This is a genomic window from Limosilactobacillus secaliphilus (assembly GCF_001437055.1).
GTDB lineage: Bacteria > Bacillota > Bacilli > Lactobacillales > Lactobacillaceae > Limosilactobacillus > Limosilactobacillus secaliphilus.
In genome coordinates this window covers 1,209-231,894 of sequence record NZ_JQBW01000009.1, presented here as the reverse complement: position 1 = coordinate 231,894, position 230,686 = coordinate 1,209, and the positions used below count along the sequence as shown (strand labels likewise).

Genomic DNA, 230,686 nt, shown 5'->3' with positions numbered 1-230,686 from the left:
TACTGAGTTGTTCACCGAAACGATCCACTAACCGCGTGCAAGAAACACCAATTTCGCGGACGGTGGCATGACCATCCCAGTATTTTTCAAAGAGATAAATTAACTGTTGGTTAATGGCCTGAGTTTCAGCCGTAGCATCTGACAATTTCAATGAGTGTGCAAAGCCAGTATTGCCATCAGCGTCGGTCACTCCGATCGAATAACCGATTGACAGGTAGATGCCGGCTGCTTGCTTTCCTTGAGCACGCAAACGTGAGGCTACTTGAGCGCCAATTTCTTTAATAACGAGCTCAATTTCATTGATATCATTGTAATCACGGGGTAGCACCTGCGAATTGCCGACACCACGACTACGCCGCAGAATAGTGCTATGCAGATCCGTCCGATCGATGCCCCAAGCTGTAGCGTATAACTGATCACCAATTACGCCCAAGGCTGCGTGAAGTTCAAAAGGATCGCAGTGCGCAAGTTGATACATAGAATAAATCCCCAAATGATTAAGACGCGCCTGCATTCGTTGATTGATTCCCCAAACATCCGTTAAATTTTTAATCGGCCAAATCTTTTGTTCAACAGTATGATTGGTAATTACGCCAACAAATTCACGATTATGCTTAGCGTAAATATCCAGTGCCAATTTAGCCTGCAAGGGGTTATTACCAACGCCGACAGTGGTTATTAATGCCAATTTAGACTTTACCTCATGCTGAATTTGACGAATAACATCTAAAATATTGTTACTAAATAGGTGCCAAGTGTTAGTGATATTTAAAATGGATTCGTCAATGGAGTAGGGTAGCAGATCCTTTGGGCCAACATATTCAGCGAAGATTTGATTAACCGCCAGATTTTTGTTGATATACAAATTCATTCGCGGTGGCACAACGATAATGCGACCATCTCGTGGCAAGTTCCGTTGCCGAAAAACGTTACGAACGTGAAAATCGCGCTTAGCAGTCGGTGAGGCCGCCATCACCAAGCCACCACCAGTATTAGCTGCTTCTGACATCACAACTAAAGGGGTAGTCATGGGGTCTAAACCGCGCATTGTGCATTCTACTGTGGCATAAAAGGATTTGTTATCAATTAACAGAAAAACACCAGTAGGTTCGTGGTTATAGTTCATAATCATCACCATCTTAACGTCAATATCGAACACATGTTTGCATTAATAGAATAACACAAGAATCGTTTAATGAGAACACATGTTCTAAAACATTAAAATTAGTTAGAAAAAATCTCCCAAACACCGGCTAATATAAAGAAAAGTCCTTAGTATTCCGACATGCGGATGCTAGGGACTTTACGAATTATAGAGAAGCAAACTAATGCTGTTCTGGAAAGTGAATATATTTACTTGGTAATTCATCGACCAGCCAAACCTGGTTATTACCAAAATAGAAATGAATTCCGTCTGCAACTGCTTGTTTGGTATTGATGGTCAAAATGACTGGATGGCTATCATGACGACTGCCGACCTGCTTTGCTGTCGCTACATCGGTTGACAAGTGCACGTACTGTCTTTGCATCGGTAGGAGGCCCAATTTCTTGATGCTAGGGATGAATCGGCGAGCAGTGCCATGATACAAAATAGCCGGCGGGATGGCAGCCGGATGCTTAATAATACCGGGAATGGAGTGGCCATATAAGGCACAAATCTGACCGTTTTTGATTTTGAAACGTTCCTTATCAGCGTGGGCCATAATACTTTCAATTCGTTCTTTGGTTAAAGCCGGTTCGGTTAAAGCCGGTTCGAAATGGTGGACCCGATTCATTGCTTTCAAGAATTGATTGAGGTCAGTATAACCGTATTCGTCCAGCTTCAGTCCATACTTACCCGGGTTATGACGCAAAGCATATGACATCTTTTTGCTGATAAACTTATCTGAACGATGACTTGTTTGCTGCAATGTAATCCCTTCTTCAGAAAAAATAACTTCCACAATTGATTCTATCACGCTAATGGTAGGGCTTTCTATTAGGACCTTTGTAGTGCATAATAAGTGATGTAGTAATTCAAGAAGGGGAGCTCAATCATGAAAATCGGTTTTATCGGTACGGGTGTTATGGGGACTGGAATTGTTAATAATCTACTGAAACATGGTGAACAAGTGACTGTATACAATCGGACCAAAGCACATGCACAAAGCGTATTAGACCAAGGTGCACAGTGGGCCGATTCTCCGGCAGCATTGACCCAAAATAATGATGTGATCATGACAATGGTCGGTTTTCCTAAAGATGTTGAAGAGGTTTACTTTGGTGATGAAGGGATCTTTAAAACTGCACATTCCGGCCAGTATTTAATTGACATGACCACTAGCAGTCCTGATCTCGATCAAAAAATCGCTCAGGCGGCAGATAAATTAGGTGCTCATGCCCTTGATACTCCCGTTTCCGGTGGTGACATTGGGGCAAAAAACGGTCAGCTAACCGTCATGGTTGGTGGTGAGAAAGCCGATTTGACCAGCTTGAAGTCACTGTTTGCCGAATTTAGCAAAGAAGTTCATTATTTCGGCCCGGCTGGTGCTGGTCAAAACGCTAAAATGGCTAATCAAATCATGATTGCTGGCACAATGACGGGAATGACGGAAGCACTGGTATACGCTAAAGCTGCAGGGCTAGACCTCAAACAAGTGATGGAAACTTTGCAAGGTGGTGCTGCAGAAAACTTTAGTATGGGCAGTTACGGTCCACGGATCTTGAAGGGTGACTACACACCCGGCTTTTTTGCCAAGCATTTTCTCAAAGATCTCCGGATTGCATTACGAACCGCTGAAGCATTGCAATTAGATTTACCAGCAACCAAGCAGGCCAAGGCATTATATGAAACCCTGGTTGATCAACGTGGTTTAGGTGATGAAGGAACACAAGCGTTGATCAAGCTCTGGTGGACTAAGCAAGATTAGCTTTACATAATTTAATTACGGTAAACACGAGGATAAAATGCTAGGAGGATGTGTTCATGAAGAGCTCAAAATGGCCCATGTTAGTGTTAGCGTGCAGCTTAACTATTAATATGACATGTACACATCCGATCCATGCTGAGACGCAAACAATTAGTCAAAGTCAACAGCAGCAACTAAAGAGGGCGCTCAAGAAGGCGCATGCAAATGCCATCATTTTAGTCAATGGCAAAAGCAAGAATCACCCAATTGTAATCAGCAATCGTATTTCACAAAACGGTAAAAAAACAAAAGCAGTCAGTCCGAATCGCTTATTTCCAATCGCGTCATTTCAGAAATCGATGACCGGTGTGGCAATTGAACAGTTGCTGTATGACAAGAAGTTGTCGTTGAGTACTCCTTTGGCAAAATATTGCCCACAGGTTCGCAGTGCGTCATCTATCAGCGTTCAACAAATGATAACCCATACCAGTGGCTTGGCCGATAGCAATGACATGGCCCGTAAAGCTTGGCGGCGTCAGTCACGCTTAATGTACTATACGGAAACCAACTATGATTTGACTGGCAAACCTAATCAATGGCATTATGCCAACGTTAATTATGGTTTTTTAGCAATCATAATTGGCAAAGTGAGCCATGAAAGCTACTATACCTACATGAAAAAGCATGTGTTGAAGCCATACCACTTAAAGCAGGCAACGTTCTATTCACAGATCAAGAACAAGCACAAGCAGATCACGCCGTCAATCAACATTTCCTACCAAAAAGATCCCCATGAAAAGGGCCATCCCTGGCACTATCTGGGACGGGAAGTAGCAACAGAATATGGTGCTGGTGACTTGATGTGTTCACCAAACGATTATTGGCGCTTCGTTAATGAAGCATTACTAGCTAAGCCTAACCGTCTCATCAGATACGAACACTATGCTAGTGGCAATGAGACTCCTTACTACGCTGGACTTTATATCCACCCACAAGAGATTCATACCAATGCTTCTTACGATGGCTATTCGGCAACCATGTACTCAGACTGGGTACACAACAAAACAATCATGGTGTTTAGCAACAATCTATCCCATAAACAAATGCGAGCTTTAGCACCGATAGTCTACCGAATTTACTATGGGACGAATCATAAGGGTGGCTTTGCTTATTAACAAACAGGGACGAGATTAAAGAAGAGGGGATATTTACCCTCTTTTTGTTTATATTATTGCCTAATTAATGTACAATGTTTATTAGACAAATAGAGTATTTTTATATGCATTGCTTATTAAAAATTAAAAAATCAGGTGAAAGCGATGGCTGATTTACGAATTAAAAGAACGAAAAGAGCTGCTCATATGGCATTAGAACAGCTCTTATTAAATGAAGAATATCATGAACTCAAAATCAAAGACTTGGTGAAAGTGGCATTGATCAATCGTAATACTTTCTACCTGCATTACCGTGGCTTAAATGACGTCTTGAATGAAGTTATTGTAAATGTTTTACAACGTCAACAAGATCAAATCAGTACGCATAAGTTTATCCACCAGCCATTTACATTATTTTATGACTTATGGACCTATCTAACGCCAACTGAACACCAAATACTAAAACGTCAGCAATCTGATCCACAGTTCAAAGAATTGGTTATCCGGGATATCATGCAGCAGATTCTGATTATGTACCCAGATAACCAAGACGTTTGGTTTAGTTTTGGCAAAGTAACTGCAATCATTGCATGGCAAGCCGCTCATAATCATAATTGGCAGATTGGAACTGACGCTGAGCAGCTGCAAACGATGTACGATCAACAAAAGCTGATTTAAATTGCAGCTGAGAATCAAATTAAGACGAAAAAACTACCTAGCGAATCACTAGGTAGTTAATTTTTTATTGTAAAGGCTTAGCCATCAGCCAATCGGTTTGCGGATCATTACCAACGGGGAAACTGTGGCTACCAACTTTCTTGAAGCCATAATGCTGATAAAAGCCTTTTGCGTTTTCATTGTGTTCCCAGCAGCCAAGCCAAATCTGCTTCTTATTGGCTTTTTTAGCTTCATCTAACGCAAAACGCATCAATTTACCGCCAACATGCTGCTTCTGGTAAGCCGGTAAAACATAGATACGCTGAATTTCCATTGCATCATCAAAATTTGGTTCGGTTTGTGCTGAACCAACATTCAACTTGATATAAGCAACTGCTTGGCCATCAATCATGTAAAAATAGGTTTTGCTATCAGGATCACGCAATTCCTTTAACAATGTCGGCAATGCATAATCGGTTTCAACAAAGCGCTGAATGTCTTCATCAGGTGTATATGGACCAAAAGTGTCAGCAAAACACTCGCTAGCAACTTTGGATAACGTTACTAAATCATCATGATCTGTAGTGACTTGACGAAAACCATTCTGTACTTGTTGATTTGTCATAATATCAAAACCTCCAACTGATTAATGTTAATACTGGTAAATATAACAAAGCACTAACGACTCCGTCAAATCTCACTATCTACTTTACATAATATATATTAAACAAAGTAACTATATTATAAAAAGGGAAGCCAGCTTGACCTCCTCTATTTGTGATTAGAACTTGATTCGTTGTTTCAGGCTCCGTACTACCAGCATGGCAACTACGGCACCCACAATTCCTTGCAGCAAGTTCGTGCCAATACCTAACAAACCAGCAGCAATTTTGTACATGATCGTGTCAGCAACAAAGTAAGCAGCCACCATAACCACAGTTCCCAAAGCTAATGCTAACCAATGGCCAGCTTTGCTACTTGTTTTGCGATAAAGCCAACCGCTGATGATTCCTTCAAGACCATGAGCAATCAATGAGAACGGCGCATACTGGGTAAATCCTGAGATCAGGTCCAATAACAGACCACCAAAACCACCGACAATGCCGCCATATGCTGGGCCCAACAACATTGCAGCAATAAAGATACCGGCATCACACAAGTTAACGTTACCGTGGGTCCATGGAATTGGGATGATAAAGATCCGCCCGAAAACGACGGTAATTGCCAGTAATAAGGCCGCAAAGATAAACGAACGCAGGCCTTTTTGTTGATTGTTCACGGAATACAACCTTCCTTCAACTTCTTTTCTCAAACAATGTATTTAGTGTTTATTTTCACGAATTATTGAACAAACGTCAAGGCCTTGTCTTTAGCTTTTGCTGATCGATGCTAATAACTTTCCTAGTTTCAAACCATAACGACGTCTTTCAGCAGGATAAGAACTAGTTTCTTGAATGGCAATCTCCAGCTGTTCACAACTATTTTGCACTGCTGAATACAGGTCATGGCCAGTCAGCAAATTAGCCATCAGCAACGCCGCAAACGTGTCGCCAGCACCAAAGAAGTGGCCTGGATAATGATTGACCGCGATCATTTGAACGTCGTCGTCCCTATCAGTCACAAGTGTCTGTTCTTGACCTTCCAAATGAACCCCAGTTGCGACGACCTGCGCATCAATCCCGTTGCTGCGTACTTCACCTACCATCTGCTTAAAAGCGGTGAGAGTGGCTGTTAACGGCTTATTATACCCTGCTAATAAGCATAGTTCCGTCCAATTAGGGGTAATAACGTCCGCTTGCTGACAAAATGCCCGCATTTGAGCAGCGTAGTCACTGCTTAAACCTGGATACAATGCGCCACGATCGGCCATGACTGGATCAATGAGGACGGGACTCGTAACGTTTTTTAACAGACTGCTTAACCTCTGCATTAAATCGATCGAACCCAGGTAACCAATCAAAGCACCCTTAAACTGTAGGTCAGGAATGGATTGCCAGTGTCCAATCGCCGAGGTTAGCCAATCATCAGTGGCAAGTCTGACTGGCGTTTTGAAGCCTTCCGTCTGCGTTGACAATAAAGTGGTGGGTAAAGCGGCCGTTTCGATGCCAAAAGCTTGTAAGACATTCAAAGCCGCGACCATCGAAATTTGGCCCAGTGCGGAAAAATCTTCGGCCACCAGTGTACAGGACGTCATCATCATTCGCCTCCCCTACAATTGCATTCTTAATCAGTATAACCTGAGCGAGGCATATTAAAAAGGCCCCATAATTCGGGACCTCTTTAATTACTTGAATAATGATTTGTACTGGCCGAGCCCCTCTTCGTCGAGTTTGTCGAAGGGTACGAAACGCAGTGCTGCCGAATTGATGCAATAACGCAAGCCGCCCTTGTCAACTGGACCATCGTCAAACACATGGCCTAAATGAGAATCAGCTTTTGGACTTCTAACCTCTGTTCTTTCGCGAAGAAGGCGGTGATCACTTTTCTCAGTCAGCTTTGCCAATGGCTTGGTGAATGCCGGCCAGCCGCAGCCCGAGTCGTACTTGTCGGTGGAAGAAAATAAAGGTTCACCACTAACAACATCGACATAAATACCTGGTTCAAAGAATTCATCATATTTACCAGTAAATGGCCGCTCAGTAGCAGCATGCTGGGTGACTTCGTACTGGATGGGACTTAATTTTTGCTTCTCTTTTTCATAATTATCACTCATAACGGACACCTCACAAGTTAGCAATCGTGTGCCGGACCTGTTTGTACCGCACTGAGATCAGCATGTGAAACCCGCAACACTTCCACATTATCGGTCAAAAGACGTTGATCGCTCTTCAGCGGCAAGGTGAAGTAACGTGGGTTGAAATCGATCGTCATGTGTTCGTCATATTGCGGCTTGTCGAAGTCCTTGTAGTAAATGGGACCTAGATTGGATTCAAAGTGGGCGTTAAAGTCAGGAAGTTCTTCATCAGGATCAACGAAAACCAGCTTGTAATTAACGTCTAAAGAACAGTTACCTAACTTTGAAAATGGCCCTACCCCATCGTCAAAGTCCAAAATCATTCGATAGTCTTTGCCTTGCAGGTACTTTTGCAACCGTTCTTGTGCTTCAGTAGTGAAAGTTAAATCCATAGTTAATTCCCCCTTTTGCTTTAACTTGTCTTGATTATACGCGAACTGACTATAAAAGGCTCGTATTTTGCTTACAAAAAAGAAGTACAAAAAAAGCGTGCCCACAAAAGACACGCTATAGTTTACTGAATTTTAACTTTAGATACCGGCACTACCGATAACCATCGCAATAATTAGAATGACCATGACCAGCGTTGTAATCCAAACATACATGGAATCATGCATTTCCCAAAAAGCATAAATGGAGACGAGCACCCGTAATGCTGGAGTCAAAATCAACAGGAACAAGCCCAGCATGATGATCGCATAGGGCTTGAACGCTAGTATCCCTTTGCCAATCGCTGCGAATGTGTCGGGGTGAACACCAGCCGGATAACCAGATTTACCAGTAATAAACAGCATTAAGACGCCCAGGACGATCACAATGGCCGATAAGATCACACCGACTTGCATCACCCGACCGATGACATCTTCAACATGATCCATTTCTTTTTTGGTAATGTCTGCTTGCTTCTTAGCCATTAGTGCATCACCCCGAATCCTTTAAGAATCATTTGGACCCCCATGATGAACAGGATCGGCACAAAGATCATACGTAATAAGCGTGGCCGAATTTTTTGCATTAACCGGGTCCCAATGGCAGCGCCAATCAGAATACCAATTGCCAGTGGACCGGCAATGTGCGGTTGAATGGAACCGTTAAAGAAGTAAACGGTGGCACTGGCAGCTGCCGTAACCCCCATCATCAGGTTGCTGGTGGCACTGGATGGTTTCAGCGGCATTTTCATGATGGTATCCATCGCAATTACTTTAAAAACACCGCTCCCAATCCCAAGCAGGCCACTGGCTAAACCAGCACCATACATCATGGCGAAGCCGCCTGGCACATGAGTAACCTGGTAGGAATGTTCTTGCATATCCAACTGGTCATAGTAGGAACCTTGCAGTTTTAACTTGCGGGCCAAGGGATCATCTTGAACACCCGTCGCATCAACTTTGACTTTGCCACGCAGCTTCTGGATCATGTTGTAAGTCGAGTAAATCAGGAAAATACCAAACAAAACTTCCAGCCACTTACCATCCATGACCCCAGTCAGGATGGCCCCAGTAATGGCTCCAATCGTCGTGGCAATTTCCAGAAACATGGCCACCCGCAAGTTAAGCAGGTCATCTTTCAAGTAAGCAATCGTGGCACCAGAACTCGTCGCAATCACCGCAATGACACTGGCACCAATTGCATAGCGCATTGGTAGACCCAACATGACACTCAGGATCGGAATAATAATCATTCCACCACCAATGCCCAATAAGGCACCTAGACTGCCGGCAAATATCCCCACTAAAAGCAAAATAAATGTTGTTTCAACCAATTTCTCTCACCCGTTTGAGCGTTGATAAAGATCGGAGGCTAGTCGCAAATGCACCACTAGCCCCCGTATCTTAATATTTTACTAGCAATTAAAATTAGCCTTCAAAAGCATCGGTCAACGGAGGAACAACTTGCTTCTTCCGTGAAACAACACCTGGCAGGTTCATGCGCTTGTTAGCGTCCAGCTTCTTGCCAAAGGCCTTTTCAACCTTATCTGGGTTGGCACCAACAACCAACAGTTCAGAGTCACTGTTCAGGATGTTAGTAACGATCAGAACAAAGGTATCGTAACCGTTCTTGCTCATTAAGGACTGCATTTCCTTTTCCAGATCAGCTTGACGAGCAAATACATCGTCTAAGTCAACGGTGTTAACTTGGCCGATCCGCAACGTAGTGCCGCCCAGTTCAAAGGTCTTAGCATCACCATCAACAATTTCGTTGTCAGACTTTGCAGAAATGTTGGTGCCGGCCTTCAGCATCTTGATACCGTAGTCTTCGTAGTCGGTTTCACCAGAAATCTTAGCCAGTCCCTTAACTGCTTCACGATCATGATCAGTAGTGGTTGGTGACTTCAGCAGCAAGGTGTCAGAAATGATAGCGGACATCATCATCCCAGCTAAATGAGCAGGAATATCGATGTGCTTTTCGTTGAACATTTCGTAAAGAATGGTGCTGACACAGCCGTAAGGACGCAAGTTAGCCCACAGTGGCTGTGCAGTGTTGAAGTTGGCAATCCGGTGGTGGTCAACCAGGTGGGTAACCGTTACCTTGTCGATGTCAGGAGCACTTTGTTGTGGCTCGTTGTGGTCGACTAACATAACTGAATCAACTTCATTTGAAACCGTCTTGACAACCCGAGGCGCCTTCATATCAAAATGCTTCAAAGCGTACTGGGTTTCTTCGTTTGGTTCGCCTAAAGCAACTGCTTCAGTTTCGTAACCTAATTGGTTTTGGTAGTAAGAGAAAGCAATTGCAGCAGTGATAGCGTCTGTATCAGGATTTTGGTGACCAAAGACTAATTCTTTACTCATATGCGGAATTCCTCCTTAAATTGCGATGATAAACATCAAGTCAATATTTATTTTATCACGGCCCTCACAGGTCTGCAGGGCTTTTTTAATTGCTGGTTTCTTTTTCGCTTACTGGTTCAGCTTCAGCAACAATTTTGCGGCGAATCCGGATTGGTGTGCCTTGACTATCGGTGTCGACAACGAAGACCCCATTGGATTTGGCAGTACCTAAATGATGGTCGCTTATCAATACATCTTGGAAGGCTGGCCGGTCTGTGATCACTTCGACTGCCCCTGTAAAGTCAGCTGGATAAGCAATAAAGTCAGCTATTTCATGTGGGTTGCGCTTGAGCCGGTGGAGAACTAAGTTGCCACGACGGGCACGGGCGCCAACATCCAGTTCATCGACAGCCATTTCCTTGAAGGCCCCGCGTTGGGTAATGATGGCTAACCGGTCATCGTCGTGTGCCAGCACAAGGTTCATCAAGCGGTCGCCATCTTTGAGGTTGATCGCACGAACACCGGCTGTACGTAATCCTTGGGTTGGGACTGCACTCACGTCAAAGCGCAGCGCGTATCCTTGACGACTGATGCCGACAAGCGTCTGGTTCTTCAGCTCCGGTTCGAAGTATTGAACGTTGATCACTACGGCCTCAGGATCCTTCAGCTTCATGACCAGACTTGCATGTGATTTGTAACGGGAACCCGGCTTGAGCTCAGTCAAGGCCGTCTGTTTAACCTGACCGTCACTCGTGGAAATGATCATGGTACCAGGCAGGTCGAGACGCTTAAGAATGATGGCCGAAATGATTTCCTCATTGTCAGCTAGGCCGATTGTTTGGGAAATGTGCTCACCAGTGTCCTTCCACTTCACGTCGGTCAGCTCATGCACTGGCCGGTAAATAACGTGGCCTTGGTTGGTAAACATGAACAAGTGAGAAAGCGTCGAGGCCTTTTGGACCAGTAATGGATAGTCGTCTTCCCGCAGGCCGTTGTCATTAAAGTCAGACGCCTTGTAAGATCTTAGGCTGCTGCGCTTGATGTAGCCGGCGTGCGAAACCATAACCATCACGTCTTCGTCGGCCACTGTTACTGTCCGCGCCACCTTTAACTGGGAAACCTGGTTTTGAATCTGTGTCCGCCGTGGCGTGGCAAATTCTTTCTTGATGACCAGCATTTCGTTCTCCAACACGCGGTCCAATTCCGACTTGTCGGACAGAATCTTTTCAAAGGCGGCAATTTCTTTTTGTAACTTAGCCTGTTCATTTTGCAGGTCAGTCACATCAGTGTTGGTCAACCGGTATAACTGCAAAGCAACGATTGCGGCAGCCTGCTTGTCGGAAAACTGGTACTCAACCACCAAATTATGTTGGGCATCCTTGCGATTCTTGCTCCGGCGGATGGTGTGGATCACGTCGTCCAAGATTGACAAGGCTTTGATCAGCCCTTCCACAATGTGCAGACGGTCCTGATCTTTTTGCAAGTCAAAGCGCGTCCGGCGGGTAATGATCTGCTGCTGAAAGGCCAGGTAAGAATTGAGATAATGCTTCAAGCCGATCCGCATTGGCCGCTGATCATCAATGGCGACCATGTTGAAGTTGTAGTTGATTTGCAGGTCAGTGTTCTTCAGCAGGTAGTTGAGGATCCCCTGGGCGTCGGCGTTGCGCTTCAATTCAATGGCAATTCTCAAACCAGAACGGTCGGTTTCGTCCCGTGCTTCAGCGATCCCTTCGACTTTTTTAGCTAAGCGGAGGTCGTTAATCCGTTTAACCAACTGGGCCTTGTTAACGCCATACGGGATCTCATCAACCGTGATTTGCTGACGACCACCCCGCAGACGGTCAATCTGGGTTTTAGCACGAACAACAACGCGGCCGCGGCCGGTTGTGTAGGCTTTACGGATCCCATCACGTCCCTGAATAATCCCACCAGTGGGAAAATCAGGACCGGGAATCAGCTTCATCAGGTCATCTAGGCTGGCTTGTGGATGCTTCAAGAGGTAGATCAAACCATCAATCAATTCTCCCAAGTTGTGCGGCGGAATTTCAGTCGCATAACCGGCGGAAATACCAGTGGATCCGTTCAAAAGCAAGTTGGGAATCCGTGATGGCAGGACAGTCGGCTCTTTTTCGGTATCGTCGAAGTTCAGCGTCATTTCAACGGTATCTTTGTCGATGTCCTGCAGCATCAGGCCGGCAATCTTGCTCAGCCGGGCTTCCGTATACCGCATGGCTGCGGCCGGATCACCGTCCATGGACCCATTATTCCCGTGCATCTCAATCAGCGGTTCACGGAGCTTCCAATCCTGGCTTAAGTGCACCATTGCTTCGTAAATGGAGCTGTCACCATGCGGGTGGAAGTTACCCATAACGTTTCCGACTGACTTAGCCGACTTACGAAAGCCCTTGTCGTAGGTGTTGCCATCCTTATTCATCGCAAAGAGGATCCGCCGTTGGACTGGTTTCAACCCGTCACGGATGTCAGGCAATGCCCGTGATTGGATGATCGACTTTGAGTAACGACCGAAACGGTTGCCCATCAACTGTTCCAGTGTTCGATTTTCAATTTTGCTTTCACTCAAGCCTAGTGACTCCCTTCTCGTTTAATTTATGACTTAACATGGCCTTTGCTCTCAACCAACTTGTCGGACTCGGTATCGTCGCTCATCGTGAAGTGGACGTTATGTTCAATCCATTCCCGACGTGGCTCAACCTTGCTGCCCATCAAAGTGGTAACTCGTTTCTCAGCCAGGGCCGCATCCTCAATCCGTACTCGAATCAGCGTCCGGGTGGCCGGGTTCATGGTCGTCTCCCACAATTGGTCGGCGTTCATTTCACCAAGCCCCTTAAAGCGTTGCAATGAAGCACCACTGCCCATCTTCTTGGTCAGCTTGCGCAATTCATCGTTGGTCCAGGCATAGGTAATCTTCGTTTTGGCCCCACGTCCTTGTTGCAAACGGTAGAGCGGTGGCAAGGCAATGTAGATCTTCCCTGCTTCAATCATCGGCCGCATGTACTTGTAGAAGAAGGTCAACAGCAGGATCTGGATGTGGGCACCATCGTCATCGGCATCGGTCATGATGATGATCTTGTCGTAATTGGAATCTTCAACATTAAACTCAGAGCCCACACCGGCCCCCACCGTGTAGATAATCGTGTTCAGTTCTTCGTTTTTGAGGACGTCATCCAGCTTGGCCTTCTCGGTATTCAAAACTTTCCCCCGTAACGGCAGAATAGCTTGGAACTTCCGGTCACGGCCCTGCTTTGCGGAGCCACCGGCAGAGTCCCCTTCGACTAGGAAGAGTTCGTTCTTGCTGGCGTTCTTGGACTGAGCTGGCGTTAATTTATCGGAAAGGTTGCGTTCCTTCCGATTGCGGCGCTTTCCATTCCGTGACAAGTCCCGGGCTTTGCGGGCAGCTTCCCGTGCTTCCCGCGCCTTCACCGATTTGCGGATCAGCATTTGGGCGAAGTCACCGTTCTCCATCAACGTGTAGCCAAGTTGGTCGCTCACAATGGCATCCACGATCTTCCGGGCTTCAGGCGTCCCCAGTTTATCCTTGGTTTGGCCTTCAAACTGGAGAATGCGTTCCGGAATCCGGACTGAGATAACGGCCGTCAAGCCTTCACGAACATCACTGCCTTCCAGGTTTTTGTCGCGTTCTTTCAGCAGACCCACCTTCCGGGCATAGTCGTTGAAACTCTTGGTCCAGGCGTTCCGAAAACCGGCTTCATGTGTCCCACCATCGGGAGTCCGCACGTTGTTAACGAAGGACAGGATGTTTTCAGAGTAACCGTCGTTGTATTGGGCGGCAACATCAACTTCAACCCCGTCTTGCTTACCACTGAATGACAGTACTTTGCCCAGAGTTTCCTTACCCTCGTTCAGGTAGTCAACAAAGTCCACAATGCCGTTTTCATATTGGAAAGTATCGCTTTGCTCCTGACCAGGCCGCTCGTCCGTTAAGGTGATCTTCAACCCCTTCAGCAGAAAGGCCGATTCACGCAAACGGTTGGCTAAGGTGTTGTAATCAAAAACGGTGGTCGAAAAGATGGTTGGATCTGGTTTGAAGGAAACCGTGGTCCCACTTTCCTGCCTGGTCTTCCCCAATTTCTTCAGGGTGCCAACTGGGTTACCGCCGTTTTTAAACTTTTCTTGATAGCGGACATGGTCACGGACGATGGTTAAGGTCAACCAAGTCGATAGAGCGTTCACAACGGATGCACCAACCCCATGCAGGCCACCGGATGACTTGTAACCGTCAGCCTGGCCAAACTTACCACCGGCATGCAGGACGGTCATGATGACTTCAGGAGTGGGTTTGCCGCTGGCATGCATTCCAACTGGCATTCCCCGACCATGGTCTTGAACGGTGATGGAATTGTCAGCGCCAATGGTTACGGCGATCTCATCACCAAAACCGGACAGCGCTTCGTCGACCGCGTTATCGACGATTTCGTAAACTAAATGATGGAGTCCATATGTATCAGTCGAGCCAATGTACATCCCTGGCCGCTTCCGGACCGCCTCTAAGCCCTTTAAAATCTTAATGGATGAGGAGTCATATCGATATTTATCTGCCATCAAAGGGCCTCCTAACTTTACAATTTCCTAACTAGAGTGCCTGCATCAACAGGCATGACAAAACAATGTTACTCGAAAATCGCGGATGGTGCAAACGAGGCTAGTCAGCACAAGCAATCAGTGCTATCATTACTCCGTGAATTTATTTAGGAGTTTTTGCATGATATACGTATTCATGATTATAGTTGCCTACCTTCTGGGATCAATCCCTTCTGGTTTATGGATCGGTAAAATTTTTTACCACCGCGACATCAGAAAAGAAGGCAGCGGCAACATTGGGACTACCAATACTTACCGGGTGCTCGGGGTAAAAGCAGGAACGGTTGTTTTAGTGATGGACATCCTCAAGGGGACGCTCGCCGCTAGTCAGCCATACTTCTTCCACGTTGCTGTCAACCCCTTATTAATCGGTCTCTTTGCTTCGATTGGTCACACTGTTTCAATTTTCGACCACTTTCATGGTGGTAAGGCGGTTGCGACTAGCGCAGGGATCCTGTTAGCTTACAATCCTGGTTTGTTTGCGGTAGCAGCCACTATTTTTGTTTCAACGCTTTATCTGACTAGCATGGCCAGCTGTGCCAGTATCATTGGGATCAGTTCGATGTTCTTCATCTCCCTCTTCATCCATGACACGATCTTGGCCTGGATTGCGGGATTGTTGTCGTTACTAGTTATTTACCGTCACCGGTCTAACATCAACCGCATAATTCATGGCAAAGAATCAATGGTTTCCTTTGGTTTGGGCCAATACCTGCGGAAGAGACACCAATCCCATTAATTAATAACGGCTTTTATTGGCCTAAGAACTAAAAGACTTCAGCGTTCGGCATTTACCGAATGTTGAAGCCTTTTTGTGTAATTCATCGAATTAATCAGTGCTCTTAACGGCAATGACTGAAATCAATTTTGCTTTTCATCTTCATCGCGTTTTGCCCGTGGAAAATACTTGGCATATGATTGCTGCAGGTTCTCCCGCGTCACGTGCGTGTAGATCTGGGTGGTCGACAAACTAGCGTGGCCCAACAACTCCTGGACCGTCCGAATGTCGGCGCCGTTATCCAGCATGGCGGTGGCAAAACTGTGTCGCAACATGTGGGGGTGGATGGACGAATTAACGGAACTGACCTGAATGCCTCGGTTCAGGATATATTCAATTCCCGTGGACGTGATTGGCTTGCCGTAATGGTTGATAAACAAGTAGTCGTGGTGTTCACCGTATTTAGCCATCAGTGGTTCTCGACAGTTGGTTAGGTAGTTTTTCACCGCCCGCTTTGCGTATTTGCCAAAGGGCACGTAACGCTCCTTATCGCCCTTCCCATGAATCAGGATCAAGGACAGGTCCCAGTTAATTTGCGCCTGTTTGAGCTGCGAACATTCACTGACCCGCATTCCGGTTGCATAGAGCAATTCTAAGATGGCCCGGTTGCGAAAGTCGAGCGGCCGTCCCTGACCATCGGCGGCTTTGAACAAGGCCTTCATTTCAGGCTCGTAAAAGTAACGGGGCAGCTCGCGTGGGCGCGTTTTCAAGTGAATTTCAGCAAATGGATTGTCTTTTACCAGGTGGTTAGTGAGCAAGAAATCAAAGAAATTGCGGATGCTCGCTAATTCCCGGCTAATCGTCGTCCGGGCACGGTGGGTTTGATTCTGATGGGCCAAATATTTTTCTAAATCCAGTCGGTCCATCTTCAGCCAGCCATGCCAGTCACCGGTCTGAACCAGATAGCGCCGAATCATCTTCAAATCGTTGTGATAGCCCTTACTGGTGGCCGGTGACAATTGCCGTTCGGATGACAAATAAATCATGAACAGGTTTGCTAGGTCAAACGGATTTTCAGTCGTGAGCTGGGCATCTTGAAGCACACTGCCAAATTGATCCAATTGGGTTAACAGAGCTGCCAGCTGGTCAGGCGATTGGTTACCCTGCTGCTTCAAGCTCAAAAAGGCCGCAAAATCGTTGCTCGAAAACTTGTCCCACCCCGGAAAACTCGTGGTCGAAGAAAAGGTCTGCTCCACCTGGTTGGCAGCGGCTAATAAGGCTTGCTGGCGCTTCTGGTCAATTTTTCCCTTAGTCATCACCGCGATCAATTCCTGTTTCAATCGTTCTTGCATGAATTCACCTCCCAGATACGATGAGGGCTGCCAGTAACGTTTACTACTAGCAGCCCTCCTTTTTTGTGATCAATCGTTAAAGCTCGATGGTCTCGTGCTTATTTTTGAACTGGTTCTTCATAATCACCATTCGGACAAACGACCTGCTTGCCACCCTTAACATTCTTTTCGACCAAGAAGTGGCCATCCTTTGGGCAGTTGCGGCCGATTGGCTTATCCCAGGAAACAAAGTCACAGTCAGGGTAACGTGAGCAGCCGTAGAAGACACGATTCTTGCGTGACTTCCGTTCAACAACCGTGCCTTTGCCACATTTCGGACAAACAATTCCGGTGTCCTTCACGATGGCCTTCGTGTTGCGGCAGTCTGGGAACCGTGAGCAGGCATAGAACTTGCCATACCGGCCCATCTTAACCACCATTGGCGCACCACAAATATCACAGTTAATCCCTGCCAGTTGATCTTGCATCTGCACCTTTTCGACTTGTTCTTCAGCCTTGGAAACTTCCTTGCTGAATGGCTGATAGAAGTCATCAACGACCTTGACCCACTTTTTCTTGCCTTCTTCAATGTTATCGAGGTCGGCTTCAACGTCGGCCGTGAATTTGGCATTGGCGATTTGTGGGAATTGCTTCTCGATCAAGGCGTTGACCACTTCACCGAGTTCAGTCGGTTCAAAGTGGCGAGAAACTAAACGAACGTAATAGCGCCGTTGAATGGTATCCAAGGTCGGTGCGTACGTTGATGGCCGACCAACACCATTTTCTTCTAGAGTCTTGACTAAGGCAGCTTCAGTGTAACGAGCCGGTGGTTGAGTGAAGTGCTGGGCCGAATTATCGCTGACCATCTTAACCTGGTCGCCTTCAGCTAAGTCAGGCAAAAGATTGTCTTTGTCCTGACTGCGCTTGTAAACCTTCGTGAAACCGGCAAACTTAACCTTGGATCCATTAGCCCGGAAATTAACCCCGTTTTGCGTAATGGTAACCGTCATCGTATCAATGATTTCAGGCGTCATCTGACTGGCAACGAAACGGCTCCAAATAAGGCTGTACAGCTTGTACTGATCGTTAGTCAGATACTGTTTCATTTCTGCCGGTGTCCGATAAACTGAGGTCGGCCGAATTGCTTCATGGGCATCCTGTGCCCCTTCCGGCAACTTGCCCTTTACCGGCTTAATTGCGGCGTATTGACCCCCGTATTTCTCGTGAATGAACTTGGAGGCTTCATGCTTAGCAATGCCGGCAATTCGCGTCGAATCAGTACGCATATAAGTGATTAAACCAACCGCGGCCCCTTTGCCAATGTTGATCCCTTCATAAAGCTGTTGGGCGGCCATCATTGTCTTCCGCGTCCGGAAGTTCAAACGCCGGTTGGCTACCTGCTGCATAGTCGACGTCGTGAACGGTGGTTGTGGCTGACGACGGCGTTCCTTTCGGTCAACCTTGTCGATGTTAAACGGATGCTGACGGTCAATCTTGGCCAAAATGCGCTGCACATCTTGGTTATTATGTAAAGCAACCTTCTTATTGTTTTCACCATAGAAGGACGCCTTGAACCGCTCTGAGCGGCCCTTCTGGAATTCAGCATCGATACTCCAATACTCTTCAGGCTTGAAGTTGCGGATTTCCTTTTCCCGCTGAATGATCAAGTTCAACGCAACCGATTGGACACGACCGGCACTGAGGCCCTTCTTGACCTTCCGCCACAGAATTGGACTGATCGAATAACCAACCAAGCGGTCCAAAACCCGCCGTGCTTGTTGGGCATCGACCAGGTCCATGTTGATGGTCCGTGGTTCCTTGAAGGCTTCCTTGACCGCATCTTTGGTGATTTCGTTGAATGTTACCCGATTCTTTTCCTTATCATCCATCTTCAAGAGATTGGAAACATGCCAGGCAATGGCTTCACCTTCACGGTCGGGGTCGGATGCCAAATAGATGGCTTTGGCATTCTTCGCATCTTTGCGTAGTTCCTTGATCACGTCACCCTTACCGCGGATGGTGATGTAATCCGGCTTGTAGTCATTATCGATTTCAACCCCCATGCGGCTCTTAGGCAGGTCACGCACATGCCCGAGGCTGGCCACGACCTTGTAAGTCCGGCCCAAGTAGCGGCCAATCGTTTTTGCCTTCGACGGCGATTCCACAATGACTAGCTTTTTACGGTTAGTCCGGGTCCGTTTCCTCGTCGTTGTTTTCTTAGTACTTGTAGTCTTTTTAGTTGTTGATTTTTTACTTGTTTTAGTTGCCACTGTACGGCTCCTATCTTGTTTGGTTTGTTCTTTCATATTAATAAGCCATTTTTTGGTTGCTGTCAAATCAAGACGAAAGAATTTTGGACCAGACGAAGCCGTTCAGACGCGACAGGATGCCAGCTCTTCGATAATGTCCTCAGGGGTTAAAGCAGGACGCGCACCCTCAGCAATTAGTTCATTACAACCTTTAGAGAGCGGCTGCAGAATTGAGCCTGGTACCGCCAGAACGTTACGATTTTCTTGAACAGCGATGTTGGCGGTAATCAGACTCCCACTCTTCTGCCGGGCTTCCACCACTAAGCAGGCAGCACTCAGCCCAGCAATGATTCGATTACGTTCGGGAAAATGAAATGGCAACGGCCGCGAATCGAGTGGGTATTCGGAGAGGATTAAGCCATTCTTTTTGATTGCCATCTGCAGGTCAGCATTTTCGTGCGGATAGATACGGTTTAATCCGTTGCCGATCACGGCGATTGTCTTGCCACCGTGAGTTAGCGTCAGACGATGTGAAGCACCATCAATTCCACGCGCCAAACCACTCACTACCGTAATTCCTTGATCAATCACTTCTGGTAAAAGCTTTTTCAACGCATTTTGCCCATAGGCAGTCATGTTGCGAGCCCCCACCACCGCTAATTTCCGACCTGCTAATAGTTCTCGGTGCCCTTGATAGTACAAAAGCAGAGGCGGACAGAAGCATTCCTTGAGACTAAGCGGATAGTCTGGATCCAAAATGGTGATCGTTGCCATCTCCTTGTTCTGGTTCAGCAAGTCATCCAATTCTGGATCAACGAAATGTTGAATAAAATAATTCGCCGTTTTGGGCGTCAAGTGGGCTTCCTGGCTCAAGAAAAGCCGGTTGTTAAATTCATGATAGTGAGTCGCCGTTTGCCAAAGCCGGTATTTAGTGACTAAACCCATGTGCGGACAAATGTGGAGTCGTCGTAAAAAATCTTCTTCAAGCATAAAAAAAGTCCCCCTACATTCTATAAACGTAGAAGGAAATGATTTGCATTTTTTAGTATCGATCAACCGGCGCAAAAGTACGGCGGTGAATCGGACACGGTCCATCTTTAGCGAGCGCCTGCAAGTGCTGCTTGGTACCATAGCCCATGTTTTCACGAAAGCCATATTGCGGATACAGGCGGTCATAATCAGCCATTAAATGGTCCCGGTATTCTTTGGCAACAATGCTAGCAGCCGCCACACTAATACTCTTTTGATCTCCCTTAATCAAAGTTGTTTGGGGCAGCGGGTAGTTAAGCTTGACTGCATCGATAATCAAGTGGCTCGGTCGGTGACGCAAGGCCTTTACGGCATCAGTCATCGCTTCTTTGTCGGCCTCTAACACATTCACCCGATCAATCTCTTGTGCCGAACGAACGCCGATGCTGACCTCAACGGCTTCATCAACAATTTTCAGATACAGCTGCTCACGCTCATGCCGCGTCAACATTTTTGAATCCGTGACCCCGAGCAGGTCAAAAGACGAATCTAGGACGACCGCACAGGCGACAACGGGCCCGGCAAGCGGTCCCCGACCCACTTCGTCAATGCCGGCAACGTACTGATTGCCACTTTGCCAAAGCGCGTTCTCATAAAGAAAACGGTGATGAAAGGCTTGCTGGGCTTGCTTTAACCGCTCCAGCCGCCGTAAACAGCGCTTAACGGCATTCTGAACACCTTTTCGTCCATCGCTAGCTAGTGATTGTAAAAACGGGTCAGTGGCGGACTGAATGCCCTTTAAACGAGTGTTGATTTCTTTGATTGTCAATTGTTTATTCATGGTCTTCGTCTCGTTCGATATCAGCGGGGGTTTCTAAGGAAATAGTCCCTAATTTGCCCTTGCGCAGGTCCCAGATTAACCGGTCACTGCCACGTTCATAGTCGTCCCGAAAGCCCATCTTTGCCGTCATTGTCAGCAAAAGGTCAGGATTTTTAACGTCTTCATCAACTTGGTCATCAGTCAACCGATAACGCTTCTGCAATTCGTTTAAGCGGTGTCTACGCAGGTAATCCAGGGCAAACAGTGCCACATCATCCTTTGCATAAATACCATCCCGAATTGCCCCAGTGAGGGCCAGCAGGTTTCCTTGCCGTTCGGAAGAAAACTTTGGCCACAAGACGCCGGGTGTATCTAGCAATTCCAAATTTTTGCCTGACCGCAACCACTGCTGGCCAGTAGTTACGCCAGGGCGGTTACCGGTGCTGGCAACATTCTTCTTGACCAAATGGTTCAGCAAGGTTGACTTACCAACATTTGGCACCCCAACACACATCGCCCGCATTGCCCGTCTGCGCAAGCCCTTTTCTTGCTCTTTGGCCGCTTGTGGACGCAGGATTTTTGCTGCCGCCTGGCTAACCGTTTTGCTGACCTGATGATCACGTGAGTCAAGGGCCAGAACGGGTTGCTGATGAGCTTTAAAGTAGGCCAGCCATTCCTTGGTCACTGCTGGATCAGCGAGGTCCGTCTTCGTCAAAATCAATAAGTGTGGCTTATCGCCCATTGCGCGGGCAATTTCCGGGTTTTGTGTTGAGTATGGCACCCGTGCGTCAACTAATTCAAAGACGATATCCACTAAATGCATTTGCTCCCTAATTTGGCGCAAAGCCTTGGCCATGTGCCCAGGAAACCATTGAATCATTGCCATGTTTGCCTCCTAATTCATTTTGTCCAAGTATTTCTGCCACGCCTCATCGAAAATTGTCATTGAAGGCAAATAATCGGCCGTTTCTTCCAGATATTTGGAAATCTCATCAAAATCTTGGGATTGTTTGGGAAACGTGGTATCAAAAAAGGCATTGTTAGCAAATTGCTCAATATCAGTCGGATGATCAGGCTGGCGCTGGGTCATCAGATAATGATAGAAACTCTCACGATGCATGTTTACTTGCCTCCTTTAGGAATAGTGATCAAGAACTTAAATTCACCCTTCTCCATGTTGAGCTCTTGGGCAGAGTAGTGAAGGGAATGCTGCTTGCTGTAACGGTTCAGATCCAGAGTAATTGTCTTCTTTTTCTGGTTGACATAGACCCAGTTGGGCAGCTTGTAATTAGCTTTGATGTAACTCAAGACAAACTTGACCGGTAGATTGAGCCGACCAACTGATAAGCCCTTTGTTTGCAGCAAAACGTTCCCGTTGGACAAGCGCTTGGGAATGAAGTTCAGCGCAAACTGCACCTTTGCGCCAAGAAAATGGGTCTTACCGATCACCGTCGCATACTTATTACCGACGAAGAAGCGGTACTTAACCTTGTCGTCCTTCAGGAAACGGTCCAAGTAGTTTCTGGAGAGCGCGTTCACCTGACGACGGTCGAGAGTCACCGCAACTGACGTATCAGCTGCAGAATAGGCTTCTTGCTGGCTGGGAACGTTTGTCGGCGCCGTTGCTTTATAAAAAATCACGCCAACTGCCACAACCACGACCGTCAGCAAGGAAAAGAAGGCCCATTTCCATGGATTATGACTGTTTTTGCTTGTCTTCATGCGCTGCCCTCCTTTACTTCTCTTCGTACATGAAGGAATCGTGTTGCTTCATTTGCTTCAGTAGTGCCTTGGTCATTTGTTGGTAACCATGGTGGTTCGGGTGAAAATTGTCGTCAGTCGAAATGTATTCGTTCAGATTCTTCTCTCGGTGATTCATGATTGAGACCACCTGCTTTTGGCTGATCGAGGTTTGGTTGACTTCCTTTGAGGTCTTCTTCAACTCGGCCCGTTTGTGTTCAGTCTTGTACTGGCCATAAGACATCAAGTGGTCAATATTGACAAAGTAAGCCGGCTTAAATTCCTTGACGGTCGCTTGGCTCGTCTGGTTCCATTTTTCAATCGACTCATTAATGACGGAAACCTGCGGAAAATATGTGTAGACCGGGTTGTAAATGCTAAACAAGAAGATAGGGGCATGCGAATTTTGTTGACGCACGGCAGTAAACAAGGTCTTCAACTTCTTTTGATAGGTCTTTCTTGCCGCTGCCACGTTATCGTTCACATCGCTGGAAGACGATAAAAGATTGACTTGGAGCTTCTGCATCAAGTCATTTCCGCCCACCGTCATCACAATCACGTCGGCCTGTTTGAGGTTTTGCCGCATTTTTGGTTGATTATTGAGGCGCTTCAAAATTTGATCAGAGCGGTCGCCACTGACCCCGTAATTCCAAGTACTAACCTTGGTTGAATACTCTTTTTCGAGGGCCGGCTTGATCTGGCCAACATAACCGCCCTGCTCCTTTTCGTCACCCTGGCCGTAAGTCAGTGAATCGCCAATGGCCACTAGGCGGACGTGTTTCTTAACGACTTTGGTTGGTTGGGACGCCTGACTGGCCGTGTGTTGATGGTAATAATAAGCACCACCAAGAGCGGAGATCAACACCAACAGCAGTAAGAGCCATTTCCAAACATGTTTCATCAAAATCTCCGCCTTTCTGTTTAAACGAAAAAGGCTGAGAAGAAAACCCAGCCTTTGAATTATTCAGTGTAATAATGAAGGCTATTTGCGCCTATGCCAGTGTGCGTGGCAATGATCGGAACGGTCTCACGCACAACGATCTTCACGTCCGGGAACAGCTCATGCAAACGATCGTAAAGACGTTTAACTTCCTGATCGGCCTGCACGTCGGAAATTCCAATCGCCAAAACCTTTGGACCTTCCTTCATCTGCTTCAGGATCTTATCCCATTCACGATGAATCGACTTAATCCCACGGCCCTTTGAAGCGATGTGAATTTCACCGTTCTTAATTTCCAGCATCACTTTAATGTTTAACAGGTTGGATAAGGTTCCGGCAAACTTGCTGACCCGACCACCGGCAACCAGGTTGTCCAATTTATCGATGGCCAAAAACAGTTTAGTGTGGCTGTAAACTTCTTTCATTTTGGCAATGGCGTCGTCCATACTACCGCCGTTTTCGATCACTTTAGCAGCGGCAATGATCTGAAAGGCCATGGCCCGGTCAGTTTCGTGACTATCAATCACAGTGACTTTGGTGTCAGTCATTGAAGCCGCCTGTTCAGCTGCGTGAACGGTGCCGCTAATTGAAGCCATCATCGTCACACAGAGAACCTCACTGCCGTCTTTACCCAAGCGGTCAAATGCTTCCACAAACTTACCAATCGGTGGCTGAGACGTCTTTGGCAAGCTCTTAGCGGCTTTCATCAAGTCGGGGAATTCAGCATTTGTGATGGTTTCCCGCTCAGTATAGACGGTCCCATCAATCATCACCGTCAATGGAACGATGGTAATATCATATTTTTTGATTTCCTCTTCAGTTAAACCAGCGGAGGAATCGCAAACAATTTTAATTTTTGACATGGATTTTTACCACACTTCCTGAGCATTTTGGTATAATGTATCTAGTTATTAAAACTAGATGATCTCATATCAATATAAATTGAACACAGCTCATTGTTTTAAACTGCAACTAGTATACCAAAACTTTTTATAGATTTCATGAATGAAAGGAGAATCGCGTCTAATGGCACAAGGACAATACAAGAAACTTAATCACCCGACTGCATCACGAATTGCAATCGAAGTTGGTAACGCCATTACGCATGGCTTAGGGGCAGCCCTTTCCATTGCGGGGTTAGTAATATTGATTATTCAGGCCGTCCACCGTGGCGGGGCAATGCGGATCGTGACTTTCACCATTTACGGCAGCGTTTTGATCCTCTTCTACCTCGCATCTACCCTCTACCATAGCCTGGTCTTCACCCGTGCCCGCAAGGTTTTTCGCATCTTCGACCATGCGATGATTTACATGCTGATTGCGGCAACGTACACGCCTTACTGCCTGGTCTGCATTAGAGGCTGGTTGGGCTGGACGATTTTCGGTATCGAATGGGCCTGTGCCATTGGCGGGATCATCTACAAGAGTATCTGGATCGACCGGACCAACTGGTGGTCAACCGTCGTGTACGTTATCATGGGCTGGATCTGCCTGGTTGCCTTTTGGCCGTTATGGAACCACCTGCAGCCAACCGGATTCCTCCTGCTCTTAGCTGGGGGTATTGTCTTTACGATGGGTGCTGTGCTTTACAGCATGCCTGGTAAATACACCCACCTGATTTGGCATGTCTTCGTGATGGTCGGTACTTTATTGATGTACTTCTCCATCCTGTTCTTCGTTTAAGACCCACTTCTCAAACCAATAAGCATTAGCGGAATCGTTCTTCGATCCCGCTTTTTTATTGACCAGGGTCCAATTCGTCAGATCGATGGCCGGCATTTTGGTGTCACCGTGATGGTCACCAGCAACAACCGTCCGATAAAGAACGTTGACATAAGGGATCAGCGCGCGAAAAATCTGAGCGCCACCAATGACCATATACGGTTCTTCCTCGTCTGCCTGTTTCATCCAGCCCAATAATTCAGGGACGGAATGAACCAGCACGACCGAATCCAGCGGTTTACTGGATCGACTAATCACCACATTGGTTCGTTTGGGTAGCGGCCGACCAATCGAGTCAAAAGTCTTGCGGCCCATGATCACAGGGTGACCCATGGTAACTTGCTTAAAGTGCTTTAGATCTTCGGCAATATGCCAAGGCAGCTTTTGATTTACGCCAATCCAGCCAGCCTCATCTTCAGCATAGACAAATGCAATTTTCGTCATACCAACCACCCTTAGACAGCCACTGGAGCCTTGATTGGTCCCTCGTGTTGATAGTCATCGAGCTTGATGTCATCCATCTGATATTGATCAACCGGTTTAGCTTCGTCAGGCAAAATCAAGTGCGGTGCTGGGTGAACTGGACGCATCAGTTGTTCTTTAATCTGCTGAATATGATTGCTATAGATGTGGGCGTCTCCCAAGGTGTGAACAAAATCACCAGCCTCTAAGCCACACTCTTTGGCCACCAAGTGCGTCAGTAAGGCATAGGAGACAATGTTGAACGGCACACCCAGAAAAATGTCGGCCGAACGTTGGTAAAGCTGACAACTTAATTTGCCATCATTAACGTAGAATTGGAACAAAGTGTGGCAAGGCGGCAGCGCCATCGAAGGCACGTCTTCCGGATTCCAGGCGGACACAATCATGCGCCGAGAATCGGGATTGTGTTTGATCGTTTCAATGACGTTGTGGAGTTGGTCGATGCTTTCGCCCTTGCTCGTCTTCCAGTGCCGCCATTGGCTACCATATACCAGGCCTAGATCACCATACTTCTTGGCAAATTCGTCATTATCCAGGATCCGCTGGCAGAATAATTTATGTTCTTTGACATACTGTTCCTTGAAGGCCGGATCAGTCAGCCGCCGATGGCCAAAGTCGGTCATATCAGGGCCCTTATATTCGTCACTTTCGACCCACTTCTTAAACGCCCATTCATCCCAGATATGGTTGTGGTGCTGCAGTAAGAAACGGATATTGGTATCACCACGCAAAAACCAGAGTAATTCGCTCTTAACCAAGCCAAAGGCCACTTTCTTGGTCGTCAGGATGGGAAAACCCTTGCTGAGGTCAAAGCGCATCTGGTAGCCAAAGACTGACCGTGTACCGGTACCCGTTCGATCGTCCTTATAATGGCCGTTTTCGAGGACATAACGCGCTAAATCAAGGTATTGTTGTTCGTTTTCGTTAATCACCATGTTCTTCTCCTTATTAATCGACAAAATTCGACAAGTATTCCCAGCGCTTGGTCTTTTCATCAACCTGCTTCTGGACCGAATTGAGCTTCTTTTGCAATTCCGCCAACTTCACGTAGTTATCACCGTTGGCAGCCATTTGACTCTCCAAATCCTTCTGCTGGGCATCCAGTTTGTCCAGATCATCGTCCAAATGGTTGAATTCCAATTGTTCAGCATAAGTTAGCTTGGTTTTCTTCTTCGTTGACTGGGTCGAACTAGCTGCTGGCTTCGGTTGCTCAGCCTTCTTGCTATTCTTCTCCTGCGTTTTAGCCGACTTAGCTTGCTGCTCACTTTGTTTCAGATAGTCGGTGAAGAGACCAGTATATGGCTGAATGACGCCATTACCCTTGAAAATCAAGAGCGAGTCCGCCACCCGGTTGAGGAAGTAACGGTCGTGGGAAACCGTGATGACGGTCCCATCAAAGTCATCCAGGTAGTCTTCCAGAACTTCCAGCGTGTTGATATCCAAGTCGTTCGTCGGTTCGTCCAATAGCAGTACATTTGGCTGTTGCATCAAGATCTTCAGGAGGTACAACCGCCGCTTCTCACCACCAGACAATTTACGAATCAGCGTGCCGTGCATGAAGCGCGGGAAGAGGAATTGTTCCAGCAGGTTGGTGACGCTAATCTTTTCTCCGCTCGCCGTTTTAACGGTATCCGCAACGTCAGTCAAGTAGTTGATTACTCGTTTACTGTCATCAATCGGTTCGGTTTGTTGGGTGTAATAACCGATTTTAACGGTCTCACCAATTTTGATCACACCGCTATCCAGTTTTTGGTGGCCAGCAATCACGTTCAACAGAGTGGTCTTCCCGGCCCCATTCTCACCGGAAATGCCGATTCGGTCGCCTGGTTGGACCAGCCAATTAAAGTCCTTCAGAATCTGGTGCTTGCCAAATGCTAAATTCGCATCCTTGACATTGATGACATCCTTACCTAGACGCGTCGAACCAAGGTTAATTTCAACGTTGCCTTCAGTTTGCAGCTTGCCAACCTGACCCTTCAGCTCGTTGAAACGGTTGATCCGTCCCTTTTGCTTGGTCGAACGAGCCTTTGCACCATGGCGCATCCAGGCCAGTTCCTTCTTGTACAAGGCTTGCCGCTTGCGTTCCGCCTCCGTGGCCAATTCTTCTCGTTCGGCCTTCTGTTGCAGGAAATCTTGGTAGTTGCCGTCGTAGTGGTAAAGCGTACCGAAAGACAATTCCCAAATATGGTTAGTGACTTGATCCAAGAAATAACGGTCATGAGTGATTACAATCACCGCTCCACGATAGCCATTCAAGAAGGTCTGCAACCATTCGATCGAGGAGATGTCCAACTGGTTGGTCGGTTCGTCCAACAACAATAAGTCAGGGTGTTGGATCAGGACTTGCGCCAGGCCGACCCGTTTTTGTTGACCCCCAGAGAGCGTCCCGATCTTTTGCTGCCAATCATTGATTTTCAGCTGGGTGAGGATCGTTTTCACTTGGCTATCAGCATCCCAGAGGTCTTGTTGATCCATAATGCCTTGCATCTTGGTGAACTGATCCGCGGCTTTATTGTCCTCTGGATGGTCGCTAAAAGCTTGGAGGGCTTCTTCATACTTACGGATGGTCGCAAATATGAGTTGGTCACCGGAAAAGACCGCATCCATGATGGTCTTGTTGGGATCCAAAACCGGTTTTTGCTTCAAATAGCCGATCGTATAATCATTCGGCTTGGTGATTTCACCGCTGTCCGCACTGGTTTCTCCAGATAGGACATTTAACAGCGACGTTTTACCGCTCCCGTTGACCCCGATGAGCCCAATCCGGTCGTTTTCGTTAACGATCACCGAAACATTCTTAAAAAGCGTTTTTTCACCATAAATACTGGTCAAATTATCTGCGCGTAATGTTTGCATTATAAGTCCCCTTGATTGATTAACTGTTCACTGTATTTCAATAGCGCTGGTGCTGAGTTCGCGACTTTTCCCGCAACAACGTCTCTTAATAGGCGGTCTAGTATCTTACCCATCTTTGGTCCTGGTGTTAACGACGTGTTCTTCAACAGTTGACCACCGTTAATTGCCAATTCATGGCGGTCGTGAATGGCCAGCTGTTGATACTGATCATGCCAGCTCTTTACTTCGCCTTGGTCAAAGTCAAATAACAAAGCAATTTCACTCGCTGCGTCCAAGTTATTCTGACCACATTCAAAAAGGTCCCAAGCAGTAACTTTCTGATCAACGGCGCACTTTAAAAAGATCAGAATGGCTCTTTCGGCACTAATCAAATCGTTGGACAACTTCCAATCACGCAAGAAACGACTGCTTTGCTTGGCCGAAATACCAATAGCAAAAAGTAAAGCGCCCCAAGCAGCCTTGTTCGTGGTCAATGGCCAGTGAGTACATTGGGCCAGTCGTTGCAAGCCAGCCTCATGATCGCTCAAATCAGGACAATACTGGTAAAGACCTGTGTTGATCATCGCCTTGAGTCCCCGCGGCGGGTTTTGCCCCAGTAACAATTTCTCCATTTCGACTTGCGTTCGTTCAACGGCAATTTTCTCTAGCAAACTGGCATTATCTTGAATGCCGGTTACTGTGGCCGGATCAATTGCAAAATCGAGCTTGCTGGCGAAACGGACTGCCCGCATCATACGCAAGGCGTCTTCGTGGAAACGCGCTTCCGGATCACCAACCGCCTTGATCAGTCGCTTCTTCAGGTCACTAAGGCCATCGAAAAGATCGATAACCTGGCCATTTTCCTTCATCGCGAGCGCATTAATCGTGAAATCACGGCGTTTGAGATCCTCACTTAACGAACGAACAAAGGTGACCTTGTCAGGACGGCGGAAATCTTGATAGCCGCTTTCGGTTCGAAAAGTCGTCGTCTCGTAGCCTTCACCATGGTCCAGAATCATGACGGTGCCGTGTTCAATTCCGGTATCGACCGTCCGTTTAAAGATCTGCTTAATCTCACTCGGATAGGCGCTGGTCGCGATGTCAATATCATGAATATGGTCACCTAAGATAGTGTCGCGCACACAACCACCGACAAAGTATGCCTCATAGCCGGCATTTTCGATCTGCTGCAAAACGGGCCGCGCAGGCTCAAAAATAGCTGGCAAGTTGGTTAATTGCATTTTTTCATCCCCACTGATTGAATTACTGTCTTATTTTAACAAATTTTGGGCAGACGTGTTGTTTGTGATAAAGTTAAAGTAAATATCTACTTGTAACCTAAGGAGGAAAAACAATGGCAACCTACCCACTCCAAACTGCCTTTCGTGTTTTCTTACAGCAAGAAGGCCTCGCCAAAATTACGATTCACAACTACGATCAAACCATCAGCCAACTATTTAGCTTTTTAGCCGCTAACCATAATGAAGGCCCCATCGATATTAATACCGTCACGACCAACGATCTCCGTCAATACGTCGACTATTTGCGGGCCCACAAGCGCTTAAATGATCGGACCTATAACAAGCTCCTCTCCCAACTCAATCGCTACTTTCAGTTTCTCTTTACCCATGGCGCCAGCAATCAACTGCCGACGCTCCCCTTGCACGGCCAGGCACAGGAGAAAAAGACCGCCGCATCCCAAGAATGGCTGAATAAACTGGACCTGATTTTAAAAGACGATGCGGTTCATCCTTACACCCGGCTCACCTTGCTTTTGTGCGCCCATGGCTATACCAGTCAAGAATTTCTTCAAGCCGGTTTTTATCGTGAGTTCCAGCAGCTTTACCTGAAAACGGAGTCAGAACGGCAGTTTAAGCAGTCTTTTACTTCGTTCATCCAACCCTTACAGGCAAGACAAAAGTGTCATGACCTGTTTTTAAAACAGCGCTATAACCCTGACCATCCTCGTTTGACGGCTCCGGCATTGCACAAGTATTTACAACATGACCGCTCCTACTTGGGCTTTAACATCAATCCCCAGGTCTTGCACCGTTCATATATCTTAGCCTTCCTGCAGTCCCATCCCGATGATAGTGATAATCGCTTGATGTCGACCCTTCGTTTAGACCCCAGTTCTTTGCTCTATTACCGCCGCCTCTTACTAAAACAGGCAGCTTATGACCACGAAAATTAAACGATTAGCGTAACAGATGACACAAATAGGCCCCAACATTTGGCATCACCAAACGCTGGGACCTTATTTACATGGATACAGTTGATAATCATGACAGCAGCTTAATCAGTCAACGAGTCCAGCAAATCAACCATTTCATCATCCGTTGGCACTAAGTCGACATAATGCCGCAAGATCTTCTTCAATTGCTCACTGCGGCCGGCTTCCTGGTCAAAGCCAATCAATTGCCGCAAGAAATCGGGATCATCCTGGAAGCTGGATAAAGCAGCATCGTAGGCCTGCCCAGCTGCTTGATAGTGTTCCAAGGCCTGCTGTGACTGGGCCAAGTTCCATTCGACCTGGGGATCCGGATCATGGTCCTCGATAAAGGGTGCCAATAACTTCAGATTATCCTCATGCCGCCCTTGTTGAATCAGGAAATTACTGTAGGCAAGAGCAATGCGGATGTTTTCCGGGTCCAGTTCATGCGCCCGCGCCAAGTATTTCTGCATCAGTTTAGGCTGATCGAGATGACTGGCGATTGCCGCTGCCTGGGCAAAAAGCTGTTCGTTATACTGGTCGACTCCCAAGCCTTCTTGGGCCGCCTTCAAGGCCTTCTCGTATTGGTGCAGCTTGCTGTAAGCCTGCGCCAAAGCAGGATAAACCGAAGCATATTGATCATCGGCTTCGATTAAGTCCTTGAAGCTGGTAATTGCTTCCTTAACCTTGCCCAAATGTAACTGGGTCAGGCCCGTCTGGAAACGAATGTCAGTGGTCTGGTATTCAGGCGCTACCTGCCGCAAGTAGGCAAGTGCTTGGTCAAACTGACCACTTTGGGCATACGCCATTCCCAAGCGTCCAGCAATATCGACCTTGTCAAATTCGGCATAACCAGCCTTGATCAGGGCAATGTAGTAAAAGATCGCCTTATCGAATTGCTTAATGAGATAGTAGAACTCCCCCAGCGCATACAAGACAGCCGGTTGATCAGGGGCAATTCTGTAAGCCTCCTGCAATTTCTCTTCCGTGACCTCAAACTCGCCCTCGGTTTGGTAGAGGTCAGCAGCCACCAGCAGCGATTGCAAGTAGGCCGGCGAACCCTTATCGACCTCTGAGAGATAGGTTAAGGCTTGATCGTTATCACCGTTGTCAATTGCAATTTCCGCCAAATTCGTCCGTAACTCGCCTTCGTCAGGGTACTTGGCCAATAACTTTTCATAAATCCGTTGTGCCTGTTTGAGAAACCCCAAACTGTACAGTTGTTGCGCTAAGTTAAATAAAGTGTCGTCATCGTCTTTGCGCAGTGCCCAGGCAAAAGACTTTTTGGCTTCCTTCAACTGACCCTTGTCCAGTTCATCCAGCATTTTTTCCGAAAAACTAGCCATTCGGCATCCTCCTAATCTCAAATAACTAATCGTGAAAAGTTGGCAAACAAAAAACGAGGATGTAGCCACCCTCGCTAATGTTTTTAGTTAAGTATTTGTTTACTTAACGGCATCCTTCAAGGCCTTACCAGGCTTGAATGCAGGTACCTTGCTTGCAGGAATGCGGATTTCTTGACCCGTTTGTGGGTTACGACCCTTACGTGCAGCACGTTGACGTACTTCGAAGTTACCAAAGCCGATCAACTGTACCTTTTCACCCTTAGCTAATGAAGCTTGGATGGAACTGAATACTGCATCAACTGCAGCAGTTGCGTCCTTTTTAGTTAAGCCGGTTGCTGATGCAACGTTGCTTACTAATTCTGCTTTGTTTGCCATATCTTTTCACCTCCCACTGTGAACACACTTGAGTGTCCGGTGATTGTTAATTTTGAGTGGTCCAAAATTAACGAAATAATAACGCAACAACGTATCATTTCAAAATTAAGATTAGCATAGAGAAACCGCGTTGGCAAGGCGTTTTAGCGATAAATCGTCTTTTTAATGCAATTCACAGAATGCTTAGTTAATATTAATTCCGCTGCCGCTTGATCAGGTGAATCGGCGTTCCAGAAAAATCGAATGCCTGACGAATCTGGTTTTCCAAATAACGGGCATAGGAGAAGTGCATCAGGTCTGGATCGTTGACGAAGATGACAAAGGTCGGCGGTGCCACGGCCACTTGAGTCGCATAGAAGACCCGCAGGCGGCGACCATTGGTACTTGGCGTCGGGTTGGCGGCAATCGCATCCATGATTACGTCGTTTAAGGTTGACGACTTTACCCGCCGTTTAGCATGCGAGTAGACCTTTAGAATCAGTGGTGGCAACTGAGCCAAACGCTGCTTGGTCTTCGCCGAAACAAAGATAATTGGCGCGTAACTCAGGTACTGAAATTCATGCCGGATTAGGTTCGTAAAGTCCGTCATCGTCCGCTGGTCACGACCCGGCAGCAGGTCCCACTTGTTGACAACGATGATGACCCCCTTACCGGCTTCGTGGGCATAACCGGCAATATGCCGATCCAAATCACGAATTCCTTCGTCGGCGTTCAAGACCACCAGTACCACGTCTGAATCATCAATTGCCTTCATTGACCGCATCAAGGCATAGCGCTCAGTGTTTTCATAGAGCTTGCCCTTCTTCTTGATACCGGCCGTGTCCACCATCGTAAACTTGTGGCCCTGGCTTTCAAAATGGGTGTTGATGGCGTCACGCGTGGTCCCAGCAACGTCAGAAACAATCACCCGCTGCTGGCCCAGAATGGCGTTGACTAACGATGATTTACCAACATTGGGCCGCCCGATGAAGCTGAAGCGAACGGTATCTTCATCCTGGTTCTGGCCATCGTCTGGGAAGTGCTCAATTACGGCATCAAGCATGTCACCCAAACCAATGCCATGGACACTCGATACTGGGTATGGCTCGCCCAAGCCCAGCGAATAAAAGTCATAGATATCGGCGCGTCGTTCCGGATTATCGACCTTGTTAACCGCCAAGACGACTGGTTTCTTCGACCGGTAAAGGATTTGAGCCACCTGTTCATCGGCGTCCGTAATCCCGCTTTGCACGTCCACAACCAAGACGATTACATCGGCCTCATCAATCGCAATTTCGGCCTGTTGGCGAATCTGCGTGATCAGCGGCTGGTCGGACAGCTCGATCCCACCCGTGTCGATCATGTTAAATTCTTTACCTAGCCATTCTGCATGGGTATAGATCCGGTCACGGGTTACGCCAGGAGTGTCTTCCACAATCGAAATCCGCTCACCAGCAATCCGGTTAAACAAAGTCGATTTGCCGACGTTGGGCCGCCCCACAATTGCAACGACTGGATTTGCCATCGGTATCCCTCCTTTACTTCTTTCATCAAAAAAGAGGCCGAAAAGACATAATCCCTTCGACCTCCGTTTAAATTAAGTCAAAAACTACTTGCGAGCGTTCTTCAGTTCATCACCGATCAGATCACCCAACGTGAAGCCGTTCTCTTCTTCAGGAGCATCAGCTGCGTAGTTGTTACGACGTGGACGACGACCGCGGTTACCACGGTGGTTACCGTTGCCTTCATCGCTACCTTCAGGCTTTTCTTCCAGAGCCTTGATGGACAGGCCTAAACGCTGACGTTCTGGGTCAACGTTCAATACCTTAACCTTAACTTCTTGACCAGTCTTCAGTACATCAGCTGGCGTAGCAATGTGCTTGTGAGAGATCTGTGAAATGTGAACCAGACCTTCAACACCAGGGAATACTTCAACAAAGGCACCGAAGCTAGTCAGGCGCTTAACCGTACCAGTCAGAACAGAGCCAACTGGGGCCTTTTCTTCGATGTTGTCCCATGGGCCAGGCAGGGTCTGCTTGATGGATAAGGAAATCCGTTCACGTTCTGGGTCAACGTTTAATACCTTAACCTTAACTTCTTGACCAGCCTTCAATACGTCAGATGGCTTGTCAACGTGTTCGTAAGAAATTTCAGAAACGTGAACCAGCCCGTCAACACCGCCAAGGTCAACGAATGCACCGAAGTTGGTCATCCGTGCAACCTTACCAGTAACAACGTCACCAGCGGACAGTTCGTCAAAAATCTTCTTAGCAGCAGCTTCATGCTGAGCCTTAACGATTTCCTTGTGAGACAAGATCAGACGGTTTTCGCTTGGTTCAATTTCAATAATCTTAAATTCGAGTTCCTGACCCTTAAATTGGTTCAGATCTTCGACGTAGTGGTCAGTAATCATAGAAGCAGGAACGAATCCACGAACACCAGCATCAACAACTAAGCCACCCTTAACAGCCTGGGTAACCTTAGCAGTAATCGTTTCGCCGGCATCGAACTTCTTCTGGATGTCGTCCCATACCTTCATGGCTTCAAGACGCCGATGTGACAGTAAGTAACTGCCATTCTCCTTGTCGGAGCCAATCTTTGAGATCACAACCAAGTCTAATTCGTCGCCAACTTTGACGAGATCGTTGATGTCTTCAACTGGTTTCGTTGACAGCTGGTTTGCAGGAACAACCCCTTCAACACCAGCGTCTTCAATGCCAACGATTGCTTGGCGATCGTCATCGATCTGCAGTACCTTACCCTTAACAACATCCCCAACTTTAACTTGCTTGATGCTGTCAAGCGCCTTTAACATAGCGTCATTGTTTTCATTTTCAGCCATCTAAAAAAATCCTCCTTGCAACAATCAACTCTAGCAGCTATTTTACTAGATATTCGGGCATTTTACCAGCTTTTCGGCTAATTGTTAATTTTTTTTGTGATGATTGCGGAAATTTGATCGACAACTTGGTCGATTGTCAAGTGAGTGCTATCCAACTTAATCGCGTCTGCAGCCTGCACTAGCGGGGATACTTTCCGTGTGGAATCCTTCTGATCACGCAATTCAATGGCTGCTTGCAGTTCAGCCAGCGTCCCGGTATGAATCCCCTTTTCCTTGTTTTCCTCATAACGGCGACGAGCCCGCTCATGGGCACTAGCCACCAGGAAAATTTTGACTTGGGCGTGCGGTAAAACAGTGGTCCCAATGTCGCGACCGTCCATCACGATCCCACCTTTGTCAGCTATTGCGCGCTGTTGACGAGTCATTTCGGTCCGGACAGCTGGAATGGCAGCGACTGCTGAAACATTCTTCGAAACTGCATTGCCCCGAATGGCCTTCGTAACCTCAGTGCCGTTAACGAAAACCCGCTGTTCTTCTTCACCAGGCTTGAACTCAATCTCGGCCTGCTGGGCTAATTGGCTAATGGCTGCCGTATCGTCCATTGCCAAGTGATGGTCCAGTGCTAACCAAGCAATTGCACGATACATTGCTCCCGTATCACAGTAAATATATTTGAACCGTTTGGCCACCCGCTTGGCAACCGTACTCTTTCCGGCCGAAGCAGGCCCATCAATTGCAACTTGAATATCTTTTGACATAATCCTAAAACTCCACTCTATTTAACTCTTAGCTGCTGGCCAGGATGGATTTGTGATCCTGGTTTTAAGTTGTTCATCCGCGCTAATTGATCCACCGTCAAACCGTTGTTCGCAGCAACCCGGTACATTCCCTGACCTTGGTTGACCGTGACATAGGACCGGTTGTTAGAATTCGACTGCGAATTGGACTGTCCGGTTTGATTTGACTGGTAGCTGGACGAACTAGCAGAAGCCGTTTGATTATCTAGCTCCTGACTGGATCGATCGTGCTTTGATGATTTCTTATGGCTACGTTTTTTGTGACTACTCGCTTTTTTATGGCTTTTACTGGTCGCAGCCACTTTTTCTTCCCGTGCTGGGTGATTAAAAGACTGCTGGTGCTGTGCCCAGTAAACAATGGGCATGATGGCCAAGATAATGATCAACAACACCAAAATGGTTGTGATCCGCGAATCGTGCGATGTCTGCCGTCGCCGTTGCATCCGCGACAAGTTGCCTTGAGAATCGCGACCCTCGTTGTCTTCGAAGGTTTTGTCCCAAAGCTTCTGATTTTCGGGATGTTGGTCCTCTCTCTTCTCACTCATTGACTAACCCTCCTTGATTGGCATTCGTAGAAACATTGTAGCGCAAAAGCGTAAACAGTGTCTAGAAGCACCAACAAAAGATCAAGACGAGAGGCCCATGAGCGTTCGTAATCGTTCTTGCCAATCATCATGAGCCACTTCTGCTGCCGGCTTTTCGGTGGGCAGTTTTAATTTTTCGATGGTCCAGTCCGGCTGATCAACGTCACAACAACTGTGCAAAGGCTCCGTTGCTGCCTGGCCAAAATAGTTCAGCACGTAATTGCGACGACATGTCGAGCTATGGACATAACCCAGCATTTTCCGCAGACGCGCTTGTCCCCGCTGCAATTGCTGGTCAAACAATTTCTGAATCTGGCTCAGCGACCAACCATGTTGCAGATAGAAAGCCACCACTTCACCCTGTGGCCCCAATATAGCACTTTGATTGCGATGACGCTGCCAGTTTAAAACTGCGTCACTAGTTGGCAATTGGGGGGTCATCAACATCTCTGGTAGTGATTCGTCACCGGGACAATAGAGCAGAATGGCAATGGCTGGCTGACCATCACGACCGGCGCGTCCAATCTCTTGCCAATAGCTTTCCAAACTGGCCGGCAAGTGGTAGTGGATCACAAAGCGCAGGTTACCTTTATCAATCCCCATGCCAAAGGCGCTCGTGGCAAAAATAACATCCAATTGCCCCTGCATGAATTGCTGCTGAATGATGAACCGTTCCCGTCGCGTCTGACCGGCATGATAGGAAGAAACCTTCAGCTGACTATGCGCACGTACCCACGCAGCCAGCTCGTCAGCCAACTTACGACTGGAAAAGTACACGACACCACTCGTCTTGAGTGCTTGCAATAAGGCCAATAGCCGGGCTTTCTTCTTATCTTCATCCGCCAATGTCTGCACTGCTAAAAAGATGTTTTGCCGATCCACCGACCGCTTAACGACCTTAACCGTTGAAGGCTCTAGACCTAGTTTGGCAACGATATCTTGACAAACAGTCGGCGTGGCTGTGGCGGTCAACATCAACAAGCGTTCCGGCTGCAAGCGCTTGATGGTCTGCTTTAGGAGCAGGTATTCCGGTCGAAAATCGGGGCCCCACTGGGAAACACAGTGCGCCTCGTCAACGACAAACATGCTAATTGAAAGCCGCTTCAAGAGGCCCTGAACCGCTGGATTGGCCAGACTTTCCGGTGACGTAAACAGGAAACGAAAATGACCGATGTTTGAAAGCAGTGCCTGCCGGTCAGCATACGACAAGCTGGAGTTCAGCATGGCCACCTTAAAATGACCTTGTGCCCGCAGACGATCGACCTGGTCCTGCATTAAGGAGATTAAGGGTGAAACGACTAAGATTAAACCTGGTAATAGGTAGGCTGGCAGTTGAAAAAGAAGACTTTTACCGGAACCAGTTGGTAAAACGGCTAAGGTAGGCTGCTTATCCATCACTGCCTGCAGCGTTTCTTTTTGGCCGGGACGAAAATGATCGAAGCCAAATTTGGCGTGCAAAACTTGATTTAGCAAATCACTTTTCATCACCTTGCCACCTCCTCAGTATCTGCAACAAGCGGAAATCGAAAAAGGCCGCGCCACTGTCGCCATCAGTTGGTGCTTGAAACTGCCACTTTAACGCTGGCCCAGAATATTGTTGACTCAAGCGGTCCAACTTTTCTTTGGGCATGAGTCGTTCCCAGTCCAATGCATCCGGGATGATGATGGCAGCTTCCAACAGATGCTCCCGAATCGTACTGGCCTTTAAGTGCCGCAAGCGCGCAATTTGTTCAATGCTTTTGCCCGCCCTAAATTCTTGGACGGTTTGCCAAGTGCTTTTAGCCACCGGCATTGGAGCGGTTAGATCAGCCATTAAGTTCCATAATGGGCCACCTTGCTGCTGGACTAGGTGTGCGACTCCCAACCAGACATCGCGATCCATCATGGCCGCTTCTTCTACCTGAACATGCAACTGCGCCGCTGCCTGTTCAATTGTCCAACCAGTTAAGTGATAGCCAAACAGTTCATTAGCAAACATGGTGGCCAATCGTGGATCGACTTTCTCCAGTGCTGAGCCAATCGTCATTAATGTCTGGGAAACCGGTTCCTGTAAATTACCGGTCAAAAGCCAGTCACGGACTTTACCCATCCCCGTCAACGAAAGATTTAATGGGGTATATTGCTTTTCACCATGGATCAGTTCGGACAGGGCTTGAATCCCCAAACTGAAGCGGTCGGCATAGTCACTGGGGTTAGTTAGCCAAGTCCACTGACTAAAATGCGGTTGGTAAAAATTGTCCAGCACCCCTTTTTGCCGATGGAGCCCCGCCGGCGTCAAGCAAGCCGTCTGTTCGGTTAAGCTGATCAAGCCATGGTCTCGCTTATCGCTTAGCCACTGTTCAAAATCTGCTCGTGACAGTTTCCGCTCTGCACCAAGCCAGTCTAAGATTCCGTAATTAAAAGCCCAGAAAAGAGTCGCTTGCGTACGGTGATTTTGCAAAATGTTCTCAACTACCCGTATCCGGCGCGGTGATCGTGAAAATAGCAAAAACAAGTACTGATTCATTACTGACCCTCCTCCTACTTTTAATAACGGCAAATCATTCAAAAGTCATCAATTGATTTAAATTATATGCCAAATTTCAGTCAATAAAAAAGCCAGCAGTCATTTACAAGCTGCTAGCCAGATTTTGTTAATTTAAGTTGAATCGTTTATTATGCCGCAGGTGCACGACCACGATGGCAAACACTAGGCTGATCAGAGCACCCTTCAAGAGATTAAATGGCAAGACTCCAACCAGCATCAATTCTTTAATTGGCAGTGATGGGTGCCAGGCAAACATGCTCATGTAGGCAGGGGTTAAGACATAGTAATTGAAGATTGTCATCAACACAGTCAACAAGATCGTGGCACTAACACCACCGAACCACATGGCTTTCTTCACCGTCTTAAAACGCCGAAAACTCCACGCAAACGGCAAAATCAACGCCAACGAAGAACAGAAGTCTGCACCTAGCCCCAGGAATTCGACTGGGGCAAAACCATGCACCAATCCATGGAGCAAGCACTTAACGACCGCAATCATGATCCCAGTGACCGGCCCATCCAACAGGGTACCAATCAAGACCGGCACATCCGAAAAGTCCAATTTAAGATATGAAACAATTGGGATCACCGGAAACTCCAAGAACATCAGCAGGAATGCCAATGCACCTAGAATGGCGATCATGACACAACGACGGGTTTGAGAATGTACTTCATACAACAAGATCAACCTCCCTTAGCTAGAGGTTGCCTTCTTAGCAATTGTAGGTATACAAAAAGACGGCACTGGCCGCCTTCTTTCACTATGGACACACAAGTCCACTGGTGTTTGCTTCTATCTACCAGACTTTACTGTCGGCACCCGGGATGACACCGGGTTCCACCGCCGAAACGGGTTGCGGGCTATACCGCCGGTCGGGAATTGCACCCTGCCTTGAAGACTAACCAATATTAAATTCTCGAATAACTCGTACGCAGGTATTTTACCATAAGCATTTACCCAGCCACAAGTTAGTGCATTCCCTTCAAATGTGCAACTTCTTCCGGCTTGAGTTCACGCCATTCACCAGCATTGGGAATGCCCGTCAATGTCAAACCATCATATACTTCACGATGCAGTTTCATCACCGGATGACCAACAGCTTTCAGCATCCGCTTGACTTGGTGGTAATGGCCTTCATGAATCGTCAACCTAACTCGACTGGTTTGCCGGTCATCGCTAACTTCCATCAGTTTGCACTTGGCACCCTTTGTCCGTCGCCCATCGATCTTGATTCCACGACGCAGCTGCCGCATGTCATCGTTTTTGACAACTCCTTTCACCTTGGCAATGTACGTCTTCTCAACCTCAAACTTGGGGTGCATGAGGCGGTTAGCCAAAGCGCCATCGTTGGTCAGAATCATAATGCCGGTGGTGTCATAATCTAAGCGGCCGACCGGGTAGATCCGGTCAACCACACCACCATCTTTTAAGATATCAACGACTGTCTTGCGGCCCTTGTCATCGTGAGCGGAAGAAATTACGCCACGAGGCTTGTTTAATAAGTAGTAGTGATGCTGTTCACGCTGGATCGGCACCCCGTCCACTAAGATCTCATCGTTCGCACTAACTTTAGTGCCTAACTCCTTGATGACCTGTCCATTGACCTGCACGCGGCCGGCGAGAATGATTTTTTCTGAAGCGCGTCTAGACGCCACCCCGGCCTCAGCCATCGCTTTCTGTAGTCTTTCCATCTTGATGGTTTCCTTTCTGCTGATTATTGAGCTTTTGTTGACGTGATGCTAACGCCCGTAAAAAGACGTCACTATCCATGTCCTCCAAAGACATCTGCTCGCTTAACGGTGGCAAATCATCAATCGATTGCAGACCAAAGTAGTCCAGGAAGGCCGTCGTAGTGACGTAACGGAATGGTCGCCCTGGGACGTCCAAACGGCCCTTGGTAGTCAACAAGCCCCTGGCCACCAGCTTTTGAATGGATCCGGAACTTTGCACGCCACGCAGGTCATCAATCTCCAAGCGGGTAATGGGCTGCCGGTATGCGACAATTGCCAGAACCTCAAGCAAGGCCTGGGTTAACGGCACCTTCAACGGAGTCTCAAAATAATTCTTGATGATGGGTGCTAATGATTGCTTCGTTGCCAGTCGGTAAACTTCAGCGCTGTGCAAAAGTGTTAATGCGCAATGCGGATCGTCATCATATTTTTGCCCCAGCTTCTGTAAGAGTCCCTGAACGGCTGGCTTCATGAACCCGGTCAACTGGCTTAAGTCAGACACCGTAATGCCCTCATCGCCACTGATAAACAGGAGCCCTTCAATTTGTGCTAACTCATCCATTCTCGTCATCCTTTCGCTTAGGACCAGGCAAGACAATCAAGGGGCCAAACAGATCGGCCTGCGAAAGCCGGATAACTGCATGCCGGCAGAGCTCCAAAATTGCCATGAAGGTGGTGACTAAGTTGTCCCGGCTGCGGTCGTCCTCAAACAAGTCTTCAAAGCGGACCGCATGATCGACCTTTTTCTTCACATAGTTCATCCGTTCAGCCACCGTAATCGGTTCCGCCGTTACCGTCGTCGTTACTGGTTCCTGAGCTATGTGGCGGCGCAGGACCTTTTCAAAAGCGGCTTGCAGTTGGTCCAAACTCACCCCTGGTGCCACTTGTTCGTGGACGAGACCGGTTGGTGGTTGGGCAGCTTGCCGGGTGTATTCCTGCGAACGCTGCTCTTCCTTCCCCTTCAAGCGCTTGGCAGCCTCTTTGTAGCGCTGGTATTCCAGCAGTTGATCAACCAATTCCTGACGGGGATCAGCCTCTTCTTCCGGCTCATCCTCCTCAACGGGTGGCTTCGGCAGCAGCATCCGACTCTTGATGGACATCAAAGTGGCGGCCATCACAAAATAGTCACCTGCAATCTCTAGGCGGTGACGCTGACTCTCTGCCAAGTAATCCATGTATTGTTTCGTAATCTCCGCAATCGGAATATCATAAATATCCATTTTCGACTGTCGGATCAAGTGCAATAGCAAGTCCAAGGGTCCTTCAAAGTCCTTCAGGCGGATCGTCGGCTGATAAGGCAGATTAGGCAATTCTGCTTTGCTCATTCGTCATGCTCCTCGTGTGCTTGCTGTTCATAGTAGTTATTGCGTTGCCAGTTGGTAATCAATGGTTGGGTCGCCAAGGTCCCCATCATCCGCCGGTCCGGGAACTGTTTGGCAACCGCTGATAAGAATTGATACATGCTGTGGCCTGACCGCTCGCTGGGCGAAAAGGACACCCGCCGAACCAAGACATAGTCAACCCCTTCTTGCAGAATCATGACCGCGCTAAACTGGTCGACGTTTTGGTCCTTCCACAATAAAATCTTGTTGTCGCTGGATTTGACGGCCCAGTCTAATTCCTCTTGCAAACGCTGATAGTCGTGCAGGTCAGGCTGAAAGGACAATAAGCCCATGACGATTTTCTGATAGTTTTTCTGATAAGGCACAATCATCTTCACTGCCTCCTTTTGAACCATTTAAGCGCGCGGATGGGTATGCCGGTAAACCTCTAGCACCCGTTGCTGCGAAACATGTGTATAGATTTGTGTGGTTGCAATATCACTGTGCCCCAGTAGCGCCTGCACCACCCGTAAATCAGCGCCGTGTTCCAGCAAATGGGTGGCAAAACTGTGGCGCAGGGTGTGCGGTGTGACCCGCTTTTTGATTCCAGCCAACTGGGCGCCGCGCTTGATTAGCTGCCAGATTGCCTGCCGCGTCAGTTGATGACCATGGGCGTTCAAGAACACATACTTTGATTGGGGACGGTTGGCTAGTTGCCGCGGCCGAACGTTATTTAAGTAACGCTCAAGCCAGTCCTGGGCTTCTTCGCCAATTGGAATGATCCGTTCCTTGTCACCCTTACCACGGGGCTGGACCAGGTTAACGTCCAAATGCAGCTCGCCCAAGGTCAGATTGGTCAGCTCACTCACCCGCATGCCCGTCGCATACAAAGTCTCCAGGATGGCCCGATCACGGATACCCAATTGCTTATTCACGTCAGGGGTCTTCAACAAGCGGTTAACCTCATCTTCGCCTAGCACCGTTGGCAAGTGACGCCCACCCTTGGGCACCTTCACCAGGATCATTGGGTCGGTCTGAATCAAGTGGCGTTGCAACAAGAACTGGAAGAATTGCCGCAGACATGAGACCTGCCGGCTGATGGTTGATTTGCTCCTGCCGGCATTAGTTAAGTGCGCCAACAAGTTCAACACCGCATAGCGATCCACATCCGTCCAGCTTTTTATTCCTTGACTCACAAAGTACTTGCGGGCACTCTCCAAGTCATTCTTGTAGCTGATAATGGTGTTGTTGCTCAAGCCCCGCTCGATCAACTGAAACTGGCCAAAGTCGGCGATGGTTTGCTGCATTTCATCACTGCTGGTCATGGTGAACTTCCTTAATCAATAATAGTTGGCCATTGACCTGGCTCACCAGCCGTTCTTTGAGCAGGTGACCCAGTGCCCGCTTGAACTGCCCCTTGCTAAAACCAAAGACTGCTTTAATCTCAGCTGGGCTGCTCTTGTCGGTGTAAGGCAGCTGCTTGTTCGGTGCATGTTCCAACATCGCCAGGATCTGGGCAGCGTCACCATCAATGGCTTGGTAGGCCCGTGGCTTTAACGACAGATTTAAGCTGTTATGTGCCGAGATGCCAATCACCCGGGCGGATACGCGTTCACCAAGGCGCGGTTCCGTGTCCCGCTCTGAAGGATGGATGAAACCTAACATGTAATTATCGGTTAAAACCAGCGTACCTGTAATCTTGCAGCGATAAACGGTCGCCTTGACGTCCCAATTCATCATCTTCTTGGACGGCCGGGTTGCCATCGTTTGAAAAATCTCGTCATCAGCCAATTGGCCCCAAATGCGATCCTTGTTATCAATCTTCAAAGAAATCAACAAACGATCACCCGGCTGTGGCCACAGGCTCTTCATTTCGGGCAGGTCATCCAAAGACACAGCAATATCCTTATCAGGCAGACCAATGTCCACAAAGACCCCTAAATCGCGCCGGACACTCACCACGGTGCCGAAATCGTAATGGTCAACCTGGACATTTGGAATATGCTGACAGGTCATGGCCAACTGATGATCCTCATTTTCATATAAAAAGCCCCTGACCGATCCACCAATATGCAGGACTTGCGGCGATTCTGCCTTTTTCAGTCGGTAGGTTTCCCCATTGCGGTCTGGCTGTACGAAGTAGTAGTCCTCATTTTCATCAATCATTACCGCAGTAACGACTTTGCCCAAATCTGTATTCACAGTGATCCCCCCGTTCATTTCTACGCTCATAAAAACACATGCCCTATTTTACATAAAATATGACTAAAATGCTACCGGAATCAGTGGTGCTGGTGACAGATTCGCCAATTACTTAAAACAAAAAGCCTGCAGTGAAATTCACTGCAGGCTTCATTTTATTAGCTAGGTCAATCAACCCAGTCTTTTATTTTATGAAGAGATTACTTAACCGTCTGAATCCGCATCATGTTAGTGGTACCCTTCGTACCAACTGGCAGACCGGCAACGACAATAATCTTGTCGCCTGGCTTAGCAAAGCCACGCTTCTTAGCTTCATCGTTAGCTAAGCTGAACATGTGGTCAGTGTCAACTGGCTTGTCAACAACGTAAGGTTGAACACCCCAGTTAACCATCAAACCACGCTGGGTCCGGCCATCAAAGGTCAGAGCCATGATGTCAGCGTTTGGACGGTACTTGGAGATCATCCGAGCGGTGTAGCCAGAAGCAGTAGCTGCAACGATGGTCTTAATGTGCAGATCACGAGCAGCATTAGCAACGGCAGAACCAATCGTTTCAGTAACGTCGGACTTGTCGAAGTTGAAGGTTTCAGTACCGAATTGGTCAAGGTTGTTTTCAGCCTTAACGTCAATCCGTGCCATCGTAGCAACAGATTCAACTGGGTAGTCACCATTAGCACTTTCACCAGAAAGCATCGTAGCATCGGTACCATCAAAGACGGCGTTAGCAACGTCAGATACTTCGGCACGAGTTGGCCGTGGGTTTTCCTGCATGGAATCCAGCATTTGGGTAGCGGTGATAACTGGCTTGCCTAAAACGTTGCAACGACGAATCATGCGCTTTTGTACCAACGGAACGTTTTCAGCTGGAATTTCAACCCCCATGTCACCACGAGGAACCATCAGACCATCAGCGACGTCAATGATTTCTTCAAAGTTGTCGATACCTTCTTGAGATTCGATCTTTGGGAAAATCTGAACGTCTTCCATGTGCTTTTCCTTCAACAGTTCACGAATGTCCAAGACATCTTGAGCCTTCCGTACGAAGGAAGCAGAAATGTAGTTGATACCGTGTTCCAGACCGAAGCGAATATCGCTACTGTCCTTCTTGGTAATACCAGGCAGGTTGATGGAGACACCAGGTGCGTTGACACCCTTACGTGAGCCCAGAATACCGTGATTAAGAACCTTGCAGACAAGTTCCTTGTTGGCTTCATCCTTCTTTTCAACAACCATGTCGATCAGGCCGTCGTCAAACAGAACGTGGCCGCCTTCGTGAACGTCATCGTACAGACCTGGGTAGGTAACGGCGATCTTGTCATGAGTACCTTCAATGCTGTCATCCATAGAAATACGAACAACATCACCGATATTGTATTCAATCTTGCCATCTTTCTGTACAGTAGTCCGAATTTCGGCACCCTTAGTGTCAAGCATGATCCCGACTTGCTTGCCGGTGATCTCTTCGGCCTTGTGAACGTTCTTCAACCGACCCAAGTGTTCTGGGTGGTCACCATGTGAGAAGTTAAAGCGGAAAATGTTAGCTCCCGCATTAATTAACTTAACAATCGTATCGACGTCCGTACTTGCCGGACCAAGGGTACTTACAATCTTGGTTTTCTTCATAACTGAACTCTCTCCTTTTGCAGTGATGCAACGAACAACCGGAACTGTTTTGGCAGTCCCGATCACACACTGCTATAATAGCACGTTTTAAAACGATCGTAATTAACTTTTTAGACAAAAAATTTATAGTTTCGATGTTAATTACTCAATTAAAAAGAGGCCTGCCCGTTATAATCAGCACTAAAGCGCTTGCAGTACAACATTATTATTACCAAAATAATGATTCAGTAATTGCCGTGTCCGGTCGTCAGCCGGTAAATTACAGCTATCTGGCTGCCTAGTTGCCGTGCGTAAATGAACATCATAGAGGACAACTGGTATATCACCTGTTGTCTTGCGGGATAATTGGGCAATGAATTCCTTACCCTGGGTTGCCGCCTTCTGATCCGCCAAACGAATAACCCAGCGTTGACGCGGTTGATTCGTATTTTGTTCAATGACCTTCTCAATCGGCACACAACTTCTGACCAAAAGCTGCAGTTTACCATTCCGCATTTCTGTGTTGCCGGTGAAAACGAGAATCGCCCGTGGCTTTAAGAAAGCATCACAACGCCGCAAGTATTGTGGGAAGATTGTGACTTCCAGCGTACCTTTTTCATCACTGCCTTGAACAAAGGCCATCGGTTCATGGGTCTTCTTCGTATTGATCCGTCTGACTTGGTTGACCATCAAAATGACACTTGCTCGCTGTTGCGGCCGCAGTTGATCGCTGGCACTGGCCCGCAGCTGAGGACGCAGGGCCGCGTATTGGCTAACGGGATGGCCGGAAATATATAAGCCTAAGTACTCCCGCTCTTTGGCCAAACGGTAAGTCAGCGGGTATTCGTTCCGCTGTTCAATCACCGGTTGTAGGTCGGCACTCTGAAAGCTGAACTCGCTGCTCTCGATGAGTCCCTGCAAACCATCGATCATTTCTGCACGATTGTATCCTAAACCGTCAAAGGCCCCCACATAAATCAAAGGTTCAATCAACTTGGCCTTCTTAAACCGGCTATCAATCCGCTGCACAAAATCCGGCAGACTTTGATAAGGCTGTTCGGCCCGGGTTTGGACGATGGCTTCCATGAAGTCGCGACGCATCCCCTTAATCATGGTAAAGCCGGTCACGATTGCGCCATTTTTTAATGAAAAGGCTGATTCACTTTGGTTAATGTTTGGCGGTAAAATCTTGACCCCCAGACTCTTAGCGGCACTAAAATGTTGCTTTTCTTTATCAAAATTAGGTTCAATCGACAATAAGGCCGTGTAGAACGCTCCCGTGTAATGCGCCTTTAAAAATGCCATTTCAAAGGCCATCTTGGAGTAAGCAACAGCATGGGAACGGTTGAAGCCATAGTTAGCAAAGCGATCGATGTAAGCAAACGTCTGCTCAGCAACCGCCTGTGAATAGCCGTTGTGCACTGCGCCCTTGATGAACCGCTGTTTCATGCTGGCCATCGTTGCCTGCTTCTTCTTGCTCATTGCCCGCCGCAGCAAATCGGCTTGGCCCATCGTGAAGCCGGCCATTACTGAGGCCACTTGCATTACCTGCTCTTGGTAAACCAGAATGCCATATGTTGGTCCTAAGATCGACTGCAAACTCGGATCTGGCAGCTGCACTGCTTCTTGACCATGACGACGAGCCAAGAAGGTCGGGATGTTCTCCATCGGGCCTGGCCGATAGAGCGCATTCACAGCGACAATGTCTTCGAAACTGGTCGGCGATAACTGCTTCAGTGTCCGCCGAATACCCGCCGATTCAAACTGAAAGATCCCATCGGTTGCTGCTTGTTGAAAAAGACGCATGGTTTGAGGATCATCAAGGGCAATCTTGGTGATGTCAAAGTCCGGAGCAGTTTGGTGGATGATTTTCAAGGCGTCATCCATAATCGACAGGTTCCGTAGGCCAAGAAAGTCCATCTTTAACAGGCCCAATGCTTCGACGGTGCCCTTTTCAAACTGGGTCATCAACAAGCCCGCCGGATCATTTCCTTGCTGAAGCGGCACCACATCTAGCAAAGGTTTGGCCGACAAAACGACCCCCGCCGCGTGAGTGGAGTAATGGCGAGGCAGACCTTCCAACTTCTCAGCCACCTGAATCAAAAGCGCATTCAGCGGATCATCCGCCATCAAATTCCGTAAAGGTTGTGACTGCTGGATGACCGTCGCCAACTGTTGCTTGCCGGGTCCAAACGACCGCAGAATATCGACAAATTGCTCTAAGCGATAGTCCGGAAGGCCGAAAACTCGTCCCACATCACGAATTACTTGCCGCGCCGCCAGCGTCCCAAAGGTGATGATCTGGGCAACGTGATCATGTCCGTAACGCTGATGGACATATTCCAATACCTCTTGACGCCGATTATCCGGAATATCCAGGTCGATATCCGGCATCTGTGCCCGCTCAGGGTTCAAGAAACGTTCAAAGAGCAAGTGGTACTGAAGCGGATCAACATCCGTAATGGCCAACGCATAAGCAACCAGCGAACCGGCCGCCGATCCACGCCCGGGGCCCGTCGTAATCTTTGCCTGGTGGATGTAGTGCATGACGTCCCAGACAATCAGGAAATAGTCATCAAAGCCCATTTGGTGAATGATGGACAGCTCATAGTTAAGCCGCTGCTGGTAGTCACTAACCTTCACGCCGGGAGCCGGCTGACGGTGACGCAAACCTTCCAAGCATAGTTCACGCAGATATTGCGCCCGATCTTTACCGGCCGGCGTTGGAAACTCTGGCAACACTGGGGACTGGAAGTGCAATTGCAGTTGACACTCATCCGCAATCTTTTGTGTGTTGGCGACCGCATCCTGCAGGCCTGCCGCCACGTACTCCTGCTCTAACACGTCCTCAGGATACAGATAATCGTTGCCCTTTGCCTTAGCTACCTGCAATGGATTGCTGATCTGTTGGCCCTTGCCGATTGACATTAAGACCTGGTTGGCAAAGTAGTCGTCTTGATCAAGATAGCGAACATTTGGCGTCGCTACGAGCTGAATCTGTGCCTGTGCGGCCAGTTGCTGAACCAGTTTTTGTTCCGTATCCGCCAGGGACAATGTGATGCCCAGGTAGAGCTGATCAGCTAAAAGACTAGTCAACTTGCTTAAGTCACCAAGAATGGCACGTGGTTCAGTCGACAATAAGGCGGCATCTGGCAGGATGATGACATCTAAGTCACTGGCTAATTTGGCTAAGTCGTTAAAGTCCAGACTGTCCTGGTCGTCATTAGTCATCAATTTGGTGGACAGGCGCATCAACTGCCGATAACCTGCTTGACTGCGAGCATACAGTAAAGTGGTATAAACATTGACCCCCATGGATAGCTTTGCCCGCATACCAATCAACGGGTGGATACCGGCAGATTGGGCCGCGTGATAGAAGTCGACGACGGCGTATAAAACATTCGTATCCGCGATTCCGATGGCTTGATAGCCACGTTCTTTACCCCTCTGAACCAATTTCTGTGGCGTAATCGTACTCTTTAACAAGCTGTAGGTCGTTGTCACCATTAGCGGTACCAGACTCATGTACTCACCTTCTTGATCTTCATCTATTAGTAATAGGTTAGCATAAAACTTTTAACAATGTGGTCGCCTTCAAACTGAATCCATGATAAAATTAAAGACGACTTTGAAAGAGGTGACGATTTCATGAAATACGTTAGCGGAAGCATTGTCGCCGTTATCTGGGGTGCCATCCTCGGTGTCATCCTTGGTTATGTTGGCGGTCAGCTGGAGTCATCCACAATGAACTATGGGACAGCTGCTTTGATCGGTGCAGTAGTTGCCTTAATCGCTACTAACTGCCTGTTCTTCATTACTACTCATGCCAACCCTGACCGGAAGACATCCAACAAGTAATCATCCCAATCATTTATTAGCATTATCTGAGGGCTGCTTTTGCGGCTCTTTTTTTCTGCTTTGCGTAACCGTTCGTCTCTTAGTTACCACAAATCTGGTAAAACGGTTTAATTATGCTATAATAAGCCGAGATCTAAAATTATCTTTATAAGAAATATAGGACAGGAGAATTTGACTTATGAATCAGACAGAAAAACATAGTGCTTGGCTGATCGTGGGCCTGTTCATGCTGGGAGTCTGCATGCGGATGCCGATCACGGCCATCCCTTCCATCGTTAAAGAAATTGCAGCTAGTTTGCAGGTCCCGACCAACAGTTTGGGAATCTTAACCACAATCCCCTTGATCTGCTTTGCCTGCTTGTCGACGCCTGTATCAGCGCTGGCTCAAAAGATGGGCAATGAATTAACCTTGTTCATCGGCATGATCATTATGGTGGTGGGTTCACTGTTAAGAATCTTTAACTTTTCCAGCCTGATTTTAGGGACCGTCTTAGTTGGCGTTGCCATTACTTTTATCAACGTCCTGCTACCGGCAGTGATTACTGAGAAATACCCTAACCGCATCGGAAGCGTTACCGGTATGTACAACGTCTCAATGTCCCTGTTTGCGGCTATTGGGGCCTACACGATCACCCCAATCACCACCAGCAGCAATTGGCAAGTTGCCATCATCGTAATTACAGTCGTTGCCTTAATTACCCTATTGATCTGGCTCCCTAACCTGCGTTTCAACTCAAAAGAAGCTGAGGTTGGCGATAATGCTGTCAAACCTGTAAACATGTGGAAGAAGCTCAATGCTTGGTGGATGTTATTGTTCTTCGGTTTCCAGAGTTTGGTCTTCTATGCGGTGGTTGCCTGGCTGCCATCGATTGCAATGGACGCTGGTCTCTCCCATAACAATGCCAGCCTGATTGCCGGCTTGTTCCAACTATTTTCCATTCCCTTTGCTTTCTTGACGCCATTGTTGGCCAGTCGTTTGAAGAACCGGCTGCCACTTTTCATCTTAGCGGGATTGTCACCATTGATCGGTAGCAGCATGATGTTGGTCCACACGAGTTCATTGGCCTACTACATTGTTGTTTCCTTGCTGCTCGGGGTCGGCTGTTCAACTGCCTTTGCCCTGTCAATGACCCTTTTTTCACTGAAAACGCAGACCGCCGCTGACACGCGGAGCCTTTCCGGGATGGTCCAAACCGTTGGCTACCTGATCGCTGCGACCGGTCCAGTAATTGTTGGTCAACTCAACGCCGCCACCCACACCTGGGACACTGGGATCATCGCCATCATCATTAGCTGTGCTGCAGTGATCCTCTTTGGCTGGCTCAGCGATCGTGAAGAATACGTTTAAACAACATCATTTCAACATAGTTTCAAAAGGGCATCGCTAGAAGAATCTGGCGATGCCCTTTTTGAATCGAGTAGTTTAACCATGTAAAACTTGATCGATGATGTCTTTATATTTACTAAATTCTTGGCTTAACTCTTGTTTGGAAAATGTCTTATGGCCATTCCCTTGTCCCATATGATCACCTTCCACATCATCATAAGTCACATCAACGGTTTGGTCGTTAACGGTCATCATTGTTGAATGTGCGCCAAAATTAATCGTATAACGATTGCCGTGGGGATACCAATGCATATTATCCTTACTAGTTCGTAAATTATTTACCGCCTCATCGGGTGTCTCGTCAGAGGTTTCAAGCTTCAAAAATGCCATCATCGCATAGTCTTCATCGCTTAGCCGCGGTTGACTTGGTTTGTTTGAAGCTTGTGAATTATTATTTGATGAACTCTGCTTATTAACTTTATTCTGCAACTAGCTATTTTCTTTCTTAAGACTGCTGTACTCACTATCTGAGTGATGATGAGTAGCTTCTCTTTGACCGCAGGCAGACAAAGCCACAGTACAAAGTCCTAAAGTCAGTAACGTAATTGCTTTTTTACATTTCATTTTATTCACTCGTTAATCCCTAATTTTCCTCAACAGATCCATCTGGATAGACTTTACAACTCATTGCTGTCCCAGTCATGGATCCATTAGCTAGTTCACTCTGCGAGATAGCCTTTACAAAGTAATAACCATTCGAATTATAGCTTGAACCATCACTTAAGCATTCCCATTTCCAGTCACCATTATGATCACCATACTTTGCTCTTGCAATTGCAATTGCTTGTTTCTCATTGCTTACGGTAACTGTTTGGCCATTCGAAGATTGTGCAGAATCAATTTGCTTTTGGTCGTTTGTTTTACCTTGGTCATTGCTAGACGTATTGCTTGATGAAGAACTCGTACTTTTCTTCTTAACTTGTTTTTTCAACTGCCTGTTTTTCTTCTTAAGGCTACTGTACTCACTATCTGAGTGATGATGAGTAGCTTCTCTTTGACCACAGGCAGACAAGGGTAACAGCATCAACCCAAACAACAGCGCTAACTTAACTTTCTTTATCATTGTCGATTCCCTTTCGCATTTATCTGATTCTGAATAAATTTAACCTCACGCAATCCGGTATGGATAAGGATGAACAACACTACCCAACCAGCACAAATCAAAACAATTAGCTTCAAGTCGTTCAACGGAGTGGTCCAATCCCATAAGCCATGTAAAACCACTGCGCACAGAAAGAATCGCAAAAAGCTCAAATTAGCAACATTGCTAAACGTAAGTTGACGATTACCGTTAACCAGTACCAATCCTGCCACCGCAATTGCACACCAAATTGCATGTGTCCCTATCGAACAGACAGCTCTCAACATTGCTTCCTGTTCTGCCGCTTGGATGTACTCTTGTGTATACTGTAGATTTTCAAAAGCTGCAAAGCCTGCTCCAATGGCACCGCCAACCAGCATACCATTGAAGACATGGGTTAAGCGTAGTTTTGACACAAAATAGCATCCTACCAATAACTTACCGGTTTCTTCGATAAACCCGATCGTGAGTGCACCGATGATGTCTAACTGCTGGTCATTTCCTAAGATACTATAAATTAATAAAGTTACTATCAGTGACATCAAGCCACCTATCAAACATATTTTTATTGCTAAGTAGAGTGAAATATTTTTAAATACATTAATTTCAAAGAAGAAAACTAATAATGTAACAGGAACGGAAATACAAAGCACACATAAGAATGCTAATTGTAAATGATTACCAAAAGCATTAATTAATAAATACAAAAGTCCAACAGCGATCATCATTCCAACTAAGACTCGCGAATATAACCATGGTTGAACTGGTTTACTGGAAACTTCGGCTAACGAAGGGGTTGTACTTTGAGTCCCTGCAATGAAAATATTTTCGGCTTCCGCTTCCGTATGGCGTTGCCAGACTTGTGAAAAAAAGCTACTCAGATTAATAGATACGCTCTTATCTTCACCCGTCCAACTATTAATCGTCCGTGTAGCACTCTGAAAGATATTTTCGGTTTGTGGATTCTTGGTCTGTTGATAATTTGACTGTGGTCCTTGTTGTTCAGGATAAAGCGGAGCACCACACTTGATACAGAAATGGTCACCCTTGTTATTCAAAGACCCACAATGCATACAATATATTTTGTCATTCATTTTTCTACTTAGTCGTCCTCATATCCGTAATCGCCATAACTCACAGCATGATCTTGCATCCGATATTTACACTTGCCATCCTTATAAATCCAGAAATAGCGCTTTGAATTATCTGGGTTTTGCAGGCCAACCGTCCATCCGTCGCCCTCTTTTTTCTCAATCTTTTTAGATACCGCTTTAACAGAGTCATCGATTTCATCTGCCGACTCACCATCAGCATCTAGATTGGCAACAATTCTTAACGTAACCCTTGCTTGATCGCCATAGGGCACAAGGTTGACAAATTTGTCTTCTTGATCAATTTTAACTTTAAAATAACTCTTACTAAATTCATCATAGACACAAGAACGGATATTCTCTCGTTGTTGCTTCTGATAAGCTTTGTAACCTGCTGAAACAAAAATAATTAGCAAAAAGCCCAGTATAATCCACATCCAGCTGTTGTTGCGATTAAAAATCTTATTATTAGCAGGATTCTGATTAATTTGACTATTTGCGCTGTTCTGGTTAACCGTATTTAAAGTTACCTGCGCTGGGCCAGCTCCGGACACCAATCTAGCTCCACACTTCACGCAAAATTTATTATGCCGTGGGTTTTTATGACCACACTTAGTGCAAAAAATATAGTCCTTTTCCATTTACTCACGCACCCATCTTTGCTGATTCCAGTTTGTTGGCTGAACTAACAGATACAATACATAAAAACATGTCCAACAATAGTTCCAACCACTATGGCCCGTATCATGCAAACGCTGAATTGATGCCAATATGATAAACAAGTAAAAAATGAGATAGATAATTCCGAACAATGCGTAGAAGATCTCCACACTTTGAGGGAATAAAACAACTAACAACCCCAAACATAATAAGGCGATCAAATAAACTAAAGTAAATGCCAGGTATCCCCACCAATAATCAGCACGGCCCATACATTTATTACCTTTGCCAAAGCATCGCAGCCAGATATCAAAAGACGCACTTAGTCCTGGTCTGCCTGATTCGTTATATGCGTACGCTCTTCCCTGTTGTTGAGAGAATTGTTGACCGTTATCATGCTGATAAGCTCGCCGTTGATTGGAACCAGTATTGAAAAATTGCGGCTGTTCTGGTTGTTGAAACTGCCGCTGCTCCTGCTGGTGCGCATTAGCATTAAAAAACTGTTGCTGTTCACTTGCTGGTGGCTCTGTTTGGTTATCCGTCCGGAAGTTTTCATCGTTATTGAAATGATGAGATGTTTGCTCACTAGCTCGTTGTGCTTCACGCGTTTGTGTGGCTTCTCCAGTCACATTCTCACTGTCCATATCTTTATTTGGGGCTGATGAAAGATTAGATTGAGCAAAGTCTTGGGCTCCATTTTGAACCGGTTGTTGCTCATTATTTTGTTCATTAGCTGTTGGATTATTATTTAAGTTATTAGTTAATGGCTGTTTAGTACCACAATTTGTACAAAAGGTAGCGTTTGCTGGAAACTTTTGACCACATTCAGGGCAATACTTATATTCCACTTTAGATACCCTCTTATCATTTGAAAATTCACAATTGATATTATAAAAAATAGAAATAAGGACGTCAATTTAGTGTAAAATATGTAACCGTTGAGGAGGATTGGACTTATGAAAACTAAATTTTGTCCCAACTGCGGTAAAGAAATTGATATTAATGCGCTCAAATGCCCGAATTGCGGTTATGTCTTCAATTCATCACAGACCCAAATGCAACAGCAATTTAGTCCCAAGCAGCCACGCAAATCTTCAAAAGCATTCTTGTACATCATTGGCTGCTTATTAGTTCTATTAATCGGTTTAGGCGGTTATGCACTTTATAACAATCAAAGCCCAAGCAATAACCAGTCACAAAGCAGCCACGCAAGTTCCAACAACAATAATAATAACAACAGCGAATCTTCTTCCTCGTCTTACCGAGATAACATTAACTGGGATAGCGATAAAGCTTCTTCTTTTGACGACCAGTTTCAAAATTGGGCAAGCAAAATGCACCAGTCCTATACCAGTGGTAGTACAACGTTTGATGGGGTCAGTTATCCCGAAGACTTTAGCAAGAAAAAGTTCATCATTAATGGCAACGATGCGACTGTGTCAATGGCCGGTTCTAACAAACAAACTGACTATAAAGTCGTCGAGATCAGATACGACAGTGATCAAGGTTACCTTTACCTATTTGCTTTCCAAAATGGCACGCCAATTGTGTTATTTACTGAATCTGGCAATGCGAGCGACAACTCCGTATCTTTCAAGACCACTGCTAACCGTGAATTGCGTAAACTCTTCTCAAACTTTAGTGCTAATTAAAAACCCTTCATTCTAGATAACAAAAGCGGGACAAACGCCAACAACGTCTGTCCCGCTTTTGTTATAGCTTGTTAATGATTATTTAGCGCGTTCAACATTCAGCTTGTTGATCTGCAACAATACGTCAATGACCTTCTCCATCGTCTGCAGCGAAACAAATTCATAGCGGGAGTGCATGTTCTCACCGCCAGCGAACAAGTTTGGCGTTGGCAGACCTTTGTAAGAGATCGTGGAACCATCCGTACCACCACGAACTGGGTAGATATCTGGTTTGATACCTAAGTCTTCGATGGCCTGCTTAGCCAGTTCAACAACATCCATGTGGTCGGTCAAAGCATCCTTCAAGTTGTAGTACTGATCAACCAACTTCAGGTGAACCCGTTCTTCACCCAGTGAATCGTTGATATCCTTAACGGCATCCTTCAGCATCTGCTTGCGAACTTCCAATTGGTGACGGTCAAAGTCACGGATTAAGTAAGCCAAATGAGCGTGATCCGTCTTCCCTTCAAACTGGTAGATGTGGAAGAATCCTTCCCGCCCCTGAGTTAATTCAGGTGCGTCGTGAGTTGGCAGACTGTTCTGCAACTGGATGCCCAATTTGATCGCGTTGACCATGACACCCTTAGCAGTCCCTGTGTGGCTGTCAGTACCGTCAATATCGACATAAGCAGCCGCGGCGTTGAAAGTTTCATACTCCAATTCACCCAGTGGACCACCATCGACAGTGTAAGCGAAGTCCGCACCAAATTCAGCCGGATCAAAGTGAGCGGCTCCAATACCGATTTCTTCATCAGTCCCAAAGCCGGCTTGGATCGTACCGTGCTTAATTTCTGGGTGCTTCAGCAGGTAAGCCAGCAAGGTGACCACTTCGGCAACCCCTGACTTATCATCCGCACCGAGCAAAGTTGAACCGTCCGTCGTGATCAAAGTATCGCCGGTGTAGTTCTTCAAAGCTGGGAACTGGGCAGGATCGAGGTAGTACTTACCTTCATCATCCAGCTGAATCTTTTGGCCATCATAATCGTCAACCACTTGGGGCGAAACATTATGAGCGTTGAAATCGGCGGTATCAACGTGAGTAATTAAACCTAATGCCGGAACTTTTTCATCAACATTGGCCGGTAAAGTAGCCAATAAGTAAGTGCCAGCCTTGTTGAAACGAACATTGGAGACGCCTAGGTCCTTCAGTTCGGTGGCTAAGTCCTTCAGAAAATCAGTTTCTGCAGGGTTTGACGGTAATGTGTCGCTGTTTTCGTTCGAACGAGTTTCCACTTTAACGTACTTCAGGAAACGGTCGAGCAAGTGTTCATATTTTTGTTCTGGCATATTATCACCTCATATTTATTTGACGATGTATTGATAAGTGTCGGTATTGATTTGGGTTTGAACGATCTCAAAGTCCCATGCGTCTTCCTTCATGAAGCGGGTCAACAAATCGGCCAGTCCTTTGATACTGATGGCTTCAACATGGTGGCCAACATCCGCTACCAGCAGGTTATTAGCCTTCATGTCGTGGGCTACGTGATAAGATACATCTCCCGTCACGTAAGCGTCAGCCCCTAAATGAACCGCGGCCGGCCAAAACTGACCGCCAGATCCACCAAGGATGGCGACTCGTTGCACCGGATGTTCAGTCAAGGGTTTGATCAAGCGCAGGCCCTGTAAGTTAAAGACCTTGAGGCAGTACTGAGCGAATTCATCGTAGGACATGGCCTGTTTCAGCATGCCAACCCGGCCCATGCCTTGGCTGCCGTCTTCGCCTAGTGTCTCGCCTCTATTTAACAGTGGCCGGGTGTCACTCAGCCCCAATTTTTCAGCTAACCAATCGTTCATTCCGCCACTGGCTGCGTCTAGGTTCGTATGCGCTGCGTAAACCGTGATGTGATGGCTGAGCAAATCGGCATACATCTGGTTCTGCGGGTTGCGGGTATCCAAATCCTTGGCCGGGTGAAACATAATTGGATGGTGGGCAAAGATGAAATCGACGTGGCGGTCAATTGCTTCCTGGACAACTTCTGGCCGCACATCCAATGTTGTCATCAACTTATGAACGGGTTGATCAGGATTGCCGACTTGCAAACCAACATGGTCCCAACTTTCTGCAAGACTTTGAGGGCAAAAACGCTCAAAACGTGCAATGATTTCATTCCCCGTGGTCATTACCGATTACCCCCTTGATTAAATTGAGCTTGGCCTGTAACTGTTCTTTTCGCTGCGTATCCTGTGACTGGGCTTTTGCCATCTGGGTCAGTGCCTGCTCAAGGCGGCCGGCCTCAGACTGCCACTTGGCATCGAATAATGGTCCTTGGTGTTCCAACAACAACGGGCCAAAGAGCAGTTCTCGTTGGTTATAACGAACTGGGCAAATCGACGGTTCCGCCAAGATAATTTCATAGCGGTGACCTTCATCCGCCAACAATTCTTCATGCATAATCTGAAAATGATGTTCCATTAACCACTTACGCAGCCGGTATTCACCGATATTGGGCTGGAGAATCAAGTGTTTCACCCCAGCCAGTTTATCCTGTCCCCGATCCAGGATCTCTTCAATCAATGAGCCGCCCATTCCGGCAATCACAACCGTATCAATGTGATCATCATTCTCAATTGCATCCAGGCCATCCGCCAAGCGTGGGATCAAACAATCTTGCATCTGCAACTTATTGATCTCTGCTTTTTCGTTTTCAAACGGCCCTTTTGCAACTTCTCCGGCCACTGCATACTTGATCTTGTCAGCTAACAGTAGAGCGGCCGGTAAATAAGCATGGTCAGAGCCAATGTCTGCCAGACGGGCGTTGTCTGGCACCAAATCGGCTACTGCCTGTAAACGTTTGGACAAATGTCGTTCGTCCATTCAGGTCACCTCCCACATAACTATTATTGTACCAATGATTTATAACAAAAACACTGGTTAATAAAACAATTAACCAGTGTTTGTTTATTTCTTTTATTGTAATTCCGATAAGTGTTCCTTAATTTGGGCCATTGCCTGAGCCAGCTTTTCGTCTGAGGCCGCATAAGAAATTCGGATGTATCCTTGGCCACCGTCACCAAATGCGCTGCCCGGAACAACCCCGACCTTTGCCTTTTGTGCCAGGGCTAACGCGAACTTCTCGTCGTCCTTGCCAAACTTAGCCGGGATCTTGGCGAAGATGTAGAAGGCACCTTCTGGAGTAGCCATTTCAAAGCCCATCTCCTTCAGTTTGCCCATGATGAAGTCACGCCGCTTTTCATAAGCCGCCTTAAACTTGAGTGGGTCGTCCTGACCGTGTTCATATGCTTCGATGGCAGCGTCTTGAGCGATGTCGTTGACGGCAATCGTTAAGAAACTGTGAACCTTAGTGATTTCAGCCAGCAGTTCGGCCGGACCAGCGATGAAGCCGATCCGCCAACCGGTCATAGCAAAGGACTTGGAAACCCCAGAAACTAAGAGGACTTGTCCTGGAATCAAGGAAGCCAATGAAGAGTGCTTCTGGTTGTATTCCAAGTCACTGTATATTTCGTCCGCTACGACCAAAATGTGGTGCTGCTTGAACAGTTCGGCCAGTTCCTTAATCTTTTCTTTGGAGTAGACCCGACCAGTTGGGTTGCTTGGATAATTCATCAAGATCATCTTTGCGTTCGGGTGCTCATCGAGAGCCTTCTTCAATTGATCCGTGGTCAATTCGAAGCCGTTCTTGAAGGTATCCAGTTGAACGACCTTCGCACCGGCCATCCGGATAACCGAGAAGTACAGTGAGAAGGCTGGCGTTGGAACTAGCACTTCATCGCCAGGGTTCAAGGCACCCAGCATGATGTCACCAAGGCCTTCCGTCGCCCCATTAGTTACCAGAATTTCACCGTTAGGGTCGTAGTCCACCCCACGGGACTCTTTCAGGCGCTTAGCAATTGCCTGCCGCAGTTCCAACTTCCCATTAGACGCAGCATAGTGCGAATCGTTATCCTTAATGCCCTGAATGGCCGCTTCCTTAATGTGGTCCGGCACATTGAAATCTGGTTCACCCAAGGTCAGCTTCAAGATGCCGGGAATGGTTGAAATCTTGTTATCAAAGCCACGAATCCCCGACATTGGCATGTTTTTAATTGTTTGACTGACAATTCCACTAATTTCTGGTGCTAATTTAGGCATATCCATTACCTCATTTCTAATAAAATCTCATCCGCAACAGCCCCTCAACATAGCTGTTTACAGGATGTTTTCCAAACCAACAACTAACTCATCCAAACGATCAACCTTTTGCAAGGCAACCGCCACACCGCTCATGAACGATTCGCGATCAAAGGAGTCTTGACGAATGGTCAAAGCCTCACCCTTGCCGCCAAACAAAACTTGTTCATGAGCAATGTAACCAGGAAGACGAACGGAATGGATCCGGATTCCTTGATAATCACCGCCACGCACGTTCTTCATGGTTTCCAACGTGTGGGGAGCACTCTCATGGGGCTGACGGTTTTCGGCAATCAACTTCGCCGTGCTCAAAGCCGTTCCCGAAGGCGCATCCTTCTTGTCGGCATGGTGCATCTCAATGATTTCGACATCTGGGAAGTAAGCGGCCGCCTCTTTGGCAAACTTCATCAGCAAAACGGCCGACATACCGAAGTTGGGTGCAATCAGGCCACCCAGACCGTTGTCTTTGGCCACTTTCTGCAGGTCAGCTTCCTGCTCATCAGTTAAACCGGTCGTCCCCACAATCGTCTTCATGCCGTGCGTAAGCGCATACTTCACGTCCGGATAAACCGCCTGGGGTGCCGTGAAGTCCACCCACACGTCAGCCACATGATCATCAATCTCATCCAAACTGGCATAGAGTTTCGTCTCTTTTGAAACGCGCAACTGAGCCTGTTGACCATCGTGAAGGTTGAGGCCCAATCCGGCAGCCACAGAAAATCCGTCCAAGTGGTTGACCAGGTTGACCACCTTCTGACCCATCGCACCGTTAATCCCGGCAATTAAAACTCGCTTCATGTTACTAATCCCCCAAATTCAATGGCAGGTGACCATTCAAGCTGTCTGCTGGCAGATCCAATGCTTGGGCTAACTGTGTCTTTTCGTCATCGTTTAAGGTCATGATCGGCAAACGGCAGCCGCCAACGGCAAAGCCTTGTGCGTTCAGTACGGCCTTAACTGGTGATGGTGATGGGAACATGAACAGTGCCGCCATCTTAGGAGTTAACCAGCGCTGAATCTTTGCTGCGGCCTGGTAGTTACCTTGATACAGGTCATCAAACATCTCGCGCATCTGAGGACAGTAACTGTGTGAAGCCACGGAGATCACTCCATTAGCCCCCAAGACACGTGAAGTCAGCGCCTGTGCGTCCTCACCAGTAAATACACAGAAGCTTGGTTCCTTGTGTTCAATGATGTATTCCATTTCTTCCAGGCTGGCACACTGCTTGACCGCGGCAATGTTCTTGTGATGCGATAACGTCACGATTGTTTCCGCTTCCATCTTGGAACCAGTCCGCCCAGGAATATTGTACATCACTATCGGAATATTGACATTGTCGGCCACTGTCGTGAAGTGGGCCATCATCCCCCGCTGGTTAGGCTTGTTGTACGGCGGAACCACGACCAGAGCATAGTCAATACCAGCAATCTTGGCTACTTCATTCGTAAAGGCGATGGTTTCTTTAGTATTGTTGCTGCCAGTTCCAGCAATCACAGGCACCCGACCGTGAACGATCTCACCAAAGCGCCGGTAGAGTTCCAACTTTTCATCATGGCTCAATTCGGGTGTTTCACCGGTTGTGCCACCAATCACGAAACCATTGCTGCCCTCCTTAATCAAGTAGTTCGTCAACTTGGTCAGCGAGTCATAATCAATTTTACCCTCATCGTTAAAGGGCGTAATAATGGCCGTCAGTAAATCAGCATCCTTTAATTCCATTGTCTTTCTGGTCCTCCTAATGTTGCATTCGATAATTCAGAAATCCGGTTATTGCGTCGACCCCTGGCTGAATTGAACTTTCATCCGGCGTTAACGTGGCTGAGTGTAATTGTGAGTCATCGTTAACCCCTAACCAAAACATCGTGCCTGGGAACTTGTTCAGCAAGAAACCGAAATCTTCACCCGTCATGGCCGGCCGCGTGGTGATGAAATTAATGTTGTCAGCGTTCTGCATGTAATGAATGAAACGCTTCGTCAATTCAGGATTATTCTCCACTGGGTAATAGCCGCCCTGGTTCAAACCTAATTTGACTTTGACGCCAAAGCTTGCGCCAACTCCTGTACAAATGTCCTTTAATCGTTGATCAATCTTTAGGATCATCTTCTGCGTTAAGCCGCGAATGGTCCCTTCTATGCGGGTGTGACCGGCAATCACGTTGCGGATCGTACCGCCGCTGATCTTACCCAGGGTGACCACCCCGCTATCAATGGGGTCGATACTCCGCGAGACAATCGTTTGAACCTGCATGATCAAGCTAGCCGCCGCAACCACTGTATCACGGGCATCTTGGGGAAAAGCCGCATGGCCGCCCTTCCCCTCGATATCGATATTAACTTCCGTCGTTCCAGCGAATAGTGTGCCCATTCGGCAGCCAATGGCACCTGCTGGCAATTCTGGATTGTCATGCAGACCATAAAATTCGTCAGGGCACCACTTACCCTTGAACAGCCCCAATTCATAGGCCCGTTTGCCACCGGCTTCACTCTCTTCCGCCGGTTGGAAGAAGACGAGCAAGTTGTCTTTAGGCTGGTGATTAGCAAAATAACTCAGCACGCCCATTGCAACGGTCATATGAATATCGTGACCACATGCGTGCATGACACCTGGATGCTGCGACGCATACGGCAGGCCCGTCTGTTCAGCAACCGGCAAAGCATCGATATCTGTCCGGTAGCCAATTGTTCTTTGTGGATCGCTGCCATGCACTAAAACCATCATTGCAGTGGGTAATTCGGCGGGTTCACGCACTTCCAAATGATCTTGCGGCAGTTGACTGACCAGCTGGCGCAGATAGGCATGGGTTTGCGTCTCGTGCAGGGCCAGCTCAGGAATCTTATGCAAGTGACGGCGAATGTTAATCAAAGTTTGTGTGTCAAATTCGGTCATGAATTACAGCTTCCTTAGGTTTTCTTCCAATCCGGTCTTGCTGTCAGTCTGCTCGTCAACATTCTTAATGAAGCGGGCTGGCACACCAGCGACAACCGTGTGCGGCTTAACGTCGTCGGTTACAATCGCTCCGGCAGCTACTACCGCTCCTTCACCAACGTGGACGCCTTCTAAGACGACCGCGTTAGCCCCGATCAAAACATTGTCATCAATCCGAACCGGCTTAGCAGAAGCTGGTTCAATAACGCCCGCTAAGACGGTACCGGCACCAATATGGCAGTGTTTACCGACAATGGCACGACCACCTAGAATGGTGCCCATGTCGATCATCGTGTCGTCACCAATTTCCGCTCCGATATTAATGACCGCGCCCATCATCACAACGGCATTATTACCAATTGAAACCTGATCACGAATGATGGCTCCCGGTTCGATCCGGGCATTAATTTCTTTCAAATCGAGCATTGGAACGGCTGAATTCCTGGCATTGTTTTCAATCCGGACGCCATCAAAATCGTCCTGGTGGGCCTGCAGAAATGGTTTAAGATCCGCCCAATCGCCAAAGACAACTCCCGTCTTATCTTCGACGTATGGATCACAGTCTTTCGGGAAATCAATTTGATTCAGGTGCTGACCTCGTAAATACACTTTAACTGGGGTCTTCTTAGGTGCGTTGCCAATATAATTAATGATACTTTGTGCATCTAATTTAGCCATAACTGATACTCCTTTTTATTTTTATTGTATCACCGATGTTATGGAAGTCGCTCCCTACTCGATGTTCAGGTAGTTCAAATCTAAGCGGCTCACATCTGCAGGAGTTTCCCGCCGAACGACTAACCGTGCCTGCCCATTCTCAACAAAGACGACTGCTGGGCGTGGGTTACGGTTGTAGTTTGACGCCATGGCATAACCATAAGCGCCCGTGTCCAACATCGCTAAAACATCGCCAGGCTTAGTCTGCGGCAATGGCTGGTGTTCTGCCAAGATGTCTCCAGACTCACAGTATTTGCCACACAGGCGGACTTGTTCAACTGCTGGCGCCTGTGGGTCACGAGCATAAACCGTTTCATATTCGGCATGGTACAGAGCAGGACGGATGTTGTCCCCCATACCGCCATCGACCGCCACAAACGGTTCATAGCCACCCGGAATCTCTTTGCGCGAGCCAACTGTATAAAGGGTATAGCCAGCTGGCCCAACTAAGGAACGACCAGGCTCGATCCAGATGGCCGGCATCTTAAGGTCAGTCTTTGTGACTTCATCGACAATCGCACTCACAATGTCCTCAACAAATTCTTCTGGTGCCACCGGCTTTTGTTGCGCCGTATATTGAATGCCGAAGCCACCACCAACATTGATCGCAGCAGCTTCATAGCCGTATTCTGACTTCCAGTGAGCAGCCACATCTACCAGCTTGCGGGCGGCCGCATCGAAGCCCCGGCTGTCAAAAATTTGTGAGCCGATGTGGGCGTGAACTCCCACTAAGTCCATCCGGCTACTCTTTAAAATCATCTGCAAAGCACGGTCAGCCTGACCAGACTGCAGATCAAAACCAAACTTGCTGTCAACCTGCCCGGTCGCAATGTAGGAATGGGTATGCGACGCAATTCCTGGGGTAATGCGAATCATGACCTTGCAAGTTGTTTGCTGTTCTTGCAGTACTCGATTCAGCAAATCAATTTCATGGAAGTTATCAATAATGATCAAGCCCACCCCATGCTTGATGGCCATTTCCAGCTCTGCGACCGACTTATTGTTGCCATGGAAACTGATATTTTGCATGGGAAAACTAGCATCGATGGCCGTTTGCATTTCGCCAGCAGAAACCACATCCGCATGAATTCCTTCCTGCTGGATCACCTGGTAGATGCCCATTGCACAGAAGGCCTTGCTAGCATACGAAATTACATAGGGCACCTTTTTCTCTTCAAAAACCTGCTTAAAGTGCCGAATCTGATTGCGAATCTTACTTACGTCATAAACATACAAGGGCGTGCCGAATTGTTCAGCAAGCTTTAAAGTGTCTACGCCGCCAATTTGCAGATGCCCTGCAGAGTTTATGTTTTCAGCTGTCAATTGTTCATTCATCATTGCTCTTTTACCTCACTCACTTAGATTTGTCGAAGAGCTGAGGGTATAAAAAAAGCGATGCATCGGCGCACCGCAAAATACCAGCCTGGCATTCACTGTCCTCGATAGCGCACCGTAAACCTCTGTAGCCTACGACAGTCCGTAATCTCTTAAATCACGACCCGGTTAAATAAGTGTTGATCATGCTTATCACCTCGGCGACCGCCCCTTTCACGATTGGTCTTCATCTGATCCCGACTCGTAACCGCTACTTTTGTTGGTCGCGCCTCTTCGAATGCTTTAAATTATAGGCGGCTGTTAGCTGATCGTCAACGCAAATTTAATAGTTCTCTCATTTTTGCTTAATATAACTATGATTATTTATAATTTAGTTGAGGGTTGATGCTTGAATGTGTCTAATAAATGTTTTAGTATACGAACACATATTATCTAATCAAATTTAAATATTCGAGGAGGGACATCATGACACAATTGTTAAAGGTTCATGGCTCACAAAATCATTTCTTCATTCTTGATCAGATGCTTCTGAAAAAGCCTTTAGCGGATAAAGAACTGCGTCGGCTTGCCCAACAATTGTGTGATCCCAAAACGGGCATCCTCAATGGTGCTGACGGGTTGCTAGCGGTGACCCAGGCTGATCACCCAGGTCCTTTGGCGCGAATGCGGGTCATTAATGCCGACGGAAGTGAGGCCTCCATGTGCGGCAACGGGCTCCGGACGGTTGCCCGTTACCTAACCCAGAAGACTGGTCAAACCAGTTTCACCATCCAAACGATGCATGTCGACCTCCGAGTAGCAAAGCAAAAGGACTTGGCACCCAACGTCCCTGCATTCGCCGTTGAGATCTCACCCGTCCTCTTCAGTCCTGAATCGCTGCCTTTTAAGGGCTTAGGTAACGAGCGGATGATCAACGACTATGTTCCTGAATTGCAGCCCGATCTGCGCTTCACCGCCGTTGCAGTGCCCAACCCCCACCTGATCAGTTTTGTGGACGAAACTACCCTCAAGAGTGACGTTCTCGGTCAGCTAGGCCGTTACTTGAATGGCACAAACCCTTACTTCACGGATGGGGTCAACGTCAGTTTTGCCGTTTTTCTGGGGCCCAACCGGCTCTTTGTCCGGACCTTTGAACGCGGCGTTGGTTTTACGAATGCTTGTGGTACTGGGATGGCGGCCACTTCCCTCGCCTTTTGTCTCACCCATCCCGAGCAAGCCGCCTTGGATCAGCCGATTGACGTTTTCAATCCTGGTGGCAAGGTCCAGGTGATTGTCCACTTCGATCGTCCCCACTACTGGATGGAATTAATCGGTAATGCCACCGTCACCGATGTAATCGATGTCGACGAAGAGGCGTTGCATGCCGCTCATGTAGTCACCGACCAAGTCCATTTTGAGCAAACCAAGGAACAAGCGGCTTATGTCGACTACATCCATAGTTTGCCGCGCCCAATCAACGTCAACCTCAAACACTAATTTAGAGCACAAAAATCGGTCAGGAAATAATTCCTGACCGATTTTTTACTTGCAAAAGTAAATTAATGTCTATTGCTGTTTTTTCGCAGCTTCTTCGCGGTCACGCTTGCTGCCTTGGTAGCCAACATTGTTGTGACCGAAACACTGTTCATACTTCCAGCCAGTCAAGTCTTCAACAACGGCACGAGCTTCTGGTGTAACATCGGCCATTGAGCCGCCGTTGTGGACCCGTTGAATTTCGTTCATCAAAATGGTGTGGGTGTGCTTATTCAAGTTCAGTTTCCAAACCGAAATCAAACCAACGATGGCCATGAAGCACACACCAATGACCAGGACACCAATAATCGCATGGACGGCACTTTCTGGTTGAACCTTAGCACTCTTCACAAAGCCGAAGTGGTCCAGCACCATGCCCATGACGAAGACATAACATGCCTGCATCAGACGGCCACAAAGGGTCATTGCAGCGGAGTAAACCCCTTCACGCCGCCGGTTGGTAACGGCTTCGTCAACATCAGGAATGAATGGGTAAATAGCCCATGGCGTGTAGTAAACCCCACCGATGAAGGTTGAGATGAAGACCGCCACGAAGATAATTGCGGCCGTGCTGGTAATGTGGAACCAGTAGAGACATGCGTAAGAAATAACGGAAGCCATTACCACACACAAACAAGCAGTGAATGGCATCTTAAAGCCCTTCTTGGTCATAACAACCATGAAGACTGCCGTTGCCCCTAACTGTAAGATGGCAGCCATACTGTTGATCCCAGAAACCAGTGTCGCAGGCTTCTTCATTGCAAAGACGATGAAGTAAGTAAAGACCGCCGTGTAAAGGTCCACAGAACCCTTACCAAACATGTAGACACCCAGTTGCCGTCTGAAGGCACGGATTCTTAAGGTTGACAGGTAATCGATAAAGAGTTTCTTAATGGCTTCCCACCAGTTATCGATGTGTTCCACCTTAACCTCATCGGGCGATAATTCCCAGGTGTTGAAGTAAACCAGCAATTCACCGGCACACATGACGACGGACAACAGGATTGCCACTACCAGGAATGAATATGGTGAACTCGTTCCCATGAAGGAGAAAGCCAGTCCAGGCAAAGCCGCAACGGTGAAGTTAGCAATCTTAGCAATCATTTCACCGTAGCCAACCAGGTAGTTACGTTCCTTAAAGCTCGTACTCATTTCAACGGATAAAGTCCCATAAGGCATTGAACACATCGTATAAATGAGTTCGAATAAAATATAGCTAAACAGGTAGTACCAGTAGTTCATGTGGGCAATCCATTGTAATGGGTACAGGAGCATCATTGGCGCACCGATCATGATCCAGAAACGCCGCCGACCAAACCGTCGACCAATCTTCGTAACGTAGAAGTTGTCTGAGACAAAGGCAATCAATGGGTTGGCAAATCCTTGCAAAATCGTCGCAATGGAGAAAATGGTGGCCGCCGACTTCGCTGACAAGTTACCAAAGGTCGTGTAGAAGAACAGTAGCCAGGCTCCAGACATTGCGGAAACTGAATTCCCCATCAGGTGCCCACAACCATAGGCAATCCGCGTCCAGTTGGTTATTTTATGATTCTTTCTTGACAAAAGAGAGCCTCCTAAAGAATTGATCTTTAAATGGGAACATTCCCATTTCTGCTCAAAAAATAATCTGATCCCGTTCTCACTTAATTAACAAGATCAGCCATAAAATGTAACCGGTTTCATTTATAGTTTAATTATAACACTATTGTTCTATTTTGCTGAAAATAATAGAAATTCTTCCTAAATCTGCTAGGTTCATAGACATTATTGAACATAAATCCTTTTATTTGTCACAGATAATTGACAGTCCTCAGCGCATTATTTACATAATCTTATTTATGTAACTAGCCTAACAACAAAAAAAATTCCCAGGACCAATATTTGGTTACAGGGAATTCATTTGCACACTATTTTAGTGCATTTAGATCTTTTTTACGTTTGTAGAAATTAGGAGCTGATTACTCCAAGAAGTCCTTCAACTGCTTAGAACGTGATGGGTGCCGCAGCTTGCGTAAGGCTTTGGCTTCAATTTGCCGAATCCGTTCACGGGTAACCCCAAAGACTTTACCAACTTCTTCCAGGGTCCGGGTACGGCCGTCATCTAAACCGAACCGTAAACGCAGCACGTTTTCTTCCCGATCAGTCAGCGTATCCAGTACGTTCTCCAGTTGCTTCTTCATCATTTCATATGCAGCGTGGTCGGCAGGACTCGTTGCATCATGGTCTTCGATAAAGTCGCCTAAGTGTGAGTCATCCTCTTCACCAATTGGCGTTTCCAGAGAAACAGGTTCCTGAGCAATCTTCAGGATGTTACGAACCTTCTTGGTTGGCATATCCATTTCAGCACCGATTTCTTCTGGCAGCGGTTCACGGCCTAAGTCCTGAAGCAGTTGCCGCTGAATACGGATCAGCTTGTTAATGGTTTCGACCATGTGAACTGGGATCCGGATCGTCCGTGCTTGGTCAGCAATGGCCCGCGTAATGGCTTGCCGAATCCACCAGGTAGCGTAAGTGGAGAACTTGAAACCTTTACGGTAATCGAACTTTTCCACGGCCTTCATCAGACCCATATTACCTTCTTGAATCAGGTCCAGGAATTGCATACCCCGGCCGACATAACGCTTGGCAATGGAAACCACCAGCCGCAAGTTAGCTTCGGCCAGTTCCTGCTTGGCAGTTTCATCACCCTTTTCGATCCGTAAGGCTAATTCAACTTCCTGATCAGCCGTCAGCAGGTTGACCCGACCGATTTCCTTCAAGTACATCCGGACTGGGTCGTTGATCTTCACCCCGGTTGGTGCAGAGGTGTCACGGTCTTTAACCACCTTTTGGGACAGCTTTTCCGTTGCTTTCAGTGCCCGTGGATCTGGGTCACCATTCTCATCTACGACAGAGATTCCGGCATCTTCAACGTTTTGCATCAAATTATCGATACCGTCAGCATTCAGGTCAAATGGTTCGGCAATCTGCTTGCTCAATTCATCGTAGCGAATGTTCTTCTTTTTCTTGTAATCGCGGATTAATTTGCCGACAGCCCGGTCATACTTCTTCTGATCAAAGTCGTCCTGGTTGGAAATTACGAGATCTTTCTTTGCTTTTGCCATTATTAACCAATCTCCTCCGTCTTCATGTTTTGTTGCTTCTGATAGAGTTGAACTAATTCCTGTGCAATTTTCGTTGTTGCAGCCTCATCGTTAACCATCGCAGCCTCATTTAAAGCAGCCTGTTTTGCCTGAATTTGCTGTTTGAGCGGTGCCTCGTCCATCACCACCGCAATGCAGTCATTCACGACTTCATCCGTCGAATCATGATCAACCTTCAAATTGCTGACTTCACTCAAGATTGAGCGACTCTGATCGTCAGGCAGTTGATCGAGAATGGCGGCAATGGATGGCTTTTGATTCTGCGCTAAGTAATCACGCACCGCATTATAAACCTTCTGATATGCGTCGTGGGCAAACTGAAAACCATTCAACTGGTCCAAATGTTGCCGCACTTCTTCATCGTCCAGGTAATAAGCCAACAAACGCCTTTCTGCACCCTCAACCTTGCTGACCACGTGAGGATCGGCGGCCGGCTCAGGACTATCATCCACTGGCGCATTGAAGTTGGTTGGTGCCTTTTGTGCAGGCCGCTTAGGTAGAGTTTGACCAATTTGCTTAACTTGGTCCTGCAAACTAGCCACCGTCAACCCAAATTCATCCGCCAATTCCTTAAGATAGACGTTTTGCTCAACCGCTGACGATACACCGGCGATAATGCGCAGGACCGCATTCAAATAGCCAATCAACTCATCTTGCTGGTGGAGGTTTAGACCCCGCCGCAAGTAGTGCAGTTGAAATTCAACCGGTGTCTCCACATGGCCTTCTAGGTACTGCTGGAAGCTCTGGGCGCCCTTTTGTTGAACGTACTCGTCAGGGTCTAGGCCAGCGGGTAACTGCACAACGCGAATCGTCAACTTCGGCGCATCTTGCGCAATTAACTTAATTGCCCGGTCAATAGCATTCTGACCGGCATCATCACCGTCATAGCAGACCACCACTTCATTGCAAAAACGCTGGATGATCTGCACCTGTTCATCAGTCAAGCTGGTCCCCATGGAAGCCACACCGTTAGCAACTCCCGCACCAAAGGCTGAAATCACGTCCATGAAGCCTTCAAACAGGATGATTTTGCCAGCGGTCCGAGCGGCTTTCTTAGCACGGTGCAAATTAAACAGGCTCTGCCGCTTGTTAAACAATTCGGTCTCCGGACTGTTTAAGTACTTAGGCTCGTGATCGTTACCCTTGCTGGCTAAGATCCGCCCAGAGAAGCCGATCACCTGACCATTACTGCCATCCAGCGGATACATGACCCGCCCATGAAAACGGTCATGCAGGTTGCCGGCACGGTCAGTGACAAAGAGGCCGGACTTTCGCAGCAGCTGATAATCGAGCTTTTGCTGCTGGCAGTATTCGAGAAGCACTTCCTCATCGCCATCGGGGGCAAAACCCAAGTTAAACTCGTCAATCAGTTGCCGGCTCATTCCCCGCTTTTGCAGGTAGTGAAGAGCTGCACCGCCCGCGGGGGTCGAAACGAGGATGTGGTGATAAAGCTTAGCCGCTGTCTGATGCAAATTGATCAGCTGCCCCACCTGTGAGGTCTGCGAGTTTGCTTCATTGGCCCCTGGTTCATACTGACGAGGAAGCGAAATATTAGCCATTTGGGCGACTTTTTCGACGGCTTCCGGAAATGATAGATGATGAAGCTGCTGCAAAAAGCCAAACACATTCCCACTGCGGTGACAACTGAAGCAATAGAAGAATTGTTTTTGTTCGTTCACCGCAAAGGATGGCGTATCATCACGGTGGAATGGGCAATGACCCATCAAATTCTTGCCTTGTGCTCGCAGCTGGACATCTTGGCTGATGACGTCAACGATATTGACTGAATCCCGGATCCGGTCAATCAATTCGTTAGGAATTTTGGCCATTGCTCAACCCCCTAACACTGTATAGTAACGAAAGGTCGCTTCCCAAAATTGGAATGCGACCTTAAATTGCACATACTACGCCAAATTTAACTATCTAAATTTTAACACAAACAAATCAGAAAGCAATTCACTTGTTTAAAGCTTTTTATTTAACGATCAGGGAATCAAGGTCACCAAAGATGGCGGCGTCACGTGCGATTAACCGCAGTTGGGCCAAACGGTTAGCCCGAATCTTCTCGTCCTTGTCCATAATCATGTTTTCATCGAAGTAAGCACTAATTACCGCTCTCAAGGACCGCAATGCTGCCAGATCCTTCTCCAGATCAGTCCGGCTGAAATGCTCGTCAACGCTTTGAACTTGCGTGTACAAGTCTTTTTCGGAAGGATTCTGGAACAGGGATGGATCAACCGTTGTCTGTTCAGCTTTTTGATCACCCTTCTTGGCAATCCGAACAACCCGGGTCAATGCTTCGATGTCATCCTTGAAGCCTTCGTCATCTTTGTGTTCGTTCAGGACATGTGCGGCATTCAGCACCGTGGCAATCGAGTCAACAGAGGTGGCTGTGACCGTATCAACAATATCATGACGCAAGTGTTGACCACTGAAGTATTGCTTCAGCCGATCGATAAAGAATGCGTAGACCTGCTTCTCGTTGTATGCATAGTCGAAGTCTGGTTCAACGTTGGCTTGCTTCAGGGCCGCCGTCACGTCGTCTTGCATAGACAGGATTGGCAACTGCCAGTCATTAGCAGCAATCATCCGCACAATGCCGTATGCCTGCCGCCGCAAAGCATAAGGGTCGTTGGAGCCTGATGGGATCATCCCCACTGCAAAGAATGAGTAGATGGAATCCAGTTTGTCGGCAATCGCCAAAATCGTGCCTAATTTGCTTGCCGGTAATTCGCCTTCAGCAGAAATTGGCATGTAGTGTTCCCGAATTGCCTGGGCAACATCAGCTTTTTCGCCAAAGAGCTTAGCGTAGATTTCCCCCATGACCCCTTGCAGTTCAGCAAACTCGCCAACCATCTGGGTAGTCAGGTCAAACTTGTAGATGTGGGCAGCCCGGTCAAGGTCGCTCAATTCATCAGCACTCAAGCCAAGTTGTTGACCAATCAAGCGGGCAATAACCGCAGTCCGCGCCATCTTGTCGTACATTGAACTGATCTTATCGTGGAAGCTGACCCGCTTGAGTCGTTCAACATACTGATCGATGGTCAACTTTTGGTCTTCCTGGTAGAAGAAACGAGCATCTTCCAGCCGTGGAACCAGGACCCGTTCGTTACCCTTAATCACATTGTCCAGGTAATCCGTGTTTCCATTCCGCACAGAGATGAAGTGTGGCAACAGCTTGCCGTCATGATCACGAACACAGAAGAAACGTTGGTTATCACGCATGGAAGTAATCAAAACCGCGTCTGGCAATTGCAGGTACTTAGTATCAAAAGAACCAGCAAAGGCAGTTGGCCATTCAACCAGGTTATTGACCTCTTCCAGCAGGTTGGCATCTTCGTCAAGCACCCAGTTGTGGTCGTCCACAATCTTCTTAATTTGTGACTTGATCAGGTCCTTACGCTTAGCCTGATCGACAATTACAAACTGCTTCTTCAGTGCCTCTTCATAATCAGTGGCGTTTTGTAATTCGACTTCCTTGCCAAGGAAACGGTGACCACGCGAGGTACGGCCAGCAGTTACATCCAAAATCTTGAATGGCACCACTTGGTCGTCCAACAGTGAAACCAACCACCGAATTGGCCGAATGAATTCCAGCTGGTTAGTTCCCCAGCGCATCAAAGTTGGGAAGTTCATCTTCGTAATCACATCCGGCAGACCCTTTAAGACTTTAGCCACCGGCTTACCAGCGATGTGCTTCTCAACGAAAACGTATTGGACACCCTTCACATCCTTGAACTGAATGTCGTCAACACTGGCACCTTGACCCTTCGTAAAGCCAATCGCTGCTTTGGTCCAGTTGCCATCACTATCTTGGGCAATCTTCTTGGCAGGGCCCTTTACGGATTTATCAATGTCAGGCTGACGATCAGCCAGGCCGGTTACCAGCAATGCTAAGCGCCGTGGAGTAGCAAATTCGTGGATCGCATCAAAGGCAATCCGTTGATCCTTTAAGTACTTGGCGAAGCGGTCACGCAGTTGGTGAATACTTGGCGTTACCACATGTGCCGGCATTTCTTCAACGCCGACTTCCAATAAATATGAATGTTCCGTCATTATTGATCCTCCTTCTTAGCCTTAGCCAGTTTCTTTGCCCGTTTGGCAGCACGTTGCGCAGCCTTTTCAGCCCGCTTGTTATATTCTGCGAGCACTTTTTCTCGTTGAGCGTCATCATGGATCAACGGGAAGCCACGTTTACGCCGCTCGTTGACGAATGCCTTGGCAATCGACTTGGCCATGATCCGAATTCGGTGCAGGTAGCCGGCCCGTTCAGTTACTGAAACCGCACCACGAGCATCCAGCAGGTTAAAGGTATGACTGCACTTCAACACGTAATCGTATGCCGGGTGAACCAGACCTAACTTGATCAGCCGCTTAGCCTCTTTTTCATAGTTATCAAAGGCATTTAACAGCATTTCCTGGTTACTTTCTTCAAAAGCGTACTTGGAGTGTTCATATTCTGGTTCCTTGAAAATGTCGCCATACAAAACACCCTTGCCCCATTCCAGGTCATAAACGGAGTCGACGTTTTGAATGTATTCAGCTAACCGTTCCAGTCCGTAAGTAATTTCGGAAGCAACGGGGTTCATTGGCAGTTCACCAACGACTTGGAAGTAGGTAAACTGGGTAATTTCCATCCCGTCGAGCCAAACTTCCCAACCAACACCGGCACAGCCCATGGATGGGTTCTCCCAGTTATCTTCAACAAAACGAATATCGTGTTCCAACGGATCAATTCCTAAAACCTTCAGACTGTTTAAGTAAAGGTCTTGGATGTTATCCGGTGATGGCTTCATCAATACTTGGAACTGGTGGTGCTGGTAAAGCCGGTTGGGGTTTTCACCATACCGACCATCAGCTGGCCGCCGAGAAGGTTCGACGTAGCAGACATCCCAAGGTTCAGGACCAATTGCCCGTAAGAAAGTATACGGACTCATCGTTCCGGCCCCTTTTTCGTTATCGTACGCCTGCATCAGCATGCAGCCTTGTTTGGCCCAATACTGCTCCAGTGTAAAGATGATGTTTTGAACGGTCATTTTTTGTGCCATTCGCTTACTCCTTTCCACAAAAAAACCTGCAATGGCTAGTTTGACCCAACCATTGCAGGGACGAATTAATTCGCGGTTCCACCCTGCTTTTCCACTCATCGTGAAACAGCTTGCTTAAATGCAACTGATAAAGTGCCTTAAAGCATCATCCAGGGCTTCCACTCTCCCCTGGTCGCTGTTAGATGCCATCTTTTACTTCGTCATCGTCGCTGATATTTACATTGAACACTTGTAATCATACAACCATTGCCATAAAAGTCAATTTTGAAAGCGCTATTTTTTCAGTAAGCCGTTGAGATCTTGATCCCAACTATTCATGGAATCAATAAAATGCTTGCTCTTCAAGAAAAGGCCCACCTGGTCGTTATAAATCTTATCAAGTGCCCACCGCAAATTGCGTTTGACCAGCGGCCGCACATTAACCTGGTCCACTTTCTGCAGGTTCAAGGTCGAAAACAGCTGCAAATAAGCAACGGTCTTACTACCCAGGTGCAGGCGGTGAGGATCCAGTTCCCAATGGTCGGCACACAGAAGTCCACCATAGGCCTCCGAATAATCAAAGGGCCCTTGTTGCCGCTTGCAGACCACACAATGCTGCCATTGCGGCGCCACACCGAAACGACCTAAAAGCTGGACCTCCAAGACGTTGGTGATGACTTGAGGATCACGGCCTGCGTTGATTAAAGCGAGGGCGCGTTCGACCTGCTGGTACCATGCACCGATCGATTGACCCTCTTGAAAGGCATGGTCAACCAATTCCAGCAGATAGGTGGCATACGCATTGCGGTCAATATCGGCCCCAATTCGATCCCACTGGTGCAGTTCTTTGACGGTGATCAGGTAGCTGAGCCGTTGTGGATCCAACATACCAACGTATTGACCATAGCTAAATGGCAAGACGGCGGCCGCCAGCTTAGACCGGCTCCGTTTGGCACCCCGGACTAGAAACATGAGGGGGCCCATCGAATCGGTCAGAATCTTGACGAGGAGGTCATGTTCGCGATAGTCACGCCGACTCATGATAATGCCTGCAAAACTTTCATTTACCCGACTCATCAAAACACCCCCTGACTTAAAAAGGAGACCAAGCCTGAACTTCGTCTCTTTTAAACCTAATTATTCAAAGATTAGCTCCGTTTAATCAAATCCTAGTAATCACGCCCACGGTAGCCATAATCCTTCAGCATCGTTGACTTATCACGCCAGTCAGGGACCACCTTAACCCACAACTGGAGATAAACGTGGTCGCCCAACAGCTGTTCAATGTCCGTTCGCGCTAATTGACCAATCTTTTTGAGCATCTGTCCCTTTTTGCCGATGATGATGCCCTTTTGGCCGGGACGCTCAACAATCACGTTGGCACTGATGTGAATCGTCTTTTCGTTCTGCCGCTTGATCTGGGTGACATCGATGGCCACAGAGTGCGGAACTTCTTGCCGGGTCAGCTGAAAGACCTTTTCCCGAATCAGTTCAGCAATGACAAACCGTTCTGGGTGATCAGAAACCTGGTCGCTCGGGTAATACTGTGGCCCCTTCGGCATCAAATCAGTCAGTTGATTCATCAGTTGATTGACGTTGTTACCTTGCAAAGCAGAAATCGGCACCACCGCTTTAAATGGCAAGGCGTCCTTGTATTGAGCAACAATGTCCGGTAAATCATTCGGGTGAACGGCATCAATCTTATTCACAACGAGGAAAATCGGCTTCTGAACCTTCTTCAAACGTTCAATGATGAAATCATCACCCGGCCCGCGCTTTTCGGTTGCACTAACCAGGAAGAGGACCGCATCAACTTCGCTTAAGGCCGACATCGTGGATTGCTCCATGAAGTCACCTAACTTGGTGCGTGGTTTATGCACCCCAGGCGTGTCGATAAAGACAATCTGCGCCTTGTCAGACGTGTAAATCCCTTGAATTTTGTTACGGGTTGTTTGCGGCACATCACTCATGATGGCCACTTTCTGCCCCACCACGTAGTTGAGCAGGGTCGATTTACCCACATTGGGACGGCCAATTAATGCCACAAAACCAGAATGATAATTAGGATTATCCATTTTAACCTCCAATTACTTTTAACAACGGTGGTCCCATGATCAATAAACCAACGCAGACCGCAAACGCTGCCATTAACAGCACCATCCCAGCGGCAACATCCTTGGCTTTCTTTACGTTCGGATCATAGTGGTGACCCACGATCAGATCACACATGGTTTCGACCACCGTATTCAAAAATTCGGCCGCAAAGACCGCCGTAATGGCCAGGAACAACCACAGCCATTGATGAGCGTTCAGCCGTAGACAGCAGCCAACGATGATTACCATGACCGCACTGAAGACGTGGAAGCGCATGTTGCGTTCTTGCTTGATCACGGCGCCAATCCCTTGCAGGGCATGGTAAAGCGCCTGTAGGAAACGACGATTTTTACTTGTTTGATGTTTATCGGGGAAGGCCATAATTAGTCAGAATTCTTTCTTGAATCGCAAACATCTTTGCTTCTTCTTCTTTGGTTTCATGATCATAGCCATTCAAATGCAGAAAGCCATGAACCAATAGGTAGGCTAATTCACGATCCTTTGAATGGTTTAAAAACAGTGCCTGTTCATCAACCTTATCCAGTGACACAAACAGGTCGCCTAAGTCCAACCGTTCCTCACCTGCTAGTTGTTCAAACACGTCATCATCGTCATCATTGATGGCAAACGAAATGACATCGGTAGCACGATCAACACCCCGGTATTTCCGGTTAATTTCCTTGATTTCCGGGTTGCGGACAAAGGTCACAGACATCGATGAATAAGGGGTAAGATTGATCTCTCTGGCAGCAAAAGCCAACACACCCTCACACAACTCGCGATCATGATCGGTCAGCTTGCCATCAGAATGGTCATACATTTCTAATTCCATAAGTAACTACTTCTGCTTCGTGTGTTCTTCGTAGGCGGTAATGATCTTAGCTACGACAGGGTGCCGGACAACATCTTCGGCAGTGAAGTGCACAAATTCAATGGAAGGCACGTTAGCTAAAATCTTCGGAGCGGCAATCAGGCCACTGTGGTTTCCTTTTGGCAGGTCGATCTGGGACACATCCCCGTTGACCACCATCTTCGAACCAAAGCCAAGACGAGTCAGGAACATCTTCATCTGGGCGTTAGTGGTGTTTTGCGCTTCATCCAAGATCACAAAGGCATTATCCAGCGTCCGTCCACGCATGTAGGCTAATGGTGCAACTTCAATCGTGTCTCTTTCCATTAAGCGTTCAGTGTGGTCAGCACCAAAAATCGCGTTGAGTGCGTCATAGATGGGACGCAGGTATGGGTCAACCTTTTCCTTCAGGTCACCTGGCAAAAAGCCTAGACTTTCACCGGCTTCAACTGCTGGCCGAGTGAGGACAATCCGCTCGACGTCGCCACGCTTCAACGCCGCAATGGCCATGGCCACCGCCAGGTAGGTCTTACCAGTGCCGGCCGGGCCAATACCAAAAGTAATGTCATTATTCTTCATTGCCCGGACATATTGCCGTTGACCGAAGTTTTTAACCCGAATCGGGCGACCCTTGCGATCATTAATGATCTTTTCACTATACAAATCGGTGAAGTACTGGAGCGTACCACGGTGAGCCATCTTCATTGCACTCACAATGTCAGTGCTGCTGATGGTGATCCCCTGCTCCAGTAATTTAACTAACTGATCCAGAACGGCGACTGTCAGGTGAACGTCTTCATCTTCCCCGGTAATCTTCAACTGATCGCCGAAAGGATTGACAGCAACATCCATTCCTTGTTCTAATAAGGCAACGTATTTATCTTGGGTCCCTAATAACCCCACTTCAACCTGCGGACTATCAATCTTGTAGGTCATTGTAAATTGTTGCGCATCGTTGGCCAAAAACATGACTCCCTTACAAAATATTCTTTGCTTATTATAGCATAGCAAAAGAGGAGGACAGTTGAATACTGTCCCCCTCTTCTGAATTTTAGGCAGATTAATTACATGGCCTGCAGAGCGGACTTAACAGCTTGGTTAACTGCCTTACCATCAGCCTTGCCCTTGACCTTTGGCATAATAGCACCCATTACTTTACCAAAGTCCTTCATGCCACTAGCGCCGACTTCTTTGATGGTTTCAGCAACTGCTTGCTTGATTTCATCTTCAGACATCTGCTTAGGCATGTACTTAGCAACAACGGCCAATTCCTTGTTGGTAGATTCAACCAGGTCGTCTCTGCCAGCCTTCTTGAATTCTTCCAGGGATTCCTTACGCTGTTTGTATTCGCGGGCCATCAAAGCACTTTCTTCTTCTGGCTTCAAATCATGACCCAGCTTAATCTGTTCGTTTTGTGCAGAAGCTTTGAGCATCCGAATAACGCTTAAAGTGTCCTTGTCCTTCGCCTTCATGGCAGCGATCATGTCTTTTTTCAGTGTATCCAATAAACTCATGATTCATTCCTCCTGACAAAAAAACTCCTGGCAACATGACCAGGAGTTTAAAACGGCATTAGTAACGACGCCGACGACGGTTCTTACGCTTACGTGCCGCTTCAGATTTCAACTTACGTTTTACGCTTGGCTTTTCATAGAACTCACGTTTCCGGTATTCTTGAAGAGTCCCGTTGCGTGAAACAGAACGTTTAAAGCGCCGAAGAGCATCATCCAAGGATTCATTCTTCCGAACGATTGTCTTTGACATATTGATTTCCCTCCCTCCGAGCTTAAAAATCGTACTGCTTGACTATAAAAATCAATCACACATTACTCGATCAATTTTAATCAGCCACTATGAAATTGTCAAGACTTACTAATTAAAATCATCGTTTAACAATCAAATTTAATTGTTAGCGATTAGTCCTTTGGGTTAACGTGACCGGTGTTCTTGTTAACTGCAATGTGCAGTTCATCCAGTTGACCCTGTGAAACAGTGCCAGGAGCAGCGGTCATTGGTTCAATACCCTTGGAGTTCTTAGGGAATGGAACCACGTCACGAATGCTGTTAGCATGTGCCAACATCAGAACCCAACGGTCGAAGCCAAAGGCCAGACCACCTTCAGGAGGCATACCGTATTCCAGACCCTTGATCAGGAAGCCAAACCGGGTATTTGCTTCTTCCTTGCTGTAGCCCAGAGCCTTGAAGATCTTCTCTTGAATCTTAGGGTCGTGTACACGGATGGAACCACCACCGATTTCTTGACCGTTAAGAATAATGTCGTAACTTTGAGCGTGAGCCTTGTGTGGGTCTTCGCCATCGTTCAGGTAGTGAAGGTCTTCAGGGTTCAGCATAGTGAATGGGTGGTGAGCAGCGATCCAACGGCCCCAGCCTTCATCGTATTCGAACATTGGCCAGTCAACCAGCCACATGTAGTTCCACTGGTCCTTGTTCATCATGTGCATTTCGTGACCGATCTTCCGACGGATCCAGCCAAGTGAGTCACAAACGACTTGGAAGCTACCAGCAACAAAGATGATCAAGTCGCCTTCGTGAGCACCTAAGCGCTTGTTGATTTCTTCAGCCTGGTCGCTGATTTGGTCAGCAATGGTGCCGGTGTAGCCGTTAGCACCAACCTTAACCCATGCTAAGCCCTTAGCATGATAACGCTTGATGTATTCTTCCTTTTCTTCCAGGTCCTTGCGTGAGTACTTTTCAGCACCCTGTGGAACACAGATAGCACGTACAAAGTGCCGTTCTTGGTTAGCTTCGTTAGCGAAGAGCTTGAATGAAGAGTTCTTGAACAGGTCAGTCAAGTCTTCAATTAACATTTCGAAACGAGTATCTGGCTTATCAGTACCATACTTGTCCATGGCGTATTGCCACTTCATCCGTGGGAATGGGGTCTTAATGTCAATGCCCTTGATTTCCTTCATCATCATCTTGATTAAGCCTTCAGTAGTTTCCTGAATTTCTTCAGCTGATGCGAAGGACATTTCCATATCGATTTGGGTAAATTCTGGTTGACGGTCACCACGAAGGTCTTCATCACGGAAGCAACGAGCCATTTGGTAGTAACGGTCAACACCAGCAGCCATCAGCAATTGCTTGAACAGTTGTGGTGATTGTGGCAGTGCGTAGAAGTGACCTGGGTAAGTCCGAGATGGTACCAAGAAGTCCCGGGCACCTTCAGGAGTGGAACGGGTTAAGTCAGGGGTTTCAACATCCAGGAAGTCATGGTTATCGAAGTAACGGTGAACAATGGAGGTCATCTTGCTCCGCAGCTTCAAGTACTTCATCATCTTTGGCCGACGAAGGTCGATGAACCGGTACTTCAACCGCATTTCTTCGTTAGCTTCGGTATCATCCTTAACGGAGAATGGTGGAGTCATGGAAGTAGCCAGCTGGTTGGCTTCTTCAACTTCAACTTCAATGGTCCCAGTTTCCATATCAGGGTTTACTTCAGCACGCTTCCGAACAACACCACGTACTTCAATGATGTATTCGTTCCGGACTTCGTTAGCAACCTTGAATGCTTCTGGGTACTTCTTTTCGTCAAAGACCAATTGAACAATACCTTCACGGTCACGTAAGTCGATGAAGATCAAACCACCAAAGCTACGACGACTGGCAACCCAGCCCTTTAATACAACTTCTTGGCCAATTTGCTTTTCGCTCGTGCGGCCTACATAATTAGTTCTTTTCATCTTAGATCCTCCTCTAAATGCCTTGAATAAACTTCCTGAAAGTTCTTTAAGAGATCCGATAATTGTAAGGTTTCTTCCTTACCAGTAGCCATGACTTTAAAATGTACCGTTCCCTCACTCCTTTCGCGGCTGCCGATAGTAATTACAACCTTGGCACCTAAACGGGCAGCCGTCCTAAATTGTGCCTTGGGTTTGCGATTAAGGTAATCACGGTCGGCACTCAAGCCACATGCACGTGCAGCTTGAACCAACTGCAAGCTTTCGGCATTGGTATCTTCGCCAATTCCGACAACGTAAAGATCCAACTCGGATTGGATTGGCAGCTTGATTCCTTCATCGTTGAGTAACAGCAGTAACCGTTCCTCACCGATTCCAAAACCAACACCGGAGAGGTCCGGACCACCAAGCTGCTCAACCAGGCCACCGTAACGGCCCCCACCGCAGATAGTGGTGTAACCATTACCGAGTGACTTAGCCTTGACCATGATTTCAAAGATGGTGTGATTATAATAATCAAGCCCACGCACCATATCCGGATCAACCACATAGTCAATGCCGAGCATGTCAAGCATCTGTTTTACAGTTTCGAATCGCTTCTTTGCACTATCTGTGAGGTAATCGAGAATCGATGGTGCATCGGCGACAAACTGCTTATCGCGTGGATCCTTACTATCAAGTACTCGCAATGGGTTCTTCTCCAAGCGCTCCTGCGAATCTTCACTGAGTTCATCGTAGTGCGGTTTGAGATAATCAATCAGCGCTGTGCGATAATCATCGCGACTCTTCTGATCACCCAATGTGTTGACGGCCACGCGCAGATTGCTTAAGCCCAGACGCTTGAACAGCTGCAATGCCATTGCGATGACTTCAACGTCAACGGCGGCATTGTCACTACCAAACGCCTCAACCCCGATTTGGTGAAACTCACGCTGCCGGCCCGATTGCGGACGTTCATAGCGGAACATTGGGCCCATGTAGTAGACCTTGTACGGTTTCTGAAATTCAGGACCATACAATTTGTTCTCAACAAACGCCCGGACAACGCCTGCCGTGCCTTCTGGGCGCAGAGCAACGTGACGATCACCCTTGTCCTTGAAATCATACATTTCTTTGGTAACGACATCAGACGTATCACCCGCAGAACGGGCATAGATAGCATAGTTTTCAAACATTGGCGTTCGAATGTCCCGGTAACCGTAACGGTTGAAGATTTCACTCGCCAACCGCTCAACGTATTCCCACTTGGCACTATCGCCAGGCAGAACATCCGCGGTCCCTTTTGGACGTTGATAACGCATTCGGATCCCCCCCTACAATTCCTGATAACTAAAAAAGCACCCTTGAAAATTCAAGGGTGCTTTCGCACGGTACCACCTTGGTATCACTCATTGATAACGTCGCATAACACGACGGGTATTACCTAGCTTCCGAGGTGTCACTCAGTAGCCATTCGACGGATTTGCACCAACCATCCGCTCTCTGAACTATGACTTGCTGATCACTTCTCATCAACAGCTATCAGAAATTCAATTTACGCCCCTAAGGTTACTCGCGACTTTTGCGTAAGTCAATACTTTTATTAAAAAATTCTCATTCCATTCAAACTTGCTTTTATTATAAATGCCCTTAAACTTAAGGTAATTAAGTAAAGGAGGCGCAACCAATCCACAAGCAAAAAAATATTTCCGCCATTATCAGTTTCATCTTAGTTGCGCTCTGTTTAATCTTTATTTGGCGCCTAACTTTTCTGGGCAAGCGCGAACTTAATCCGCTCACCAGTCCCCTCTTTTCCGGGCCGAGCATTAGTTCACGCCGGCTTAAACGGACGGACGAGCAAGCGGTCACCCTCTTGCAGGAAAAAAATGGCTGGTATAAGTTACGTCTGACCGACCATCAAGTTGCCTGGACACCAGCCTGGTTGATTCACTCAAAACGCAAGTTAGCCAAGAATGACCATATTGCCGGAGCCACCATTGTCATCGATCCCGGTCATGGTGGTGCCGATTCTGGTGCAATGGCGAATGGTAGCGGCCGAGATAAGCAAAATCAAGAGAAAACCTACACTCTAAGAATTGCCAATCAGTTGCAAAAGTCTCTCATTCAACAAGGTGCCCGCGTCATCATGACCAGAGATTCTGATCGCTATGTCAGTTTGGAGAGCCGGGTGAACTTATCAAACCAGCGGCGTGCGGATGCCTTTATCAGCCTGCACTTGAATTCTTCACCGAATGAAAATGAAGGCAGCGGCATTACTACCTACTATTACCACCGCGGACCTTCAAAGCAGCTGGCCAAATCCGTCAGCAAGCAGGTTAACGCTCTCCCAGGCAAGAACCTTGGCATCGAATTTGGTGACTTCGAAGTCTTGCGGGACAACCACCAGCCAGCCATCTTATGTGAAACGGGTTATATCAATTCCAGCAAGGATTTCAAGATGATTCAAAAGCCCAGCTTCCAGAAGAAGACGGCTCACGCAATCACTCAAGGCCTAAATTCATTTTTGCAGAATAACTAAGGAGGTTGATTCTATGGAAAATGATGAATGGTTTAGTCAACTGCCACTGGCACCCATTGATTCATGGCAGCCAGTCAGTGGCGGTGATATCAATGAAGCCTATCAAGTAGTGGCTCAGGGTAAGACTTACTTCATCAAGGTACAGCCAAACCAGCAAGAAAGTTATTTTGCCCACGAAAAACGGGGCTTGGAAGAACTGAGTAAGGTTGTGAATACCCCGCACCCCATTGCTAGCGGCCAAATTGATGGCGATGCCTACTTGGTCTTAAACTGGATCGATGAAGGTGACGGCAGCCAGACGGAATTAGGTCGTGCTGTTGCCCGCATGCACCAGCGCCATAACGATCAGTTTGGTTTCTATACCAGTCACCATACTAAGGCCCTGTTCAAGGACAACCACTTCAACGCTGACTGGGTTGACTACTACGTTAACCAACGGCTGATGCCAGAGCGCGCCACTGCAAAGAAACTGGGACGGTGGAACGAATTTCGTGAAGAGCACTTCCAACACATGGTCGATCGCTTTAGCCAGTATTACCGGCAAAACCCACCCGTTCCCAGCCTGTGCCATGGCGACCTCTGGGCAGGTAACTTCATGTTTGCGGTCGATGGGACCCCAACCTTGATTGACCCTGACGCATTGTATGGGGATCGGGAGTACGACTTGGCCATGACCACCATCTTTGGCGGCTTTTCCAGCGACTTCTATCGTGCCTACAACGAGGCCTATCCGCTTAAGCCTGGTTTTGAAAATCGCTTGCCTTGGTACCAGTTCTACTACCTGTGCATGCACCTGATTCTTTTTGGGGAAACTTACGGGCCATCCGTTGACCGGATCCTGAATCAGTACTAACTTTTTACCACGCAACTGTTTTGATAACAAAACGATCCTGACAATCATTGTCAGGATCGTTTTTTCGTTTACTTGTTATATCTTAAATCCGGTATTACTTGTTAAATTCGGCGTTGTAGTTCTTCTTTGCATTTGGCAGTGCAAACGTGTTTTCGTAGAGATATTTCTCTGTGATCTTTTCCAAATAGCCGGTCTTGTACAAGTGTTCAATTTCCTTGTTTAAGTCCCGTGTCAGCTTCTTGTTCTTGGCACTCTTGTGTAGGAGCAGGTATGGACTCCGTTGACCAATTGACTTAGAAACCGCCAGCTTCTTGCCTTCCTTGGTGTGTTCGATCTGCTTGTAGGCTGGGTATGGGTAAATTGCCACGTCGTACTTGCCACTAGCAACTTCCTTCAGAGCATCCGCCGAAGACTGGTCCCCAATCGCCTTCAGCTTAACCTTATCCTTGTGAGACTTGTTGTAGTCTGAAACCACGCTGTAACGGGCATCGTCTGTCGGCACTGGGACCAGTTTCATCTTCTTCTTGGCCACTTCGTTTAAGGAAGCCGCCTTCTTACCACCCTTGCGATAAACCAGCCGCAAGTCATCCAGCCCTACCGCACGCGTGTGGTAGTAAGTGCTGAACCGTTGTTTGTTGTACCAAGAGTTATTCAGGGCCAGGTCGTACTTACCACTCTGCAAACCAGAGAAGACCGCATTTTGTGAGGTGAAAGTCGTCTTGAACTTGTATTGTGGCATGTCCTTGTCCATCTTCTTGATCAAATCACCGTAGTAGCCGGCCGGTCCATGATCTGTGTTAACGATGTAGGTCGAATTACCATTGGGGGCCGCAACGTTAACGGTCGTCGCAGCATGGGCGGCAGTGGCTGAGGAAAGCAGCACGGTACTCAACAAGCCAACAACGGCTAAACGATTAAATAATTTTTGTAACTTCATAGGAATCTCCCTTTCATGATTAATGACTAACTTGTGCATAACGATAGTGACGTTCAAATTGACGAAGAACAAAAGCAAATACCCAGCAGACGACAATGTAAATAATCAAGGCATCCGTGTAAGTTTCCAGATATTTGAAGCCTTCACTGGAGATGATATTGGCCTTGCCCATGACTTCGACTAAACCAATGTTGTAGACCAAGGCCGTATCCTTAATCAAGTCCAGGAAAATGTTGGTGAAATTCGGAATCAGGTTGGCAATCAACTGTGGAACCACGATTTGCACCATGGCTGTGGCTGGCTTCATCCCAACCGAAATGGCCGCTTCGTACTGGCCTGGGTCAACGGCGTGATAGGCAGAGCGAATGCTTTCTGACAAGTTGGCCATTGCGTTCAAACCATAGGCGGAAAATGCGATGACGATAGCCGGCAAACCGTTCGGATCAACGTGCCAACCCGCTGCCTGCAGACTTGTTAGTAGTTGGGGCAGACCGTAGTAAACCACATACAGCTGAACTAAAATCGGTGTTCCCCGAATAAATGAGACCAGCGTTGCTAAGAACTGCGCCAGAACCGGCACCTGCTTCTCTCGGGCGATGACCACGCCAATTGCCAGCACCAAACCAATTAAGGTGGCAATGAAGGCAATCAACAAGGTCAACGGCACCGCCAGCACGATCTGGGGAAAAGCTTCTTTTGCAAAATTCAAGTCAAACATGTAATTCCCCCTCTCAAGCCATCAGTGCAAAGTGTTTACGAATTTGCCGAAAAATTGCTTCAATGATCAAAACGATCAGCCAGTAGGTCAACGCCAATAGAACGAAAATCTGCAACTGATGAATGCCGGCGGTCTGGTTGGATAAGTTGGCCGCTTCGTTGTACATGTCAAACAGTCCTAAGACGTAGACCAGTGACGTGGCTTTAACCAGTCCGATCACCAAGTTTTCGACATTCGGCAAGGCGTTGACTGCCGCTTGCGGCAAGATGATCCGGAAGAGCGCGTCCCGGTTGTTCATCCCAACTGAACGGGCCGCTTCTAATTGGCCAGGATCGACCGACAGATAGGCGCTGCGAAAAGCTTCTGCTAAGTAGGCGCTCCAGCCGATAGTCAGGCCAAAGACCCCAAACATGAGGCGCGTCCAGTGCTCAATGTTGATCGAGATGAGTTTCAAAAGGACCGGCAAGCCATAGTAGGATAGCAAGAGCATTAAGAGCGGCGGTGTGCCCCTGACCAAGTTTAAGTAGAGATTGGCCAGTCCCTGCCAAAAGCGACCCTTCGCCAACTTCATCCGGGTCAACAACATTCCCAGCACTGTGGCCAGAATCAACGACCAGGACAAGAGCAGCAATGTGTTCGGCAACCCACGGAGGATGACGCGCAAAATTTTTACTGTGCTCATAAAACCACCACCTAATAGTTTTCGGCCAAGGCACCCAAGAACTGCCGCGTGCGTTCTTCACGCGGATGGTTGAATACCTGGTCCGGACTGCCGCTTTCAACGATCTGTCCGTCATCGAAAAAGACGATACGGGAGGCCACATTCTTAGCGAATGACATCTGGTGTGTGACCACCACCATAGTTTGACCGGCCTGTGCGAGGCGCCGCATGTCATCCAGCACCGTCCCTACCAGTTCGGGATCCAAAGCTGACGTTGGTTCGTCAAACAGGATGACGTCTGGCTTGAGCACCGTGGCCCGGGCAATGCCGATTCGCTGCTGTTGACCACCGGACAGTTGCGATGGGTAATGATTAGCTTGAGCAGCTAAGCCTAATGACTTCAATTCGTCACTGGCAATCGTGAGCGCCTGGCGTTTGTCCATCCCCTGCCCGTAGATCAAGCCTTCCGCAATGTTTTCTTGCGCCGTTTTATTCTTGAACAGGTTGTAGTTTTGGAAAACCATTGCGCTATGGCGGCGAACAAAGTGCACATCGTCCTTCTTGGGATGGGCTAAGTCAATCTGCCGGTCCTTAAAGTTCATCGTTCCTGCATCTGCGTTTTCCAAGAAGTTCAGGTTCCGCAGTAGAGTCGTTTTACCAGAACCAGACGGGCCAATGATTACGACCACCTCGCCTTGGTCAACGGAGAAATCCACCCCTTTCAGCACGGTTCGTTTGCCAAATCTCTTTTCTAACTTTTTGACTGATAAAAGCATTTCATCACCCCTGATAATCATGTGCCGCTTCAATTGCCCACCGTAAATGATCGTAATTAATATCGCGTGGCACCGTGCAGTCGGCTCCCAGCAGCACACCAGTCGTGCCGGCCTCGTCTAACAAGCGCTGCACCTCAGCTTGAATTTCCTCCTTATTGCCGCGGTAAAGAATTCCTGCAGTGGAGTTGTCAAAACCACCTAAGACTGGACGATCATTAAACAATTTCTTACCTTCACCCAGTGTGTAACCATCCGTCTTCGTGGCCCAGTTAATCACCTGCAGTGGGTAGTCCTTAAACCATTCCAGGTGGTTGTAGGCCCCGTCAAAGCCACAGATGTGCAGGATGTTCAGGCTACTCTCCTGATTGATCTGCTCCTGCACCTGCTGGTCAACTTGTTCCATCACCTTTTGGAAGAAGTGCAGGTTGTCGAGGCGTTCGTCCTGAACCGATTGGGTTGAGTAATAGATACCATCGATTCCAGTCTGCATCAGCGCATGAACCAACTTGCCCAGGTCGTTTGCGATCACCTGTAAAACATAGTTGACCAAAGTGGAATCTTTCAGGTAGAGATCAGCGAAGCGTTTGTCGGCTAATAACAATGGATCCTGGTAGTGCTTGATCAGTGCCCATTTGAACAGGTACATCGGTGAGAAGACCGTGACGAAAACCGGCTTGTCATTGGCAATCTGCTTTTGTTTCCGGGCTAATTTGGCTTGATCCACAATCCATGGGTCATTCTCACTCAATGGCTGGACATTGCCTAAGTCAGCTGGATCCTGGAGATTAGTGACACCCCGAAACGGATATGGGAAGTAGCCATCCAGCATTGTCTTGACAAAATCTACATCGAGATCTTTCAGGTACTGACGGTGGCCATCGAGGTTGACCTTTACCACAGCAGGATCTTGATAAGCATCCGTAAATTCGTTGTCGGCAAAGTGACGCCAAAATGATGTGGGCACGCCTGTAGTCTTTTCGTTATGCATTGCTTTTAAAACTTGTTCTCTGGTTAAACTCATGATTAATTCCTCCTCAATCGAAACGAAGACACAAAAAAACTCGCAACCATGACTAACATGGTTGCGAGTTTTGCTTTATGGAGATGACAATCTTTATTTACGCATGTACTGCAAAAAGACCGCCAACTGAAACCATGTCAGTTCGCTTGTTCATTTGAGTACATGCACAACATTCAAAGTTAAACAAACTTAACATGGTTTTCCCTCCTCGTTTTTTGATGATGGTTAAACTATAACTACTTACTTAAAGATAGTCAAGCCTAAAACTGAAATTTTTAATTTATTTCTCATAAAGAATGGTAACGGGCCCGTCATTCAGCAGGTCAACCTGCATGTCGGCACCAAATTGGCCGGTTTCAACATGGATGCCTGTAGCGCGTAATTTCTGGTTGAACTGGTCATAGAGCTTCTCGGCCATTTCCGGTTTGGCCGCCTTGGAAAAGCCAGGTCGATTACCATGCCTAACATCGGCATACAGGGTGAATTGCGAAATCGACAGGATGGCCCCATCCACATCCTTCAAACCAAGGTTCATTTTCCCTGGTTCGCTTTCAAAGACCCGTAAGTTAGTGACCTTGTGGACCATCCAATCCAGGGTGGCCTCATCATCATCCGGGCCAAAACCAACTAGCAGCATGTAGCCCTGCTTAATCTGGCCAATTACTTTTTCGTCAACACTAACGGAAGCGTGTTTGACACGTTGCAATACAATTCGCATATGCTCCTCCTAATGAATCACTCGCTTAACCACGTATACATCATGAATGTTCTTCAAGGCGTCCATGATGATCTGCAGGTGTTCAGCATTCCGCACGCCGACAGAGGCCGAGATGATTGCCAAGCGGTTGTGATCCAGTTTCCCATTTACCGAGTTTAAGAAACGGGTGTTGTTATTGATCGAACGCAGGACATCATTCAACAGGCCATTGCGGTTGTAGCCTTGAACCTCAATATCGGCGTTGTAGTTGGTCTTGTCACCTTCAGGATTGCTCCAGTAAACCTTGACCAGCCGTTGACCACTCTTTTCGGCCTGCTTGACGTTCGGGCAATCAACCCGGTGAACGGACACACCACGCCCCTTGGTGATGTAGCCCACAATTGGATCACCGGGAACCGGGCTGCAGCAATGACTCAACCGGGTCAACAAGTTGTCAACCCCTTCAACAATCACGTCACTGTTACCGTTGGAAATGTGGTTCTTGTTGTTGGTGTTGTTCTCCAAGGTCTGGTGGTCTTCCATCAGTGCCTTTTCTTCTTTACGCTGCTGATCGTTACGCTGCTTTTGCCGAATCTTGGCAGTGAAACGGTTGCGCACACCAATCGGCGGTACATCCCCGAAGCCCACTGCGGCAAACAGGTCGTCGCCGCTCTTGAAGTGCATCTGCTTAGCAACGGCGTCAACCTGCTCGTCGGTCATCAGATCATTTGGATCCAAGCCGTCTTCTCGTAACAGACGTTCAATTTGTGCACGACCGTCAACAATGTTCTTCTCCCGATCATGAGCCCGGAAGAATTGGTGAATCTTGTTCCGCGCACGCCGGGTGGATACCAGGTTCAGCCAGTCACGACTAGGACCGGCCGATGATGGCGAAGTCAAAATGTCGACAATGTCACCGTTCTTGATGTCGTAATCTAGGGGAACAATGTGGCCATTGACCTTTGCCCCAGTAGCGTGGTTGCCGACTTCGGTGTGGATCTGGTAGGCCATATCCAGTGGACCGGCACCCTTTGGCATCTCGATGACGTCACCCTTTGGCGTAAAGGCATAGACCTTGTCCGTGAAGACGTCACTTTGGACACCCTGCATGAATTCATCGGTGTCGTGGCTTTCGTTGCGCATCTCTAGGATTTCCTTAACCACGTTCAGCTTCTGGCTGTCGCGGTTGATGGCGATCCCATTGGTCTTGCCTTCCTTGTATGCCCAGTGAGCCGCAACCCCATATTCAGCCACTTGGTGCATCTTATGGGTCCGGATTTGGATTTCCAACGGATGACCCTTAGGACCAATTACGGTGGTGTGCAAGGACTGGTAGCCGTTTGCTTTTGGCATGGCGATATAGTCCTTGAACCGACCCGGCATTGGCGTCCAAGTGGTATGGATTGCACCTAAGACGGCATAGCAGTCCCGTACAGAGTCAACAACGACCCGTACGGCCAGCAAGTCATAGATCTCGCTAAACTGCTTGTGTTGAGTAACCATCTTGCGGTAGATGGAGTAGATGTGCTTCGGCCGCCCGTAAATCTCAACGTTGGGACCCAATTTAAGGTCAGAAATGGCCGCCTTCACTTTCTCCACAGCTTCATTGATGTATGAAACCCGCTGATCGCGCCGTGAGTGCATCAAGTGCGCAATCCGGTAGTACTGCTGTGGGTTCAAGTAACGCAGGGACAGGTCTTCCAACTCCCACTTGATCGTACTGATCCCTAAACGATCAGCAATGGGAGCATAGATTTCCAAAGTTTCGTTGGCAATACGCCGTTGCTTGTCTGGACGCAAGTGTTGCAGCGTCCGCATATTGTGCAGCCGGTCCGCCAATTTAACGATCATGACCCGGATGTCCTTGCTCATTGCCAGCAGTAACTTCCGGTGCGTCTCGGCCATCTGTTCTTTGTTGGACTTATAGTGAATCTTGCTGATCTTGGTATCGCCATCAACAATCATCGCAATCGTGGGCCCAAAGAGTTCCCGAATGTCATCCAACGTTGCCCCCGTATCCTCAACGATGTCATGCATGTAACCGGCACACACCGTTTCTGGATCCATATGCAATTCGGCTAGAATACCGGCAACTTGGATCGGATGAATGATGTAAGGTTCCCCCGACTGCCGTTTCTGATCATGATGAGCAACCGCAGCAAAGTGGTAAGCACGTTCAACCAAGGCCACATGTTCCTTATTCATGTAGCCTTCAACCATATGCTTCACGTCTTCATGAGTTAATTCTTTTGTCTGCGACATATGCTCCCGTCCATTCTTTAATTGTTCCGTTCACGGGCAAGTGACCAGCTCAGATAAGCTAGTCCCAGGTAGACCAGCACCAGGTACCAACAATAACGCGGAACAAAGAAGTAGGCACCAATCATGAAACAAGCCGGAAAGACAAGCAGCTGCCATCCGCGTGATTGCTTGCGTAGATACCAACCTGTCCAGCAGGCAAACAAGCTTAGGAGCAAGAAAATGACCATCATCAAAGTTTTATGAATAAATGGCAATTTACCAACGAGGGCGGTCACTACCACCCCAACGATCAGGCTTGCGACCCACAGTTTTTTGTCAATCTTTTGTCCGATTTGCTTCATCACTATTTCAATCCTTCATTCAGTCTTGTAATGGGGCTATTTTACCATACGCACGCTGCTTTGCATGGATTTAATCACGACATCTCTAATCCAGTTCCAGCTGGTAAGAAACGCAAGCCAGGAAGTACAGTGGCGCAGTTTCCGTTCGCAGGATGCGCGGCCCGAGTCCGGCGGCTTTAATGCCCCTCTTTGCCATCATTTGCACTTCGTCTTCAGTCAACCCGCCTTCTGGGCCAAAAACGGCCAGCAGACTTTGATTGGCCTGGATTTGTTTCAACGTCTGCACCAGTTGAGCGTGCTCGCCTTGCTTGGCCGATTCCTCATAGGCCACAATTTTGTAGTCGGTCTGCTCATGATCCAGACAATTCGTCAGGCTGTCGTAATAGGTCACCTGAGGGATCTGGGTCCGGTGCGATTGTTCAGCCGCTGCGTGAGCAATTTTTTGCAGGTGGTCCAGCTTCTTGGCCACCTTATTAGCCCGCCACTGGCTGATCGACCGCTGTGCAGCAAAGAAGACAATCCGACTGGCACCCAGTTCGGTCCCCTTCTGTACAATCAACTCGGGTTTGCCTTTAGTCTTGGGCAAGCCGCATGCCAGCACCACTTGGACCGGCAGTTCAGGCTTGGTATCTAATTGCTGCACTAGTTTGACCGTCGCCGGGTCAGCATTGACCAACTCTGCTTGAAAAACGCGCTGGTCAGGCAACACAACTTCACATTGACTGCCTGATGTGGCCCGCATCACCCGCACAAAATGATGAGCAGCATCCGTGGGTAATTCAACCAACTTGTCTTTAGGCATTTGCTTTACAAAATATCGTTGCATAGTAACTTCCTTATTCGTCTTTTGGACGGTGGGCAATAATCCCATACCAGTCCTTCATCCGCATTGTTTCATCAATGATGAAGCCGCCATCTTCTTCAGCCTTTTTAACCACCGGGAACTTATCCTTAATGATGCCAGAGGTCAAGAAGTAGCCACCCGGTTTCAGATTGGCCATGGCTTGCGGTACTAGGGGCACGATGATTTCCGCGAGAATGTTGGCCACCACTACGTCAACTGACTTGTGAATACCGTCCAGCAGGTTGTTAACGCCCAGATGAACATCGTGTGCCACTGGGTTCAGATCGATGTTTTTCTGCGCCGACTTAACGGCAACATCATCGATATCGTAGGCCCAAACGTCACCGGCACCAAGTTGCTTAGCGGCAATGCTTAAAACACCAGACCCAGTACCAACGTCGAGAATTGATTCACCGCCCCGTAGTACGATTTCCAGTGCCTGGAGCATCAACTTGGTCGTTGGGTGAGTACCCGTACCAAAGGCCATGCCGGGATCCAAGATCAGCTCCTTTTCACCGGCCTGTTGTGGTTGATAATTTTCCCATTGAGGCACAACGGTTAACTGACTGGTTACCCGTACCGGATGGTAGTAACGTTGCCAAACAGTCGCCCAGTCTTGGTTATCGATCGTCTCGCTGTGAACTTTGGCGGGCTCGGGGTTTAAACCAAATTGTTTCAACTGTAGAACTCGTTGTTCAATGTCCTTCATCAATTCAGGGATAAACACTTTCGGCGGGAAGTAGCCGGTCACACTCGCACCGGACTTTCGGTGAGGCAGCGAGTCAGGGTCCACAATCTCACCGTAAGGGCCATACTTGCCCGGCTTCAAGTTGGCAAAGTCGGCAGCGTTATCAATTTTGACCCCGTTGGCACCGGAATCGGTCAGGATGTAACTAACGGCCTCCACCGCTTCATTGCTTGTCTCAACCGTTACTGCTGTCCAATCCATAACAAACCTCCTAATCGAAAAAAAGCGACTCTCTAAAAGCCGCTCAACAATCATTAAATTAATCTTTTTTACTCTCGGCTTCTTCAGCCAGCTTCTTTTCCTTCTTGGCTTGCTTCTTGGCCATGTGCTGGCTCAAATACAGGAGCAAGTCATTTTCAGTGCGGAAAATGCGGGGATGGTGCTGGTGGTGCAAACGCACATCGATCTCATTGATCTTCAGTCTTCCCGTCCATGTATGTGAATAACGGATGATTACCCGGTTATTGAGTTTGTGCTTGCCAAACCGAAAGACATACACATGTTGTGGTGTCATCATTGGACGAATATATTCTTTTTTGTAATTCAAGTCGTTGCTGCGCATGAATTGCTTGGTCCGATTTAAAATGGTAATCACCTCCTATTAAAGTTCTTCACTCACCTATAACTACATGTATTAGTATTTTACCACAGCTCCATTGCACACAAAAGTTAAAGATCTTGTAAATCGGTTCACCCAGTATGCTTGCCGCACCGTTTCCTGTTATAATTTTGTCAATTTAAGAGTGAAAGAAGGTTGATTTAGGTGAGCTTATTAATTGCGATCCTTGTCCTCTGGATTTTATGGAAGTTTTTCAAATTCTCGCTCTGGTTATTAGGCTTCCTGATCCTCTTTACCTTAGCTGCCATCTTTATTAAAGTCCTCCTGATTCCGGCAATTTTGCTCATTTTGGCCAGTGTCGGCTTTGGAATGGCCAACTTTTTCCGTTAAAGCATTACTATTTACATTTTTTGTGATTATGCGATAGTGAACTGTTGTATAATAACTAACGTTGAGCATAATGCTTGTGCTTATTTTAACAATGTGTAGAAAGAGAGTGTTTTGATTGTCTAAGAATCATCAAAAAGTAGTTCTTGTCGGCGACGGTGCCGTTGGTTCTAGTTATGCTTTTGCAATGGCTCAGCAGGGTCTGGCCGAAGAACTGGCTATCGTTGATATCATCAAGGATCGTACTAAGGGGGACGCTTTGGACCTGGAAGACGCAACTGCCTTCACTGCTCCAAAGAACTTCTACTCCGCAGATTACGACACCTGCAAGGATGCTGACCTGGTTGTAATCACTGCCGGTGCACCACAGAAGCCTGGTGAAACCCGTCTGCAACTGGTTGACAAGAACTTGAAGATCATCAAGTCCGTTGTTGAACCAATCGTTAAGTCTGGTTTCAACGGTATCTTCCTGGTTGCCGCTAACCCAGTTGACGTATTGACTTACGCTGTTCAGAAGCTGTCTGGCTTCCCAAAGAACAAGGTTGTTGGTTCCGGTACTTCTCTGGACTCCGCTCGTTTGCGCGTTGCTCTGGCAAAGAAGTTCAATGTTTCACCTGTTGATGTTTCTGCTAACATCATGGCTGAACACGGTGACTCCGAATTTGCTGCTTACTCCAGCGCTACGATTGGTGGCAAGCCGGTCTTAGACTTGGCTAAGGAACAAGGCGTATCCATGGACGAACTGCTGAAGATTGAAGACGACGTTCGTAAGAAGGCTTACCAAATCATCAACTTGAAGGGTGCTACCTTCTACGGTGTTGCTACTGCTCTGGCACGGATTTCTCGCGCTATCCTGCGTGACGAAAACGCTGTTCTGCCAATTGGTGCTCCAATGAACGGTGAATATGGTCTGCACGACCTGTACATCGGTTCTCCAGCCGTTGTTAATGCTAGCGGTGTTGCCAAGGTTCTGGAAGTTCCATTGGACGACCGTGAAGAAAAGGCAATGAAGTCTTCTGCTGAAACGCTGGAAGAAGTTGCTAAGAACGGTATGGCAAAGCTGCAAGGCAACAAGTAATTCAATCAAATAACCACTTAATTAATAAAGCCCTCTTTGAACAACTTCAAAGAGGGTTTTGTTATAGCTTCATGCATTCTCTTCAATCATTTCGACAATCTTGATGCCGAATTTAATCAACTGTGCGGATCGACAACGAAAGTAATACTCATCGCGTTGACTATGCTTTTCACAAGTCACCATTGCCTGCACCAGGTCGTAAATCACTTGCAAACGCAGCTGCCAAGTAAGCGACCACGATAGTTTTTGATGGATTTGCAGCGCTGGTTGCCGGACAACTGCCAGACTGCCATTGGGTCCTAATATCCCAAACCAATCTGCTCCGCAATAAGTATCGTCAATACCAAGCAACTGACATAACTGGCGAAACGTCTTCACATATAAACCCCAAACAAGCGACTGTGACCGAACTATCTTTTGTGGCTTGGTGGTCGGACTTACTTCAAGCATCTGCACGATTATCATTGATCCCTTCATTAGTCTACATGTTAGCGCTTACATTATAACAGCATATCCCGCAAATGTAAGCAGTAAGTTTTATTACTTGCCAGATAAAGAGTGATAACGGTAAACTCGATCATGATCTTAAGTTATGAAAAGGAAGTGTCGTTATGAAAAAGCGTCAAACCATCACCAATCTTATAACGACGCTCTTAGCCTCCCTAATGGTTTGGGGGACTCCCCTGCTGGCTCGCGCCGATACTGCCCTGCCCGCAATCAATTCCAGCAGTAATTACTTCGACAATGATGATGATCATCCGAACAATGACTACGCGGTCAAACGGTCCACTCCCCAACACGCGTTGTCAATCCCGGATAAGACCCCAACCCCCACTGAAGGCTATCGCTGGAGTCATCGTCGCATCTACATCTATATGGAAGCGGGCAACCCACAGGTCAAGCAGGCGTTTCGAGACGCAGTTAAAGCCTGGAATCGGACCGGGACTATTCACTTTGTGTGGACGAAGAAAGCCTCGCATGCGAATGTCTTTGCCAAGAGTGGTGACCTGAGTGCCGACAGTGTTAATAGCTCAGTCGGCACCAATCATTCCGACCTCGGCTCGACTAAAACGTCCTACGATCCCGACAAACACGCCCTACTCAGCGCAACCTCCACGCTTGATCCCAATCAACTGGCTTTAAGCAGCCGCGGTTTTCGTAGCGAAGTGGCTCAACACGAATTGGGCCACGCACTGGGATTGGCCCATGCGCCAGAATACGAGAACAGCGTAATGATCCCGCGCAATGTCCGGACCGGCATCACCAAGCTCGACCGGCGAACCATTAAATTGCTTTACCAATAATCCAACTGTTTTAGCAACTAAAAAACCGTTGATGATCATGTCATCAACGGTTTTGTTATTTGGTCTGGGCTGCCGTTTTCGTCTGCGGTGGCGTTAACTGTTCAATCACGTTATTCTTCACACCCAACTTGTTGGCTAAAAAGCGGCGATAGTCAGCTTGCATCTGTTCAGTGACAAACTCCTGCCCTAACCGGTTAAAGTCGGCCTGGTCCTGCTTTGCTTGAGCAGTCGCTTTGTTGATTTCCGCCAACTGACGTGGATACTTCTTCTGCTTGCTGTTGAACCGGAGCCGTAAGAATACCAGCACCAGTGCAGCCAGGGCAAACAGCAAGCCCAATTGAATCAGCAAAACCGAGGTAAAGGCGCCTGCAATCACCACCAGTAGGGCAATCACAAACAAGCCAATACTGATTTTTTGGTCAAGGTAAGCCGGTGCATAATCATGGTGGTTGCGCATCAACTGGTTAAAGGCTGGCTGAGCCTTCGCATAATCATTGAGGCGGACGTTCAAGCGCCCCAGTTCACCCCGACCTTCCAAAATCTCATGGTTCAGCATGTCCTCATACTTGCCATAATGATTGTGTTCTAGAAAGTCGGCCCGCAACTTGGCAATCTCGTCGTCGCTTAAATGTAAAGCCTGCGTGTCTTTCAGCTTATCCAAGCGCTGGTCAATTGCGGCTAATGCTGTCTGCTTTTCTTCTGCTGATAATCCAAATCGTTCTTCGTTTGCCATAAAATTTCCTCCGTAAAATGTCAACAGATTGATTTTAAACCTGTCAATTAACGATGTCCATCTCAGTTTACTCGACACCCTGCCCTGCAATTTGTAAAATATAGCTAGAAAGTTAGGAGGGGTCAGTTTGAGTAAGCATGAACGGGTGATAACACTAGACGGACCAATGAATTTCCGTGATTTAGGCGGTTATCAGACACAGGATGGCCGGGCCATCAAATGGGGCACTATTTACCGTGCCGATGACCTCAGTCGTCTCTCCCATCATGACCGGCAAAAGTTGTCTGCTTTGAATATCACCGTTGATTGTGATTTGCGGAGCAGCTTTGAACAGATGACGGCCCCGGATCGCCATTGGTCCGGTGTGAAGTATGTGGACGCACATGTGTATGCAGAAAATGGTGAGGACGACGAACAGCTCGATGTGCCAGGTGTCCATGAATTTAACGACATGCTGGGCAACATTTACCAACATGTCCTCCTCAATGTGCACAGCCAGTTGGCCTTCAAACAGGTCCTGCACGAGCTGCTCAACCTGCCTGCTGGTGATGCACTGGTCTTCCACTGCAGTGCCGGCAAAGACCGGACTGGCATGGTTTCAGCCTTGATCATGGCAGTTCTCGGCGTTGACGACAACACCATTATCAAAGACTACCTGCTGACCAACCAACTGTATAGCTTTGCGATGAGTGACCAGCTCAAAACTAACGATGAGCTCAGCCAGATGATCGCCAACATGAACGTTACCAAGGGCGATGGCCCAGTCATGAAGGGCTTTTTGCAGACGATTCACGACGGCTGGGGTTCGGCTGAAAATTTGTTCACCCAGCGGTTCGGTTTCACTGCCAAAGATATTGAAGACTTCAGGAACAAGTTTCTCGTTTAATGTCAAACTCCCCCAATTACCCTAATACCCTAAGGAGGTTCTATCATGAAAGACTTTAAAGAAGACCACTGTAAGATTGCCTTGATCCAGGATAGCCCCGTCCTCTTTGATAAAAAGGCTTCTACTGACAAAGCAATTGCGCTCATTCAACAGGCACAGGCCAAGTCACCAGAACTGATTGTCTTTCCCGAATTGTTTATCCCGGGTTATCCCTTTGGCATGAATTTTGGCTTCGTTGTCGGTGGCCGGCATGAGAGCGGGCGCAAAGATTGGTGGCGCTACTGCGATAACTCAGTGGTTGTCCCCGGTCCCGAAACCAAAGCACTGGGACAGGCAGCTGCTCAAGCCCACGCCTACCTGAGCATCGGTGTTTCCGAGCGCGACCAGGTTTCTGGCAGTCTCTATAATTCAAACCTCTTCTTTGGCCCTGATGGGAGCCTGCTAGCCGTCCACCGTAAACTCAAGCCAACGGGCAGCGAACGCCTCGTGTGGGCGGATGCTAATAAGGACTATTTCCCGGTCATCGACACTCCTTGGGGCAAGATGGGCAGTCTGATCTGCTGGGAAAGCTACATGCCATTAGCACGGGTTGCCCTCTATCAAAAGGGAATCAGCATTTACATTTCGCCAAACACCAATGACAATCCCGAATGGCAGGATACCATCAAGCACATCGCTATCGAAGGCCATGTCTTCTTTATCAACTCCGATATGATCATCAACAAGACCGACTACCCGACGAAACTGCTGCATGCGAACGAAGAAATTGCCAAGCTAGATGATCGGGTCTGTCGTGGCGGTAGTTGTGTCGTTGATCCGTATGGCCACTATCTAACGCAACCGGTCTGGGATGATAAAACCATCATCTATGCCGACCTACCAATGAATGAGGTTCCCCAAAGCAAGATGGAAATGGATGCGATCGGCCACTATAGCCGGCCCGACGTTCTCGACTTACACGTCAACGATCAATAATTACAAACAATAAACCCGGAGCGACTTCAACGAGAGGCTGCCCCGGGTTTTCATATCTGTGAGTAATCTGACTAATTTTAGTAAACGGCACCGTCATAGAAGCCAAAGCCTAATTGGTTGAAGTTGAAGTCGGCCAATTCAGACATCTTGATGAAGTTGTCAGCGGCACCAAAGGTCATCAGGTTCAGTGGCTTGCCCCATTCTTCGTCCGGAATGACTACCAGGTTGTACTTGCCCAGCGTCCGGGCCATACCGAGTTCAACCCCCATCCCAACGTCTTCAGCACTTGGCAGGTAAACAGCTAATACCAGGTCACTAGTCTGAATACCGATCCGGTCACCATTGTAAGTAGCAGTTGCCCATTCACGGTCCTTCAGCAATTCTGGGTGTTCAGCCACGCTTAAACCTTTGTATTGGTGATCCAGTGGCACATAAGAGTTTTCGACATCGACCGTTGGATTATCCTCGATCGCCTTCATCGCAGCCTTGTATGCGCGATTTTGTTTTTCGTTAAACCAGCCAGCACAAAAGTAAACTGTTTTTGTCTTTGACATGAAAATGTTCCCCTTTTACCATTTATTCTTTTGACTTCTCACATTCTATCACAGATTTGTTAAAGCAAACACGAACAATTGCATTTATTTTCTTTTTATTTTTTGAAAACGTTTTTAATAATTTCTTTATATCGTGGCGACTTATGTTAGAATGAAGATGAGGGTCTAAGTATGAAGGGTGTAATTGACAATAATCCCTTTTCATGTTAGTAATTCCTCCGCGTTGATCAGGTTGGCGCGCTGGTTGTGAGATTTTTTAGCGGCTCGTCAACTTGGTTTAGAAATGATGATTTCTCGTCAACTTGGTTTAGAAATGATGATTTATGGAAACTATTTAGAGAAAGGACCTGAATCATATGTCAAGAAAAGTTGCAGTTATCGGAATGGGTCACGTTGGTTCAACGGTTGCCCACTACTTGGTTGCTTGTGGTTTCGTTGATGACTTGGTTTTAATTGACAGTAATGAAGGTAAGGTTAACGCTGATGCCATCGACTTTGAAGATGCGATGGCTAACCTGCCATTCCACACCAACATTTACGTTAACGATTGGAGCCAGTTGAAGGACACCGAAGTTATCATCTCTGCTCTTGGCAAAATCAAGTTACTGGATAACCCAAAGGCCGACCGTTTTGGTGAACTGAACTTCAACCGGAATGCCGTTCGTGAAGTTGCCCAGAAGATCAAGGAAAGTGGCTTCAACGGCAAGATCGTTGCTATCACCAACCCAGTTGACGTTATCACTTCCATGTACCAAGAATTAACCGGCTTACCAAAGAAGCAGGTTATGGGTACCGGGACTGTGCTTGACACGGCCCGGATGCAGAAGGCTATTGGTCAACTGGTTAACGTCGACCCTCGTTCGGTTTCCGGCTACAACTTAGGTGAACACGGTAACTCTCAATTCACCGCTTGGTCAACGGTTAAGGTCTTAGGCCAGCCATTCGAAAAGTTGGCAAAGGACAAGGGCATTGATTTGAACAAGATCAACGACGACATCAAGATGGGTGCCTGGAAGGTTATGAAGGGCAAGAAGTACACCAGCTATGGTGTTGCTACTGCTGCCGTTCGGATCACCAATGCCATCCTGTCCAACAGCATGCTGGAACTGCCAGTTTCCAACTACCGTGAAGAATACGGCGTTTACCTTTCATACCCAGCCATCATCGGCCGTGACGGTATCGAAAAGCAATGCAAGCTTGACTTGACCGCTGAAGAATTAGAGAAGTTGCAAAACTCCGCTAACTTCATCAAGGAAAAGACCGAAGAAAGCTTGAACGAAGCTAAGTAATTCAACAATTAAGTTTAAAAAAAAAGAGCTTGGCAGATGCCAAGCTCTTTTTGTGTTGCATTAATTACGATTAAGGACGCAGCCGGTTGATCATCCGCGGGAATGGAATGTTTTGACGAATGTGGTCCTGCAGGGTGACCCAAGCTAAGAACCGTTCCAGTCCCATCCCGAAACCAGAGTGCGGAACTGAACCGTACTTACGCAGGTCATCGTACCAACCGTAATCCTTCTTGCTCAAGCCGTTTTCTTCCAGCTTGTTGGTGATGTATTCATAGTCGTATGAACGTTCTGAACCACCAATGATTTCACCATAGCCTTCAGGAGCCAGCAGGTCGGCACAGATAACCTGGCGATCATCTTCAGGGTCCGTTGGCATGTAGAAGGCCTTGATTTCCCGTGGGTAGTTCTTGATGAAGACTGGCTTCTTGAATTGGTCAGCCAGGAACGTTTCTTCTGGTGAACCAAAGTCATCGCCGTATTGAACGTCCAAACCACCCTTTTGCAGCATTTCGATGGCCTTCTTGTAAGTTACCCGTGGGTATGGCAATTCGGTGAATGGCTTCAAGCTTTCAACGGAACGGCCAACCATTTCCAATTCCTTGGCACAGTGGTCAATCAGGTCTTGGATCAGGTAAGCAACGTATTGCTCTTGAATCTGTTCACTCTCTTCTTCATGGCACCAAGCCATTTCAGGTTCGATCATCCAGAATTCGGTCATGTGACGACGGGTCTTGGACTTTTCAGCACGGAAGGTTGGGCCCATGGTGTAGATCCGCCGCAGTGCCATACAACCAGCTTCACCATACAATTGACCAGATTGTGACAGGAAAGCATCCGTGTCAAAGTACTTAACATCGAACAGGTCCGTGGTGCCTTCTGGAGCAGATGAAGTCAGAATTGGTGCATCAAACTGAGTGAAGCCATGCTTGTCAAAGAATTCCATCGTGGCCAGCTTTACCCGACTCCGAATGCGCATCAATGCCCAAGGCTTGCGTGAACGTAACCACAGATGACGGTGGTCCAGCAGGAATTCAATCCCATGTTCCTTGTTACCAATCGGGTAATCGTCACTCTTGCCGACAATCTTGATGTCGCTCAGCTGAATTTCGTAGCCTGACTTGGAACGCTTATCTTCGTCAATGGTCCCGGTAACTACCATACTGGTTTCCAGGTGAATATCGTGACGAGCCAATTCAAAGACTTCTTCAGATACCTGGTTCTTCTTCAAAATGCCTTGGAAGAAGCCGGTACCGTCACGCAGCTGCAAGAAGGCAATCTTCCCGCTAGACCGCTTGTCAGTTAACCAAACACCCAACTGAACTTCTTTACCAACATAATCTTTGGCTTGACTAATCGTAATCTGGTCCATTTTTAAGTCCCCCATCATATTAATTTGGAACGCAAAATAAAAAGCCTTCCGTCCCCTGCTTCTGGGACGAAAGGCTTCTTTCCGCGGTGCCACCCAAATTATCCGAATAATCGGATCTCTTAGTGAGTACAAACTATACTCATCCGACGATAACGTGTCGGTGACGGCTAAGTCTACTTTGGAATAACCATTTGGGTTAGCAACTGGAAAGGGTTTTTCAACGAGGCAGGGTCTGCTAAGCTCGCACTATCCTTAGCTCACTGGACGAATTACCAACGTTTACTCGTCTTTCTTATCGTTTTTTAATCTACAATCACTATTCTAGCCGTTCTTTAGTTTAAGTCAAGCACTGGCTGCAGAATTCTTGCAAACAAATTAGTTAACGGGCTCAATACATGCATAACATCAAGTCGGTTGGTTGACCGATTTTACTTATCGTCAATTTCTTCATCGGTCTTCAAGACGGCCATGAACGCTTCGAATAGTATTACTAATATTAACCGCGATTAATAAATATTAATCGGATCTAACATGTTATTTTTAGCTTTAATTAATAGAAAGAATTAATTTTCAACACGATTAGCTAAGATTAAGCTGATTGTTTCCTCGTTGAAATGAGGTGGTAATTTTGTGGTAAAAAACCGGTGCAAACCATTACACTTTGCACCGGTTTTTGTTTTCTACTTTGATGGTAATTTGGCCACCACTTCTCACGTATGATTTTAGGTACAAAAAAAGAGCGCCTATTAAGCGCCCCAACCGGTTCGACAACAAGTAGCTAACTTGAGGTCATTTTGCACGCCGGCATTATCTTCTTGTACTTAATATTATAACACACCAGTTTCATGATACAATGATTAATGCACGCCGGGTTAGCTACCCGAATTTGTGCACGTTGGGAGGTGTCCCAATTGTTGCATTGGTGCATTATTCTTCTTGTTGTGCCTAGTAAGCACATAAAACAATTAATTAAGTGGTTACTCAAGTAGTAATCCGAGCGCTAGCTTCGGTTAGCGCTTTTTTTAATATTGACTAATCTGTACTACTGAGTTATTTAATTATGTGCAACTTTAATGATTTCGGTTTATCTTCTTGATTTAGATTAGCAAAGTCCGGACTTATTAATGCACTTAACTCGTCATTAGGCAATTTCATTTTTGCTTTTAATCCCTGTTTTGATAATACATTATTATTAATAATTAGTTTACATACTGCGTCATATAGATCTGGTGTTTCTAAAGGAATACTATCATCTAAAGGCTCAGATTTTCTCCAATGATTATATGAAAGCTTTTTATTCAAATATAGATATTGATTTTCATTTAGTAATTTCACTTTATGCGCTTTCATAATTAAAGCAGATATAGAAACTTTCCAATATTTTTTTAGCTCAATAAACCCTTCCATACTAGTCGATACCACCGACCTAATAAATGCTTGATCCGGAAGAAGTAAGTTACTGGCAAAAACATTTGCCTGATTTTCAAGCTTATTCATATCTGTGTTGGACAGTTCATAAATGCTTTCAATATTAGAATGAAGCAAAATATGACCTAATTCATGTGCAATGTTAAACCTTCTTCGAACATCAGATTCCCTATTATCTGTCAATAAAATAAACGGTCTATCGGCTATCCATTTAGACACAGCATCTATCTTTTTCTCTTGTAAATTGGCTTGAGATATAATAATGCCATTAGCTTCAACTAGCTTAGTTAAATTGTTAATGGGCTCTTCATTATCAAGGCCCCATTTTTTTCGAGTTAATAGTGCCATTTTCTTTATTTTTTCATTTGTTATATTTCTTAGATTCTCTTCAAGTGGAGCGGGAATATTAACAATCGGAAAATTAACATAGTCTGATAATACATCGTAAATACTATTCGAATATATTAACCTTACTTTTTGCATGTCTCTAGCTTTTTTTGTTGATGAGGCACGGCTTTTAAAAAAAGTACCTTCTGAGCTTAAAGGGCTCATTTTAGTATTGAAGTAAGTAATTGGGAAATTTAATATTTTGCTTAATTTTAATAAATTTTTACCTCGGGGCACACTCTTCCCAGATTCATAAGAGGATATAGTTTGACGCGAAATTCCACTCTTTTCCGATAAAAGCTTCATAGTAAACCCTCTTGCAATACGTGCATACGTTAGATTTTGAGGATCAAATAGCATTTCCCCCGTTTGAGTCATTATTATTCCTCCTAATCTGGCTTGCCTTTTCTGTCAATGACAGTTTGAATTTATCGTTGACTTGTTTTTCTTTGTTACTACTAATTAAGGTGGGTTTCCCTTTAATTGGTACTAAATCAATCCAATTTCTATCTTCAAAATCAGGAATCCCAAGCATAACATAATCTAACTTATAATTTACTCCACCATAAGTCAACAGCATGAAAGGCGCTTTATCATTATTAAAATGACGTTGCTCGTCAAATAAACTCATTTGATAATTTAATAAACTTCCCTTATCTCTATAAATTGCTTTTCTAGGAAAAGACCCCTTCGACTGGCTTTTAACTGGAGTAATATGTGCACCGGGTACCTTTAACATTTTATATGTGTAACTGTTTTTTCTATCTGGATTCACTTTTTTTGTTTCGATAATACAATCGTGATCTAATTCACCAAATACACTTTCAATAGCAACATCAACAAAAGCATTCCTAAGATAGCCATAGCTTTTTCGAGCTTCATCTTTTTGCAGAATAGGCACAGTCTTTATTGTATCGTCAAGCTGTTTATATGCCTTTTCAATAGCTAACGACAGTAATCCTGGCACTTCCAAGGGACAATGATTTTTTAAATAGTTTTCTAACATCTGAATCCTCTTTTCTTGGTTAATTGATGTTAACATTTTACCTTTTTTTGTAAAAAATGTAAAGTTTAAACCAATGCTCACCAGTTCATGTCGCACTCAGCTACAATATCCGACAAGGTGTTTCCTAATTGGACTGCGTAAGTGCATTTTACTGGGTGACCTGGCAACTTAACTGGAGCTTTTTTCGGCTGGGCGGCCTTTTAGTATAACGCAAAAAAAGCCAGTCCTTTGGGGCTGGCCAACACTTTATTTAACTATGATCAAAGATGTGCCATCAGATTGGCTTTCTACCTTAACACACTTTGCCTTAAACTGTTGTTCAATGTTACCACCAAGCACGGGAATGTCTGGTGCTTTAAATGGTTTAAACCAATAGTCAACATAGTGACCCTCACCGTTTTCAGCATCAGAATATCTCATAATTATTTGTAACTGCCGACCACATAAGTCAGCACTGTACTTAAATCCTGAAGAGAATCCACTATGCTGGCTGTTAAAAATGTCCTTGTTAGCAGTCCCTACGTCTGCACGATCACTCAGCTTAACCGTTGCTCGTTGTAGTTCTTTCCTATTTAGTTTTAGTACGTCGTACAAAATCATAAAGGTATTGTATTTACAAATCGAACGGTCAGAAGCATACCAACCGGAGACAACTAATTGGCCATTGTGAATTGCCATGTTGTCTAGCCAACTAGCTGATTTGTCAAATCTATAGGCTATATTGTAGTCGTAGCAATTGCCATTGCCGCCGCATCATCAGAGTATCTAAAGATAATTGTACAGGCTTGATTGGCCATAGCTGATGTATAAGGTAAAGTACCAACGAACCCTAACCTATCACCATTAGGATCTATGCACATCTGGTCAATTAACTAAATCAACCCTAACACGACAATATTCTTGCCCTGTTTTTTCATTAATTACAATGATATAAGTATATGGCTTGCCTTGGGCCCGCTGACCGCCAAACCAACCAGTTACGGTAAACTCTTTACCGTTACGTCAAAATACCCGCCTGAGATAATTTTATCTGCCATTGTGAACACCCCCGTAAAATCTACTGAACCATCGACACCCCAGCCAAAAAGGTTATCAGTATACTGCCAAGCGTCGGTATGTGTTGAAATGCTTGGAAAATAATTGTAGTCAGGTTCTGAAACGGCACCCCCATGTGTGGGTAAGCAGCTAACCAGAAATGAGCACCTGTTACTTGATAAATTGCCTCGTAATTCCATAACTGATTCATACCAGAGTATGAGTAGAACACTGGCACATAACCGGATTGCTTGATAACCTGGCAAAAAGCAATACATGCTTGCGTGTTACTACTTTGCCCAACCATGCCGCAACTCGTAGTCTAAGACTAGTGGTGATCCATTGGGTAAATTCATTGCATGCGCGGTGCTGACGGCATAATTGGCTTCTTGCTGAGCTAAATCAGCATTACCAACGAAACGAGCAAAATGGTAGCCGGACACTTTTAACCCTACAGCCTTAATAGCTGCAATTTGCGTTTCACCGTAGGGGTTACGATAACTTGTCCCTTCTGACAACTTAACAATGCCACCTTGAATGTCATGTTGCTTTGCATTCTGCCACCATGATGCTGCTTGTGCCTGTGCTTGATATCCAGACACGTCAATGGCTTTAAATACCACTCCAGTCTGCATACCCTCAGTTGGCTTGACAATTGGTGTTAAATTGCTTTTTTCATAAGCTAACTGAACGGCTGTTTGAATAGTTCCCTCCGTTGCACTTAAGCCCTTAGCGTCCAGGCTATGTCGTACTTGTGAAGTAGCTGCCTTAAATTTATCATGACCTGTGATATCAGTGCGGCTGACTAGCGAAGTCACAACAGTGTCGGCCAGGCCTTCAATCAAATTGATTAATTCTTTTTCCTGTACCGTTTTAGCTTGTTGCTTCTTCTGCTCTAGCACTGGCCGAATATACATCCAAGCAAATGCTGAGACAGCGAAGAACACCCCTGTAGACAATGAGTAATTCCAAATTTCACTTACGATTTTCATGTTGCCTCTCCTTTTTTAATTTTTCCCTTAGTTCTTTATTCTGCTCCCTTAATCGGTCATTCTCGGTTGGCTGACTTCGCTTATCCAAGCAACGATAATCGAACCGAGAGTGGTGATTAAGGTCGCTAGTATTTGATCGCTCACCTCGTCTCACCCTTTCAAAATTACTGTTAGAACGATTCGTAATAGTACGAATAATGAATACATACTAGGTACGCTTAGCAAGTTACCCCGCATTTGATCGTGAATTACAAAACCACATAAAAAAAGCAGCCACACAAACGTGAGCGAAGCTGTCATGATAGCTTTGTAATGAAAGTACTGAACATTCCATAGCGTATATACCATAGTGATTGTGCCAACTACTCCTAGTAAGAAGATAAATGGCGGATCGTCCAGCATATCAAGCACACTGTTGGGCGGTGGTGTGAAATTGCCTGTACTATGAGTTGCGATAAAATATGCTGCTAATCCGTAAGTCTCTAGTGCTGAAACAAACCATAAATAATTGTGACGTAAATTATTCAACAAATATGTCATCTCCTTTTAAGGAGAAAATAAAAACGCCCTGAGAAGGACGTTTTTATTTTCGATTAACTTAATATTTAACATTCTTAAGTTCTTCAACAGTTTTATCTCTCATATCATAATATGCTTGTAATGACTCTTTACCCTTATTACGAACATATTTAGCCATTTCGCTAGCCTGTTCTGGCCTCTTAAATTCATCTTTTTCTAGTTTAGTTAAGATGGCCATTAAACTTACTCCTGTATTTTCTTTGCTTAAGAATGGGTCGTCAATAAAATCATCAATGTTCATTTTAAAATCATCCATTTTGAAAAACACATCCGTTTTAGGATCGTTTCCTATTTCTTGTATAAGTTTAAAAATATTAGTAATAAGATTACCATGCCACTGTGAATACATGTTTTTCAGTAAGATCTTTGCTTTTTGCTGATACTGATCTAACTCTTCTATTTTTTCTAAAGAATATTCATTTGCTATTTCGTCTTTTGTTTCTTCTTTCATACGCTTAATTTGCTTATCAGATAAACGCCATTGAAGGATTCCAAAAAAACCAGCAATAGTTATAGATATAGTAAGTACTATTCCAATAATCCAAAAATAAAAAGTATTTTGCCTATTTATTTCTTGATATAAATCATTATATAAATTACTTTGAGTCATTAGTAGTAAATTCATTAAATATATCCCCTCAATTACCAAAGATATATTAATCCTACAACGTAGATTGCTAAAATTACAAACAGTATTACTGCAATTTCCCAAGGATTATAAATTGCTATATTGTCTCCTAACAGCCGCCCAAAATAAAGGGGCTGTGACATAAGTCCCTATTATGTACTGTGTGTTTCATAGGCGACAATTTATAAGCTGTTCAGCTATTTTACTGATGAAGGATCTACTGTAAGATGAGTTAGTCCAGTATCATCATCTTGTACTAACCGTGGGAAAGGCTTCTCGTCAGTGACACGAATATAATTGTAATTTACTGGGCCCAAGCCACCTAGCTGAATAGCAGAAACTTGATTTGAATCATACTCTTTGAGAACACAACAAACCAATTGTTGATGATCTTATATGCAATATCTTCGTAATGATTGCCTCCAGTATCAACTAGGCTGGCGGTTCCATTATTCAACTCAACAGTTAAAAGACAGTTGTTAATATGTGCATCTGAGATTTTTAGAACAACCTGTCCAAACATGCTCTCTTTAATCGGGATTCTAGCAATTTCTACATACTTACCATCCATCCCGTTTGCTTCGATGTTATACGTTTGATCATACCTCATAATCATGTTCGGTAGATAGTTCCTATAATAGTCTTCAGCATTTTGCTCTTCAGGAACAGTAATTAAGAGCCTGTTAATGCGAACATGGCTTGGATCAAGCAAGGAAGTAATAGATACAAACTTAGGCACAAATATGTAGCCGCCCGTTATTTCAACATGGTCGCTCTTCTTCACCTAAAAAAAGCCGCTCCAACTAATTTTATCCTTAATACTATTAAGCGAATCATCATATAAATAGATAAAATTATTCGCAGAAATATATGAGTTACCATCAGTAAGATAGTGCAAACCGCACGGTGTCAGTATATAGGTTTGCAAAAAATACTTTAGACTTGTGAAGCTCAGCTCCCCGTGATCTTGCTTAAGAATCTTTATCATTAGGCCCTGCCCAAATATGAATATTAGTTGCATAGAAAAGGCAGTAAACTGCAAAAATACCACTTGAAAACCCCATTGACCAAAAATTAGAAAGCATTTCATCTGTGCCTGTTAAGTAGTAAAACCCCTTACTACTATATTTTGCACCAGCACTATTGACAAAAACATTATCAATGACAGATGCCCTCGAACCTGGTCGATCTATCTTGATACCACACGCGTTCTTAATGCCATCAACGTAGATGTCATTGAGGCGTGTTACATATTTGCCATTGTCAGTAATCCCATTCTCATTGTCATTTAGGTGTAGGTTAAGCTTTGAGATATTGTTGAATCACCATGATTCCAGATTAATGATTTTGTGCTGTCTCCTGTGATACCACTTTGAATCGTGGTTAATCCTTTTTCATCTTTAGACATGCCTGCTGGGCCAACTTCACCATATAGATTGTGATAGATATCTAACTGTTCGCTAGCGAGATATTTACCAGCAGGAAAGTACAGTACGTGAATCTTCGTTTGCTCATTGACTAATTTAGAACAATCTTGGGTACCATCATTCTTCACGCCAAAAGTTAAGACATCGACAGGTTCACTTCCATAAAGTAACTCAGCAAACAAACCGTTATTCAGCTTTTCACTATAATTCGCCGACTCATTTGAAGTGATTACATACCCGGCTCCTCCTCCGTCATTAATCGTGTAGTACCCTGCAGTTTTCACATACATGCCAGCACCTAAGGTCTGATCAGATAGCAGCTCATCAACCATTCCGTAGGTATGCTTATACCCTGTACTCAATTTTAGTGCCAGACGATTTTCGAGTTGCTTTGCTGCCTCTTCAGTAAACAGATGATCGTTCTTAATTTTGTCTTGCAGAGCTGCCATCTGGGATTGTAAATCAGTCAGCATAGTAGTCGTATCAACTGCTGGTTCAAGTCTTTTAGCAGAGCATCTACTTTAGCCTCAAACTCATCAACGACATCTTGCATGGACTTCTTAGCATTCCTTAAATCCTCTTCCGCAGTAGTAATGGCTTTTTCAAGCTTACCAATATAGAAGTCACAGGCAATGCCCATTCTTGCATTACCAGCTAAAACCTTGAACCAAATATCGACACCAGAATAACGATTACCTTTGTCATCAATCAAGCCAAGGTAGCCTTTAAAGATACCTTCTTTAGGGAACATCTGCTCTGGAAAATAGTAGGTAACTTGACCGGCTGGACCACAATCCTCTGGTTCCCCTACTGAATATACAACACTAGCATCATCAGCCATTTTCAGATTGTCATTTTTATCAAACGAGTAGTTACCAACTAAACCGTCAATAACCGGCTTGTACGCTCCATTCACATTCATTAGTTGACCTTGACGATACCAATCCACTGGTAGTCCAAAGTTGTTGTCGCCAACCCGTCTCTTTACATAAGGGGTAAGGTCGAAGAGCTGAACTCCCTCTTTGGCAATATCAATTGCAAAGTGGTAGAAGCTACCGCCGTTGCTATGTTTAATTTGTACTGGCATTTTGTACCTCCTTTTTTTAATTAATCGTTACTGTTGTAATTGGATCATCGTCTACACCATCGGTATCGTTAAATTCAACCGCCGCTGGTTGACTTGCTTTAATGTCGTCTGATGGATCAGTGACAGTAACTTTTTCAAAGCCAAAAAGAAGCTTCTCAATCTTTTCGATCCGTTTTTCGTGATCTGCATTATCAGGCTGCAGCTGCCTTACCTGCTTTTGAAGTTCACTAACTTGCTGATTAACCAGTTTTATTTGTTCTTGCAACTGACTGCTTTCTTTCTCAATAATCTTAAAGTTTTCCGCTAGCTGTTTTCGCAGATTTTGCCCATCTCCGGTCGTCAAATCCGTTGTATGTAACTTAATCACGCATCAAAACCACCTTTCTATATAAAAAGAGGAATCGCATATTACGACTCCTCTTTTTCTTTAATCAAATCGCCTTCATTATCAAATTAAATTTTCCAGATCGTCCCATTTGGTGACTTAATCTTGAAGCCATCAAACACAAGTTCACTGATCCGATCAGCATCTGTCTCTTGATGGTAATGTCGACCTTCTGTTCCCTCCTGGACAATCCGGGTCTTGCCATTATCTGGTGAGTAGCCTATGCCATATTCACCGGTTTTATTGTCATACATTGGCACATCAATAATCACTCGTTTAGTGATCATATTGGAATCGTCATTTTTCATTCTTATGATCTTCCTTTTGAGGAACTTGAATCGTAGGAATATCATCACCTGTAACTGGTGCTGGTGTAGCTGTTTCTGGCTTTCTAGGCGCCTTATGCAAAGCTACATTAGCAGAGCTTTCACGTCTGTCCCACTCATTAATTCCAAATATTTTATTACCAAAAGTTATCGAACTAGTGTGCGTTGTGCTTCTATCTAGATACTTAGTAAAACTTTGAATTCTAACGTTAACATCAACGCCGTATCGATCACGCAGATAACCATAATTACCCACAGTAATGTCGTTTTTGATGCCACATGACAGACTGTCCTTAAACGTGATCCCGTCTGTTGTGTACTGTACATCTGGATAATCATGAATTTGCTTTTTCAGCGCTTGTTTTAGAGTTCCTTCATCAGTAATCATGTCACTACTAAACGGATCAGCCCAAATTTTACCCCATTTATCATCAGCTGCCATTGTGCTATCGTATTCACCCTGACAAGTATATTTTGCCTGCTGATTAGTAGAATCGGCATCTGAATTAGTACTGTCGGTGGCTGAATTATCCTTGCTACTATCACCGCTGACTTTGGCGGCCATAGCAGCATTACGTACACCGAAAGCGGGAGGCCATGAATTAATCGACTGAATTATTGTTCCTTGTTCAGGATTAGCCGCCATCTCCATAGTGTTGCTATCCAGAGCTAAAGCGACGTGGTAGGTATTACCACGAGCACCCCAGAAGAGCATGTCACCTTCCTGATATGGTGGACCAACGACTTGGCCTTGAAACTCTTCATAGGTGGTTGGTTGATGCATTGGGATACCAAAATGATTGTAAACATAAGCGACAAACCCTGAGCAGTCCCAACCACTGTGCGTGTTACCACCCCACACGTATGGCCGGCCAACAAATTGGCGCGCAAATGAAGCAACAGCACCATTACCACCACTTGCACCACTATCAGTTTGCTCAATCTGTTTGCCAGTTCCTTTGATTGCAGTCGTGATAGTCGTGTAATCTTCCGTTTCTTGAATTTTGGAAGTATAAACGAGATCATAAGCCACTGTCCAAACATTCTGTAGAAATCATTCTAATGGTTATTAAAGAATCACTCAAATATGCAGTTTATCCTCTACAGGTATTGAATAGTTCACCAGCTATGTACATCAAAATGCCGAAGATTGACGAGCCAGCGAAGACACGCGAAGACTTAAAGATTATCACAGTCAAACAGTTTTCACAGATTGTCGATTATTTTGGAAGAGATAGCGCCGAAATTGTCCCCTTCTTCATTGCATTTTATACCGGAATGCGTCGCGGTGAAGTTTGTGGATTAAGTTGGAACAATGTTGACCTCATTAATAGAGAGATTAACGTCGTGGAGCAAATGAAGCAATTCGGTGCACATGACATCCGCATCGGTAAGTTGAAAACTGCAGCTAGTCGTCGAACAATCCCGATTGGTAACGCATTAGTTTCTATACTAAAAAAGCAGCGTCTCCAGCAAAGCAAAAATCGGCTTCGTTATGGAAAACGCTACTTTGAATCACAACTTGTCTGCACCAAGTCAAACGGCAAACCTATTACGCCAAACTCAGTCAAATACTTAAGCTCATTAGTTCACAGCAAATTAGGTTTTCCATTTAACTTCCATTCGCTTAGGCATACTCATGCAACCTTGTTACTTGAAGCAGGTGCTACGCCAAAAGAAGTGCAAGTTCGTTTGGGCCACTCAAAGATTGAAACAACAATGAATACTTACATTCATATTACCAGCAGTAAAAAGAAAGAAACTGCTGATCTCTTTGAAAGTATAGCCAAAATCTAATTCCTTCCCTGAATCTCATGAAGAAGCTTAAAACCATCCCTGATGACCTTCCCTGAATTTAATTGTTCAGGGAAAATTCAGGGAAAACGGCAAGAAAATTGGTATAGCTATAATGCAAGTAATAAGGTGATTGCCGCTATTACAGCATTATTTATCGTCAATTTCTTCATCGGTCTTCAAGACGGCCATGAACGCTTCCTGAGGGATATCGACCTTACCAACGGCCTTCATCCGCTTCTTACCACGCTTCTGCTTTTCCAACAGCTTGGCACGCCGGTCTGGGTCCCCAGTGTGGATCCGGGCAGTAACATCCTTCCGGTAAGCCTTGATGTTGGTCCGGGCAATGATCTTTGAACCAATGGCAGCTTGAATTGGAATTTCGAAGTTCTGTCGTGGAATGATCTTCTTCAGCTTGCTGGCAATTTCACGACCACGTTCAGCCGCAAAATCCTTGTGGGTGATGAAACTCAAGGCATCAACTTTGTCCCCGTTCAGCAGGATATCGATCTTAACCAACGAGGAAGCACGGTAGTCAGCCAATTCATAGTCCAATGAAGCGTAACCACGGGTGCTCGATTTCAGTTTATCAAAGAAGTCATAGATGATTTCCGCCAGCGGAATATGATAGATCACATCCACCCGCGTGTCACTCAGATATTCCATGGTATCAAACTGCCCCCGCTTACGTTGACACAGCTCCATCACCGGACCGACGTAATCATTAGGTACCATGATCGATGCCTTAACGTAGGGTTCCTTAATATCCTTGATTTCGGAAGCATCCGGCATATCTGACGGGTTCTCGACTTCCTTCATCGAACCATCATGCAAGTCAACATGATAAGTAACTGATGGTGCCGTCGTGATCAGGTCCAAGTCGAATTCCCGCTCCAGTCGTTCCTGAACCACATCCATGTGGAGCATTCCTAAGAAGCCACAACGGAAACCGAAGCCTAATGCTTGTGATGATTCGGGTTCAAAGGTCAATGCGGCATCGTTTAATTGCAACTTTTCCAACGCGTCCCGCAGATCGTTGAACTTGGCATTATCGGTTGGATACAAACCAGCATAAACCATTGGCTGCATCTTCCGGTAACCCTTCAACGGCTCCTTAGTCGGGTGATCGGCACTGGTGACCGTATCACCGACCCGGGTATCCTTGATGTCCTTAATGGCGGCGGTAATGTAGCCAACATCACCCGCCATCAGCAGGTCGCGGGCCAATGGCTTTGGTGAGTTGATGCCGACTTCTGCAACTTCATATTCAGTCCCGCTGTTCATGAGCTTAATCCGGTCGCCCTTTTTGACGGTCCCTTCGAAAACGCGCACGCTCAGAACCACGCCACGGTAATCATCGTACTTGGAATCGAAAATCAAAGCCTTCAACGGTGCCGTCAGATCGCCAGTCGGTGCAGGCACGTCTTTAACGATCTTTTCGAGGACTTCAGGAACGCCTTGACCAGTTTTGGCACTGATGTCGACCGCTTCATCGGTATCCAGACCGATTTCGTCTTCGATCTGCTTCTTGGTCCCCTCTGGATCCGCCGATGGTAAGTCAATCTTGTTGATAACCGGCAAAATGGACAAGTCGTTGTCAAGTGCCAGGTAAACGTTGGCCAAGGTTTGGGCTTCAACCCCTTGGGTCGCGTCGACAACCAAGATGGCCCCTTCACAGGCAGCCAGTGACCGAGAGACTTCATAAGAAAAGTCCACGTGGCCTGGGGTGTCAATCAAGTGGAAAATATAGTCCTCGCCATCCTTGGCATGGTAGGTCAAGGCAACGGCGTTCAGCTTGATCGTAATCCCCCGTTCACGCTCCAGGGGCATGTCATCAAGCACCTGGTCCTTCATCTCCCGCTTGGAAATGGAATCGGTCAGTTCCAAAATCCGGTCGGCAAGGGTCGACTTACCGTGGTCGATATGGGCCACAATGGAGAAGTTACGGATGTGCTTCTGCCGTTCTTTTAGTTTATCTAAATCCATACGTCATTACTCGCTTTCGATGCATTCTGCTTTTTATTATAACAAGTTGTGCTGGTCTAAGTCATGATCAATGGCCCAAACCACAAAAAGGGCGTGACTTAGACAACTTTGTCATAGTCACGCTCTTGTTAACGTGCAATTGTGTTAATCCTTATCGTCAAAAGCATCCTTCAGCTTGTCAAAGAAGCCGTTCTTAATGCCCTTAACATTTTCACCGGAAGCCGCCGCAAATGCCATGATTGCTTCCCTTTGCTTCTTATTCATGTTGGTTGGGGTCTTAACATGGATCCGAACATGTTCGTCACCATTGCCCTTGCCATTCAGGCGCGGAACCCCTTTGCCACGCAGCCGGAAGTTCGTCTCTGACTGGGTGCCGGCGGGAACTTTAAGATCAACGTCGCCATGCACGGTCTGCACTTTGATCTTGTCACCCAATGCCGCCTGGGCAAAACTGATATCCTGGTCAACATAGATAGTGGTTCCGTCACGTTTGAAGGTCCGACTTGGGGTGACGTGGAAAAGCAAGTAGAGGTCACCATAAGGGCCACCGTTCTTACCAGCTTCACCTTGACCCTGCAGCCGCATCTGTTGACCATCATCAACACCGGCAGGAACCTTCACCTTCAACGCATGCCGTTCCTGTACATGGCCACTACCACCACAGTTGGCACACCGGTCTTCCGGCTTGATTTCTTTACCGGTCCCATGACAGTTTGGACAAGTTTCTTGTGATTGCATCATGCCCATCATGGTCCGACGTTGACGAACAATGTAGCCACGGCCGCCACATTCATGACAGGTTTGTGCTGACTTGCCCGGCCGTAAACCGCTGCCGTGACAGACATCACATTGGGCTTCCCGATTATATTTGATCTCGGTTTCCTTACCTTTGATGGCTTCCATAAACTTCAAAGTCATGGTGTACTGTAAGTCACGACCCTGTTGCGGAGCGCTGGGGTCCCGCCGTGCACGGCCGCCACCAAAAATATCACCAAAGATGTCACTGAAGTCACCGAAACCAGCTTGGCTAAAGCCTTGGCCGCCACCAAAGCCGCCAAAGCCTTGACCAGCACCAGCGTTCGGACCGGCCGAGCCAAATTGATCGTATTGGGCCCGCTTCTGTTTGTTTGACAGAACTTCATGGGCCTCATTGATTTTCTTGAATTTTTCTTCGGCACCAGGAGCGTGGTTAACATCCGGGTGGTACTTTGCCGCTAGTTTACGGTAAGCGCGATTGATCTCGTCTTCCGAGGCATCCTTGCTAACCCCGAGAATGTCATAATAATTTTCTTCAGCCATGTACATCCCTCATCTAGAAAATCTAAACCACAGTATAGCATTACTTTCTGCAAGCAACTAGCAGCGATTAACCCCACTCGCCTAAAAGCACAAATAGGTCGCTAGTCTTCAGCTTTCCGGATACTAGCGGCCATTTGTGTTTCATTGGTTGTCAATCAAGCATTGGTTTCATCAACCTGCTCAATTTTTTCAACCATTATTTTTTGTCATCGGGGTTAACTTCTTCAAAATCGCCGTCGACAGTGCTGCCGTCGCCGCCATTATTGGAGTTGTTATTGTTGTTATTGCCATTAGTTGGGCCAGCCTGTGGACCGCCTTGGGCACCACCTTGTTGTTGGTTACCCTGAGCCTGCTGGTAGAGCTTGACAGTCAAGTCTTGAACAATCTTGTTCAATGCATCCTTCTTGGACTTCATTTCATCAAGGTTGTTGTCATCCTTAGCCTTTTGCAGTGCCTTCTTAGCGTCCTCAGCCTTCTTGATTTCATCGTCGGAAACCTTGCCCTTGAGTTCCTTCAAGGTCTTATCAGTTTGGAAGAGCAGCTGATCAGTTTCGTTACGCAGATCGGCTTCTTCCTTCTTCTTCTTATCGGCATCGGCGTGTTCTTCGGCATCCTTCTTCATCCGTTCAATTTCTTCATCGGACAGACCTGAAGAAGACTTGATAGTGATGTTCTGCTTCTTGTGCGTACCCTGATCTTCGGCAGAAACGTTAACGATACCGTTCTTGTCGATATCAAAGGTAACCTTGATTTGCGGAACACCACGTGGTGCAGGCGGAATGTCCGTCAGTTGGAAGTTACCAAGCGTCTTGTCGTCGGCTGCCATTGGCCGTTCACCTTGCAGAACATGAATGTCTACGGCTGGTTGGTTATCAGCAGCAGTGGAGAAGATTTGACTCTTGGAAGTTGGAATGGTCGTGTTACGATCAATCAACTTGGTGAAGACGCCACCCATCGTTTCAATCCCTAAGGACAATGGGGTAACATCCAGCAATACGACATCCTTAACATCACCGGTCAGGACACCACCTTGAATAGCAGCACCTAAAGCAACGGCTTCGTCAGGGTTGATGGAGTGGTTAGGTTCCTTGCCAGTCAATTCCTTAACCATTTCCTGAACAGCTGGAATCCGCGTAGAACCACCGTTTAAGATGACTTCATCAATGTCACTAAATTGCAAGCCAGCATCCTTCATGGCGTTCATAACTGGCTGCTTCGTCTTTTCAACCAGGTCATTGGTCATCTGGTTGAACTTTGCCCGGGTCAAAGTCTTTTCCAAGTGCAGTGGGCCATTTTCACCAGAGGAGATGAATGGCAGACTGATTTGCGTTTCTTGAACACCGGACAGGTCCTTCTTAGCCTTTTCAGCAGCATCCTTCAGCCGTTGCAGAGCCATCTTGTCTTGTGACAGGTCAATGCCGTGTTCCTGCTTGAAGCCATCGATCAGCCAATCCATGATCTTCTGGTCGAAGTCATCCCCACCTAAGTGAGTATCACCGTTGGTTGACAGTACTTGGAAGACACCGTCACCTAATTGCAGGATGGAAACATCGAAGGTCCCACCACCAAGGTCGTAAACCAGAATCTTTTCATCCTTGTTCTTCTTGTCCAGACCATAAGCCAGAGAAGAAGCAGTTGGTTCGTTGATAATCCGCTTGACATCCAAGCCAGCAATCTTACCAGCGTCCTTGGTTGCTTGCCGCTGAGCGTCGTTGAAGTAAGCTGGCACCGTGATAACGGCCTTGTCAACCGTATCGCCAATGTAATCTTCAGCGTACTTCTTGATGTATTGCAGAATCATAGCGGAGATTTCTTGTGGCGTGTACTTCTTGCCTTCGATATCAACCGTGTAACCTGCTTCACCCATGTGCGACTTGATTGAAGTAATGGTGTTCGGGTTGGTGATTGCTTGCCGCTTGGCAACTTCACCAACTTGGGTTTCACCATTCTTAAAGGAAACAACTGATGGGGTCGTCCGGCCACCTTCAGGGTTAGTGATGATCTTTGGTTGATCACCTTCCATGACGGCGACAGCGGAGTTGGTAGTCCCTAAGTCAATTCCGATAATCTTATTGCTTGCCATTATGATATCCCTTCTTTTTATTGCTTTAATTCAAATTTATTGTGCAACGACGACCATTGCTGGACGTAACACCCGGTCCTTCATTTGGTAACCGGCTTGGAGTACCTTCACAACGGTGTCCTTCTTTTGATCACCACTAGCGGCAACTGTCTGCACCGCTTGTTGCGTGGTCGGATCAAAAGGCTTGTTCAAAGCATCGATTTCCGTAATGGAATGCTCCTTTAATGCGTGTTCCAGATGATCATGCACCATTTGGATACCCTTCTTTAATTGGGTACCATTTTCATCATGAACTTCAATGGCCAACGCCCGTTTCAGGTTATCTAAAACCGGCAGGATGCTGGTTGCTAATTCCTGGCCATCATACTTGGCCAACTGGGCGCGTTCCTTATTGAAACGTTTGGTCATATTTTGAATTTCGGCCTCGGCCCGCAAGAATTGGTTATCTTTGTCCTCAACTTGCTTCTTTAAGTCGGCAACTTGCTTTTGCAGCTTGGTGACTTGGTCGTCTTTAGGCTTTGCCTTGGTGGCATTTTCAGCCTTCTTTTCGACCTTCTTAGCTGCACTAGCGGTTGCCTGACTGGCACTTTCAGCCGCTTCTTTCTTTGCCATTTAATCCCTCCTATGAGCCATAGTAATGATGATAATAATCCAGCAGTCGCTTAGCTAGCTCCCGCCGAAAGGCATCGACAATTCCAATTGTCCGCGAGTAAGGCATCGCGGTCGGCCCCAGTACGGCGATAATTCCCTCACCATATTGGTCCACATCATACTTGGCGGTGATCAACGAATAATTGTTGAGCAAGTCGCTGTTAGCAATCTCATGCCCAATCTTCACGCTGATGCCGGTATCGCTAGCATCGGAGTTAATGATCGATGACAAGCGGTCCTTGGCATCCAAGAGTTCATACAATGCCTTAATCTCATCCGGTTGTTGGCTGCTTGAAAGTCCTAGAAGATTCAGGCGGCCACCAACAAAGAAGTGTTCGCGCTCGGCTTTCGTCAGCACGCTATCAAAAATATCCAAGAAGCCATCCGGACTCTGCATGTAGTTGGTCAACTGCACCGGAATATCCGTCTGCAGACGCTGCACAACTTCAACCAATGTCTTGCCAGCTAACTTATCGTTAACCATGCGGACAACGGCCTCAAGTGCTTCCGGATCCATTTCACGTGGAATCGTGAAGCTCTCGTTGGCAACTTCACCGGTATCGGTTACCAGAATGGCAATCACTTTATGGTTACCCAGTGGTACCAACCGAAAGCCGCTCAATCGGGCGTCTTTCTGCTCCGGCTTCAAAGTAAAAGCGGTGTAAGACGTCAATTTGGATAAGATATCCGCAGACCGGGAAACGATTTCGTCCAGCTCACGGAAATTGGTGCCCAGTGAATTCTGAATCACCACTAAATCATTTTCCGAAACACTGTTAGGATCCAGCAAGTGATCAACATAGTAACGGTAACCATTCTTAGAAGGTATCCGACCTGATGAGGAGTGTTCCTTCTTAACCAGGCCTTGGTGCTCTAAGACAGCCATTTCGTTACGAATCGTTGCCGACGAAACCTTCATCGGGAACTTGCCGGTCAAATGTTTAGATCCCACCGGTTGACCAGTTGCGGTGTACTGCCTTACAATCGCCTGCAGAATCGCTTCTTGTCGTTTTGTTAACATCTTTGATCACTTCCTTTTAGCACTCTTGATGGTTAAGTGCTAAGCACATTACTAATATAACAACCATCATGGTTAAAGTCAACAAAAGTCAAAGATTTCGGAGATTATTTTATGACTGAAGAAAAACACCGTTACGTCCAGCCACAGAATGTGCACGACGCTATGCAATTAATCCAACATCTATTCAACGAGTACCGTAATGCCCCGCTCACTCAGGAGTTGCTGGCCTACCACTTGAATTTGGTAAAACGCTTGCAATCAGACATTTTGCAAGCTGCCAAAGCCGAGGGTGATCCAAAACAATTGGCCGCTTTGCAATCGATGACCGCCATCATGCAGTCATGGTCGCCGATCCGCCTCGCTAATCGCCCCTTCCCAGGTAAAATGCGGCATTTCAAGCTCGATACCGGTCCAGCCATCCACTTCAAACGCAAAGTTCATAAAATTAATGGCGGCCACAATCATCGTGCCAGCCGCCACTAGAAAAAGGCCTTAGTTTGCTGTATCAAACAGCGAACTAAGGCCTTTTCAACTCAATTAAATTAATGTCTGTTTAATGGCCGGCATTAAGGCATCTGCAACGGCCGCGCCACCACGAGGGCTCAGGTGCATTCCATCACCGAAGTCCATTTGGGTTGCCAAGGCACTATCGGACTCGTTGGCCACTAATGGTGCCGTGTTAACGACAAATGGATGAGCTGACAGGCAGCGATTCAAGTTTTGCCTTAATCGATTGACCTGCTTTTCGGCATCCGTACGCGGTCCGTCAAACAAGCGGAACGGTGCAATCGTCGTGGTGATCAGTGACCCGATCTGCGAAAGCTTCATAAATCCTTGGCACATGTCAATCAGCTCTGCATTTTGCGTGTGTGCCTGTTCACTATACATTGGCAATAACAAGTCGTTGCTCCCGATCAACGCTACCCGCAAGTCAGGATTTCGTTTTGCATCCTTTAAACGGTGGAGCAAAGAATTACCGTAAGTAGCAAAGAGCGGACCATCTTGAGGTGCATCGTGCAACAGACGATTACCAGAAATTCCGGTGTTGATTGCCACCAACTGTTCCGGATACGCCTTGAGCAATTGGGAGAAAAGCTCCTGGGCAACCATTCCGGTCTCAGCCAGCGAATCACCCGTTAATTCCAGGTATTCTGGTGAGCGATCCGTCAAAACATTGAGTCCATCCAAACACACCCAACCATGGCGGGCATGCCAATTATCAGGCAACTGGGGTTGAAAATTCACACGACGCGAAATTGCGGCGTTCACCCAACCAGTGGCATAAGAACAGGCAAAATCAGCATAGGCCTGTTTGCGACTGGCAATCATCTGCACATACAAGGGCTGGCCAGCATGCACGGGGAATTCAACCGCATCGGAAGAAAAAAGATGACACCCGCGTTTTAAGGATAGTGACCATTGCCCCTGAAAGGTGACGGCAGAGGCATTGGTCATCGCCGGATTATCGGCCACCCTCACTGAATCGAAAACCAGATCCGACTTGCCATAGCGATTGCTGAAGAGCAACTGACACCGTTCACCACTCAAGAAAGGCGTTAATTTAACCAGTTGATTAAGTTGTGTGTACTTAAAGGGCAAGGAGGAAAAATCATGGGTCGCTTGTAAGTAAGCTAACTTGTAATCGGCCATGAAATTCCTCCCATCAAATTTAATTACTGTTCACGGGCTAACAACTTGATCACGTCGTCTTTAGGGATGCCCACAAAGTATTTGTTCAAGTCCACCGTCTGCAAAACCTTTTCAATCGCAGCTGGTGAATAAGTAATCCCCTTTAACGCCTGCTCCAAGTCGCTGACATCGCCAGTGCCAAAGAAGTCACCATAAATCTTCAGGTTGGCAATCTTCCCTTCTTTGACCAAGAACCGGGCATCAATCGTACCTGCATCAAAGTGCTGCCGCTTCTTAACGGTAAATTCCGGCGACTTTCCATAAACCCAATCCCAGTTCTTGTAGAGATCGTTTTCAATCTTGTCGATCGCCGCATTGTCAGCGTCAGTTAAATGATACTCGTTAGCTTGAGCATCTGCCAAGTCATCCACGCCATAAATGCGCTTGATAATCTCATCGCGGAACTGCTCAGTCGTTAAGTGCTGAAATTCCGGCTTCAAATATGGGCGCAGATTAGTTACCCGGGACCGGACCGACTTAATGCCCTTGGACTTAATCTTATCGGCTGGTACGTGCAGGGCGTCAGCTACCATTTCTGTATTTACATCATACATCAACGTCCCATGAGAGAAAGTCTTCCCGTTACGCGTGTACATTGCGTTGCCGGAGAACTTCTTCCCATCAATCACGATATCGTTTCTGCCAGTCACTTCGGCGCCAGTTGCTCCCATCTCGTGCAGGGCCTTAACAACTGGTTGAACCAAGTCTTTAAAATTGCCAAAGCGTACTTCATCTGCCGGTACAACGAAACTGAAACATAAGTTGCCCATATCTTGGAACATTGCACCCCCACCGGACAGACGCCGGGTAATGGTGATGCCGTGTTCCTTACAGAAATCGGCGTTAATTTCTTCGAGGGTGTTCTGGTTACGACCCACGATAATGCAATTATCTTCAATATAGAAAAGCATGAATGGCGGGGTCATCTGACCACTGTTCATTAAATACTGTTCGGTGGCTAAGTTGCGCCGAATGTCATGCGACTGCATCGCTAAATACTGCATTGATGTCCTTCTTTCCACACGTGTGATTTAGTTTAGATGTTAGTTGGGTAGCCAATGCCGACATCCGCAGCATCCATGATTGCCTCAGACAAGGATGGGTGCGGGTGAATCGTCAAGGCAATGTCTTCAACGGTGTTACCAGATTCGATTGCTAATGACAATTCGGAAATCATGTCAGATGCATCAGCACCGATGATTTGAGCACCGACAACTTGTTGGGTGTCAGTAGTAAATACCAGACGAACAAAGCCATCAGTTGCCCGCATAGCCACGGCACGACCGTTTGCTGAGAATGGGAACTTGGCTGACTTGACATCCAGTCCTTGATCCTTAGCTTCCTGGGCGGTTAAGCCGGTCGTTGCAATTTCAGGATCCAGGTAGCAGACCGCTGGCATTGCCCGGTAATCAACAGTTGAAGATTGACCGGCAATTGCTTCAGCCGCCACTTTGCCTTCATAGCTAGCCTTGTGGGCCAAAGCAGCACCCGGCACAATGTCACCGATTGCGTAGATGCCAGCAACATTGGTTTCGCCTTGGGCATTGACCTTGATCAAGCCATGGTCATCGGTTTCAATGCCGGCCTGTTCCAAACCGATATTCTTCGTGTTTGGCCGCCGACCAACGGCAACACAAACGGCATCCGCTTCGATCTGTTTGTCGGCACCATCGACGGTATAGGTAACCGTGACGCCATCACCATGATCGTCGGCGCTCTTTGCCATTGCGCTGGTAACCACGTCGATGCCATGCTGCTTCATCTTCTTCTGGGCGATCTTAACGATGTCTTTTTCGTAGTTCCGCAAAATTGCATCCGTACCTTCAAGTATGGTTACGTGGGTGCCAAAGTTAGCGTAAGCACCAGCCAATTCACAGCCAATGTAGCCGCCACCGATCAATACCAGCTCCTTTGGTTTTTCCTTCAGTTCCAAAAGACCAGTCGAGTCGAGGATGCGGCCGCCAAACTTGAAGCCGCCAATTTCGATTGGGTGGCTCCCAGTGGCCAGAATCAGGTGCTTAAAGGTATACGTCTGGGCATGGTCGCCATTCATAACCCGCAGGCTGTGGGCATCCTTCAAGAAGGCAGTTCCGTGAATGACATCCACCTTGTTCTTCTTAAAGAGGTAAGCAACCCCTTTTGTCATGTGCTGAACAACGCCGGCACGGAAATGCTGCACCTTGTCCCAATCCAGCTGGGTGTCATTACTGTTGATGCCTTCTTCAGCGGATTGAAGGGCAGTTTGATAGTCATGACCAACCTGGATTAAGGCTTTGGAAGGAATACAGCCAACCCGCAGGCAGACCCCACCTAAATCCTTGTTTTCTTCAATGACGGTCACCTTTTGGCCGAGTTCAGCAGCGTGAACCGCAGCCACATAACCACCAGGGCCAGAACCGATCACAACAGTATCTAAATCAATGGGAAAATCTCCTACAACCATGTTTATGCCTCCATCAGTAACAGTTCTGGGTCACCCAGCAATTCGCATAAGCGGTTCATTGCGCGCTGTGCCGTACCACCATCGATAACCCGGTGGTCAACCGTGAGTGAGAGCTTCAATACTTTAGCAACGACAACCTTGCCATCCTGAACAACGGCTTCTGGGGCAATCCGACCCATACCTAAGATGGCAACTTCTGGCCAGTTAACCAGTGGCGTAAACCAGCCGCCACCAATGGCACCAATGTTGCTGATCGTCATGCCAGTGTGGGCCATGTCGTCATGACTCAACTTGGCATCCTTAGTCTTGGCCGTATTGTCACTAATCTGTTGGGCAATATCAAACATTGGCCGCTGGTCGGCGTGCTTGACATTAGGAACGTACAAACCATTCGGCGTATCAGTGGCAATGCCGACATTGATGTAGTCACGGTAGTTAATCTGGTGGTTGTCCATGTCAACCTTGGCATTCAGAATTGGGTATTCCTTCATCACTTCAGCCAGTGCCTTAGTCAGGTAAGCCATGAAGGTTAAGTGAACGCCCTTTTCAGCAGCCACCTGCTTGTACTTCTTCCGGTGGTCCCAAAGCTTATCGACAACAACCTCATCGAAGACGGTGATCATTGGGATCTCGTCCTTAGCCTTGTTGACGGCCTTAGCGGTTGCCTTCCGTACCATTGACATCTTCTCGGTGTGTTCTGGCCATTCAGCACTAACCGTCTTCTTGGCTGGTGCACTTGTCTTCGGTGCTGATGGTGCTGGCTGACTGCCTTGACTCTTGAAGCTTTCGACGTCCGTCTTCAGGATTTGGCCATGACGACCGGTACCCTTGACCTGGCTCAAGTCCACGCCTTGTTCACGGGCAAACTTCCGCACTGATGGCATTGCCAAGACCGGTACTGAATGATCAGCGCTGGTAGCTGCAGGGGTGCCTTCACTCTTGGCAGGAGCAGGAGCAGCCGCTTGTGACGATGCTGGCTGACTTGTCGTATTGCTTTCACTAGCAGATACGTTGCCTTGACCAGCAGCCACCTTTAATTGAACCAATGGCTGACCAACTTCGGCAGTTTCGCCATTGGCAACCAGAATCTTGGTGACGGTACCGGCAACTGGTGATGGCAAGTCTTCGGTTGACTTATCGTTTTCGATTTCGACTAAGTCATCGTCTTCCTTGATCGTGTCGCCTTCCTTGACGTGCCATTCGCCAACCGTACCTTCAGCCATTCCTTCACCTAATTCGGGAAGCTTGAATTCATACACATCGTTGGCACCAGATGCACTAGGAGCAGCTGGGGCTTGACTAGCTGCTGGAGCTGGGGTACTTTCGGCGCCAGCTTTTACATTACCTTGACCGTCTGCAACTTCTAATTCAACTAATGGCTGGCCAACTTCAGCCGTTTCATCTGGCTGAACCAAGATCTTGGTAACCTTACCGGCAACTGGTGATGGCAGATCTTCCGTTGACTTGTCGTTTTCGATTTCAACTAAGTCATCGTCTTCTTTGATCGTGTCACCTTCCTTGACGTGCCATTCACCAACGGTACCTTCAGCCATTCCTTCACCTAATTCGGGAAGCTTAAATTGGTATTTTTCACTCATACTAGTTCTCCTCAATTAAAAATTAACTGTGTCCAAAACCGCTTTTTCGATGGTCTTCTTGTTCGGCAGCCATGGCTCTTCACCCTGACTGAATGGGTAAGGAGTATCAGGTGCAGCAACGACCTTGATTGGTGCGTCCAGGTACAGAATTCCTTCTTCGCCGATCAGACGAGCAACCTGGTTAGCAACCCCTGCCTGCTTTTGGGCTTCCTGGACGATGACTACCCGGCCAGTCTTCTTAACTGACTCTAAGATCGTGTCTTCATCCAGTGGTGCCAGCGTCCGCAGATCCAATACTTCGGCGTGAATGCCTTGCTTTTCCAGATCCTTAGCCGCCTGCAGACTAGCTTGCAGCATGTAAGCATATGAGATGATCGTAACGTCGCTACCAGCTTGCTTAACTTCGGCCTTGTCCAACGGAACCGTGTAAGCTTCATCCGGTACCTCTTCACGCATTGACCGGTAAAGCTTCATGTGTTCCAAGAAGACAACGGGGTCGTTGGAACGAATGGCTGAAATCAACAGGCCCTTGGCGTCATACGGACCAGATGGCGTAACTACCCGCAGACCTGGGATCTGGGCAACCAAACCTTCTAAACTGTCAGAGTGCAGTTCAGGTGTGTGAACCCCACCACCGTAAGGAGTCCGCAGGGTGATTGGAAATTCACGGCTGCCGCCCATCCGGAACCGGTAACGGGCCATTTGACCAGCGATTTGGTCGAATGCTTCGTAAATGAAGCCCATGAATTGAATTTCAGGAACCGGACGGAAACCAGTCAGGGCCAAACCATTGGCTAAGCCCATGATGCCGGATTCAGCTAATGGCGTGTCGAATACCCGGTCTTTGCCGTACTTGGCTTGCAGTCCATCAGTGGCACGGAAGACACCACCGTTTTTACCAACGTCTTCACCGAAGATTTGTACTTTTTCATCACGTGCCAGCTCTTCATCCATGGCAGCCGTGATGGCTTTAATCATTGTTAGTTTAGCCATGATTACTTACCCTCCTTACTGTTCAAACGATCCAGTTCGTGTTGAATAGCCGGTGGCGTAACTTCATATTCGTCTTGGAGGTATTCTGCGACTGATTCAGCTGGCTGGCTTTCAACTTCCTTCATTGCATCGTCAATTTCCTTGTCGACTTCTTCAGTGTAGGCCTTGTCCTTGTCGTCTGACCAAAGACCCTTCTTCGTCAAGAAGTTCTTCATCCGTACAACTGGGTCCTTTGCGTGCCATGCGTCTTCTTCTTCCTTCGTCCGGTAACGCTTTGGATCATCACCAGATAAGGTGTGCGGACCGTAACGGTAAGTCAAGGTTTCAATCATGACCGGACCATTGCCGGCAACGATGTAGTCACGAGCCTGGCGACTAGCGGCGTAAACTGCCAGTGCATCCATCCCGTCAACAATGATGCTTGGAATACCAACGGCCACGGCCTTATCAGCGAAGTCCTTAGCCGCAGTTTGAACCTTAGCCGGAACGGAAATAGCATATAAGTTGTCTTGAACAAAGAACAGAGCTGGAGCCTTAAATGAGCCAGCAAAATTCATGCCTTCGTAAAAGTCACCCTGTGAAGTACCACCATCACCGGTGTAAGTGTAAGCTAATTGCTTAGCACCCTTCTTCTTCAAACCAAGGGCAACCCCAGCGGTCTGAACGTATTGAGCACCAATGATGATCTGCGGTGGAACGGCGGCCAGGTCTTCTGGGTACTTGTTGCCATTAACCATTCCTTTAGACCACATGAAAGCTTTTGCCAGTGGTAAACCATGCTTTACTAATTGTGGGACATCCCGGTAACCACCCAGCAGGAAGTCACCTTTGTCCATTGCAAAATTGCTCCCTAATTGACTGGCTTCTTCACCAGCAGTCGGAGCAAAAAAGCCGAGCCGTCCCTGACGATTTAACTTGGTGGCTCGGTCGTTGACTATTCTGGACCATAACATCTGTTTGTATAATTCAGTTAACTGCTCATCAGTTAAGTCGGGCATCATGTCTTCGTTAACGACATCTCCTTGCTCATTAAGCACTGATAAAGGCTTAAAAGAAGGACTATGCTTCAATGCTTCAAAATCAAGCTGTTTCATATTCGCACTTCCTTAAAAATTAAAATGGTAGCTGTTAACCGTGTTAGTGCTTACATATAGAATAGAATAAATTTGTCTAAATGACAACGTGAAAATGAAAAAAGCGGCCAGAAATTGTATTTCTGACCACTTTTTTAGTCATTATTTTTAATGCAAATTAAAGTGCCGGCAATAGACATAGATCGTTCTCAATTCATGGTTAACCACCGAAATCTGCGGCAATTCGCCGACCTTATCATAAGCAGCCGATTGAAAAAGCCGCTGACTAGGAACATTGCGCTCATAAATGTAAGAAATAACGGTCTTAATGGGGAGCTTTCGAGTAATGTTCACGTTAACATAGTCCAAGAGCGCTGAACCGACCCCATGATTTTGGTGATGACGATCGATGTAAATCGAAATCTCTGCCGAATGGTCGAACGCCGGATGCGGGTAGAAGTATTCCAAGCCACACCAGCCAATAATCTGACCGTCTTCTTCGACTACCCAGCATGGGTGGGTGTCATCAAAGTCGGCCATCCACTGTTCCCGACTCTGGACCGTGATTGGGTCATCATCATCCGTGACAATGTGAGAAGGCACTGCCTTATTGTATATTTCAACAATGCGCTTTAGATCTGCTTTTTGTGCGCGTCGAAAGTTCATTAAGCATCCTCCTTTTTCGGCTTACCTGCATTAATCTCCCCACTCTTCAACTGACCACCGCTCAAGTCAACTTGGTCGAGCGGCACTAGGTGTGAATGATAGCGCAGCCGGTAGTAGAGCCACAAAATCAGCAATAATGGCAGACTCAGGTATGTCAGGATGATCTGCTGCCAGTTACCATGCAACAAGGCCATTGGATTTTGACCAATCACGACCACGGTGCACAATACCAAGGCCAAAATCGGGCCAAATGGGTAGAGCCAAGCGCGGTAACGCAGGTCATCAAGACTGTAACCCTGTGCCACGTAGGCCTTCCGGAAACGCAGATGGGCCGCAGCCATCCCCATCCAGGTAAGGAAACCAGCTAAACCACTTGAATCGATCAGAAATTCGTAGACGCTGGGACCAATAATCCCGGTCAAGAATGTCATGCAAGCGACCAAAGTGGAGGCCATTAAGGCGTAAACGGGAACACCGCTTTTGCTGGTCTCACCAAAAATCTTCCAAGCTTGGCCCTCATGCGCCATGGAGTACAGCATCCGCGTTGAAGCGTACATGCCGGAGTTAGCCGCGGAAATCACCGCCGTCAGGATAACCGCATTCATCACGCTAGCAGCAAATGCCAGACCAGCCCGCCGGAAGACCAGGGTGAATGGGCTGATCGTTATGTCCTTAACCGAGGAACCCAACAGATTAGGACTGGTGTATGGCAGGACACAGGAAATCACAAAGATCGACAGGATGTAGAACAAGAGAATCCGCCAGAAAGTCGAATGAATCGCCTTTGGAATGCTCTTGCCAGGGTTTTCCGATTCCCCTGCTGTGATCCCGACCAACTCGGTTCCTTGAAACGAGAAACCGGCGACCAGGAAGACACTCAGGATGGTTGGTGCACCACCGACAAACGGTGCCTCTTTGTAAGTCAGGTTGCTAAAGCCGATAGCCGAGCCACCCATGATTCCTAGGATGACTGCCACACCGATGATCAGGAATAAGATCACCGTGACGACCTTGATGATGGCCAGCCAGTATTCCATTTCACCAAATGCACGTACTTCCAGGGCATTGACCGTAATGATATAGATCAATACCACCAAGCTGAAGATCCAGCTGGGAATATGGGGAAACCAAAAGTTCATGACAATTCCGGCAGTCGTTGAATCAACGGCCACCGTTAACGCCCAGTTGAACCAATAAATCCAGCCCATGGAGAAACCTAAGCCTGGGTCAATAAAACGGGTACAGTAAGAGGCAAACGAACCGCTAATCGGCATAAACGTGGCCATCTCACCCATACTGGTCATCAAGAAATAGACCATCATTCCCATAATGGCATAACCAATGATCGCGCCACCTGGGCCCGCGGTATGAATTGCGGAACCGCTGGCGATGAACAACCCGGTCCCAATCGAGCCGCCAAGGGCAATCATCGATAAGTGACGGGTCTTCAATAACCGCTTCACATGATTTTCAGTGGTCTTTTCGGCCATTTAAATCAACTTCTTTCTCTTTGATAGTGCCTTACATTTAGTTAGTATATGCTTTATTTAGCATTTGTCACCTAATAAGGGGCTATTAAACAAAATGCTTCCTCCATCAGCCCTTCTGATGTGAGGAAGCATTATCTTTTTTGGTTTAATGAAGCAACTGGCCCGGCAATTCTTTGATGTCGCTCAGAAGTTGCTCACAGACACGTTGATCGTCTTTTAGTTGGTCCACTAATTTCTGAGCCGAGTTGAACTTGACCTGTCCCCGGATCTCTTTAACCCAGCGGACAGTCACGCGTTCGCCATAGATATAATCGTTAAAGTTGAACAAGTAGACCTCAATGGTTTTACGGTTATGTTCGCCAAAGGTCTCGTTGTAGCCAACACTAGCCATCCCGTTGTACCAATGGTGGTTAACTAAAAACTGCACGGCATAGACGCCGACTGCCGGAATCCGCTGGTCAATTTGCCAAGCCACATTGGCGGTGGGAAAGCCGAGCGTCCGTCCACGGGCCAGACCATGCACCACTGTCCCGTCAGTTGCATAACGATAGCCTAACAAGTGATTTGCTTGGTCAACCTGGCCCTCGTCCAGCAGCTGCCGGATTTTCGTCGACGCTATCTTATCGTTTGAACCATCAGTGTGTTTATCGACCACCACGATCTGGAAACGGCCCTGTGCATATTGAGGCAGTTGTGCCATTCCGGCATCCTTTGGCCCATAAGTATGGTCAAAGCCGGCAACAGTAACCGCCGGATGGAGCTTCATGATGACTTCATCAATGAAATCCTGGGGTGCCAACTGAGCTAAATGGGAGGTAAAGGCCATCACGTACAGGCGTTCAACGCCCAGCTGCCGCATCAAATCAATTTTGCGATCAAGGGAGCTCAGGTAATGCACCCCATTGGGAAATTGATGAAACACGATGGCCGGACTTTGATTGTAGGTCAGGACCGCCAATGGCAGGTGTTTCTTTTGTGCAATCTGTTTGGCCCGCAGAATCACCGCCTGATGACCCCGGTGGACCCCGTCAAAGAAACCCATGGCCAAAACACAGGATCCAGCAGGGATTTTATCGTCATCAACCGGGTATTCAAGTGCAATAACTTTCATGCTAACCCTCCGTTTTCGTCAACAGCATCTTCAGCGGTTTGAAATGCTTGCCTTGGCGCTCATAGATGGCCTGTGCCTGATTGTGGTAGACCAGGACAATCCGTTGGGCCGCATTAAGGTTGACCTCAGCAGTCGTCAGCCAGCCACCGTTTTTGACGGCCTGCCATTGCTTTTCATTCAGCTTTAATTGCGGGTAGTCGCGCAAGACATACGTGATCGGGAAAACGTAATTCAAGATGGCGCCGTTGTTAACTGCCTCTTCAACGTCATCGAGGCTCAAGGTCTGATCCAACTCAAAGCCGCCGCTCTTCAACCGGGTCAGACTGGACATGACTCCCGGATAACCCAGCTTGCGAGCCAGCGCTACCGCCAGCGTGCGAATGTAGGTTCCCTTCGAACATTCAACCTTAAAGCGAATCACCTGTTGCTTCTTCTTTGGATCATAGTGGTTAGCCAGTAATTGGAAGGATTTAATGGTAACTTCACGTTTGGGACGCTCAACCGTTTTGTTTTGCCGGGCGTATTCGTAGAGGCGCTTGCCGTTGACCTTGACGGCAGAATACATCGGTGGAATCTGTGTGATCTTACCGGTCAGTTGCTTCATCGCTTCCTTGACATCTTCGTCGCTGATGGCTGCCGGGACTGGCTGGCTTTCGATCGTCTCCCCAGACAGGTCCTCGGTGGTCGTCGCAAAGCCCACGGTCAATTCGCCAGCGTAGACTTTGCCACTGGCCATCAAGAATGGGACTAGTTTAGTCGCAGTACCCAGACAAATCGGGAGCACACCACTCACGTCTGGATCCAATGTACCCGAATGTCCAATCTTTTTGGTGTTCAACAACTGCCTCAAGCGACGAATGCAGTCAAAGCTGGTCATTCCGCGCTCCTTATACAATGGCAATACTCCGTTCATCGTTATCTCCCTTCCATCAACTTCGTAACTTTGGTGGTCAACATCATCCCGATATAGCAATGGCTCCTAATGTTCAATGCGAACGCTAGGAGCCATTTGATGTGCAAGCTTAATTATTGATCCCGAAAGATCACTTTGCCTGCTTTAAAGTTCGTGGTCTTCATGCAACTTGCGCAGTAACTCGTCGATCCGGTTGCCGTAAGCCACCGAAGGATCACGCTTAAACTTGATGGCCGGCGTCTTGAAGATGTTCAGCCGCGCACCCAGTTCACTGCGAACCAGGCCCGTTGCCTTATCCAAACCAGCCTGTGCCTTTTCTCCAGCTGATGCCTTGTCAGACAAGATGCTGTAGTAGATCGTTGCTTGCTGCAGATCACCAGTCACATCAACGCCGGTAATCGTGACCCCTTGCACACGCGGATCACGCACCCGTTTCAGCAAGATGTCATCGACCTCACGCTGGATCTCTTGGGCCAATCGTTCGACACGATAATGTTTGCTTGGCATGAGCAGCCTCCTTACTTAACAGGGACTTCCTTCATCTGGTAGGCTTCAATGACGTCACTTTCCTTGATGTCATTGTAGTTTTCAATCGTCAAACCACATTCGTAGCCCTGTTTAACTTCCTTGACATCGTCTTTGAACCGCTTCAAGCTGCCCAATTCACCGGTGTAAACAACCACACCGTCACGAATCAAGCGAACCTTGGAGTCACGGGTGATCTTACCAGAGGTGACCATACCACCCGCAATCGTACCAACTTTAGAAGCCTTGTAAATCTGCCGAACTTCAACTTCACCGATCGTTTCTTCCTTATAAACCGGCTCCAGCATCCCTTTCATGGCATCTTCAACTTCTTCGATGGCCTTGTAAATAACTTGGTGCAGACGAATATCGATGTTGTTGCTATCGGCCATGGATTTAGCCAGTGGTGTTGGCCGGACATTGAAACCAATGATAACGGCGTTGGAAGCTTCGGCCAGGGTCACATCAGATTCGGAAATCGCACCAACGGCTTGGTGAATGATATCAACCCGTACACCATTAACCTTGATCTTCTGCAGACTCTGTGACAGTGCTTCAACAGAACCCTGCACATCGGCCTTGATGATGATTGGCAAAGTCTTCATCTGACCCTTCTTCATCGTTGCAAACAGGTTGTCCAAGGTAACGTGGGAAGTCCGGGCCCGTTCTTCTTCTTGAGCCTGTTCAGCACGCTTTTCACCGGCAGCACGGGCCGTCTTTTCGTCATCAAAGACAACGAACCGGTCCCCGGCACGCGGCACATCGTTCAAACCAGTGATTTCAACTGGTGTCGATGGTGTAGCCTTCTTAATCCGATGACCATTTTCGTTGTTCATCGTCCGTACACGGCCGTAAGTGTCACCGACAACGATTGGGTCCCCAACATGCATCGTCCCTTGTTGTACCAAGAGAGTAGCAACTGGGCCACGACCTTGATCCAGCCGGGCTTCAACAACAGACCCAGCAGCATTTTGATCTGGGTTGGCCTTCAATTCCATCATTTCGGCTTGCAGCAAGATCATGTCCAGCAGTTCGTCAATGTTCTTGCCAAACTTAGCGGAGATCTTAACGAAGATGGTGTCACCACCCCAGTCTTCTGGGACCAGACCGTACTTAGTAAGCTGTTCAGTGACATGGTCTGGGTTGGCACCTGGCTTATCGATCTTGTTAACCGCCACGATGATTGGCGTCTTAGCAGCCTGAGCGTGGTGGATAGCTTCAACCGTCTGCGGCATGACCCCATCATCCGCAGCAACCACCAGGACCGTGATATCAGTGATGTTGGCACCACGAGCACGCATTTCAGAGAAGGCAGCGTGGCCTGGGGTATCCAAGAAGGTAATCATTTGGTCCTTGTAGTGAACCTGGTAAGCACCAATGGCTTGGGTGATCCCACCGGCTTCGTGAGCCGTGACGTGTGAGTGCCGAATCTTATCCAGCAAGGTGGTCTTACCATGGTCAACGTGACCCATGACCGTAACTACTGGCGGACGTGGAACGGCATGCTTATCGTTCTTCTCTTCCTCTTTGAAGAACTTGTCCAGGTCAGAAATATCTTCTTGAACCTTTTCCTTAGCTTCAATGCCGTAATCAGCAGCAACCAGTTCAATGGTGTCCTTATCCAGTGACTGGTTCTGGTTGGTCATGACACCCAGCATGAAGAGCTTCTTGATGATTTCGGTAGCCGGACGGTGCAGGATCTTTGCCAAGTCTTGCACGTTCATGCCTTCCGTGTATTCCAGAACCTTCGGCAGCGGCTTATCCTTCCGCTGCGTTGGCTGCTTTTGGCTCACGTTCTTCATCCGTTGGTTACGCATCCGCTTCTTGTTGCGCTTCTTGTTCTTCTTATTGTTCTTTTGGCCGAACCAGTGAACACGATTCTGTTCGTTTTCTTGCTGCTTGTTAGCATGGTTGGCTTGCGCTTTTTGCTGGCCTTGGTGCTTATTATTCTGCTTGTTGTTCTGCTTGTTCTTGCGGTTATGGTTCTGGTGCTGTTCCGCCTTTGCAGCTGGCTTTTCCTTGGCCTGAGCAGCATTGTGATGGTCATGTTTGGCCGCTGCGGATTGCTGATTATTATGCTTGCTTGGCTTGGCCGGCTGCTTGTGTTCAGAATGCGGCTGTGCTTTAGCCTTCTTTTGATTTTCCTGCTTCTTTGCTGCCGGTTGACTAGTATGCTTAGCCTTTGCAGCTGGCTTCTTGGTGGTTGACTTGCCAGCTTGGGCCTTGGCAGCCTGACGTAATTTTTGTGCCTGATCAGGAGTTACTGAAGACATGTGGCTCTTAATAGCCATGCCTTGTTCGTTGGCCAGATTAACTAGCGACTTACTTGGCATTTTCAGTTCCTTGGCTAGTTGATAAATACGTTCTTTAGCCATAGACTCACTCTCCTTTGGTGATTGTTCAATTGTTATTCATTGCTCGTTAATTCTTTAAAGCGTTTGGCAAATCCCGCTTGGGTCACACCAATGACGGTTCGTGAACGCCCAATTGCCTGACTGAGCTGCTCCTTGTCAAAGCCAACATAAAGCGGCACGTGATAGTAAAGGCATTGATCCTTCATCTTCTTAGCAACGGCCTTACCGCTATCGTTGCTTAAGAACACAAACTTGATCTTCTGCTGCCGCAAAGCTTTGATCACCATGTCTTCGCCAGTCACTAGCTGACGAGCACGCTGAGCCAACCCCAACAGGTTCAGGATTTTCGTTTCGTTATTCATGGCCAAACAATTTCTGCCGTGCCTGTTCGTGATCCGCGTACTTGATTAATTCATCGTAGAAACTGTCATCCAGCTTAACGCCGAACACAGAATCAAAGGTGTGCTCAGCTTTGGCCTTCTCTGCAATTTTAACATCAATTGCGACATAAGCACCGCGGCCCGGCTTTTTACCGGTCGGATCCAAGGACACTTCATTTTCTTTATTGCGGACAATCCGGATCAACTGCCGCTTCGGCATCATTTGACCGGTCACCACATCTTTACGCATCGGTATCTTTCTCTTTTTCATGTTTTCACCCCCGGCGCGGTATTAACTATTCAGCATCTTCATCGTCGTCAACTGGCGTGCCATCAGGATCCATTTCGGACAATGGCTTGATGTCGATCTTGTAGCCAGTCAACTGGGCAGCCAGCCGGACATTCTGGCCCCGTTTACCAATGGCCAGTGACAGCTGATCGTCCGGAACAATTACCGTACAGCCACGGTGAATCCGTGGTTCTGCATCTGGATCGTTACTGTTGGCTTCTTCTTCAACTTCACCATTATTCTGATCAAAAATGACACCCTTAACCTCAGCAGGGTTCAATGCATTCTTGATGTATTCTTCTGGTTCTTCTTCGTACTTCACGATGTCAATGTTTTCACCGCCAAGTTGGTTGACAATGGTCTGAACCCGTGAGCCCCGTGGACCAACACAAGTACCAACTGGGTCGATATTGCCATCACGAGAGAAGACAGCTACTTTAGCCCGATCACCTGCTTCACGCACAATGCCCTTGATTTCAACGACACCTTGGCTGATTTCAGGAACTTCCTTTTCAAACAGACGCTTGAGCAAGTCCGGAGCCGTCCGAGAAACGAACACTTGTGGGCCCTTCGTATCTTTCAGCACCCGGGTGACGTAAACCTGAACCCGGTCATGTGGACGGTAGTGTTCGTTGGGCATTTGATCATGCTTGTTCATTGCCGCTTCCACCCCATCCAGGTTGATGTAGATGTAACGGTTATCTTCACGGGCAACTTCACCTTCGACCAGGTCGTCCTTCAGCTTGTTGTACTTGTCGTATACAATCTGCCGTTCTTCTTCACGCAGCTTTTGTAAAACCACGTTCTTGGCGGTTTGGGCAGCGATCCGGCCAAAGCCAGCTGGTGTTACTTCCTGCTTGAAGGTATCACCAACTTCGTAACCATGGCTGACCTTCATTGCATCACGCAGACTGATTTGTTCAACCGGGTTGGTCACTTCATCAACCACCGTCTTGTCGGCATAAACCTTAAAGTCACCGGTCTTATCATCGATCTTGACTTCCACATTGGCGTTGTTGTCATCGTAGTTCTTCTGGTAGGCGTTGGCCAATGCATCCGTCAGTGCTTGAATAATGACTTCTTTTTTAATGCCCTTTTCCTTTTCCAGGACATCAAAGGCGCCCATTAATTCCGTACGTTGCTTTTTAGTACTCATCTTTATCTCCTCGCTTAAATCTTAACTGCTAGTCGTGCTTTTGCGATCAACTTTCTTTGAAGGGTCAGTTTCTGATGGCGGGTTTTATTCAACCAATCCAGAGTTAATGTGTCTGGTGTTAATTCGGTCAATGTACCCTCATAAACCTTTTTCCCGTTGACAGCTTGATACAGCGAAACATGAATGTATTGATTGACGGCTTGTTCATAGTCCTTTTCATTGCGAAGCGGCCGTTCAGCACCCGGTGACGATACTTCCAGGAAGTACTGTTGCGGAATTGGATCCGGATCACAGGCGTCTAAGGCAGCACTAAGCTGATCACTGACGTTGACACAATCTTCAAGGGTGATTCCACCTTTTTTATCGATGTACACCCGCAAGTACCAGCTGGGGCCTTCTTTGACAAACTCCGTATCAAACAATTCAAAATGGTGTTCGTCTAAGATCGGCTGAACTAATCGATTAACGGTTTCAATTACCGTTGCTGTACTCAAAACTTTCACCTCCAAACGATTGCAACAAAAAGAGCGAGCATCCCTGCTCACTCCCTTCCGAAGTTATTTAACGTATGTATAGTACCATTTTTTCACAAAATAAGCAACTAATGACCGGTCTTTAATTCATCGGCGGCAATGATCAAATAAAAACTCTAATGACAATTGCTCAAATGACCATCATTGAGTTTGCCACGAAAAAAATAACCCCTTCAGCAAGAATACTAAAAGGGGTTAATGAAATTTAGTTATTAGAACAGGCTGAGCTGGTTTTCGTCGGGCAGATCGTCGAGAACGTGATTAGCAGTTAAGAAGTCGATAATCGTCTGTGAGACCTTTCCCCGCTCGGCCAGGTCTTCCTTAGACAAGAAGTCCTGCTCTTCGCGTGCCGCGACAATCTGCTTGGCAACGTTGATTCCCAAACCAGGAACCGCTCTAAACGGTGCAATCAGAGTATCACCATCGATCAGCCATGATTGTGCATCCGAGCGTTGCAAGTCAACCATCTTGAACTTGAAGCCGCGTTCCAACATTTCATTGGCCAACTCCAAAATGGTTAACAGGCTCTTCTCCTTCGCACTGGCTTCGTTACCCTTGTCGTTGATCGCCTTCATGGCTTCCTTGACAGCCTCCTTACCGTGGGCCATAGCAACGATGTCAAAGTCGTCGGCCCGCACTGAGAAGTAGGCTGCGTAGTAAATCAACGGGAAGTAAACCTTGAAGTAGGCAATCCGCAACGCCATCAGCACATAGGCGGCGGCGTGGGCCCGCGGGAACATGTACTTGATCTTTAGACAGGAATCAATGTACCACTGGGGCACGTTGGCCTTGTGCATCTTATCCTGCCATTCATCCGGAATCCCGCGACCGTGACGAACCGACTCCATCACTTGGAAAGACGTTTCCGAATCCAACCCATAGTGGATCAAGTCGGTCATGATGTTGTCACGACAACCAATAACGTTGGCAATCGTTGCGGTGCCGTTCTTAATCAATTCCTGGGCGTTATCCAGCCACACACCAGTCCCGTGTGACAAACCAGAAATCTGCAACAGCTGCGAGTAGTTCTTTGGGTGGGTATCTTCAAGCATTCCGCGAACGAAACGCGTCCCGAATTCAGGCAGGCCCAGCGTCCCGGTCTTCGAATTAATCTGCTCCTCGGTCACCCCTAATGCTTTAGGGCTGGAGAACAGACTCATGACACCTGGATCGTCCATTGGAATCGTCTTCGGGTTGACCCCGGACAAATCTTGCAGGGCACGAATCATGGTCGGATCATCGTGACCCAGAATATCCATCTTCAGAATATTGTCGTGGATGGAGTGGAAATCGAAGTGGGTCGTTTCCCAGGCAGCGTTCTGATCATCGGCTGGATATTGAACCGGCGTGAAGTCATAGATGTCCATGTCGTCAGGGACAATGATGATCCCAGCCGGGTGCTGACCAGTCGTCCGCTTGACCCCAGTTGCTCCCTTAGCCAGCCGGTCTTCTTCGGCGCCCCGGAAGGTTTGATCGGTGTCGCGTTCATAAGCCTTCACGTAGCCATAGGCGGTCTTGTCGGCAACCGTACCAATCGTCCCGGCACGGAACACATTCTTTTCACCGAACAGGACCTTCATGTAGTTGTGGGCAATTGGTTGATAGTCACCAGAGAAGTTCAGGTCGATATCTGGGACCTTGTTTCCCTTGAACCCTAAGAAGGTCTGGAACGGGATGTCATGACCATCTTTGATCATCAAAGTACCGCACTTCGGGCACTTCTTGTCAGGCAAGTCAAAGCCCGAACTGTATTCACCATGGGTATAGAAGTGGTTGTATTGACACTTTGGACAACGATAATGCGGCGGCAAGGGGTTAACTTCCGTAATTCCGGACAAGGTTGCCACCACACTGGAACCAACGGAACCCCGGGACCCAACCAGATAGCCGTCCTTGTTAGACTTGGCTACCAGCCGCTGGGCAATCAGATAAATAACCGAGAATCCGTTCTTCACGATGGAATTCAGTTCCAAGTTGACCCGGTCCTTAACCAGCTTCGGCAGCGGGTCACCATACCATTTTTTGGCGGTTGCCCAGGTCCGGTCCTGAATTTCCTGCTCGGCTCCCTTCATGTGCGGCGTGTACAGACGGTCTTCAACCGGTCGGATGTTTTCATCGATTTTATCCGCAATCTTGTGGGTGTTCGTTACGACAATTTGATGAGCCAGGTCGTCACCTAAGAATGAGAACTCATCCAGCATCTCATCAGTGGTGCGGAAATGCACATCGGGACGGTGGGTCCGGTTTAATGGGTTGGCCCCACCTTGTGAGTTGATCAAAATCTTACGGTAGATGGCATCTTCCGGATTGATGTAGTGGGCATCCCCAGTTGCGACAACCGTCTTGCCCAGATCATCGCCCAACTTGACCATGTTCTTGATGATGTCTTCGAGGTGCGGTTCATCCTGAATGACGTGTTGTTCCAATAATGGGGCATAGTTTGGCTTGGGCTGCACTTCCAAGTAATCGTAGAAAGCGGCCTTCTTCTTGGCTTCGGCATAGCCCTTCTCCATCATGGCGGTAAAGACTTCACCATTCGCACAAGCCGAACCAACGAGCAATCCTTTGCGGTACTTGGTTAAGACGCTGCGCGGGATCCGCGGTACCCGGTAGAAGTACTTGACGTTGGACAGTGAGACCAGCTTATACATGTTCTTCAAACCAGCCTGAGTCGCAGCCAGGATCGTGGCATGGAATGGCCGCCCGTGCCGGTAAGCTCCGTTGTCCGTCATATGCTTGTTCAGATCGTCAACATACTTGATGTCATAACGCTTCTCGGCGTCTTTCAAGAACAAGTGCAGCAAATGGCCAGTGGCTTCGGCATCGTAGTTAGCCCGGTGGTGGTGGGCCAAAGCAACCTTGAAACGTTTACTCAGGGTGTTGAGCCGGTAACTACCCAGGTTCGGATACAGGAAACGAGCCAGCGGCAAGGTGTCAATCACCGGTGCCGAAATTTCCGGCATGTGGTGACGACGGTAACCGGTGTTCATGAAGCCCATATCGAAGGAAACGTTATGCCCAGCGATGATGGCGTCTCCGCAAAAATCGCGGAACATCTTAAAGACTTCTTCTTCGCTCTTTGAACCATGCACCATTTCGTTAGTGATGCTCGTCAAAGCCGTCGTCTGTTCCGACAGTGGGAAACCAGGGTCAATGAATTCGTCGAAACGGTCAATCACTTCACCATTCTTCATCTTGCTGGCTGACAGTTCGATTACCCGGTCGTAGATGGCCGACAACCCTGATGTTTCCACGTCAAAGACCACATAGGTTGAGCCGTCCAGCACTTGATGGTCCTCGTTGTAGACCAGCGGGATCCCGTCATCAACGACATTGGCTTCAACACCATAGAGCATCTTGATCTTGTGCTCCTTCTTCTTGCCATCATAGGAGGCTTTGAAGGCTTCCGGGAATCCCTGGACTCCGGCATGGTCGGTGATGGCAATGGCTGGTTGCCCCCACTTAATGGCCTGTTTGACGTACTCGCTGATGCTATTGGTGGCGTCCATGGTAGACATCGTGGTGTGCAAATGCAATTCAATCCGTTTGTCGTACTTATCCGCTTTGTCCTCGCGAACCGGGTGCGATACCAGGTTGATGTCATACGCATTCAGCGTCAGGTCGCGCATGAAACTATCTTCCTGGACTGAGCCACGCACTTTGACCCATTCACCTTCGTTAAACTGCTTGAAGGCGGCCTCGTCCTTTTCATCACGCGAGAACTTCTTGACCGAAATCGATGACGTATAGTCGGTGATCTCCAGAATCATCAGCTGACGGCCGGACCGTAATTCCTTAACGTCCTTCGAGAAGATGTAACCTTCGACCACGACATTACGCTCTTCTTCGGTGATGGTCTCCATCTGCCGGACTTCGGCTTGGTCGTTGATCACCTTCCCAATTTGGGCCGGACCATCACTGACTGCTTTGGCGGCCGCTTGCTTGCGTTGCGCCTGGTGTGTCTTAATCTGCGACATCGCCTTCTGCACCAGTGCCGCATCCGCCTTCTCCTGTTGGGCCTTCAATTCCTTTAACTGTGCCGCTGCAGCATCTTCGTCCACCACTGGATGAATGTTGAAGTCCGGAAAACCGGCGTCACCATAGGCTTGCTGAATCTTTCCCAAGAAATTATGGATGACAAACTCCTTGACCTTCTCGTTTTCCAGCGTCAATTCCAGGCGACCATTGTGTTCCTCTGGCATGGTCTGCTCAGCGAGTTCAAAGCCCATTCCGCTGGTGCCAACTTCTTCGTTGACCAAGAAACGCCAGTAGTCACCAATCAGCTTGCTGTCGGGTGTGTCGGTGTCAGTACTAATAACAATCTTGACATCGGCATGGGCGAGTTCTTGAAAGGACATCTGCAGACGGTGCACCAGTTCGTGATATACCTTGAAAGGCAAAACCTGCGGGAAATATAGGTGTAAGTCCCAGCACCGCGACTTTTGGTGAACCACTACCTGATCGACGCGTCCACCCTTCAAGGCAGGATCTTGGTACTGAATTTGATCGGTCAGCTTATCAAATTTTTCTTCGGCATTTAATGCCACTTTTTTCACCTCATCAGATATAAAAACGTGGCTGCTGTTAAATCGATATGGAGTTAACTACCCAGCCACGTCATAAACGTTCATTATTTTTCTTCGGAATCAGTATCCGTGTTATTTAGTTGTTTCAATAAGATCTTGATGGTATTGACCACTTCAGCCGTTTTGACTTCCAGTGTTTCACCGGTCTCTCTGATCTTGATTTCTACGATCCCATCGCCGGCCTTCTTACCAACGGTGATCCGCAGTGGAATCCCAATCAAGTCGGAATCGGCGAATTTCACGCCGGCACGTTCTTTACGATCGTCAACCAAGACCTCTAAGCCAGCATCCTCAAGTTGCTTGGTGACATCATTAGCCACCTTGACCTGATCGTCTTTCTTGACGTTGACCGGAATGACGTGAACATCAAACGGCGCAATGCTGTCAGGCCAAACCAGGCCATTGTCATCCGCCTTCTGTTCCGCAATGGCAGATAAGAGACGGGTAACACCAATCCCGTAGCAACCCATGACAACATCGGTCTGCCGACCATTTTGATCCAGCACCTGAGCGCCTAAAACGTCGGAATAGTGGGTCCCCAGCTTGAAGATATGACCAATTTCGATCCCACGGGTGAACTTGATTGGCCGGCCATCAGGAGCAATTTCGCCTTCCTGAACCATCCGGAAGTCGCCGAACTGGTCAACGCGGAAGTCCCGGTCAATATTGGCATTAACAAAGTGGTGACCATCATCGTTGGCTCCACAAGCCATGTTAACCAGCACCTGGACATACTTGTCAGCCAGGATCTTAACTTCCTTGCCAACGCCAACAGGACCTAATGAACCAGGGTGGGCACCGAGGTACTTTGCCGCCTGTTCTTCAGTTGCCAAAGTCAGGTCTTCAGCACCCAAGGCATTTTGCACCTTGGTCTCGTTAACTTCATCATTACCCCGCATCAGTACCATTACCGGCTGGAACTTATTTTCACCCATCTTGGCCATAAAGAACATGGACTTCAGGATTTGGTTGGCATCCATGCCTAAGCTTTCAGCGGCCTCATCAACCGTGTGAGCGCCCGGCGTTGCCTTCTTTTCCAATTCAGCTGGTTCCGCATGCTGCTGCTTGCCGGTGAACTTGCTGGTTGCCTTTTCCAGGTTGGCGGCATAGTCACCATCCGTGTAGACGATCGTGTCTTCACCAACTTCAGCTGGAGCAGAGAATTCCTGCGAGTTCTTACCACCCATCGTTCCAGAATCAGCCAAAATCACCTTGTAATTCAGGCCCACTCGGTCAAAGATGTTGCGATAAGCCTGTTCTTGCAGGTCATACATCTTGTCCAAACCGGCCTTATCAGCAGTGAAGGAATAAGCATCCAGCATTTCAAATTCCTTACCACGGAGAATCCCATAACGGGGACGATCTTCATCACGGAACTTGTCTTGCAACTGGTAAACAACCAGTGGCAACTTCTTGTATGACTTGATGCTGTCACGAATAACTTCCGTGAAACTCTCTTCATGGGTTGGGCCCAAGATGAATTCACGGTCACGACGATCCTTCAGCTTGAAGAGATTATCACCATATGTTTCGTAACGACCAGATTCCTTCCACAATTCGGCCGGCAATAGAGCAGGCATCTTCATTTCAACGGCGCCCGCCTTATCCATTTCATCCCGGATAATGTTCTCCACCTTCCGGATCACCCGGTAGGCCAATGGCAGGTATGACCATACACCTGCAGAGATCTGGTAAATATAACCGGCACGCGCCATCATCTTGTGACTCAGGGCTTCCGCGTCAGCCGGTGCCTCCTTCTTCGTCGGAATCAGCATCATTGATTGTTTCATGACAAATTCTCCTTCAATTCTTATTTAATAAAGTAACGCTGGACATCATTCCAGGTAACTAAAATCATTAATAACAATAGAAAAGCAAAGCCAATTAAGGTAACAACACCCTCGGCTTTTTCAGGGATTGGTCGCCGGATAATGGCTTCAATAATGTTCAACAATAATTTGCCACCGTCCAGAGCCGGGATCGGCAACAGGTTCACGATCCCCAGGTTAATCGAGAGGAGTGCTAAGAAATTGAGCACCCCGTTGACCCCTAAGGCTGCCGCTTGAGAGGTCCCAGCGTAAATGGCCACTGGTCCACCAAGGTCGTTTAAACTAAAGCCATGTGTAAACATATGACCTAAAACGGTAAAAATCAAGGTCCCTGCAGAAACAAATTGTCGCCAACCGTAACGGAGCCGGTCAGCAAAGCCGTGTTTCTGTTTTTCCATAATACCAATTTGGCCAATCACTTCATGTCCTTCACGAACCTTCTTTGGCTTGACGGTTACGTGGTAGGTCTTGTGATCACGAACATACTCCAAACGGGTACTCTTGCCCGGACGACTGGAAATGTTAGTGGCTAAGCTCTGCCAGTTTGCTGTGCGCTTGCCTTGAACTTTGACGATCCGGTCGCCAGTAACTAGTCCAGCCCGTGCGGCGACTGAGCCCGTCTTAACCTCACCTAATTGATTGCTGTTCGTCGGGATGCCTGGCAAGGTGAAGCCCAAGATGATGAAAACCACTAACGACAAGATGAAATTATTCATCGGGCCGGCAAAGTTGGTCATCATCCGCGCCGGCAGTGTTGCAGAATTGAACTGCACGTCCCGCGGTGCAATCCGAACCTTTGTGCCATCCTTTTCGATAATCGAGGCATCGTGGTTGACGTTGAACGTTTTGACTTCACTTTCGTCGCCATTGACGTAACCCTTGATCCATAAATCATCAACCAGGTCTTTGGCCACTACCTGTAACGGTAAGCCTTGAAACAGACCGGTTTTATCTGAGGCGTTGATCGTGACAACCTCTTGATCGTCATTCAACTGGATCGTCACCGGCGTCCCCGGACGGATTTCATCATCTTCATCATCCATTCCGGCCATCCGTACGTAGCCACCCAAAGGCAGGATCCGGATGGTGTAAGTCGTCCCATTGCGCTGGCTCCACCAAATCTTTGGACCCATGCCAATGGAAAATTCGCGCACTAAAATCCCCGCGCGTTTGGCAAAGTAATAGTGGCCAAACTCGTGGACAAGTACCAGGACCCCGAAGACGATAATGAATGTAATAATTGTGATTATCAAAGAGTCACCTCAGTATTAATTAGATAATGCCTAACAGATACAGTGCGGGCATGACCATCAGCATACTGTCAAACCGATCCAAAATTCCACCATGTCCTGGCAGAATCTTACCAGAGTCTTTGACCCCGTAGTAACGCTTCAGAGCGGATTCAACCAAGTCGCCAAATTGACCCAAGATCGACAGTAAGATCGTCATCAGGACCATTAACAACCAAGAATGGTAGCCAACCGGGATAAAGTACAGGTACACGGCCAGGATGACCGCAGCAAAAATGGTTCCGCAAATGGAGCCTTCCCAGGTCTTATGCGGGCTAACCCGTGGTGCCAGCTTGTGCTTACCAAAGGCCCGGCCAAACAGGTAAGCCCCGCTATCAGTCAGCCAGACGATCAACATGCCATAAAGCAAAGTCTGGAAGTTGACTGCCCGGGCAGCGATGAAACAGTTGAAGCCCATTCCGATGTACAACATGCCCAGAACAACGACACCGGCATCATCAAAACTAAACCGCACCTTGTGAATGACAGTATGCAACAGAATCAGCATAATCATCAAATAAAAGGTCGTCAGCCGATTAAAATGACCAGGCAAAAAGCTCAACCAATTGCTTGGCACAATCATGATCGCAACTCCCAAATAGGAAATGATTGCCGGGAAAGACGTCAAAAACATCTTTTTCATAATCAGAATTTCCGACATGGCAACAATGCCTAAAGCAATCGCAGCGATGGTCAATGGCAGATGGCCAATAATGATCAACGGTATGAAGATTGCCAAGGCAATAATGGCTGTAATTACTCGTGTTTTCAAAATTTCCACCTACCTATTTGTTTTTCAATCCACCAAAACGACGGTGACGCTGTTGAAATTCAACAATCGCCCGTTTCAAAAGAGTACCGTCAAAGTCTGGCCAGTGTTCAGGCATGAAGACGAACTCACTGTAGGCCACCTGCCAGAGCATGAAGTTACTCAACCGCTCTTCACCACTGGTCCGGATCAACAAATCGGGATCTTGGTATGGTACCAACTGATCAGACATGAGGCACTTGCCAAAGGTCGCTTCATCAATCTGTTCTGGATCAAGTTGTCCCGCTTGAACTTTTTGAGCCAGTTTTTGCGCAGCGCGAACAATTTCGTCACGACCACCATAATTGAGGGCGAAGTTCAAGATCATGCCATCACAGTGCGCTGTGTCAGCCATTGCATCATTAACTGCTTTTTGCGTTTTCTTCGGTAAGCGGCTGATGTCACCCATCACCGTTACCTTAACGTTATTCTTTACCAAATCAGGCACAAAAGAGTTAAAGAAGCGGATTGGCAGATTCATCAGGAAACTGACTTCGCTGGCGGGCCGCTTCCAATTTTCAGTTGAGAAAGCGTACAACGACAATACTTTCACGCCGAGGCCCGACGCCGCCATTGTGACCTTCTTGACCGTTTCCATTCCCTGCTGGTGACCAGCCACTCGTGGCAAATGCCGTGCTTGTGCCCATCGCCCATTGCCATCCATAATGATCGCAATGTGTTTCGGGATGCGTGCCATGTCTAATTTAGGCTGTTCTGAATCTTGATTGATTTCTTTGGCCAATCCTTGCACCCTCCAATTTGCAAAATTCAACAACCATCATTCTACCAGATTATGCACTATTCCTCTACTATGCTTATAACATATCTGATACACAAAAACGTGGCAAACGACACTAAGGCCTTGCCACGTTATTGCGATTAACTGGTCAACAAATTAATTGGACATCAATTCGTCTTCCTTATCCTTGGCGATGTTTTCCAAGTTCTTAATGCCGTTATCCGTTTCCTTTTGGACCTTATCTTCAAGATCATGGAAAACGTCATCGTTGAAGTCGCCATCTTTGTTGCCCTTCTTCAGGTCATCCATGGCTTCACGACGAACGTTACGAACGGCAACCTTAGCCTTTTCCAATTCAGCCTTGACTTGTTTAACCAGTTCCTTACGCCGGTCTTCCGTCAATTGTGGAATGATTAAGCGAATGGCTTCACCATCGTTTTGTGGTGTCAGGCCTAAGTTGGATTCGTAAATGGCCCGTTCAATGTCCTTTAACGTCGACTTGTCGTAAGGCGTGATCAACAACTGCCGAGCTTCTGGAACCGTGATCGAAGCCATTTGGTTCAACGGTGTTGGTGCACCGTAGTAATCAACTTTGACCGGATTCAAAAGGCTGGCGTTGGCACGGCCGGCACGAATGTCAGCTAAAGTCCGCTGCAAAGCGTCACCAGACTTACCCATCTTTTCTTTGGCCGTTTTTAAAATATCGTCTCCGTTCATAAATTAGTCCCCCTCAATTGTGGTTCCAATATGTTCACCCTTAACAACCTTGACGATGTTGCCAGGGGTATTCAGGTTAAAGACTACCAATGGAATGTGATTGTCCATGGACATTGAACTTGCAGTCGAGTCCATGACATGCAGGTGCTTGTCCAAAATGTCCATGTGGGTCAGGTGTGCATACTTCTTAGCGTTTGGATCCTTCTTTGGATCAGCGGAGTAGACACCATCAACACCATTCTTCGCCATCAAGATGGCATCGGCATTCATTTCAGCTGCCCGCAATGCAGCGGTAGTGTCGGTGGAGAAGTATGGACTGCCAGTACCGCCGGCAAAGATAACGACCCGACCCTTTTCCAGGTGCCGAATTGCTTTGCGGCGAATGTAAGGTTCCGCAATCTGACGCATTTCAATGGAAGTCTGAACCCGGGTTTCAACCCCGATGCCTTCCAATGCGTCCTGTAATGATAATGCGTTCATAATCGTTGCCAGCATACCAATGTAGTCAGCTTGGGCACGTTCCATCCCCAGTTTTTCACCAGTAACCCCGCGCCACATGTTACCGCCACCAACGACGATACAGATTTGGACGCCCATTGCGTGAACTTCTTTAATTTCCTTAGCGACGGTCTTCAGTTCAGGTGGGTTAATGCCAAAGCCTTGGTCACCGGCTAAAGCTTCCCCACTGAGCTTCAGTACCACACGTTTATATTTAATATCAGCAGCCATAAATGTTCCTCCTAGCCGTGTTTAATCCTAGATGGTCAAAAAGGCTGGGAAATTCCCGGCCTCTTCAAGCATTATTTTGCTAAATCAACCGTTATATTCGGTAAAAGCGATTAGCGGTTTAATTCTTGCTGGATTTCATCGGCAAGGTTGCTCTGCTTCTTTTCGATTCCTTCACCGACTTCGTAACGAACAAAGGCCTTCAGCTTGCCACCCTTGGAAGCAACGTATTGACCAACCGTCTTGTCACTGTCCTTAACGAAGGCTTGGTCTTCCAGGCAGATTTCAGACAAGAACTTGTGCAGACGACCCTCAACAATCTTGTCAACGATCTTAGCTGGCTTGCCTTCATTCAGGGTTTCTTCCTTGAAGACTTCGCGTTCATGGTTCATACGGTCTTCAGGAACGTCATCCTTGGTCATGAATTCAGGGTTAACAGCAGCAACGTGCATTGCGACGTCCTTAGCAGTTGCTTCGTCAGCGCCCGTAAGCACAACTAAAGCAGCGATCCGGCCACCTTGGTGCAGGTAAGCACCGAAGTTGTCGCCATCGTCCTTCTTCAATACTTCGAACCGACGCAGGCTTACCTTTTCACCGGTCTTCCGGGTAGTTTCGGTCAGATCTTCCTTTAAAGTACCAGTAGCCGTCTTCATTGCCAATGCAGCGTCAACGTCTTTTGGCTGGTTAGCAACGATTTGCTTGGTAACATCCTTCAGTGCAGCCTTGAATGGATCGGAAGCAGCAACGAAGTCCGTTTCGGAGTTTAATTCAACGATTGCAGCCGTGTTGCCATCGATTTCGATGTCAGTTAAACCTTCAGCAGCAACCTTGCCACTCTTCTTGGCAGCCTTGGCAATCCCCTTTTCACGCAGGTAATCCATGGCCTTGTCCATGTCACCATCACATTCAACCAATGCCTTCTTAGCATCCATGATACCGGCACCGGACTTTTTACGTAATTCCATTACTTGGGCAGCTTTAATCTGAGCCATTGTTATCTCTCCTTAAAATATGATCATTTTTAATAAAAAAGGCCGTCTGCACTCAGGCCACGATGGTCCAACTGCAAAACAGCCTAAGTTTAAACTATTTTACTTGTCGCCTTCAACATGGTTCTTCAGGTTTTGCAGATCATCTGAAGATACTTCTTGTTGTTGGTCATCTGCATCGGCAGAACTGTCTGATTCAGCAGCCTTTTGCTGGTCTTGGCCTTGCTTACCTTCAACACAAGCATCAGCCATCTTGGAAGTGATCAGACGAACGGCACGAATGGCATCATCGTTTGATGGGATGATAGCATCGATGTCGTCAGGATCAGTGTTCGTGTCAACCATAGCTACGATTGGAATGTGCAGCTTTTGTGCTTCATGAACCGCAATTTGTTCCTTGTGTGGGTCAACGATGTACATAACATCTGGGATCCGTGGCATATCTTCAATACCACCAAGGAAACGTTCCAGCTTTTCACGTTGCTTAGTTAATACGGAAACTTCCTTCTTTGGCAGAACATCAAAAGTGCCATCTTCTGACATCTTCTTCAGTTCCTTCAAACGCTGGATCCGTGACTGGATGGTCTTCCAGTTAGTCAGCGTCCCACCTAACCAACGATGGTTAACGTAGAACATGCCGGCACGGGTAGCTTCTTCTTCGATTGAATCCTGAGCCTGCTTCTTAGTACCAACGAACAGAACGATGCCGCCCTTAGCAACCGTGTCCTTGACATAGTTGTAAGCGGAGTCGATCATCTTAACCGTCTTTTGCAGGTCAATGATGTAAATACCGTTACGTTCAGTGAAGATGTACGGCTTCATCTTAGGATTCCAACGACGAGTTTGGTGACCAAAGTGGACACCAGCTTCAAGCAATTGCTTCATAGTAACAACAGACATGAAATATACCTCCAAATAGTTTTTTCCTCCCTGTCGTTCAACTAAGCTCCAAACCCAAAGGCACCCTGGATCTTATCGCAACAGGTGTGAAGTGTGCAATTAGCACCAGCAAACAGTATACAAAAAAAGCCCGCGCGATGCAAGCTAAATCAAAAAGCCATCTTAATTATTTAAAGGGTGGATATCAACTCCATGTTCTGCCAGATATTTCAACTTCTTTGCCCGTGATTGGTGTTTGAAATGATATTCGGCGCTCAAAGCATCATGCTTGTTGTCGAAGCGCTGGGAAAAGATCAATTTCAAGGGGTGGCGCGATTTCACCCGGGTATACTTGGCACCCTTAAACTGCTGATGGGTGTGAAAACGCCGCTGGACGTCATCGGTAGAGCCACAGTAGAGACTGTTGTCTGCACAATGCAAGACATATATATAATAAGGTTCTTCTGTCATCGATTGCCTGCCACCTATTCGTGCCCGTTGTTGACACCATGCAAAAGTGCTTGAACGGCGGGTGTATAGTTACCATTATCGTCACCCACGATGAAGGGCGGATCAATAATTGTGCCACCTGGTTTGCCATCCTTGATACACTCGATCAACACCATATTGCTTTCCTTACCGGCTTTCGGGTAGATAAAACGAAGGCGCTTGGGCTGCAGACGATGATTGACTAACTCCATTAATATTTCTGGCAGCCGTTCCGGTCGGTGCACCAAGTAACCCTTGCCGTTCATCTTCAACAGCCCCGCCATCTTATCCACCACCTGAGCTAAGTTGATGGTTAATTCGTGCCGTGCCAAGGCCAGGTAATGATTGGGATTCTTCTGGCTAGTCGGCAGACTCTTAAAGTATGGCGGATTGCAAGTCACGATGTCTGCCGAGTCTTTGGGCAGGTAAGAATAGATATCATTAACATCCGCCTGCAAGACACGATAACGGTCCTGAAGATGGTTTAAAATGACACTGCGCTTGGCCATATCCGCTAACCGGGGCTGTAATTCGACAGCGGTCACTTTTCCGCCCAGTTTACGGTGCATAAACAGTGCAATGGCCCCGTTGCCGGCACAAAGATCAACGGTTTGCAAGCGCCGACGATGGTTAGGCCGCACAAAGTCCGCTAATAGGACTGCATCCAGGGAAAAAGCAAAGACTTCGCTGCTTTGGATGATCTGGATTCCCTGGCTATCAAGGTGGTCAATCCGTTCATTTGGTTTAAGCTCTGGGTTATCCTTCATCTGCTTCCTCCTGCTTGCATCTCTTACTATGATCGCTATACTATTTAAAGAAGTAAAAACGAGGTTATTTTAATGCTATATAATACATTAGTCCATATTGTGGGACCATTAATCACCTTAATCAATGGTCGACCACTGATTAAAAATAAAGAAAAGATTCCGAGTGGCAACTACGTGTTGATCGCTCCGCACCGCACTTGGATGGACCCAGTCCTGCTGGCCATTTCTGTTTACCCCAAGAAATTCAGCTTCATGGCCAAAAAAGAATTGTTCACCCATTCCTTTGCCAACTGGTTCTTGCGCAAGCTAAATGCGTTTCCTGTTGACCGTGTTCATCCGGGACCATCCGCAATTAGTACGCCAGTCAAATTATTGAAAAAGACCGACCTGTCAACGATCATCTTTCCTTCTGGATCCCGCTATTCATCTAAACTAAAGGGTGGCGCAGTGATGATTGCTAAAATGGCGGGTGTGCCGTTGGTTCCTGCTGTCTATCAAGGCCCATTGTCTTTTGGCGCCCTTTTTAGCCGCAAGAAGCGGAAGATCAATTTCGGCGATCCCATTTACATTGACCGGCATGAACGGTTGACCAAAGAAAAGCAGGCCGAACTTGAACAAAAGATGCAGGCTGCTTTTGACCAACTGGATAAGGAACTCGACCCGACATTCCATTATGACATGCCGGAAAAGCCAGCCAATGATCATTTCTAACATTGAATCAACTAAAAAGAGCTTTGACATTCAGTCGGTGAATGTCAAAGCTCTTTTTGCTATCAATTGAATAGCAGAATTATTTAGCACGCTTTGCTTGTGCCTTCATCGTATTTACCATTTGGTGCAGCTTACGATCAGATGGCTTCTGGCCCATCTGCATCATCATAGTCCGCAGCATGTTTTCATCAATCGGTGGATTGTTGCGGAGATAATTCTTCATATAAGCCCGGGCACCGAAAAAGCCGATTACAACGCCGACAAGCAGTGCCAAGATCACTAAGGCAATCGTCAGTCCCAAAACGTTCCCCTCCTTAAATTAATCAGTCTATATCATGATACTAGAAATAAACGGGAAATAAAAGCGATCTTAAGAACTAATCTTTGCGTAAGCCCCGTTTGCGTTGAATCTCGCGCAGCTTTTCAGGAGTGATGTCCTTACCTGACTTGTCGACAAATTTAGTTTGTTCCAAACGCTGACGGAAAGCTTCCCGGAAGTTCTTCAAGTATTCATTACGCAGACGTTCGCGTTCTTTTTTTTCGGTTTCCGTTAATCCTTCAGCCTTGTTTTTATGTGCCAGTTCGTTAATCCGCTTCAACAAACGGTCTTGTTCATTTTCTTCAGCCATTAAAATGACCTTCCTTTCATCGATTAACTGTCTAAAAGTCTAACCAGATTAGTGGTTAAATTCAAGAATCATGAATTCGAACATATGTTTTACATGGTCGCTAACATATGATAAAATTACACTAGCTTAACGGAATGGAGTGCAATCATGCCAAGAAATGCATTAAATAAACAGATGGCTGTTCTCAGCTATATCCATAAACAAGTCGCCAACCAAGGCTATCCGCCAACGGTTCGGGAAATTGGTGCCGCCGTGGGCTTGTCGTCAACTTCGACCGTTCATGGCCACATCAACCGCCTTATTGCCAAGGGTTATCTGACAAAGGACCCTTCTAAACCACGGGCTTTGGAATTGACCCCGGCTGGATTGGATGCTTTAGGCGTTAAGCCAACTCAGGATAAGATTCCCCTGCTTGGTGTGGTTGCTGCCGGTGAACCAATCTTGGCTGAACAGGATGCCACCGACTTCTTCCCCATTCCGCCTTCGATCCAAGACCATGACGATCTGTTCATGTTGACCATCCAAGGGACTTCGATGATCAACATTGGCATCTTAAATGGCGATAAAGTGATTGTGCGTCGTCAATCCACCGCTAATAACGGTGATATCGTCATCGCCATGACGGACGACAATGAAGCCACTTGCAAGCGTTTCTTCAAGGAAGACGGCCACTACCGCCTGCAACCTGAAAACGATACGATGGCACCAATCATCTTGAAAAACGTCAAAATCCTTGGCAAAGTGGTTGGCCTATTCCGTGACGACATCTATTAAAACCGATCTTTAAAATTACAAAGCGGAGCACTTGACGATGAGTGCTCCGCTTTTTTAATTGTCCCGGTCAACATATTGGCGCTGATGATCACGTTGCCCAGCTAAGAGGAAGCGCGAATGATCCTTGGTCAGGTCAAATTCAATATCTTCGGGCTTCATCCCTAATTGCTGGTTAAACATGTCTTCATACTCTGCGACAGTTACCTGTTGACGAGCATTTAATGGACCGTCCAATTGTTCGACATGGTCATGGAAATCTGGCTGCAAAATGCCGGTATAGAACTCGCCTTCTGCACCTGACCCGTAGCTGAACAATCCAATCCGGTCGCCGGCTGCCACTGACCCATGTTGGATCAATGACATCAAGCCTAGGTAAAGCGAGCCGGTATAGAGGTTGCCAACCGACCGACAATCAACCTGTTCGGCTTTCAGCTGGTCGCGCAGCCGTTTGGCAACTTGATCGTCACGGTCACCCAGCAGCGATTCCAACGCCTTCTTTCCCATCTTGGTAAATGGCAAGTGAAAAATCAGAGCAGTGAAATCTTCTAGGCTGAGGCCAGTTTGCTGCAAGTACCGCTGATAGGTGTGTTGGAAGAAATCGATGTAAACATTGGTCGAGTACTTGCCATCCACCATTGCCTCAGTCGCATACAGCGGGCGCCAAAAGTCCATCAAATCCTGGCTGTATGAAACCGCACCAGGTTCAATGGTCATGACGTGGGGGTTAGCGGCTACAAGCATGGCCACCGCCCCTGCACCTTGCGTAACTTCCCCGGGAGTGTTTAAACCATAGCGCGCAATGTCGGCCGCAATGACTAGAACATAGGTCTGCGGTTCTAGGGTAACCATGCCCTTGGCAAACTGCAAACCGGCCGTCGCGGCATAACAGGCTTCTTTCAATTCGATCACCCGGATATTGTCGTCCAACTTCAACAGATGCTTGATGTACATTGCACTGGCTTTGGAATTGTCGACTCCGGATTCGGTTGCCACAATGATCGTGCGCACCCGCTTTAGCTTATCCGCAGGGAGTTTTGCGGCTGCCTGAGCTCCTAACGTGACGATGTCTTGGGTTGGCGGCACCACTGCCTGCTTTTCCTGCCCAATCCCGATCAAATACTTGTTCGGATCTTCACCTCGCGCATGGGCCAAGTCAGTCATGCTCAGATAGTATGGCGTCGTCGCAAAGCGCATTTCATCAATTCCAATCTTCATACCTGTTTCTCCCGTCCTCTTTTGCGTTAATGTTAACTTATTGCAATTCGCTAACCTATTTTAAATGACGGTTTACGATGAAACAAGAATTAACGTGGATGGTCGGTAGCAGAATCTTTTTCTGTGCCAGCACAAAAAGGCCTCCAACGTTCAAATATGAACGCTGAAGGTCGATTGTTGCTCAGCAGACAGAGTAGTCCGTTTGCTTATTTATCAGCATTTAAGCTTTCCTGGAACTTCTCTTTGATGAAGTTAGCAGAAGTTTGCAGCTTTTGTAATTCCTCTTCGGTCAAGTCGAGCTGTGACTGGGCAACTACCCCATCACGGCCAACAATTGCTGGGTAAGACAAGTATACCCCGTATTCTTCGCGGAAGTTAGATACTGGCAGCTCAGTCAATGAATTCGACAGGATGACGTTGACCAGACGAACAGCGGCAGTTGCAACCCCGTAGCTAGTGTATTTCTTGCCTTGGAAGACGGTCCAGCCACCCATTTTGGCCTCATGGTCCAGTTCATCTAAATCCAGACCTTTTGCCTTGGCTAACTGAGTAATTGGTTGATCAAATACGCGGACAGTTGACCAAGCTGTGAACTGTGAATTCCCGTGTTCACCTAAGTTGTAACCAGCAACTGAACGTGGATCTACATGCAAGCGTGCAGCCACTGCCCGTTTCATCCGTGCAGAGTCCAGTAAAGTACCAGTACCGATGACATGACCCTTCGGCAGGCCAGTTACTTTCTGGTAGAGAGAAGTGATTACATCAACGGGGTTGGTAATAACCACGATTTTACCGTGAAATCCGCTTTCCTTAACTTTTTGAGCAACTTCCTGAACTGCAGCGAAAGTGAATGGCAATTCAGCAAAACGGTCAGCGTTTGGATTGTCCTGCAGTTTAATGTTACCAACTGCTGATACCAGTACATCCGCATCTGCTAAAGCACTGTAGTCGTTCACCGTAATATTGGTGTGGAAAGGCAGGTTAGCCATTGCGTCTTCAAAATCTAAGGCATCCGCTTTAACTTTTCCCTCATTTTTGTCAATCAGGACCAGGTCATCAGCAAAACCATTCGCCACGATGTAGTGAGCCACTGTTGACCCTACGTGACCCATACCTAAAACTCCAACTTTGCGTGACATCGAAACGTCCCCTTTCATCGTGTTTATTATGATACTCTAATTATTTTCTAATATTATCATAATCATCACAGAACGACAAGGACTTCCTTAAATCGAAGAATCAAGAGATCAATGTCAGCCAGGGAAAATGTTGTCGCGTTGATGTTCGTGCTATCTAAACCCAAAATCGACCGTTACTCGAGGTCAGCACTTTTAACTCTATCCATTGCAATCAATAGATTAAAGATCTCGTCTGTTTTAACGCTGCTCTTTAGTTTGCCAAAAATCCGGAATGAAATGACCTTTTCGTTATAACTGTAAATGGAATAATCAACCGGACGCACAAAATACTGATTTAGTTGCTGAACAACAGCTTCTAGTTGCTCAATGTTCCCATCAATTTCGATAAACCAGGAAACATTCTTCCCCAGCTTAGCCGCAAATTGGTCAAAGTATTTACCAAGAATCTCGGCAATGATAACGAAAATGGTTCCCACAGCACCAACACCGTACAAGCCACTTCCGTAGGCCATCCCGATCTCGCCAGTGACCCAAATGCCGGCAGCGGTTGTCAGCCCGTTAATTATGTTGCTATTACGACTGATAAAAATGGTCCCGGCACCTAAGAAACCAATGCCGCTGACAACCTGGGCGGCAATTCGGGAAGGATCCAGTCCCCAGTTGGAATGCGTGATCGAAAGCAGGTCAAAGAAACCGTACTTTGAAACGACCATTGCCATTGCAGCACCAATTGCGATCAAAGCATGGGTCCGAATACCGGCACTTTTGGCCTTGCTCTTACGTTCAAAACCGATTACACCACCACAAAAAGCAGCTAAGATCATCCGCAGACACCAATCAAGTTCTGCCAACTTTTTATCTCCTCTCGTTTTCAAGTAATTAATGCCACTATAACGCATAGCAGACGTTAATGACAAACTTTGTTGATTTATGTGACTACAAACCAGCTTTTAGTTAAATTAGCGACATTACCAACGAATTATTCAAGTTGCTCATCATTCATTCTATGTTATAATATTTAACTGTATTGGAATATCTCAATACCACTATGGAGAGTTGGCAGAGTGGTAATGCATCGGACTCGAAATCCGACGAACCCATGTTGAATGGGCGCGCAGGTTCGAATCCTGTACTCTCCTTAATAGAAATGCCTTTGTATCAACGTTTGTCGTTGGTACAAAGGCTTTTTTGTTAGCTATCGAGATCAAGAATTGTGGCTAACAGTTTATATATTGATAAAAAAGCTTCACAATCGTTGACTGATTAGACACGATTATGAAGCTTTTATTCGTTAATGTTTATTTGATTGCGTTGTAGCTCTCGCTGCCGTCCTTGGCCGAGAACATTGCACTGTTGTTGTCACCCGGCTTCATCAAACTCAGCGTGTAGCCGTCACCCAGTGACTTCTTCAATGCAGCCGATGTCTTGCACAACGACTTGGTTAATGATGGCCATCCCGCTTGATCAGCCTGGCTTGGGTTCTGCATGATGGCATTCAGAGCCTTGCCATTATCACTGTCAGCATTGGGTTCAATCTTGAATGTCTTGCTCGACCGATCGAACTCGACACTGCCCATCTTGGCGTATCCCTTCTGTAATTGACGCAAGATAGCATCTTCTTTTTGACTCTGGGTTGCACCATTTTGCGCCTGCAAGCCGTTATTCGAGAATTCCTTAATGTTCTTCTTGGAACTCTGCGACGTGGTCTGCGAACTATTATCTGAGCTTGCAGAATTTCGGTGCCAATATGGCAGATTGATTGCACCATAAACGGTGGCCGCCAAACTAATCAGCACTAAGAAGGTTGCCCATTTCCATTGGTGATACTGTTGCCAGGAATTCATCAGGTAGAACACTGACAAAATCAGCATTAAGCCACCAAAAACAAGCAAAATTAACATGTAATTACTCCCTTGTCTTTAGTATTCCAGCAAAGCCTTCACATCATAGTTCTTCAGCTTATCACGACCGTGGAGATCCTTTAACTCGATGATGAAGGCACAGCCGACAACGACACCACCCATACGTTCTACCATATCGATGGTTGCTGAAATGGTTCCACCAGTGGCTAACAAGTCATCAACCGCCAGAACCCGCTGGCCTGGTTTGATTGCATCGTTTTCCATCTGCAAAGTGGCACTGCCATATTCAAGTTCATAAGATGAAGAGATGGCAGGACGTGGCAGCTTACCCTTCTTCCGTGCGGGTGCAAAGCCAACGCCCAATGCAGAAGCAACCGGGCATCCAACAATGAAGCCCCGTGCTTCAGGGCCGACAACCATATCAACATGTTTATTCTTTGCGTAATCGACCAGCTCATCGGTTACCTGCTTGAAAGCTTTACCATCTGCCATCAGCGGCAGAATGTCACGATAGATAATCCCCTTTTCAGGAAAGTCTGGAATGCTGGCTACGTACTTGCGCAAATCTAAAGCCATAATCGTATCTCCTTCAATTTCATAAAGTTAAATGTTGGCGAATCCAATCTCCGAGTTGAGCCGAAGAACTTTTTACTAAGGTCGTGACCACCGCCTGCCATTGCTCGGCCTGGCGATATTGCTGGGTTGCTTTTAAGTCCCCCGCTTGAACGTGATCACTGATCTTTAAAAAGCCATTTTTCATTGTAACAAATCTTAACTCTAAAAACACTCGAATCATGAAAATTAACTGATTTTGATCGATTTTTAAGCTATTAATTAGTCGTTCAGCCTGTTGATTCAGATTAATTGTTCGTGTTTTCCGTAATAATTGATAAAAGGCGACAAATTGTTGACGACCTGGAATCTGAAAGACAGGACGGGCCTTAAACTGCCGAAAACCGAGTCGCAATTCACTAACCCCTTTTAATTGTTGCAAAACATCAACTAGCTGCTGCAAAGATTCTGGCAGATCGATCATTGATAAGGGAGCCCCGTTTAGCTTAGCGTCTGAAAGCTGATCAGGACCCAAGACCGGTCCATTAGCATGACCCTGCACGTTCTTGCGTAATTCAGGACTGAAGATGAGGTAGTTGACCCGCTGCTGGAATGTGGCGGCGGTTACCGCCTGCTGACGATTATCAACGATAACTGGCCCCTCAAAATGACAATCAGTCAGCATTAGTTGGGCATTCTCCTGACCATTCCAACGGTTCAATCCCAGTTTAACCAACAGATCGACGGGAGTGGTAGACAAGGCCTTCAGTAGTTCTGCTTGATTGAAAGCCAGGAGGTCGATTCCTCCCTGCTTGGAGGCCAGCCGCATTTTCAGGTGCTGTTTGTCCGCTCCAATTAATTGTGCCTGTTGAATTTTAGGCTGCTTCAGACAAAATTGTGGTTCTTCATTGTCGGGACCAAACGGAGCCAACCGTTGGATTTGTTGATAGAAATCTTTGGTCAACTGGTCGGCAGTCATTGTCCCGGCATATTGAACGGTCGGCTTTTTACTCAGGTCGACTTTCTGCGTTTTGGCCCCCATTTCTAGTGCCTTCGACAGCTGTGGCAGTTTGACGATATTGAAGGACAAGCCGCACGCCATTGCATGACCACCAAAAGCCGTCATTAAATCACGATGGTCGGTTAAGGCAGCAAAAATGTCGAAACCATCAACGCTCCGGCCTGACCCTTTGGCAATCAATTGCCCCTGATCGACACTGGCCACAATGGTTGGCTTGCCCGTCGTCTCCACCAGTCGACTAGCCACAATGCCGAGAACCCCTTGATGCCAGCCGTGGCCAACGATCAACAAGGTCTGACGCCGCAAATTGTCTGGTGCTTGGGCTTTCTGCAATGCTTCCGCGTAAATCTGCTTTACTAGGTCCTGACGCTTCTTATTGCACTGGTCAACCTGCTGGGCTAGTTGGGCAGCCTCGTCATCGTCCAATGTCGACAGCAGTTTAACCCCATCATTGGCATCCGCAATCCGCCCCAATGCGTTCAGGCGCGGTGCAATTTGGAAGCCAATATCCTGATCAGTGAGGTGTGCTTCATCCACGTTGGCTAACTTGGCAAGGGCGTGAATACCAGGCCGCATACCCGCACGCAGCTGCTGGAGGCCAAAGTAAACCAGGGCGTGATTTTCACCAGCCAATGAGACCACGTCGGCAATCTCACCAATAGCCACTAAGTCCAACATCTCAGTCGGGAATTCTTCCAGTAGGGCCCAAGCCACCTTAAAGGCAACCCCGACTCCGGACAAATCAGCGTAAGGATATTCAGCACCTGGATATTGGGGGTGGACAATGGCAACGGCATCCGGCAGTTCATCGGGAAGCTTGTGGTGATCGGTGATGACCACGTCCACACCACGGCTTTTGGCATAAGCGACTTCATCCTTACCAGTTACCCCATTATCAACCGTCACGATCAGCTGGGTGCCTTCATCAATTAACCGCTTATACTCATCTTGGTTAGGACCGTAGCCATCTTTAAAACGGTTGGGGATAAAGTAATTAACCTTGCTTCCCAGGCTTTCCAGTGCCTCATATAAAACCGTCGTACTGGTCATCCCGTCAGCGTCGTAGTCACCATAGATGGTAATCTGTTCACCATTTGCGACGGCTTGTTTGATCCGCGCCACCGCCTTGTCCATGTCATGAAGGTAGTGGGGCTCCTTAATCTCTGCTAGTTGTGGCTTTAAAAATAATTGGGCTGCTTTTAAATCTTTGCAGCCACGGGCAACCAACAGCTGGGCCAAAACAGTCGGCAGCTGACACTGGTCGGCAATCTGCTGGACCAATTCTTGATTATCTACTTTGGTTGCTTGCCATTGATACTTTGCCTGCAACATCTTTTTCCTCTCCAAACAAAAGAAAAAGAGCCATTTCAACGGGCTCTATTTCTTTTTACAAATCTTTCTTGTTCTGTTGAAAATCAAAAAACTTCTTTATTGCCCAGTCGCCAATTCCCGGCATTGCTTGGTAAATCCAGCTAATAGCTGAGGTATAGCCAGGAACATTGATCTCACGGGTCTTATAGCCAACGTTATCCCAAACTGTCTTGGCCAGGGCTTCAGGTTTGATCATCATCCACTTAGGTAAGTGTGCCAAGTAGCTGCCATCCGGGTCCGCCTTCTTGAAGAAGTTGGTGTCCACGGGACCAGGGTTGACGGTTAAGACTTGCACACCATAGTCGGCCACTTCCATCCGCAAGATGTTATCGAACTGGATCAAGCCGGCCTTCGTAGCGGAATAAACCGCACTGTTCGGCGTCGGAATTTTGCCTGCCAGCGAGCCGATGTTAATGATGGCTCCATAACCTTGATCCATCATCTGCTTTGCCACGCAGCGACTAAGGTACATCACAGCCAGCATGTTGATCTTCAGCATCTTGGACATCGAGGCGCGACTCTCGCGGGCCACTGCCACCATGTCGCCTAAACCGGCCGCGTTGATCAAGACGTCAATTTCACCAACGCCATGCCGCACTTCATCCAAGACCTGGTCAATTTGATCCGGATCCAATACATCGAGTTGATATGCAAAGGCCGGCCGACCAGACAGGATCAAACATTTTTTGACAACCCGGTCCAGACGCTCCTGATTACGGCCACAGACGACCACAATGGCACCACGCCGGGCAGCTTCCAAGGCCAGGTTCTTACCAATGCCACTGGAGCCACCAGTAATCAACACAATTTTGTTACGCAACATCCGCAATGATTTTAATCGCCGCATCATTTTAATCGGCCCCTTTCTTAACGAATGGCACATCTATCTCATCAAAGTCATTGACCACCCGCGTGTGCGGAAAAATGTCATGCACTTGGTAAGCCAGCTGGTAGGCTGCCTTCCCCACATAGCGTGCCGAAATGTGATCCAAAAGCAATCGCTTAACGTGAGCTTCTTTAGCAACTTCGGCAGCCTGGGCACAGGTTGAGTGGTAGTAATTGTGAGCCATCTTTGCCTCATCCTTGGCAAAGGTTGATTCATGAACCAGCACATCAGCGTTTTCTGCCAGTTTGACGGCATTCTTGGATTGACGCGTATCACCAATAATGGTTACGACGCGACCCTTCTGTGGCTGACCAATGAAGTCGTGGCCGTCAACCACCCGGCCATCAGGAAGCTTGACCGTCTTCCCTGCCTTGAGTTGACCATAAATCGGGCCAGATGGAATGCCTGCCTTCTTCAACGCGTCCACCTGGAGTTCGCCAGGATGATCATGTTCAACCACGCGGTAACCGAAACAGGCAATCTTATGATCTAGTTTAGCCGCAAAAACCGAAAACTTATTATCCTGATAAATTTCGCCGCCCCGGTTAAGCTCAACAAACTTCAGCGGGTAGTTCAAGTGCGACTCGCTGACTTTCAAGGCCGTATTAACAAACGCCTTTAAGCCGGCTGGGCCATAAATTGTCAACGGCCCACTCCCGCCTTGAAAAGAACGTGAGCTTAGAAAACCGGGCAAACCAAAGATGTGGTCGCCATGAAGGTGGGTAATGAAAATCTTATCCACTTTACGGGGACGAATATTGGTCCTCAATATTTGGTGCTGGGTAGCTTCACCACAGTCGAACAGCCAAATTGAATTCCGTTCTTCCAGTAATTTCAACGCCAAGCTGGAGACATTTCGCTGTTTGCTGGGCGAACCAGCACCCGTCCCCAAAAATTCAATCTGCATACATCTTTCCTCTTTCTAGCAACCACATTATTGCACAAACTCAAAGACAAAGTCCTCAATCCGGACTGAGTCGCCATCTTTAATTCCTTTTGCCCGCAAGGCATCGTCAACACCCATGTGCCGCAACTGCCGGGCAAAACGCAGCTGACTGTCTTCATGCTGCATGTTGGTCATCTCAAACAGGCGCTCAATCTTCTTGCCGGACAAGACCCAGGTGCCATCAGGATCACGGCTAATCGTGAAGGCCGGTTCATCGGCTTCCTTGACCCCGTAATGGGCTTCTTTAGCAACTTGCTCGTCATGGCTTTCACTGTCGAACTTCGGTGCCTTCTCCAGCGCATCAACGGTGGCCTTCATCAGTTCATCAACACCGGCATGCGTGATTGCGGAAATCTCGTAGATTGGCGGCATCGAATCAACCTTATCCTTTAGCTGATCCTTGAAGCGTTGCAGATTTTCTTGGGCATTCGGCATGTCCATCTTTGTAGCGACAATGATCTGCGGCCGCTTCAATAATTCTGGATCATAGTTAGCCAATTCGTGGTTGATTGACGCCCAGCGCTTAATGGCTTTGTCCTGGTCTTCGCTGCTCATGTCAATCAAATGTAGTAAGACCCGGGTCCGTTCAATATGGCGGAGGAATTGAAGGCCCAGACCAACACCCTTGGATGCACCTTCAATCAAGCCGGGCATGTCAGCCATGGCAAAGTCCCGACCATCTGGTAACATCACCATCCCTAGATTCGGTACCAGGGTGGTGAATTCGTAGGCAGCCACTTTTGGTTTGGCACCGGTAACCACTGACAAGAGTGTCGATTTACCAACTGACGGGTAACCAATTAAACCAACGTCAGCTAACATCTTCAGTTCCAATTCAAGGTAGTGGTCCTCACCGGGGGCACCATTTTCGGCAATTTCGGGTGCTGGGTTCTTCGCCGTTGCGAACCGCATGTTACCACGGCCGCCACGGCCACCCTTGGCTACCACCAATTCTTGCCCCTTTTTGACCAGGTCACCGACAATCTCGCCGGTATCCAGGTCCCGGACAGTGGTGCCTTGTGGGACCGCCACCACCGTATCTTCAGCTGCTGCCCCCGTCATCTGTTTGCTGCCACCATTTTCACCGTTTTTGGCTTTGAAAATCCGGTGGTAACGAAAGTCTAACAGGGTCCGTAAGCCTTCGTCGACCTTCAGAATGATGCTGCCACCACGGCCGCCATCACCGCCAGCTGGACCCCCATTCGGAACATATTTTTCACGCCGGAAAGCAACCATGCCGTTGCCGCCACGGCCGGCATGAACTTCAATTTTAACTTGATCCACAAATGTTGACATTATATTAACTCCGTTCTAATAGCCTTAGTTTAGTATATTGGAAATTCAAGCGACCGTCAAAATCAATCATGACTGCTCGGCTTGGCCACTTCAGCCTGCCCCTGCAGAGAAACTTTGATTAGTTGGGCGGTTGGCCGATTAATTCCCAGTGCCCGAATATCCTCGACACTGGCTTCCGAAATATTGGTTAAGTTGCCAAACTGCTTCATTAACTTGTTCCGGGTCCGCGGACCGACTCCCTTGATCGCATCCAGGCGGGAACTGAGTGAGTGTTTACTGTGCAGGCGCCGGTGGAAGGTAATTGCAAAACGGTGGACCTCATCTTGAATCCGTTGAACCAGATAAAAAGCCTGGCTCCGGGGATCCAAGTGGACGTGTTGGTCATGATCGCCAAACAGCAGGTCAGCGGTCTTGTGCTTGTCGTTTTTGACCATCCCGACAACCGGAATATCCAGGCCGAGTTGGTTCTGCAGCACATCTTTCACTGCGTTCATCTGAATCTCACCACCGTCCATGAAAATCATGTCGGGCATTGGTTTATTTTCCTTTAATAGTCGACTGTACCGGCGGAAAATGACTTCCCGGGTGCTGGCTGATTCATCGGCGTGATTAATGACCGTCTTCAGCTTGTACTTGCGGTAGAGCTGTTTAGCCGGCTCACCGTCAACAAAGACCACCATCGCCGACACGGGATCGGCTCCTTGAATGTGGGAGTGGTCAAAGGCCTCGATCTTGTGGCCCATTGGCAGACCTAAGGCATCCGTGATTTCCTTCATCGCCCCGGTCGTCTTTTCCTTGTCCATCTCGAGCAGGCGGAACTTTTCATTTAATGACAAAATGGCGTTTTCGTGCGCCATCCGCATCAAGTCGGCTTTTTGCCCCCGCTGTGGCGTCCGGACGGGTACTCCCAAGATTTCGCTGATTTCCTGGTTGGGCATCCCCTTCGGCAAGAGGATCTCTTTTGGTTTCAAATTATTTTTACGGTCGTAGAATTGCAGGATGAAGCTGGTCATTTCTTCAACGGCGGTGTCAACGATTGGGAACATCCGCTTTTCACGCTTCATTAACCGTGATTGCCGGATAAAGAAGACTTGGATTGATAGCCAGCCCTTATCCATGTAAAAGTTGAAGAGGTCGCGTGGCGTCTTGTCATTGGAAATGATCTTCTGCTTTTCCACCGTGACCTCAATGTAGTGAATCTGGTCGCGGATTTCAGCGGCCCGTTCGTATTCCATGGCAGCCGAAGCTTTGGCCATCTTTTTCTTGAGCTGCTGCTTGATTCGTTCGGTATTACCATTCAGAAACGACTTAATCCGCTTGATCTGCGCATCATATTCTTCCTGCGGCACCTTTTTGAAACATGCGCCCAGGCATTGACCCATATGGTAGTAGAGACAAGGACGGCCTTGGTAGCCATTGCAACGGCGCAGTGGGTAGACTTTCTGCAAGAAATGCGCGGTCTCTTCCGCAGCGGTGACGTTAGGATACGGGCCAAAATAGTAGGCTCCGTCCTTCACAATTTGGCCGGTGATCTTCAGCTGGGGATCGCGTTCATTAGTGATCTTAATGTACGGGTAACCGGTCGTGTGCTTCAAGGCGATGTTGAAATACGGCTGGTGCTTTTGGATCAGCGTAATTTCCAACAAGAATGACTCTTTGTTGGTGGAAGTCACAATGGTTTCGAAATCGGCAACCTGTGAAACCATGGCGGCAACTTTACCGGTATGACTGCTTTTGAAGTACGAACGAACCCGGTTTTTTAAACTTTTTGCCTTCCCCACATAGATGATCTTGCCATTAATGTTTTTCATTAAATAGCACCCTGGTTTGTCAGGAAGTAATGCCAGTTTATGTTCCAGATATTCGCTAGCCATGCCATTCCTCCTCAAGCGATAACTAAAAATATTTTATAACAGAGCACAGGCCTAAGCAAAAAAACTGACTACCAGCAAGCAGTCAGTTTCATCATTTTATGCTTCCAAGATTTTGTGTAAGAACTCTTTGGCCCGATCAGTCTGTGGGTTACTGAAGAACTCACTCGGTGCCGCCTTTTCTTGAATGCCAGAATCAGCCATGAACCAGATCTGATCCGCCACATTTTTGGCAAAGCCCATTTCGTGGGTCACAACTACCATCGTCATACCTTGATCGGCCAGGTGCTGCATAACTTTCAAAACTTCACCAACCATTTCAGGGTCCAGCGCACTGGTTGGTTCGTCAAACAGCATCACGTCCGGAGTCATCGCCAGGGCCCGCGCAATGGCCACCCGCTGCTGCTGACCACCAGATAAGCTTGCCGGATATGCATCGGCTTTTTCATCCAAGCCAACATCCTTTAACAGCTTATGCGCCAGCTGGTTAGCTTTTTCGTCAGGCATCTTCTTGACTTTTTCAGGAGCCAGTTTGACATTTTGCAGTACCGTTTTGTTCGGGAAGAGGTTGAAGCTTTGGAAAACCATCCCCATCTTTTCCCGAATCTTTTGAATTTCTTTTTCGGACAGGCCTTCCATCTTTTTGCCTTCGAAAACGACCGTCCCATCAGTAGGAGTTTCCAGGTGATTCAGGCAGCGAAGGAAGGTTGACTTACCGACACCGGATGGACCAATGATACAAATCACTTGGCCCTTCTTAACTGTCCCATTAATGTCTTTTAAAATGGTATGCTTGCCAAATTTTTTCGTTAAATGCTGGATATCAATCATTACTTCGTCTGTCATTTTATCCCCTTACCTTCTCTAATTGATAAGCATATTATACCGGGCTATCAATTAATATGCAAGATTTACGCATAAAAATTCCTGATTTGGGCCGATTTATACAAAAAATCCGGATCCATGCCCCATCAGTCAGCTTATGTTATACTTCATTTATGAAAAATAAAGGGAGCGATACAGATGGGATTAGTAACTCGGCGCAGTCAACAGCTCGACAAGCTTTTTGATCAACTAGCTGTCGACCCCAAGCGCAAACACAAGCCTGAAAATAAAGACAAAGACAAGCAAAGCGCTGATCAGAAAAAAGAAGACAAGTAATCAACTTAAGAACGCATAAAGCCGTGAATGATGAATTGCTCATCACTCACGGCTTTTCATTAATTTTGGTTTTCGTAGCCATGCGGGTAACGCTTGTTCAGCGCTTTGATGTTGCTTTCGGCCACTTCGTCAAAGGGAATGTCGGCCCATTCGGCAACCTGTGACAGGTACCAGAGCACGTCGCCCATTTCATGAATCAGTTCCTGCCGGTCCAGGTTTTTGCCCCGAAAAGTGTAATTCTTGACTAAATCAACGACTTGACCGGTTTCGCCAGCCAATCCAAGTGCACAATTGGTTAAAACTTGCTCGTTACCGTACAAGGTCCGCTTAGCTGCTTTTTGATACTCATCAAATTCCATTTATTTAACTCCTGTCTGCTGTTCAATCCACTGCCAAACTTGATCCTTACCGCGCTTCGTCTTTGCTGAGAATAAGACTAACGGGGTTTGTGAACTCAGATCCAGCGTCGTCTGTACCTGCTTGGTGGTCTGCGTGAAGCAGCTGCCCTTCACCTTATCCATCTTGGTAGCCACAACCAAAACGGGCAGCTGATAATAGGACAACCATTGGTACATCTGGATATCATCATCAGTTGGTGTATGCCGACCGTCAACCAGCATAATCACTCCGCGTAACTGGGGACGTTTGGTCAGATAGTTTTCGATCATCCGCCCAAAGTCGGCACGCTGCTTCTTGGAAACCTTGGCATAACCATAGCCAGGTACGTCGACAAAGTACAACTGGTCTTCGATATGATAAAAATTCAGCGTTTGTGTCTTCCCAGGCTGACTCGACGTATGGGCAAAGTTCCGCCGGTTAATCAACACATTGGTTAAGGATGACTTGCCCACGTTGGACCGCCCCACAAAGGCAATTTCCGGTTGATCACCAGCTGGGTACTGCTTTTCATCGACAGCACTAATGGTTAAGTCAACTGAATGAACTTCCATCTTGGCTCCTCCTTTATGAAGCTGCTTCGTTCTTCATAATATAACGCGGTTCACTGTGGTTAACGACACAGTTCTTGTCAATGACCACTTCAGCCACGTCCTTGCGACTCGGCAGATCAAACATCACATCGCGCATTACGCCTTCAATAATGGAGCGCAGGCCACGAGCACCGGTGTTACGTGCAATCGCCTGCTTAGCCATTGCAGACAGGGCGCCATCAGTGAAGCGCAACTTGCTGCCATCCAGCTTGATCAGTTCTTGGTATTGCTTGACTAAGGCATTCTTTGGTTCAGTCAGGATCCGAACTAAGTCATGTTCATCCAACTTCTCCAGTGCCGTCATCACTGGCAGCCGACCGATAAATTCTGGAATCAGGCCAAACTTCAGCAAGTCTTCAGGAATGACATGCTGCAAAATGTTCTTATCGTTGACCTGGACGGCTTCCTTTGAATCGGTCCCGAAACCGATCGTCTTATCGCCCAGCCGTTCCTTGATGATGTTTTCGATCCCATCAAAGGCACCACCAACGATGAAGAGAATGTTGGTCGTGTCAACTTGGATAAACTCCTGTTGTGGGTGCTTGCGTCCGCCCTGTGGTGGCACGTTGGCAATGGTCCCTTCCAGGATCTTCAACAGTGCCTGTTGAACACCTTCACCGGAAACATCCCGCGTGATGGAAACATTTTCGGCCTTCTTGGCGATCTTATCAATTTCGTCGATGTAGATGATCCCTTTTTCGGCCCGATCAACATCATAATCAGCAGCCTGTAATAGCTTCAAAATAATGTTTTCAACATCTTCACCAACATAGCCAGCTTCCGTTAAGGTCGTGGCGTCAGCGATGGCAAATGGAACGTTCAAAATTTTGGCCAAAGACTGAGCCAGGTAGGTTTTCCCGGATCCCGTTGGCCCAATCACCGCAATGTTGGACTTCTGTAATTCAGTATCATTGTTGTCGCCGGTGATCATGGCGTTGACCCGCTTGTAGTGGTTGTAAACTGCCACAGACAGCGTCTTCTTGGCATCATGCTGGCCAATCACGTATTCGTCCAATTCCTTCATGATTTCTTCCGGGGTCGGTACCTTGAACGTCTCGTTTTCAGATTGGTCTTCTGCTAATTCCTGTTGAATGATCTGCTGACAAAGATCAACACATTCGTTACAAATGTAGACACCAGGACCAGCAACTATCTTTTTGACTTCATCTTGTGATTTGCCACAAAACGAACAGTGAACATTTTGTTCATTGGTATCTTCAAACATTGATTAACCTCCTCATGGCTGCTACACAAATTACATCATAGCAAAATTAATGTCGACTTTCGAATAATACGTTTGTCAGTAGCCATATTCATAAGAAAAAAGAGCGCGGCCATTTGTCGCACCCTTTCTTGAATTAATTGGATCAATGACGCTTATTTAGCTTCTTTGTCAGCCTTCTTGTCCTTCTTGTCATCTTCTGCAGGCAGGTCTTGCTTTGCAGAATCAGCAATCAGGTCAACAGCCTTCTTGATTTCAATGTCGTGTGACAGCATGTCCTTTGACAGACTCTTTTCAACGGCATCCTTTTCCATACCGAATTGCTTTGCTAAGTCAGCAATTTCGTCCTTGATTTCGTCATCGCTGGCAGTCAGCTTAGCATCCTTAACGATGGCTTCCAGTACCAAGTTGGTCTTAACCCGCTTAGCAGCATCGCCGGAGAATTGCTTCTTCAGGTCGTCTTCAGTGGTACCAGTGATCTGGAAGTACATCTTAGGGTTGATCCCCTGTTGTTGCATACCTGCCAAGTATTGTTGGATTTGACGGTTAGTGTCTTCGTCCAGCATTGCTTGTGGAATGTCTTGAACAGTAGCGTTGGCAACAGCAGCGTCAACGGCAGCATCTTCAATTGCGGCCTTGGCAGCAGATTGCTTGTTGTCTTCCAACTGCTTGCGCGTCTTCTTCTTCAATTCATCCAGAGTGTCAACATCTTCGTCAACGTCCTTGGCAAAGTCATCATCCAAGTCTGGCAGTTGCTTTTCCTTAACTTCGTGCATCTTAACCTTGAAGATAGCATCCTTACCAGCTAAGTTCTTAGCATGGTAATCCTTAGGGAAGGTAACCTTAACTTCGACATCGTCACCAGCTTTGTGGCCAATTAATTGGTCTTCAAAGCCAGGAATGAAGCTGCCAGAGCCTAATTCCAGAGAGTAGTTGTCAGCGGAACCGCCATCGAACTTCTTGCCATCAACACTACCTTCGTAGTCGATAACAACCGTGTCGCCCTTTTCAGCTGGCTTGTCTTCCTTCAATACCAGTTCAGCTTGTTGCTGGCGCTTACGTTCCAATTCAGCATTGACATCGTCATCGCTGACTTCAGTGTCTTGCTTAGGTACTGACATACCCTTGTAGTCACCAAGCTTAACTTCTGGCTTAACAGCAACTTCAGCCTTGATGCTCCATGGTTGACCCTTTTCCATACTTTCAATACTTACTTGTGGTTGGTCAACTGGTTCGATCTTCGTTTCCTTAACTGCGTCTTCATATGCAGATGGCAGAACATCGTTTAAAGCATCCTGGTATAAAGATTCTTCACCGTACATCTGGTTGAAGATTGCCCGCGGTACATGACCCTTACGGAAGCCAGGAACCGTAATCTTCTTTTGAGTCTTCTTAAAAGCGTCATCGATTCCCTTCTGCACAGTTTTAACATCAATATCAAAAGTCAATGTCCCTTTGGCGGCGTCTTTATCGCGTTCCCATTTTGCTGACATTTCATTTCCTCCAATAACAATCATATTCGGACAAGTAACATTGCCCATTACATACCTTCTAAGTCTAACTTAAGCACCGAATTATTTCAAGATTTAACGGCGACTTAACCGTTTTCGGCCGAAATATTTTGTAAAACAAAAAAGCCCTAGGAAACCTAGGACTTTTTTTAATGGACTAAATAATTAGTCTAAGACGTCGGAAACAACACCGGCACCAACAGTGTGTCCACCTTCACGAATAGTGAACTTCAGACCCTTTTCCAGGGCAACTGGCTTTTGCAGTTCAACAGTAAAGGTAACGTTGTCCCCAGGCATAACCATTTCAACACCGTCTGGTAATTCAATCTTACCAGTAACATCAGTGGTGTGGAAGTAGAATTGTGGCTGGTAGTCAGAGAAGAATGGGGTGTGACGGCCACCTTCTTCTTTGGTCATAACATAAACTTCACCCTTGAACTTCTTGTGGGTCTTGATAGAACCAGGTGCAGCCAGAACTTGACCACGTTGTACTTGATCGTGAGCAATACCACGAAGCAGAACACCAACGTTGTCCCCAGCTTCACCAACATCCAGGGTCTTGTGGAACATTTCAACACCGGTAACAGTTGACTTCAGAACGTCTTCAACAAGACCAACGATTTCAACTTCGTCACCGATCTTAACAGTACCACGGTCGATACGACCAGAAGCAACAGTACCACGACCAGTAATGGTGAAGACGTCTTCGACAGGCATCATGAATGGCTTGTCAGTAGGACGCTTTGGAGTTGGGATGTAGTCATCGATAACATCCATCAGGTGTAAGATAACCTTTTCTTGTTCTGGGTCACCCTGAAGAGCCTTCAGAGCAGAACCACGGATAACCGGAATATCATCACCAGGGAAGTCGTATTCGGACAGTAAGTCACGAACTTCCATTTCAACCAAGTCGATCAGTTCATCGTCGTCAACAAGGTCACACTTGTTAAGGAATACAACGATGTACTTAACACCAACTTGACGAGCCAACAGGATGTGTTCACGGGTTTGTGGCATAGGACCATCATCCGCAGCAACAACCAGGATAGCACCATCCATTTGTGCGGCACCAGTGATCATGTTCTTAACGTAGTCGGCGTGGCCTGGCGCATCAATGTGTGCGTAGTGACGCTTTTCCGTTTCATATTCAACGTGGGCAGTGTTGATAGTGATACCACGTTCCTTTTCTTCTGGCGCAGCATCGATATCTTCAAACTTTTCCTGCTTAGCCAGACCCTTTTCAGCCAATACCTTGGTGATAGCAGCCGTCAAAGTAGTCTTCCCATGGTCAACGTGGCCAATAGTACCAATGTTGACATGGGGTTTAGTACGTTCATAATGTTCTTTTTCTGCCATTAATGAAACCCTCCTGAAAAAAATACAAGTATCATGTCGGTGACCACAAAGCAATCACCGGCACACCCTTGCTTACATTATACTACTTCCGGAACCTGATTCAAAGGCTGAATCACGGCAACCGAAAGAATTCTTAATCATAATATCAGTTCGATTTTGATTTGTAAACGTATTTGACTGACTTTTTCTAGAAAACAGGCACACGCCTACATCAACTTCTGAATAATTTTCATCAATTTTCTCTGCCAGGCATAAGTTTGCTGAATCAAGTCACTATTATCGGTACTGGAATACGAAGTTAAGACTTCATACCAGGCATCCTCATCGACAATGGTCTCCTCAATCCGCGGATACAGGAGAATGAGTTGCAGATGAAAAGTCTGGATGAAGGATTGAAACGACAAAGGATCGTCCTGTGAATACTTGGCCTCCAAACGACTGATTATCCGTGAAACGACGGGGATCTGATCCAACGGTTTTAATTTGGCCGGGTTAACTGTGTATTCCTGCCCGTCTAACCAGTAGAAAGTCAGCTGCCGATCAATTTTCAAGTTCGCTAAGTCTTGAATCACACTCGACCGCAATAATGGATGGACATACGGATCGCGGATCACAAACTGTGCCGCCTTTAAATAGTTGGCTAATGGCAGTTTGGCTGCCTCTTCAAAGCGCTCCTGCTGGACATGAAGTGAATTATCGCCTAAGTGGTAAAAATTCTTTTCCCGCGCCGCAATGGTTGCTGATTCTGTAGCTAAAGCTTGGTTTTCTGCTTCTTGGATATCGGCAATCATATTCTGGTCTGCCAGTTGATTAGCAAACAAGCGGGCACTAATAAAGAGCTGGTTGTCCAACATCACCGACAAGTAAAAGTGCTGCCGTTGTGTATTTGCTAAATAAAAATCATGATCATTCTCAATTAAGCGCCAAGCCTTAGTGTACTGATGATCAGCCTGCAATGCTTGACCATACAGGTAACGCACTTGCACAGAATCGACCTGCGCATCAAGAGCCGCCAGTCGTTTGGCCGCTTGACGTGCCTGCTTAGTCGTCAATTCATGTTTAGCCAGTGTAATTTCATGTTCTTGCTCTTGTGTCAACTTCATTTGGCCACCCCCGTCATGAAAAACAGAGCGTGCCAGAAGTTGATCAATAGCTCCTTAGTCACGCTCTGTAACTAGTATGAATTAATGAACCAGTCGCTTAATCCTGTTGGGACTTCTTTTCAGCTGGCTTGTGATTCTTGTGTTCCTTAGCAGTATTCTGGGAGCCACCCTGCTTCTTGTTAGCGTGGTGGTTCTTCTTGGAGTGATTCTTCCGCTTTGGATGCTGGTTGACTTCCATAATGACCGGCAAAATAACTGGGTGCCGCTTCGTTTGGTTAAACAGGAAGCGGTTGAGTTTCTCCCGGACATTCTGCTTCAGATGACTCCAGTCAAACTCTTTCTTATTCAGGTCTTCCTGGATCGTCTTCTCAACCAGATCCGCACTCTGCTTCATTAACTGGTGGTTGGTCTTCACGAACACGAAGCCCCGTGAAGTGATCTGTGGCCGGGCAACAATCTTCTTTTTCTTGCGGTCAATCGTTGCTACCACCACGAAAATGCCATCTTCTGACAATACACGCCGGTCACGCAAAACGATGTTACCAATATCACCAACGCCGGTCCCATCAATCATCGTGTTGCCAACTTCAACATGGTCACCAATGTGGAAATGGCCATCCTTGTAATCAAGGACATCACCATTCTTGGTCAGGAAAATGTGGTCCTTAGGAATTCCCACTTCTTCGGCCAGTTGAGCATGGGCATCCAGCAGACGGTATTCACCCTGAATGGGCATGAAGAACTTTGGCTTCATGAAGTTCAGCATCAGTTGCTCGTCATTCTGATTGGCCTGGCCAGATGGGTTAAGGTCATGAGCAATAAACTTAACTTCCGCACCCGCATGGTAAAGTGAGTCGGTTACCTTCTGCTCGACCGTTTCCATCGCATAAGTTGGTGTCGTCGTCACAAATACCAGGTCATTTTCATTCAGGTGGATGTCCTTGTCATCACCATGGGCAATTGCTTGCAGGGCTTTCAGTGGTTCACCTAATCGACCGGTAACCAAGATTACTTGTTCTTTAGGATCCAGCTTGTTGGCCGCTTTCAGTGAGATGAACATGTTTTTTGGTACGTGTAGTTTGTGCAAGGACATTGCAGTATCGATCACCTGCTCCAGGTCCTTCCCAGACAGGGCAATCTTACGGCCCGTTGCGTGAGCCGCATCAATAATCTGTTGCACCCGCATGATGTTGGATGCCACACTACCGACAACGATCCGGCCGTCAAAGTTGGCGAATGCATCTTCGATATACTCGGCAATGTCTTTTTCACGCGTGTTGGCACCAGTAATTCCAGCCCCGGCAGAATCGCTCAACAGGAGCAGAACACCTTCATCGCCGACCTTTGCCAACTGTGACAAGTCGGTCTTATAACCATCTTGTGCCGTCTGATCAAACTTAAAGTCACCAGTGTAAACGATGCTGCCTTCATCAGTGTGCAGCACAATCCCCATTGAATTCGGAATCGTGTGGGTCGTACTGAAGAAGGAAACCGTTACGTCCTTGAAGTCAATCTCTGTGTCCGGGTCAACGACGTGATAGTCATTGAAGTTCTTGACCTCAGAATGCTCTTCAACCGCTAATTTGGCCAGTGCAATCGTTAACTGACTACCAAAGACCGGTACCTTAAAATCGTTCAAGAAGTAAGGCAAAGTACCGATCGCATCCGCATGGCCGTGGGTTAGAAAGACCCCTGCAATCTGCTTAGCGTGTGATTCCAGGTATGACCAATCAGGAATGACAACATCAATCCCCATTAATTCATTTTCAGGATACTTTAAACCACAATCCAGAATGAAAATCTGTGAATTGATTTCAACTGCGTACATATTTTTCCCGTTCTCGCGCACACCGCCAAACGGGATCACTTTAATTTTACTCAATAGTGTCTCCTTCGTTCTGATTCAATTTTAAATGCCTCGCTAAACAGGATGTTTAACGGGATTTACTTCAACACTTAAATGCTAAGAATAATCATAACACAGGACCCTTGCAGATTGAAAATCAAGCAAAATAAAAAAGGATGGGCACTAACCCATCCTTTTTCATCAAAGTGAATTTGAAATTAACGACGCAGACCGAGGCTCTTGATCAGTTCACGGTATGCAGGCAGATCAGTCCGACGCAGGTAAGCCAGCAGGTTACGACGATGACCAATCTTCTTCATCAGACCACGCTGTGAGTGGTAGTCATGCTTGTGTGTACGAAGGTGATCGTTCAGTTCGTTAATGTCTGCAGTCAGAACAGCAACTTGAACTTGGGTAGAACCAGTGTCACCTTCGTGAGTAGCATACTTCTTGATGATTTCGTTTTTCTTTTCCTTTGAGATAGCCATAGCTATTATCCACCTTTCATTAAATAAAGTGCCCTGTTCTAAGTAAAACGTCGGTGTGTTCGTCAAACTGAGCACAGGGTTTGGTTAAACACCTTTGTTAATATAACGAAAATTCTGCTTAATTGCAAGTTTTACCGGCTTTTTTAGTCTGCTTCCCCTGCTTCCTATTGCATTGAGAACTGGGATTCTGTATAATGACAAATGTTGAAAATTCTGGTCAACCGATACCAAATGGTACGGAGGTGAAAATCGATGCCAATCATTAAATCAGCTATTGAACGTGTTCGCACTAGCGAAAAGGCTGAAGCACGTAACGCTTCACAAATGAGTGCTATGCGGACTGCTATCAAGAAGTTCAATAAAGCTAAGTTAGCCGGTGCTGACAATGTCGATGACCTGTACAAGGCTGCTTTGTCAGCAATTGACCGCGCTCACTCCAAGGGCTTGATCAAAGCCAACAAGGCTGCTCGTGACAAGTCACGTCTGTCAGCTCGTTACGCTAAGTAATTAGCAAAACAATATTGAAAAAAGCAAGCATCAAATCGATGCTTGCTTTTTTTATGCATTCATTTTCTGTTGATATTGCAACATAAACAATTGAAACAGTAATTCCGGCGACCTGCTGCTACCCTTCAAGGCACGCTCGGTCTTAATCAAGCCTAAGTAGGCATTGATTAAATCCAATAAGGAAAAGCGGCGAACCGTTTGTAGCCCCAGTTTCACCCGATACGGATGAACATTCAGCTTCTTGGCCAAGGTTCCCTGCGACAACCCCCGGCCACTCAGAATCTTCAACTGCAGCAGCAAGCGAAATTGACTAACCAGCACTGCGTTAATCTGCAGGGGCTGGTGTTCACCATCTAAGAGTTGGCGGTAGAGGCTCAAGGCTTGATCCTGCTGCCGCTTCAAGACTGCCGAAACTAAGTCAAAGATGTTGTTGTCCAGGGTCTGTGGAACTAGACCGGCAACTGCCTCCTTCTTGATCTGATGATCGTCGATGCAAAGCAGCTCCAATTTGGTGAGGTTGGCCTTCATTAAACTGTAATCGGCATTTGTTCGCTGAACCAGTTCATCCATTGCACCAGCCATGAATTGATAGCCATCGTCACGCGCCTGCTGTTCGATCAATTGACGGGCTTGTGGCTCTTTTAGAGGTGCTGTATCAACTAAAACTGCCTGCTTCTTAAGGAGACGAACAACGCCTTTGCGACCGTCCAACTTTTCATAAGGAGCCATTAAGACCAAGACCGTCGACCGTTGTGGGTGATTCAAGTATTGCTTCAATAAATCTGGGTTCTGCTTTACACGCGCCTTTTTGGCACTACTAGTCAAAAAAGCGGGCTTGTTCATGATGACCAACCGACGTTCACCGAAAAAGGGCGCCGACATTGCGTCATCCAAAGCAGCGGATAGGCTCTCCTCTTCCAGATCATAACTGCCCACGTTCATGACGCGTTCTTCTTTGGGAATTAACGCCATAAAGGCTTCCTTGACTTCATCTTGGATCACCGTCTGTGTACCTAAAACTAGGTAGATCGGGGCCGGTGGAGCCTGTTTTAATTGCTTTTTGAGGGTGTTTGCATCCATTCAAGTTCATCTCCTACTAATTGCGTGCGCCAATGGCAGAAATTTTCCAGGTAAGTATATGTAATCATCCCAGATCGCTGGGTCGATAAGTATGGTATTTGCAGCCGCTTTAAATTATTCAAGGTTACTTGATGAGGATGACCATACCGATTGCGACGGCCCGCAGAAATAATGGCCAATGATGGCGCTAAATGCTGCAAAAAACGCGGATCACTTGCCGTATGACTTCCATGGTGGCCTAGTTTGATGACATCGACTCGTAATTGCGGATAATGTTTCATTACCCGCCGTTCACCTGCCCGATCTAAGTCACCCATAAAGATGAAGCACTGCGGCCCATATTTGCCCCACAAAACTTCAGAATCTTCATTGTTTCCATGGCCAGCATGCAAAGGATGAAGAGTTATTAAATGCGCGGGTAAGCGTTGTCCGGCAACGATTCCTTGCACCGCCTGCTGAGATGGCAAGCGTCGCACAAACCGTCGTTGTTTCTCCATTCCCTTGGGCACATAAACACAAGTCACTTTGAATTCTCTAATTACATCCGTCATGAAGCCAATATGGTCAGTGTCGTGATGACTAAGGCAAAGTGCATCAATCCTGCTGATGCCTCGACTTTTCAGATAATTGATGCTGGTTCTTTCTGCTCGCGAAGCAGTGATTACACCCTTCGTCCAGGCTGGCTGCTTGAAGTGCAATTGACCACCAGTATCAACCATCACCACTTGATGGTTCAAGGGTGTTCTGATGATTGCACAATCGCCTTGACCAATATCGACAAAAGTGACCTCACCTGTCAATGGTAGATGAATCGCTAAGAAGCTCAACGCGTAGATCGTCACCATTAGATAGATCAAACGCCGATCCAAAGTTCTTTGATTAAACAAGATTAACGATAAGACTGTTAAGACGATTGCCGTTCCCGCTGGCAGTCGGCCAAAAGTGATCATTCCTGGCAAACTAGCCAGCCAACCTAAAAAGCCATCAAAGAAGTGCAAAAAAGAGTTGAAGAGCTGCACTAGCGCCGGAAAGACCGGAAAAATGACCGTACTAATTAATAAGCCAGGCAGGATCAACACCGAAAACAGTGGGACGATCAGGATATTGGCCAGCAAGCTCAGTAAGTGAACTTGGTAAAACGATGACAAAATTGCGGGCAAAGAAATGCAGTTAATGGCCAGTGCTCGCCGCCAGTCATCACGATACTTGATCTCTCTTAGGGCAAACGATAAGAGGTATGTTAATTGGCCACCGACCGTGATCAATAGGCCCGGCTGAATGAATAAGTGGATCAATAAGCCCAGCGACCAACAATCTCGTGTTCGCCGGGCCATTAACTTTTGGACCAGCAACTGCAGTTCATTCATAATGATCGCCCGACTCAGCCCGTTACCTGCCCCACCGATAATTAAGGCCAACGGTAAGATCACGATTTCCAGCCATTGACGATCCTCACGCGTCACATGCAAGTGAACTAATAGATGACGCAAAATTGCCAGTAACACTAATACATGCATCCCCGAAATGCAAAATAAATGGATCACTCCCAGGGTGCTGGCAAATTTCAGTGTGGATTGTAGTTGCGGATCATTCTGCCCTAAAAACAAACGACAAGCATATGATCCGAGTGGACTAGGCAAGGACCGAAAATAGATAGCCATTTTTGCCCGCAACTCATGAATTCGTTGCAATGGGGTCCGGACAGTTTGCAGACGGCCGCCTAAAACCTGGCCACGGATCTCTTGAAAAATCCCCTTCTGTGCGTAATAACGGTGAGCATCAAACTCATAACGATTGGTCGCTACTGGAATAGGGCTTAGTTCACCATCAATAGCAACTTTTTGTGGGCGAACGGCGGTCAACAGCTGTCGTTTCTGCGAGCGCTTCTTCAAACGCACTTGCACTAAGACTTTATGACCAGCCAGTTTGCCCACGGCTTGAGCATGATTCCCGTTTAGCCGCCAAGCATCCGCCGGCACGTCAACACAAAAGTGGCTTCTCACTGCTTGTTGCGGTGTCAATCTTTTTTGCAGTTGAGTCTGCACGATGCAACGAGCAGTGACCATCAGCAACAATATAGCTAAGAGGATGATTGTCCGCCGATTTCTTAAGGTCACTATCCGTAACAACAAGTAGGCCAAAAATATCAGTAGCCACCACTGGTGATTTAAGAGCGTAGTTGACCAGAGCGCTACGCTAAACGTCACTAAGAGCAGCTGTGGATTGATGACTAGTGTTTATCTGGATGAATGTATTGATCCAGATTAACCTCGTCTAAAATATTTGGATCAAGGCGAATCTGCTTGAGTTTAACCTGTTTCAATTTGATGAGTTTCATTGCGTACTCATCGTTGTGATAGTTCCGTAAGTAATTGATCTGCTTGATTCCCGCTTGTAATAAACTCTTCGTACATTGCAAGCATGGAAAATCAGTGACATATAGGACCGCTCCATCTGTCGGCGTCCCAAATTTGGCACACTGTAACAAGGCATTCATTTCCGCATGGATAGTGCGTACACAGTGGCCATCACGCATGTAACAGCCAACGTCGATGCAGTGGTCATCGCCAGAAACGGCACCATTATAGCCGCTGCCGATGATCCGCTTATCACGGACCAAAATAGCTCCGACCGATAATCGCTTGCAGGTGCCACGGGAAGCAACCAATCCTGCTTGAACCATGAAGTACTGGTCCCAGTCGATTCTCTTCTTAGTCAATATCACAACCCCCCTTTACTAAACATTTCAAGTATAGCAAAAAAAGGCTTTCTCATCAGGTTAAACTGCCAACTGGTCTTTCATTTTAGCGACGGTCTTTTCGCCAAAGCCACTGATATTTTTTAATTCATCGACCGATTTGAATTGCCCATGCTGCTGACGATATTCAATGATCTTATCGGCTTTCTTATCGCCAACCCCATCGATCTTCTGCAAGTCGGCTTTACTAGCAGAATTCAGGTTGATTTTCTCTTTGCTACTGTCACTCCCATTACTGCCGGTGGTCATTGCTCCACCACCCGTTCCCGCTGGCAGTTGCTCACCAGGAGTCGGAATGTACACGACCTGCGAATCTTGCAGCTGTTTGGCAAGGTTCACTCGCTTCATATCGGCTTCGGGTTTAGCACCACCAGCAGCATCGACTGCCTCCTTCACTCGCGAACTCTTGGGGAGGTAATAGACGCCGGGCCGGCTAACCGCTCCTTTAACGTCCACGCAAATTTTGGCTGAGCATGGTCTGGCAGACTGCCGACTAACCTTTTGCTGGCGGACGGGTTGTGTATTCGGCTTCGGATTCTGTAACAGACTATGTCCACCGTATGCCAGCAACAAGACCAGTCCAATCACGATTAAGATCCATTGTTTCCGATAGATCAATAGATCAATAGGTATTCCTTGACTCGTTCCATCAAATTACCCCCTCATGTTTAAGGAACGGCAATCGGTAGAAATTACACTAAAAAAATAAAAGATCTCTAGCAATTAACTAGAGATCAATAATTATTTATTGTGTGTCTGTAAATAGTGCACTGCATCATCAAAGTTTTTCACTGGTACTACTTTCATTTTTGGCGCATACTTTTTGGCCGTATCGCGGGCCATTTGGTAGTTCGTCTTGTGGCCCTCTTCATACTTCAATACCAGTTTCGTAGGTTTGATGTATGGGGCAAAGAAAACTTGGGCACCGGCTTTTTTTGCTGTGATGACCTTCTTATCAATGCCGCCGATTTCACCAACTGAGCCATCCGGATTGATCGTCCCAGTACCGGCAATCTTTTGGCCATGCCGCAAATCCTTACCAGTAATCTGCTGGTAGATCTGCAGACTGAACATCAAGCCGCCAGACGGTCCACCGAGTTGACCAGGATCGACCTTGACCGGAATCTTCGTGTGGACTTTCGTATTGTCCGTCAAGAGGATCCCAATTCCCGCACGTTGGGTTGTTAACTTAACCAGCTTGCGCGTCACTTGCTTGCTTTTACCATCGTGTAGGTAAGTCACCGTCAACGGGGTACCGACCTTTTGCTTGCCAATGTATTTCTGATAACCATGAGCGGTATCAAAATGACGACCGTTGACCTTGGTGATCGTATCACCCGTCTCAATTGCGCCCTTAAACTTTGAATTGGCCTGGACCTGCAGAACGTAGATTCCCAGGTACTTCTTCGTATAAGGCTGGTGAGCCGCTTTGAAGGCCGTCGCAATCGCTTCATTGATGGCGCTCTTCATGTAAAAGTCCTGGACTTTCTCATAGGTCTTACTATTTTGACCGCCCGTCACCTCATCGGCATTCTCAATGGTTGCGTGTGGTGCCACGAGTGCCCAGACATAAGAAGCCGGCCGGGCCTGCTGGAGATAAACAGAGGTGATCATGAAGCAGCCTTTTCGTTTATCCGGATGTCCAGGAATCTTCACATAGCTTTTCAGATTATCGGCGTCACCAGGACTCTCAATGTATTTATTAAGGGGCCAGAACATAAACCAGCCCAGGAATAAAACGACCAAAACTGCGATGAGGATTCGTCGCAGAATTTTTTGATCATTGTTCTTCATTGTCCCGGGTCACCCGCCTTAACTTCAGGTCGTCTAACTTCTTCTGCAGGTCAGCATTGATGTTAGCCGGCAGGTAAGCCGAAATGTCGCCACCCGACATGGCAACTTCCTTCAACAGACTGCTGGACAAGTGCTGATACTTTGGATCGGCCAGTAAGAATACCGTATCCACCTGATCATCTAAGAACTGGTTCATTGCCGCAATGTCTTTTTCATATTCAAAATCACGGCCATTACGCAAACCTCGTAACAGGTAGTCAGCACCGATTTGGTTCATTAAATCAACGGTCAGACCTTGACTAGTGATGACTGAGACGTTGCTTAAACCTTGAGCGGCTTCCTTCACCTGTGCCACCCGTTCGTCAACGCTAAAAAGCGGGTGCTTGCTGCTGTTAGTCATCACGGCAACAGCTAGTTGATCAAACAAAGCACTGCCCCGCTTGATCAAATCGAGGTGACCTAACGTCAGTGGATCAAAACTTCCTGGAAATAAAGCGACTTTCATTATTCCTTACCTCCGTCATATCGATAGATTCTGATAACAGTAATGCCATAGTCCTGCCGCTTTTGTAAAGCGAAACCTGGCCATTTATCTGGTAATTGTGCTTCTTGATTGGTTTCAGCAACAATGGTAGCGCCATTCTTCAGCAATCCTAGTTGACTCAACTGATTCATATCCGCTTGAATACGCTGTTTGGCATAAGGCGGATCCAAGAAAACTAGGTCAAAACAATCGCGGTGGGACTGCATAATCTTCATTGCTCGTCGTGCATCGGCCTTAACAATTGTAAAAGCATCTTCATGATGGGTTTTGCCAACGTTTTGGCGAATGGTTTTAATCGCTGGGAAAGCCCGATCGACAACGACGGCGTGGGTCATTCCCCGGGAGATGCTCTCAATGGCTAATCCGCCACTGCCGCCGTAGAGATCTAACACCGACCCAGATTCAAAGTATGGCCCGATCATGTTGAATAAGGCTTCCTTGACCTTGTCAGTCGTTGGCCGGGTCGACATTCCTGGGACCGCCGACAGCTTTAATCCCCTAAAATCACCGGATACAACTCTCATTTATTTTCATCCTCATCGTGTTTTTTATAGATTCCTGTCGACTCTAAATCACTAACCGTTGGATCAAGGTCCTGCAAGTGAGAATCGATCACCTTGTTCACTGCCTTCATCTCAGCAATCTTTTGCCGAATTTCATCTGCGTCGTCCTGATTAACGTATAGCACCAGATAATGATCATGCTTCGACACGTAGATCAGGTGACCATAGTGAGCAACTGCGCGAGCAACCCGCCGACGACGAAAGTACACAATCAGTCCTCTGCGTTTGGTAATCGTAAAATCACTCATTGAATACTTCCTTTCTCACGAGCACGCAAGCGGCGACTAACGTTCAAAACCAGCCCGATTGCCGCACTCAAAATCATCATACTGGAACCACCATAGGAAATGAATGGCAAGGTCACCCCAGTGATTGGCAACAGGCCGCAAACACCGCCCACATTAAAGAAGGTTTCAACCGCAATAAAGGTGGCCACCCCGTAGCAGATCAAGGTCAGATACATTGAGCCGGCCTGCATTCCTAGTCGGATACAGCGACAAACTATGATGCACAGCAATACCAAAATCACGGCCACCATCACGAAACCGAGTTCCTCTGAAATCACAGCCAAGATGAAGTCGGTGTTTGGTTCTGGCAAGTAACCCATTTTTTGGACGCTGTTCCCTAAGCCAACACCGAATAAACCACCGTTGGAAATGGCATAGTAAGAATTGACCAATTGATTACCAACACCGCTCGTCGTTCCAAACGGATCCAGATAAGCCACAAACCGGTTGGCCTGGTAGTTATGCAGGTGGGTGGCCAAGAAGCGGGCTAACGATGGCAGGAAGAGAATCAGACCGCCCACGCCTAAGACGATGACGTAAGAACCCGTCTTCCAGTCGATTTCCGAGCCCAAAAAGAGGACCATTGCAATCGTTAAGTTAATCGCTACCCCACCAACATCAGGTTGAATAAGAATTCCAATCAAGAGGAAACCGGTTAAACCTAATGGCCAGGCAGCTTGCTTTAGGCCATACCTCCCAGGGACGGCATTATAGTGGGCAAACTGATTCGACAAATAGAGAATGAGGAACAGCTTCACCACTTCGGCCGGTTGAATACTGAATGCGCCTAAACTAATCCAGCCACGGGCACCGTTGATACTGGCTCCGAAAACACGGACAAAGACAAGCATGACGAACAGAATTCCAGCAAAGATTGCCAAAAAGTATGGATTACGCAGCTTCTTCAAGTTAATGACCGACATAAAGCGTGCGACCGCCAAGCCCAAGATCACGAAAATTGTCTGCTTAACCAAGTAAGACTTTGCGGATCCCCCGGTCTGCATATTCACCGCAGCACTCGCAGAAAAGACCATGATGATACCAATGATACATAAAGTAACATATGGCAACACGATCCAAGGATCAATATTGCGGAATCTTTTTGCTCTTAGTGAATGTGTTTTACCCATAACAGTTTAATAGTCTCCATCCTCTGAAAATACATCAGATATTATACACCAATCGATACGTCATCCAGCGTTTGCACAACTGAATGGTTATTAAAAGCGATAGTGATCAATATAAGCTTTGAAAAACTGGCAGATGTTTAACAAGATCAACAAGCGAAAGAAGATCGAAAAGCTGATTGGCCGCAATTTAAAGTGACATAAATTAAAAAGAATCGTCAATAAAATATACAAAAAATTGGACCGTAAGATATCCTTCGACCAGTGATGATTAATAGTGTAATGCCAGATGTTATTAAGACGATTTTTCATCATTTCACACCAGCTATTAGTTATTAGACAAAATGACCGCAATGATAAAGAAAACCAAGGCGGTTATATAAGAAATCTTTAAGTTTTCGCGCATCGTAATTCAGGATTCCCTTCATAATTGTAGGATAATCGACTGTAGATACCAAAATCATAAATAAGGGTAAGATGATTGACAAGTGGAAACTGTTAACAAGAACATGATTTATATCTGGTTCTGTATTTTAGTTTTGTATTTGGGCGCTATTCGGCCGCTTGCTTACGAAAACAAGTTACCTCGATCATACACCGTCGATAGTCCTCGAGTAACAAACACTACCACCTCTTCAGATTATTCATCATCTAAGGGTCAGAACAAAGAGTATACTGCTCAGTATATGAGAAAACCTATCGATTGGCAAAAGCCATCTGAAAATCGTCCATATCCTAATTTACATACGGTCAAGAATCTTAACATTCGCGTTAATATTTCGCAAAACCGCGTATATATCTGTGATGGCAGCAAGACCATTTATACGATGTATTGCTCAGCCGGAAATTATGGCACGAATCCACAGACTCACAAACGAGTAAGTGCCACGCCAACTGGAACCTTTTATATTCAACCCGAACGCGGAGCTAGTTTCTATAACGCCAGCTTACACGAAGGTGCTAACTATTACGTTTCCTGGTTAAACCATGGCGAATATCTCTTCCATACTGTACCAACGGTCGCCAATGGTCAATATAACGTTAAGGAAGCCAATAAACTGGGCAAGTCAACCGGGTCTCATGGCTGCATCCGTCTGTCCGTCCCTGATGCAAGATGGATGATGCAAAACATGCCAACCGGCACCAAAGTTGTCATCCAAAACTGATTGATCATTGATACAGTTTAACAGTCACCTGTCATCAAAATTAAACGACAAATAAAAGCCTGTAGCTCAATGCTACAGGCTTTTTTTGTATCAGTCTTTAAATTTTAGTTTGTGCCACGCTTACGGTGCTTAGCAGCCTTTTCACGCGCATTGGTGTTCAAGATTTGCTTCCGCAGACGAATGTGCTTTGGCGTGATTTCACAGTATTCGTCTTCGTTCAAGAATTCCAATGATTCTTCAAGCGTCAGGTGAGCTGGCGTCTTAATCCGGGCAGCTTCATCGGAACCAGCGGCACGCACGTTGGTCAGGTTCTTACCCTTCGTGATGTTAACGGTGATGTCGTTTTCACGAGAGTTTTCACCAACGATCATACCTTCGTAAACTTCGGTACCAGGATCGATCATCAACGTACCACGAGATTCAATCCCCATCATGGCGTAGATGGTAGCCTTACCGGCATTCATTGATACCAAGGCACCCTTCTGACGGCCAGGGTTCCAGTTCTTGATGACTGGAGCATACTTTTCGAAGGTGTGACTCAGGATACCATAGCCACGAGTCATGGACATGAACTCAGTGGAGTAACCGATCAAGCCCCGTGAAGGAACCAAGTATTCCAAACGGGTTTGGCCGTTGTTGTCTGGCTTCATATCCTTCATCTGACCATGACGCTGGTTCAAGCTATCAATGATCGCACCAGCGTATTCAGATGGCGTATCAACCTGAACCTCTTCAAATGGTTCGCAACGGGTACCATCGACTTCACGGAAGATAACTTGTGGACGTGATACGGCCATTTCGTAACCTTCACGACGCATCGTTTCAATCAGAACGGACAGGTGCAATTCACCACGACCGGAAACAACCCAAGCACCTGGGTCATCCGTGTCTTCAACCCGCAGTGAAACATCGGTGTGCAGTTCACGCAGCAGACGATCATGCAATTGACGGGCAGTCACGAATTCACCATCTTTACCAGCAAATGGGGAATCGTTGGTCCGGAAAGTCATTTGCAGGGTCGGTGGATCAATCCGCAACGGTGGTAATGCGTCTGGGTGTTGTGGATCAACAATCGTTTCACCAACGTTGATATCTTCCATCCCGGAAACGGCAATCAAGTCACCGGCTTCGGCTTCTTGAATTTCCAAACGCTTCAGACCGAAGAAACCAAACAGCTTAGTAACCCGGAAGTTCTTCTTGGAACCGTCCAGCTTCATAACCGTAACTTGGTCGCCAACCTTGATCTTGCCACGGAAGATCCGCCCAATCCCGATACGACCAACATAATCGTTGTAGTCCAGGATGGCAACTTGGAATTGTAATGGTTCATCGGAGTTGTCGACTGGAGCTGGGATCGTCTTCACAATGGTGTCAAACAGTGGCTTCATCGTGTGCTTTTGAGTTGAAATGTCGGAGTCGTAACTGGAAGTCCCATTCATAGCAGAAGTGTAGATAACTGGGAAGTCCAACTGATCTTCATCGGCACCTAATTCGATGAACAGGTCCAGAACTTCGTCGACAACTTCTTCTGGACGAGCACCCTTACGGTCAACCTTGTTAATAACAACGATTGGGGTCAGGTGTTGTTCCAGGGCCTTCTTCAGCACGAAACGGGTTTGTGGCATGGTCCCTTCAAAGGCATCCACAACCAGCAATACACCGTCAACCATCTTCATAACCCGTTCAACTTCACCACCGAAATCGGCGTGGCCTGGGGTATCCAAGATGTTGAATTGGTACTTGCCATACTTAACGGCCGTGTTCTTTGACAGAATAGTAATCCCACGTTCACGTTCAATGGCGTTGGTGTCCATTGCCCGATCTTGAATTTGGAAGTGTTCAGGCAGAGTATCAGACTGCTTCAGCATTTCGTTCAGCAGCGTCGTCTTACCATGGTCAACGTGAGCAATGATCGCGATATTCCGAATATCTTCACGTGATTTCAAAATAATCTTCCTCTCAATTTTAGATTTGCTAGCGTTTGTTTGGTGTCGTCATAAAAAAACTGTGACCTAAGCCACAGTATCGCAACATTAGTTAATCAGCTCTGAGATATCTCGAGAAACCTGCTGTGTTGCTACCAATACAAGGTTAGATGATAGCACATCCAGTTCTTTTTCGTCAATTGCTTTAACACTTAATCCTAATTCTTTTGCCATCGCCATCCCAGCAGCCAAATCCCAAGGGTGAAGATAGGATAAATAGCCACCTACTCGGCCGGTAATCACCGCGATCATTTCAATTCCGGCGCTGCCATACATCCGCACACCACGGGCCTGTAAACCGATCTCTCTGAAGTTATGCCCGCCATTTAAGGTGATGCCTGAATTCAAGACCACCAAGCTATCGTGAAGGTCGTTGTCAGCGGGGGCGTGCAGGCGCTGATCGTTGCAATAGACACCCTTGCCTGGTCCACCATGGTAGAGTGTTCCTTCGATCACATCCATGATGTAGCCATAAACGGGTTGCCCATCAACAAAGAAGGCAATCATAATCGCAAAATTGCGGTGTTGCATGACAAAATTCATGGTGCCATCAATCGGGTCAACGATAAAGACTGGTCCCTTCAGATCGGTAACCTTATCCCCCAAACCTTCTTCGCTGACAATCTTGGCGTTGGGATCCAGCTTGCGCAGATGATCATCAATAAAGCGTTCATTCTCTTTATCAACGGTGGTGACTAGGTCCTTGTAACTGGTTTTCATGGCGACATCATACGCACTTTGCATCCGCTTCAAGGTGCGCTTGCGGACATCCCACATTAGTTGTTGAATTGACTGATCAAGCTGCTCGTACATATTATTATCACTCCTGCTTTAGCTTTAGCCGTTTCTGTTTACTTGTACGTGTTGCTTTGACGACATCGTATAATTGGTAGCCACTCTGACGATAAAATTCACGCCCCAACTGTTTTTCCTGGGCTTTGGTTGGTACAACGTCCTTGAAATCGTGGTAGGCCTTGGTGAATTGTGCCGGATTGATGCCGACCTCGTAAGCATCCGCGACTAGGTTAAACAAGTGCGCGACCTTCTCGATTTCGGGAACTGACCAACTAGGATCAATCGGGTAATTGATATTTTGTTCCATTAATATCTCCTCTTTCTTTGCCTATTTTATCATCATCACTTCTGATACGGGAGAGGGCCGATGAATTTACCTCAATTAATGTGATAGACTAAAAGAAATAGTTTAAAAAATTGGAGGTTACCAATTTGTACTTAATGAAAGATATCGTCCGTGACGGTGATCCTGTATTACGCAAACGGGCACAAAAAGTTGCATTTCCCCTCTCAAAGAAAGACCAGCAGTTGGCACACGATATGATGGAATATCTGGTCGTCAGCCAGGATCCAAAGCTTTGTAAGCACTATGGCTTGCGTGCCGGTGTTGGTTTGGCCGCCCCACAAGTTGGGGTTTCCGAACAGATGGCAGCTGTTTTGGTGCCAGCGGAAGACACTGACAATGATGGCAAACCCAATGGCGATCCCCTTTTTAAGGACGTCATCATCAATCCGGTCATCGTCAGTGAATCGGTTCAGTATGGGGCTTTGACCGAGGGTGAAGGCTGCCTGTCAGTTGACAAGGATATTCCAGGCTATGTGCCGCGTCATGACCGGATCACGCTGCGCTACCAGGACACCGAAGGCAAGGATCATCAAATCCGCTTGAAGCATTACCCAGCAATCGTCTGCCAGCATGAAATCGACCACCTGCATGGGGTACTCTTCTATGATCACATCAACAAGAAAGACCCATTTGAAGCACCTAAGGACACGGTCTTATTCAGCTAAAATAAATTGGTTGCGGCCTGAGCCTATAACAAATTTGAACAATCGAAAAACTCCATCCTGGATACAATCCAAGATGGAGTTTTGTCGTTAATTAACGAGCAAATTATTTACTGCCAGCATCCAACTTATGAAGGTCATGGACGTATTCCGCGGTCGCTTCATTCATGATGTAGGTAACATCAATATGCAAAACATTTTCGAAGACCCACCAGTCAGTAATCATGAACGGTTCCTTGGCGCCACCAAAGCCCAGCACACCTTCTTTTTTGGCACAGCGGTTAAGCGTCGATTGAAATGTTTGCTCCTCCATCTGTTCTTGTGATTCGCTCGGCATTTGCTTGAGGTCGATGTCATACTCAAACGACATCACCCCTTTGCCCCAAATATCAGCGACCAGCTTGGAATTGCCAAACCGGTTCTGACCAAAGAGGGCTTCACTGGCCGCGTAAACGACACGATCGGTCTGGACCTGTGCCTGGTGTTGAACAATCCGAATCGCTCGCTTAATCATAAAGCGGTGAATCAGTTCGTATATTCCCAGAACAATCGCGATCGCAATGATGATAATGATGCTTAATTTCATCTTTTCCACTCCGTTCTGTTATCTGTGATAAGAATACCACAGTTGTAATAAGGGCTGAATTGTGCTAAACTAGACTAGTATTTAAACGAATTAACATCATTAAGAGGAGACCTTTATGACTTTCAAAGTTTTTTATCAACCTGACAAGACCATGACCCCTCGTCGTGAAAACACCAAATCTTTATACTTGGAAGCATCATCCGAAGCGGAAGCTCGTCAACTGGTCGAAAACAACACTGAATACAGCATTGAATACATCGAACTGTTAGATGAAAAATCTTTGGCTTACGAAAAAGAAAACGCAGATTTTAAGCTGACCAAGTTCTAAACATTTGACAGTTTAATGATCACGGGGCGTTTCTGACGGCCCGTTTTTTCATAGTTAATCTGAGGAGATAAATCATGCGGTATTCTTTTATCGTTAATCCAATTGCAGGCAGCGGCAATGCCAAGCAAGCTTGGGGTAAGCTCAAAAACTACCTCGATCAGCAGAATCTTGATTACGATGTCAAAATGACTCACTATGCTGGTCATGCCGAATACCTGGCAAAAAAGATGACTCAGGAAGACAAGCAAGAGCGAGTCGTTATCGCAGTTGGCGGCGATGGGACTTTGAATGAGGTATTAAACGGTTTGGCTAAAGCTGGCAATCCGACTCACCTCCCCCTGGCCGACATCCCCTGCGGGAGCGGTAATGATTTCGCCCGCTCCTACGGTATCAGCAAGGATCCGATCGAAGCCTTTCAACAGATAGCGAGCGCAAAGCAGGCTAGCAATATCTATGTTGGCTATTATAAGGAAGCCATCAAAAACACTGAGGGCTTCTTCGTCAACAACTTGGGCGTCGGCTTTGACGCGGCCATCGTCAGTCGTACCAATCACTCGGGAGCCAAAAAGCGCTTGAACCGTGCCCACCTTGGTACGTTTTCCTACCTCGCCAATGGTCTGCATGTCTTATACGACCAACAACCCTTCAGCCTGAGTGTCGAAGATAGTCGCCATCACGATGTCTTCAACCGCGCTTTCATTTGTGTGGCCAACAATGGCGCTTATATCGGCGGTGGCTTTCAGGTCGACCCAGCCGCCTCGATTCATAATGGCGAAATGACCTTAGTCGTGGCTGAACGGAAGAATTGGCTACAGACTCTCTGCATGATCTGGCAACTGGTGCGGGGTAAACTGCCCCAATCCCGTTTTGCCCATTATTACCATGGCAAACGGATTCATTTCAGTACTGATTCGCTGGAATTTATGCAGGTCGATGGCAATGACTGCGGTAATCGCTTCCTTGATTTAACGGTCAAATGCCAGCAATTCCCGTTTTTACAAGTACCTTTATCTAATAACTAGACTGGTTGATGATCTTTGTTTAATATCAGCTAGCTATTATAAAAACCTCATTATTCAGTGCCATTCTTATAAAATTTTATTAAGCACGCGTTAAAAAAGACTTTTCTAAACTTCAACTTGCTAAAATGAAACTAAATCGTCAAGCGAGGTGAAATTCAGATGGTCTTTCTTTTTTTTCACACCAACGACCCCTCTAAACGGAAGGCGGTCCGTTGGTTAACCCAACATGGGATTGCCATTACACAAAGAAACATTGAAAAAGACCCACTTTCCCCCGTTGAAATTCGGCGGTTGCTTAGTCTTTCCCTCAATGGCACGGATGATCTAATTTCAAAGCGCTCCCGTGACACTAAGATGCTCAAGATGGATCGCCCTTCAGTAACAATCAATCAACTAACCGATGCCATTACGACCAGTCCACGCATCTTAAAGAATCCGATTATCTTTGACGATTCCAAATTAGTCACCGGATTCGATCAGGAAAAGATGGGAATCTTCATTCCGAAGAAACAACGCCGCTTAGAATTATCAGAAATGTTGGCAAAGTTCACCCAGAACAATCACCACATTAAGTTAGCATAACGAAAAAATCCTCTAGCAATTCTTTTGCTAGAGGATTTTTTAATTCTATTATGAATCTATGAATCGAATCCTACTTGAACAATGGTTGCAGTGATTGGTGACTGTGGATCCGCGCGATCGCGTCACCTAACAAGCCGGCAACAGACAGCTGAACAATTTTTGCTGACTGCTTTTCTTTTGGCAAGACAATTGTGTCCGTTACGACCAGCTTTTCAATTGGTGATTCTTCAATCCGCCCAACGGCACCATGGGAAAGAACTGCATGGGTCGCTGCGGCGTAAATGTGTTTGGCACCACACTTCTTCAGCAAGCGAGCCGAATTAGCCATCCGCGAGCCGGTATCGACAATATCGTCAACAATGACAGCCGTCTTGTTGTCAACGTCACCGATCAGCGTTTCTGGCACCGTTTCGTCGGCTTGTTCACGATTTGCCTGATCACGTTTGTCGACAATGGCGATCGGCACGCCACCAATCTTCTCGGCAAACTGACGAACTAAGCTAACACCCGCATGGTCAGGAGCGACGATTACCAAATCATCAACGGTTAATCCCTTACCCAGGAAGTAGTTAATTAAAACCCGAGCGCTGCGCAGGTGATCAACTGGAATATCAAAGAAGCCTTGAACTTGTGGAGCATGCAGGTCAATGGTGATCAGCCGGTTAATTCGATCATCCTGCAAAAGGTTAGCCACCAACTTCGCGGTAATTGGTTCACGGGATCGTGCTTTGCGGTCTTGCCGTGCGTAGCCATAGTATGGCATGACAACGTTAATCTTCGCTGCACTGGCCCGACGCAAAGCATCCACCATGATCAACAATTCCATCAAGTTCGTGTTAACGGGTTCAGAGACGGACTGCAGAACATATACTTCACAGCCACGTACACTTTCGTTAATCTCAATCGAAATTTCACCATCCGCAAAGTGGCTGACCGTGCAGTCGCCCAGCTGCAGGCCGAGATTATCCGCCACTTTTTGTGCCAGGGGCAGGTTAGAATTCAAAGCAAACAGTTTTACATTTTGGGCATCTTTAATTTGACTCATTCTTCGGTATCCTTCCATCACATGCAACCTGAAACACTCACATTATTACAAGAAAGTTCAACATTTGCAAGCAACTTTTAAAAATCGTCCGGACTTACTCCATCCATGCCAATCATCGGATCAATCAGCCCCTCTTCAATCGCTGCCGCAGTCAAATGGTCGGGCAAAGAACCCGGCTTTGACGATTGTGTCACGGTGTTTTGCGCTGGGGACACCTTGTTCTGGACAGCCGGCTGTTGTTGCTCAGGGTCAAAGCTCAGCCCTTCACCAGTCGTTAAGTTCGGATCTTGACTAGTACCAACTTTCTCTACAGGATTCTTGGCTTGGCCAGCGTTTTCTTTCTTTAGCTGCTTGTCTTGCTTAACCTTCAGCGTCAATTCGATGGCCCGACTCAACGAGGTCTGCCGGTACTCGGTCGGCGTTTTAGCACAACGAACAAATGCGGCCGGGTCCCCAATCATCATCAAGGCCTGCGACGACCGGGTGACCGCCGTGTACAAGAGGTTACGGTGCATGATCGTCGGCGCATTTAGTGACCGAGGGAAGTACTCATCGACCATCGGCAAAATCACCACTTTCGACTGGCTCCCTTGTGACTTATGAATGGTCATGCAATAAGCCAGTTGCAAGGCGTTGATTTCGTTAGGCCGTGTGTACTCGACTTCCTCGCCATCAAAGTTGACCACAATCTTGCGCTTAGCCCGTGACTTGCTGGAGCCATGCACAACATTTTGCCCCTCGATCACGTCAATGATGCCCAAATCGCCATTAAAGACGTCACGATCTGGGTCATTGACGGTCTGCATCACTTTGTCACCAACGCGGAAGGTCGTGTCGCCGTTCATCAGGGCCGGTTTCTCACCGTCGTCAGGGTTCAACTGAGCCTGCAAGAACTGGTTCAAAAACCTCGTCCCTGCTAGTCCGGCATGGATCGGGGCCAAGATTTGGATGTCCATCAATGAAAGCTTGAAACGGTCCCGATACAATTTGACGGCCTGGCTGATCATCTGGCCGACGTTGGCGAGTTGCGCATTAAAGAAGGCGCGGTGCGAGTAAGTGTGTGGATCCTTGGGGGCAAAGGTCGCCGCTGTTACCTCTCCCCGGTTGATCGCCCGGGCGAGCGGAATGATCGACGAGTTCTTGGCTTGCCGGTAAATATGTTCCAGACGAATTTGCGGCAGTTCCTTGACCGTCAGCAAATCATGGAAGACCTGTCCCGGGCCAACTGATGGCAGCTGGTCACAGTCACCGACCAAGATGATATGGGTCCGGGTAGTCACCGCCGATATCAAGGCAGCAAACAAGGCGGCACTGGTCATCGACATCTCGTCCACAATCAACAGGTCACAGTCAAGGTCATCAAACTTCATCTGGACCAGTTGCGACTCACTAACATCCGCCGTCAGCCCCAGCAAGCGGTGGATGGTGCTGGCTTCGATACCGGTAACGCCATTGATTTGTTTGGCTGCCCGCCCAGTGGGTGCAACTAGGATAATGTCATCCGCACTTTTGTTTGGGTGGAGTTTTAAGTAAGTATTGACGATCCCATCGACAATCGTTGTCTTACCAGTACCAGGACCACCCGTTAAAAGCAAAAGCGGCTTGGTTAAAGCCATCCGAATTGCCTTCTCTTGGATTTGGTCATAGTCGGTGTCGGCCTCCTTCTCGGCTTCTTTTAAGGCCGCTTTGAACTTTTGGTCATCCAGTTTGACCGGTTCAGCTGACATCAGCTCACTCAGTTTGGCTGCCGTTGACCATTCGGATTGATAAAGGGCTTGCGGATAGATGCCGGTTGCTTCATCTTCGGCGGCCAAGTGACGTTCGATCAACTCATCAAGCGCCTGCCGCACTGCCTGACCATCAACCGCACCCCGCAACAATCGTTGAACACTGTTTGCCAATAAGGGCCATTTAACGTATGTGCAGCCGTCGCGATTGGTAATGGCCACGAGACTGTATAAGATTGCGCCCCGCACCCGGCGTTCATCGGTGGGCCGTACATGATAGCGCGTTTGGGCCAGCTGGTCGATCATACCGAAACGAATGCCGGCTGCCTGCAGGTCCACCGCCAGCTGGTAGGGGTTGGTCTGCATCACGCTTAAAGTCTTGGCGCCATACTGATCAAAGATGAGGTTGACCTGACGTTCGTTGAAGCCATCATCCTTCAAGGTTTGGATAATTTTACCCGTCGTGTTGCCGAAATCGAGTTGCTCAAAAAAGCTGACCAACTCAGTGCGATCATTGTCGTTCAAGCCGGTGACGTCAGCGAGGCAATGCGGGTCATCCACCACTTGGCGCATGGCGTCATCACCCAAACCATCGAAGATCAACTGTGGACTCTTCTTGGGATACTTGAGTTTTATGTTGTGCAAGCGCAGATAGGTGGCGAGCTGGCTGGCCGTCTGCGGCAAAACCACATGGCAGCCGGTAGACGCAAATTGCAGACCGTAACGCTGGTCATCAACGACCCGGCCTTCGAATTCATAGCGGTCGCCCTCGACGACATCACCCAGCTGCCCCTTAACGGTGATTGAATCCGTATCCCATTCAAACTTGGTGTCCTCGACTTCCACCGCCAGAATGCGGAACAAGCCCCGTTCAAAGATGACCACAGAGACTTTGCCGATCAACGACGTGGGCCCCGTTGTGGTGACGGATTCATCATGTTGAACTGGTTGATTATAATCAGACATTTTTCCCTCCTAGTTCAAATGTCGATACGAAGTGGCCACAAACTGCCATTGATGACGCGGATTCCGCTTGAAGTGCCCCAGGAAACGGTAGGCATGACCAGCCTGCAGACGACCAAAATGGCCAACCACATCAATTTCTTTTTCCGCTAATACAAAACTGCTACTGGAAACGTTGACCCGGTTGATACTAAAAAAGCCATTGACGAAGGCCACTCTTTGAACGACTCCCTCCAATGACTCTAACGACTGATCATTACTCTGATTAGTCATTTTTCTTTAATTTGCGCAAGGCATGTTCAATGTCTGAGATGCGCTTTTCACTCTTCTGGTAGTAATCAAGGTCCAGTTGTTTGGCCTGTGCCAGGTACTTCTTGTAAGGCTCGCTTAAAGCCATGGCAACTAAGCCCCGGTTGAATTGGGTGTCTGCCCGACCCGGGTGGTGCAGCAGAATCTGGTCATAATACTGCTCTGCCTGCTTAAATTCGCCCAAGGCCAGCATTGAGTCACCAAGCACCTGATTAATTTCAAGATCTTCCGACCGTAATTCATAGGCCGTCAAACCATAAGCAACCGCCTGCTTGTACTGCTTTTTCTTCATGTAGCTCTGCGCCAGCATCAAGTATGAGTCAGCCTTCAAGCGGTCATCATCGATCTGATTGTAGTACTTGATGGCTTCGTCAACCTTTTCGACTGAGTAGTAGAGGTTACCCAGGCCGTACTTCAGCAGGTTAATTGCCTTCTGGTCACCCTTTTTCTCAAAGATGCCCAGGGCCTTCTGGAACAATTCCTCAGCCTGTACATAGTCGTGGAGACGGGTCAACAAAGAACCCAAATCATAGTAATTATTAAACTTCTCGGGGTTGGCATCAATGGCCTTCACCAAACGATGAACTAATTGTTCGCTCTGCTTCTTTTTTGCTTGTTCGTTTTCCATTAACTTTCGCCCCTCTCAAATCGTATCTGTCGGGTCCACATGGTCTTTGTGCAGGTAGCTGGTGTCATTCCACTTTACCAAATCAAAATGACGACCATCATTCGTCTGCAGAATCGTCGTTGATGTGTTGCTCAAGCCGCCACGGTCTTTCAAGTGGGCTAAGGGTGCGCCCAGCAAACCATTAATTGCGGCATTCAGTGCTGCCCCATGGGAAACAACCAAAACGTTACCCTGAGGATATTGTTGCGCATAATCACGCACCGCAGCACCCAATCGTTTGATCACTGACTGAAAACTCTCGGAATCGACGACTTTAGGATCGTAGCGGTCGGGATGGTGACGAAAGGCATCTAAAACCTGCGGCCACTTCTTGGCAACGTCTGCAAACTTCATGCCTTCCATTTTACCAAGGTTAAATTCAGCCAAGCGGTCATCAATGGTTAATGGAATGTTTTTGCCCAGAGCTTCTTTCAACTTGGTTGCAGTCGTCTTTGCACGCGGCAACGGCGAGGAGAAGATATGGGCAATCGATACGCCCGCCAGTGATTTAGCTAATAATTTAATTTCCTGATAGCTTTGCGGCAAAAGCGGTGAATCACCATTGGCTCCTTGGTAACGCGAGTCTAGATTCCACTGTGTTTTTCCGTGTCGAATAAAATAAAACTTCGTCATTATCCCACCATGTGTCCATAAATTAAATCACGTCTATCATACCAGACTTTCATTCAAATTTGTGACTCATTGGGAAAGAAATCACAAAAGCGCAAGTATTTGCCCCACCTGGTTGGTCAAAAAGGTGCCTTTACTGGGTCAAATGCCCCACCGTCACTAAATATACTGCAATTCGCGTTCGTGATCGTAGGCCGCATCGATGATTGCACTGCCCAGGCATTCAGGACCGTCATAGAAGACCACGGCCTGACCGGGTGTGATGGCGCGTGCCGGTTCGTCAAAGGTCACAACGACACTCTGATTGTCTTCGCTGATATCCACGGTGACTCCTTGATCGACCTGACGATACCGGAACTTCGCCGTGCAGTGGAAGTGGTGACCATAACGACTGACCACATCGTCAACCCAGTGAATGTCACTGGCCTTCAAGTGGGTTGCGTACAGGTGCGGGTTATGGTAACCCTGCCCCACATACAAAACGTTCTTCTTGATGTCCTTGCCAATCACGAACCATGGCGCGTTGCTGTGTCGGTTACCACCCAGGCCAAGGCCGCGCCGTTGACCAATCGTGTAGTACATCAAGCCTTCGTGCTGGCCGACCACTTTGCCATCGACGGTCTCCATCTTTCCGGGCTGAGCAGGCAAGTACTGACTCAGGAATTCACGGAAATGGCCATCTTCACCGATGAAACAAATCCCTACCGAATCCTTCTTATCAGCGACTGCCAGACCGGCTTCACGAGCAATCTGCCGCACTTCTGGCTTAGTGTAGTTGGCCAACGGGAACATGACATGGTCCAATTGTGCATGGTCCAACTGACTCAGGAAGTAGGTTTGATCCTTGTGCTGGTCCTTAGCCCGCATCAGGTGCATCCGGCCCTCTTCATCACGGCGCAAATCAGCGTAGTGACCGGTGGCAACGTATTGTGCACCCAGCTGATGGGCGTAGTCGATAAAGGCTTTAAACTTGATTTCCTTATTGCAAATAACGTCGGGGTTCGGTGTCCGCCCCTTCTTATATTCGGCGATGAAGTACTTAAAGACGCGGTCCCAGTACTCCTTTTCAAAGTTCACCGAATAGTAGGGAATACCGATCTTCTGGGCCACTTTGCCCACATCTTTGAAGTCTTCGGTTGCTGTACAGACCCCATTCTCATCGGTATCATCCCAGTTCTTCATGAACACCCCGACAACGTCATAGCCTTGCCGCTTGAGCAACAGAGCAGTCACTGAAGAATCGACTCCCCCACTCATTCCGACAACGACACGGGTGTGTGAATTATCTTTCATGCTGTTCACCATCATTTCATTCTCGAATTTGGAGCAATTACGATTGAAGGTCGCATGTCCAGTTAATTATTCTAACAAAAAGTCAGTAAAATTGCAGTTGCCAAGCATTAGTCCTCGGTAAAGATGCCCCGTTCTACCATCTCATTCAGAATAAAGCGCAACTGGGTGGTCAATTCGTCCTTGCGAGGGCCCTTGAAAATATTAATTTTGGCAAAGCCATTACTGTTGACCGTATCCATCTTGAAGCCGCTCAAATCGCCAGCCACTGTAATCTTCAACCGCGCGTAAGGCTTAAACGGATTATGACGGTCCAAGCTACCACTGTACTTGTAGTTGCCCCGGGCCGTCTTTTCAAAGCCCAAGTCGATCAACGTGTATTCCTTAATCTCTGGACTGATGCTGTAACGGTGCGTATCACCAGCTAATTGGTTGCTATGTGTAAATTCCATTATTAAGCCTCCAAATTATGGAACAGTTGCAAAAGCATCTTGGCAGAACGCTGCCCAGCCTGAATGATAAACTCATCGAAGCTGACACCAGCGTCCTCATCGGCTGTATCTGACATTGCCCGCACAACCACGTATGGAACCTTGTGATCACATGCAACTTGACCCACCGCAGCGCCTTCCATTTCGGCAGACAAGGCATCTGGGAAGTAGTGCTTGATCTTTGCAATGGCTTCTTTGCTGGAGACGAATTGGTCACCGGAAACGATCAGGCCCTTTTCAATGTTCAAACCGGTTTCTTGACCAGCAGCGGCCAGGGCGTCGACCCACTTCTTCGATGCAGTAAACCGGGCCGGTTGTCCTGGCAGTTGACCATATTCGTAATCAAATGCCCGCGCGTCCACATCATGGTAGGCGGTTGCCGTTGAGATGACCACGTCACCAACATGTTGGTTTTGACCAATCCCGCCAGCTGACCCAGAATTGATCACTACATCAGCAGCAAAATCAGTGATCAGATGTTCAGTCGTAATCCCGGCTTCGACCTTGCCAATCCCTGATTCGACCAAGACAACAGAGACTCCATCAATGGTCCCACTGTAGTAAATCTTGCCGCCAACATCGGTCTGGCTGTCCGCATCCAAGTGTTCCAACAAAGTTTTCAATTCTTCCTGCATTGCGCAGATAATGCCAAATTTCATTTTTTCCTCCTAACCGACAAAAAACAGGATCAAGTAAACAACGATAATCGCGGCCACGAGCCCCGCAATGATCAAATTCAGTTTCTTCTTGAGCAGGCTGGTTTTGTTGGCCTCTGCCAATTCATGATCTTCATTCAGCTGCTCTTCGCGAGTCTTCTGACCGTCTTCCACAAACGAATCAGTTTCAGGTTCATCCGGCTCGCTTCCTTGATCACGGTCTGCTTGAAATTGGCGGGCTTCCTGTTCTTGTTGCTCACGGTATTTCCGCCGCGTCATGTGTTTTTCTTCGTCCGTCATCTGTTAATCCTTATTGAGTGATGCCCAGTAGAAAATCGCCAAGACGGTCTTCATGTCGTTGATCTTGCCATCCTTCACCATTTGCAGTGCCTCTTTTTGGCTGACCGTAAAGCGTTTGATTTCTTCATCAGCGTCTTGCGGTAACTCATTAGCTACCGGGTGTAAACCTGTCGCCATGTAGATGGTCATGTATTCATCACAAAAGCCAATCGAACTGTAGGCCCCCGTAATCTTCTCCAAGTGGTCGGCAGTCAAACGGGTCTCTTCATTCATCTCCCGCATGGCTGCATGACGCGGATCACCATTGTCACGGTCATCCAATTTGCCGGCCGGGATCTCAATTGACACGCTGGCTACAGGTGCCCGCCACTGCTTCTCCAACAGCATTTCGTTATCATCGTTAATCATCAAAAGACCGATCGAAGGGACGTGACGCACAATTTCACGCTTTGCCGCCTGGTGCTTAGGCGTGACCACGTCCTGAACATCGACCTGAATCAGATGACCGGTAAAAACACGCTTGGTAGATTGTACTTTCTCTTCGAAATCCATTTCATTCACGACCTTTATTGAATTACCCTAACGTGCGCTGCCTGTTTGCTCCGGGCACCAGGAATCACCACTAATTGAACCTTGGCCCCCGGCCGCATGAAGCGACGCGAACTCTTTTCAATGCCGCGGGAATGGACGAATACGTCACCCTCATCCTTGATGGTGATGAATCCCCAGCCCTTTGCTGCATCATAATTCTTTACCGTTCCAATCATTTTGTTCATCAACTTTCCAATTTTGCTATCAAAAAAGGACTGTGACTTTAATGTCGCAGTCCCTGATTGTAAGGGCTACTTTAAAGCTAAGCCCCATTTTACACCATCAGCTAGTTAATTTCATAATTTGGCAGATTAGTCTTCGAGTCCGTCTTTAACCGTTTCAGGGAAGTTTTCACGGACAATCTTAGCACAACGAGCACACAGAGTTGGGTATGCTGAGTCGCTGCCCACGTCTTCCTTGGTCATCCGGCAACGTTGACAAACCTCACCCTTGGCCTTGCTGATCTTAACGGCTGAACCATCATTGAAGCTTTCAGCATCTTCAGGCTTGTCAGCTGCAGCTAACAGGTTCAGGCTGGAAACACCTAACAGCAGGGCTGGGTCATAGTTCAGGCCGTCAACCACTTTGCGCTGGCTTGGCGTCAAGTACAGGTCAGCATGTGCTTCCAGAGAACGACCAATCATCTTGGCGTTCCGGGCTTCTTCCAGACCCTTCAGCACGTGTGAACGCAGCGACATGAACTGATCCCATTGTTCCAGCAATTCCTCTTCGCCAGCAAAGCTCTGGGCAGCAGGAATGTCGGTCAGCTGAACGAATTCTTCTGGTTCATCCAGGTACTGCCAAACTTCTTCGGTAGTGTGTGGAAGGATTGGCGTCAACAGTTTAGCCAACTTGACTAAGATGTCGTAGAAGACCGTCTGCATGGAACGACGAGCATGGGAATCCTCGGCTTCGATGTACAGAACGTCCTTAGCAACGTTCATGTAGAATGCGGACAGGTCGTTGTTGACAAAGTTGATCAATAACTTGTAAGCATCCAGGAAGTCGTACTGGTCAAAGTCAGACCGCATTTCCTTCAAGAAGTGGTTGAACTTCACCAGCATGTACTGGTCGACACTGGTCAGTTTGTTGTAGGAAACCGTGTTTTCATTGGCGTCGTAGTCAGAGGTGTTGGCCAGTAAGAAGCGGAAGGTATTCCGGATCTTCCGGTAGGCTTCAGAAATCTGTTGGAAGGTACCCATTGATACCCGGACATCGGCAGACGTATCAGCACTCATGACCCACAGACGGACGATTTCGGCACCCATCTGTTGAACCACCTTGGCTGGTGAAATCGTGTTGCCTAAGGACTTGGACATCTTCTTGCCATGCTTATCCAGCGTGAAACCTTGTGACAGGATAGCCTTGTAAGGTGCATGTCCAGACACAACCACGCTAGTAATCATACTGGAGTTGAACCAGCCACGGTATTGGTCGGAACCTTCCAGGTAAAGATCACATGGGTAAACCAGGTTGTCACGTTCAGCCAGAACCCCTTGGTGTGAAGAACCAGAGTCGAACCAAACGTCCATGATATCCGTTTCCTTAGTGAACTTGCCATTTGGTGAGTGCTCACTAGTGAAGCCGGCTGGCAGCAGGTCCTTTGCGTCACGTTCGAACCAAACGTTGGAACCATACTTGCTAAACAGGTCAGCGACGTGGTTGATCGTTTCTTCCGTCATGATTGGCGTGCCATCTTCAGCATAGAAGATCGGCAATGGGACACCCCATACACGTTGCCGGGAAATTACCCAGTCGCCCCGATCCTTCAGCATGTTGTAAAGACGAACCTTCCCCCATGATGGGTGGTATTCAACTTCGTCAACTGCCTTCAGGATCTGGTCACGCATCTTGTCGATGGAAACGAACCATTGGTCAGTTGCCCGGAAGACGATCGGCTTCTTGGTCCGCCAGTCAAATGGGTAACTGTGCTTCAGTGGTTCTTCCAGCAGCAGCGCATCGTTTTCCTTCAACAACTTCAGAGAGATGTCGTCGGCCTTTTGATAGAAGACGCCGTCAAATTGTGGACCATTTTCCTTGGTCAGTACCCCTTGATCGTTCATCGGTGCCAGGATTGGCAGACCATACTTCAAACCAAAGTGGTAGTCATCGTCCCCATAACCAGGAGCAGTGTGGACCAAACCAGTACCGGTATCATCAGTAACGTAATCAGCCAAGCCAACCAGCAGGGTACGGTCCATGTATGGATGCTTAGTAGTCATCTTTTCCATGTCCTGGCCCTTGAAGGTCTTCAAGACATCGTAGTGTTCCCAACCCAGCTTTTGGGCAACGGTTTCCAGCAGGCTGGTAGCAACAACAAACTTGCGACTGCTGCCATCCGGTTGAACCTGTGCATAATCAAACTTCGGGTTAACCGCAACGGCTTCGGAAGCTGGGATGGTCCATGGGGTAGTCGTCCAAACGGCCAAGTAGGTATCCTGGTCCAACAGGCCTTTACCATCAACAACTTGTTCAGCAAAGAAGGCCGTCTTAGCAACGACATCATGATATTCAACTTCGGCTTCAGCCAGTGCAGATTCAGAAGACCATGACCAGTAAACTGGCTTCTTAGCCTGATAGAGCAGGCCCTTCTTGGCAAAGTCACCAAATACCCGAATCTGAGCAGCTTCGAATTCCTTGGCCAGCGTCAGGTATGGATGATCCCAGTCACCACTGACACCCAGACGCTTGAAGCCCGCCATCTGCCGCTGAACTTGTTCCAGCGCATACTTCCGACACAAGTCCCGGAAATCAGTCGTCGACATCTTCTTCCGGTCATAACCGGCCTTCGTCAGTTGGTGTTCAATTGGCAAACCATGAGTATCCCAGCCAGGTACATAAGGTGAACGGTAGCCGGTCATTGACTTATACCGGACGATGAAGTCCTTGCTAATCTTGTTCATGGCGTGACCAATGTGAATGTCACCGTTAGCGTACGGGGGACCATCATGCAGGATGAAGGTCGGCTTCCCTTCGTTTAACTTTTGCCGTTGTTCATAGACCTTGTTTTCTTCCCAAATTTGTTCGCGCTTGCCTTCAGTCTGTGGCAAGTGACCACGCATTGGGAATTTAGTTTTGCCCAAGTTGAGTGTATCTTTGACTCTCATGGCGTCTCCTCCTATCTCTTAATCATTATTCAATTGCTAAATTAAAACAAAAAAGCTCCGTCCGATCAGGGACGAAGCTTTTTTCGTGGTACCACCCTAGTTCGAAACAAAATGGATTGTTTCCTTAGGCATTTAATAACGGTAATGAACCGGTTACCCCTACTATTCAGGGTAACTTTCCGGACTGATAGGCTATCAAGGCTTTCACTGGTCTTTCACCAATCACCAGTTCGCTGAATGCCACACTCAATAGTCGCTGTGTCCGTCATCAATTTAGCAAATGAATTACTTAGCAGCAGAATCGCTATCTGGGAAGATGACCACTGTCTTGCCAGCTGCCTGTGGGTTGTCAACCGTGCCACTTGCAGAAGCCGGTTGAGCAGCAGAAGAAGCTGCACTTTCTGGGCCATCACTGAAGATAGGTTGATCTACTGAAGTTACTTGGTCAGATTGTACACTCGCAGATTGAGAATTGTCAACCTTGTTTCCTAATGACTTTTGAATTTCTTCGTACTTGTCAGTGTCATCATTGGCTAACAGCCGATCCCAGTCGCTGCTCTTAACAACTTCCAATTGGGATTCCAGCATAACCTGCAGCCGCTGCCGGAAGATCCGGGTCTGCTTCTTCAGGTCGTTGGTTTCGGTAACTAACTTGCGCGTAGAGTTAGCACTGTCTTCAACCACCGCGTTGGCCTTATCATTGGCTTCAGAAACAATGTCAGTGGCCTGCTTCTGGGCTTCACGCACCATAATTTCGGCCTCTTTCTTGGCATTGTTCTTAACCTTATCGGCGGCCTCTTGAGCCACCAGGATGGACTTGTTCAGTGAGTCCTTCAAGTCAGTGAAGTAACGCAGCTTTTCCTTGTCGCCCTTCACGATTTCCTGTAATTCACGATTTTGGTCGCTTAACTGACGCACCGTGTCAGCAACTTCCTGCAGAAAGCTTTGGACTTCTTGTGGGTTGTAACCACGCATTTTGTTATCAAAACTCTTGTTACTAATTTCATCTGCTGAGACTGTCATTTGCTTATCCTCCAAATCTTATGCATTAATCACTGCTAATGCGATTTTTAATTTTTGTTTTTTATTTTTGCCCCGTAACGCGGTCAACTTAATCCGCCCGCTATGACGGACCGAAACTTGGTCATGGACAGCTAATTCATAATCGGGCCGGTCGATCTCTTCCCAATTGACCCGCACCATGCCATGTTCAATCAGGTTTTTGGAACGGTTCCGGGAATAATTGAATGCCGTGGAGATCACTACGTCCAGCCGCAATGAAGACACTGTGCTGTCGAGTGGTTCCCAGTCGTCGGTTGGATGAACGAGTTGGTCCACATCAATCATGATCAAATGAACATGGGTTTTACCGATCCGGTCAACCTGGCTGCCAACATAAGCGGTCATTTCGCGCTTGATGAAAAACTGCCAATGATTATCCTCATTCAAGATATCACCGAAAGTATCACGCTTGATACCGGATCCCAGTAAAGAACCCATAATCTGGCGGTGATGAAGTTCAACAAACTTTGACGGGTAGTCAACTTCAATCAATTGCAGTTTGAAATCATCTTCCGTCGGCTCGAAATAATCAGGATAGATCAGGGCGCGTTGCATCTCCGCTTCTGGATAGCCACCCCAATGACGCAGCTTCAATTGATCCTGCGCATTCACTAGTGTTTGCAGGATATATAGCTGACGCGGATTGAGAAAATCAGTCAACACGGGCCGGTACTCACTGCTCGCGGTATTGATTAAGCTCATCATCGAATCAATAAAAGGAACCTCGTCGGGACGAAAATGCTGTGTAATATTTTCGTTCGCCATGATTGCCCACCTAAAGCCAGCTTGCCAATCCAGTGACTCCTAACTGCACAAACCAGAGGACCAGCAGTGCAACGACCGGGGCAAAACTAATGCCGCCCAGTGGTGGAATCACGCGTTGGAAAAAATCAAGATAGGGTTCAACTAGCCGGCTTAAAAACTCTCCCAGTTGTGTGCGTAATGCACCTGGGAACCAAGTCAACAGACACCAGACTACGATTAAAAAGCCGTATAAATTCAATAATTTAGTAATCGCCCAAACAATAAAACTAATCACGTGTCCACCTCTTTTCTGAAAGTCTTAATGATTAAAAGTTTTCACTGTCGTGTTCACGAGCAAGGTCTTCAGCCGCCTTGCCGCTCACTTCAACGTTGCGTGGTGTGCACAGGAAGATCTGTTCCCCGACCCGTTTGATTTCGCCATCGATGGCAAAAACGGCACCGTTCAGAAAGTCCACCGTCTTGCGGGCAATCTTTGGATCCATCTGGCTGAAGTTTACGATCGTTGCCTGACCATCCAGCAGTCGGTTGGCAATTTCTTTAGCATCACCGTAAATCCGTGGTTCAAACAGGGCAATCTTGCCATTCGTGTGCAAGTCAGACTTACCACGATTGATGGAGACCACCTTACGATTATTGGTAGTGACCGGAGCCGTCTGATCCTGGTTGTAGTAATCAGTAGCTGCGCTGTCTTCGTCATCCATTCCAAATAAGTTACTTAAAAATTTAGCCATTTTCATGCTCCTTTCTGAAAGAAGACACAAAGGGAGAAGCTTGATGGCTCCTCCCTTAATCTAACAAATCTTTATTTGCGACGATTCTTAAAGAAGGCTGGCGTTGACAAGTCTTCGCCACCATCGTCAACATTACCTAAGTCATCATCCTGAACGCTGAAGTCAGGTTTCTTCACGTCATCAAAGTTCTGTTGACGCCGTGAATTATCTTCATCGCCAGCACCTGGGTCATTCCAACCACTGAATGGGTCTTCACTGTCACTGTTGGCTGGCTGCTGTTGATTGTTAGCAGCAGACACAGGCGCAGCGGACTGCAGTGGTGCCGGCTGTTCGTTTTGGCTAGCATCAACTGGACGCCGTGACCGTGACTGTTGCTGCTTGTCCTTGTCGATTCCAGTAGCGATAACCGTTACCCGGACTTCATCGCCCAGCTTTTCATCCAGGGCCATCCCAAAGGTAATATCGACATTGGTATTTGCGGCATCACGGATAACACTGGAAGCTTCCTGAGCTTCAAACATTGACAAGTTCTTGCCACCCGTAACGTTAACCAGGACGTGTTCAGCACCATCAATGGATACTTCAAGCAGTGGTGAAGAAATGGCCTTCTTGGTAGCTTCAGTAGCCCGGTTTTCACCAGTGGAGGAACCAATACCCATCAAGGCAGAACCTTGGTTGACCATCGTGTGACGAATATCAGCAAAGTCCAGGTTGATGTAACCAGGGTTGGTGATCAGATCAGAGATCCCTTCGACACCCTGACGCAATACATCGTCGGCTTCCTTGAAGGCTTCCATCATTGGGGTCTTCTTGTCGATCATTTCCAGCAGACGATCGTTAGCAACAACGATCAGCGTGTCTACGTTCTTCTTCAGCTTTTCCAGTCCTTCAGCAGCCAGACGTGAACGCCGGGAACCTTCAAAACTAAATGGACGGGTAACAACACCAACCGTCAAGTAACCGGCATCCTTGGAGATCTTGGCAATAACCGGAGCGGCACCAGTCCCGGTACCACCGCCCATTCCGGCAGTGACAAAGACCATGTCAGCGCCGTCCAGGACCTTGGTGATTTCTGATTCACTTTCTTGAGCCGCCTTGGCACCCACTTCTGGGTTAGAGCCGGCACCTAAACCACGTGTCAGCTTAGGTCCTAATTGGATCTTAGTCTTAGCCTGGGAGCCATCCAAGGCCTGTAAATCAGTGTTGGCAACGATAAAGTCGACACCAGTGACCTTTTCCTTGATCATCTGATTGACGGCGTTGCCACCACCGCCCCCAACACCAATAACTTTGATGCGGGCACCTTTCATTTCATCTGGTTGATTCGTGTTTGTAGCATTATCCATTGAAGTCCCTCCGTGAATTATTAATCAAAGAAGTTGCTAAAGAAGCTCTTGATCCGACTCTCGCCGCTCTGCTTATGATCTGGTTTCTCAGATTTTTCATGCTTGCTTGCGGGTTCAGCACTTGGCTTTGGCTGACGCGGTTCTTCAGTTTCTGCTTTCCGACTGAAGAAACGTGACTTATGAGCAGGAGCTGGATTTGGCGTGTTATCTTGCTCTTCGTGCCGGCTCACGATGACATCACCATCATGAACTGTGCTCTTCAGTAACTGGTCAACGTCGCTCAAGCTGCTCTCATACATACACAGCGATAAAGCATTGGCAAATGATGGCCGCCGAATGCCCATCTGATCAGGAATAAATACGCGGACGTTGCCGTTGAAGTAGTCAGCTGCGATCTGCTTGATACCTGGCAAACCAGCAACTCCACCATACAGAACAACACCACCAGGCAGGTGTGGAGTATTGATGGAATCAAGCTTGTCCTTAGCGCGCCGCATAATTTGACGAACCCGTGCCTCAATAACTTCGGCTAAGTACTCTTCCGTATAGTTGACCGGCTGTGTCTTGCCGACCACATCAACTGCTAATTGCACGTTTTCATCGGCTTGTGAACTATCAGCATAACCATGGTCGAGCTTCAATTTTTCGGCGTTCTTCAACGAGGTATTCAGAACCGTGGAAATATCCTTGGTAATGAAGTTGCCACCTTCAGGATCAACGTAGGAGTACTTCAATTGACGGTCGTGAATGATACTGGTAGTGGTTTGACCAGCACCCAGATCCATGATAATCGTCCCAAAGTCCTGTTCGCCATCACTCAAGATATTGAAGCCAGTAGCAATTGGACCGACTACTAAGTCCTCAATCTGTAAGTTAGCCTGTTCAATGGCCTTCTTGGCGTTGTGAACGATCGTCTTCGGGCCGCTGTAAACCGTTGCCCATAATTCCAGGCGAATACCTGACATGCCACGTGGATCCTTAATGCCTCGGAATTGGTCAACCGCAAAATCCCTTGGGACTAAATCAATGACTTCACGTTCTGCTGGTAAACTCTGCGAAAGAGTCGAATGAGCAACATCAATCACATCTTGATTAACGATTTCTCGTGGCTGCCCCTGATCGGCAACAGTGATCATTCCGTGAACTTGATTCATTTGCAGGTAATTAGCTGGCAAGCCAACAATCACCTTGCGGATGGTGGTGCCTGACTTGGCAGTGGCTTGAGCAACCGCCTTTGAAATGGAACTTGCAGTCTTATCGATATCGACAATCACACCACGATTAAGACCGCCAGAAGGCTGCTCGCCCACACCAATCACTTTCAGTCTGCCTTTTACATTTTCACAGACGAGAACTTTAACCGAGGTGGTTCCTATATCTAAACCGACGTAGATTTGTGAATCACTCATTTGATCCGGAACCTCCTAAAACTTTCTTTGTCTTTATTATTTATATACACGATTAGATTTTACCACAGTTGCCTTACAGATTAGGAACAAATCGGTAAAAAGAATGCGAAAAGTCTGTTATTTGCTCTTGTCGCCATAACCATACGAATAAGCCCCATATTGCAGGTCGATGACACCGTTACCCTGCATCTTCGTCACAATCTGTGGGTAGTACTTCATCTTTTTACCCAGCTGGTCAGCCGTGACGTAAACGGTATTGCCATCATTCATCAGCAAACGGATCCGGTCTGGGTTCAGCTTCGTCGGTGCAAAGCTGGCATCCGAAATGCTGTGACGGATGGCCTCGGGCAACGTACCAATCTCCTCGGCAGTAATCTTCAGATGCACTGGTGACTTTTCAAAGTTGCTGTAGGTAACAAAGTTGGTCAGCGGGCCATCAGGCGAACGATACTTGCCGTTGCCCAACAATACCTGTTGCTTGCCTTGGCGGTTAATAACCCCAATGACTGGGTACTCGCTCACCGTTACCTTAACTGAACGCCAACCAGTCCGTTCGATTTTGACATCCTTCAACTGCGGATTTTTTTGCTGGCCTCGTTTCAAGGCGGCATTGGGTTCCTTGACGACGTTGTAGATGTAGCGCCCTGGCTTGATATTAGTGATTTGCTGAATCTCACGACTGCTTAAGTCATGATTACCAGTCACCGTCACCGTTTTGACCTTGTTCAATGGTGAGATGATGTACAGAGCAATGAGCAGAATCACTGCAAAAGGAATGATCACGGAAATAAAACGACGCCGATTGCCTTGAATCTGTTTAGCTGTCAACTTGGGCAACGTTTGCTGCAAAGCATCCTCGCGTTCAACATCATCCGCGCTCAACTCCGGCTGTTCGAGTTGATGGAGACGCTGCACATAGCGTTCGTGCTCTTTGTGACCGCTGCGATCGTCTGACATTCCGTTTTCCTCCCCTTCTTAGTTGATTATTCGGCTCCTATTTTGGACATCACTAATTACTTCTGATGATCAGCGATGGCCTGCTTCATCACTTTGATCAAGCGATCAGCTGCATCCGGCCGCCCCATTTTCTTGGAATTAGCCGCCATCTGATCACGCAATTCTTTATTCTTCATTAAGCGATCAGCTTGGAGCAGTAATGAGCGTCCATCCAACTGGTCTTCCAGAATCATAGCTGCTGCACCATTCTTAACCAATGCCTGGGCATTCTTTACCTGGTGATTAGCCGTGACATACGGACTCGGAATCAAAATGGCCGGGACTCCTAAAGCGGTGATTTCGGCAATCGTGGTGGCACCGGCCCGCGAAACCAGCAAGTCAACCTTTGGCATCTTAGCTGGCATGTCCGGAATGTAAGGAACCACCTTCACGTTGTCACCAATCTTTACGTTGGCCAACTGCTTTTTGACACTGTCATAACGTTTCTGGCCAGTGGCGAAGATGACTTGGTAGTCACGCTTGTTGAACTCTGGGATGGCTTCCACAACGCTGCTGTTAATCTTCGGTGCACCCTGAGAACCACCAAAAATCATCATCGTTGGCTTGTCGTCACTTAAACCGTCTTTCGTCCAAGAATAAGTGGACTGAGCATTGGCTGCGACTTGCTGTGCCCGCGGGTTGCCCGTCATTGTCACCTTTTCTTCAGGGAACTGTGACCGTGCCGCTTCAAAGGCAATGGCAATCTCATCGACAAAGTGGCTGAGGAACTTGTTAGTAATCCCCACCACACTGTTCTGTTCATGAATCACGGTCGGAATCTTCATCCGAGCCGCTGCATAGAGCACTGCCCCGCTGACATAGCCGCCAGTACCCAGAACCACATCTGGCTTGAAATCACGAATGATCTTCTTCGCATCGTGAACAGACTTCAAAAACAGATACATGGTCTTAAAGTTGTCCAAGGATAATGAACGCTTGAAGCCCTGTGTGTGCAAGGTTACCAACTTCAAACCGGCAGCGGGAACAATTTTGTTCTCCAAGCCACGGGTCGTGCCGACATATAAAACCTCTGTGTCTGGTTCAACCTGTTTCAAACGTTCAATTAAAGCGAGTGCTGGGTAAATATGGCCACCCGTACCCCCGCCGGATACCATTAATCGCATTACTTTTGCTCCTTTTGTCCTGTTAATTTTTCAACTGCTGCAATGAACTTGTCGCCACGAACTTCAAAACTTGGGAATTGGTCCCAGCTAGCGTTGGCTGGCGATAAGAGAATGACGTCGCCCGGTTCGCTAAGCTTCCATGCTTCCGGAACCGCCGTGATGGCATTTTCACTCTCGATGATTGTGGACAGGCCGGCTTGCTTCCCGGCATCCTTCATCTTGTCCTTGCACTGACCAAAGACGATCAATGCCTTAACGTGTTTCTTGAAGTAGGGCACCAGGCGTTCAAAGGTGTAGCCACGGTCCAAGCCACCTGCCAACAGGATAACTGGGGCGTCAAACCCTTGCAGGGCCACCTCAGTTGCTTCAATGTCGGTTGACTTGGAATCGTTATAGAAGCGACGGCCCTTGTATTCCATCACGTATTGAAGACGGTGACGAACCCCGCCAAAAGTGGTCAAAACCTTAACGATGGCCTGATTGTCGACACCACTCAACTTAGCGGCAGCAATCGCAGCTAAAGCATTTTCGACGTTTTGAGGTCCGATCAGGCGGATGTCACTGGCAGCCATGATCTTTTCACCTTGCCAGTAAATGTTGCCGTCTTTCTCATAGGCACCCTTCTCCGAGCGGTCTTGCCGGGAGAAAGGAATTACCGTGGCGTTGGTCCGCTTGGCGATCTGCTGCCATTCGTCCCGATCCCAGTTCATGATCAGATAATCATCTTTGGTCTGGTTGCGGGTGATGTTCAGCTTGGCATTAATGTAATTCTCCCGCGTCTTGTGGTAATCCAAGTGATTGGAGAAAATGTTTGTGATCACTGCGATGTGTGGGTGAATCTCAGGTGCCCCAAGCAGTTGGAAACTGGACAATTCTGTAACCAAGGTGTCGTCTGCACTCATCGTGGCTGCTACCTTACTAAAGGACACGCCAATGTTGCCCGCGTACTTGCTTTCGTGAGGCAGGCCTTCAGCGCACATCCGCTGAATCAAAGTTGTCGTTGTGGTTTTACCATTCGAGCCGGTAACACTGATCAGGTGACCAGGGAAGATTTCATAGCCCAATTCGGCTTCTGTAATGATCGGAATCCCCTTCTTGACGAAAGCTGCCACCAGCGGCACACCATAAGGGATCCCAGGGTTCTTGACCAGGTAGTCAAAGCCATCGTCAGCCAGACTAACCGGGTTGGAACCGGTAATCACTTTGATCCCATCCTGCTCCAGGTCTTTAACCACTGCCGGATCTTTAGGCGTTTTCTGGTCATTAGCCACAACTTTGGCACCCAGCTTTACGAGTAAGTGGGCGGCGTTAATCCCACTAATACCAAAGCCCATGACTAAGACTTTTTTGTTCTGATATTTTGTAACTTGATTCATCTGTTTCACCCCGTCTTAAATTAGCCGACCAACATAATAAATAACAATGAAATTACCGAAGCAACAGCAGTAATTGCCCAGAAGACACCGTCAATCTTCCATTCACTCCAGCCCATCAATTCAAAGGTGTGGTGAATCGGCGTCATCTTGAAGATCCGCTTGCCAGTGGTCTTGAAGGAAATTACTTGCAAAATAACACTTGCCGTTTCGACAACGTAAATAATGCCGATAACTAACAATGACCATTCATGGTGCAAAAGCAACGACACTGCGGCCAGGCTGGCACCCAATGCTAGGGAGCCCATGTCGCCCATGAAAATCTGCGCCGGCTTGTGGTTGTATGGGAAGAAGCCAATCAATGCCCCAATCAAAGCCATGCAGAAGAGGGCCACCTCCATCTGTCCCTGAACCAATGCGATGATCAGGTAAGCGACGAAGGAAACCGTTGCACAACCGGTGACTAAGCCATCCAGACCGTCAGTAAGGTTGACGGCGTTAGAGAAACCAACCATCCAGAAGATGATGAAGAGCCCATAGAGCCAACCCATCTGACTGTTGCCAAAGCCCATTTGAAAGCCTTCGTGTTGATAAATCACCGTGAAGACCATGGCCGCAATGACTTGGCACAAAAACTTCTGCCATGCCTTGAAGCCTTGATTCTGGTGGTGAAAAATCTTGATGCTGTCATCCCACATACCAATCAGGCCAAAGACGACCAGTGTGAATAAGAGTGCCCACATCGTGTTGCTTAATAAGCCATTGAAGGAGGCAACGATCAGAATGGATACAACGGTTGCGAAGATGTAGAGCAACCCACCCATCGTCGGCGTACCGGCCTTCTTCTTATGCCAAGTCGGGCCGATCTTCCGAATCTGTTGGCCTTCCTTTTTGGCACGGAAATACTTGATCAAGTGCGGCATCAAGAAATACGTAATTGCACCTGAAATTAATAAGGCAACTAATCCACTAATTAGATATTGGGGTGACATCGAAATATTCTTCCTCTCTGAATTATTAATATTTAATGTTGTTCAAACTTAACTTCTAAAGTCTGTCCTTTTTTGACCACGGCATCCTTCTTAATGCTCTGGTCCTTAACAAAGCCACTGCCTGACGAATGCAGGTGGAGACCTAAAGCTTGGGATAACGCACTCACATCGGCCTGTGACCAGTTAGTAATGTCAGGCATCTTAACCTCGCCGCTGGTCAACAAGATGATCCGGTTATTGTAAACAATCGAACTGCCAGGAGTCAGTGATTGCCAGGTGACCCGGTTGCCACTGCCTAAAACGGTGACCTGCAGGTGTTGTTTACTGAGCTTATCTTGTGCCGACTGCTTGTTCATCCCCTTGACCGAAGGAACGTTGGCGATCCCGTCGTTCTTTGGCGTTTGCGACTTGTCATTGCTCATCAAAGACTTGATTAACGGTGTCGTAATCGTCGCCATTGTTTTTTCGGCCGGGTCCTTCAGCGACGTTGGCTGCTTCATTGAAAGGTAGATTATGTAACGCGGATTGTTGGCCGGCAGCATACCCACGAATGAGTAGATATAATTGCTGGAACCCTGTTCATAACCATGGGCACCACCGATCTGGGCAGTCCCCGTTTTACCGGCAATGCGGTAGCCGTCAACCTTGTAAGCCTGACCGGTCCCCTTCTTGTCGTAGATGACCCCTTCCATCAGCTTGCGCACTTGCTTAGACGTGCTAGCACTGATGGGGTGACCAACAACTTGAGGATGAATCTGCTTGACCGTTTTACCATTCGGACTGGTGACTTTATTAATCCAATAAGGTCGCATCAGTTTACCATCATTAGCAACCGCTGAAAAGGCCTGCATCAGTTGCATCGTATTGACGGTTAAACCTTGACCAAAGGCAGTGTTGGATTGCTCCAAGGCACCCCGGAAGTTACTATAACCCGCGAACTCATCCGACATGCCATAAACATGGACCGGTTTGAAGAAGCCGAAACGGTCCAGATAACTCTTCCAGATCTTTGCCCCCATATTTTGTTCTACGTGGGCAAAACCAACGTTACTCGACCGGTAGAAGGCTTCACGATACGTGATGTCACCCCAGCCAGCAGGATCCCAATCGGTAACTTTGCCGCCGCCGATGTCCCAAGTACCAGAGTGGTAAGTCGCATCCGGATTAAAGTGGCCGGAATCAATGGCGGCACTCAAAGCGATGACCTTCATGGTTGAGCCAGGTTCATAGGTATCCTGCGTCAAAGCGTTGGTCCAGACCGGCTTCTTGGATTTCAGGTTCGGCCGCTGAGTTGCCGCAATGACTTTCCCGGTTTTGGCTTCCATCACGACCGCACTCATTGATGACGGTTTGGCCTGATCGTTGACATTATCGATACTGTTTTCCAATTGCCGCTGAATTCGGTCATTCAACGTGGTTTGGACGTTATCACCGTTCTTGACAGCAGAAGTCTTCTGCTTACCGTTGCGCAATTGGGTACCGTAAAGGTCGCTGGATGACTTCTTGATCCCGTTTTGACCCGCTAACTCTTTGTTCAGACTCTTTTCCAGGCCAAGCCGACCAACTAAAGTCATCTGTTTGGTTTTGCTGTCCGTCACTGGATTAGCCAGCCCGATCAACTGCCGGGCAAAGTTACCTTCCGGATACTGACGAGCAGGATTCTTGATGAACTTGATTCCCGGTAAGTGGCGGTTCTTAATCTCCTCCATCTTGTTGACGGAAAGGTTGCTCCCGTTCGGCCCAAACTGAACTTGGAAGATATCCTTCTTCTTGGGATTTAAATCTTTGTAGATCTTTTTTTCGGGAATGTCCAAATATGATGACAACACTTTGGCAGTCTTTCGCTTGTCGGCTACGTATTTAGGCTTGCCGTTTTTATCCTTTTGTTGGCGGTCAAGCACGGCATAGACGGTGTATGAATTGCTATCCTCGGCTAAGATATTGCCTTGTGCATCCGTGATCTTACCGCGCCGGGCACGCACAAACTGTGACCTGGTGTAACGCTCTTGAGCAGCACTCTCCAGGTCATGATTTTTAACATCTTTAAAAATTGCAACGGAACCAAAACGAACGATAAATAAGAGGAAGACAATGATTGCCACAATCCGCAACCATTGGCCGAAACCACGCTCGTTGCGCTTATGTCCCCTATTTATCGTTCGTTGAGAATGACGTTTAAATTTCATTACTACTTAACGTTCCTTACATCAGAATTTGCATCTTTAAAATTATATTTTACCGCAGTTTTCTTTAAATGTGACTGACTCATTAAATCACTAATTTCTTCGCGTTTGCTGATGTTGGAATTGTTGACGGCACTGATGCTCGTCTGCACGCTTTGTAATTGATGTTGTGCACTACTAATACTGATCTTTGTGCTAACCAACGTGATCATCATCCAGACCACGATGGCCGCACAGACAGTGGTTAACAAACACTCAAACTTTGAATATGGAATCGTTTTGTTAGTCGGGTTCACCCGTGGCTGTGGGTGCACTTGACTTTGTGTTTGTGTTCCTCTGTTCAGTTGTCTTGCGGTATTAGTATTCCAATCCATTTCAAACACGATCCTTAACTAACTATTTAATTTTTTCGATAACCCTTAATTTTGCACTGTGTGCGCGGTGGTTAACCGCTAATTCCTCTTGACTGGGTTCAATTGGTTTTTTGTTAACTAATTTAAAATCTGGCTGTTGCTCTTTCGGAATGATTGGCAATCCTGGCGGCAATTCTGGCAATGAACTCTTTTCCCTAAACATTGTCTTTACTAGCCGATCTTCCAGTGATTGGAAAGTAATCACACTGATGCGGCCACCTGGATTCAATAAAGCCAGTGCCTGCTCAAGCGATTCTTCCAACGCTCCCAATTCATCGTTGACCGCAATCCGAATTGCTTGAAAACTCTTCTTGGCTGGGTGACCACCATGTCGCCTTGCGCGTGCCGGGATCGCTTCCTTGATGACGTCAACCAGTTGAAAGGTGGTGGTGATGGGCTGATGTTGCCGCGTCCGTTCAATGTTTCGCGCAATTGACTTAGCGAACTTCTCTTCACCATAGCGATAAAGGATCCGCACCAAGTCTTCATATGGCCATTCATTGACGATGGTCTTGGCTGACAGCTTCTGTTCTTGATTCATCCGCATGTCCAACTCGGCATCATGCTGGTAAGAAAAGCCCCGATTACTTTCGTCAAACTGTGGCGAGGAAACACCCAAATCATAAACAATGCCGTCGATTGACGATACATGTTGCTTAGCCAATGCCGCTTTTAAATGGCGGAAGTTGTCTTCAATCAAAGTCAACCGACCTGACTGAATGGCCGTTTGCAAATGCTGTTGATTATATTCGATTGCTTCACGGTCTTGATCAAACGAATACAAGTGACCATTTTGCAAATGTGAAAGGATCAGGGAAGTATGACCGCCACCACCGAGTGTGGCATCGACGTAAGTGCCATTGGGCTGGATATTTAAATTATCAACTGCCTCGTGTAAGAGCACAGTCACATGTTTAAACTCCATTGGCACCCTCCGTTAAAAATCAAAATCAATTTGTTCAGCAACGTCGTCAAAGTCTTCAGCGGCATCCGCACTGTACTTCTTCCAAGCAGCTTCATCCCAAATTTCAAAATGTGATGAAACCCCAACGATCATGCACTTCTTCTTAATGTCAGCATAATCGATCAATGTCTGGGATAAGTTAACCCGTCCTTGCCGATCGAACTCGCATTCAATGGCTGCGGAATAAATCAGCCGGACAAACTGACGAACGTTCTTCTTCGTCATTGGCAGCTTACTGAGCTGGTCTTTCAACTGCTCCCACTCTTTCATCGAGTAGCCAGAAAGGCATTTATCCATGCCCCGTGTAATCACAAACCGTTCGCCCAGTTGGGAACGAAACTTTGCGGGAATGATTAGCCGGCCCTTGTTATCTATTGTGTGATTAAACTCACCCATGAACACGACTAATCACCCCTTTTCTTCCATGATCACATCGTCAATTCTACCACAATCCCCCACTTCTCACCACACTGTTTCACCATTTACCATAAAAAGCAACAAAAAAAGATCCCCTGCAAGCAGAGGACCTGATAATCATTGATTTATCAACGTTTTTAAGCGGTGGGTAATGGTGGTAGCAAGTTGGCAAATACGAAGAAAACGACGGTCATCAAGCAAGCCAAACGCCAGTAAGCAATCCAAAAACGGGAATAGAGGAATTCACCCGTTTGATAACGTTGTAAACAAGCCAAGATGAGCCCAAACAAGGACAAAATGGCTGCCGGATAAGCAAAGTAGTAAGTCCCCACTTTCCACCAGATCAATAACAGCAATAAGATTGTCCAAGCGGCTGGATAATGGACGCGTTTTCTGCCTGGCCGGTTAGATGAGCGAATCTTAGACCAAAGTTTTTCAATCAGCCAATAGATGATCAGTATCAGCAGCTGAATTAGCAACTGGTGAATCTTCATAATGCCTCTCCCTATCTCTTTTCTTTAAGCTTATCTTATCATTACTAAGCAGAATTTGAAATTGTGGCGGCAATTGTTTAAACTATGTGCAGTCAATAAACAAAGGATGGGCGAAATGCAAAAGAAGAAAAAATCAACTTTTCAAAAGATCACGATGATTGCCGTCTGGCTAATGTTAATCGCAATGTTGGGGTCATTGATCCTCGGTGCGGTTTCTTCATTAGGCATGTTCTAAATCAATCACAATACAAAGGCCGCTAGCTAATCACTAGCGGCCTTAATTATTACTTAGACGGTGGTTCTTTGTAGACTTCACGAGGCTTGGACCCATTGGCTGGGCCGATATAGCCCTGTTGCTCCATGTCATCAATGATCCGCGCAGCCCGGTTATAACCAATCCGGAAGCGCCGTTGAATCAAAGAAGTCGAGGCCTTTTGTTCCTGGATTACGAATTTTACGGCTTCGGGGAACAAAGAATCCTGCTCTTCTTGGTTTTCTTCCTGCTTAATTTCAGCATCACTGACGACCATCTTTTCGTCATAGTGAGCCGGTTGTTCCTTCTTGATGAAGTCAACAACCGCTTCAACATCATGATCAGAGATAAATGCCCCCTGGACACGAGTTGGTTTGTTCTGATCGATCGGTTGAAAGAGCATGTCACCACGACCCAACAGTTTTTCCGCCCCATTGGTTCCCAAGATGGTTCTTGAATCAACCCCACTGGAAACGGCAAATGCAATCCGTGATGGCACGTTGGCTTTAATCAAACCTGTAATGACATCAACGGACGGCCGCTGGGTAGCCAGGATCATGTGGATACCAGCCGCCCGCCCCATTTGCGCGATCCGGACGATAGCATCTTCCACGTCCTTGGAAACCGTCATCATCAAGTCAGACAATTCGTCAACGATGACCAGAATCAACGGTAGGTAGTGGTGGTTCTCATCTTCTGGGTGTGCCTTTACCTGGGCGTTGTAGCCCTTGATGTTGCGAATGCCAAAATGAGCAAACAATTCATAGCGCCGCTCCATTTCACTGACCACTTTGCCTAACGCCCGGGCCGCCTTCTTAGGATCGGAAACAACGGGCGATAGCAAGTGCGGAATGCCATTATAGACACTCAGCTCAACCTTCTTGGGGTCAATCATCAGGAACTTAACCTGGTGGGGTTTGGCGTTTAAAAGGATGCTCGTGATAATCACATTGATGGCCACCGATTTACCACTACCAGTGGCACCGGCGATCAACAGGTGGGGCATCTTGGTTAGGTCGGCCGTCATTACTTCACCAGTCACCGTCCGGCCTAATGCCACCTCCAACGGTTTGTCGTGGTGTGGCGGTACGGCTTCGATCATGTCACGGAAGCCCACCGTAGCAATCTTCTTATTCGGAACTTCAATCCCGATTAAGGACTTGCCAGGAATTGGGGCTTCAATCCGGATATCCTTTGCTGCCAGTGCCAATGCCAAGTCATCCGCCAAATGAGTGATCCGGCTGACCTTAACTCCGACAGCCGGCCGCAGTTCATACTTAGTCACTGAAGGACCGAGGTTGACATTTTCAACCGTGGCGTCCACGCCGAATGACTTCAAAGTGGACTGCAGTTTCTTCGTATTCGACTTGATCGATTTCAAGTCGCTGGTTTGGTCGGTGCTGCCGACTTTGGTTAAGAGACTGACCGGTGGCAGCTGGTAATCACTGTCACTTTGATCATTGTCCAAAACGTTAACATCAAAATCGTCATTCTCGGCTTCACTTGCTGGTTGACTAGCTGCAGAAGCCGTGCTTGCAGGAGCAGCCTTGTCAGCTTGCGAACTGTTGGCCACCGTAATCTTGGGCTCAGTATCACTAATTGGGAGCTTGGTCTGCGCAGCATGGGCATCCGTCGCCGGCTGTTGCGAAGCTGGCGCATTACTCTTGACCAACGGGGTGTGAATGGCCGGCTGCCTTTTAGCTGACGAATCTCCCCGATTGCTCAACCACTGCCGGCATGCATGCCATCCCTTAACAACTGTTTGCCCGCCATGCGCCATGATCGTTTGCCACGGCACATCAAAGAAGACAATGGCCCCAACAATCATCAACAGCCAGGCACATGCTGGTGCTCCCTTGATGCTCAGCAGCGTCACCGCCAGTGAAAAGAGCAAGCCTCCCAGCAGGCCACCACCGATCGGGACAGTGTTGTCATTCATAAACGACTGCTCGAGGTGGTTCATGGTAATCGTCATGAAGTGAGTATGTTGATTCAGTTGTGCAAACATCTGGGCATGCAGCAAAATTAACAAGCCGGCATAAAAGATGAGGAAGCCGACCACCCAGCGAATCCGGAATCGTGCCAGACGATTGTAGACAATCAAACAAAGTGCGTATAGGCAGACGATGACCATCAGCACAAATCTGCTTTGACCAACCAAAAATTGATACAGACCGTTAACCAGCTCACCAATCAGGCCTAGATTAAAGACACCGGTTAAGGTTAGCAGGATGATTAAGACGCCAGCTAAACTCCCTGCCAGGCGCGGACGACCTCTAGCCGTTGACTTTGACTGTTGGCGGGTTCTTGAACGCCTTTTTCTTCTAACTGCCATGCAATGGTGCTCCTTACTTTAACTTATCAAACGGATAACGGTGAACCCGGGCCAGATTTGGAAACTGCTGCTGACGCAAGGCTTCGTAGATAACGATCGCCACACTGTTGGAAAGGTTCAACGCGCGGATATGGGAATCATCCTGCGGAATCCGGATCGCCTGTTCTGGGTAGCGCCGCATGAATGGTTCCGGCAGCCCCGTCGTTTCCTTACCAAAGAGGAAGTAATGGTCACCCGGTAGTGTGTAATCAACTTCCGTATAATCACGGGTCGCAAATTTGGAAACCAGGTAGAGCTGATTAATGTCGGGTACGGTTGCCATGAACGCCTGTAAATCGTCATGGTAAACCACCTTCACCGAATTCCAGTAGTCCAGGCCGGCCCGTTTCATGTGTTTGTCATCGGTGGAAAATCCCAATGGCTTAATCAAATGGAGGACCGTGTCAGTCCCCGCACAGGTCCGGGCAATATTGCCAGTGTTGGCTGGAAAAAGGGGTTCAAATAAAACAATATGATTGGTCAAAACACGGATCTCCTTTAATTTAGGCAAATAAAAAAAGCAGGGTCTCGGTGTGGGCACGGCGAAACGCTGCTTTGATGAAGTACTCCTTAGCAAGTACCAACGATGCAGATCGATGTCGCTTGCTAAACGATTTCTGATAAATATAATACCACAATCTTTATAAAATGCCAGCAAAAAGTTATAGTTTTTTTACTTTTTTGCAAGCAGCAAATTAACGTTGACAGTGACGCGGTCAAGCCGTTGATAATCCTCGTTGGTCAGCTGATGGGCCCCACTTCCCCAATGCAGTGGCGACATCATTACCATGGCATGGCGCAAGTCACTTGGCAGCTTGAAATCATAGCTCATTGGTTTTACTTCTGCCTTTGGATAATGCTCCAGGAAACGCTCCTTCACCGACTGATTGCTGTAATGACGATGTGGGTCATCCTCATCATACAAACATGCCCGTAGTTGCGGCAGGTAGTCATTATCCGGAATGACTTTGATGACTTGTCCGCCTGCCTTCAAGACACGGTCGAACTCCTGATAATCGGATGGTGAAAACAGGTCGATGATCGTATCAAATGATTCGTTTTGAAATGGCAAGGCCCGCAAATCGGCTAGACAGAAAAACAGTTGCGGATCCAATTGAGTGGCCAGCTGGATGCCCGCCCGAGAAATGTCAAAACCCACATAGGCGTTCTCGGGGTCGGCTAAAATATTTGCTAACTGATATAAGGGTGTCCCCTCACCACAACCGACGTCTAAGATCCGCTGAGGCCGACTGCCAATTTGTTGGGCAATGGTCTTTACAATTGGCAAAAAGAGACCCGCGTCAAGCATTTGGCGACGAGCACTCAGCATCTCCCGATCATATTCAGAGCTCTCGCCATGGTTCAACAAATATAGGTAGCCGTGCTTGTTAAAGTTGATCCGATGCTGGTTGACACAGACCAATTGCTGTTGGTCGATCTTTTCAATGGGTTGGCCACAAATTGGGCAGGCAAATATGTCCAGGTGGCGCTGCACCCAATCTTCTGCAATTTCTATCTTTTTCATCTAAATCACCTTATTCAGTTTAGCATAAATTCAATTGCGTCAGCGTTTTCAATAACTGATATGATAGAGATAATCATCAAGGAGGGGAAATCAATGAAAGAGAATTTTTTGATTGGTACCTATACCCTAAAAACTAGCAAGGGTATGTATGCAGTTACGTTAGATGACGACCAGGAAAAGTTGGTTAATGTTCGCTTGATTGCGCCACAACAAAAGCCAGCCTACTTGGCCCTTGGTCCTAATCACCTCGTATTCGTCTTAAAACAAGAAGGCGAAAACGGCGGGGTTGCCAGTTATCAGCTTGACGGCGAAAAAGCCAAGGAAATTGACGAAGATATGTCTGCTGGGGCACCACCGGCTCACGTCAGCTGGGACCCATCACGGCACATGATTTACACCGCCAACTATCACAAGGGTGAAATCCGGGCCTACAAAGTCAGCGCGGAAGGCAAACTGACCTTAACGGATAGCGTTGTACATAAAGGAGAATGTGGGCCACGGCCTGAACAGGATGCTCCTCACGCCCACTATGCTCAACTGACCCCTGATGGTCGCTTGGCAGTTTGTGATCTGGGAATGGACTTATTGTTAACCTATGACGTGTCCGATGATGGCAAGCTGACGATGGCTTCACGTTATCAATGTGAACCTGGTTTTGGTACCCGTCACCTGGCCTTCCACCCGAATGGCAAGTACGCTTACCTCTTGGGTGAATTATCAAGCAAGTTAGAGGTATTGAAGTACAACTCAGCTGATGGCTCCTTTGAACACCTGCAGACTCTGAAGACCATTCCGGAAGATTGGCAGGCGCATAATGGTGCTGCGGCTATCCACTTGAGTGCCGATGGCAAATATGTTTACACCTCTAACCGTGGTCAAAACACAATTGCCGTCTTTGCCATTCAACCTGACTTCACCGTCAAGCACATTCAGTCAATCAGTACCGCCGGCGACTTCCCACGGGACTTCGAACTGAGTCATGATGACCGCTACCTGGTCGCATCCAACCAGCTGTCTGACAACTTGACGCTTTACCGGCGTGATAGCCAAACTGGCCTGCTGACTTCAATTCAAAGTGGTGTTTCACTGCCTGAACCAGTTTGTGTGAAGAAATGGTATTAATCAATTAGCGTTTAATCGGCGTTAACAAATAAAGTCCTTGACCAAAAAATGTTGGCCAAGGGCTTTTTTAATCGATCAATTGTTGAATATCAGCCGGTAACGGAGCCGTGCACGTAATCATTTTCTGTTTAAACGGACTCCAGAAACTGATGCGATGACAATGCAATGCTTGCCGGCCAATCAGATCCAGCGGTCCACCGTACATCTCATCCCCTAGTAAAGGATGGTGGAGATAAGCCAGGTGCACGCGGATTTGATGGGTGCGGCCGGTGTGCAGACGGATCCTAATTAAACTACGATCGGCGAGCCGCTTTTCTACCCAGTATTCGGTGACCGAAACCTTGCCGGCGGGCCCAACTATGCGCTGGACAAACGACTCCGGATCGCGCTGGATGGGAGCATCGATATAGACGTGGTCGGCTTGCAAGCAACCACTGACAACTGCCACATAGTCTTTTTTCACTTGCCGTTTCTTCAACTGACGGTCCAACACCGCATGGGCAAAGCGGTGCTTGGGAAAGACCACCAAGCCACTCGTATCACGGTCTAACCGTGTCGCCACGTGCGTTACCTGGTTGGGATAGTTTTGTTCCTGATAGTAAGCCTTCACCTGGTTGACCAAACTATCCTGCACGGAAACATGGTGGGCCGGCACCGTCGCCACCCCGGCGTCTTTGTTAATAATCAGATAGTCGCGGTCTTCATAGGCGATCCGAAATTCCGGCGGATAAGGATCAATCTTTTCATTCCCAGTTTCATTTGGGACAACCAGGCTGACTACCTGCCCAGGCTGAACTTCATCGATCGCCCAGGCCTGCTGGTCACCAATGTACATTGCGCCACCGTGATAAATGGTCACTTTGATCAAGGAATTGGTGACTCCTTGCTCCCGCAGAACGGTTCTTAATTTACGCGGTGAATCGCCTTCATAGCGCCATTGAAATCTCATCCCATGTCACCAATGAAGGAATCCCTGACGCGTTGCCAGAAGTTGGTGTGACGGTAACGGGCAAACTGAATCTTGTTGCGGGCAACCTTATAATCAACTTGGACCAGCTGGTTTGGCGACTCAACCATGTTTGTCAGCCGGTCGCAGGTCAATACCTGACCCGAACCCTTATTGAGTCGAACGGTCAGCTTGTTGTCCGCCCCAAGAATGACTGGTGACCCCAGCGTCCGGTAGACCCGGTTGTTCAATGAGGCCATTTCCGTCAGTTGAAAACCCACGATTTGCGGATCCATTACGGCACCGCCGACCGCCTTGTTGCAGGCAGTGGAACCAGTTGGAGTTGAGATACATAAACCATCGCCCCGAAAACGTTCAAACAATTCGTGGTTGATGTAAAGGTCGCACACCATGGTTTTCGAGAAATTCTTGACCGTTGATTCATTCAAGGCAATGTCATGAATGACGTGGCCATCCGCAAATCGTGCTCGCATGTCCAACAATGGGTAGGAGACGGACTGGGCCCCCTCGTTGGTAAGGCTGTCGATCAACTCCATAACTTCAAAATTACGCCAATCAGTGTAGAAGCCTAGGTGGCCGGTGTGAATCCCCACGAAACGAACGTGGTTTAATTGGTGAATGTAGTGATGAAATGCCGACAGCAGGGTGCCATCGCCGCCAATTGTGATGACGATGTCCGGTTCAACATCATCATAATCAATTTTGCTTTTCTTCAGACCCTTCATGATCATGTCCCGCAGACGGGTCGAGTCTGGTGATGGATAAGTATAAATTGCTACTTTCATTCCGGTGATCCCCCATCCTGCTGATCGTCTCCGTTATCGTCATTATGGTTGCTTTCATCGAGTTGATTTGGCTTACGACTGTAGGAGAACAGATTTTGTGCTTCTTGAATTTCTTCACGAATGTCGGACATTTCCTCATCAAGCTTAAATGCCGCCTCGGCAGCCCGCTGCAAACGTGCCGACAAGTCTTCGGGAAAGACTCCTTGATACTTGTAGTTTAACGAGTGTTCAATAGTGGCCCAGAAATTCATGGCCAGCGTCCGCACCTGGATTTCAGCCAGAATCTTCTTTTCGCCGGTCACCAACTGCACTGGATATTCAATCACAATATGATAAGACCGGTAACCGCTTGGCTTAACGTTGGTCACATAGTCACGTTCTTCCAAGATGTTCATATCGGTCCGCTGCCGCAGCAGGTCCACTACTTGATAGATATCCTCAACGAACTGACACATAATTCGTAGACCAGCAATGTCTTGCATATCTTGCTCAAGCCGATCCTCTTCAACGTGCCGGCGCACCATCTTTTCCTTGATGCTATCGACAGGCTTAACCCGCCCCGTCACGAATTCAATCGGCGAATGTTGTGCCTGATCTTGGAACTGTTTGCGCATGCCCCGAAGTTTAACTTTCAATTCGTTCACGGCTTGCTGATATGGTAAAAGAAAATGTTGCCAGTCTTCAATCATTTCTGTTCCTCCTTTAACCATTCATTATTTTAGCATAAGTCATCCCGTCTGGTAGTTAACTCATGCAAGTCGGTTTGCTTTACAAGATCCATTTTATTTGCAAAAATAAATGCGTATTAAGGACCGAGTGCCTTTGAGTAATCGAATGATGGAGGGGCAAAAGTGCTAGAAATTCACTTATTTGTTAATCCGCTAGGAACCCGTTGCTTACACAGTGAACAAGACGTGTTGGCAGTGGAACGGCAATTGCAGACTAAGGTGTCATATCAATTCATTCCATTGGTCAACATGAAAACTATCCAGCATACACTTGATCTTTATCACTTATCCCGTTGCCATTTAAAACAACGGCAGTGTGTATCATGTATGCTCTATCAAGTTGCGTTAGACATTAAGGCCGCCAGTTTCCAAGGGGGTCAGCACGGGCGTCAATACCTGGTGAACGTGCAAAAAATCATGTCCGATCGCACCGTGGAATATACTGATGAGATCGTCAAGCGCATTGCCCAACTAGCCAACTTGGACTGGGCAACCTTTACGGAGGACCGTCACTCCCAAATGGTGCGCAAATCATTACGTAAAGACCAGACGATTGCGGACGACCTGGGTGTCATTGATACTCCGACGGCAATTGTGCTTGATACCTGTGATCCAGATTATTCCCTCCTCATCCATGATTTTACCTACCAAAAATTAATTGACTGTGCCCGTCACGGCCAGCTGCACATCAATCAAGATCATCGATTGGTGCACAAATAAGTGAAATACTTTTTATATAAGAATCTACTGCTAACAGCGATCATCCGTTGTTAGCAGTTTTTTATTCACCGTGTCTCGTGATCGCGTTCAGTTTGTCACTGACATTTTCAAACCAAACTGGTTGCTGTTTCAAATAATATCCGGAACGATTCCTTCCTAAAATGTATGTCGCTAAGAGTTCCTGGGTAAATTCTTGTAATTGCCATGTTTGAAAATGACGCCGGCTATCTGTGCTTAAACACGGACAACTCTGCCACCTGGTCTGCCGCTGTATACTTGCCCACCACTTATCTTGTGTCCACTCATAATGAAGCGGCATTTTTTCTAACCACAACAATACATTGATCCGCCAACTAAAGTCGCTTTCTTTCATTAAAAACGGGGTTGGCGCGTGGCAATGTGCCTGCAGAGGGCAACAATTCAATAAGTGGCCCGCCTGGTAGACCCTTTGCCGCAGATTAACCTGGGCACGTGGGTAATAGCACAAATGATACGTCTGCTTGATCATTAGCCGAGAAGACGCTGCGGTGGTCATGGCGACACGTGAGTAAATCGGCCGGCAATGATTTAGATCCCATAAAAAGATAGCAGGCTGGCCAAAATAGTTTTGTACAAATTGGGCCCGCTTGACAGCTCTTAATTTATGCCGATAACGCGGTCCTAAATACCAGATAAAACCCAAGCCTAATTGCTGATAACCGGCATTACGCTGACACAAGCGCTCAAACGAAAGTGGGCTGCATTGAAATTCCATAGCCACCTTTTCGGGCCCGGCACTTAATAATAAATCAGGCCGTTGTTGAATACGGGGCAAATAGACTTCCAGTGCTGGCCGCCAACCATGATCGTTTGCCCACTGCCACATTTGATGCTTACCCGTCAGATGCTGACTACTCTCGCCTTGGTCCAGCTGACAGGACGACCGACGACGATGTGCAAAATATGCTGCCTTCTGTGTGCCGACACAGAGTCTCAATGGTTGCCCACATTCTGGGCAGTAATAGGCTCGGCCAGGTTTAGATTGCCAAGCATAGACTAATTGTCCCTGCCCATTTTTCGCTACCAGCATCAGCATCGCCCCCTCACTAACTAGAGACGGCAAAAAAAGAAAAAGCCATCATAAAAGATGACTTTTTTACTCGATTAATGGTGAACCGGATTAGTTTTTGAAATAATATTGGGCGGTTTCCAGAGCGGACTGCCGCATCAAACGTTTCCCGTGTTCTTGGAGAACCGGAGCCGCAATTTTACTTTCGTCGGCGAATTCATTAACAATCGATAGCATGTCTTTGACTTCATCACTCACCGCACCGTTGCCATCAACATTTTGCAACAACAAGTAGTAATGACCTTGATACAGGTAAAGGTCGGACTGATATTCATCCGGCGTCACTGCATGGGCCAATTCAACAAAGTCCTCGAAGTCCTTAAACTTGAAAACAAATTGCCGGTTAGGATCAAAACTGTGTTCATCCTTGCCAACAGGCTGACGGTGGGCAACTTGATCCTTGTTCTTGACAGAGTCGTGACCGCGCAGTTCTTCTTGAATCATGCGGGAAACATGTTGTTTATTTGCCTGTTCACGAGGACTGCCCTTCGTAATCAACAGCTCCAGACCCTTTTTAGTGGGCAAAGCTTGAAATGTTACTGAATCATTTTTATGAAATTGATGGTCAGTATCCACTTCTTCCAGGATACTGTAAAAGAAATCTTCAATCTGGTTTTGATTGCCCAGTAAGTCCAGCATCGTAATTCCGCGTGCGTCTAAATCGTCTTGGTCAATTAATACGCGGATTGTGTTGGCATCAATTCTTTGCATTTCCATATGCCGACACCTCTCAATCTTCGTGTACGACTGTTATTACAATTAATTGTAACGGTTTAACACTAAAAGTAAAGGATACAAAAAAGCTGGGCAAGAACCCAGCCTAAGTTTAAATCATATCTGCTTTACGTTGTGCTTCCGCCAGTTCCATCTTGCGAATCTTACGCGGCAGGAAACGACGAATTTCATCTTCATTGTAGCCTACTTGCATCCGCCGATCATCAATGATAATTGGACGACGCAGCAAACCAGGTTCATCTTGCAGCAGCTGGTATAACTTATTCATCGGCAACTCATCCAGATCCGTCTTTAATTGGGCATATGCCTTGGATCGCTTTGAAATGATATCTTCCGTTCCGTGAACGGTCATTTTAAGAATGTTCTTAATTTCGTTCTTGCTCAGAGGCTCGGAAAAAATATTCCGTTCTTTGAATGGGATGCCGTGTTCTTGAAGCCAAGCACGTGCTTTCCGGCAAGATGTGCAACTTGGTGACGTATATAATGTAACAACCATTAAAGAAGCCTCCTTATCAGTGCATAATTACTTTTGTAATAATTATACCTGAAAACAAATGAAAAATAAATGCTTCTCGGCAATTTTCTTGACTTTTTGTAAGTAAATTGGTAGATGTGCCTTTTAGTGATGTATATTAGTACAGAATTATTAGCCATATATTGCTAGCTGTTAATAAGCCAAATTACAGTAATCAAACGAACGCCTGATAATTATCACCTTTCCACTTATTCACCACTCTCCTGAATTCTAAAGAAGTGTATAATATGAACGAAGGAGTGAAAGCTAATGATCAGTCAAATTCACTACGCCGCAGGTTCTAAGACCTATATCGACGGTGAAATTAGTAAGTATTCAAATCGGCGTTTACAGCCAGTTGAAAGCCTCGATACTGCCGACAAGTACGAACTTTACGACCTATCCAATCAAGACAACGTTTTAGGCGATTCTATTGACCTGATTGTCGACCATGCTGTTGGCAATGATGAATTTAAGGGTATCCTTTACTATCAAGCATTCGACCTTTCTAAGCAACGGGACGAATCATTGACTGAAGTTGCCAGTGACATTCTCGACAAGCTTGACAATGGCTTTGTTAACGGTTACCTCTGCCATCGTGACGATCATCCACGGACCATCGTCATGTTAACTATCTGGAAAGATAAAGATGCTCTGGACCATTGGATTAAGAGTACCTCTTACGAACCGTTGAAGGGATTCACCACCCAGCGGATTCGGAACTTTACGGAAACGTTCAAGACCATTTAAGCCGACAATGATCAGCTTAAACAAATGACCCACAACTGCTTCATAGCTCGTTGTGGGTCTTATTTTTAAAATAAAAAAGCCTGCCAACCAGGCAGACTTATTAAAGCGGTCCATACGCGACTCGAACGCGTGATCTCATCCGTGACAGGGATGCGTCCTAAACCAACTAGACCAATGGACCAATTGCGGGGGCTGGATTTGAACCAACGACCTCCGGGTTATGAGCCCGACGAGCTACCAGACTGCTCTACCCCGCGATAATTAACTGACCCGTGCGGGATTCGGACCCACGTTACCAGCGTGAAAGGCTGGTGTCTTAACCAACTTGACCAACGGGTCATCAAATGACGACATTGTTGTGATCAGCATTACTATCACTCAACAACAATAAATAGTTTAACAGAGAAATTCCGATTATGCAAGAAGTATTTGATTGAAAATATTGTACCAATTAATGGGCCACAGACGCGCCTACTACTGCTTATGGCTGACCATCTATATTGTTATGCTATAGCTAATTGATAAATTTCCCCTGCTAATTATTTAGACAAGCAAAATAAATGCTAGTGTATATGCCATTAGCCTTCATTTGTCGCCAAACTAATAAGTCGAGATTAAATTAAGGCAAAATAAAAACCACGGCATTAAACCGTGGTTACTACTAATATGGAAATGATGAACATTCCTATTTGTAGCGGAGACTGAGGGATTCGAACCCTCGCGCCGTTTTACCGACCTACACCCTTAGCAGGGGCGCCTCTTCAGCCAACTTGAGTAAGTCTCCATAATTAAAAGTGGGCCTAAATGGACTTGAACCATCGACCTCACGCTTATCAGGCGTGCGCTCTAAACCAACTGAGCTATAGGCCCATTTTCCACACCCGTGGGGAAAGCGGGTAACGAGAATCGAACTCGCGACAACAGCTTGGAAGGCTGTGGTTTTACCACTAAACTATACCCGCATAGGTGGAA

At 47.2% G+C, this 230,686-nt stretch carries 230 protein-coding genes, 7 tRNA genes, 2 pseudogenes, 2 riboswitches and 2 other annotated features (1 of these 243 running past the window's edge); of the genes and pseudogenes, 34 read left to right on the top strand and 205 right to left on the bottom strand.

The window, feature by feature from the left end; genetic code table 11:
• Together IV45_RS04770 and IV45_RS04765 are read right to left on the bottom strand one after the other, a co-directional pair.
• Window positions 1-1,126: the 5' portion of a Y-family DNA polymerase gene (locus IV45_RS04770; protein WP_057741164.1), read on the bottom strand. The gene continues 173 nt to the left of window position 1, outside the view; 1,126 of the gene's 1,299 nt are visible here — the first part of the coding sequence; the start codon lies at window positions 1,124-1,126; its stop codon lies off the left edge, out of view.
• A gap of 199 nt (window positions 1,127-1,325) precedes the next feature.
• On the bottom strand, window positions 1,326-1,910 hold the full coding sequence (locus IV45_RS04765; protein ID WP_083487263.1) for an RNA 2'-phosphotransferase: 585 nt from the start codon (window positions 1,908-1,910) through the stop codon (window positions 1,326-1,328).
• Between the two features lie 126 nt (window positions 1,911-2,036).
• On the opposite strand from IV45_RS04765, the gene IV45_RS04760 reads away from it, so the two are divergent.
• From IV45_RS04760 to IV45_RS04750, 3 genes are all read left to right on the top strand, one after another.
• Complete coding sequence (locus IV45_RS04760) at window positions 2,037-2,909, top strand: NAD(P)-dependent oxidoreductase (RefSeq protein ID WP_057741162.1); 873 nt, start codon at window positions 2,037-2,039, stop codon at window positions 2,907-2,909.
• Between the two features lie 110 nt (window positions 2,910-3,019).
• A complete protein-coding gene (locus IV45_RS04755; RefSeq protein WP_162257111.1) occupies window positions 3,020-4,063 on the top strand; it encodes a serine hydrolase domain-containing protein in 1,044 nt (347 codons plus the stop codon).
• Between the two features lie 186 nt (window positions 4,064-4,249).
• Entirely contained in the window at window positions 4,250-4,720 is a 471-nt protein-coding gene (locus IV45_RS04750; protein ID WP_057741159.1) for a TetR/AcrR family transcriptional regulator, read from the top strand.
• Window positions 4,721-4,784: 64 nt separating this feature from the next.
• Here IV45_RS04750 and IV45_RS04745 read toward each other — a convergent pair whose 3' ends face one another.
• From IV45_RS04745 to parE, 10 genes are all read right to left on the bottom strand, one after another.
• Window positions 4,785-5,324 carry a GNAT family N-acetyltransferase gene (locus IV45_RS04745; RefSeq protein ID WP_057741157.1) on the bottom strand — a complete coding sequence of 180 codons (540 nt, stop codon included), beginning with the start codon at window positions 5,322-5,324 and terminating at the stop codon, window positions 4,785-4,787.
• Between the two features lie 156 nt (window positions 5,325-5,480).
• Window positions 5,481-5,978 carry an ECF transporter S component gene (locus IV45_RS04740; RefSeq protein ID WP_057741156.1) on the bottom strand — a complete coding sequence of 166 codons (498 nt, stop codon included), beginning with the start codon at window positions 5,976-5,978 and terminating at the stop codon, window positions 5,481-5,483.
• A gap of 90 nt (window positions 5,979-6,068) precedes the next feature.
• On the bottom strand, window positions 6,069-6,899 hold the full coding sequence (locus tag IV45_RS04735; protein WP_083487262.1) for a PfkB family carbohydrate kinase: 831 nt from the start codon (window positions 6,897-6,899) through the stop codon (window positions 6,069-6,071).
• An 84-nt stretch (window positions 6,900-6,983) separates the two neighbouring features.
• On the bottom strand, window positions 6,984-7,412 hold the full coding sequence (gene msrB / locus IV45_RS04730) for a peptide-methionine (R)-S-oxide reductase MsrB (protein ID WP_057741152.1): 429 nt from the start codon (window positions 7,410-7,412) through the stop codon (window positions 6,984-6,986).
• Window positions 7,413-7,429: 17 nt separating this feature from the next.
• Window positions 7,430-7,825: an iron-sulfur cluster biosynthesis family protein gene (locus IV45_RS04725; protein WP_057741150.1), complete on the bottom strand. Its 396-nt coding sequence runs from the start codon at window positions 7,823-7,825 to the stop codon at window positions 7,430-7,432.
• Between the two features lie 138 nt (window positions 7,826-7,963).
• Complete coding sequence (locus IV45_RS04720; RefSeq protein ID WP_057741149.1) at window positions 7,964-8,347, bottom strand: DUF1634 domain-containing protein; 384 nt, start codon at window positions 8,345-8,347, stop codon at window positions 7,964-7,966.
• Window positions 8,347-9,195, bottom strand: a complete 849-nt coding sequence (locus tag IV45_RS04715) for a sulfite exporter TauE/SafE family protein (protein WP_057741147.1) — start codon at window positions 9,193-9,195, stop codon at window positions 8,347-8,349. Before IV45_RS04715 ends, IV45_RS04720 begins: the two co-directional genes overlap by 1 nt.
• A 94-nt stretch (window positions 9,196-9,289) precedes the next feature.
• On the bottom strand, window positions 9,290-10,225 hold the full coding sequence (locus IV45_RS04710; protein ID WP_057741146.1) for a manganese-dependent inorganic pyrophosphatase: 936 nt from the start codon (window positions 10,223-10,225) through the stop codon (window positions 9,290-9,292).
• 85 nt (window positions 10,226-10,310) lie between these two features.
• The gene (gene parC / locus IV45_RS04705; RefSeq protein WP_057741145.1) at window positions 10,311-12,785 is read right to left on the bottom strand and encodes a DNA topoisomerase IV subunit A; all 2,475 of its coding nucleotides are present in this window, start codon (window positions 12,783-12,785) and stop codon (window positions 10,311-10,313) included.
• A gap of 26 nt (window positions 12,786-12,811) precedes the next feature.
• Entirely contained in the window at window positions 12,812-14,785 is a 1,974-nt protein-coding gene (gene parE / locus IV45_RS04700; RefSeq protein WP_057741143.1) for a DNA topoisomerase IV subunit B, read from the bottom strand.
• A 160-nt stretch (window positions 14,786-14,945) separates the two neighbouring features.
• On the opposite strand from parE, the gene plsY reads away from it, so the two are divergent.
• On the top strand, window positions 14,946-15,563 hold the full coding sequence (gene plsY, locus IV45_RS04695; RefSeq protein ID WP_057741142.1) for a glycerol-3-phosphate 1-O-acyltransferase PlsY: 618 nt from the start codon (window positions 14,946-14,948) through the stop codon (window positions 15,561-15,563).
• Window positions 15,564-15,685: 122 nt separating this feature from the next.
• On the opposite strand, the gene xerC is transcribed toward plsY, so the two are convergent.
• The 9 genes from xerC to IV45_RS04650 form a co-directional block, all read right to left on the bottom strand.
• Window positions 15,686-16,588, bottom strand: coding sequence for a tyrosine recombinase XerC (xerC, locus tag IV45_RS04690; RefSeq protein ID WP_057741224.1), 903 nt, complete (start codon window positions 16,586-16,588; stop codon window positions 15,686-15,688).
• Between the two features lie 404 nt (window positions 16,589-16,992).
• Window positions 16,993-19,143, bottom strand: a complete 2,151-nt coding sequence (gene topA / locus IV45_RS04685) for a type I DNA topoisomerase (RefSeq protein ID WP_057741140.1) — start codon at window positions 19,141-19,143, stop codon at window positions 16,993-16,995.
• 102 nt (window positions 19,144-19,245) lie between these two features.
• Window positions 19,246-20,112, bottom strand: coding sequence for a DNA-processing protein DprA (dprA, locus tag IV45_RS04680; RefSeq protein WP_057741139.1), 867 nt, complete (start codon window positions 20,110-20,112; stop codon window positions 19,246-19,248).
• A 52-nt stretch (window positions 20,113-20,164) separates the two neighbouring features.
• Complete coding sequence (locus IV45_RS04675; protein ID WP_057741137.1) at window positions 20,165-20,932, bottom strand: ribonuclease HII; 768 nt, start codon at window positions 20,930-20,932, stop codon at window positions 20,165-20,167.
• On the bottom strand, window positions 20,925-21,797 hold the full coding sequence (gene ylqF / locus IV45_RS04670) for a ribosome biogenesis GTPase YlqF (RefSeq protein ID WP_057741136.1): 873 nt from the start codon (window positions 21,795-21,797) through the stop codon (window positions 20,925-20,927). Before ylqF ends, IV45_RS04675 begins: the two co-directional genes overlap by 8 nt.
• Window positions 21,798-21,806: 9 nt before the next feature.
• A complete protein-coding gene (locus IV45_RS04665; protein WP_057741133.1) occupies window positions 21,807-22,031 on the bottom strand; it encodes a YozE family protein in 225 nt (74 codons plus the stop codon).
• Between the two features lie 2 nt (window positions 22,032-22,033).
• Window positions 22,034-22,633: a YpmS family protein gene (locus IV45_RS04660; RefSeq protein WP_057741131.1), complete on the bottom strand. Its 600-nt coding sequence runs from the start codon at window positions 22,631-22,633 to the stop codon at window positions 22,034-22,036.
• Between the two features lie 13 nt (window positions 22,634-22,646).
• Window positions 22,647-23,552: an SGNH/GDSL hydrolase family protein gene (locus tag IV45_RS04655; RefSeq protein ID WP_057741130.1), complete on the bottom strand. Its 906-nt coding sequence runs from the start codon at window positions 23,550-23,552 to the stop codon at window positions 22,647-22,649.
• A gap of 59 nt (window positions 23,553-23,611) precedes the next feature.
• Entirely contained in the window at window positions 23,612-24,454 is an 843-nt protein-coding gene (locus IV45_RS04650) for a DegV family protein (protein ID WP_057741128.1), read from the bottom strand.
• Window positions 24,455-24,617: 163 nt separating this feature from the next.
• Between IV45_RS04650 and trhA the strand changes: the two genes are divergently transcribed.
• Window positions 24,618-25,274 (top strand): PAQR family membrane homeostasis protein TrhA, encoded by a 657-nt coding sequence (trhA, locus tag IV45_RS04645; protein ID WP_057741126.1) that lies wholly within the window; start codon window positions 24,618-24,620, stop codon window positions 25,272-25,274.
• On the opposite strand, the gene IV45_RS04640 is transcribed toward trhA, so the two are convergent.
• Genes IV45_RS04640 through IV45_RS04625 form a run of 4 tightly spaced genes read right to left on the bottom strand, consistent with a single transcriptional unit; the run spans window position 25,239 to window position 29,872 of the window.
• Complete coding sequence (locus IV45_RS04640) at window positions 25,239-25,757, bottom strand: dihydrofolate reductase (protein WP_057741125.1); 519 nt, start codon at window positions 25,755-25,757, stop codon at window positions 25,239-25,241. The two genes, trhA and IV45_RS04640, sit on opposite strands and share 36 nt — an antisense overlap.
• Before the next feature lie 11 nt (window positions 25,758-25,768).
• On the bottom strand, window positions 25,769-26,731 hold the full coding sequence (locus IV45_RS04635) for a thymidylate synthase (RefSeq protein WP_057741123.1): 963 nt from the start codon (window positions 26,729-26,731) through the stop codon (window positions 25,769-25,771).
• A 13-nt stretch (window positions 26,732-26,744) separates the two neighbouring features.
• Window positions 26,745-28,652 (bottom strand): ABC-F family ATP-binding cassette domain-containing protein, encoded by a 1,908-nt coding sequence (locus tag IV45_RS04630; RefSeq protein WP_057741122.1) that lies wholly within the window; start codon window positions 28,650-28,652, stop codon window positions 26,745-26,747.
• Window positions 28,652-29,872: a CCA tRNA nucleotidyltransferase gene (locus IV45_RS04625; protein WP_057741120.1), complete on the bottom strand. Its 1,221-nt coding sequence runs from the start codon at window positions 29,870-29,872 to the stop codon at window positions 28,652-28,654. Before IV45_RS04625 ends, IV45_RS04630 begins: the two co-directional genes overlap by 1 nt.
• A gap of 113 nt (window positions 29,873-29,985) precedes the next feature.
• Here IV45_RS04625 and IV45_RS04620 point away from each other — a divergent pair, with 113 nt between their 5' ends.
• Entirely contained in the window at window positions 29,986-30,825 is an 840-nt protein-coding gene (locus IV45_RS04620; RefSeq protein WP_057741119.1) for a site-specific integrase, read from the top strand.
• A 101-nt stretch (window positions 30,826-30,926) separates the two neighbouring features.
• Here IV45_RS04620 and IV45_RS04615 read toward each other — a convergent pair whose 3' ends face one another.
• The 17 genes from IV45_RS04615 to dnaE all read right to left on the bottom strand — a co-directional run bounded on the left by IV45_RS04615 (window position 30,927) and on the right by dnaE (window position 49,674).
• Window positions 30,927-32,189: a tetratricopeptide repeat protein gene (locus IV45_RS04615; protein WP_057741117.1), complete on the bottom strand. Its 1,263-nt coding sequence runs from the start codon at window positions 32,187-32,189 to the stop codon at window positions 30,927-30,929.
• 99 nt (window positions 32,190-32,288) lie between these two features.
• Window positions 32,289-32,564 (bottom strand): HU family DNA-binding protein, encoded by a 276-nt coding sequence (locus IV45_RS04610; RefSeq protein ID WP_057741116.1) that lies wholly within the window; start codon window positions 32,562-32,564, stop codon window positions 32,289-32,291.
• Window positions 32,565-32,757: 193 nt separating this feature from the next.
• On the bottom strand, window positions 32,758-34,068 hold the full coding sequence (gene der / locus IV45_RS04605; protein WP_057741114.1) for a ribosome biogenesis GTPase Der: 1,311 nt from the start codon (window positions 34,066-34,068) through the stop codon (window positions 32,758-32,760).
• 84 nt (window positions 34,069-34,152) lie between these two features.
• Window positions 34,153-35,385, bottom strand: coding sequence for a 30S ribosomal protein S1 (gene rpsA, locus IV45_RS04600; RefSeq protein WP_057741112.1), 1,233 nt, complete (start codon window positions 35,383-35,385; stop codon window positions 34,153-34,155).
• A gap of 77 nt (window positions 35,386-35,462) precedes the next feature.
• Entirely contained in the window at window positions 35,463-36,143 is a 681-nt protein-coding gene (gene cmk, locus IV45_RS04595) for a (d)CMP kinase (RefSeq protein ID WP_057741110.1), read from the bottom strand.
• Between the two features lie 17 nt (window positions 36,144-36,160).
• Window positions 36,161-36,727, bottom strand: a complete 567-nt coding sequence (locus tag IV45_RS04590; RefSeq protein WP_057741109.1) for an SAG1386/EF1546 family surface-associated protein — start codon at window positions 36,725-36,727, stop codon at window positions 36,161-36,163.
• A gap of 81 nt (window positions 36,728-36,808) precedes the next feature.
• Entirely contained in the window at window positions 36,809-38,251 is a 1,443-nt protein-coding gene (locus IV45_RS04585; protein WP_057741107.1) for a RecQ family ATP-dependent DNA helicase, read from the bottom strand.
• Window positions 38,241-39,272 carry a helix-turn-helix domain-containing protein gene (locus tag IV45_RS04580; protein WP_057741105.1) on the bottom strand — a complete coding sequence of 344 codons (1,032 nt, stop codon included), beginning with the start codon at window positions 39,270-39,272 and terminating at the stop codon, window positions 38,241-38,243. The genes IV45_RS04585 and IV45_RS04580 overlap by 11 nt, the downstream gene beginning before the upstream one ends.
• A gap of 127 nt (window positions 39,273-39,399) precedes the next feature.
• Complete coding sequence (locus IV45_RS04575) at window positions 39,400-39,972, bottom strand: ECF transporter S component (protein WP_157051209.1); 573 nt, start codon at window positions 39,970-39,972, stop codon at window positions 39,400-39,402.
• A gap of 105 nt (window positions 39,973-40,077) precedes the next feature.
• A riboswitch (FMN riboswitch) is annotated at window positions 40,078-40,197 on the bottom strand.
• A 65-nt stretch (window positions 40,198-40,262) separates the two neighbouring features.
• On the bottom strand, window positions 40,263-40,985 hold the full coding sequence (locus IV45_RS04570) for a pseudouridine synthase (protein ID WP_057741103.1): 723 nt from the start codon (window positions 40,983-40,985) through the stop codon (window positions 40,263-40,265).
• Window positions 40,957-41,586 carry an SMC-Scp complex subunit ScpB gene (gene scpB / locus IV45_RS04565; RefSeq protein WP_057741102.1) on the bottom strand — a complete coding sequence of 210 codons (630 nt, stop codon included), beginning with the start codon at window positions 41,584-41,586 and terminating at the stop codon, window positions 40,957-40,959. Before scpB ends, IV45_RS04570 begins: the two co-directional genes overlap by 29 nt.
• The gene (locus tag IV45_RS04560; protein WP_057741100.1) at window positions 41,579-42,349 is read right to left on the bottom strand and encodes a segregation and condensation protein A; all 771 of its coding nucleotides are present in this window, start codon (window positions 42,347-42,349) and stop codon (window positions 41,579-41,581) included. Before IV45_RS04560 ends, scpB begins: the two co-directional genes overlap by 8 nt.
• Window positions 42,346-42,738: a hypothetical protein gene (locus tag IV45_RS04555; protein WP_057741098.1), complete on the bottom strand. Its 393-nt coding sequence runs from the start codon at window positions 42,736-42,738 to the stop codon at window positions 42,346-42,348. Before IV45_RS04555 ends, IV45_RS04560 begins: the two co-directional genes overlap by 4 nt.
• A 24-nt stretch (window positions 42,739-42,762) precedes the next feature.
• Window positions 42,763-43,653, bottom strand: coding sequence for a site-specific tyrosine recombinase XerD (gene xerD, locus IV45_RS04550; RefSeq protein ID WP_057741221.1), 891 nt, complete (start codon window positions 43,651-43,653; stop codon window positions 42,763-42,765).
• Window positions 43,654-43,657: 4 nt separating this feature from the next.
• The gene (locus IV45_RS04545) at window positions 43,658-44,548 is read right to left on the bottom strand and encodes a CvfB family protein (RefSeq protein ID WP_057741097.1); all 891 of its coding nucleotides are present in this window, start codon (window positions 44,546-44,548) and stop codon (window positions 43,658-43,660) included.
• Between the two features lie 200 nt (window positions 44,549-44,748).
• Window positions 44,749-46,170 (bottom strand): pyruvate kinase, encoded by a 1,422-nt coding sequence (gene pyk, locus IV45_RS04540; protein ID WP_057741095.1) that lies wholly within the window; start codon window positions 46,168-46,170, stop codon window positions 44,749-44,751.
• A gap of 180 nt (window positions 46,171-46,350) precedes the next feature.
• Complete coding sequence (gene dnaE / locus IV45_RS04535) at window positions 46,351-49,674, bottom strand: DNA polymerase III subunit alpha (protein WP_057741094.1); 3,324 nt, start codon at window positions 49,672-49,674, stop codon at window positions 46,351-46,353.
• A 123-nt stretch (window positions 49,675-49,797) separates the two neighbouring features.
• Between dnaE and IV45_RS04530 the strand changes: the two genes are divergently transcribed.
• Complete coding sequence (locus tag IV45_RS04530; protein WP_057741092.1) at window positions 49,798-50,007, top strand: DUF2929 family protein; 210 nt, start codon at window positions 49,798-49,800, stop codon at window positions 50,005-50,007.
• Window positions 50,008-50,185: 178 nt separating this feature from the next.
• Window positions 50,186-51,355 (top strand): CynX/NimT family MFS transporter, encoded by a 1,170-nt coding sequence (locus tag IV45_RS04525; protein ID WP_057741087.1) that lies wholly within the window; start codon window positions 50,186-50,188, stop codon window positions 51,353-51,355.
• A gap of 75 nt (window positions 51,356-51,430) precedes the next feature.
• Here the strand turns inward: IV45_RS04525 and IV45_RS04520 are convergent, their stop codons facing one another.
• The 5 genes from IV45_RS04520 to IV45_RS04500 all read right to left on the bottom strand — a co-directional run bounded on the left by IV45_RS04520 (window position 51,431) and on the right by IV45_RS04500 (window position 55,074).
• Window positions 51,431-51,823, bottom strand: coding sequence for a hypothetical protein (locus IV45_RS04520; RefSeq protein ID WP_157051208.1), 393 nt, complete (start codon window positions 51,821-51,823; stop codon window positions 51,431-51,433).
• A 154-nt stretch (window positions 51,824-51,977) separates the two neighbouring features.
• Complete coding sequence (locus IV45_RS04515; protein ID WP_057741083.1) at window positions 51,978-52,457, bottom strand: hypothetical protein; 480 nt, start codon at window positions 52,455-52,457, stop codon at window positions 51,978-51,980.
• Complete coding sequence (locus tag IV45_RS04510; protein ID WP_057741082.1) at window positions 52,454-53,569, bottom strand: PrsW family glutamic-type intramembrane protease; 1,116 nt, start codon at window positions 53,567-53,569, stop codon at window positions 52,454-52,456. The genes IV45_RS04515 and IV45_RS04510 overlap by 4 nt, the downstream gene beginning before the upstream one ends.
• A gap of 8 nt (window positions 53,570-53,577) precedes the next feature.
• Complete coding sequence (locus tag IV45_RS04505; protein ID WP_057741080.1) at window positions 53,578-54,207, bottom strand: zinc-ribbon domain-containing protein; 630 nt, start codon at window positions 54,205-54,207, stop codon at window positions 53,578-53,580.
• Window positions 54,208-55,074: a DUF805 domain-containing protein gene (locus IV45_RS04500; protein ID WP_057741079.1), complete on the bottom strand. Its 867-nt coding sequence runs from the start codon at window positions 55,072-55,074 to the stop codon at window positions 54,208-54,210. It abuts the gene before it with no gap.
• 108 nt (window positions 55,075-55,182) lie between these two features.
• Between IV45_RS04500 and IV45_RS04495 the strand changes: the two genes are divergently transcribed.
• Window positions 55,183-55,878 carry a zinc ribbon domain-containing protein gene (locus tag IV45_RS04495; RefSeq protein ID WP_057741077.1) on the top strand — a complete coding sequence of 232 codons (696 nt, stop codon included), beginning with the start codon at window positions 55,183-55,185 and terminating at the stop codon, window positions 55,876-55,878.
• A gap of 78 nt (window positions 55,879-55,956) precedes the next feature.
• Here the strand turns inward: IV45_RS04495 and pepT are convergent, their stop codons facing one another.
• From pepT to lysA, 9 genes are all read right to left on the bottom strand, one after another.
• Complete coding sequence (gene pepT, locus IV45_RS04490) at window positions 55,957-57,204, bottom strand: peptidase T (RefSeq protein ID WP_057741075.1); 1,248 nt, start codon at window positions 57,202-57,204, stop codon at window positions 55,957-55,959.
• 15 nt (window positions 57,205-57,219) lie between these two features.
• Window positions 57,220-58,038 (bottom strand): Nif3-like dinuclear metal center hexameric protein, encoded by an 819-nt coding sequence (locus IV45_RS04485; RefSeq protein ID WP_057741074.1) that lies wholly within the window; start codon window positions 58,036-58,038, stop codon window positions 57,220-57,222.
• Window positions 58,022-58,732, bottom strand: coding sequence for a tRNA (adenine(22)-N(1))-methyltransferase (locus IV45_RS04480; protein WP_057741072.1), 711 nt, complete (start codon window positions 58,730-58,732; stop codon window positions 58,022-58,024). The genes IV45_RS04485 and IV45_RS04480 overlap by 17 nt, the downstream gene beginning before the upstream one ends.
• 93 nt (window positions 58,733-58,825) lie before the next feature.
• Complete coding sequence (locus tag IV45_RS04475) at window positions 58,826-60,007, bottom strand: aminotransferase class I/II-fold pyridoxal phosphate-dependent enzyme (protein WP_057741071.1); 1,182 nt, start codon at window positions 60,005-60,007, stop codon at window positions 58,826-58,828.
• A gap of 57 nt (window positions 60,008-60,064) precedes the next feature.
• Window positions 60,065-60,844: a 4-hydroxy-tetrahydrodipicolinate reductase gene (gene dapB, locus IV45_RS04470; RefSeq protein ID WP_057741069.1), complete on the bottom strand. Its 780-nt coding sequence runs from the start codon at window positions 60,842-60,844 to the stop codon at window positions 60,065-60,067.
• Window positions 60,845-60,848: 4 nt separating this feature from the next.
• Window positions 60,849-61,766 carry a 4-hydroxy-tetrahydrodipicolinate synthase gene (dapA, locus tag IV45_RS04465; RefSeq protein WP_057741068.1) on the bottom strand — a complete coding sequence of 306 codons (918 nt, stop codon included), beginning with the start codon at window positions 61,764-61,766 and terminating at the stop codon, window positions 60,849-60,851.
• A gap of 16 nt (window positions 61,767-61,782) precedes the next feature.
• A complete protein-coding gene (locus tag IV45_RS04460; RefSeq protein ID WP_057741066.1) occupies window positions 61,783-62,934 on the bottom strand; it encodes an N-acetyldiaminopimelate deacetylase in 1,152 nt (383 codons plus the stop codon).
• Window positions 62,935-62,937: 3 nt separating this feature from the next.
• A complete protein-coding gene (gene dapD, locus IV45_RS04455; protein ID WP_057741064.1) occupies window positions 62,938-63,651 on the bottom strand; it encodes a 2,3,4,5-tetrahydropyridine-2,6-dicarboxylate N-acetyltransferase in 714 nt (237 codons plus the stop codon).
• A gap of 54 nt (window positions 63,652-63,705) precedes the next feature.
• Window positions 63,706-65,025: a diaminopimelate decarboxylase gene (lysA, locus tag IV45_RS04450; protein ID WP_057741219.1), complete on the bottom strand. Its 1,320-nt coding sequence runs from the start codon at window positions 65,023-65,025 to the stop codon at window positions 63,706-63,708.
• Window positions 65,026-65,124: 99 nt separating this feature from the next.
• A riboswitch (Lysine riboswitch) is annotated at window positions 65,125-65,307 on the bottom strand.
• Between the two features lie 183 nt (window positions 65,308-65,490).
• Between lysA and dapF the strand changes: the two genes are divergently transcribed.
• Window positions 65,491-66,501, top strand: a complete 1,011-nt coding sequence (gene dapF / locus IV45_RS04445) for a diaminopimelate epimerase (RefSeq protein WP_057741062.1) — start codon at window positions 65,491-65,493, stop codon at window positions 66,499-66,501.
• 69 nt (window positions 66,502-66,570) lie between these two features.
• On the opposite strand, the gene IV45_RS04440 is transcribed toward dapF, so the two are convergent.
• The 14 genes from IV45_RS04440 to hisS all read right to left on the bottom strand — a co-directional run bounded on the left by IV45_RS04440 (window position 66,571) and on the right by hisS (window position 82,653).
• Complete coding sequence (locus IV45_RS04440) at window positions 66,571-68,100, bottom strand: MFS transporter (protein ID WP_057741060.1); 1,530 nt, start codon at window positions 68,098-68,100, stop codon at window positions 66,571-66,573.
• A gap of 395 nt (window positions 68,101-68,495) precedes the next feature.
• Window positions 68,496-69,641 carry an RNA polymerase sigma factor RpoD gene (rpoD, locus tag IV45_RS04435; protein ID WP_057741059.1) on the bottom strand — a complete coding sequence of 382 codons (1,146 nt, stop codon included), beginning with the start codon at window positions 69,639-69,641 and terminating at the stop codon, window positions 68,496-68,498.
• 2 nt (window positions 69,642-69,643) lie between these two features.
• Complete coding sequence (gene dnaG, locus IV45_RS04430; protein ID WP_057741057.1) at window positions 69,644-71,509, bottom strand: DNA primase; 1,866 nt, start codon at window positions 71,507-71,509, stop codon at window positions 69,644-69,646.
• Between the two features lie 145 nt (window positions 71,510-71,654).
• Window positions 71,655-73,736 carry a glycine--tRNA ligase subunit beta gene (glyS, locus tag IV45_RS04425; RefSeq protein ID WP_057741055.1) on the bottom strand — a complete coding sequence of 694 codons (2,082 nt, stop codon included), beginning with the start codon at window positions 73,734-73,736 and terminating at the stop codon, window positions 71,655-71,657.
• Complete coding sequence (glyQ, locus tag IV45_RS04420; protein WP_057741053.1) at window positions 73,736-74,728, bottom strand: glycine--tRNA ligase subunit alpha; 993 nt, start codon at window positions 74,726-74,728, stop codon at window positions 73,736-73,738. The genes glyS and glyQ overlap by 1 nt, the downstream gene beginning before the upstream one ends.
• A gap of 273 nt (window positions 74,729-75,001) precedes the next feature.
• Entirely contained in the window at window positions 75,002-75,784 is a 783-nt protein-coding gene (recO, locus tag IV45_RS04415; protein ID WP_057741051.1) for a DNA repair protein RecO, read from the bottom strand.
• A 92-nt stretch (window positions 75,785-75,876) separates the two neighbouring features.
• The gene (era, locus tag IV45_RS04410) at window positions 75,877-76,782 is read right to left on the bottom strand and encodes a GTPase Era (protein ID WP_057741049.1); all 906 of its coding nucleotides are present in this window, start codon (window positions 76,780-76,782) and stop codon (window positions 75,877-75,879) included.
• Between the two features lies 1 nt (window position 76,783).
• Window positions 76,784-77,182: a diacylglycerol kinase family protein gene (locus IV45_RS04405; protein ID WP_057741047.1), complete on the bottom strand. Its 399-nt coding sequence runs from the start codon at window positions 77,180-77,182 to the stop codon at window positions 76,784-76,786.
• Entirely contained in the window at window positions 77,166-77,633 is a 468-nt protein-coding gene (ybeY, locus tag IV45_RS04400; protein ID WP_057741045.1) for an rRNA maturation RNase YbeY, read from the bottom strand. Before ybeY ends, IV45_RS04405 begins: the two co-directional genes overlap by 17 nt.
• A 6-nt stretch (window positions 77,634-77,639) precedes the next feature.
• Window positions 77,640-78,620 (bottom strand): PhoH family protein, encoded by a 981-nt coding sequence (locus IV45_RS04395; RefSeq protein ID WP_057741044.1) that lies wholly within the window; start codon window positions 78,618-78,620, stop codon window positions 77,640-77,642.
• Between the two features lie 95 nt (window positions 78,621-78,715).
• Window positions 78,716-79,165 carry a GatB/YqeY domain-containing protein gene (locus IV45_RS04390; RefSeq protein WP_057741042.1) on the bottom strand — a complete coding sequence of 150 codons (450 nt, stop codon included), beginning with the start codon at window positions 79,163-79,165 and terminating at the stop codon, window positions 78,716-78,718.
• Window positions 79,166-79,223: 58 nt separating this feature from the next.
• Window positions 79,224-79,415, bottom strand: coding sequence for a 30S ribosomal protein S21 (gene rpsU / locus IV45_RS04385; protein WP_057741041.1), 192 nt, complete (start codon window positions 79,413-79,415; stop codon window positions 79,224-79,226).
• A 152-nt stretch (window positions 79,416-79,567) separates the two neighbouring features.
• A complete protein-coding gene (gene aspS / locus IV45_RS04380) occupies window positions 79,568-81,355 on the bottom strand; it encodes an aspartate--tRNA ligase (protein ID WP_057741039.1) in 1,788 nt (595 codons plus the stop codon).
• Window positions 81,352-82,653, bottom strand: a complete 1,302-nt coding sequence (gene hisS, locus IV45_RS04375) for a histidine--tRNA ligase (RefSeq protein WP_057741037.1) — start codon at window positions 82,651-82,653, stop codon at window positions 81,352-81,354. Before hisS ends, aspS begins: the two co-directional genes overlap by 4 nt.
• A gap of 551 nt (window positions 82,654-83,204) precedes the next feature.
• Here hisS and IV45_RS04370 point away from each other — a divergent pair.
• Together IV45_RS04370 and IV45_RS04365 are read left to right on the top strand one after the other, a co-directional pair.
• On the top strand, window positions 83,205-83,870 hold the full coding sequence (locus IV45_RS04370) for an N-acetylmuramoyl-L-alanine amidase family protein (RefSeq protein WP_057741035.1): 666 nt from the start codon (window positions 83,205-83,207) through the stop codon (window positions 83,868-83,870).
• Between the two features lie 13 nt (window positions 83,871-83,883).
• On the top strand, window positions 83,884-84,723 hold the full coding sequence (locus IV45_RS04365) for a fructosamine kinase family protein (RefSeq protein ID WP_057741034.1): 840 nt from the start codon (window positions 83,884-83,886) through the stop codon (window positions 84,721-84,723).
• Between the two features lie 94 nt (window positions 84,724-84,817).
• On the opposite strand, the gene IV45_RS04360 is transcribed toward IV45_RS04365, so the two are convergent.
• The 11 genes from IV45_RS04360 to IV45_RS04310 all read right to left on the bottom strand — a co-directional run bounded on the left by IV45_RS04360 (window position 84,818) and on the right by IV45_RS04310 (window position 94,290).
• Window positions 84,818-85,660, bottom strand: coding sequence for a transporter substrate-binding domain-containing protein (locus IV45_RS04360; protein ID WP_057741032.1), 843 nt, complete (start codon window positions 85,658-85,660; stop codon window positions 84,818-84,820).
• 19 nt (window positions 85,661-85,679) lie between these two features.
• Complete coding sequence (locus tag IV45_RS04355) at window positions 85,680-86,378, bottom strand: amino acid ABC transporter permease (protein WP_057741030.1); 699 nt, start codon at window positions 86,376-86,378, stop codon at window positions 85,680-85,682.
• 13 nt (window positions 86,379-86,391) lie between these two features.
• Window positions 86,392-87,060 (bottom strand): amino acid ABC transporter permease, encoded by a 669-nt coding sequence (locus tag IV45_RS04350; RefSeq protein WP_057741028.1) that lies wholly within the window; start codon window positions 87,058-87,060, stop codon window positions 86,392-86,394.
• Window positions 87,061-87,071: 11 nt separating this feature from the next.
• Window positions 87,072-87,815: an amino acid ABC transporter ATP-binding protein gene (locus IV45_RS04345; RefSeq protein WP_057741026.1), complete on the bottom strand. Its 744-nt coding sequence runs from the start codon at window positions 87,813-87,815 to the stop codon at window positions 87,072-87,074.
• A 4-nt stretch (window positions 87,816-87,819) separates the two neighbouring features.
• Window positions 87,820-88,836 (bottom strand): uroporphyrinogen decarboxylase family protein, encoded by a 1,017-nt coding sequence (locus IV45_RS04340; RefSeq protein ID WP_057741025.1) that lies wholly within the window; start codon window positions 88,834-88,836, stop codon window positions 87,820-87,822.
• A 280-nt stretch (window positions 88,837-89,116) separates the two neighbouring features.
• Window positions 89,117-89,554, bottom strand: a complete 438-nt coding sequence (gene dtd, locus IV45_RS04335) for a D-aminoacyl-tRNA deacylase (RefSeq protein WP_057741023.1) — start codon at window positions 89,552-89,554, stop codon at window positions 89,117-89,119.
• 9 nt (window positions 89,555-89,563) lie between these two features.
• The gene (locus IV45_RS04330) at window positions 89,564-91,795 is read right to left on the bottom strand and encodes a RelA/SpoT family protein (RefSeq protein WP_057741021.1); all 2,232 of its coding nucleotides are present in this window, start codon (window positions 91,793-91,795) and stop codon (window positions 89,564-89,566) included.
• A gap of 17 nt (window positions 91,796-91,812) precedes the next feature.
• A complete protein-coding gene (locus tag IV45_RS04325; RefSeq protein WP_157051207.1) occupies window positions 91,813-92,139 on the bottom strand; it encodes a hypothetical protein in 327 nt (108 codons plus the stop codon).
• 82 nt (window positions 92,140-92,221) lie between these two features.
• Window positions 92,222-92,962: a 16S rRNA (uracil(1498)-N(3))-methyltransferase gene (locus IV45_RS04320; protein WP_057741217.1), complete on the bottom strand. Its 741-nt coding sequence runs from the start codon at window positions 92,960-92,962 to the stop codon at window positions 92,222-92,224.
• Between the two features lie 10 nt (window positions 92,963-92,972).
• Window positions 92,973-93,929: a 50S ribosomal protein L11 methyltransferase gene (prmA, locus tag IV45_RS04315; RefSeq protein ID WP_057741018.1), complete on the bottom strand. Its 957-nt coding sequence runs from the start codon at window positions 93,927-93,929 to the stop codon at window positions 92,973-92,975.
• Window positions 93,930-93,987: 58 nt separating this feature from the next.
• Complete coding sequence (locus IV45_RS04310; RefSeq protein ID WP_191980010.1) at window positions 93,988-94,290, bottom strand: hypothetical protein; 303 nt, start codon at window positions 94,288-94,290, stop codon at window positions 93,988-93,990.
• Window positions 94,291-94,491: 201 nt separating this feature from the next.
• On the opposite strand from IV45_RS04310, the gene IV45_RS04305 reads away from it, so the two are divergent.
• Window positions 94,492-94,677, top strand: a complete 186-nt coding sequence (locus tag IV45_RS04305; protein ID WP_057741015.1) for a hypothetical protein — start codon at window positions 94,492-94,494, stop codon at window positions 94,675-94,677.
• Window positions 94,678-94,792: 115 nt separating this feature from the next.
• Window positions 94,793-95,752, top strand: a complete 960-nt coding sequence (locus IV45_RS04300; protein WP_057741013.1) for an L-lactate dehydrogenase — start codon at window positions 94,793-94,795, stop codon at window positions 95,750-95,752.
• A 69-nt stretch (window positions 95,753-95,821) separates the two neighbouring features.
• Here the strand turns inward: IV45_RS04300 and IV45_RS04295 are convergent, their stop codons facing one another.
• Entirely contained in the window at window positions 95,822-96,202 is a 381-nt protein-coding gene (locus IV45_RS04295) for a hypothetical protein (RefSeq protein WP_162257110.1), read from the bottom strand.
• 161 nt (window positions 96,203-96,363) lie between these two features.
• Between IV45_RS04295 and IV45_RS04290 the strand changes: the two genes are divergently transcribed.
• Entirely contained in the window at window positions 96,364-97,056 is a 693-nt protein-coding gene (locus IV45_RS04290) for a matrixin family metalloprotease (protein ID WP_157051205.1), read from the top strand.
• 55 nt (window positions 97,057-97,111) lie between these two features.
• Here the strand turns inward: IV45_RS04290 and IV45_RS04285 are convergent, their stop codons facing one another.
• Window positions 97,112-97,789: a hypothetical protein gene (locus IV45_RS04285; protein WP_057741009.1), complete on the bottom strand. Its 678-nt coding sequence runs from the start codon at window positions 97,787-97,789 to the stop codon at window positions 97,112-97,114.
• A 127-nt stretch (window positions 97,790-97,916) separates the two neighbouring features.
• Here IV45_RS04285 and IV45_RS04280 point away from each other — a divergent pair, with 127 nt between their 5' ends.
• The gene (locus tag IV45_RS04280; RefSeq protein WP_268872322.1) at window positions 97,917-98,675 is read left to right on the top strand and encodes a tyrosine-protein phosphatase; all 759 of its coding nucleotides are present in this window, start codon (window positions 97,917-97,919) and stop codon (window positions 98,673-98,675) included.
• Between the two features lie 45 nt (window positions 98,676-98,720).
• Window positions 98,721-99,650, top strand: a complete 930-nt coding sequence (locus tag IV45_RS04275; protein ID WP_057741007.1) for a carbon-nitrogen hydrolase family protein — start codon at window positions 98,721-98,723, stop codon at window positions 99,648-99,650.
• 77 nt (window positions 99,651-99,727) lie between these two features.
• Here the strand turns inward: IV45_RS04275 and IV45_RS04270 are convergent, their stop codons facing one another.
• A complete protein-coding gene (locus IV45_RS04270; protein WP_057741005.1) occupies window positions 99,728-100,204 on the bottom strand; it encodes a nucleoside 2-deoxyribosyltransferase in 477 nt (158 codons plus the stop codon).
• 356 nt (window positions 100,205-100,560) lie between these two features.
• Here IV45_RS04270 and IV45_RS04265 point away from each other — a divergent pair, with 356 nt between their 5' ends.
• Window positions 100,561-101,493, top strand: coding sequence for an L-lactate dehydrogenase (locus IV45_RS04265; RefSeq protein WP_057741004.1), 933 nt, complete (start codon window positions 100,561-100,563; stop codon window positions 101,491-101,493).
• A 70-nt stretch (window positions 101,494-101,563) separates the two neighbouring features.
• Here the strand turns inward: IV45_RS04265 and asnS are convergent, their stop codons facing one another.
• The 12 genes from asnS to IV45_RS04190 form a co-directional block, all read right to left on the bottom strand.
• Window positions 101,564-102,862, bottom strand: coding sequence for an asparagine--tRNA ligase (asnS, locus tag IV45_RS04260; protein ID WP_057741003.1), 1,299 nt, complete (start codon window positions 102,860-102,862; stop codon window positions 101,564-101,566).
• 59 nt (window positions 102,863-102,921) lie between these two features.
• Window positions 102,922-103,167 (bottom strand) — a binding site (T-box leader).
• A 745-nt stretch (window positions 103,168-103,912) separates the two neighbouring features.
• On the bottom strand, window positions 103,913-105,055 hold the full coding sequence (locus IV45_RS04255; protein WP_235807662.1) for a helix-turn-helix domain-containing protein: 1,143 nt from the start codon (window positions 105,053-105,055) through the stop codon (window positions 103,913-103,915).
• Window positions 105,027-105,683: a hypothetical protein gene (locus IV45_RS04250; RefSeq protein WP_057741001.1), complete on the bottom strand. Its 657-nt coding sequence runs from the start codon at window positions 105,681-105,683 to the stop codon at window positions 105,027-105,029. The genes IV45_RS04255 and IV45_RS04250 overlap by 29 nt, the downstream gene beginning before the upstream one ends.
• Before the next feature lie 246 nt (window positions 105,684-105,929).
• Complete coding sequence (locus IV45_RS08025) at window positions 105,930-106,361, bottom strand: hypothetical protein (RefSeq protein ID WP_057740999.1); 432 nt, start codon at window positions 106,359-106,361, stop codon at window positions 105,930-105,932.
• Between the two features lie 647 nt (window positions 106,362-107,008).
• A complete protein-coding gene (locus IV45_RS08020; RefSeq protein WP_083487261.1) occupies window positions 107,009-107,710 on the bottom strand; it encodes a phage holin, LLH family in 702 nt (233 codons plus the stop codon).
• A 598-nt stretch (window positions 107,711-108,308) separates the two neighbouring features.
• Window positions 108,309-108,914, bottom strand: a complete 606-nt coding sequence (locus IV45_RS04225; RefSeq protein ID WP_057740993.1) for a hypothetical protein — start codon at window positions 108,912-108,914, stop codon at window positions 108,309-108,311.
• Between the two features lie 325 nt (window positions 108,915-109,239).
• The gene (locus tag IV45_RS04220) at window positions 109,240-109,701 is read right to left on the bottom strand and encodes a hypothetical protein (RefSeq protein ID WP_057740991.1); all 462 of its coding nucleotides are present in this window, start codon (window positions 109,699-109,701) and stop codon (window positions 109,240-109,242) included.
• A gap of 504 nt (window positions 109,702-110,205) precedes the next feature.
• The gene (locus IV45_RS04210) at window positions 110,206-110,817 is read right to left on the bottom strand and encodes a pectate lyase family protein (RefSeq protein WP_057740988.1); all 612 of its coding nucleotides are present in this window, start codon (window positions 110,815-110,817) and stop codon (window positions 110,206-110,208) included.
• The gene (locus IV45_RS04205; RefSeq protein ID WP_057740985.1) at window positions 110,811-111,431 is read right to left on the bottom strand and encodes a ribosome-recycling factor; all 621 of its coding nucleotides are present in this window, start codon (window positions 111,429-111,431) and stop codon (window positions 110,811-110,813) included. Before IV45_RS04205 ends, IV45_RS04210 begins: the two co-directional genes overlap by 7 nt.
• A 16-nt stretch (window positions 111,432-111,447) precedes the next feature.
• Window positions 111,448-111,798 carry a hypothetical protein gene (locus tag IV45_RS04200; RefSeq protein WP_057740983.1) on the bottom strand — a complete coding sequence of 117 codons (351 nt, stop codon included), beginning with the start codon at window positions 111,796-111,798 and terminating at the stop codon, window positions 111,448-111,450.
• An 86-nt stretch (window positions 111,799-111,884) separates the two neighbouring features.
• A complete protein-coding gene (locus IV45_RS04195) occupies window positions 111,885-112,124 on the bottom strand; it encodes a hypothetical protein (protein ID WP_057740982.1) in 240 nt (79 codons plus the stop codon).
• Window positions 112,114-113,175, bottom strand: coding sequence for a phage tail protein (locus tag IV45_RS04190; protein ID WP_057740980.1), 1,062 nt, complete (start codon window positions 113,173-113,175; stop codon window positions 112,114-112,116). The genes IV45_RS04195 and IV45_RS04190 overlap by 11 nt, the downstream gene beginning before the upstream one ends.
• Window positions 113,176-113,204: 29 nt before the next feature.
• On the opposite strand from IV45_RS04190, the gene IV45_RS04185 reads away from it, so the two are divergent.
• Entirely contained in the window at window positions 113,205-113,939 is a 735-nt protein-coding gene (locus tag IV45_RS04185) for a site-specific integrase (protein ID WP_057740978.1), read from the top strand.
• A gap of 147 nt (window positions 113,940-114,086) precedes the next feature.
• Here IV45_RS04185 and lepA read toward each other — a convergent pair whose 3' ends face one another.
• From lepA to hrcA, 5 genes are all read right to left on the bottom strand, one after another.
• Window positions 114,087-115,922, bottom strand: coding sequence for a translation elongation factor 4 (gene lepA / locus IV45_RS04180; protein WP_057740976.1), 1,836 nt, complete (start codon window positions 115,920-115,922; stop codon window positions 114,087-114,089).
• 144 nt (window positions 115,923-116,066) lie between these two features.
• Entirely contained in the window at window positions 116,067-117,221 is a 1,155-nt protein-coding gene (gene dnaJ, locus IV45_RS04175; protein ID WP_057740975.1) for a molecular chaperone DnaJ, read from the bottom strand.
• Between the two features lie 196 nt (window positions 117,222-117,417).
• Window positions 117,418-119,304: a molecular chaperone DnaK gene (gene dnaK, locus IV45_RS04170; protein ID WP_057740973.1), complete on the bottom strand. Its 1,887-nt coding sequence runs from the start codon at window positions 119,302-119,304 to the stop codon at window positions 117,418-117,420.
• A gap of 36 nt (window positions 119,305-119,340) precedes the next feature.
• Complete coding sequence (gene grpE / locus IV45_RS04165) at window positions 119,341-119,916, bottom strand: nucleotide exchange factor GrpE (RefSeq protein ID WP_057740972.1); 576 nt, start codon at window positions 119,914-119,916, stop codon at window positions 119,341-119,343.
• Between the two features lie 10 nt (window positions 119,917-119,926).
• Window positions 119,927-120,976 (bottom strand): heat-inducible transcriptional repressor HrcA, encoded by a 1,050-nt coding sequence (gene hrcA, locus IV45_RS04160; protein ID WP_057740970.1) that lies wholly within the window; start codon window positions 120,974-120,976, stop codon window positions 119,927-119,929.
• A 111-nt stretch (window positions 120,977-121,087) separates the two neighbouring features.
• On the opposite strand from hrcA, the gene IV45_RS04155 reads away from it, so the two are divergent.
• The gene (locus IV45_RS04155) at window positions 121,088-121,459 is read left to right on the top strand and encodes a hypothetical protein (protein WP_057740968.1); all 372 of its coding nucleotides are present in this window, start codon (window positions 121,088-121,090) and stop codon (window positions 121,457-121,459) included.
• Window positions 121,460-121,513: 54 nt separating this feature from the next.
• On the opposite strand, the gene IV45_RS04150 is transcribed toward IV45_RS04155, so the two are convergent.
• The 28 genes and pseudogenes from IV45_RS04150 to IV45_RS04020 form a co-directional block, all read right to left on the bottom strand.
• A complete protein-coding gene (locus tag IV45_RS04150; protein ID WP_057740967.1) occupies window positions 121,514-122,626 on the bottom strand; it encodes a GDSL-type esterase/lipase family protein in 1,113 nt (370 codons plus the stop codon).
• Window positions 122,627-122,649: 23 nt separating this feature from the next.
• Window positions 122,650-123,669, bottom strand: a complete 1,020-nt coding sequence (locus IV45_RS04145; protein ID WP_057740965.1) for a lipoate--protein ligase — start codon at window positions 123,667-123,669, stop codon at window positions 122,650-122,652.
• A gap of 32 nt (window positions 123,670-123,701) precedes the next feature.
• Complete coding sequence (gene lpdA, locus IV45_RS04140; RefSeq protein ID WP_057740964.1) at window positions 123,702-125,108, bottom strand: dihydrolipoyl dehydrogenase; 1,407 nt, start codon at window positions 125,106-125,108, stop codon at window positions 123,702-123,704.
• Window positions 125,109-125,110: 2 nt separating this feature from the next.
• Window positions 125,111-126,706: a 2-oxo acid dehydrogenase subunit E2 gene (locus IV45_RS04135; RefSeq protein WP_083487260.1), complete on the bottom strand. Its 1,596-nt coding sequence runs from the start codon at window positions 126,704-126,706 to the stop codon at window positions 125,111-125,113.
• Window positions 126,707-126,721: 15 nt separating this feature from the next.
• Window positions 126,722-127,699, bottom strand: coding sequence for an alpha-ketoacid dehydrogenase subunit beta (locus IV45_RS04130; RefSeq protein WP_057740963.1), 978 nt, complete (start codon window positions 127,697-127,699; stop codon window positions 126,722-126,724).
• Window positions 127,700-127,701: 2 nt separating this feature from the next.
• The gene (pdhA, locus tag IV45_RS04125) at window positions 127,702-128,793 is read right to left on the bottom strand and encodes a pyruvate dehydrogenase (acetyl-transferring) E1 component subunit alpha (protein ID WP_057740961.1); all 1,092 of its coding nucleotides are present in this window, start codon (window positions 128,791-128,793) and stop codon (window positions 127,702-127,704) included.
• A gap of 147 nt (window positions 128,794-128,940) precedes the next feature.
• The gene (locus IV45_RS04120; RefSeq protein WP_057740960.1) at window positions 128,941-129,438 is read right to left on the bottom strand and encodes a GNAT family N-acetyltransferase; all 498 of its coding nucleotides are present in this window, start codon (window positions 129,436-129,438) and stop codon (window positions 128,941-128,943) included.
• Window positions 129,438-130,928: an amino acid permease gene (locus IV45_RS04115; protein ID WP_057740958.1), complete on the bottom strand. Its 1,491-nt coding sequence runs from the start codon at window positions 130,926-130,928 to the stop codon at window positions 129,438-129,440. The genes IV45_RS04120 and IV45_RS04115 overlap by 1 nt, the downstream gene beginning before the upstream one ends.
• Window positions 130,929-131,073: 145 nt before the next feature.
• Window positions 131,074-132,039 carry a riboflavin biosynthesis protein RibF gene (gene ribF / locus IV45_RS04110; protein ID WP_057740956.1) on the bottom strand — a complete coding sequence of 322 codons (966 nt, stop codon included), beginning with the start codon at window positions 132,037-132,039 and terminating at the stop codon, window positions 131,074-131,076.
• 1 nt (window position 132,040) lies between these two features.
• Window positions 132,041-132,952: a tRNA pseudouridine(55) synthase TruB gene (gene truB, locus IV45_RS04105; protein WP_057740954.1), complete on the bottom strand. Its 912-nt coding sequence runs from the start codon at window positions 132,950-132,952 to the stop codon at window positions 132,041-132,043.
• A gap of 144 nt (window positions 132,953-133,096) precedes the next feature.
• Complete coding sequence (gene rbfA, locus IV45_RS04100) at window positions 133,097-133,459, bottom strand: 30S ribosome-binding factor RbfA (protein WP_057740952.1); 363 nt, start codon at window positions 133,457-133,459, stop codon at window positions 133,097-133,099.
• Window positions 133,460-133,470: 11 nt separating this feature from the next.
• Window positions 133,471-135,333, bottom strand: a pseudogene (gene infB / locus IV45_RS04095) (translation initiation factor IF-2); the annotation flags it as partial.
• A 359-nt stretch (window positions 135,334-135,692) separates the two neighbouring features.
• Window positions 135,693-135,852 (bottom strand): annotated as a pseudogene (locus tag IV45_RS08090) (translation initiation factor IF-2 N-terminal domain-containing protein); the annotation flags it as partial.
• A 32-nt stretch (window positions 135,853-135,884) separates the two neighbouring features.
• Complete coding sequence (locus tag IV45_RS04090) at window positions 135,885-136,193, bottom strand: L7Ae/L30e/S12e/Gadd45 family ribosomal protein (protein ID WP_057740948.1); 309 nt, start codon at window positions 136,191-136,193, stop codon at window positions 135,885-135,887.
• Window positions 136,186-136,482, bottom strand: a complete 297-nt coding sequence (rnpM, locus tag IV45_RS04085; protein WP_057740947.1) for an RNase P modulator RnpM — start codon at window positions 136,480-136,482, stop codon at window positions 136,186-136,188. The genes IV45_RS04090 and rnpM overlap by 8 nt, the downstream gene beginning before the upstream one ends.
• 25 nt (window positions 136,483-136,507) lie before the next feature.
• Window positions 136,508-137,656, bottom strand: coding sequence for a transcription termination factor NusA (gene nusA / locus IV45_RS04080; RefSeq protein ID WP_057740945.1), 1,149 nt, complete (start codon window positions 137,654-137,656; stop codon window positions 136,508-136,510).
• Window positions 137,657-137,670: 14 nt separating this feature from the next.
• A complete protein-coding gene (gene rimP, locus IV45_RS04075; protein WP_157051203.1) occupies window positions 137,671-138,150 on the bottom strand; it encodes a ribosome maturation factor RimP in 480 nt (159 codons plus the stop codon).
• A gap of 251 nt (window positions 138,151-138,401) precedes the next feature.
• Window positions 138,402-142,736, bottom strand: coding sequence for a PolC-type DNA polymerase III (locus tag IV45_RS04070; protein WP_057740941.1), 4,335 nt, complete (start codon window positions 142,734-142,736; stop codon window positions 138,402-138,404).
• 83 nt (window positions 142,737-142,819) lie between these two features.
• The gene (locus tag IV45_RS04065; protein WP_057740939.1) at window positions 142,820-144,565 is read right to left on the bottom strand and encodes a proline--tRNA ligase; all 1,746 of its coding nucleotides are present in this window, start codon (window positions 144,563-144,565) and stop codon (window positions 142,820-142,822) included.
• Window positions 144,566-144,585: 20 nt separating this feature from the next.
• Entirely contained in the window at window positions 144,586-145,857 is a 1,272-nt protein-coding gene (gene rseP, locus IV45_RS04060) for an RIP metalloprotease RseP (protein ID WP_057740937.1), read from the bottom strand.
• Between the two features lie 19 nt (window positions 145,858-145,876).
• The gene (locus IV45_RS04055; RefSeq protein WP_057740935.1) at window positions 145,877-146,665 is read right to left on the bottom strand and encodes a phosphatidate cytidylyltransferase; all 789 of its coding nucleotides are present in this window, start codon (window positions 146,663-146,665) and stop codon (window positions 145,877-145,879) included.
• A gap of 13 nt (window positions 146,666-146,678) precedes the next feature.
• Window positions 146,679-147,398, bottom strand: a complete 720-nt coding sequence (locus tag IV45_RS04050) for an isoprenyl transferase (protein WP_057741210.1) — start codon at window positions 147,396-147,398, stop codon at window positions 146,679-146,681.
• A gap of 198 nt (window positions 147,399-147,596) precedes the next feature.
• Window positions 147,597-148,157 carry a ribosome recycling factor gene (frr, locus tag IV45_RS04045; RefSeq protein ID WP_057740934.1) on the bottom strand — a complete coding sequence of 187 codons (561 nt, stop codon included), beginning with the start codon at window positions 148,155-148,157 and terminating at the stop codon, window positions 147,597-147,599.
• A 3-nt stretch (window positions 148,158-148,160) separates the two neighbouring features.
• The gene (gene pyrH / locus IV45_RS04040) at window positions 148,161-148,886 is read right to left on the bottom strand and encodes a UMP kinase (RefSeq protein ID WP_057740932.1); all 726 of its coding nucleotides are present in this window, start codon (window positions 148,884-148,886) and stop codon (window positions 148,161-148,163) included.
• 110 nt (window positions 148,887-148,996) lie between these two features.
• On the bottom strand, window positions 148,997-149,875 hold the full coding sequence (gene tsf, locus IV45_RS04035; protein WP_057740930.1) for a translation elongation factor Ts: 879 nt from the start codon (window positions 149,873-149,875) through the stop codon (window positions 148,997-148,999).
• Window positions 149,876-149,974: 99 nt separating this feature from the next.
• A complete protein-coding gene (gene rpsB, locus IV45_RS04030; protein WP_057740928.1) occupies window positions 149,975-150,772 on the bottom strand; it encodes a 30S ribosomal protein S2 in 798 nt (265 codons plus the stop codon).
• A 162-nt stretch (window positions 150,773-150,934) separates the two neighbouring features.
• The gene (locus IV45_RS04025) at window positions 150,935-151,222 is read right to left on the bottom strand and encodes a GIY-YIG nuclease family protein (RefSeq protein WP_057740927.1); all 288 of its coding nucleotides are present in this window, start codon (window positions 151,220-151,222) and stop codon (window positions 150,935-150,937) included.
• A gap of 14 nt (window positions 151,223-151,236) precedes the next feature.
• Window positions 151,237-152,007: a tRNA1(Val) (adenine(37)-N6)-methyltransferase gene (locus IV45_RS04020; RefSeq protein WP_057740925.1), complete on the bottom strand. Its 771-nt coding sequence runs from the start codon at window positions 152,005-152,007 to the stop codon at window positions 151,237-151,239.
• Between the two features lie 72 nt (window positions 152,008-152,079).
• Here IV45_RS04020 and IV45_RS04015 point away from each other — a divergent pair, with 72 nt between their 5' ends.
• The gene (locus IV45_RS04015; RefSeq protein ID WP_057740924.1) at window positions 152,080-152,718 is read left to right on the top strand and encodes a lysophospholipid acyltransferase family protein; all 639 of its coding nucleotides are present in this window, start codon (window positions 152,080-152,082) and stop codon (window positions 152,716-152,718) included.
• Window positions 152,719-152,797: 79 nt separating this feature from the next.
• Here IV45_RS04015 and IV45_RS04010 read toward each other — a convergent pair whose 3' ends face one another.
• Window positions 152,798-153,019: a YneF family protein gene (locus IV45_RS04010; RefSeq protein ID WP_057740922.1), complete on the bottom strand. Its 222-nt coding sequence runs from the start codon at window positions 153,017-153,019 to the stop codon at window positions 152,798-152,800.
• Window positions 153,020-153,095: 76 nt separating this feature from the next.
• Window positions 153,096-153,347, bottom strand: coding sequence for a DUF896 domain-containing protein (locus IV45_RS04005; RefSeq protein WP_057740921.1), 252 nt, complete (start codon window positions 153,345-153,347; stop codon window positions 153,096-153,098).
• Window positions 153,348-153,494: 147 nt separating this feature from the next.
• Here IV45_RS04005 and lexA point away from each other — a divergent pair, with 147 nt between their 5' ends.
• Window positions 153,495-154,121, top strand: a complete 627-nt coding sequence (lexA, locus tag IV45_RS04000; RefSeq protein ID WP_057740919.1) for a transcriptional repressor LexA — start codon at window positions 153,495-153,497, stop codon at window positions 154,119-154,121.
• Between the two features lie 54 nt (window positions 154,122-154,175).
• Here the strand turns inward: lexA and IV45_RS03995 are convergent, their stop codons facing one another.
• The 3 genes from IV45_RS03995 to IV45_RS03985 form a co-directional block, all read right to left on the bottom strand.
• Entirely contained in the window at window positions 154,176-155,336 is a 1,161-nt protein-coding gene (locus IV45_RS03995) for a hydroxymethylglutaryl-CoA synthase (RefSeq protein WP_057740917.1), read from the bottom strand.
• Window positions 155,337-155,542: 206 nt separating this feature from the next.
• On the bottom strand, window positions 155,543-156,475 hold the full coding sequence (locus tag IV45_RS03990; protein WP_057740915.1) for an L-lactate dehydrogenase: 933 nt from the start codon (window positions 156,473-156,475) through the stop codon (window positions 155,543-155,545).
• 173 nt (window positions 156,476-156,648) lie between these two features.
• Window positions 156,649-157,326 (bottom strand): MgtC/SapB family protein, encoded by a 678-nt coding sequence (locus tag IV45_RS03985; protein ID WP_235807661.1) that lies wholly within the window; start codon window positions 157,324-157,326, stop codon window positions 156,649-156,651.
• Between the two features lie 199 nt (window positions 157,327-157,525).
• On the opposite strand from IV45_RS03985, the gene IV45_RS03980 reads away from it, so the two are divergent.
• Window positions 157,526-157,614, top strand: a tRNA-Ser gene (locus tag IV45_RS03980).
• Window positions 157,615-157,773: 159 nt separating this feature from the next.
• Here the strand turns inward: IV45_RS03980 and IV45_RS03975 are convergent.
• The 8 genes from IV45_RS03975 to IV45_RS03940 form a co-directional block, all read right to left on the bottom strand.
• Window positions 157,774-158,376: a hypothetical protein gene (locus IV45_RS03975; protein ID WP_057740913.1), complete on the bottom strand. Its 603-nt coding sequence runs from the start codon at window positions 158,374-158,376 to the stop codon at window positions 157,774-157,776.
• 18 nt (window positions 158,377-158,394) lie between these two features.
• Complete coding sequence (locus IV45_RS03970) at window positions 158,395-158,913, bottom strand: adenine phosphoribosyltransferase (protein ID WP_057740911.1); 519 nt, start codon at window positions 158,911-158,913, stop codon at window positions 158,395-158,397.
• A 19-nt stretch (window positions 158,914-158,932) separates the two neighbouring features.
• Window positions 158,933-161,242: a single-stranded-DNA-specific exonuclease RecJ gene (gene recJ, locus IV45_RS03965; protein ID WP_057740909.1), complete on the bottom strand. Its 2,310-nt coding sequence runs from the start codon at window positions 161,240-161,242 to the stop codon at window positions 158,933-158,935.
• Window positions 161,243-161,297: 55 nt separating this feature from the next.
• Window positions 161,298-162,131 (bottom strand): SDR family NAD(P)-dependent oxidoreductase, encoded by an 834-nt coding sequence (locus tag IV45_RS03960; RefSeq protein WP_057740908.1) that lies wholly within the window; start codon window positions 162,129-162,131, stop codon window positions 161,298-161,300.
• A gap of 1 nt (window position 162,132) precedes the next feature.
• Complete coding sequence (gene rnz, locus IV45_RS03955; RefSeq protein ID WP_057740906.1) at window positions 162,133-163,074, bottom strand: ribonuclease Z; 942 nt, start codon at window positions 163,072-163,074, stop codon at window positions 162,133-162,135.
• Between the two features lie 27 nt (window positions 163,075-163,101).
• On the bottom strand, window positions 163,102-164,409 hold the full coding sequence (gene obgE / locus IV45_RS03950; RefSeq protein ID WP_057740904.1) for a GTPase ObgE: 1,308 nt from the start codon (window positions 164,407-164,409) through the stop codon (window positions 163,102-163,104).
• Window positions 164,410-164,471: 62 nt separating this feature from the next.
• Window positions 164,472-166,283, bottom strand: a complete 1,812-nt coding sequence (gene uvrC / locus IV45_RS03945) for an excinuclease ABC subunit UvrC (RefSeq protein WP_057740902.1) — start codon at window positions 166,281-166,283, stop codon at window positions 164,472-164,474.
• A 96-nt stretch (window positions 166,284-166,379) separates the two neighbouring features.
• A complete protein-coding gene (locus tag IV45_RS03940; protein ID WP_057740900.1) occupies window positions 166,380-167,126 on the bottom strand; it encodes an amino acid ABC transporter ATP-binding protein in 747 nt (248 codons plus the stop codon).
• A 177-nt stretch (window positions 167,127-167,303) separates the two neighbouring features.
• On the opposite strand from IV45_RS03940, the gene IV45_RS07930 reads away from it, so the two are divergent.
• Complete coding sequence (locus IV45_RS07930) at window positions 167,304-167,441, top strand: SPJ_0845 family protein (RefSeq protein WP_169790371.1); 138 nt, start codon at window positions 167,304-167,306, stop codon at window positions 167,439-167,441.
• Window positions 167,442-167,500: 59 nt separating this feature from the next.
• On the opposite strand, the gene IV45_RS03935 is transcribed toward IV45_RS07930, so the two are convergent.
• The 8 genes from IV45_RS03935 to rpsO all read right to left on the bottom strand — a co-directional run bounded on the left by IV45_RS03935 (window position 167,501) and on the right by rpsO (window position 175,956).
• On the bottom strand, window positions 167,501-167,800 hold the full coding sequence (locus IV45_RS03935; protein WP_057740899.1) for a nucleoside triphosphate pyrophosphohydrolase family protein: 300 nt from the start codon (window positions 167,798-167,800) through the stop codon (window positions 167,501-167,503).
• Window positions 167,801-168,391 carry a ribosome biogenesis GTP-binding protein YihA/YsxC gene (gene yihA / locus IV45_RS03930; RefSeq protein ID WP_057740897.1) on the bottom strand — a complete coding sequence of 197 codons (591 nt, stop codon included), beginning with the start codon at window positions 168,389-168,391 and terminating at the stop codon, window positions 167,801-167,803.
• 13 nt (window positions 168,392-168,404) lie between these two features.
• Window positions 168,405-169,655 (bottom strand): ATP-dependent Clp protease ATP-binding subunit ClpX, encoded by a 1,251-nt coding sequence (clpX, locus tag IV45_RS03925; protein ID WP_057740895.1) that lies wholly within the window; start codon window positions 169,653-169,655, stop codon window positions 168,405-168,407.
• A gap of 152 nt (window positions 169,656-169,807) precedes the next feature.
• Window positions 169,808-171,145: a trigger factor gene (tig, locus tag IV45_RS03920; RefSeq protein WP_057740893.1), complete on the bottom strand. Its 1,338-nt coding sequence runs from the start codon at window positions 171,143-171,145 to the stop codon at window positions 169,808-169,810.
• Window positions 171,146-171,328: 183 nt separating this feature from the next.
• Window positions 171,329-172,519, bottom strand: coding sequence for an elongation factor Tu (gene tuf, locus IV45_RS03915; protein ID WP_057740891.1), 1,191 nt, complete (start codon window positions 172,517-172,519; stop codon window positions 171,329-171,331).
• Between the two features lie 206 nt (window positions 172,520-172,725).
• On the bottom strand, window positions 172,726-173,622 hold the full coding sequence (locus tag IV45_RS03910) for a hypothetical protein (RefSeq protein WP_057740889.1): 897 nt from the start codon (window positions 173,620-173,622) through the stop codon (window positions 172,726-172,728).
• Window positions 173,623-173,719: 97 nt separating this feature from the next.
• Complete coding sequence (locus IV45_RS03905) at window positions 173,720-175,504, bottom strand: ribonuclease J (RefSeq protein ID WP_057740887.1); 1,785 nt, start codon at window positions 175,502-175,504, stop codon at window positions 173,720-173,722.
• Between the two features lie 182 nt (window positions 175,505-175,686).
• Window positions 175,687-175,956, bottom strand: a complete 270-nt coding sequence (gene rpsO, locus IV45_RS03900; RefSeq protein WP_057740885.1) for a 30S ribosomal protein S15 — start codon at window positions 175,954-175,956, stop codon at window positions 175,687-175,689.
• A 252-nt stretch (window positions 175,957-176,208) separates the two neighbouring features.
• Here rpsO and rpsT point away from each other — a divergent pair, with 252 nt between their 5' ends.
• Complete coding sequence (rpsT, locus tag IV45_RS03895) at window positions 176,209-176,463, top strand: 30S ribosomal protein S20 (protein ID WP_057740883.1); 255 nt, start codon at window positions 176,209-176,211, stop codon at window positions 176,461-176,463.
• 51 nt (window positions 176,464-176,514) lie between these two features.
• Here the strand turns inward: rpsT and holA are convergent, their stop codons facing one another.
• The 9 genes from holA to IV45_RS03850 all read right to left on the bottom strand — a co-directional run bounded on the left by holA (window position 176,515) and on the right by IV45_RS03850 (window position 184,619).
• The gene (gene holA, locus IV45_RS03890; protein WP_057740881.1) at window positions 176,515-177,543 is read right to left on the bottom strand and encodes a DNA polymerase III subunit delta; all 1,029 of its coding nucleotides are present in this window, start codon (window positions 177,541-177,543) and stop codon (window positions 176,515-176,517) included.
• Window positions 177,513-179,750, bottom strand: a complete 2,238-nt coding sequence (locus IV45_RS03885; RefSeq protein ID WP_268872320.1) for a DNA internalization-related competence protein ComEC/Rec2 — start codon at window positions 179,748-179,750, stop codon at window positions 177,513-177,515. Before IV45_RS03885 ends, holA begins: the two co-directional genes overlap by 31 nt.
• A 23-nt stretch (window positions 179,751-179,773) precedes the next feature.
• The gene (locus tag IV45_RS03880; protein WP_083487258.1) at window positions 179,774-180,262 is read right to left on the bottom strand and encodes a ComE operon protein 2; all 489 of its coding nucleotides are present in this window, start codon (window positions 180,260-180,262) and stop codon (window positions 179,774-179,776) included.
• Between the two features lie 60 nt (window positions 180,263-180,322).
• Complete coding sequence (locus tag IV45_RS03875) at window positions 180,323-180,919, bottom strand: helix-hairpin-helix domain-containing protein (RefSeq protein ID WP_235807660.1); 597 nt, start codon at window positions 180,917-180,919, stop codon at window positions 180,323-180,325.
• A 123-nt stretch (window positions 180,920-181,042) separates the two neighbouring features.
• The gene (locus tag IV45_RS03870; RefSeq protein ID WP_057740876.1) at window positions 181,043-182,095 is read right to left on the bottom strand and encodes a SepM family pheromone-processing serine protease; all 1,053 of its coding nucleotides are present in this window, start codon (window positions 182,093-182,095) and stop codon (window positions 181,043-181,045) included.
• Window positions 182,082-182,600, bottom strand: coding sequence for a pantetheine-phosphate adenylyltransferase (gene coaD / locus IV45_RS03865; protein ID WP_057740874.1), 519 nt, complete (start codon window positions 182,598-182,600; stop codon window positions 182,082-182,084). Before coaD ends, IV45_RS03870 begins: the two co-directional genes overlap by 14 nt.
• Window positions 182,600-183,163: a 16S rRNA (guanine(966)-N(2))-methyltransferase RsmD gene (gene rsmD, locus IV45_RS03860; RefSeq protein ID WP_057740872.1), complete on the bottom strand. Its 564-nt coding sequence runs from the start codon at window positions 183,161-183,163 to the stop codon at window positions 182,600-182,602. Before rsmD ends, coaD begins: the two co-directional genes overlap by 1 nt.
• Window positions 183,160-183,450, bottom strand: a complete 291-nt coding sequence (locus tag IV45_RS03855; RefSeq protein WP_057740870.1) for a DUF2129 domain-containing protein — start codon at window positions 183,448-183,450, stop codon at window positions 183,160-183,162. Before IV45_RS03855 ends, rsmD begins: the two co-directional genes overlap by 4 nt.
• A complete protein-coding gene (locus IV45_RS03850; protein WP_057740869.1) occupies window positions 183,447-184,619 on the bottom strand; it encodes an FtsW/RodA/SpoVE family cell cycle protein in 1,173 nt (390 codons plus the stop codon). Before IV45_RS03850 ends, IV45_RS03855 begins: the two co-directional genes overlap by 4 nt.
• A 506-nt stretch (window positions 184,620-185,125) precedes the next feature.
• On the opposite strand from IV45_RS03850, the gene IV45_RS03845 reads away from it, so the two are divergent.
• A complete protein-coding gene (locus IV45_RS03845) occupies window positions 185,126-185,782 on the top strand; it encodes a L,D-transpeptidase (protein ID WP_057741206.1) in 657 nt (218 codons plus the stop codon).
• 104 nt (window positions 185,783-185,886) lie between these two features.
• On the opposite strand, the gene typA is transcribed toward IV45_RS03845, so the two are convergent.
• The 3 genes from typA to IV45_RS03830 all read right to left on the bottom strand — a co-directional run bounded on the left by typA (window position 185,887) and on the right by IV45_RS03830 (window position 188,869).
• Window positions 185,887-187,728, bottom strand: a complete 1,842-nt coding sequence (gene typA / locus IV45_RS03840; protein ID WP_057740867.1) for a translational GTPase TypA — start codon at window positions 187,726-187,728, stop codon at window positions 185,887-185,889.
• Between the two features lie 87 nt (window positions 187,729-187,815).
• A complete protein-coding gene (locus IV45_RS03835) occupies window positions 187,816-188,580 on the bottom strand; it encodes an inositol monophosphatase family protein (RefSeq protein ID WP_057740865.1) in 765 nt (254 codons plus the stop codon).
• A gap of 7 nt (window positions 188,581-188,587) precedes the next feature.
• On the bottom strand, window positions 188,588-188,869 hold the full coding sequence (locus IV45_RS03830; protein WP_057740862.1) for a UPF0223 family protein: 282 nt from the start codon (window positions 188,867-188,869) through the stop codon (window positions 188,588-188,590).
• 125 nt (window positions 188,870-188,994) lie between these two features.
• Between IV45_RS03830 and def the strand changes: the two genes are divergently transcribed.
• Window positions 188,995-189,573: a peptide deformylase gene (gene def / locus IV45_RS03825; RefSeq protein ID WP_057740860.1), complete on the top strand. Its 579-nt coding sequence runs from the start codon at window positions 188,995-188,997 to the stop codon at window positions 189,571-189,573.
• A 103-nt stretch (window positions 189,574-189,676) separates the two neighbouring features.
• Here the strand turns inward: def and IV45_RS03820 are convergent, their stop codons facing one another.
• Window positions 189,677-190,156, bottom strand: coding sequence for a hypothetical protein (locus IV45_RS03820; RefSeq protein ID WP_057740858.1), 480 nt, complete (start codon window positions 190,154-190,156; stop codon window positions 189,677-189,679).
• Window positions 190,157-190,271: 115 nt separating this feature from the next.
• Between IV45_RS03820 and IV45_RS03815 the strand changes: the two genes are divergently transcribed.
• The 3 genes from IV45_RS03815 (at window position 190,272) to IV45_RS03805 (ending at window position 192,088) form a co-directional block, all read left to right on the top strand.
• Entirely contained in the window at window positions 190,272-190,484 is a 213-nt protein-coding gene (locus tag IV45_RS03815; protein WP_057740848.1) for a DNA-directed RNA polymerase subunit epsilon, read from the top strand.
• 74 nt (window positions 190,485-190,558) lie between these two features.
• The gene (locus IV45_RS03810; RefSeq protein WP_057740846.1) at window positions 190,559-191,506 is read left to right on the top strand and encodes a diacylglycerol/lipid kinase family protein; all 948 of its coding nucleotides are present in this window, start codon (window positions 190,559-190,561) and stop codon (window positions 191,504-191,506) included.
• Between the two features lie 159 nt (window positions 191,507-191,665).
• Window positions 191,666-192,088 (top strand): ArsC/Spx/MgsR family protein, encoded by a 423-nt coding sequence (locus tag IV45_RS03805; RefSeq protein WP_057740844.1) that lies wholly within the window; start codon window positions 191,666-191,668, stop codon window positions 192,086-192,088.
• 70 nt (window positions 192,089-192,158) lie between these two features.
• On the opposite strand, the gene IV45_RS03800 is transcribed toward IV45_RS03805, so the two are convergent.
• The 27 genes from IV45_RS03800 to IV45_RS03670 form a co-directional block, all read right to left on the bottom strand.
• Complete coding sequence (locus IV45_RS03800) at window positions 192,159-193,133, bottom strand: ribose-phosphate diphosphokinase (protein ID WP_057740842.1); 975 nt, start codon at window positions 193,131-193,133, stop codon at window positions 192,159-192,161.
• Window positions 193,134-193,210: 77 nt separating this feature from the next.
• A complete protein-coding gene (gene recD2 / locus IV45_RS03795; protein ID WP_057740840.1) occupies window positions 193,211-195,826 on the bottom strand; it encodes an SF1B family DNA helicase RecD2 in 2,616 nt (871 codons plus the stop codon).
• 9 nt (window positions 195,827-195,835) lie between these two features.
• Complete coding sequence (locus IV45_RS03790) at window positions 195,836-196,096, bottom strand: YrrC family ATP-dependent DNA helicase (RefSeq protein ID WP_157051202.1); 261 nt, start codon at window positions 196,094-196,096, stop codon at window positions 195,836-195,838.
• Window positions 196,089-196,760: a tetratricopeptide repeat protein gene (locus IV45_RS03785; protein ID WP_057740837.1), complete on the bottom strand. Its 672-nt coding sequence runs from the start codon at window positions 196,758-196,760 to the stop codon at window positions 196,089-196,091. Before IV45_RS03785 ends, IV45_RS03790 begins: the two co-directional genes overlap by 8 nt.
• A 15-nt stretch (window positions 196,761-196,775) precedes the next feature.
• Complete coding sequence (locus IV45_RS03780; RefSeq protein WP_057740835.1) at window positions 196,776-197,432, bottom strand: histidine phosphatase family protein; 657 nt, start codon at window positions 197,430-197,432, stop codon at window positions 196,776-196,778.
• 156 nt (window positions 197,433-197,588) lie between these two features.
• The gene (mnmA, locus tag IV45_RS03775) at window positions 197,589-198,722 is read right to left on the bottom strand and encodes a tRNA 2-thiouridine(34) synthase MnmA (protein WP_057741205.1); all 1,134 of its coding nucleotides are present in this window, start codon (window positions 198,720-198,722) and stop codon (window positions 197,589-197,591) included.
• A gap of 107 nt (window positions 198,723-198,829) precedes the next feature.
• On the bottom strand, window positions 198,830-199,171 hold the full coding sequence (locus IV45_RS03770) for a cysteine desulfurase (protein ID WP_057740833.1): 342 nt from the start codon (window positions 199,169-199,171) through the stop codon (window positions 198,830-198,832).
• A 2-nt stretch (window positions 199,172-199,173) separates the two neighbouring features.
• A complete protein-coding gene (locus IV45_RS03765; protein ID WP_057740831.1) occupies window positions 199,174-199,869 on the bottom strand; it encodes a 5'-methylthioadenosine/adenosylhomocysteine nucleosidase in 696 nt (231 codons plus the stop codon).
• Between the two features lie 9 nt (window positions 199,870-199,878).
• The gene (locus IV45_RS03760) at window positions 199,879-200,166 is read right to left on the bottom strand and encodes a hypothetical protein (RefSeq protein WP_057740829.1); all 288 of its coding nucleotides are present in this window, start codon (window positions 200,164-200,166) and stop codon (window positions 199,879-199,881) included.
• Between the two features lie 3 nt (window positions 200,167-200,169).
• The gene (locus IV45_RS03755; protein ID WP_057740827.1) at window positions 200,170-200,718 is read right to left on the bottom strand and encodes an NUDIX hydrolase; all 549 of its coding nucleotides are present in this window, start codon (window positions 200,716-200,718) and stop codon (window positions 200,170-200,172) included.
• Window positions 200,719-200,732: 14 nt separating this feature from the next.
• The gene (locus IV45_RS03750) at window positions 200,733-200,933 is read right to left on the bottom strand and encodes a cold-shock protein (protein WP_057741203.1); all 201 of its coding nucleotides are present in this window, start codon (window positions 200,931-200,933) and stop codon (window positions 200,733-200,735) included.
• 135 nt (window positions 200,934-201,068) lie between these two features.
• A complete protein-coding gene (gene ileS / locus IV45_RS03745) occupies window positions 201,069-203,864 on the bottom strand; it encodes an isoleucine--tRNA ligase (RefSeq protein ID WP_057740825.1) in 2,796 nt (931 codons plus the stop codon).
• Window positions 203,865-203,928: 64 nt separating this feature from the next.
• Window positions 203,929-204,142 (bottom strand) — a binding site (T-box leader).
• A 7-nt stretch (window positions 204,143-204,149) separates the two neighbouring features.
• Window positions 204,150-204,887, bottom strand: coding sequence for a DivIVA domain-containing protein (locus tag IV45_RS03740; protein WP_057740823.1), 738 nt, complete (start codon window positions 204,885-204,887; stop codon window positions 204,150-204,152).
• Between the two features lie 18 nt (window positions 204,888-204,905).
• On the bottom strand, window positions 204,906-205,691 hold the full coding sequence (locus tag IV45_RS03735) for a YlmH family RNA-binding protein (RefSeq protein ID WP_057740821.1): 786 nt from the start codon (window positions 205,689-205,691) through the stop codon (window positions 204,906-204,908).
• Window positions 205,692-205,701: 10 nt separating this feature from the next.
• Window positions 205,702-205,965, bottom strand: a complete 264-nt coding sequence (locus tag IV45_RS03730) for a YggT family protein (protein WP_191980008.1) — start codon at window positions 205,963-205,965, stop codon at window positions 205,702-205,704.
• Window positions 205,966-205,996: 31 nt separating this feature from the next.
• Window positions 205,997-206,422: a cell division protein SepF gene (locus tag IV45_RS03725; protein WP_057740819.1), complete on the bottom strand. Its 426-nt coding sequence runs from the start codon at window positions 206,420-206,422 to the stop codon at window positions 205,997-205,999.
• A gap of 71 nt (window positions 206,423-206,493) precedes the next feature.
• A complete protein-coding gene (gene ftsZ, locus IV45_RS03720) occupies window positions 206,494-207,768 on the bottom strand; it encodes a cell division protein FtsZ (RefSeq protein WP_057740816.1) in 1,275 nt (424 codons plus the stop codon).
• A 20-nt stretch (window positions 207,769-207,788) separates the two neighbouring features.
• The gene (ftsA, locus tag IV45_RS03715; protein ID WP_057740815.1) at window positions 207,789-209,177 is read right to left on the bottom strand and encodes a cell division protein FtsA; all 1,389 of its coding nucleotides are present in this window, start codon (window positions 209,175-209,177) and stop codon (window positions 207,789-207,791) included.
• A gap of 117 nt (window positions 209,178-209,294) precedes the next feature.
• Window positions 209,295-210,134: a cell division protein FtsQ/DivIB gene (locus tag IV45_RS03710; protein ID WP_057740813.1), complete on the bottom strand. Its 840-nt coding sequence runs from the start codon at window positions 210,132-210,134 to the stop codon at window positions 209,295-209,297.
• A gap of 56 nt (window positions 210,135-210,190) precedes the next feature.
• Entirely contained in the window at window positions 210,191-211,297 is a 1,107-nt protein-coding gene (murG, locus tag IV45_RS03705) for an undecaprenyldiphospho-muramoylpentapeptide beta-N-acetylglucosaminyltransferase (protein ID WP_057740811.1), read from the bottom strand.
• Window positions 211,297-212,673, bottom strand: coding sequence for a UDP-N-acetylmuramoyl-L-alanine--D-glutamate ligase (gene murD / locus IV45_RS03700; protein WP_057740810.1), 1,377 nt, complete (start codon window positions 212,671-212,673; stop codon window positions 211,297-211,299). The genes murG and murD overlap by 1 nt, the downstream gene beginning before the upstream one ends.
• Before the next feature lie 20 nt (window positions 212,674-212,693).
• A complete protein-coding gene (mraY, locus tag IV45_RS03695) occupies window positions 212,694-213,662 on the bottom strand; it encodes a phospho-N-acetylmuramoyl-pentapeptide-transferase (protein ID WP_057740808.1) in 969 nt (322 codons plus the stop codon).
• A 32-nt stretch (window positions 213,663-213,694) separates the two neighbouring features.
• Window positions 213,695-215,848 carry a penicillin-binding protein gene (locus IV45_RS03690; protein WP_057740806.1) on the bottom strand — a complete coding sequence of 718 codons (2,154 nt, stop codon included), beginning with the start codon at window positions 215,846-215,848 and terminating at the stop codon, window positions 213,695-213,697.
• Between the two features lie 2 nt (window positions 215,849-215,850).
• Window positions 215,851-216,219: a cell division protein FtsL gene (locus tag IV45_RS03685; protein ID WP_157051201.1), complete on the bottom strand. Its 369-nt coding sequence runs from the start codon at window positions 216,217-216,219 to the stop codon at window positions 215,851-215,853.
• Window positions 216,220-216,241: 22 nt separating this feature from the next.
• Window positions 216,242-217,183: a 16S rRNA (cytosine(1402)-N(4))-methyltransferase RsmH gene (rsmH, locus tag IV45_RS03680; protein ID WP_057740803.1), complete on the bottom strand. Its 942-nt coding sequence runs from the start codon at window positions 217,181-217,183 to the stop codon at window positions 216,242-216,244.
• A 12-nt stretch (window positions 217,184-217,195) separates the two neighbouring features.
• A complete protein-coding gene (mraZ, locus tag IV45_RS03675) occupies window positions 217,196-217,624 on the bottom strand; it encodes a division/cell wall cluster transcriptional repressor MraZ (RefSeq protein ID WP_057740801.1) in 429 nt (142 codons plus the stop codon).
• Window positions 217,625-217,776: 152 nt separating this feature from the next.
• Window positions 217,777-218,133, bottom strand: a complete 357-nt coding sequence (locus IV45_RS03670) for a DUF3397 family protein (protein WP_057740800.1) — start codon at window positions 218,131-218,133, stop codon at window positions 217,777-217,779.
• A 115-nt stretch (window positions 218,134-218,248) separates the two neighbouring features.
• On the opposite strand from IV45_RS03670, the gene IV45_RS07770 reads away from it, so the two are divergent.
• Complete coding sequence (locus tag IV45_RS07770; RefSeq protein WP_083487257.1) at window positions 218,249-218,368, top strand: DUF4044 domain-containing protein; 120 nt, start codon at window positions 218,249-218,251, stop codon at window positions 218,366-218,368.
• Window positions 218,369-218,417: 49 nt separating this feature from the next.
• Here the strand turns inward: IV45_RS07770 and IV45_RS03665 are convergent, their stop codons facing one another.
• The 3 genes from IV45_RS03665 to IV45_RS03655 all read right to left on the bottom strand — a co-directional run bounded on the left by IV45_RS03665 (window position 218,418) and on the right by IV45_RS03655 (window position 222,285).
• A complete protein-coding gene (locus tag IV45_RS03665; RefSeq protein ID WP_057740798.1) occupies window positions 218,418-220,721 on the bottom strand; it encodes a DNA translocase FtsK in 2,304 nt (767 codons plus the stop codon).
• Between the two features lie 13 nt (window positions 220,722-220,734).
• Entirely contained in the window at window positions 220,735-221,244 is a 510-nt protein-coding gene (locus IV45_RS03660) for a tRNA (cytidine(34)-2'-O)-methyltransferase (RefSeq protein ID WP_057740796.1), read from the bottom strand.
• Between the two features lie 189 nt (window positions 221,245-221,433).
• Entirely contained in the window at window positions 221,434-222,285 is an 852-nt protein-coding gene (locus tag IV45_RS03655; RefSeq protein ID WP_057740793.1) for a methyltransferase domain-containing protein, read from the bottom strand.
• A 93-nt stretch (window positions 222,286-222,378) separates the two neighbouring features.
• Between IV45_RS03655 and IV45_RS03650 the strand changes: the two genes are divergently transcribed.
• Window positions 222,379-223,407 (top strand): lactonase family protein, encoded by a 1,029-nt coding sequence (locus IV45_RS03650; protein WP_057740791.1) that lies wholly within the window; start codon window positions 222,379-222,381, stop codon window positions 223,405-223,407.
• 67 nt (window positions 223,408-223,474) lie between these two features.
• On the opposite strand, the gene IV45_RS03645 is transcribed toward IV45_RS03650, so the two are convergent.
• From IV45_RS03645 to yjbM, 3 genes are read right to left on the bottom strand one after another with little or no spacing between them, the layout of a single operon-like run.
• A complete protein-coding gene (locus IV45_RS03645; RefSeq protein ID WP_057740789.1) occupies window positions 223,475-224,356 on the bottom strand; it encodes an RluA family pseudouridine synthase in 882 nt (293 codons plus the stop codon).
• Window positions 224,353-225,159, bottom strand: coding sequence for an NAD kinase (locus IV45_RS03640; protein WP_057740787.1), 807 nt, complete (start codon window positions 225,157-225,159; stop codon window positions 224,353-224,355). Before IV45_RS03640 ends, IV45_RS03645 begins: the two co-directional genes overlap by 4 nt.
• Complete coding sequence (yjbM, locus tag IV45_RS03635) at window positions 225,156-225,848, bottom strand: GTP diphosphokinase (RefSeq protein WP_057740785.1); 693 nt, start codon at window positions 225,846-225,848, stop codon at window positions 225,156-225,158. The genes IV45_RS03640 and yjbM overlap by 4 nt, the downstream gene beginning before the upstream one ends.
• A gap of 162 nt (window positions 225,849-226,010) precedes the next feature.
• On the opposite strand from yjbM, the gene IV45_RS03630 reads away from it, so the two are divergent.
• Window positions 226,011-226,607, top strand: a complete 597-nt coding sequence (locus IV45_RS03630; RefSeq protein WP_057740783.1) for a DsbA family protein — start codon at window positions 226,011-226,013, stop codon at window positions 226,605-226,607.
• A 61-nt stretch (window positions 226,608-226,668) separates the two neighbouring features.
• Here the strand turns inward: IV45_RS03630 and IV45_RS03625 are convergent, their stop codons facing one another.
• The 3 genes from IV45_RS03625 to spx form a co-directional block, all read right to left on the bottom strand.
• Window positions 226,669-227,676, bottom strand: a complete 1,008-nt coding sequence (locus IV45_RS03625; protein ID WP_057740781.1) for a competence protein CoiA — start codon at window positions 227,674-227,676, stop codon at window positions 226,669-226,671.
• Between the two features lie 90 nt (window positions 227,677-227,766).
• The gene (locus IV45_RS03620; RefSeq protein WP_057740779.1) at window positions 227,767-228,432 is read right to left on the bottom strand and encodes an adaptor protein MecA; all 666 of its coding nucleotides are present in this window, start codon (window positions 228,430-228,432) and stop codon (window positions 227,767-227,769) included.
• 109 nt (window positions 228,433-228,541) lie between these two features.
• Entirely contained in the window at window positions 228,542-228,946 is a 405-nt protein-coding gene (gene spx, locus IV45_RS03615) for a transcriptional regulator Spx (protein WP_057740777.1), read from the bottom strand.
• Between the two features lie 288 nt (window positions 228,947-229,234).
• Here spx and IV45_RS03610 point away from each other — a divergent pair, with 288 nt between their 5' ends.
• Window positions 229,235-229,714, top strand: a complete 480-nt coding sequence (locus IV45_RS03610) for an antibiotic biosynthesis monooxygenase (protein ID WP_057740775.1) — start codon at window positions 229,235-229,237, stop codon at window positions 229,712-229,714.
• A gap of 106 nt (window positions 229,715-229,820) precedes the next feature.
• On the opposite strand, the gene IV45_RS03605 is transcribed toward IV45_RS03610, so the two are convergent.
• The 6 genes from IV45_RS03605 to IV45_RS03580 all read right to left on the bottom strand — a co-directional run bounded on the left by IV45_RS03605 (window position 229,821) and on the right by IV45_RS03580 (window position 230,676).
• A tRNA-Asp gene (locus IV45_RS03605) sits at window positions 229,821-229,895 on the bottom strand.
• Window positions 229,896-229,897: 2 nt separating this feature from the next.
• Window positions 229,898-229,971 (bottom strand) — tRNA-Met (locus tag IV45_RS03600).
• A 9-nt stretch (window positions 229,972-229,980) separates the two neighbouring features.
• Window positions 229,981-230,053 (bottom strand) — tRNA-Glu (locus IV45_RS03595).
• Between the two features lie 356 nt (window positions 230,054-230,409).
• Window positions 230,410-230,498, bottom strand: a tRNA-Ser gene (locus IV45_RS03590).
• 11 nt (window positions 230,499-230,509) lie between these two features.
• Window positions 230,510-230,584: transfer RNA gene (locus IV45_RS03585), tRNA-Ile, on the bottom strand.
• Between the two features lie 21 nt (window positions 230,585-230,605).
• Window positions 230,606-230,676: transfer RNA gene (locus IV45_RS03580), tRNA-Gly, on the bottom strand.
• Window positions 230,677-230,686: the final 10 nt, after the last annotated feature.

What these genes read in the sequence shown, in the direction of transcription:
- IV45_RS04760 (WP_057741162.1), top strand. Translation starts at nt 2,037, where the DNA reads ATGAAAATCGGTTTTATCGGTACGGGTGTTATGGGGACTGGAATTGTT.
- IV45_RS04755 (WP_162257111.1), top strand. Translation starts at nt 3,020, where the DNA reads ATGACATGTACACATCCGATCCATGCTGAGACGCAAACAATTAGTCAA.
- IV45_RS04750 (WP_057741159.1), top strand. Translation starts at nt 4,250, where the DNA reads ATGGCATTAGAACAGCTCTTATTAAATGAAGAATATCATGAACTCAAA.
- IV45_RS04745 (WP_057741157.1), bottom strand. Translation starts at nt 5,324, where the DNA reads ATGACAAATCAACAAGTACAGAATGGTTTTCGTCAAGTCACTACAGAT.
- IV45_RS04735 (WP_083487262.1), bottom strand. Translation starts at nt 6,899, where the DNA reads ATGATGATGACGTCCTGTACACTGGTGGCCGAAGATTTTTCCGCACTG.
- msrB (WP_057741152.1), bottom strand. Translation starts at nt 7,412, where the DNA reads ATGAGTGATAATTATGAAAAAGAGAAGCAAAAATTAAGTCCCATCCAG.
- IV45_RS04725 (WP_057741150.1), bottom strand. Translation starts at nt 7,825, where the DNA reads ATGGATTTAACTTTCACTACTGAAGCACAAGAACGGTTGCAAAAGTAC.
- IV45_RS04720 (WP_057741149.1), bottom strand. Translation starts at nt 8,347, where the DNA reads ATGGCTAAGAAGCAAGCAGACATTACCAAAAAAGAAATGGATCATGTT.
- IV45_RS04710 (WP_057741146.1), bottom strand. Translation starts at nt 10,225, where the DNA reads ATGAGTAAAGAATTAGTCTTTGGTCACCAAAATCCTGATACAGACGCT.
- parE (WP_057741143.1), bottom strand. Translation starts at nt 14,785, where the DNA reads ATGGCAGATAAATATCGATATGACTCCTCATCCATTAAGATTTTAAAG.
- plsY (WP_057741142.1), top strand. Translation starts at nt 14,946, where the DNA reads ATGATATACGTATTCATGATTATAGTTGCCTACCTTCTGGGATCAATC.
- xerC (WP_057741224.1), bottom strand. Translation starts at nt 16,588, where the DNA reads ATGATTTATTTGTCATCCGAACGGCAATTGTCACCGGCCACCAGTAAG.
- dprA (WP_057741139.1), bottom strand. Translation starts at nt 20,112, where the DNA reads ATGCTTGAAGAAGATTTTTTACGACGACTCCACATTTGTCCGCACATG.
- IV45_RS04675 (WP_057741137.1), bottom strand. Translation starts at nt 20,932, where the DNA reads ATGAATAAACAATTGACAATCAAAGAAATCAACACTCGTTTAAAGGGC.
- ylqF (WP_057741136.1), bottom strand. Translation starts at nt 21,797, where the DNA reads ATGGCAATGATTCAATGGTTTCCTGGGCACATGGCCAAGGCTTTGCGC.
- IV45_RS04665 (WP_057741133.1), bottom strand. Translation starts at nt 22,031, where the DNA reads ATGCATCGTGAGAGTTTCTATCATTATCTGATGACCCAGCGCCAGCCT.
- IV45_RS04660 (WP_057741131.1), bottom strand. Translation starts at nt 22,633, where the DNA reads ATGAAGACAAGCAAAAACAGTCATAATCCATGGAAATGGGCCTTCTTT.
- IV45_RS04655 (WP_057741130.1), bottom strand. Translation starts at nt 23,552, where the DNA reads ATGAAACATGTTTGGAAATGGCTCTTACTGCTGTTGGTGTTGATCTCC.
- IV45_RS04650 (WP_057741128.1), bottom strand. Translation starts at nt 24,454, where the DNA reads ATGTCAAAAATTAAAATTGTTTGCGATTCCTCCGCTGGTTTAACTGAA.
- trhA (WP_057741126.1), top strand. Translation starts at nt 24,618, where the DNA reads ATGGCACAAGGACAATACAAGAAACTTAATCACCCGACTGCATCACGA.
- IV45_RS04640 (WP_057741125.1), bottom strand. Translation starts at nt 25,757, where the DNA reads ATGACGAAAATTGCATTTGTCTATGCTGAAGATGAGGCTGGCTGGATT.
- IV45_RS04635 (WP_057741123.1), bottom strand. Translation starts at nt 26,731, where the DNA reads ATGGTGATTAACGAAAACGAACAACAATACCTTGATTTAGCGCGTTAT.
- IV45_RS04630 (WP_057741122.1), bottom strand. Translation starts at nt 28,652, where the DNA reads ATGCAAACATTACGCGCAGATAATTTGACCAGTATTTATGGTGAAAAA.
- IV45_RS04625 (WP_057741120.1), bottom strand. Translation starts at nt 29,872, where the DNA reads ATGCAATTAACCAACTTGCCAGCTATTTTTGAGCCTGCGCGGCCCGTT.
- IV45_RS04620 (WP_057741119.1), top strand. Translation starts at nt 29,986, where the DNA reads ATGGCAACCTACCCACTCCAAACTGCCTTTCGTGTTTTCTTACAGCAA.
- IV45_RS04615 (WP_057741117.1), bottom strand. Translation starts at nt 32,189, where the DNA reads ATGGCTAGTTTTTCGGAAAAAATGCTGGATGAACTGGACAAGGGTCAG.
- IV45_RS04610 (WP_057741116.1), bottom strand. Translation starts at nt 32,564, where the DNA reads ATGGCAAACAAAGCAGAATTAGTAAGCAACGTTGCATCAGCAACCGGC.
- der (WP_057741114.1), bottom strand. Translation starts at nt 34,068, where the DNA reads ATGGCAAATCCAGTCGTTGCAATTGTGGGGCGGCCCAACGTCGGCAAA.
- rpsA (WP_057741112.1), bottom strand. Translation starts at nt 35,385, where the DNA reads ATGGCTGAAAATGAAAACAATGACGCTATGTTAAAGGCGCTTGACAGC.
- cmk (WP_057741110.1), bottom strand. Translation starts at nt 36,143, where the DNA reads ATGTCAAAAGATATTCAAGTTGCAATTGATGGGCCTGCTTCGGCCGGA.
- IV45_RS04590 (WP_057741109.1), bottom strand. Translation starts at nt 36,727, where the DNA reads ATGAGTGAGAAGAGAGAGGACCAACATCCCGAAAATCAGAAGCTTTGG.
- IV45_RS04585 (WP_057741107.1), bottom strand. Translation starts at nt 38,251, where the DNA reads ATGAAAAGTGATTTGCTAAATCAAGTTTTGCACGCCAAATTTGGCTTC.
- IV45_RS04580 (WP_057741105.1), bottom strand. Translation starts at nt 39,272, where the DNA reads ATGAATCAGTACTTGTTTTTGCTATTTTCACGATCACCGCGCCGGATA.
- IV45_RS04570 (WP_057741103.1), bottom strand. Translation starts at nt 40,985, where the DNA reads ATGGAAAGACTACAGAAAGCGATGGCTGAGGCCGGGGTGGCGTCTAGA.
- scpB (WP_057741102.1), bottom strand. Translation starts at nt 41,586, where the DNA reads ATGGATGAGTTAGCACAAATTGAAGGGCTCCTGTTTATCAGTGGCGAT.
- IV45_RS04560 (WP_057741100.1), bottom strand. Translation starts at nt 42,349, where the DNA reads ATGAGCAAAGCAGAATTGCCTAATCTGCCTTATCAGCCGACGATCCGC.
- IV45_RS04555 (WP_057741098.1), bottom strand. Translation starts at nt 42,738, where the DNA reads ATGATTGTGCCTTATCAGAAAAACTATCAGAAAATCGTCATGGGCTTA.
- xerD (WP_057741221.1), bottom strand. Translation starts at nt 43,653, where the DNA reads ATGCAGCAAACCATCGCCGACTTTGGCCAGTTTCAGTTGATCGAGCGG.
- pyk (WP_057741095.1), bottom strand. Translation starts at nt 46,170, where the DNA reads ATGAAGAAAACCAAGATTGTAAGTACCCTTGGTCCGGCAAGTACGGAC.
- dnaE (WP_057741094.1), bottom strand. Translation starts at nt 49,674, where the DNA reads ATGAGTCTGGTACCGCTAATGGTGACAACGACCTACAGCTTGTTAAAG.
- IV45_RS04530 (WP_057741092.1), top strand. Translation starts at nt 49,798, where the DNA reads ATGAAATACGTTAGCGGAAGCATTGTCGCCGTTATCTGGGGTGCCATC.
- IV45_RS04525 (WP_057741087.1), top strand. Translation starts at nt 50,186, where the DNA reads ATGAATCAGACAGAAAAACATAGTGCTTGGCTGATCGTGGGCCTGTTC.
- IV45_RS04515 (WP_057741083.1), bottom strand. Translation starts at nt 52,457, where the DNA reads ATGATAAAGAAAGTTAAGTTAGCGCTGTTGTTTGGGTTGATGCTGTTA.
- IV45_RS04510 (WP_057741082.1), bottom strand. Translation starts at nt 53,569, where the DNA reads ATGAATGACAAAATATATTGTATGCATTGTGGGTCTTTGAATAACAAG.
- IV45_RS04505 (WP_057741080.1), bottom strand. Translation starts at nt 54,207, where the DNA reads ATGGAAAAGGACTATATTTTTTGCACTAAGTGTGGTCATAAAAACCCA.
- IV45_RS04495 (WP_057741077.1), top strand. Translation starts at nt 55,183, where the DNA reads ATGAAAACTAAATTTTGTCCCAACTGCGGTAAAGAAATTGATATTAAT.
- pepT (WP_057741075.1), bottom strand. Translation starts at nt 57,204, where the DNA reads ATGCCAGAACAAAAATATGAACACTTGCTCGACCGTTTCCTGAAGTAC.
- IV45_RS04485 (WP_057741074.1), bottom strand. Translation starts at nt 58,038, where the DNA reads ATGACCACGGGGAATGAAATCATTGCACGTTTTGAGCGTTTTTGCCCT.
- IV45_RS04480 (WP_057741072.1), bottom strand. Translation starts at nt 58,732, where the DNA reads ATGGACGAACGACATTTGTCCAAACGTTTACAGGCAGTAGCCGATTTG.
- IV45_RS04475 (WP_057741071.1), bottom strand. Translation starts at nt 60,007, where the DNA reads ATGCCTAAATTAGCACCAGAAATTAGTGGAATTGTCAGTCAAACAATT.
- dapB (WP_057741069.1), bottom strand. Translation starts at nt 60,844, where the DNA reads ATGAAGCGAGTTTTAATTGCCGGGATTAACGGTGCGATGGGTCAGAAG.
- dapA (WP_057741068.1), bottom strand. Translation starts at nt 61,766, where the DNA reads ATGGAATTAAAGGATGCTGATTTACTGACGGCCATTATTACGCCCTTT.
- IV45_RS04460 (WP_057741066.1), bottom strand. Translation starts at nt 62,934, where the DNA reads ATGACCGAATTTGACACACAAACTTTGATTAACATTCGCCGTCACTTG.
- dapD (WP_057741064.1), bottom strand. Translation starts at nt 63,651, where the DNA reads ATGGCTAAATTAGATGCACAAAGTATCATTAATTATATTGGCAACGCA.
- lysA (WP_057741219.1), bottom strand. Translation starts at nt 65,025, where the DNA reads ATGAATGAACAATTGACAGCTGAAAACATAAACTCTGCAGGGCATCTG.
- dapF (WP_057741062.1), top strand. Translation starts at nt 65,491, where the DNA reads ATGACACAATTGTTAAAGGTTCATGGCTCACAAAATCATTTCTTCATT.
- rpoD (WP_057741059.1), bottom strand. Translation starts at nt 69,641, where the DNA reads ATGGCAAAAGCAAAGAAAGATCTCGTAATTTCCAACCAGGACGACTTT.
- dnaG (WP_057741057.1), bottom strand. Translation starts at nt 71,509, where the DNA reads ATGGCCAAAATTCCTAACGAATTGATTGACCGGATCCGGGATTCAGTC.
- glyS (WP_057741055.1), bottom strand. Translation starts at nt 73,736, where the DNA reads ATGACGGAACATTCATATTTATTGGAAGTCGGCGTTGAAGAAATGCCG.
- glyQ (WP_057741053.1), bottom strand. Translation starts at nt 74,728, where the DNA reads ATGGCACAAAAAATGACCGTTCAAAACATCATCTTTACACTGGAGCAG.
- recO (WP_057741051.1), bottom strand. Translation starts at nt 75,784, where the DNA reads ATGAGTCGGGTAAATGAAAGTTTTGCAGGCATTATCATGAGTCGGCGT.
- era (WP_057741049.1), bottom strand. Translation starts at nt 76,782, where the DNA reads ATGGATAATCCTAATTATCATTCTGGTTTTGTGGCATTAATTGGCCGT.
- IV45_RS04405 (WP_057741047.1), bottom strand. Translation starts at nt 77,182, where the DNA reads ATGGCCTTCCCCGATAAACATCAAACAAGTAAAAATCGTCGTTTCCTA.
- ybeY (WP_057741045.1), bottom strand. Translation starts at nt 77,633, where the DNA reads ATGGAATTAGAAATGTATGACCATTCTGATGGCAAGCTGACCGATCAT.
- IV45_RS04395 (WP_057741044.1), bottom strand. Translation starts at nt 78,620, where the DNA reads ATGTTTTTGGCCAACGATGCGCAACAATTTACAATGACCTACAAGATT.
- IV45_RS04390 (WP_057741042.1), bottom strand. Translation starts at nt 79,165, where the DNA reads ATGAGTTTATTGGATACACTGAAAAAAGACATGATCGCTGCCATGAAG.
- rpsU (WP_057741041.1), bottom strand. Translation starts at nt 79,415, where the DNA reads ATGTCAAAGACAATCGTTCGGAAGAATGAATCCTTGGATGATGCTCTT.
- aspS (WP_057741039.1), bottom strand. Translation starts at nt 81,355, where the DNA reads ATGAAAAGAACTAATTATGTAGGCCGCACGAGCGAAAAGCAAATTGGC.
- hisS (WP_057741037.1), bottom strand. Translation starts at nt 82,653, where the DNA reads ATGCGTTATCAACGTCCAAAAGGGACCGCGGATGTTCTGCCTGGCGAT.
- IV45_RS04365 (WP_057741034.1), top strand. Translation starts at nt 83,884, where the DNA reads ATGGAAAATGATGAATGGTTTAGTCAACTGCCACTGGCACCCATTGAT.
- IV45_RS04360 (WP_057741032.1), bottom strand. Translation starts at nt 85,660, where the DNA reads ATGAAGTTACAAAAATTATTTAATCGTTTAGCCGTTGTTGGCTTGTTG.
- IV45_RS04355 (WP_057741030.1), bottom strand. Translation starts at nt 86,378, where the DNA reads ATGTTTGACTTGAATTTTGCAAAAGAAGCTTTTCCCCAGATCGTGCTG.
- IV45_RS04350 (WP_057741028.1), bottom strand. Translation starts at nt 87,060, where the DNA reads ATGAGCACAGTAAAAATTTTGCGCGTCATCCTCCGTGGGTTGCCGAAC.
- IV45_RS04345 (WP_057741026.1), bottom strand. Translation starts at nt 87,815, where the DNA reads ATGCTTTTATCAGTCAAAAAGTTAGAAAAGAGATTTGGCAAACGAACC.
- IV45_RS04340 (WP_057741025.1), bottom strand. Translation starts at nt 88,836, where the DNA reads ATGAGTTTAACCAGAGAACAAGTTTTAAAAGCAATGCATAACGAAAAG.
- dtd (WP_057741023.1), bottom strand. Translation starts at nt 89,554, where the DNA reads ATGCGAATTGTATTGCAACGTGTCAAACACGCTTCCGTTAGTGTTGAC.
- IV45_RS04330 (WP_057741021.1), bottom strand. Translation starts at nt 91,795, where the DNA reads ATGTCGCAGACAAAAGAATTAACTCATGAAGACGTGAAGCATATGGTT.
- IV45_RS04320 (WP_057741217.1), bottom strand. Translation starts at nt 92,962, where the DNA reads ATGCAACGATATTTTGTAAAGCAAATGCCTAAAGACAAGTTGGTTGAA.
- prmA (WP_057741018.1), bottom strand. Translation starts at nt 93,929, where the DNA reads ATGGATTGGACAGCAGTAACGGTTGAGACAAGCAATGAAGCGGTGGAG.
- IV45_RS04310 (WP_191980010.1), bottom strand. Translation starts at nt 94,290, where the DNA reads ATGCGCAGCAACGACTTGAATTACAAAAAAGAATATATTCGTCCAATG.
- IV45_RS04295 (WP_162257110.1), bottom strand. Translation starts at nt 96,202, where the DNA reads ATGCTTGAAGTAAGTCCGACCACCAAGCCACAAAAGATAGTTCGGTCA.
- IV45_RS04290 (WP_157051205.1), top strand. Translation starts at nt 96,364, where the DNA reads ATGAAAAAGCGTCAAACCATCACCAATCTTATAACGACGCTCTTAGCC.
- IV45_RS04285 (WP_057741009.1), bottom strand. Translation starts at nt 97,789, where the DNA reads ATGGCAAACGAAGAACGATTTGGATTATCAGCAGAAGAAAAGCAGACA.
- IV45_RS04275 (WP_057741007.1), top strand. Translation starts at nt 98,721, where the DNA reads ATGAAAGACTTTAAAGAAGACCACTGTAAGATTGCCTTGATCCAGGAT.
- IV45_RS04270 (WP_057741005.1), bottom strand. Translation starts at nt 100,204, where the DNA reads ATGTCAAAGACAAAAACAGTTTACTTTTGTGCTGGCTGGTTTAACGAA.
- IV45_RS04265 (WP_057741004.1), top strand. Translation starts at nt 100,561, where the DNA reads ATGTCAAGAAAAGTTGCAGTTATCGGAATGGGTCACGTTGGTTCAACG.
- asnS (WP_057741003.1), bottom strand. Translation starts at nt 102,862, where the DNA reads ATGGACCAGATTACGATTAGTCAAGCCAAAGATTATGTTGGTAAAGAA.
- IV45_RS04255 (WP_235807662.1), bottom strand. Translation starts at nt 105,055, where the DNA reads ATGACTCAAACGGGGGAAATGCTATTTGATCCTCAAAATCTAACGTAT.
- IV45_RS04250 (WP_057741001.1), bottom strand. Translation starts at nt 105,683, where the DNA reads ATGTTAGAAAACTATTTAAAAAATCATTGTCCCTTGGAAGTGCCAGGA.
- IV45_RS08025 (WP_057740999.1), bottom strand. Translation starts at nt 106,361, where the DNA reads ATGGCAATTCACAATGGCCAATTAGTTGTCTCCGGTTGGTATGCTTCT.
- IV45_RS08020 (WP_083487261.1), bottom strand. Translation starts at nt 107,710, where the DNA reads ATGAAAATCGTAAGTGAAATTTGGAATTACTCATTGTCTACAGGGGTG.
- IV45_RS04225 (WP_057740993.1), bottom strand. Translation starts at nt 108,914, where the DNA reads ATGAATTTACTACTAATGACTCAAAGTAATTTATATAATGATTTATAT.
- IV45_RS04210 (WP_057740988.1), bottom strand. Translation starts at nt 110,817, where the DNA reads ATGCTGACTGATTTACAATCCCAGATGGCAGCTCTGCAAGACAAAATT.
- IV45_RS04205 (WP_057740985.1), bottom strand. Translation starts at nt 111,431, where the DNA reads ATGCCAGTACAAATTAAACATAGCAACGGCGGTAGCTTCTACCACTTT.
- IV45_RS04195 (WP_057740982.1), bottom strand. Translation starts at nt 112,124, where the DNA reads ATGAAAAATGACGATTCCAATATGATCACTAAACGAGTGATTATTGAT.
- IV45_RS04185 (WP_057740978.1), top strand. Translation starts at nt 113,205, where the DNA reads ATGGTTATTAAAGAATCACTCAAATATGCAGTTTATCCTCTACAGGTA.
- lepA (WP_057740976.1), bottom strand. Translation starts at nt 115,922, where the DNA reads ATGGATTTAGATAAACTAAAAGAACGGCAGAAGCACATCCGTAACTTC.
- dnaJ (WP_057740975.1), bottom strand. Translation starts at nt 117,221, where the DNA reads ATGGCTGAAGAAAATTATTATGACATTCTCGGGGTTAGCAAGGATGCC.
- dnaK (WP_057740973.1), bottom strand. Translation starts at nt 119,304, where the DNA reads ATGGCAAGCAATAAGATTATCGGAATTGACTTAGGGACTACCAACTCC.
- grpE (WP_057740972.1), bottom strand. Translation starts at nt 119,916, where the DNA reads ATGGCAAAGAAAGAAGCGGCTGAAAGTGCCAGTCAGGCAACCGCTAGT.
- hrcA (WP_057740970.1), bottom strand. Translation starts at nt 120,976, where the DNA reads ATGTTAACAAAACGACAAGAAGCGATTCTGCAGGCGATTGTAAGGCAG.
- IV45_RS04155 (WP_057740968.1), top strand. Translation starts at nt 121,088, where the DNA reads ATGACTGAAGAAAAACACCGTTACGTCCAGCCACAGAATGTGCACGAC.
- IV45_RS04150 (WP_057740967.1), bottom strand. Translation starts at nt 122,626, where the DNA reads ATGGCCGATTACAAGTTAGCTTACTTACAAGCGACCCATGATTTTTCC.
- IV45_RS04145 (WP_057740965.1), bottom strand. Translation starts at nt 123,669, where the DNA reads ATGCAGTATTTAGCGATGCAGTCGCATGACATTCGGCGCAACTTAGCC.
- lpdA (WP_057740964.1), bottom strand. Translation starts at nt 125,108, where the DNA reads ATGGTTGTAGGAGATTTTCCCATTGATTTAGATACTGTTGTGATCGGT.
- IV45_RS04135 (WP_083487260.1), bottom strand. Translation starts at nt 126,706, where the DNA reads ATGAGTGAAAAATACCAATTTAAGCTTCCCGAATTAGGTGAAGGAATG.
- IV45_RS04130 (WP_057740963.1), bottom strand. Translation starts at nt 127,699, where the DNA reads ATGGCTAAACTAACAATGATTAAAGCCATCACGGCTGCCATGGATGAA.
- pdhA (WP_057740961.1), bottom strand. Translation starts at nt 128,793, where the DNA reads ATGAAACAGCTTGATTTTGAAGCATTGAAGCATAGTCCTTCTTTTAAG.
- IV45_RS04120 (WP_057740960.1), bottom strand. Translation starts at nt 129,438, where the DNA reads ATGAACTTTCGACGCGCACAAAAAGCAGATCTAAAGCGCATTGTTGAA.
- IV45_RS04115 (WP_057740958.1), bottom strand. Translation starts at nt 130,928, where the DNA reads ATGGCCGAAAAGACCACTGAAAATCATGTGAAGCGGTTATTGAAGACC.
- ribF (WP_057740956.1), bottom strand. Translation starts at nt 132,039, where the DNA reads ATGAAAGTTATTGCACTTGAATACCCGGTTGATGACGATAAAATCCCT.
- truB (WP_057740954.1), bottom strand. Translation starts at nt 132,952, where the DNA reads ATGAACGGAGTATTGCCATTGTATAAGGAGCGCGGAATGACCAGCTTT.
- rbfA (WP_057740952.1), bottom strand. Translation starts at nt 133,459, where the DNA reads ATGCCAAGCAAACATTATCGTGTCGAACGATTGGCCCAAGAGATCCAG.
- IV45_RS04090 (WP_057740948.1), bottom strand. Translation starts at nt 136,193, where the DNA reads ATGAATAACGAAACGAAAATCCTGAACCTGTTGGGGTTGGCTCAGCGT.
- rnpM (WP_057740947.1), bottom strand. Translation starts at nt 136,482, where the DNA reads ATGAAAAAGAGAAAGATACCGATGCGTAAAGATGTGGTGACCGGTCAA.
- nusA (WP_057740945.1), bottom strand. Translation starts at nt 137,656, where the DNA reads ATGAGTACTAAAAAGCAACGTACGGAATTAATGGGCGCCTTTGATGTC.
- IV45_RS04065 (WP_057740939.1), bottom strand. Translation starts at nt 144,565, where the DNA reads ATGAAACAATCAATGATGCTGATTCCGACGAAGAAGGAGGCACCGGCT.
- IV45_RS04050 (WP_057741210.1), bottom strand. Translation starts at nt 147,398, where the DNA reads ATGGCACGCATCCCGAAACACATTGCGATCATTATGGATGGCAATGGG.
- frr (WP_057740934.1), bottom strand. Translation starts at nt 148,157, where the DNA reads ATGAACGGAGACGATATTTTAAAAACGGCCAAAGAAAAGATGGGTAAG.
- pyrH (WP_057740932.1), bottom strand. Translation starts at nt 148,886, where the DNA reads ATGGCTGCTGATATTAAATATAAACGTGTGGTACTGAAGCTCAGTGGG.
- tsf (WP_057740930.1), bottom strand. Translation starts at nt 149,875, where the DNA reads ATGGCTCAGATTAAAGCTGCCCAAGTAATGGAATTACGTAAAAAGTCC.
- rpsB (WP_057740928.1), bottom strand. Translation starts at nt 150,772, where the DNA reads ATGTCTGTTGTTACTATGAAGCAATTGCTTGAAGCTGGTGTCCACTTT.
- IV45_RS04025 (WP_057740927.1), bottom strand. Translation starts at nt 151,222, where the DNA reads ATGACAGAAGAACCTTATTATATATATGTCTTGCATTGTGCAGACAAC.
- IV45_RS04020 (WP_057740925.1), bottom strand. Translation starts at nt 152,007, where the DNA reads ATGAAGGATAACCCAGAGCTTAAACCAAATGAACGGATTGACCACCTT.
- IV45_RS04015 (WP_057740924.1), top strand. Translation starts at nt 152,080, where the DNA reads ATGCTATATAATACATTAGTCCATATTGTGGGACCATTAATCACCTTA.
- IV45_RS04005 (WP_057740921.1), bottom strand. Translation starts at nt 153,347, where the DNA reads ATGGCTGAAGAAAATGAACAAGACCGTTTGTTGAAGCGGATTAACGAA.
- lexA (WP_057740919.1), top strand. Translation starts at nt 153,495, where the DNA reads ATGCCAAGAAATGCATTAAATAAACAGATGGCTGTTCTCAGCTATATC.
- IV45_RS03995 (WP_057740917.1), bottom strand. Translation starts at nt 155,336, where the DNA reads ATGAAGATTGGAATTGATGAAATGCGCTTTGCGACGACGCCATACTAT.
- IV45_RS03990 (WP_057740915.1), bottom strand. Translation starts at nt 156,475, where the DNA reads ATGTCACGCAAAGTTGGAGTTTTAGGTATGGGTCACGTAGGGTCAACA.
- IV45_RS03975 (WP_057740913.1), bottom strand. Translation starts at nt 158,376, where the DNA reads ATGTTAATTTTGCTTGTTTTTGGTGGCTTAATGCTGATTTTGTCAGTG.
- IV45_RS03970 (WP_057740911.1), bottom strand. Translation starts at nt 158,913, where the DNA reads ATGGCTTTAGATTTGCGCAAGTACGTAGCCAGCATTCCAGACTTTCCT.
- recJ (WP_057740909.1), bottom strand. Translation starts at nt 161,242, where the DNA reads ATGTTGCAGGCAAAGTATCAATGGCAAGCAACCAAAGTAGATAATCAA.
- IV45_RS03960 (WP_057740908.1), bottom strand. Translation starts at nt 162,131, where the DNA reads ATGATGCGGCGATTAAAATCATTGCGGATGTTGCGTAACAAAATTGTG.
- rnz (WP_057740906.1), bottom strand. Translation starts at nt 163,074, where the DNA reads ATGCAGATTGAATTTTTGGGGACGGGTGCTGGTTCGCCCAGCAAACAG.
- obgE (WP_057740904.1), bottom strand. Translation starts at nt 164,409, where the DNA reads ATGTCAACATTTGTGGATCAAGTTAAAATTGAAGTTCATGCCGGCCGT.
- uvrC (WP_057740902.1), bottom strand. Translation starts at nt 166,283, where the DNA reads ATGGCTAGCGAATATCTGGAACATAAACTGGCATTACTTCCTGACAAA.
- IV45_RS03940 (WP_057740900.1), bottom strand. Translation starts at nt 167,126, where the DNA reads ATGACAGACGAAGTAATGATTGATATCCAGCATTTAACGAAAAAATTT.
- IV45_RS07930 (WP_169790371.1), top strand. Translation starts at nt 167,304, where the DNA reads ATGGGATTAGTAACTCGGCGCAGTCAACAGCTCGACAAGCTTTTTGAT.
- IV45_RS03935 (WP_057740899.1), bottom strand. Translation starts at nt 167,800, where the DNA reads ATGGAATTTGATGAGTATCAAAAAGCAGCTAAGCGGACCTTGTACGGT.
- yihA (WP_057740897.1), bottom strand. Translation starts at nt 168,391, where the DNA reads ATGGAAGTTCATTCAGTTGACTTAACCATTAGTGCTGTCGATGAAAAG.
- clpX (WP_057740895.1), bottom strand. Translation starts at nt 169,655, where the DNA reads ATGTTTGAAGATACCAATGAACAAAATGTTCACTGTTCGTTTTGTGGC.
- tig (WP_057740893.1), bottom strand. Translation starts at nt 171,145, where the DNA reads ATGTCAGCAAAATGGGAACGCGATAAAGACGCCGCCAAAGGGACATTG.
- tuf (WP_057740891.1), bottom strand. Translation starts at nt 172,519, where the DNA reads ATGGCAGAAAAAGAACATTATGAACGTACTAAACCCCATGTCAACATT.
- IV45_RS03910 (WP_057740889.1), bottom strand. Translation starts at nt 173,622, where the DNA reads ATGAAGTTGACACAAGAGCAAGAACATGAAATTACACTGGCTAAACAT.
- rpsO (WP_057740885.1), bottom strand. Translation starts at nt 175,956, where the DNA reads ATGGCTATCTCAAAGGAAAAGAAAAACGAAATCATCAAGAAGTATGCT.
- rpsT (WP_057740883.1), top strand. Translation starts at nt 176,209, where the DNA reads ATGCCAATCATTAAATCAGCTATTGAACGTGTTCGCACTAGCGAAAAG.
- holA (WP_057740881.1), bottom strand. Translation starts at nt 177,543, where the DNA reads ATGGATGCAAACACCCTCAAAAAGCAATTAAAACAGGCTCCACCGGCC.
- IV45_RS03870 (WP_057740876.1), bottom strand. Translation starts at nt 182,095, where the DNA reads ATGAAGAACAATGATCAAAAAATTCTGCGACGAATCCTCATCGCAGTT.
- coaD (WP_057740874.1), bottom strand. Translation starts at nt 182,600, where the DNA reads ATGAAAGTCGCTTTATTTCCAGGAAGTTTTGATCCACTGACGTTAGGT.
- rsmD (WP_057740872.1), bottom strand. Translation starts at nt 183,163, where the DNA reads ATGAGAGTTGTATCCGGTGATTTTAGGGGATTAAAGCTGTCGGCGGTC.
- IV45_RS03855 (WP_057740870.1), bottom strand. Translation starts at nt 183,450, where the DNA reads ATGAGTGATTTTACGATTACCAAACGCAGAGGACTGATTGTGTACTTT.
- IV45_RS03850 (WP_057740869.1), bottom strand. Translation starts at nt 184,619, where the DNA reads ATGGGTAAAACACATTCACTAAGAGCAAAAAGATTCCGCAATATTGAT.
- IV45_RS03845 (WP_057741206.1), top strand. Translation starts at nt 185,126, where the DNA reads ATGATTTATATCTGGTTCTGTATTTTAGTTTTGTATTTGGGCGCTATT.
- IV45_RS03835 (WP_057740865.1), bottom strand. Translation starts at nt 188,580, where the DNA reads ATGTACGAGCAGCTTGATCAGTCAATTCAACAACTAATGTGGGATGTC.
- IV45_RS03830 (WP_057740862.1), bottom strand. Translation starts at nt 188,869, where the DNA reads ATGGAACAAAATATCAATTACCCGATTGATCCTAGTTGGTCAGTTCCC.
- IV45_RS03820 (WP_057740858.1), bottom strand. Translation starts at nt 190,156, where the DNA reads ATGAAATTAAGCATCATTATCATCATTGCGATCGCGATTGTTCTGGGA.
- IV45_RS03815 (WP_057740848.1), top strand. Translation starts at nt 190,272, where the DNA reads ATGACTTTCAAAGTTTTTTATCAACCTGACAAGACCATGACCCCTCGT.
- IV45_RS03810 (WP_057740846.1), top strand. Translation starts at nt 190,559, where the DNA reads ATGCGGTATTCTTTTATCGTTAATCCAATTGCAGGCAGCGGCAATGCC.
- IV45_RS03805 (WP_057740844.1), top strand. Translation starts at nt 191,666, where the DNA reads ATGGTCTTTCTTTTTTTTCACACCAACGACCCCTCTAAACGGAAGGCG.
- IV45_RS03800 (WP_057740842.1), bottom strand. Translation starts at nt 193,133, where the DNA reads ATGAGTCAAATTAAAGATGCCCAAAATGTAAAACTGTTTGCTTTGAAT.
- recD2 (WP_057740840.1), bottom strand. Translation starts at nt 195,826, where the DNA reads ATGTCTGATTATAATCAACCAGTTCAACATGATGAATCCGTCACCACA.
- IV45_RS03790 (WP_157051202.1), bottom strand. Translation starts at nt 196,096, where the DNA reads ATGACTAATCAGAGTAATGATCAGTCGTTAGAGTCATTGGAGGGAGTC.
- IV45_RS03785 (WP_057740837.1), bottom strand. Translation starts at nt 196,760, where the DNA reads ATGGAAAACGAACAAGCAAAAAAGAAGCAGAGCGAACAATTAGTTCAT.
- IV45_RS03780 (WP_057740835.1), bottom strand. Translation starts at nt 197,432, where the DNA reads ATGACGAAGTTTTATTTTATTCGACACGGAAAAACACAGTGGAATCTA.
- mnmA (WP_057741205.1), bottom strand. Translation starts at nt 198,722, where the DNA reads ATGAAAGATAATTCACACACCCGTGTCGTTGTCGGAATGAGTGGGGGA.
- IV45_RS03770 (WP_057740833.1), bottom strand. Translation starts at nt 199,171, where the DNA reads ATGGAATTTACACATAGCAACCAATTAGCTGGTGATACGCACCGTTAC.
- IV45_RS03765 (WP_057740831.1), bottom strand. Translation starts at nt 199,869, where the DNA reads ATGAAATTTGGCATTATCTGCGCAATGCAGGAAGAATTGAAAACTTTG.
- IV45_RS03760 (WP_057740829.1), bottom strand. Translation starts at nt 200,166, where the DNA reads ATGACGGACGAAGAAAAACACATGACGCGGCGGAAATACCGTGAGCAA.
- IV45_RS03755 (WP_057740827.1), bottom strand. Translation starts at nt 200,718, where the DNA reads ATGGATTTCGAAGAGAAAGTACAATCTACCAAGCGTGTTTTTACCGGT.
- IV45_RS03750 (WP_057741203.1), bottom strand. Translation starts at nt 200,933, where the DNA reads ATGATTGGAACGGTAAAGAATTATGATGCAGCAAAGGGCTGGGGATTC.
- ileS (WP_057740825.1), bottom strand. Translation starts at nt 203,864, where the DNA reads ATGAGAGTCAAAGATACACTCAACTTGGGCAAAACTAAATTCCCAATG.
- IV45_RS03740 (WP_057740823.1), bottom strand. Translation starts at nt 204,887, where the DNA reads ATGACAGTCTCAGCAGATGAAATTAGTAACAAGAGTTTTGATAACAAA.
- IV45_RS03735 (WP_057740821.1), bottom strand. Translation starts at nt 205,691, where the DNA reads ATGGCGAACGAAAATATTACACAGCATTTTCGTCCCGACGAGGTTCCT.
- IV45_RS03725 (WP_057740819.1), bottom strand. Translation starts at nt 206,422, where the DNA reads ATGGCTAAATTTTTAAGTAACTTATTTGGAATGGATGACGAAGACAGC.
- ftsZ (WP_057740816.1), bottom strand. Translation starts at nt 207,768, where the DNA reads ATGGATAATGCTACAAACACGAATCAACCAGATGAAATGAAAGGTGCC.
- ftsA (WP_057740815.1), bottom strand. Translation starts at nt 209,177, where the DNA reads ATGAGTGATTCACAAATCTACGTCGGTTTAGATATAGGAACCACCTCG.
- IV45_RS03710 (WP_057740813.1), bottom strand. Translation starts at nt 210,134, where the DNA reads ATGTCAGACGATCGCAGCGGTCACAAAGAGCACGAACGCTATGTGCAG.
- murG (WP_057740811.1), bottom strand. Translation starts at nt 211,297, where the DNA reads ATGCGATTAATGGTATCCGGCGGGGGTACGGGTGGCCATATTTACCCA.
- murD (WP_057740810.1), bottom strand. Translation starts at nt 212,673, where the DNA reads ATGAATCAAGTTACAAAATATCAGAACAAAAAAGTCTTAGTCATGGGC.
- mraY (WP_057740808.1), bottom strand. Translation starts at nt 213,662, where the DNA reads ATGTCACCCCAATATCTAATTAGTGGATTAGTTGCCTTATTAATTTCA.
- IV45_RS03690 (WP_057740806.1), bottom strand. Translation starts at nt 215,848, where the DNA reads ATGAAATTTAAACGTCATTCTCAACGAACGATAAATAGGGGACATAAG.
- IV45_RS03685 (WP_157051201.1), bottom strand. Translation starts at nt 216,219, where the DNA reads ATGGATTGGAATACTAATACCGCAAGACAACTGAACAGAGGAACACAA.
- rsmH (WP_057740803.1), bottom strand. Translation starts at nt 217,183, where the DNA reads ATGGAGTTTAAACATGTGACTGTGCTCTTACACGAGGCAGTTGATAAT.
- IV45_RS03670 (WP_057740800.1), bottom strand. Translation starts at nt 218,133, where the DNA reads ATGAAGATTCACCAGTTGCTAATTCAGCTGCTGATACTGATCATCTAT.
- IV45_RS07770 (WP_083487257.1), top strand. Translation starts at nt 218,249, where the DNA reads ATGCAAAAGAAGAAAAAATCAACTTTTCAAAAGATCACGATGATTGCC.
- IV45_RS03665 (WP_057740798.1), bottom strand. Translation starts at nt 220,721, where the DNA reads ATGGCAGTTAGAAGAAAAAGGCGTTCAAGAACCCGCCAACAGTCAAAG.
- IV45_RS03655 (WP_057740793.1), bottom strand. Translation starts at nt 222,285, where the DNA reads ATGAAAAAGATAGAAATTGCAGAAGATTGGGTGCAGCGCCACCTGGAC.
- IV45_RS03650 (WP_057740791.1), top strand. Translation starts at nt 222,379, where the DNA reads ATGAAAGAGAATTTTTTGATTGGTACCTATACCCTAAAAACTAGCAAG.
- IV45_RS03645 (WP_057740789.1), bottom strand. Translation starts at nt 224,356, where the DNA reads ATGAGATTTCAATGGCGCTATGAAGGCGATTCACCGCGTAAATTAAGA.
- IV45_RS03640 (WP_057740787.1), bottom strand. Translation starts at nt 225,159, where the DNA reads ATGAAAGTAGCAATTTATACTTATCCATCACCAGACTCGACCCGTCTG.
- yjbM (WP_057740785.1), bottom strand. Translation starts at nt 225,848, where the DNA reads ATGATTGAAGACTGGCAACATTTTCTTTTACCATATCAGCAAGCCGTG.
- IV45_RS03625 (WP_057740781.1), bottom strand. Translation starts at nt 227,676, where the DNA reads ATGCTGGTAGCGAAAAATGGGCAGGGACAATTAGTCTATGCTTGGCAA.
- IV45_RS03620 (WP_057740779.1), bottom strand. Translation starts at nt 228,432, where the DNA reads ATGGAAATGCAAAGAATTGATGCCAACACAATCCGCGTATTAATTGAC.
- spx (WP_057740777.1), bottom strand. Translation starts at nt 228,946, where the DNA reads ATGGTTGTTACATTATATACGTCACCAAGTTGCACATCTTGCCGGAAA.
- IV45_RS03610 (WP_057740775.1), top strand. Translation starts at nt 229,235, where the DNA reads ATGATCAGTCAAATTCACTACGCCGCAGGTTCTAAGACCTATATCGAC.